The following is a 222382-nucleotide window of genomic DNA, read 5'->3' on the forward strand; positions in this document are numbered from 1 at the left end:
GCTCGGCGAACGCCCCGCCGCCCATGCCCGCGCCCAGGTAGGTGTCGCCGGCCCAGCCGGCGCCGGCGCGCGCGGAGAGCACCAGCCGGCCGTTGCCGCCGTGCGCGGCCGAGCACAGCGCGAGGGCGACGAGGCTCGGCGCGAGCACGCCTACAGGTCCAGGATGGCGTTCTTTCCGCCGAAGCCGTCGTCGGCGAGGGCGCGCGCGCCCGGGTCGGTGGTCCAGGAGCCGTCCACCACGAACATGTACTCGTAGCGGCGGCCGGGCCGGAGCGGGACCTCCACCGTCCACACGCCGTCGGGGCCGCGCCGGAGCGGCGTCACCTCGGGCTTCCAGCCGTTGAAGTCGCCCGCGACGCGCACCACCCGCGCGCCGGGCGCCGCCAGCGCGAGCCGCGCCAGCACCACCGGCGCCTCGGGCGCGCGCGCGGCGTGCGGGCCGGACGGCGCGGGCGGCGCCGGGAAGCGGGCCACCGCCACGGCCAGGAACGCCGCGGCCGCGGCGCCGCCCAGCGCGCCGAGCGGCGAGAGGCGCGGCGCCGTCAGCCAGGCGAGGAGCGGCCGCCGCCGCGGCGGGCGGCTGGCGCGCACGCGCGCCATGGTGCGCCGGACGAAGTCGTCGGAGGGCGCGGGGCGCGCGCCGGCGCCGGCCAGGCGCGAGAGCGCCACCAGGCGGAGCGCGGCCTGGCGCTCCTCCGGCGGCAGGGACGACAGCAGCCGCTCCGCCGCGAGCGGGCCGGGGCGGCCGTCCAGCAGGTCCTGGAGCTCGCGCTCGGTCACGGCAGCACCTCCTCCGGATCGAGCAGGTCGCCGAGGCGCTCGCGCAGCATGAGGCGGGCGCGGTGCACGCGCACCTTCAGCGCGTTGACGCGGACGCCGGTGGCCGCCTCGATCTCCTCGTAGGGGAGGTTCTCGACGTGGAACAGCGTGAACGCCTCGCGGTACTTGGCCGGGAGCGCGGCGAGCGCGCTCTGGAGCGCGAGCACCGCCTGCCGGGCGGCGGCGTCGCGCTCCGGGTCCACCGCGCTCACCAGCTCGTCGCCGGAGAGATCGCTGGCGCGCTCCGCCCGCGCGCCGGCCTTCAGCCAGTCGCGGCAGCCGTTCACGGCGATGCGGTAGAGCCAGTGGCGGAAGCGGCAGTCGCCGCGGAACGAGGCGAGGCGCGTGTAGGCGCGCGCGAGCGCCTCCTGCGCGAGCTCCTCGCCGAGGCGCGCGTCACCCACCATGCGGCTGCAGGTCCCGACCAGCCCGCCGGCGTAGCGGCGGACCACGCTCGCGAACGCGTCGGTGTCGCCGGCGAGGGTGCGCTCGACCGCGTCGTGATCCGCGGCGTCGGCGAGGTCGAGGACGTCGGCCTCGACCTCGGCCTGCGGGGCCACGGGTGCGGCGAGCGCGAGTCTCTGGGCCAGGCGAGCGATGGGATCCCCCTTCGACCATCGAACGGAGCAACGAGCGAACACTAGCGCGGCCGCCATGGGGCGGAAAGGGCCGTGAACGCGCGACGCGACGCTATCGGGTGCGAGCCGGTCAGGGATGGTGGGTGCTCCGCCGTTCGCGACTCCCCACGTCGAGGGCGACGCCGCGGGACATGTCCCCGGACCGGGAGACGGCCCGCATGTGCGCGCGCACGCTGCCCCGGACGATCAGTACCAGGCGAAGCCGCCGTAGGCGGCCCAGAAGCGCGAGGTGCCGGGCCCGGTCGCGCCGCGGTACCACTGGCGCGAGCCGTCGAGCTTCATGCTCAGGCTGAAGCGGCGGCCGATCCGGAACGCGTACCCGATCCCGCCGAGCACGTTCGTGCCGAGGTGGGCCTCGCCCTCGCTGCCCGAGGCGGACTTCACGGAGAGAGAGAGGCGCGACGCGCCGGCGCCGGCGCGGAAGAAGAGCCCGTCGCCGAGCGGGAAGAACGTGAGCACCGCGTCGAGGTTCGCGACGCGGAGGGTGCGCGTGGTGCGGCCGAGCAGCGGATCGTCGGGGTGCGCGGCGGCGCCCGCGACCAGCAGCTCGCCGCCGAGCAGGGTGCGGGCGCCGAGCGTGGCGCCGGCCTCGAGCTGCGCCGCGAACGAGGTGGAGGTGCCGCCGACCAGGTCGCGGAAGGTGCGGCGATCGCCGCTCGAGCCCACCGTCCCCGTCCCGTAGCCCAGGCCGAAGCCCACGTACCAGGGGGCACGGTGGAGGGGCCGGGCCGCGCCGCGGCCCGGCGCGGAGTGGGCCTCGTCGGGCGCGTCCGCATCCGCGGCTGCGATCGCGGGCGAGGCGGCGAGCGCGGCGGCGCCGAGCGCGGCGAGCACGGCGGCGGGGAATCGGCGGGCGCGGGACATCGCGAGAGGGTAGCGCGGCGGCCGCCGGCCGGCAGGGTACCGGGCTGGGTGTAGCGCCCACACGGTGGGGTCAGCGCTGCGCGAGCGCGTACACCACGTGCCAGGTCGCGGGCACGCCGGCCGGCCCGCCGTGGCGGGCCTCGTACAGCCGGAGCAGCTCGAGCGTGGCGCCGCGCCCGCCCAGCCCGCGCGCGCCGGGCACCGCGGGGCTCGCGCCGATCTCCTTCAGCGCGCGCAGCACCGCGCGCGCGTCCGGGTGGCGCTCGCGGCGCTCCTCCTCGACCACGGCGCGGACCCGCAGGCCGGCGGCGGCGAGCGCCGCGGCGACCTCGTCGCGGTCGAAGAAGCGGTGGGTCCGCTCGCCCGGCCCCGGGCCGGCCGCGTCGCGCCACGCGCCGCGCAGCTCGTGCAGCGTGCGGGCGCCGAACAGCGCCACCGCGAGCACGCCGCCCGGCGCGAGCACCCGGCGCGCCTCGGCGAAGGCCGGCTCGAGGCGCGGCAGCCACTGGAACGCCGAGGTGGAGAGGAACAGGTCGAAGCGCGCGTCGCCGAACGGCAGCGCCTCCGCGTCGCCGGCCGCCACCGCGGCGCCGGGCAGGCGCGCGCGCGCCGCCGCCGCCATCCCCGGCGCGAGGTCCACCGCCGCGGGCCGCAGCCCGGGGCGCGCCGCGGCCAGCCGGGCCAGCAGCGCGCCGGTGCCGGCGCCGACGTCGAGCACGCGCCGCGCGCCCGGGGCGGTCTCCGCGACCAGGGCGAGCACGCGGTCCTGCACCTCGCGCTGCACCGCGGCGCGCGCGTCGTAGGCCGCGGCGGAGCGGGAGAACGCCGCCCCCACCCGCCGCTTGTCCACGCGGTTCACGCGGCCACCACCCCGGCCGCGGCGGGGAACGAGCGGAGCAGCGCGGCGACCTCGTCCGGGCGCGCCAGGTGCGGCGCGTGGCCGGCGCCGGGGAGGAGCGCGAGGCGCGCGCCCGGGATGCCCGCCGCGAGCGCCCGTCCCGCGCCCGGCGGGCAGATCGGGTCGGCCGTGCCGTGGATCACGAGCGCGGGCAGATCGACCGCGGCGAGCGCGGGCCGGAGGTCGGCCGCGGCGAGCACGTCGAGGCCGGCCAGCGCCGCGGCCGCGGCGGGCGGCGGGATGGCGGCGCGGAGCGCCGCCGCGCGCGCGCCGGCCGGCCCGTCGAGCTCGCCGGGCGCGAACATGCCGTCGAAGAAGCGGGCCGCCGCGCGCGCCGGATCGCGGCGGACCCGGTGCGCCAGCACCTCCAGCGCCTGCGCGGGCAGGCCGTGCGGCCAGCCGTCACGGAGCGTGAAGCACGGGGTCCCGGAGATCAGCACCAGCCCGGCCAGCCGGCGGCGCACCGCGGGGAGCGCGGCGAGCGCGGCCTGGGCGCCGAGCGACCAGCCCGCCAGCACCGCGCCCTCGAGGCCGAGGCGATCCAGCAGCAGCGCGAGGTCGCGGCCGAGGTCCTCCAGGCCGAAGGCGGCGGGGCCGGAGTCGCCGTGGCCGCGCAGGTCGGGCATGACCAGCCGGTGCCCGGGGAGCCGCGCGGCGAGCCCGCCGAACGCGGCGGAGGAGAGCGACCAGCCGTGGACCAGCACGAGCGGCGCGCCGGCGCCGCGGTCCGCGTACGCGAGGCGCACGCCGCTGTCGGTGACGAGGAAGGGCATCGCTGGGCCGGAGCGCCCAGGATACCAGCGAGGACCGCCTCGTCAACCGTGCCTGGAGGTCACGGTTGACGAGGCGGCGGGGACCGGCGGAAGGGGGGCCGCCGGACCTTCGGGGCGGGGACGGCCCCTAGGACGGGACGGCGCGAACGGGCTCGTCGTAGTGGCCGCCGGTGCCGGGGCGGACCTTGCCGCGGAACACGCGGTAGACGAGCACGGTGTAGCCGATCACGAGCGGCATCCCGACCAGCGCGATCACCAGCATCACCGCCAGCGTCCGGGGCGAGGAGGACGCGTTGTAGATGGTGAGGCTGTTCGCCGGGTCGATCGAGGAGGGCACGAGCCGCGGGAACATCGAGACGGCCGCCACGAGGATCATCGAGACGATGGCCACCGACGAGGCGAGGAACGCCTTGCCGGCCGCGCCGCGGCGGCTCAGCGCCGGGATCGCGGCGATCGACGCCACCACCAGCAACGTCAGCGCGAGGAAGAGCGGGTTCGCGAGCACGCCGGCGAACAGGTGCGGCGCCTCCACCAGCGAGGCGGCGGTGGCGATGGCGTAGGTGGCGACGAACGCGCCCCACAGCCGCGGGATCCAGCGGGCCATCCGGGCCTCGAGCGCGCCCTCGGACTTCATGCGCAGCCAGAGCGCGCCGTGCATCGTGAACATCGAGAGCGACACCAGCCCCACCAGCACCGGGTACGGGTGGAGCAGGCCGAGGAAGCTGCCCGCCCACTCCTGCGCGGCGGTGACCGGACGCCGCGCAGCACGTTGCCGACCGCCACGCCGAGCAGCACCGCGGGGAGGAGGCTCCCGACGCCGAACGCGAGGTCGAAGCCGCGCCGCCAGGCCGCCCCGTCGAGCTGCGAGCGGAACTCGAGCGCCACCGCCCGGGCGATGAGCGCGAGCAGCAGCAGCATGAGCGCGAGGTAGAAGCCGCTGAACACCGTGGCGTAGACCACCGGGAACGCGGCGAACAGCGCGCCGCCGCCGGTGAGCAGCCACACCTCGTTGCCGTCCCACACCGGGCCGATCGACTTCAGGTGGACCTGGCGCTCCTGCTCGTCGCGGGCGAGCAGCGACAGCACGCCCACGCCGAGGTCGAACCCGTCGAGCACCGCGTACCCGGCGATGAGGACGCCCACCAGCACGAACCAGACGACGTTGAGATCCATGGTCGGTCTCCTCTCAGGCGGCGGCCCGCGCCTGCTCGGCGGCGGGGAGGCGCGGCGCGACGCGCGCCTTCTTCACCATCAGCGTCAGCCACAGCGCGCCGAGCGCGAGGTACACCAGGCCGAACAGGCCCAGCGAGAGCGCGATCTCGGCGGCGGTGACGGTGGGCGAGTGGGCCTGGCCGGTGCGCAGCAGGCCGTAGACGATCCAGGGCTGGCGGCCCACCTCGGCGGCCACCCACCCGAGCTGGCAGGCCACCACCGGCAGCGGCAGCGAGACGAGCAGGGCGCGCAGGGTGCGCCGGTCGGTCCAGAGCAGGCCGCGGTACCACTGCCACGCGGCCCAGGCCATGATCGCGATGAACCACACGCCCAGCGCCACCATGTTGTGGAACGACACGAAGGTGAGCCAGAGCGGCGGCCGGTTCTCGGGCGGGAACCGGTCGAGCCCCTGCACGTGGGCGCCGGTGTCGCCGAACGCCATCCAGGAGAGCAGGCCCGGGATCTCGAGCGTGCCCTTCAGCCGCGGCGGCTCGGAGAACGGCACCGCGAACAGCACCAGCGGCGCGCCGGTTTGGCTGGTGTAGAGCCCCTCGATGGCCGCGAACTTCTCCGGCTGCGTGCGCGCGACCTGCTGCGCGTGGAGGTGGCCGAACGGCATCACCTCGAGGCAGGAGACGAGCAGGCCCCAGGCCACCGCGAGCTTCATGGACTTGCGCGCGAACGCCGACGCGGGGTCGCGGAGCAGGTGCCAGGCGGCCACCCCCGCCATCACGAACGCGCCCACCACCAGCGCGCCCACCACCGTGTGGAAGTAGCGCGGCAGCGTGGACGGGTTCCAGACCGCCGCCCAGAAGTCCACCAGCTCGGCGCGGCCGTTCCGCACCACGTAGCCGGTGGGCGTCTGCTGCCACGAGTTCGCGACGATGATCCAGAACGCCGACAGCGTGGCGCCGACCGCGACCATGAGCGCCGAGAACCAGTGCAGGCCCTTCGAGACCCGCCCGCGGCCCCACAGGTACAGGCCGAGGAAGGTGGACTCGAGGAAGAACGCGAACACGCCCTCGGCGGCGAGCGGCGCGCCGAAGATGTCGCCCACGAACTTCGAGTAGGCCGACCAGTTCGTGCCGAACTGGAACTCCATCACGATGCCGGTGGCGACGCCGACCGCGAAGGTGATCGCGAACAGCCTGCCGAAGAACTTCGCCACCTCGACGTAGACCGCGTCCTGCTTCCGCCAGCCGAACCACTCGGCCAGCACGAGCAGCCAGCCCAGGCCGATGGTGATCGGCGGGAACAGGAAGTGGAACCCGGCGGTCACCGCGAACTGGAGCCGCGCGAGGGTGAGAGCGTCCATGGGGCCTCCTTCGCCGGCGCGCGGCCCGGGGCGTCCACCGTGGACGGCCGGGGCCCGCCGCGCGGGCGCCGGGGGCCGCTTCAGCAACCGGGGTGCCAGCGCGCCGCGCGGGCGCGCCCGGCCGGATTCGCGAGGCGGCGCGCGCGCCTGTGCCGCTGCGCGCGGGCGCGCAGGGGCGGGGGAGGAGGGGTGGGGCGGGTTTGCGCGGGGGGCGGTGGGATCGACTTGTACGTTGGCCCTCAGCCGGGCGCGTCCTCGTCGTCGCCGGCGGCGCCGCCCGGGCCCGGGCGGAGCGGACCGATGAGCCCGTAGCGCTGGATCTTCGTGAACAGCGTGCGGCGGTCGATGCCGAGCAGCCGCGCCGCGAGGGAGCGGTTCCAGCCGACCATCGCGAGCACCTTCTCGACGTGCGCGCGCTCCACCTCGGCGAGCGTGAGCCCGCCCTCGCCCGCCGGCGCCGCCGCCTCGGCCCCCGCCGGCGCCCGCACCGCCGCGGGCAGGTCGCCGACGTCGATGCGCCGCCCGCGCGCGGCGAGCAGCGCGCGCTCCACCGCGTTGCGCAGCTCGCGCACGTTCCCCGGCCAGCGGTGGCGCTCCAGGGCGGCGAGCGCCTCGGGGGTGAAGCCCAGCGCGGGCAGGCCGTGGCCGCGCGCGATCGCGAGCAGGAGGTGCTCCGCCAGCGCCGGCACGTCCTCGGCGCGCTCGGCGAGCGTGGGCAGCTCGATGCGCAGCACGTTCAGCCGGTAGAACAGGTCCTCGCGGAACGTCCCCTTCGCCACCATCTGCTCGAGGTCGCGGTTCGCGGCGGCGACCACCCGCAGGTCCACCTTCACCGGCCGGGCGGCGCCCACCGGCGTCACCTCGCCCTCCTGCAGCATGCGGAGCAGCTTCGCCTGCTGCGAGGGCGGGATCTCGGCGACCTCGTCCAGGAACAGCGTGCCGCCGGACGACTGCTCCGCGAAGCCGGCCTGGGACTCGACCGCGCCGGTGAACGCGCCGCGGCGGTGGCCGAACATCGCGCTCTCGAACAGCGGCTCGGGGATGGCCGCGCAGTTCACCGGCACGAACGGGCCGGCGGCGCGCGGGCCGCCGTAGTGGATGGCGCGGGCGGCCATCTCCTTGCCGGTGCCGCTCCGGCCGGTGAGGAGCACGGTGGCGCCCACCTCGGCCGCCTCGCGCAGCGCCCGGCGCACCTCGCGCATCCGGGCCGAGCCGCCGATGAGCCGGTCGGCGGAGAAGCGCTCCGCCACGGCGCGGCGCAGCCCGTCCACCTCGCGGTGCAGCTCCAGCTCGCGCGCCGCGTTGCGCAGGACGGCCGCGACCGTCTCCACCTTGAACGGCTTCACCACGTAGCTGTAGGCGCCGGCCTGCATCGCCTCGACCGCGTCGTCCACGCTGCCGAACGCGGTCATGAGGATCACCTTCGCGTCCGGGTGGCGCGCCCGCACCTCGGCGAGCAGCGTGCGGCCGTCCATCCCCGGCATGCGCACGTCGGAGAGCACCACGTCGGCGGGCGCCGCCTCGAGGAGCTGCAGCGCCGCCGCCGCGCCGCCGGCGCCGCGCACCGCATAGCCCATGCGGTCGAGGTGCCGGGTGAGGATGTCGAGCAGGCGCGGGTCGTCCTCGACCACCAGGACCCGCAGCGCGCCCGCCCGCGGCGCCGCCGCCTCCGCCTCCGCCGCGCTCATCGCACCTCCTCGGCCGGGAGCTGCACGGTGAACGACGCGCCGCCGAGCGGCCCGGTGCCGACCCGGAGGTCGCCGCCGTGGTCGGCCACGATGCGCGCCACCACCGCCAGGCCGAGCCCGGTGCCCTCGGCGCGGGTGGTGAAGAACGGGTCGAGGACGCGCTCCCGCAGCGCGGGCGGGACGCCCGGCCCGTCGTCGTGCACCTCGAGCTGGACCGAGCGCTCCCCGTCCTCCTCCACCGCGCGCGCCGCCACGACCACCCGCCCGCCCTCGGCCACCGCCTGCGAGGCGTTCACCACCAGGTTGAGGAGGATCTGGTGCAGGCCGTCCGGGTCGGCGTGCAGCTCGGGGAGGTCGTCCGGGAGCCGGGTCTCGACGCGCACGCGGCGGCGCTCCAGCGTGATGCGCAGCAGCGAGAGCACCCGCGCGACCGCGCCGGGCAGCGCCACGGCGGTCTTGCCGGGCGAGGTGGCGCGCGCGAACGTGAGCAGGTCGCGGACCAGCCGGCTGATGCGCTCGGTCTCGGCGACGATGCCGCGGAGCTGGGCGCGCGCCTCCTCGCCGGCGTCGGGGAGCAGGAACTCCGCGGTCGCGCTGATCACGTTGAGCGGGGTGCCGATCTCGTGCGCCAGGCCCGCCGCCAGGCTGCCCACCATGGCGAGCTTCTCGGAGCGCACGAGCTGCCGGTCGAGCCGCACCTGCGCCGAGAGGTCCCGCGCCACCAGCGCCACGCCGCTCGGCGCGCGCTCGCCGCCGAGCGCCGCCGCCGAGACGTCCACCGGCACCGCCGCGCCCCGCGCGTCGCGCCACTCCATCCGCACCCCGCGCTGCGCGCCCCGCTGCACCGCCCGCTCCAGCAGGCGGGCCACCGGCGCCGCGGGCGCGACGCGGGTGAGCGGCTGGCCGGTGATGTCGGCCGCGGACCAGCCCAGGAGCTGCTCCGCGCCGCGGTTCCAGCTGGTCACGCTGCCGGTGAGGTCGACCGCGACGATCGCGTCCGCGGCCTCGCGGGTGATGTGGGCGAGGAGCTGCTCCTGCGCGCGCACCTGGCCGCGGAGCTGGTGGAGCGCGGAGAGGTCCTCGATGACGCAGGTCCGGCCCACCAGCGCGCCCGCCTCGTCGCGCAGCGCGACCGCCGAGACCGCCACCGGCACGCGCCGCCCGTCGCGGGCGCGCCGGACCGTCTCCAGGCGCGGGGCGCGCCCCTCTGCGGCCACCCGCGCCGCGCGCGCCCGCTCCTCGTCCACCCGGTCCTCGGGGACGATGAGGTCGATCCGCCGCCCCAGCGCCTCCTCCAGCGGGAACCCGAACATCGCCGCCGCCGCCGGGCTCCAGGACACGATGCGCTCCTCGCGGTCGATCACCACCAGCGCGGCGGCGCCCGCCTCGGCCGCGGGCGCGCGCCCGGCCAGGTCCGGCGCGAGCGAGGCGAGCCGGATGAAGGACTCCGCCACCCAGGCCAGCCGCCCCTCGGCGTCGAGCACCGGCACGGCGCGCACCCGCCACGCCTCCGGCGCCGCGCCCGGGCGGCCGCGCTCGCGCAGGCCCTCCTGCGGCTCGCCGGTGCGGAAGACGAGCAGCGGGAGGCAGTCGGAGCAGCGCTGCGCCTTGCGCCACAGCGCGGAGAAGCAGTGGTCCGCGCCGCAGGACAGCTCGGAGGCCTGCTCGCGCACGAGGGCGTTCGCGAGCTGGACCCGCATCTCGCGGTCCACCAGCGTCAGGCCGATGCCGAGCGCCGCGAGCGCCTCGCCGATCGGCTCGAGGTCGGCGGGCGCGGCGACGCGGAGCGGGGCGCGCGCGGGGGCGGCGTGGGGGGCGGGTGCGGCGGCCATCCGGCGCGATGGTACCGCCGCAGGGGGCGCGGGAGCAGGTCAAAGCGCCGCCGCGCGCGGCGACCGGCCGCGGCCTACAGCCCGGTCCGCGCCCGCACCACCTGGTCGAGGGCGGCCGCGTCGAGGCCGGGCAGGCCCATGGCCAGCGACAGCTCCTCCGGCGTGCGCCGCGTGCCGTCCGCCCAGGTGCGCACCAGCCACGCGCCGGCCGCGGGCGAGGTCCACCAGGCCGCCGTCCCGGCGCGGCCGGCCAGGAACAGCTCGGCCTGCGCGGCGAGCAGCTCGGCGCGGAGCGCCTCGGCCGAGCGCAGCAGCGGATCCGGCTCGAGCCGCCAGGCCACGAGGTCGGGCTCCTCCACCGTGCACCCGTAGGCGCGCGCGGGGAGCGCGGCCCGGGCCTCCGCGCCGGCGGGGCCGGCCGGCGCGAGCGCCGCGAGCACGCGGGCGGCGGCCTCGCGGGTGCGCATGAGCCGGCGCGCGGCCGCGCTCCGCGCCTCGGCGCGCGCCTGGTCGGCGTCGAGGCCCTGGGCCTCGAGCCACTGCGGCGCGCCGGCCACCTCCTCGAGCAGGAGGGCCCACGCCCCGCTCACCGCGCCCGGGCCGAGCCGCCGGAACTCGAGCGGCGCCTGCGGCGCCACGTGCGCGTAGGCGAGCGCGGCGCCCAGCTCGTGCAGCACGCCGCGGAGCGCCTCCATGCCGGACACCGGCGCGGCCGACAGCCGCACGTCGCGCGGCGGATCCACCGGCAGCGCGATGGCGTGCGGCAGCTTGCCGGGCCGCGGCCCGGCGTCGAGGCGCAGGTTGCGCTGGGCCGCGAGGTCGAGGCCCAGGCAGGCCAGGATCGCGGCGCCGGCGTCGAGCGCCTTGCCGGCCGGGAACGCGGACGCGGGCGCGGCCGGCCGCACCAGCCGCGGCAGGTCGCGGGCGCGGACCGCCTCCGGGTCCATCCCCTCGCGCCGGGCCAGGTCGGCGACGAGCGCGCGCCAGGTCGCGTCGGTCCGGGCGAGCACCGCGTCGGCGAGCGCGCCCAGCACCGCGGGGGCCTCGCCGCGCAGGTCGGCCGCGAGCGCCTCCGGCGACGCGTAGCCCAGCGCCCGGGCGGCGGCCGCGAGCCGGGCGTCGCGCGCCTCGATGAGCGGCGCCACCGGGCGCGCGGCCTGGGCGGCGGCCTCGGCGAGCGCGCGGCGCCGGCCCGGCTCGGGCTCGGCCGCGAGCACCGCGGCCGACTCCCGCACCGGCACCTCGTGCCCGGCCCACCGGAAGTGCGCGGCGGTGCGCGCCTCGGCGACCCGCCGCACCGGCTCGGCCAGATCGCGCGCCAGCCGCTCGCCCACGAGCCAGGCGCGCAGGTACGCCGCGGCCCGGCGCGCGTCGCCGTGCTCGGCCTCCACCGCGGCCCGCGCCGCCGCGAGCGCCGGATCCCCCAGCAGGTCCTCGTGGCCCTTCCAGGCGCCCGCCGGGTCGGCGTCGCCACCCTTCGTGAACACGTCCCAGTAGGCCTCCGCCTGCGCGCGCAGCACCGCGTCGGCGCCGGCCCGCAGCGGCGCGAGCGCCGCGTCGGCGGCGCCGGCCGGCCGGTGCGGCCCCGGCGCGGCGGCGGACGCCGAGGGTGGCGGGGAGGCCGGTGCGTCCGGCGCGCGGTGCGCGCAGGCGGCCAGCAGGCACAGGGGAACGGCGAGGAGGGCGGCGGGCGAGCGTGGACGCTTCACGAGGCGGAGATCTTAGCGCGGCCTGCCGGTTCCCGCGCGGATCCGGGGGCGCGGCGGTAGAGTCCGCCGCATGCAGAGCGAACGCCGCAGGGAGAGCGCCCGGGCGCGGGCGCGCCTCTCCGCCGAGGTGCGCCGGATCCTGGGCGGCCTCGGGTACGAGGAGGTGGAGACGCCGTGCCTGGTGCCCGCGCCGGGCATGGAGCCGCACATCGACGCGTTCCAGGCCACGTTCGTGCCGGAGGGCGGCGGGACGTCGCGGCCCCTGTGGCTCCAGAACAGCCCCGAGTACGCGATGAAGCGGCTGCTCGCCGAGGGCTTCGAGCGGGTGTTCCAGCTCGCCCGGGTGTTCCGCAACGGCGAGGTCTCGCGCACCCACAACCCGGAGTTCACCATGCTCGAGTTCTACCGGGCCGGGACGGACTACCGGGGGATCATGGCCGACCTGGAGGCGCTGGTGGACGGCGCCGCCCGCGCGCTCCTCCCCGGGGGCGAGCCGCGCGTGACGCGGGACGGCCGGGCGCTCTCGCTGGCGGCGCCGTTCGAGACGCTCACCGTGGCCGAGGCGTTCCGGCGGCACGCGCGCGTGGACCTGGAGGCGTGCGCCGGCGACGCGGACCGGCTGGCCCGCGCGGCGCGCGCGGCCGGGCACGATCCCGGCCCGCCCGGCGAGGCGTTCGACGACGTCTTCTTCCGGGTGATGCTCGACGCGGTGGAGCCGCGCCTGGGCGTGGACCGGCCCACCTGGCTGGTGGACTGGCCGGCGTCGATGGCGGCGCTCTCGAAGGTGAAGGCCGGCGACCCGCGCTGGGCGGAGCGGTTCGAGCTGTACGCCGGCGGCCTCGAGCTCGCGAACGGGTTCACCGAGCTGACCGACGCGCGCGAGCAGCGCGCCCGGCTCCTCGAGGAGCAGGCGCTCCGGCGCAGGCTCGGCCGGCCCGGGTACCCGCTCGACGAGCGGTTCCTCGAGGCGGTCGGGCGCATGCCGGAGGCGGGCGGGGTGGCGGTGGGGTTCGACCGGCTGCTGATGCTGCTCGCCGGGGCGGCCTCCATCGAGGAGGTGCTGCTCTTCCCCGCGCACGGCTTCTGGGACTGACGCCGGCGCGCGCCCAGGGACCTCAGCGCACCTTCACGCCGAGCGACAGCCCCTCGCCGGTGGGCAGCAGCGTGGCGCGGAAGCGCCCGCCCTGCGCGAGGCGGGCGCTGAACGTCCGCAGCGCCTCCATCGACTCCGGGTCCTCGCCCTGGGGCCGGGCCCGGTGCACCTGCCCGAAGCCGAACGTGTTGTCGGCGAGCACCGCGCCCCCGACGCGCAGGTGCTCGGCGGCCCAGTCCAGGTACGCCGGGTAGCCCTTCTTGTCGGCGTCGATGAACACCACGTCGAACGGCCCCTCGGCCTCGACCTCCGCCAGCCGCTCCAGCGCCGGGCCCTCGTGCACCCGCACCCGGGCCGACACGCCGGCCTCCTCGAAGTGGCGGCGCGCCAGCGCGGCGCGGTCCGGGTGGAGCTCGAACGTGTGGAGGCGCCCGCGCTCGCCCATGCCGCGCAGCAGGCACACGCCGCTGTAGCCGCCGAGCGTGCCGATCTCGATCGCGCTGCGCCAGCCGCAGGCGCGCGCCAGCACCTCCAGGTGGAGCCCGTCCATGGCCCCGACCTGGATGGCGGGCAGCCCCGCGGCGACCGAGCGCTCGCGGATGGCGCGCAGCACCTCGTCCTCGGGCCGGTAGGTGGCCTCGGCCCAGGCCGCCAGCTCCGGGTCCGCGGCCCCGAACGCCTTCACGTCAGGTGATCCCATTGCGCGCCTCCCGGGGGCGGGATGTGGCGCGGCCGCCGACCGCGCGCCATCACCGCGCGGGGCGCACGCGGGCGCCGGGCGCGTCAGTGCTGCACGGGCGGCTCGGCCTCGCCGCCCGGCAGCGGCACGGCCGGCCGGAGCGGCAGCGTCACCTCGAAGGCCGCGCCCTCGCCGGGCGCGCTCTCCACCCGCACGGCGCCGCCGTGCGCCTCCACGATGCGCTTCACGATGTACAGGCCCAGCCCGAGCCCGCCGTAGTTGCGCGACGACACCGCCCGCTCGAAGCGCTCGAAGATCTGCCGCTGGTCGGCCGGGTCGATCCCGATGCCCTGGTCGCGCACCTGCAGGAACGCGCGCCCGTCGCGCGCGCCGTAGGAGACCTCGACCGGCTTGCCGGCGCCGTACTTCACCGCGTTGGAGAGGAGGTTCGTCGCCACCTGCGAGATGCGCAGCCGGTCCCAGCGCCCGCGCACCGGCTCGCCGTGCACCGTGACCTGCGAGCCCGCCTGGGCCGCCTCGTCCTCGAGCTGCGCGACCGCCTCGCCCACCGAGTGGCCGAGGTCCACGTCCTCGAGATCGAGCTCCAGCCGGCCCATGTGGATCCGCGACACGTCGAGCAGCGCGGCCACCAGCTTCTCCAGCCGCTGGCCCTGCCGCTCCGCGGTGGCGAGCACGCGCTCCACGTACGCGGCCGGGAGCGACTAGCGCCTCCCGGCTCGCCACCCGGCGCATGTTCTCGAGGGCCAGGCGCAGCGCGGTGAGCGGGGTGCGCAGCTCGTGCGAGGCGATGGAGAGGAACTCGTCGCGCGCGGCCACCGCCGCCTGCGCCTCGCCGTACAGCCGCGCGTTCTCCAGCGCCTGCGCGGCGCGGTGGGCGAGGTCCTCGAGCAGCGCCTCGTCCTCGGAGGTGTAGGGCGCGCCGCCCGCGTCGCGCATCAGCGTGATGTGCCCGACCACGGTCCGGCGCTGCTCCAGCGGCGCGATGAGCAGGCTGGAGACGCCCTCGAGGTAGGGCAGGTACTCCGGCTTCATCTCGTTGCGGATGATCTCGCGGGTGAGGTGCGGGATGCGCAGGGGCTTCCCGGAGGCGAGGACGCCGGCGGTGATGCCCTCGCCGGTGCGCTGCGGCGAGGCGAGCAGCACGCGGCGGCGCAGCGCGGCGCGCTCCGGGGACGGGTGGTACACCGCCACCGGCACCAGCCACTCGCCGTCCTCGGAGACCACGCGGATGAGCGCGCCGTCGCCGATGAGCTCGGAGAGCCGCCGCGCCACCGTGTCGAGCGTGGTCTTGTAGTCGAGCCCGGCCGCGAACACGCGGGAGGCCTCGGCGAGCGCCTCCAGCCGGCGCGCCTGCCGGCGCAGCGCCGTCTCGGCGCGGGTGCGGTCGGTCACGTCGATGCCGGTCGAGACGATGCGCTCCACCTCGCCGGCGGCGTCGAACAGCGCCGCGTTGGACCAGGCGATGAGGCGCGCCTCGCCGTCGCGGGTGCGCCAGTGGACCTCCTGCTGGTTGGGGAAGTCCTTCGCGAGCATCCGCGCGAACGCCCGGCGGATGCCGTCGCGCTCCTCCGGCAGCAGCAGCACGTCCCAGAACGGCCGGCCGAGGATCTCGCCCGCGCGCCAGCCGGTCACCCGCGTGCAGGTGCGGTTCCACCGCAGGACGCGCCCGTCGCGGTCGAGCACCACCACCAGCGCGCCGGCGCTGTCCGCGACCGCCTCGGCGACGGCCTGGTCCTCGGCGAGCGCGCGCAGCCCGTCGCGCAGCGCGGCGGCCTCGGGCAGCGCGCCCTTCCGCGCCGCGTCGTCCAGCAGCGCGCCCAGGCGGTCGAGGAGCCGTCGGCGATCGGGGGTCGGCGGCACGGGGAACCTCTCAGTACTCGAAGCCGCTCCCGCCGATGAACTCGCGGATGAGCGAGGTCGGCGGGACGTGGTCCGGGTAGATGGAGACGAAGCGGTCCACCAGGTAGCGGAGCCGGTGCGCGGTCGGGAAGGCCGGGTGGTCGGGCGGGACCTCCAGCAGGTAGCGCTCCGCGTAGACCTTCAGGACGGCGGGCTCGTAGATGAGCGAGGTGTCGAACACCGCGTCGGCCTCGTCCTGGTACGGGAAGATGTGCTCCCGCTCCCCGGCCTGCACCGAGGGCCAGCGCATGATGTTCTCCGCGGCGGAGTAGCCGCGGTGGTGGCGGTCGCGGATGATCCGGCGCAGCAGGCGGAGGTCGGTGGCCGACACGCGCGTGAGCCGGTCGAACGGGAGCGTGGTGGCGGGGTGGACGAACGCGCGGTACAGCTCGCCGGCGCGCGGGATGGCGCCGAGCAGCCGCGGGTTGAGGCCGTGGATCCCCTCCAGCATGAGCACGTCGCCCGGGCCCAGCCGGATCACCGGCCCGCCCTCGGGGTGGCTCCGGCCGGTGAGGAAGTGGTAGTGCGCGGTGCGCACCGCCTCGCCCGCGAGCAGCCGCCGCACGTGGTCCTGCAGGAGCGGCAGATCGAGCGCCTCGAGCGCCTCGAAGTCCCACTCGCCGCGGGCGTCGCGCGGGGTCTTCTCGCGGTCCACGTAGTAGTCGTCGAGCGAGATGCCCACCGGGTTCACGCCGTCGATCTGGAGCTGGACGGTGAGCCGCTTGATGAAGGTGGTCTTGCCCGACGACGAGGGCCCGGCGATGGAGATGATCCGGATCCGCTCGCGCCCCGCCGCGATGGCGTCGGCGATGTGGCCGATGCGCTTCTCGTGGAAGCCCTCCGCCACGCGGATGAGCTGGGTCACCTGGCCGGAGATGCACAGGTCGTTGAACGCGCCCACGCTGGTCACGTCCATGGCGTCGAGCCAGGCGCGGTGGTCGCGGACCATGTCGCCGGCCCGGCGCGGCCGCGGGCGCGGGGTGGCGCCGTGGCCGTTGCGCGGGTCGAGCCGGCCGAGGTCGAGCAGCAGGCCGTCGTCCCCGTCCGCCGGCTCGAGGCGCCAGCCGCGCAGCGCGCCGGTGGACGGCAGCAGCGGCCCCATCGAGAGCGCGTACACGTCGCCGCACGAGACCAGGCGCACCGTGGCCTGGCGGCGGACGCGCAGCAGCCGGGCGGCGTCGCTCCAGCCGCGCTCCAGGAACCACCCCTGCGCCTCGTCGGTGGACCAGTACTCGCTCCGGAACGGCGCGTCGGCGGCGACGATCCGCTCCATCCCGGCCCCGAGGCGCGCCGCCAGCCCGGCGCGGTCCTCGGCGTCCGCGCCCTCCACCACGACGAGCTGCCGCGCGCCCAGCGACGGGCCCATGCGCACCCGCAGCGCCGGCGCGACCTGGTGCGCGGCCTCCAGCAGCACCAGCCCGAGCGAGTGCGCGTAGACCTGCCGCCCCTCCCAGTGCGAGACGGTGAGCGGCGCCACGGTGGTGTCGGTGAACACGGGCGTCGCGAGCGACACCGGCTTCTGGCCGAGCAGCCCCGCCACCACCAGGTCGCCGTCGATGGCCTCGGGCAGCAGGTCGCGCACGCGCGTGCCGGTGCGGATCCGGCGCGCCTCGCCCATCACCTGGACCGTGACCTCCTGCGCGCGCGGCAGCGAGCGGCCGCGCAGCAGCAGGTCCATGTCGCCGCTCACGCGCTCCAGGTCCTCGGCGAGCGCCGCCGCCATGCCGATGGCGAGCTGGGTCGCGACCGCCGGCGCGTCGCGCTCCAGCTCGGCGAGCGCGGCGGGGGACAGGCGCGCCACGGTGAGCGGCCCGTCGGAGATCACCGTCTCCCCGCGGTGCCGCCCGCCCAGGGCGGCCAGCTCGCCGAAGTGGTCGCCCGGCCCGAGCCGGCGCAGCGCGAGCTGCTCGCGCCGGAGCGTCGCGGTGCCCTCGAGGATCAGGTACAGGTGCCGGCCCGCGTCGGCGTCGCCGTGCACGCGGGTGCGCGCCGCGAACGTCAGCCGCTCGGCGCCGGCCAGCAGCCGCTCGCGGCCGGCCGCGTCCAGGCGGGCGAGCAGGGGGCTGCGCTCCAGGGCGGGGGCGGGCGGGCGGGACAGGTCCTGTGGCCGGATGGCCATCCGGTGGGCGCCTCCTGGGCGGGGCCTACGATGCTAGCGCGTCCAGGGTGCGCGCGGAAGCGCACCCGGCCCCGGCGTGCGGGCCCGGAGGGCCCGGCGGGCGGCCGGCCGGCGCCGGCGGTCGGCTCAGAGCACCCGCAGGAACAGGGCCTTCAGATATCGGGTCTCGGGCACGCCGGCGAGCTCGGGGTGGTCGCGGCCGGCGCCGCGCCGCTCCAGCACCTGCACGCGCCGCCCGGCGTCGTTCGCGGCGTCGAGCACCAGCTCCTCCAGCATCTCCGGGGAGAGGTGGTAGCTGCACGAGGCGGTCACCAGGATTCCGCCCGGCACCAGCACCTGGAGCGCGCGGAGGTTCACCTCCTTGTACCCGCGCCGCGCCGCCGGCAGCGACTCCTTGTTCTTCGCGAACGCGGGCGGGTCGAGCACCACCAGGTCGAAGGCCGGCTCCTCCTCGGAGCGGTCGCGCAGGTAGTCGAAGGCGTTCGCCTCGACGACCTCCAGGTTCTCGGCCCGGTTCAGCGCCGCGTTCTCGCGCAGGAGCCCCGCCGCCACCGGCTGCATCTCCACCGCGGTGACGCGCGCGGCGCGCCGCGAGAGCTGGAGCGCGAAGCCGCCCGCGTAGCTGAAGCAGTCGAGGCACCGGCCGGTGGCGTACTCGCCGGCGCGCAGGTGGTTCTCGCGCTGGTCGAGGAACGCGCCGGTCTTCTGGCCGGCGAGCACGTCCAGCTTCATCCGGACCTCGCCCTCGCGGTACTCGAGCGGCCCGGGCGCGGGGCCGCGCAGCACGCCCTTCACCTGCTCCAGCCCCTCCAGCTCGCGCACGCGCACGTCGTTGCGCTCCACCACCGTGCGCAGGCCGAGCGCGCCCGCGAGCAGCTCGGCGATGAGCCCCTTCCGCCGGTCGGTGGCGGGCACGAGCGTCTGCACCACCGCCACGTCGCCGTAGCGGTCGGCCACCAGGCCCGGGAACAGGTCGGCCTCGCCGTGCACCAGCCGGACGAAGCGGTCCTCCTCGAAGACGCGCCGCCGCAGCGCGATCGCGTCCGCGAGGCGCCCGGCGAGGAAGCCCTCGTCCACCGGCACCTCGTCGCGGGTGAGGAGCCGCAGCGCGATCTTGGAGCGCGCCGACCAGAACGCCTTCCCCAGGAACCGCCCGCGCCCGTCCACCAGCGCCACCACGTCGCCCGCCTCGGCGCCGGCCGGGGCCTTCTCCACGTCGGTCCGGTAGATCCAGAGGTGGCCCCAGGCGATCCGCTCGGCGCCGCGGCGCGTGACCGTCACCTTCCGCTCGTCCATGGCGGCACTCCGTACCCGAGCTTGGGCCGGCACGCCAGCCCGGATCGGACCGCGGCGCGGCTAGAGCTCCACCGCCTCCCGGAACGCGGGCTGCCCGTCGGCCTCCTGGAGGCGGCAGGCGGCCATCTGCGCGTCGTGGCCGAACACCACCACGCCGTCGTCCTCCAGGGCCTCGGCCATCAGCACCCGCTTCTCCTCGAGCGTGAGGAGCGGCTGGACGTCCCAGGCCGAGATCCAGGCCGGGCGGAGGTGCAGGTGGGTGGGGATGAGGTCGCCCGCGAACACGAGGTGCGACGCCTCGTCCTCGAAGCGCGGCAGCTGCAGGCCGGCGGTGTGGCCCTCCGAGACCACCAGGTCGAGGCCGGGGAAGAGCTGCAGCTCGCCGTCCACGAGGTGCAGGTGCTCCGACCGCTCCAGCGGCGCGAAGTCCTCGGGCAGGAAGCCGTGCGCGTCCTTCTCGCTGGGCGAGTGGGCCCAGTGCCAGGCGCGGCGCTGGAGGTGGTGCACCGCGCGCGGGAACGCCAGCTGCGGCGCGCCGCCCTCGCCGGCCCGCACCAGGCCGCCCGCGTGGTCGAGGTGCAGGTGGGTGAGGAGGACGTCGGTCACGTCGTCGCGGCCGAGGCCCAGGCGCGCCAGCCCCGCGTCCAGGCCCACGCCGGCGCGGTCCACCGCGTGGCGCTCGAGGCGCCGCGCGTCCCAGCGGTCGCCGAGCCCGACGTCCACCAGCACCACCCTGCCCGCGTCGCGGTCCGCCGCCACCAGGCAGCGGGAGACCAGCGGCACGCGGTGCCGGGCGTCGGCCGCGAGCTGCCGCTCCCACAGCGGCCGCGGCACCACCCCGAACAGCGCTCCGCCGTCCACCGCGTAGCGGGCGTCCACCAGGCTCGCGACCTCGTACCTGCCGACGCGCATGAAACGAACGCTACACCACGCACGCCGCCGCCGGATCGCCCCGCGACGCGGCGCGCGATCGTGACCTCCGGTGCAGGCCCGAGAGGGGCGGGCGCTGCGCCGTCGCCGCCGCCAGATTCGCCCGCACTCGACGTGTGGTCCTGCCCACCCGGAGGGCGGGTGCCACCTTGCAGCCGGAGGTGACCGCCGTGCCCTATCGTGCCCACTGGATCGCGCTGTTCCTCGTCCTCGCCGGCTCGTTCGCCATCCTGGGCGGCTACGCGCCCCGCATCCGCTCGTCCGCGCCACCGCTGCCGGAACGCGTGATCGGTCCCGGCGGCACGACGGTGATCGAGGGGGCCGCGATCCTGCGCGGCCAGAACGTGTGGCAGTCCATCGGCGGGCAGGAGGTCGGCTCGGTGTGGGGGCACGGCGCGTACGTGGCGCCGGACTGGACCGCGGACTGGCTCCACCGCGAGGCGAACGCCATCCTCGATCTGTGGGCGCGGGCGGAGGGCGGGGGCCGGTACGCGGCCCTGTCGCCGGAGCGCCAGGCCGCGCTGCGCGAGCGCCTGCGCTCCACGCTGCACGAGAACACGTACAGCGAGGACGCGCGCACCATCCGCGTCGGCCCGGAGCGCGCCGCGGCGTTCGAGGAGCTGGCGCGCCACTACGCCTCGGTGTTCCGCGACGGCGTGGACGCGTACGCGATCCCGGCCGGCGCGCTCTCCGACCCGGCGCGGGCGCGCGACATGGCCGCGTTCTTCTGGTGGACCGCGTGGGCCGCGGTCACCGATCGCCCCGGCCAGCAGGTCACGTACACGCAGAACTGGCCGCACGATCCGCTGGTCGGGAACCGCCCCACCGGCCAGGCCGTGGTCTGGAGCGTCATCTCCTTCGTGCTGCTGCTCGCCGGCATCGGCGCGCTGGTCTGGTACCACGGCGGCCGCAAGGAGCCGGAGACGGTCGCGGAGGAGCTGCCCATGCGCGACCCGCTGTTCGGCCTGCGCCCCACGCCGAGCCAGCGCGCCACCGTGAAGTACTTCTGGGTGGCCGCCGCGCTGCTGGTGGTGCAGATCGCGCTCGGCGCGCTCACCGCGCACTACGGCGTGGAGGGCTCGAAGCTGTACGGCTTCCCGCTCGCCGAGATCCTGCCGTACTCGGTGACCCGCACCTGGCACACCCAGCTCGGCATCTTCTGGATCGCGACCACCTGGCTCGCCACCGGCCTGTACGTCGGGCCGGCGGTGTCGGGCCACGAGCCTCCGGCCCAGCGGCTCGGGGTGAACCTGCTGTTCCTCGCGCTCCTCGTCATCGTGGTCGGCTCGCTCGCGGGGCAGTGGCTGTCCGTGATGCAGCGGCTCGGGGGCGAGAGCTGGTACTGGTTCGGCCACCAGGGCTACGAGTACGTGGACCTGGGTCGCTTCTGGCAGATCTTCCTGTTCGTGGGGCTGTTCCTGTGGCTCGGGCTGATGCTGCGCGCGCTCTGGCCGGCGCTGCGCCGCCCCAGCGCCACCCGGCCGCTCCTGCTCCTGTTCGTGCTCGCCAGCCTCGCCATCGCGCTGTTCTACGGGGCCGGGCTCATGTACGGCCGCACCACCAACCTCGCGGTGGTCGAGTACTGGCGCTGGTGGGTGGTGCACCTGTGGGTCGAGGGCTTCTTCGAGGTGTTCGCCACGGTGGTGATCGCGTTCCTGTTCGTGCGGCTCGGGCTGCTCCACCCGGACAAGGCGACGCGCGCGACGTTCTTCTCCACCACCGTGTTCCTGGCGGGCGGCATCGTGGGCACGTTCCACCACAACTACTTCGCGGGCACGCCGTCCTCGGTGATGGCGCTCGGCGCGACGTTCAGCGCGCTCGAGGTGGTGCCGCTCACGCTGGTCGGGCTGGAGGTCTGGCAGAACATCCGGCTCACCCGGGCGCGGACCTGGGTGAGCGCGTACCGCTGGCCGATCTACTTCTTCGTCTCGGTCGCGTTCTGGAACCTGGTGGGCGCGGGGCTGTTCGGCTTCTTCATCAACCCGCCCATCGCGCTCTACTACATGCAGGGGCTCAACACGACGCCGGTGCACGGCCACGCCGCGCTGTTCGGCGTCTACGGCATGCTCGGGATCGGGCTGATGCTGTTCTGCCTGCGCGCGCTGCGGCCCGGCGCGGCGTGGAAGGAGCGCCCCATCGCGTGGTCGTTCTGGCTCATCAACGTGGGGCTGGCGATGATGGTGATGATCTCGGTGCTGCCGGTCGGCATCCTGCAGACCTGGGCCGCCGTCGAGACCGGCACCTGGTGGGCGCGCAGCGCCGAGTTCATGCAGACGCCGCTCATGAACACGCTCCGCTGGCTGCGCGTGCCCGGCGACACGGTGTTCGCGGCGGGCGCGCTGGTCCTGGGCTGGTTCGTGCTGGGGCTCGCCACCGGCTGGTCGCTGCGCCGCACCGGCCGCGTGGACGAGGGCGCCACCGACGTCACCGAGGACGAGGAGGCGCCGGCAGGTGGGCGCGCCTGAGCGCGCCCGCTCCCGGCGCTCGCGCCTGAGCGCTGCCCCCGGCGCTCGCGCCTGAGCGCTGCCCCCGGCGCTACTTCGCGCGGAGGTACTGCTTCGGCCACGGGCCCTCGTGGCCGAGCACCTTCGACGCGCGGAGCGGGAACCGCGGGTCGCGGAGCAGCTCGCGGGCGAGCAGCACGAGGTCCGCCTGGCCGGAGCGGATCACGTGGTCCGCCTGCTCGGGCGAGGTGATCATGCCCACCGAGCCGGTCGCGACGCCGGCCTCGCGCCGGATCCGCTCGGAGAAGGCGGTCTGGTAGCCGGGGCCGGCGGGGATCTTCACGCCGGGGACGAGCCCGCCGGTGGAGACGTCCACCAGGTCCACGCCGAGCCCCTTCAGCGCGCGGCACAGCTCCACCGACTGGTCGGCGTCCCAGCCGCCCTCGGCCCAGTCGGTCGCGGAGATGCGGACCAGCACCGGGAGCTCCTCCGGCCAGGCGGCGCGCACGGCTGCGGTGACCTCGCGCACCAGCCGCGTCCGGTTCTCGAAGCTGCCGCCGTACGCGTCGGCGCGGCGGTTGGTGAGGGGCGAGAGGAACTGGTGCAGCAGGTAGCCGTGCGCGGCGTGCACCTCCACCACGCGGAAGCCGGCGGCGCGGGCGCGGCGCGCCGCGGCGGCGAACGCGTCCACCACGCCCCGGACGCCGGCGAGGTCGAGCGCTCCGGGCGCCGGGTAGCCGTCCGCGAACGGCAGCGCGCTCGGCGCCACCGGCTGCCAGCCGCCGTCCGCCGGCGCCACCGGCCCGCCGCCGCTCCACGGGGCGGCGGTGGAGGCCTTGCGGCCGGCGTGGGCGAGCTGGATGCCCATGGCCGCGCCCTGCGCCTCGGCGAAGCGCACGATGCGCGCGAGCGGCTCGACCTGGCCGTCCTCCCACAGGCCGACGTCGAGCGGCGAGATGCGGCCGCGCGCCTCGACGGCGGTGGCCTCGACCAGCACCAGCCCGGCGCCGCCGGTGGCGAACGCGCCGAGGTGGACGAGGTGCCAGTCGTTGGCCCGGCCCTCGGTGGCCGAGTACTGGCACATGGGCGAGGCGGCGATGCGGTTGCGGAGGGTGACGGAGCGGAGCGCGAGCGGGCTGAAGAGGTGCATGGCTCAAATGGAACGCCGCCGCGCCCCGTGCGCAAGCGGCACTTTCACGCAGCCTCGCGGCTCGCGTGCCGCGGCCCTGCGCGGGCGGGCGCGGGCGCGGGCGCGATCGCCCCGCTCGCCTCGGGCACCCGGAACCACCCCACCGTCCGGGCCAGCTCCTCGGCGTTGTCGGAGAGCGCCGCGGCCGAGCCGGCCAGCTCCTCCGAGGCGGCCGCCTGGCGCTCCGACGCGCCCGCGAGCCCGTGGAGCACCTCGCCGATGGCGCGCGCCGCCTGGTGCTGCCGGCCGGCGGCCTCGGTGATGCGCTGCACGCGCTCGCTGGTGGCGCCGATGGAGGGCAGGGCGCGCGCGATCAGCTCGGCGGCGCGGTCGGCCGCGGCCACGCTGCCGCCGGCCAGCTCGCCGATCTCGTGCGCTGCGACGCGGCTCCGCTCGGCCAGGCGCCGCACCTCGGTCGCGACCACCGCGAACCCGCGGCCGTGCACGCCGGCGCGGGCCGCCTCGATGGCCGAGTTGAGGGCGAGCAGGTTCGTCTGGTAGGCGATCTCGCCCACCACGCCGATCTTCTCGGCGATGGCCCGCATGGCGAGCGCCGTCTCGCGCACCGCCCGGGCGCCCTCGCCGGCGTCGTCCGCGGCGCGCCGCGCCAGCGCGTCGGTGGCCCGCGCCTCCGAGGCGGCGCCGTCGATCTCCGTGACCAGCTCGCGGACCGCCTCGCTGGAGCGGGCCACGTCGGAGGCCTGCCCGCTCGACGCCTCCGCGAGCGCGCCCGCGACCGTGCGCGTCTCCTCGGCCGCCGAGGCGATCGCCTCCGAGGCGCCGCGGACCTCGCCCACCACCGCGGAGAGGCGGTCGGCCATGCCGGAGAGCGCGCCCAGCACGCGGCCGGGCTCGTCGCGGGCGGCGTCGGGGATCCGCACGGTGAGGTCGCCCGAGGCCACGGCGCCGGCGGCCCGCACCGCGCGCGCCAGCGAGCGCCGGACGCCGCGCGCCACCAGCGCCGCGCCGCCCAGGATCACCGCCACGATGAGCGCGGCCGTGCCGAGCACGCGCCGCGCTTCGCTCCGGACCGCCGCGTCGAGGTCGTCCACGTACAGGCCCGAGCCGACGATCCAGCCCCACGGCTGGTACTGCGCCACGAAAGAGATCTTCGGCACCGGCACCGTGCTGCCCGGCTTCGGCCACAGGTAGTCCACGAAGCCGCTGCCGCGCGCGCGCACCGTGCGGACGAACTCCTGGAACAGCAGCTTGCCGTTCGGGTCCCGGTAGCCGGACAGGTCCTGCCCGTCGAGCTGCGGGTTGGTCGGGTGCATGACCATCCGCGGCTCGAGGTCGTTCACCCAGAAGTACTCGGAGCCGTCGTAGCGGAGCGCGCGCAGGGCGTCGAGCGCCGCGTGCCGGGCCTCCTCGGCGGAGACCTCGCCGCGGACGGCGCGGGCGCCCTGGTGCTCGATGAGCGCCTGCGCCGCCTCCACCAGCGCCCGGACCTTGGCCTGGCGCTCGGCGAGCATGCGCGCCTCCAGCACGCGGACCGATTGCCACGAGAGCAGGAACAGGCCGGCGGCGCCGGCGAACAGCACCAGGCGAAGGCGGGTGGAGATCGACAGGTTGGCGAGTGCGTGCAGCATCCGTCCTCCAGGGGGCTCCCCGCCCGAGCCCAATGGAAGGTTCGTGCCGATGGGTGCGCCGTCCCGCACGGGTCTGTTCCACCCGGAGCGTAAGTGAGCACTTTCAGCGGCTTGCGCCCCGCGCGCCGCGCGCTCACCCGTACGTAGGGTTCGTCTCGGGGCGGGTGGGTCGGGCCTCCGGGTCGGGGTGCCGGGGGGGCGGGTCACCCGCCGTCGCCGGTCGGCTCGCGCGCACCCGGCTCCACCTCGTCCTCGCCGCCCGGCTCGCCCTCCCGCGGCTCGACCGCACCCAGCTCCGAGGCCCGGACCGACGCGCCGGGATCCGGGGCGTCGAACCCGGCGCGCGGCGCCACGTCCTCGCTCCCCGGCGTCCGGAGCGCCGGTCCGCCCGCGCGCGGCGTGCGGGCGCCGGGCTCCCGCCGCATGTGCGGCCCGCTCCGGTCGGCGCGATCGCGGTAGGTCGGCTCCGGCCGCCCGCGCGCCACCCCCGCCTCCAGCTCGGCGGGGCTCTTCACCTCCACCACCTCCGGCCCCCGCCGGCGTTGCGTCGCCCTCGGCTCGGCGCCGCCGCGCAGGTCGCGCAGCCGCGCCGCCGCGCCCCGGAGCGCGGCCGAGGCCGCGCCGAACCCGCGCCGCGCCGGCGCCGACCGCGCCAGGAGCCACGCGCCCAGGAAGCCGCCCGGGAGGCGGAGCAGCCCGCGCCCGACGAGCGCGCGCACGAGCAGGAAGCCCGCCGCGGCGCCGGCCGGGCGCCCGGGGCGCCGCGCGGCGGCGGCGCGGACCTGCTGGACCGCCCCGGCCGCGCGCTCGGCGCCCATCGACGCGCGCACCTCCAGCCGCTCCAGCTGCGCCCGCGCCTTCCCCGGCGCCTCGCGCAGCGCCCTCGCCGCGCGCGCCCTCCGCTCCGCGCCGCGCCCCGGCGCCAGGAACCACGCCAGCGACGCGACCGCCGAGGCGGCCGCCAGCCCGCCCGCCCCGATCGCGGTCGCCCGGCCCGTCCGCCCGCGCCGAATCCCGAGTGCCATGCCCGCCCCCCGTCCGCCCGTCACGCTAACCACGGCGCCGGCGGCCCGGGGGCGCCGCCCGCCGGCGCGCCTTACGGTGACGGGGGTGAGGATCGACGCTGCGCCGGGGACCCGGCCGCCGAGCGTCCCGCGGCGCCGGCTCGCCGCCGGGGCCGAGGTGGTGGACGGGGGCGTGCACTTCCGCGTCTGGGCGCCCGCGTGCGCGCGCGTGGAGGTGCGGGTCGAGGGCGCGCGCGAGGCGGCGCACGCGCTCGCGCCCGAGCCCGGCGGCTGGCACGCGGGGCTGGTGCCGGGCCTCGGCGACGGGGCGCGCTACCGCTACCGGTTGGACGGCGGGGCGGCCTACCCGGACCCCTTCTCGCGCTTCCAGCCGGAGGGGCCGCACGGACCGTCGCAGGTGGTCGATCCCTCGCGCTTCCGCTGGACGGACGCGGGCTGGCGCGGGCTCCGGCCGCGCGGGCAGGTGCTCTACGAGCTGCACGTCGGGACGTTCACGCCGGAGGGGACCTGGGCCGCGGCGGAGCGCGAGCTGCTCGCGCTCGCCGAGCTGGGCGTCACCGCGGTGGAGGTCCTGCCGGTGGCGGAGTTCCCGGGCAGGTTCGGCTGGGGCTACGACGGCGTGGACCTGTTCGCGCCGACCCGGCTCTACGGCGCGCCGGACGACCTCCGGCGCTTCGTGGACCGCGCGCACGCGGTCGGGCTCGGCGTGCTGCTCGACGTGGTCTACAACCACCTCGGCCCGGACGGCTGCTACCTCCGGGAGCTCGCGCCGGGCTTCTTCTCCACGCGCTACCGGGGCGAGTGGGGCGACCCGCTCAACTTCGACGGCGAGGACGCCGGGCCGGTGCGCGAGCTGGTGGCCGGCAGCGCGGCGGCCTGGATCTCCGAGTACCACCTCGACGGCCTGCGCCTCGACGCGACCCAGGGGATGTTCGACGCGTCGGAGGAGCACGTGGTCGCGCTGGTCGCCCGGCGCGCGCGGGCGGCGGCCGCCGCGGCGGGCCGCGCCATCCTCGTGATCGCGGAGAACGAGCCGCAGGACGCCTCGCTGCTCCGGCCGCGCGAGGAGGGTGGCATGGGGCTCGATCTCGCCTGGAACGACGACCTGCACCACTCGGCGGTGGTCGCGGCCACCGGCCGGCGCGGCGCGTACTACCACGACCACCGCGGCGCGCCGCAGGAGCTCGTCTCGGCCGCGAAGCGCGGGTACCTGTTCCAGGGGCAGCGCTACGCCTGGCAGGGCAAGCGCCGCGGCCGCACCACCCGCGGCCTGCCCCCGCGCGCGTTCGTCGCCTACCTCGAGAACCACGACCAGGTGGCGAACCACCCGCGCGGCGAGCGGCTGCGCGCGCTCACCAGCCCCGGGCGCCACCGCGCCCTCACCGCGCTGCTGCTCCTCGGGCCGTGGACGCCGCTCCTGTTCCAGGGGGCCGAGTTCGGCTCGACGCGGCCGTTCCTGTACTTCGCCGACCACGGGGGCGAGCTCGGGCACCGCGTGCGCGAGGGGCGCGGCGCGTTCCTGCGCCAGTTCCCCGGCGTCGCCGGGCCGGACATGCGCGACGCGCTCCCGGACCCGGCCGACCCGGAGACGTTCGCCCGCTGCCGGCTGGATCCCGCCGAGCGCGCCGCCGGGCGCGAGCTCCGCGCGCTCCACCGCGACCTGCTGGAGCTGCGCCGCGGCACCGCGGCGCTCGGCGACGGCGAGGCCGAGCTGGACGGCGCGGTCCTCGCCCCGGAGGCGCTCTGCCTCCGCTGGCTCGCGGACGGCGCGGGCGACCGGCTGCTCCTCGTGAACCTGGGCCCGGACCTCGAGGCCGACGGCCTGCCCGAGCCGCTCGTCGCGCCGCCGGAGGGGCGCGGCTGGCGCGTCGCCCTCTCGACCGAGGACCCGCGCTACGGCGGCGCGGGGACGCCGGCGCTGGACGACGCGGCCGGGTGGCTCGTGCCGGCGCACGCCGCGCTGCTGCTCGAGCCGGGTCCGGAGGGCGCGGCATGATCGCGCTGCCGGTGCGGCAGGGCTGGGCGCCGGCCGACGGCGCCGAGGCGCTGCTGGAGCGCGAGTGGCTGGTGGCGAACGGGCTGGGCGGGTACGCCAGCGGCACGCTCGCCGGCGCGTGCACGCGGCGCTACCACGGCCTGCTCGTCGCGGCGCTGCCGGGCGTGGGGCGCGCGGTGATGCTCTCGCACCTGTCCGACCGGGTCCGGCTCGCGGACGGCCGGGCCATCCGGCTGGCCGCGGACGAGCGCTCGGTGGGGCTCGCCCTGCACGGCGCCGAGCACCTGCGCGGCTTCCGGCTCGAGGGCGGGCTGCCGGTGTGGACCTACCGGCTCGACGGGGCGGTGCTGGAGCGGCGCGTGGCGCTCGTGCACGGCCAGAACACGGTCCACGTCTCCTACCGGCTCCTCGACGGCGACGGCCCGGTGCGGCTCACGCTCCGGCCCGGGGTCCACTTCCGCCCGCACGACGCGCCGGTCTCCGGCCCGGTGACGGCCTACCGGCTGGTGGCGGCGCAGGGGCGGTTCGAGGTCGCCGGCGACGACCCGCGGTTCCCGCCGCTGCGCCTGCTGCTGCACGGCGCGCGCGCCGCGTTCACCGTCGAGGAGGAGCGGCTCGCCGAGGTGGTCTACCGCGTGGAGGCGAGCCGCGGCTACGACACGCAGGGCGACCTGTTCAGCCCGGGCTTCTTCCGGGTGGACCTCGGGCGCGACGCGCCGGTGACGCTGGTCGCGTCCACCGAGCCGTGGGACCGGGTGGCGGCGCTGGCGCCGGAGGAGGCGCTCCGGGCCGAGCGCGCGCGGCGGGAGGCGTTGCTGGCGCGCGCGCCGGAGGCGGCGCGGCGGGGCCCCGCGGCCGAGCTGGTGCTCGCCGCCGACGCGTTCGTGGTGGAGCCGGCGGGTCGGGTGCAGCAGGAGGCGCAGGCGCGGGCGGAGGGCGACGCGCCGCGCACCGTGATCGCCGGCTACCACTGGTTCACCGACTGGGGCCGCGACACGATGATCTCGCTGGAGGGGCTCACGCTCTGCACCGGCCGCGCGCGCGACGCCGCGGCGATCCTGCGCGCGTTCGCCCGCCACGTGCGCGACGGGCTCATCCCCAACCTGTTCCCGGAGGGCGACGCGGAGGGGCTGTACCACACCGCCGACGCCACGCTCTGGCTGTTCCACGCGGTGGACCGCTACGTGCGGACCACCGGCGACCGGCAGCTCCTCCGCCGCCTCCTGCCGGTGCTCCGGGACGTGGTCGCGCACCACCAGCGCGGCACGCGCTTCGGCATCGGGGTGGACCCGGAGGACGGGCTGCTCCGCCAGGGCGAGCAGGGCTACCAGCTCACCTGGATGGACGCGAAGGTGGAGGGCTGGGTGGTGACCCCGCGCCGCGGCAAGGCCGTCGAGATCAACGCGCTGTGGTTCAACGCGCTCGCGAACCTGGCGCGCTGGCTCGAGGAGGAGGGGGAGGGCGAGGCGGCCCGGGCCGCGGCCCAGGCGGCGGCCCGCGCCCGCGCGTCCTTCAACCGGCGCTTCTGGAACGCGGCGGGGCGGCAGCTGTTCGACGTGGTGGACGGCGAGGACGGGCGGGACGATCCCGCCTGCCGCCCCAACCAGCTCCTCGCCGTCTCGCTGCCCAGCCCGGTGCTCGAGCGCGACCGCTGGGCCCCGGTGCTCGAGACCGTGCGCGACCGGCTGCTGACGCCGGTGGGCCTGCGATCGCTCTCCCGCGACCACCCGGACTACAAGGCGACGTACCACGGAGACCTGCGGACCCGCGACGCCGCCTACCACCAAGGCACGGTGTGGAGCTGGCTCGTCGGCCCGTGGGTGGACGCGTGGCTGCGGGTGCACCCGGGCGATCTCGACGGCGCGCGGCGGGCGCTCGACGGGCTCGTGGGCGAGCTCGGCCACGCGTGCCTGGGGCAGATCTCGGAGGTGTTCGACGCCGAGCCGCCGTTCACGCCGCGCGGCTGCGTGGCGCAGGCGTGGGGCGTCGCGGAGCTGCTCCGCGCGCTGCTGCGCGTCTCCGGGGCGGCCGCGGCTCAGGCGCCCGGGTCGCGGTCGGGATCCGGCCGCGAGATCGGGTAGTCGCTCTGCTCGCCGAGCAGCTCGGGCACCTCCTCGCGCTCGGGCGGCGGGACCACGCCCGCGCGCCGCGGCGGCTCGTCGGGCGCCTCCTGCGGCGGCTCCCGCCGCTCCGCCGGCACCCGCAGGTCCCCCGGCCCCTTCGCCCCGCCCGCCGGCACGCTCGCTCCGCCCGTCTCGCCCCGCTCGGCCGCCTCGCGCGCCCGGTCGGCCGCCCCGTCCGTCCACTCGTTCTCGGCCATGCCCGGCATGCTGCGCATCCGGCGGCCACCGCGCCGGGCGGGGGGCCTCCGCATCTTCCCGTGCGCGGCGCGTGCGCGCCCGGCATGTCCGGCCGGCACCCCCGCCACGGAGGAGAGCCATGCTTCGCACCACGCAGGACGTCGTCGAGCTGCGCCGCTGGGCCGAGGCCCGCGAGGCCCGGCCGTGCCGCGAGGAGGCGAGCGGGCGGCTCGCGCTGGCCATGCCCGGCGAGTCCTGCCCCACGGCCATGCGCGAGGTCGGCTGGGACGAGTTCGAGCCGGCCTTCGCCTGGATCCGCGCGGTGGCCGTCTACGACGACGCGCCCGGCGGCCGCCGCTGCTTCGTGGGCGGCTACGACGAGGCGCACGCGTTCGTGGCGTCGTGCCGGGGCCGGCCGCGCGCGCGGGGAGGGCGCCGGCGCGGCGGAGTGACGGCGCCCCCGGGCGCGGCGCGCGCCCGGGGCGGAGCCGTCGCGGGCTACCGGCTCCCGGTCGCGCCCTGCGCCGGCATCGCGTCGAGCGCGCGGGCCGCGGCGCGGACGAGCGGGGTGGCGGACACCGGCGAGCCGGTGGCCTTCTTCATCCACAGGTCCGGCGAGACCGCGCCGACGGTGGTCATCCGCTCGACCTCCGAGCCCAGCGTCGCGCCCTTCGGCAGGCTGGCGAGGTGGTCCTCGATCTGCGCCGAGATGAGCCGGCCCACCGGGTAGTCGGGGATGTAGAGGACGTTCGAGACGATGTGCGAGTAGATGGCGAGCAGCGGGACGTCGCGGGCGCCGAGCACCGGCGCGTACCAGCGGTTCCACACGTCGCGCGCGATCCCCAGCGTCGCCTCGCGGAGCTGCGGCGGGGTGGCCTGCGGGTGCGCGTACATCCACTTCCAGATCCCGAGGTCCACCAGCGCCACGCCGGCGATCTCGTAGGCGTCCCACAGGTCGCTCACCGCGCGGAGCCGCTGCTCCTCGGCGCCGGGCCCGGGCAGCCCCAGCACCTCGAGGTCGCGCGCCTGGAACACGAACGCGATGGCCTCGGTGAAGGCGGTGTTGGGCACGCCCTGCAGCAGCGTCGAGTCCACGCCGTACAGCGAGAACGTCTGCTCGACGTTGTGGCCCAGCTCGTGGACGGCGATGTTGAAGCCCTTGTAGTCCATGCCGTCCGGCCCGACCCGGGTGCGCAGGTGCGCCTGGTCGCCGCGGCGCGCCGCGCCCATGGCGTGGCCCGAGCCGCGGGCCGGGTCCACCGCGATCCGCTCCGCCAGCCAGGCGGCCTTCTCCGGCGCGAACCCGAGGCGCTGGAGCACGTTCGGGAGGTCCTTCGCGAACGCGGCCGGCGTCGGGTAGCGCTGGCGCGTCATCGCGTCCAGCTCCGCCTCCGACTGGCGCGAGCGCGGCTTGAAGCCCGGGTACCAGATGTCGAACGGCTCCAGCTTGCGCCCGAGCCGCGCCTCGATGAGCGCCGCGATGCGCTTGATCTCCGGCGCGCCCAGCACCTCCTCCAGCATCGCGACCACGCGCGCCTCGGGCAGCTCGCGCTCCAGCTCGAACTTGCGGGCGATGAGCGTGGGCGCCGAGGGCGAGTACGGGTCGGCGGCGCGCTGGGCCCGGAAGTTCGCGAGGATGCGCGCGTAGCGCTGGTCGGCCTCGCGCGCGCCGTCCACCTTCGCGCGCGGCTTCGCCCCGCCCTCGATCTCCGCGGCCGGCGCCGGGCGCACCGCGTTCGTCCACGGGTTCCAGTCCACGGTCGGGTCGTTCACCACCGCGGCCGGGATGGTCTGCGTCACGATCCGCTCCATCACCTTGGCGATGGCGCGCTGCCGCGCGAGGCCCTGCGGGTCGGCGTACTGCGCCTTCAGCTCGTCGCGCAGGTTCCAGTGCGAGAGGAGCCGCTTGCCCTTCGGGAACGGGCGCGCCCCCCGGTCGTCCACCAGGTGGTGCACGTAGACGTTGTAGTCGGCGATGTAGAGGTCGGCGTCCGCGCCGGCCTTCGCGATCTCGCGGTTCACCGCGGCGGGCACGCGGCGCGCGAAGCGGTTCGCGAGCCGCGCCTCGGCCCACTGGCGCCGCGACCAGCCCTCGCCCTGGCGGAGCCGCTCGTCGAGCGTGGTGAGCGGGAAGTTGAGCAGCGCCGAGAACGCGATCTTCCCGTCGAACAGGTCGTCCACCACGTGCGCCGAGGGGTCGTACGCGGCCAGCAGCCCGTCCACCGGCTGCATGGGCCCGACGTCGAGCTGCGCGAACGAGGAGAGCGTCCGGGCGATCTCGAGGCCGTTCCCGTCGAGCGCCTCGAAGCTCGCCTCGAAGCGCTTGAAGGTCTGGTCGAGGTCGCTGCCGCGCGGGCGGAACTGCTCCACGCAGAGCGCCTCGAACGCCTTCGCGTCGCCGTCGGAGGGACGCCAGAAGGCGGCGGCCTGGGCGGCGCCGCGGGCGGCGCGATCCCGCTCGGGCTCGCCGTGCTTCGCGACCAGGGCGGCGATGCAGCGCTCGGCGGCGCGGGCGAGGGCGGGCGGGGGCTTCGGGGCGGCGGTCATGGCGAGGGCGACCAGGGTCGCGGCGGCGAGGGACATGGCCGCGCACTCTACCGCGAACCCTTCCCGGCGTTCCCGGCCTCTCACGCCTGCAATGAGGGGCGCTGGACGCCCCGAAGGAGACACGTCATGACCGCCGAACGCGGTGTCCGCATCCTCGCCGGGACCTTCGTCCTCGCCTCGCTCCTGCTGGGCGTCGAGGCCAGCCCGCTCTTCGTGAACGTCCGGTGGCTCTGGCTCACCGTGTTCGTGGGCGCGAACCTGTTCCAGAGCGGCTTCACCGGCTTCTGCCCGGCCGAGATCATCATGCGCAAGGCCGGCCTGCGCGCCGCCCCCGTCCCCGCGTCCTCGCAGCGCTGAGCCCCCGCCGCACGCAGGCCGGGCCCGCCCGCCGCCCGGCGGGCCGGGTCCGGCCTGCGCTCCGCGTTGACGCGCCGGGTCGGTTCCACTACGACGGGGACTGCGTCCCCGCCCCGCCGGCAAGGCCGTCGGGGCCCCACCCCTGCTTCGCGGGGCCCGTGACCTCGCGACCCGCTGTGCGGGTGCTCGCGAGGTCCCCGCGGGGAGGGGCAATGCCCCTCCCCAGCCCGTGGCTGGGGCCCCTCCCGATCCACGACCATGCGCCGGACCCACCGCGGACTCACCGTCGTCGCCCTGCTCCTGGGGATGTTCCTCGCCGCGATGGAGATGACGGTCGTCTCGACCGCCATGCCGTCGGTGGTCGGGGAGCTGGGCGGGCTGGCGCTGTACGCCTGGGCCTTCGCCGCCTACATGCTCACCGCCACGGTGAGCGTGCCCATCTACGGCAAGCTCGCCGACCTGAAGGGCCGCAAGGTGGTGATGCTGTTCGGGCTCGCGCTGTTCGTGGCGAGCTCGATCGCCTGCGGGATGGCCCGGTCGATGGAGGCGCTGGTGGCCGCGCGGGCGCTGCAGGGCCTGGGCGCCGGCGCCATCCAGCCGGTCACGCTGACCATCGCCGGCGACCTGTTCGAGCCGGAGGAGCGCGCGCGCATCCAGGGCGTGTTCGGCGCGGTCTGGGGCATCGCCGGCCTGGTCGGCCCGCTGCTCGGCGGGGCGATCGTGCACCTCGCCTCCTGGCGCTGGGTCTTCTGGCTGAACGTGCCGTTCGGCCTCGGCTCGGCGCTGGTGCTGGCGCTCGTCTACCACGAGCGGCCCGAGCGCCACGCCCACAAGCTCGACGTGGCCGGGGCGGCGCTGCTCTCGATCGCGGTGGTCTCGGCGCTGCTCGCGGTGCGCTCGCCCGCCACCGGGCTGCTGGCGCTGCCGCTCGGCGCCGCCGCGCTGGCGGCGTTCCTGGCGGTGGAGCGGCGGGCGCCCGAGCCGCTCCTCCCGCTCGACCTGTTCCGCGACCGGATCATCGCGGTGTCGTCCGCGGCGAACGCGCTGCTCGGCGCGGCGATGCTGGGCATGGTCACCTTCGTCCCGCTCTGGGTCCAGAGCGTGCTCGGCGGGACGCCCACGCAGGCGGGCAGCGCCATCGCGCCCATGGCGGTCGGGTGGCCCATCTGCAGCGCGCTGTCCGGGCGGCTGCTCCCGCGCACCGGCTACCGCGCGCTGGTCCGGGCCGGCATGGGCCTCACCGCGCTCGCCGCGGTGGCGCTCGCGCTGCTGCTCCGCCCGGGCGTGCCGCTCGTCCTGCCCCAGGCGCTCGCGTTCGCGTACGGCGCCGGCATGGGCCTGGCCTCCACGCCGCTCGTCATCGCGGTGCAGGCCAGCGTGCCCTGGAACCGGCGCGGGGTCGCGACCGCCACCACCATGTTCTTCCGCACCATCGGCGGCACGCTCTCGGTGGGCGTGCTCGGCGGCGTGCTCGCGCACGCGCTCGCGGGCGGCGGCGCCGACGCGGCGCTGGTGTCGCGGCTGCTCGGGCCGGAGCGGGCGTCGATCGAGGCGAGCGTGCTCGCGCCGCTCGCGGGGGCGCTGCAGGGCGCCATGGGCACCATCTTCGCCTCGGTGGCGGTGATCGCCGGCGCGGCGTTCGCCGTGGCGCTGCGCTTCCCGCGCCTCGCGCTGGCGGCGCGGACCCCGGAGCGCGCCGGCGCGGGGGCCCCTCCGGCGCCGGACCGCCCGTGAGCCGGCCGCCCCGCGACGTCGCGACCCTGTTCGCCACCCGGGCCGTCCGGCTGTTCGCGTACGGCCTGCTCTCGGTCGTGCTGGTGCTGCACCTCGAGGCGGCCGGGCTCGACCAGCCGCGCATCGGCGCGCTCCTCACGCTCACCCTGCTCGGCGACACCGCGCTCTCGCTCTGGATCACCACCCGCGCCGACCGGATCGGCCGCCGCCGCATGCTCGTCGCCGGCGCGCTCCTCATGGTGCTCGCGGGCGCCGCGTTCTCCGCCACCACCGCGTTCCCGCTGCTGCTGCTCGCCGCGACCGTCGGCGTGATGAGCCCGTCCGGCAACGAGGTGGGGCCGTTCCTCGCCATCGAGCAGGCGGCGCTCACCGAGGCGGTGCCCGCGCAGCGCCGCACCGCCACGTTCGCCTGGTACCAGCTGGCCGGCGCGCTGGCGACGGCGCTGGGCGCGCTCGCCGGCGGCGCGCTCGCCGGCGCGCTGCAGCGCCGCGGCCTCGCCCCGCTCGCCTCCTACCGCGCCGTCACCGCGCTGTACGGGGCGCTCGGGCTCGTGCTCGCGGCGACGTTCCTGCGCCTCACCCCGCGCGTCGAGACCGCCGCCCGCCCGGCCGCCTCGCCGCGCGCCGCGTTCCTCGGGTTGCACCGCTCCCGGCGCACGGTGCTGGAGCTGTCCGCGCTGTTCTCGCTCGACGCGTTCGCGGGCGGGCTGGTGGTGCAGAGCTTCGTGGCCTGGTGGTTCCACCGCCGGTTCGGCGCCAGCCCCGCCACCATCGGCGCGATCTTCTTCGGGGCGAACGTGCTCGCCGGGATCTCGGCGCTGTCCGCCTCGGCCATCGCGCGCCGCATCGGGCTCGTGAACACCATGGTGGCGACGCACCTGCCCTCGAACCTGCTCCTGGCGCTGGTGCCGCTCATGCCCACGCTGCCGCTCGCCATCGGCGTGCTGCTGCTGCGCTTCTCCATCTCGCAGATGGACGTCCCGACGCGCCAGTCCTACACGGTGGCGGTGGTCGATCCCGACGAGCGCTCCGCCGCGGCGGGGGTGACCGGCATCGCGCGGACGGTGGGCTCGGCGCTCGCCCCGGTGCTGGCGGGCCCGCTCTACGCCGGCGCCGGCGCGCTGGCGAGCGTCCCCTTCCTGCTCTCGGGCGGCCTCAAGGTCCTCTACGACCTGCTGCTCTGGCGGCGCTTCCGCGCGCTGCGCCCGCCCGAGGAGCGCTGAGCGGCGCGGGGCGGCGCGCCGCGCGGGCCCGGGTCAGAACCCCTGCGCGATCCGCACCCCGGCCGCGAACGCGTCGAGGCGCTGGCGCTCGCCGAACAGGTGCGGGCGCAGCACGGTGAAGCGCCCCTCCACGCCGAGCGAGGTGTGGCGCCCCACCGGCACCATGGCCGCGAGCGCGGCCCAGCCGCCGAGCGACGCGTCCTCCTCCTTCTCGCTCGTGACCGCGGTGGTGGCGCCGCTGGCCACGTCGCGCTCCGCGCTCACGAAGTGCACCGCGACGCCGGCCGCGGCGGAGAGCTCCACCGGGCCGACGGGCAGGAACGCGCGCAGCCCGCCGCCCACCGGCACGTCCCACAGCCGCGGCTCCACGGTGCGCTCCACCCCGGACGCGTCGCGCACCGCCGCCGCGGTCGACGACGGGCGGGCCACGCCCGCGCCCATCTCGGCGCCGAGCCAGCGGAGCAGGCGGATGCCGAGGGTGAGCTCGCCCTCGGGGCCGGGGTCGAGGCCGGCCATGGACGGGCCGGCCGGGATCCACGCGCCGGCGCGCAGCGTCAGCACCTGCGCGTCGGGGCCGTCGTCGTCGGCCCGGGCGGCCGGGGCGGCGAGGACGGCGAGGACGGCGGCGAGGCAGGCGGCGGCGGGCGGTCTCATGCGGGCGAGCGTGGCACGGACCGGGGCCGCCGTCACGCGCGGCGCGCGGCGGCGAAGCCGCGCTCGAGGTCGGCGCGGAGGTCGTCCACGGCCTCGATCCCGGCCGAGACGCGGATGAACCCGTCCGCGATCCCGAGCGCCTCGCGCGTCTCCTTCGGCACCGAGGCGTGGGTCATGATGGCGGGGTGCTCGATGAGGCTCTCCACGCCGCCGAGCGACTCGGCGCACGCGAAGATCCGCACGTGCTCGAGGAACGCCCGCGCCGCCGGCAGCCCGCCGCGGATCACGAACGTGAGCATGCCGCCGAAGCCCTTCATCTGGCGGGCGGCGAGCGCGTGCTGCGGGTGCGAGGCCAGGCCGGGGTAGGTGACCCGCTCCACCTGCGGGTGGCCCTCGAGGAAGCGCGCCAGCGCCAGCGCGTTCTCGGCGTGCCGCTGCATGCGGACGTGCAGCGTCTTCAGGCCGCGCAGCACCAGGAAGCTGTCGAGCGGGCCGGGCACGCCGCCCACCGCGTTCTGCAGGAACGCGAGCCGCTCGTGCAGCGCGTCGTCGGAGGTCACCACCGCCCCGCCGATCACGTCGGAGTGGCCGTTCAGGTACTTGGTGGTGGAGTGGGCGACGACGTCGATGCCGAGCTCGAGCGGCCGCTGGAAGTACGGGGTGGCGAAGGTGTTGTCCACCACCGTGCGCGCCCCGTGCGCCTTCGCGATCCGCGCCACCTCGGCGAGGTCCACGATCTTCAGCATCGGGTTGGTGGGGCTCTCGATCCACACCAGGCGCGTGTTCGGGCGCAGCCCGCGCTCCACGTTGCGCGGGTCGCTCATGTCCACGTGGGAGAACTCCAGCCCGTGGCGGCGGAACACCTTGTCGAAGATGCGGAAGGTGCCGCCGTACACGTCGTCGGAGGCGAGCACGTGGTCGCCCGACTGGAGCAGGTGGAGGATGGCGTCGGTGGCGGCGAGGCCGGAGGCGAACGCGAGCGCGTGCCGGCCGCCCTCCAGCGCCGCCAGGCAGCCCTGGAGCGCGTCGCGCGTGGGGTTGCGGGTGCGCGAGTACTCGAACCCCTTGTGCACGCCGGGCGAGGCCTGCACGTAGGTGGAGGACAGGTAGACCGGCGTCATGATCGCGCCGGTGGTCGGATCCGGCGCCTGGCCGGCGTGGATGGCGAGGGTGTCGAACCCGGGCTTCGTCTCGGCGTCGGCCATGGTCGCTCCGTGGGAGGGGCGGCGCGGCTAGCGGAGCCGCTGCGCCAGGAACTCGATGAGGTCGATCTTGGTGACGATGCCGGTCACCCGGTCGCCCTCCTTCACGACCGCCACGTGGTCGTCGTTGAAGATGTCGCGCAGGCGCGCGAGCGCCGTGTCGGGCTCCACCACGCCCTGCAGCGGCTGCACCAGCGGCTCGACCACCTCGGTGAGGCGGTGCTTCCCCTCGATGAGGAAGTTGAGCAGGTCGTACTCGTGGATCATCCCGATGGCGCGGCCGGTGTCGTCCACCACCGGCATCTGCGAGATGTCGTGCTCCTTCATCTTCTTCACCACCGCCTCGACCTTGTCGGTCTTGCGGGCGGAGATGACCTCGCCGCGGCGGCGGCCGAGCACGTCCTTCACGGTGGCCGCGGACACCGGGCCGCCGGCGCCCACCGGGAAGCCGTTGTCGCGCATCCACTCGTCCGAGTAGAACTTCGAGATGTAGGCGCGCCCGCCGTCGGGCAGCGGCACCACGATCACCTTGCCCTTGCCCAGCTCCTTCGCGAGCTTCACCGCGACGTGCACCGCCGCGCCGGAGGAGCCGCCGGCGAAGACGCCCTCCTCGCGGGCGAGCCGGCGCGCCATCACGAAGGCGTCGGCGTCGTTCACCTGGCGGACGTCGTCGAGGACCGAGAGGTCCATCGCGCCGCACATCATGTCCTCGCCGATGCCCTCCACCTTGTAGACGTGGGGGTGCGAGAGCTTCCCGGTCTTGAACATCGAGTGGTAGACGGAGCCGATCGGATCCACGCCGACGTTGAGGATGGCGGGGTCCTTCTCCTTGAAGAAGCGGCCGCAGCCGCTCATGGTCCCGCCGGTGCCCAGGCCGGCCACGAACGCGTCGAGCTTGCCGCCGGTCTGCTCCCAGATCTCCGGGGCGGTGAGCTGGTAGTGGGCCTCGACGTTGTCGAGGCTGTGGTACTGGTTCACGTAGAAGCTGTTCGGCGTCTCCGCCGCGATGCGCTTCGCCACCGAGTAGTAGCTGTCGGGCGAGTCGGCCGGCACGTTGGTCGGCGTCACGATCACCTTCGCGCCGAACGCCTTCAGCGTGTCCTGCTTCTCCTTCGACATCTTGTCCGGCATGGTGAACACGCAGCGGTACCCCTTCACCGCCGCCGCCATGGCCAGGCCCACCCCGGTGTTGCCGCTCGTGTTCTCGACGATGGTGCCGCCGGGCCGGAGCAGGCCGGAGCGCTCCGCCTTCTCGAGGATGTGCACCGCCATGCGGTCCTTGATGGAGCCGCCGGGGTTCAGGTACTCGAGCTTGACGAGCACGGTGGCGTCGTCCGGACCGGTGAGCTTCTGCAGGCGGACGAGCGGCGTGTGCCCGATCGCGGAGAGGACGGTCTCGTGGTAGGCCATGGGGGCTCCGGATCCGGAAAGATCGACGGGAATCCCGGCGTTATAGGCAGGCGGCGTGACCCGCGTCAACGCGCCGGACCGGCCCGGCGCGAGCGCACAGGAGAGGCGAGGCCCACGGCATGAGCGAACCCATGGAGACCGAGGCCCGCGTGCGCGCGGCGGTGGCGCGCGCCACCGGCGAGGACGTCTCCCGCGCGCCGGTGCGGCGCCTGGCCGGCCACGCGTCGCTGCGCAGCTACTGGCGGGTCGGCGAGCTCCCGTGCTCGCACGTGGTCATGGTGATGCCGCCGGACGCGAAGCCGGAGGAGGTCACCAAGGGCGGCGCGCCCGCGGTGAACCCGTTCGTCGACGTGCAGCGCTACCTCGCCGGCCTGGGCGTGCGCGTGCCCGCCATCCTCTCCTTCGAGGAGGCCGAGGGGCTGATGGTGCTGGAGGACCTCGGGGACGACATGCTCGAGACGCGCCTGCTCGCCGGCGCGCCCCGCGCGCGCCTGTACGAGGACGCCATCGACCAGCTGGCCCGGCTGCGCGCCGCGGCCGAGGCCCGGCCGGGCGGGTGCGTCGCGTTCACCCGCGCGTTCGACGAGGAGCTGTACCGCTGGGAGCTGGACCACTTCGTGGAGTGGGGGCTCGAGGCCTGGAAGGGCGCGCGGCTCTCGGCGGCGGAGCGCGCGGTGGTCGATCGCGACTTCGACCGGATCGCCGCGGCGCTCGCGGCGGAGCCGCGCGGGTTCACCCACCGCGACTACCAGTCGCGCAACATCATGGTGCTGCCGTCCGGCGCGCAGGCGGTCATCGACTTCCAGGACGCGCTGCTCGGGCCCCGCCAGTACGACCTCGTGGCGCTGCTGCGCGACAGCTACGTGGAGCTCGAGCCCGAGCTGATCGACGCGCTCCTGCGCCGCTGGCTGGACCGGTTCGCCGCCGCGGGCGGCCCGCGCCTCGAGTACGGCCCGTTCCGCGCCACGTTCGACCTCCTCACCGTGCAGCGCAAGCTGAAGGACGCCGGCCGCTTCGTGTTCATCGATCGCGTGAAGGGGAACCCGGGCTTCCTGGTCTCCATCCCGGCCTCGCTGCGCTACGTGCGCGAGGCGTTCGCGCGCCGTCCCGAGCTGGCGGAGCTGCAGCGCGTCCTCGCGGCGCACGTGCCCGAGCTGGCGCCCTGACCCGCCCGCGGCGCCGGCCCACGGGCGGCGCGGCGCGCCATCACTGACAGAGCAAGAACGGGGCCGTCCCGGGGACCCTGGGTTGACCCATACCCGATCGCGGCTGGGCCGGTGAAACCTGCCCCGCGGGGTCCCAAGGCCGCGTGACCTGGGGCGTTCCGGCGCCCCACGTCCACCTGATGCGTGAGGCAAAGTGGCGCACCCGGATCGGGCCTCGGTTTGCACAGGGTGCCCGGCCGTTGGCGCGCCCGCGCCGGGAGGATGTGTGAGAGACCTGTCGATCCGAGTCCGGCTGCTCCTCGCCTTCGGCCTCATGGTGCTGACGACCGCCGCCGTGGCGGGGGCCGGCTACCGGGGCACCGAGCGCATCAGCGCCGCCACCGCCGAGATGCTCGGGGGCGACGCGCTCATGGCGCGGCACGCCGACGACGCGCGCGCCGCGGCGCTGGGCCTGCGCCGGTTCGAGAAGGACGTCCTCATCAACATCGAGGACGCCGCCGAGGTGGCCGACTACCAGCGGCAGTGGGACGGCGAGCTCGCGCAGCTCCGCGCCGCGCTCGCCGAGCTCGATCGGCTCGCCGGCGAGGACGACCGGGCGCGGCTCGCGGCGATCCACCGCGACCTCGACGCCTACACCACCGGCATGTCGCGCCTGCTCGGCGAGATCCGCGCCGGCAAGCACGGCTCGACCGACTCCGGCAACGCCGCGGCAGCCGCCTTCAAGGCGCCGGCGCGCGCGGTGGTGGAGGCCTCCGACGTGCTCGCAGAGGAGCACCACCGGCAGATGCAGTCGCGCGCGGACGTGGTGGGGGCGGTCGCGTCCTCGGTCCGGACCACGCTCGCCTTCACGCTCGTGATCGCGGTGCTGTTCGGCGGCGTGCTCAGCGTGGTGATCACGCGCTCGGTGGTGACGCCGGTGGGCGGCGTGGTCGCCGCGCTCGAGCGGATGGCGCAGGGCGACCTGCGCGAGCTCCCCACGGTGGATCGCGCCGACGAGGCCGGCCGGCTCCAGGCGGCCATGCGCGCCACCGCCGAGCGCATCACGACCGTGATCGCCGAGGTGCGCGGCGGCGCCGAGGCGCTCACCGGCGCGTCCGCGCAGGTGTCGGCCACGGCGCAGTCGCTCTCGCAGGGCACCGGCGAGCAGGCCGCCAGCGTGGAGGAGACCACCTCGTCGCTGGAGGAGATGAGCGCGTCGATCACGCAGAACGCCGAGGCCGCCCGGCAGTCGGAGGCGATGGCCAAGTCGGGCGTGAAGAGCGCCGACGCGGGCGGCGCCGCGGTGCGGGAGACGGTCGAGGCGATGCGCGCGATCGCCGAGCGGATCGGGATCGTCGAGGAGATCGCCTACCAGACGAACCTCCTCGCCCTGAACGCGGCCATCGAGGCGGCGAGGGCCGGCGAGCACGGCAAGGGCTTCGCGGTGGTCGCGACCGAGGTCCGCAAGCTGGCCGAGCGCGCCCAGAAGGCGGCGCAGGAGATCGGCGGGCTGGCGTCCTCCTCGGTGGCGGTGGCGGTGCGCTCCGGCGAGATGATCGCCGAGCTGCTCCCCGCCATCCGCAAGACGTCCGACCTGGTGCAGGAGGTGGCGGCCGCGTCGCAGGAGCAGTCGGCCGGGGTGTCGCAGGTGTCGAAGGCCATGTCCACGGTGGACCAGGTGACGCAGCGGAACGCCTCCGCCGCGGAGGAGCTGTCCTCCACCGCCGAGGAGATGGCCTCGCAGGCGGAGGCGCTGCAGCAGCTGATGGGCTTCTTCCAGCTCGCGGCCGACCACCGCGCCCACGGCCACGCCGTCCCGCGGCCGCAGCCAGCCGCCGTGCCGCACCTGCCCGCGCCGGCGCCGCTGCCGCGCCCCGTCGCGCGCCCGGCCCAGGCCGGGCCCGAGGCCCCCGCGCTCGCGGCGCGCAACGGGAAGGTCGCCGACGGCGAGTTCCGCAGGTTCTAGGCGGCCGGGGGCCGCGGGGCCCCGAGGTCGAAAAGAAACGGGCGGGCCCGGAGGGGCCCGCCCGCGCTGCTTCGGGGCGGCGTCGAGGAGGCGCCGCCGCCCGGGACGCTACTCGGCGCCGACGCCGAGGTAGGTGCGGAGCTTCTCGTCCTCGAACTTGTCCTGCGCGCCCTGGTCGGCGGTCACGAGGGACACCACGATGCCCGCGATGAACGCGGCCGACATCGAGAAGATGGCCGGGTTCTTCCAGGGCAGGATGCCGTAGGGCTTGCCGGCGGCGTCCAGGTGGTGGAACACCTCGCCCCAGACCGTGGGCGAGAGCAGGATCATGATGCAGGACGAGAACGCGCCCACCAGGATGGACCAGACCGCGCCCTGGGTGGTGAAGCGCTTCCAGACGATCGACATCAGCAGCGCCGGGAAGTTCGCGCTGGCGGCGATGGCGAACGCCAGGCCGACCATGAACGCCACGTTCTGGCCCTTGAAGAGGATGCCCAGGCCCACCGCGAAGATGCCGAACACCACCGTGGCGGTCTTGGCGGCCTTGACCTGCTCCTCCTCGGTCGCGTGCCCGCCCTTGATGACGTTCACGTAGATGTCGTGCGAGTAGGCCGACGCGCCGGCCAGCGTGAGGCCGGCCACCACCGCGAGGATCGTCGCGAACGCGACCGCGGCGATGAAGCCGAGGAAGCCGGAGCCGAGCAGCTGCTCCGCCAGGATCGGCGAGGCCATGTTGCCGCCCTTGTCGATCGAGGTGATGAACGCGCGCCCGCCGGGCGTGAGCACCGCCGCGCCGAAGCCGACGATCGGGATGATCAGGTAGAAGTAGCCGATGAGGCCGGTGGCGTAGAGCACCGACTTGCGCGCCGCCTTGGCGTCCGGGACCGTGTAGAAGCGCATCAGGATGTGCGGCAGGCCCAGCAGGCCGAACATGAGCGCGAGGCCCAGGGAGACCGCCTCCACCGGGTTCGCGACGAAGCCGCCCGGCTCGAGCGACTGCTGGCCGTACTGCGCCACCACCGCCTGGTACAGGTTGCCCGGGTTGAAGCCGAACTTCGCGAGCACGAGCCCGGTGAGGATGGTCACGCCGAACAGCAGCAGGCCGGCCTTGATGATCTGCACCCAGGTCGTGGCGAGCATGCCGCCGAACAGCACGTACGCGAGCATGACCACGCCGACGATGATCTCGGCGATCTCGTACTTCAGGCCGAACATGAGCTGGATGAGGGCGCCGGAGCCGACCATCTGGGCGATGGTGTAGAAGAGCACCGTCAGGATGCCGCCGATGGCCGCCGCGATGCGGACCGGCTTCTGGCGCAGGCGGAACGCGACCACGTCCGCGAAGGTGAACTTGCCCAGGTTGCGGAGCGGCTCGGCCACGAGGAACATGAGCGCCGGCCAGCCGACGAGCCAGCCGGTGGCGTAGATCATGCCGTCGTAGCCCTTCAGGGCGACCATGCCGGAGATGCCGAGGAACGACGCGGCGGACATGTAGTCGCCGGCGAGCGCGAAGCCGTTCTGGAGCGCCGACACGCTGCGGCCGGCGGCGTAGAACTCGGAGGAGGTCTTGGTCTTCTTGGCCGCGAAGTAGGTGATGACGAGCGTCACCGCCACGATCAGGAAGAAGAAGCCGATGGACGCGACGGTCGGCTTCCCGAGGGTGGTGGTCGCCTGGGGCGCCGCCTGCTGCGCCTGCTGGAGGATGAGCTGCTGGATCACGCCGAGGTGGGTCATGGTCACGGGTCTCCTGGTGCGATCCGGGTCAGCGCTTCAGCTGCGACTTCAGCCGCTCGACCTCGGGGTCGTACGACTTGTTGGCCCAGCCCACGTAGTAGGCGGTGAGCAGCCAGGCGAAGATGATCACCGCGACGCCGAGCGGGATCGCGAGCGTGGTGACCTCGCCGACCTTGGTCGTGACGAGCGCCTTGTTCGTCGCGAGCAGCAGGATGAAGCCGTAGTAGCCGACGAAGAGCAGGGCGAGCAGCACCATGCTGACGCTCCACCGCTTCTTCACGAGGGCCTTGAAGTCGGGGGAATCGAGGACCTGGAGCGCGCTCTTGTGGCCCTTTGGTTCCGTGCTGGGACCGCTCCGTGCCGGTTCTGCCATTTGACTCTCCTTGGATGCCTGCGCGAACGCGCCGGGCGTCTCTCGAAAGTGCAGTGCGACAAGTCAGCCGGGCTTCTCCCCGAGGACCTCGATTGCGTGGGGAGCTCGCACATCGTGGGTTCGGGTGTTTCGAGCGGCAAGCCTACAGCACGAAATGCGCGAACGATAGAGGCGCCCGCGCACAAAATTGCGCGAATTGCTGACCTCGGTCAATCGACGTCGCCGGTTCGGGTCGATGATTCGCGCGCGACGCACCGCTTGCGCGAACGCTTTGCGTTTCCCCCGGGTCAATACGCACGGAGCGTGAGATTGCGGCGGCGGATCGGGGGAGGCAGGCGGCCGCACGCCCGGTCGCTGGCGCAACGCTGGCGCCGCGCGGCCGCACGGCCTGCGCTTGCTATGCTGGCCCGCGGGGCCGGACCGGCGGTCCGCCGCGGCCACGCGGCTCGGGGGTGGGCATGAGGCTGGCGCTGTTCGCCGACGTGCACGCGAACCTGGAGGCGCTCACCGCCTGCCTCGCGCACGCGGAGGCGGCGGGCGTGGACGGCCACGCGTTCCTCGGCGACCTGGTGGGCTACGGCGCGGATCCGGTGGCGGTGCTCGAGCTGGTGCAGGCGCACGCGGAGCGCGGCGCGCTGGTGGTGCTCGGCAACCACGACGCCGCGGTGCTCGAGGCGCGCGAGGCGGCCACCATGAACCCCACCGCCGAGGAGGCGGTGCGGTGGACCCGCGAGCGGCTCGGGCCGGCCGCGCGCGCGTTCCTGGCCGGCCTGCCGCTGGTGATCCGGCGCGATCCGCTGGTGCTGGTGCACGCCAGCGCCGACGCGCCGGGGGAGTGGGCCTACGTGACCGACCCGCTGCACGCGCAGCGGAGCCTGGCCGCGGCGGGCGCGCCCTACGTGTTCTGCGGGCACGTCCACGAGCCGGTGCTCTACTACACCGGCGCCGCCGACCGGCCGGTGGCGTTCCGGCCCGTCCCCGGGGTGGCCATCCCGGCCCCGCCCCGCCGCCGCTGGCTCGCGGTGGTGGGCTCGGCGGGCCAGCCCCGCGACGGGAACACCGCGGCGTGCTACGCCATCGTGGACGTGGCGCGCGCGTCCATCACCTTCCACCGCGTCCCCTACGACTGGCCGGCCGCCGCCGCCAAGGTGCGCGCGGCCGGGCTGCCCGAGCGGCTCGCGCAGCGCCTCGCGCACGGGGAGTGAGCCCAGTGAGCGACCTGCCCGGGCCCGGCGACGTGGTGGACGGCTTCCGCATCGGCGAGCGCTTCCACGCGGGCGGCATGGGCGTCATCTACCGGGTCACCGGCCCCGACCCCGGCTTCCCCATGATCATGAAGATCCCCCGGCTCGGCCCGGGGGAGCCGGCCAGCAGCGTGATCTCCTTCGAGGTGGAGCAGACGGTGCTCGCCGCGCTGAAGGGGCCGCACGTGCCGCGCTTCGTGGCCGCCGGCGACCTGGAGCGGCAGCCGTACCTGGTGATGGAGGAGGTCCGCGGCCGCTCGCTCAAGGAGTGGGTCGCCGACGGGCCGGTCCCGCTCGACGAGGTGGTGCGCATCGGGATCGCGCTCGCCACCGCGCTCCACGACCTGCACCAGCAGGAGGCGATCCACCTCGACCTGAAGCCGGCGAACGTGGTGTTCCGGCCCACCGGCGAGGCGGTGCTGGTGGACTTCGGGCTCGCGCACCACGCCCACTACCCGGACCTGCTCGCCGAGGAGTTCCGGCGCCCCATCGGCTCGGCGCCGTACATCGCGCCGGAGCAGGTGGTCGGCGCGCGCAGCGACCCGCGCAGCGACCTGTTCGCGCTCGGGGCGGTGCTGTACGAGCTCGCCACCGGGCGGCTGCCGTTCGGCGCGCCCACCACGCCGGGCGGCCTGCGCCGGCGGCTGTACCGCGACCCGACCCCGCCGCGGGCCCTGGTGCCGGCGCTGCCGGAGTGGTTCCAGGAGCTCGTGCTGCGGTGCCTCGAGCCGGACGCGAGCCGCCGCCACGCCTCGGCGGCGCAGGTCGCGTTCGACCTGGCGCACCCGGACCAGGTGGCGATCACCGAGCGCGGGCGGCGCCGCGCGCGCCGCCGGGCCGCTCACGGTGCTGCGGCGCTGGATCAAGGCCGCCGGCTACGAGCCGGCGCCGCTGGCGCTCCCGTCCACCGAGCTGTCCGGGGCGGCCATCGTGCTGGCCTGCATCGCCACGCAGCACACCAACGAGGCGCAGTTCGAGGCCATCCGCCAGACGGTGCGGCGGCTCCTGTCGCTGCAGGACGCGCGGCGGCTGGCGGTGGCCACGGTGATCCGGCCCACCCCGGAGCTGGGCGGCTCGAGCGCCCACGAGACCGCCGCGCACCAGCGCATCAAGCACCTGGCGCTGCTGCGCCACTGGGCCGAGCCGCTGGCCCTCGAGGCCGGGCAGGTCTCGCTCCACGTGATCGAGTCCGGCGATCCGGCGCAGGCGCTGGTGGACTACGCGCGCGCCAACGGGGTCGAGCACCTCGTCATCGGCGCGCCTCCGCCCGACGTGCCGCTGCGCGGGATCCTCGGCACCGTCGCGACCAAGGTCGCGCTCGAGGCGCCCTGCACCGTGACGCTGGTGCGCCCGCCGGGCCGCCGCTGAGCGCGGGCCGCGCAGCGGCGCCTCCGGAAAGGGAAAGGGCCGGACGCGCGGGATGGCACGTCCGGCCCCGGCACATGTGCGGCGACTACCTGCTGGTGACCTTCGCCACTCCCCAGATGACGAGGCCCAGCACGGCCAGGCCACCGGCCATCATCCCGAACTGCGCGCCGCTCATGTGCATCTCGCCCATGGACGCGGTGCCGGAGTCGCCGCTGGCGCGGGCTGCGCTGGCGGCCGGGGCGGCCGCCAGCGCGACGAGGCTACGGGTCACGGTCCGCGCCGGCGCTACGAGTCGTGGTGGATGTCGCGATCCTTGGTCTCGGGCATGAAGAGGGTGCCGAGGACCGCGGTGATGAGCGCGATGACGATGGGGTACCAGAGGCCGTAGTAGATGTCGCCGCTGGCGGCGACCATCGCGAACGAGATGGTCGGCAGGAAGCCGCCGAACCAGCCGTTGCCGATGTGGTACGGCAGCGACATCGAGGTGTAGCGGATGCGAGCCGGGAAGAGCTCGACCAGCCACGCCGCGATCGGCGCGTACACCATGGTCACGTAGATGACCAGGATCGTCAGGAGCAGCACGACCATCGGGTAGTTCACCCGGCTCATGTCGGCCTTGGCGGGGTACCCGGCCGTCGTGATGGCGCCGCCGAGCGCCTTCTCGAACGCGGCGTTCTGCGTCTTGAAGTCGGCCGGCGAGAGCGTGTTGCCGGCGAAGCTCGCGACGGTCACCTCGCCGATCTTGACGGTGGCGACGGTGCCCGCGGGCGCCTCCTCGTTGCGGTACGGCACGCCCTTCTTCGCGAGCGACGCCTTGGCGACGTCACAGGACTTCGTGAACTTCGCCTTGCCGATCGGGTCGAACTGGAAGCTGCAGTCCTTGGGATCGGCGACCACCGTGACCGGGTTCGACTCCTGCGCGTGCTCCAGCGCCGGGTTGGCGTACTTGGTGATGCCCTTGAAGATCGGGAAGTAGGTCAGCGCGGCGAGCACGCAGCCCGCCATGATGATCCGCTTGCGGCCGATCTTGTCGGAGAGCGTGCCGAACACGATGAAGAACGGCGTGCCGATGAGCAGCGAGGCCGCGATCATGTAGTTCGACGCGGTCGGGTCCACCTTCAGCGTCTGCTGGAGGAAGAACAGCGCGTAGAACTGGCCCGTGTACCAGACCACCGCCTGGCCGGCGACGCCGCCGAACAGCACCATCAGCACGATCTTCAGGTTGTTCCAGCGGAGGAAGGACTCGGTGAGCGGCGCCTTGGAGGACTTGCCCTCCTCCTTCATCCGCTTGAACACCGGGGACTCGTTCAGCTGGAGGCGGATGTAGACGGAGATGCCGAGCAGGATGATCGAGAGGAGGAACGGGACGCGCCAGCCCCACTTCTCGAACGCCTCGTTCCCCAGGCCGATGCGGGTGCCGAGGATGATGAGGAGCGAGAGGAACAGGCCGAGGGTGGCGGTGGTCTGGATCCAGCTCGTGAAGTTGCCGCGGCGGCCCGGGGGCGCGTGCTCGGCCACGTAGGTGGCCGCGCCGCCGTACTCACCGCCGAGCGCGAGGCCCTGCAGCATGCGCATCGAGATGAGGATGATGGGCGCCAGCACGCCGATCGTGGCGTAGCTGGGGAGCATGCCGACGATGGCCGTCGAGCCGCCCATGATGAGGATGGTGAGGAGGAAGGTGTGCTTCCGGCCGATCATGTCGCCGAGCCGGCCGAACACCACCGCGCCGAACGGCCGCACGGCGAAGCCGGCGGCGAAGGCGAGGAGCGCGAAGATGAAGCCGGTGCGCTCGTCCACGCCTGCGAAGAACTGCTTGCTGATGATCGCCGCGAGCGAGCCGTACAGGTAGAAGTCGTACCACTCGAAGACGGTGCCGAGGGACGACGCGAAGATGACCATCTTCTCTTCGCGGGTGATGCCGGCGCGTGCGCCGGAATCGGGGGGGACGGGTCGGACAGGGGATGCCGACGACACGGACATTTTCTTCCTCCACGGTGAGGTTGGGACGCCAGCCGCGTGGCCTGAGGTACGAGGTAGCACACCGGATTCGGCGTTTACAACGGCCAACGCGCAAATACCGCGCATGGCGCAGTCCCTGCGCGCACGAACTGCGATGAAACCCCCATGTTGGTTGCGTGAATTATCGCGCAGGTACGCCGAGTTGGGTCGTTGACGCAGCGCGTATGCGCAAGAGGTGCACGGGCCGGACGAATGTTGCGCCCGGCCGGGGCGAGGCGGCCGGATCCGGCGTCCCGGGAGAGGCCAGAACGCCGCAGGCGGGGTAGTCTCGGGCCCGGACGTCCGGACGCCGCGCGGGAGGGCTCGCATGGAACGGGATCGCCGGGACGCGTACTGGAGGGCCAACCTGCGCACCGTCGCCGCGATCCTGGCGATCTGGTTCGCGGTGTCGTGCGGCGCCGCCATCCTGTTCGCCGACGCGCTCGACGCGTTCCACCTCGGCGGCTTCCCGCTCGGCTTCTGGTTCGGGCAGCAGGGCGCGGAGCTCGTGTTCGTGCTGCTGGTGGCGGCCTACGTCGCGATCGCGAACCGGCTCGACCGCGCCCACGGCGTGTTCGAGGACTGAGGCGTGGGCCCCGTCGCCTGGACCTGGGTGCTGGTCGCCGCGTCCTTCGCGCTCTACGCGCTCGCCGGCCTGTGGGGCCGCGCGCGGACCACCAGCGCGTACTACGTCGCGGAGAAGCAGGTCAGCCCGCTGCTGAACGGGATGGCCACCGGCGCGGACTGGATGTCCGCGGCGTCGTTCATCTCGATGGCCGGCGTGGTGGCGCTGCTCGGGCGCGACGGCTCGATCTTCCTGATGGGCTGGACCGGCGGCTACGTGCTGCTGGCGGTGCTGCTCGCCCCGTACCTGCGCAAGTACGGCAAGTACACGGTCCCGCAGTTCGTGGGCGAGCGCTACTACTCGCGCTCGGCGCGCGGCGTGGCCGTGGTGTGCGCGGTGTTCGTCTCGTTCACCTACGTGGCCGGGCAGATGCGCGGGGTGGGGGTGGTGTTCGCGCGCTTCCTGGACGTGCCGGTGGAGCGCGGCGTGCTGCTCGGCATGGCCATCGTGCTGTTCTACGCGGTGATGGGCGGGATGAAGGGCGTCACCTACGCGCAGGTGGCCCAGTACGTCGTCCTCATCGCCGCGTACCTGGTGCCGGCCATCTACGTGTCGATCATGCTCACCGGGAACCCGGTGCCGCAGCTCGGCCTCGGCGGGCGGGTCAGCGCGGAGGGCGCCCGGGTGCTCGGGGTCGAGCCGGGGGTGCACCTGCTCCAGGCGCTCGACCGGATCGGCGCGGACCTCGGCTTCGGCCGCTACACCGCCGGCACGCGGCCCCGCATCGACGTGCTGTTCAGCACGCTGGCGCTCATGATCGGCACGGCCGGCCTGCCGCACATCATCATCCGGTTCTTCACCGTGCCGAAGGTGCGCGACGCGCGCGCCTCCGCCGCCTGGGCGCTCCTGTTCATCGCGCTGCTCTACACCACCGCGCCCGCGGTGGCCGCCTTCGCCCGGGCCGGGGTGGTCCAGTCGCTGAACGGGAAGCGCCACGCCGACGCGCCGGCCTGGCTGGCGGACTGGGAGCGCACCGGCCTGGTGCGGTTCACCGACCGCGACGGCGACGGGGTGATGCGCGTCTCCGGCGACCCCGCCCGCAACGAGGTGCGGATCGACCCCGACGTGCTGGTGCTGGCGAACCCGGAGATCGCCGGGCTGCCGCCCTGGGTGGTGGGGCTGGTGGCGGCGGGCGCGCTGGCGGCGGCGCTCTCCACCGCGGCGGGGCTGCTCCTCGTCATCTCGGCGGCGGTGGCGCACGACCTCGTGAAGGGCATGTGGATCCCGCGCGTCTCGGAGCGCGGCGAGCTGGCCTGGGCGCGCGGCGCGGCCACCGTGGCGGTGCTGGTGGCGGGCTGGCTGGGCGTCCACCCGCCCGGCTTCGTGTCCGAGGTGGTGGCGCTCGCGTTCGGGCTGGCCGCCTCGTCGTTCTTCCCGGTGCTGGTGGCCGGCATCTTCTGGCGGCGCGCCACGCGCGAGGGCGCCATCGCCGGGATGCTGAGCGGGCTCGCGGTGACCACCGCGTACGTCCACTGGTTCAAGTTCTGGCACCCGGAGCTGGACGGCCCGGCGCACTGGTGGCTGGGGATCTCGCCGCAGGGGTTCGGGACGGTGGGGATGCTGGTGAACCTGGCGGTCCTGGTGGCCGTCTCCCTGCGCACGCCGGCCCCGCCGCAGGCGGTGCAGGACATGGTCACGAACCTCCGCTACCCGCGGGAGCCGGTGCGCCCGGCGCCGGCGCCCACCGCGCTCCGCGTGGGCGACCGCCGCTGACGGCCGCGGGCGGCGCCGTGACGCGGCCCGCGCGCCCCGCTATCCTCGCCGCATGGCCGCGCTCGACCCGGTCTCGTACCTGCGGGCGACGCCCCCGTTCCACGCGCTGCCGCAGCCGCTGTTCGACGCGGCGGCCGCGTCGCTGGAGGTGGGCTACTACCCGGCCGGCTCGCGGCTGGCGCGGGTGGGCGGCGAGCCGCTCGCGTACCTGTACGTCATCCGCAAGGGCGCGGTGCGGCTCGAGCGCGACGGCCAGCTCCTGCAGGTGCTCGAGGAGGGCGAGACCTTCGGCTACACCTCGCTCATCACGCGCAAGGCCACCATCGACGTGGTGGTCGAGGACGACCTGCTCGCGTACCGCCTGCCCGACGCCGAGTTCCAGCGCCTGCTCGGCGACGCGCAGTTCGCCTCGCACTTCGCGGTGGGCCTGGCCGAGCGGCTCAAGTCGAGCCTCGAGCACTCCGCCATCACCACCTTCCAGGCCGATCTCTCGCGCCAGGTGGGCGACCTGGTGCGCCGCGCGCCGGTCTGGATCGCGGCGGACGCCACCGTGGGCGACGCGGCGCGGCTGATGCGCGCGGAGGGCGTCTCCTCGGTGCTGCTCCGCGCCGACCCGCCCGCCATCGCCACCGACCACGACTTCCGCAACCGCGTGCTCGCCGAGGGGCTCGGGCCGGACACCCCGCTCGCGCGCATCGCCACCTCGCCGCTCCGGACCACCCCGGCCACCGCGCCCATCCACGAGGCCTGGGGCCTCGCGCTGGACGCCCGGGTGCACCACCTGCCGGTCACCCGCGGCGGCGACATCGTGGGCGTGCTCACCTCGGGCGAGCTGCTCCGCGCCTCGGCGCAGGGCCCCATGGCCGTGCTGCGCGGCGTGGAGCGCGTCTCGACGCGCGAGAGCCTGGCCGGCTACGGGCGGCGGGTGGCGGAGATGGCCGGGGCGCTGCTCGCCGGCGGGCTCGACGCCGCCGCGATCGCCGGGTTCGTGGCGCGCCTGAACGACGCGCTGGTGCACCGGATCCTGCGCTTCGCCGAGGCCGACCTGGGCGAGCCGCCCGCGCCCTACGCCTGGCTCGCGCTCGGCTCCGAGGGGCGCCGCGAGCAGACGCTGCTCACCGACGGACAACGCGCTCGTGTACGCGGACGAGGGCGAGGCGCGGCGCGCCTGGTACGAGGTGCTGGCCGAGCGCGTCAACGCGGACCTCGAGCTGGCCGGGTTCCCCGCCTGCCCCGGCGGCTACATGGCCCGCCGCTGGGTGGGGCCGGTGGCCGAGTGGCGCGGCCGGTTCGAGGCGTGGCTCGACGCGCCGGGGCCGCAGGCGCTGCTCGAGGCGGCCATCTTCTTCGACTACCGCCGGGTGGCCGGCCGGCTCGACCTCGCGCCGCTCGACGCGGTGCTGGCGACCGCGGTGGACCGCCCGGTGTTCCTGCGCTTCCTGGCCCGCGCCGCGCTCGGCTTCCGCCCGCCCGCGTCGCTGCTGCTGCGCCTGCGGGGCGGCTCCACCACCGTGGACCTGAAGCTGCAGGGCATCGCGGCGGTGGTGGCGGTGGCGCGCTGCTACGGCCTGGAGCTGCGGACCGAGGCGCGCGGGACGCTGGAGCGGCTGGAGGCCGCCCGCGACGCCGGCATCCTGGACGGCGACGCGGTCGCGGCGGCGGCGGAGGGGTTCCGGTTCCTGAACGGCCTGCGCCTGCGCCTCCAGCTCCGGGCCGTGGCCGAGGGCCGCCCGCCGTCCAACGAGGCGGCGCTGGCGGCGCTGAGCGCCATGGAGCGCTCGCGGCTCAAGGACGCGCTCCGGGCGGTGAAGACGCTCCAGGACCGCGCGGCCTTCCACTTCAAGACGGATTTCTGATCCGGCGGGGACTGCGTCCCCGCCCCGCCGCCCTGAGCCTGCCGAAGGGCGTCGGGGCCCCACCCGCGGCGGGCTGCTACCATCGCGCCGTGCTCTTCTCCTCGCCGCCCTGGGAGTCCGCCGTCTACTGGTCGCTCGACCTCGAGACCGGCGGCCTCGACGCGCGGCGCGACGCCATCCTCGCGGTCGGGATGCTCCCGGTGCGCGACGGGCACCTGCGGCTCGGCGAGGCGTACCGCACCCTGGTCCGCCCGGAGCAGGGGAAGGCGGTGAGCCCGCGGTCGGTGCAGGCGCACCAGCTCGTGGCCGGCGACACGCGCGGCGCGCCGGCGCTCGGCGAGGTCCTGCCGGAGCTCGAGCGCCGCCTCCGCGGCGCGGTGCTGCTCGTCCACCACGCGCCCATCGAGCTCGGCTTCCTGAAGCGCGCGTTCCGCGCGGCCGGGCTGCGCTGGCCGGGGCCGCCGGTGGTGGACACGGTGAAGCTGCTGCTCCGCCTCGACCAGCGCGAGCGGCGGCGCTTCCCGGAGCTGCCCGCAGACCCGCCGGTGCTGAACCTCTCGGCGGCGCGGCGCCGGCTCGGGCTCCCCGACTACCAGGCGCACGACGCGCTCACCGACGCGGTGGCCACCGCCGAGCTGTTCCTGGTGCTGCGCGAGGCGCTCGGCGCCCGGAGGCTGCGCGAGCTCACCTGACCGCCCGGTCACGGCGCCGCCGGGCCCGCCCCGCGGGCGCGCGCCGCCGCCAGCGCGCCGGCCGCGGCGAGGCCCACGCCCACCAGCGCCAGCTCCAGCAGCGCCGCCCCGGCGAACAGGGGGGCCACCGAGCCGAGCCGGTCGTAGGCGGCGCCGGAGAGCGCGAACCCGAGCCCGTTGCCGGCCCCGAACACCACCGCGCTGAACAGCGCCTGGCCGGTGGCGCGCAGCCTCGCCGGCACCACCTCCGCCATGCCCTTCATGGCCGCCGCCCAGAACAGCCCGAAGGTGAGGCCGTGCAGGAGCTGGAGGAGCACGATCGCGGCGGCGCCCTCGGCGCGCCAGAGCAGGGCCCAGCGCACGGCCGAGCCCAGGAACGAGGCCGCGAGCAGCCCGCGCAGCGAGAGGCGCCGCTCGAGCCGCGGGAACAGGAGGAGCACCCCGATCTCGGCGGCCACGCCCGCGGCGGTGCCGAGCCCGGTCACGTCGGCGGGCAGGCCGCGGTCGCGCACGTAGACGCCGAACAGCAGGTGGTAGGGCGCGCAGGCGGCCCAGTGCACCGCGCACGCGCCGAGCAGGAGCGGCAGCGCCGGCCGGCGGAGCAGGGCGAGCATGTCGCGCGGCCCCGGGCGATCGGCCTGCGGCGGCCCGGCGTGCGCGGGCAGGCGCCGCGCCGCCAGCGCGTAGCCCGCCACCAGCGCGGTCATGAGCGAGGGGACGAGCAGGTCGGCGGGGCGGTTGCCGCGCAGCGTGAGCGCGCGGCCGGCGGCGAGCGCCAGCACCACGAAGCCGATCGACCCGAACAGCCGCACCGACGCGTAGGACCGCTCCGGCCGCGCGCGGGTGTGCTCCAGGGTCACCGAGTCGAGCAGCGGCACGTAGGCGCGGTCCCCGAGCGCCGCGGCGAGCAGCACCGCGCCCACCGCCGCCGGCGTGCGCGCGAACGGCAGCGCCAGGACGCAGAGCGCGCTCCAGGCGGTGGCGAGGCGCAGCCCGCGCGCCGGGGTGGCGTGGCGGTCGGCGAACGTGGCCCAGGACATGGCCACCACCGGCGCGAGCAGCGACGGGATCATCTGCACCGCGCCGATCTGCTCGCCGCTGAACCCCAGGCCGCGCAGGTACGCGGCCAGGTACGGCTGCGCCACCCCCACGTTCCCGTAGTACAGGAAGTACATGAGCCGGAGTCGCGCCGCGGAGGCCATCGGTTAGACTCGCGTCTACCATGGGCGACCTCGCCGGGATGGTCCTCTGTGCCGGGCTCGGGACGCGGCTCCGGCCGCTCACCGCGCGCGTGCCGAAGCCGGCGGTGCCGGTGTGCGGGGTGCCGCTCGTCCGCTACGCGCTGGCGCTGCTGGCCGGGGCCGGCGTGCGCCGCGCGGTGGTGAACGTGCACCACCTGCCCGACGTCATGGCCGCGGAGGCCGAGGCGGCCGCGCGCGCGCTGGGGCTCTCGCTCACCGTGTCGCGCGAGCCGGTCATCGCCGGGACCGGCGGCGCGCTCCGCGAGGCGCGGGCGGCGCTCCGGGGCGCGGACGAGCTCCTGCTCGTGAACGGGGACGTGCTGTTCGACGTGGACCTCGGCGCCGCGCTGGCCGCGCACCGCGGCTCCGGTGCGCTCGCCACCATGGTGCTGCTCCCCATGCCCGCCGGCGCGCGCTACGCGGCGGTGGAGGTGGACGCGGGCGGCGCGGTGCGGCGCATCGCCGGGCGGTTCGGGCCGGGCGGGGAGGGGCTCGTGCCCTGGCACTTCTCCGGCGTGCACGTGCTCTCGGCGGCGCTGCTCGACGCGGTGCCGGCCGAGCCGTTCGAGGCGGACGTGAACCGCCACGTGTACCCGCCGCTCATGGCCTCCGGCGCCATCCGCGGCCACGTCGCCGCCGGCTACTGGAACGACCTCGGCACGCCGGAGCGCTACCTCGAGGCGAACCGCGACCTGCTCGCCGGCCGGGTGCCGCTGGCGCGCTTCCCGGGGGCGGAGCCGTTCGCCGGCGCCTCCGAGCGCCTGCCGGGGATCCGCATCGCGACCGGCGCGCGGGTGGACCCGGGCGCCCGGCTCGCGGGGCCGGCGCTGGTGTGCGCCGGCGCGGAGGTGGCGGCCGGCGCCGAGGTCGGGCCCGGCGCGGTGGTGGGCCCGGGCTGCCGCGTCCCCGCGGGCGCGGCGGTGCGCCGGGCGGTGCTGTGGGAGGGGACCGCGCTCGCGCCCGGCGAGGTCGTCGAGGACGCGGTGGCCGCGGGCGACGACCGGGTGCGCGACGGCGGGGCCGGCTGAGGCAGGGGCGAGGGCGCAGCCCTCGCTGGAGCAGCTACCCCTGGGCCTGCACCAGGACGCACGTCACGTTGTCGGCGCCGCCGGCGGAGTTCGCCGCGTCCACCAGCGCCTGCGCGGCGCGGCGGAGGTCGCCCGGCACCGCGCGCAGCACCTCGGCGATGCGCGCGTCCGGCACCATGCCGGAGAGGCCGTCGGAGCAGAGCAGCACCACGTCCCCGTCCTCGAGCGGCTCGCGGAGCAGGTCCACCTCGACCGACTCCTTCATGCCGAGCGCGCGGACGATCACGTTCTTGTGCGGGAACGCCTCGATCTCGGCCGGCGTGAGCTGGCGCGTGCGCCGGAAGTCGTTGAGCAGCGAGTGGTCCTCGGTGAGCTGCCGCAGCGCGCCGCGGCGGAACAGGTACGCCCGGCTGTCGCCCACGTGCCCGACCAGCACCTCGCGCCCGTCGCGGGGGAACTGCGCCGCCACCAGCGTGGTGCCCATGCCGTGGAGCCGCTCGTCGGCCCGGGCCCGCTCGTGGATGCGCAGGTTCGCGAGCTTCACGCCGGTGAGGAGCCGGTTCTCGTCGGCGTCCCGGGCCGGGTCCGGCCGGAAGGGCCAGGTGGCCTCGTCGTCCCGGCCGGTGATCCGGAAGAACTCGGCCATCTCCTCGACCGCGATGCGCGCCGCCACCTCGCCGGAGGCGTGGCCGCCCATCCCGTCCGCGACGCAGTAGAGCTGCTCCTCCGGGAGGAGCAGGAACGCATCCTCGTTGTGGGCGCGCTTCCGCCCGACGTCGCTCGCTCCCGCGTGGCTCAGGCGCATGGTGGGACCGGGAAGGTTAGTCGCGACCCCCTCACCGGTCAAAAGGATCTGCCCGGGAAAACGCGGTCAGGGCACCACCAGCTCGACGCCCGGACCGGTCGAGATCCGGACCGCCCGCACCGGGCCGTACAGGTCGCCGTCCACCGTGTACCGCAGGCCGTCGCCCTCCACCCTGAGCTCGCGGGCCACCTCGTCCTGGGCGTGCCGCCGCTTCCACGGGCGCCCCGCGCGGATCCGGGGCAGCGCGAGCGCGATCTGCAGCGGGCTGGCCGTGACCCCGACCGCGTGGAACGAGCCGGGCTGCTCGCCGCACCGGTGGAACGCCCGGAAGCCGAAGCCGATGTCCGGCGTGGAGCCGGCCACGAGCGCGAGGTAGCGCGCGTCGGTCCACTCCTCCCCGTCGCTCCACACCCGCAGCGGGTCGCGGCGGGTGAGCGAGGCGGCGAAGGGCCCGCGCACCAGCGCCGAGCCGACCGCGCGCGCGAGCAGGAGCCCCGCGGTGAGCGGCGAGGGCCGGCCGGTCGCGTAGTAGGCCTCGAGGAACGCCACCACCGCGCCGGTGCCGAAGATGAACCCGTGGCGGGTGGGGACGCCCTCGGCCTCGACGCGGAGCAGGTCGCGCTCGACGGTGGCGAGGGGAATCCCCTGCTGCCTCCGCGCGAGCACCGCCCGCAGGATGGCCTCGGGGCCGCCGCGGACCCCGTTGCCGTGCGCCACCGTGTTCATGGCCCCGGCGCGCAGGAGCAGGACCTGCGGCAGCGGCGCGTCGCCGTACGCGTCGGCAAAGGCGGAGAGCACCACGTGCGCGGTGCCGTCGCCGCCGCCGATCCCGAGCACGTCCACGCCGCGCGCCCGGAACCGCTCCACCGCGCGGGCCAGCTCGTCGGGCGTGGCGGCGTCCACCACCTCGCCCGCGTCGCCCAGCCGCGCCCGCAGCCGGTCGCCCAGGCGCGGCTCGCGCCGGTTCCGCCGCGAGCGCGGGTTGTTCACGATGCCGATGCCGCCCATGCCGACCCGTCCCCGGTCCCCGGTGCCGCCCCGGTCGCCGACTCTGCGGCGGGTGCGCGGCCGGGTCAAACCGAAAACGCCCGCGCGGCCGCAGCGGGAGCGTACGGCGCCGACCCGCGGTAAGATGTCGCGAATGAGCGTCCTCGAGGCCCCGGGCGACCTGGCCCGCACGCCGCTCGCGGCGATCCTGCTCGAGGCGCTGAACGTGCGCGCCACCGGCCTGCTCGAGGTGTCGCACGACGGCGGCACCTCGCGGCTGTGGCTGCGCGACGGGCGGCCGGTCGGGGCGCAGGTGGTGACCGGGTTCCGGCCGCTCGGGCTGCTGCTGCTGCAGGCGGGGCTCATCGACATCGACGCGCTCTCGCGCAGCCTGGGCCTGATGGCGTCCACCCGCCGCCCGCAGGGCGAGCTCCTGGTGGAGATGGGCGCGGTCTCGCGCGCCGACGTGGACCGGATGCTGGCCGAGCAGCAGGCCGGCTACTTCGCGGTGATCGCCGCGCTGGACGCGGGCGCCTTCCGCTTCGACGCCGCCGCGCCGGTCCCGGAGTGGACGCGCGGCAGCCGGCTGTCCCCGCTGCGCACCATCGTGGACGCGCTGGAGCGGCCGCAGGCGGGCGCGCTGGTCGTGTCGGCGCTGCAGCCCCTCGCGCACCAGGCGGTGCGGCTCGCGTCCGGGTACGCCGAGGTGGCCGGCGCCTTCCGCTGGACCGCGGCGGAGCAGGCGCTGCTGCGCCGGCTCTCGCCGTCCGCCACGCTGGAGGCGTTCTTCGGCGGCACCGAGGTGGAGCCGGAGCGCGCGCGTGCCGTGCTCGCCGCGCTGCTGCTGCTCGGGCTGGCGGTGCCGGCCACCGGGCGGCAGCCGAGCGGCGAGACCGCGGCGGGCCTGGTGCTCGAGCTCGAGTCGGAGCCCGAGGCGACCGCGCCGCCGCCCCCCGAGGCGCCCGCGCGCGCCGCCCCCGCCGCGCCGCCCCCGCCCGCCGCCCCGGCGCGCCGCAGCGATCCGGCCGAGGCGCGGGAGCGGCGCCAGCGCCTGCTGCAGCAGGCGATGCGCAACATGGGCATCGGCCCGTTCGCCGGCCGGCCTCCCGCCGCGGCGCCGCGGCCCGCCGCGCCCGCGATCGCCCCGGGCCCGGCCGCGCCCGCCGCCGCCCCGCACGCCCCGGCGCCCGCCGAGCCGCCCGGCTCGCCCGAGGCCGCGCTCCGGGCCGCGCTGCTCGCCGCCGCGCCGCGGGCGCGCGAGCGCGACCTGTTCGCCCGCCTCGGCCTCCAGCCGACCGCCGGCCGCGAGGAGGTGAAGCGCGCGTTCCTCCAGCTCGCGCGCCAGTTCCACCCCGACCGCTTCGCCGCGCCGGCCCTCGCCGATCTCGCCGACGCGGTGCGCGACTTCTTCACCGCGGTGAACGAGGCGTACGAGACGCTCTCCGACGACCGCAAGCGGGCCGAGTACCTCGCGGTGCGCGGCGCGCACGGCGTCACGCCGGCGCAGGCCGAGTCGGCGCGGGTGGACTTCCAGAAGGGCGAGGCCTGCCTGCGCACGCGCGACCTGGCGCGGGCGCGCGGCTTCTACGAGTCGGCGGTGCGCGCAGACCCGCGCCCGGAGTACCTGGCCGCCCTCGCGCACACCTTCCTGGCCGACCCGCAGCACCGCGACCTCGACCGGGCCCGCGGGCTGGTCGAGCAGGCGCTGCGCGAGCCCGGGGGCGCGGCGAGCGACCGCGTGTGCCAGGTGGCGGGCCTGCTGGCGCGCGACGAGGGCGACGTGGGCCAGGCCGAGCGCATGTTCCGCGCGGCGGTCGCGGCGAACCCGCGCAACGCCGACGCGGTGCGCGAGCTGCGCAACCTGGAGGCGCGGCGCGCCGAGCGGCGCGGGCGCTGATCGCGCTCCGGAGGCGCGCTGTCCCGGAGATCGGCGCCTTGACTCCGCCGGGCCGTTGCTGCGAGATCCGGGCGTCATCGCGGCGCGTGTAGACGTACGGAAACGTACGGAAAGGCGGCAGCTTGGCGAAGCAGCACCTGCTCCTCGTCGACGGCGACCCCAAGTCGCTGCGGGTGATGGAGGTCTCGCTCAAGAAGGCGGGCTTCACCGTCACGACCGCGGTGAACGGGCGCGACGCGCTGGAGCGGTGCGCGGTCTCGCCGCCCGACCTGATCCTCTCCGACACCAAGATGCCGGAGATGGACGGCTTCGAGCTGTGCCGGCGGCTGAAGGAGGACGAGCGCCACCGCGGGACGCCGTTCATCTTCCTGACCGGCCAGAAGTCGGTCGAGTACAAGGTGAAGGGCCTCGAACTGGGCGTCGAGGACTACCTGACGAAGCCCATCTACATCAAGGAGATCGTCACCCGCGTGAAGATCCTCCTCCAGAAGAAGGAGAAGGAGCGGCTCGAGAAGAAGGACCTGAAGGCGAGCTTCGCCGGCAACCTCTCCGACATGGGCGTGGTGGACCTCGTCCAGACGCTGGAGATGGGCAAGAAGTCCGGCGCGCTGCACGTGAAGAGCCGCCGGGGGCTCGAGGCCGTCTGCTACTTCAAGGACGGCCGGATCCTCGACTGCGAGCTGGGCGGCAAGGTCGCGGGCGAGAACGCGTTCTACCGGCTGCTGAACTGGCAGGAGGGCGAGTTCGCCATCGAGTTCAAGCCCATCGAGCGCGAGGAGCGGATCCCGGTCTCGACGCAGGGGCTGCTCATGGAGGGCATGCGCCGCATCGACGAGTGGGGGCGCATCGTCGAGCAGCTGCCCTCGCTGGACCGCGTGTTCGAGATCGACCCCGCCGCGCTGGCCGAGCGGCTGGCGGAGATCCCCGACGACGTGAACGCGCTCCTGCGCCTGTTCGACGGGCGGCGCCCGCTCGAGCAGGTGATCGAGGAGGCGGACTACGACGACCTGGCCGCCGCCGGGGTGATCTCGAAGCTCTTCTTCGAGGGGATCGTGAAGGAGGTGGCGGTCCCGCCCGCGCCCGAGCCGGCCCCCGCGCCGCCGCCGCCCGCGGTCGAGGCCGCGCCGGAGCCGGTCGAGCAGGCGCCGCGCCTGGGCCGCCCCGCGCGCGCCGCGCCGGCGGAGGCCACGCCGGAGCCGCAGGGCGTGGACTGGTTCGCCGGGCCGGTCGGGCGCGCCGCCCCGGAGGTGGCCGCGCCGGACGTGCCGGCCCCCGCCGCCCCCGAGCGCAGCGCCGAGCCGGCACGCCCCGCGCCCGCGCGCCACGAGCCCGCCGCGGCGGCGCCGCCGCCGTTCGTCCCTCAGGGCGGCTTCTCGATGCCGCTCCCGCCGCCCGGGTCGCTGCCCCCGCCGCCCTCGCTCGCGGCGCCCGCCCGCCGGCCAGCGCCCGCGTCGCCGGCGCCGGCCGCTCCGACCGCCGCGCCCGCGCCGGACGTCGCGCCGCGCGCCCGGCCCGAGCCCAGGCTCGACGCGCCCGTCCTTCCCATCCCGCCCCCGGCGTCCGCGGCGCCGTCGCGCCGGCCGCCGCGCTCGCGCGCGCCGCTCGCCATCGGCCTCGGCGTGCTCGTCGTCGCCGCCGTCGCCGCCGCCGTCGCGCTGCGCGGGCGGGGAGCGAGCGCCGGCCCGGCGCCCGCCGCCCCGGCCCCCGAGGCCGCCGCGCCGGCCGCCGTCTCGGCCGTGCAGCCGGTCGCGGCCGCCGCGCCGGTCGAGGCGCCCGCGGCCCCGCCCGCCGAGCCCGTCGCCGCCCCGGCGAGCGCCCCCGCGGAGGCGGAGGCGCCCGCGGCGTCGCCTTCGCCCGCACCGCCGCAGGCCGGCGCGCCCGCCGCCGCTGCGCCCGCACCGGCCCCGGCCGCGCGCCCCGATCCCGCGGACGCGCGCCGCCTGCTCACCGCCGCCGCCCGCAAGTACGAGGAGGGCCGGTTCGCCGAGGCCGCCTCCGACTACCGGCGCGCGGTCGCGCTGCGGCCGACCGCGCCCGGCTACGTCGGCCTCGCCCGCGCGCTGCACGACGCGCAGCGCTCCGGCGAGGCGGTCCGCGCGCTCGATCGCGCCATCGAGCTCGATCCCGCCTACGCGCCCGCCTGGCTGCTGCGCGGCGAGATCCACCAGGGCGCGGGGCGCGCGTCCCAGGCCCGCGCCGCGTACGCGCGGTTCCTGGAGCTGTCGCCGACCGGCCCCGAGGCGCGCGCCGTCCGCGACATCCTCGGCCGGCAGCTCCGGTAGTCCCCCGGACGCGCGAGCCCGGCGCCGCGGGTTGCGCTCGCGCGCGGGACCGGACCGCGTTACCTTCCGCCCCCGTCATGCCGACCCGGGTCCTCGCCATCGAGACGTCCTGCGACGAGGTGGTCTGGACCGGGGGGACGCAGACGGCGCGCCCCCCCCGGCCCCCCGCGCGCTCCGGGGCAGGCTCATCCGCCTGCCCCTCCGCGCGCAACGGTCTCGTCGCGATGGGGATCGAATGACCCGAGTGCTCGCCATCGAGACCTCCTGCGACGAGACCGCATGCGCGGTCGTCGAGGACGGCCGGCGCGCGCTCTCCGACGTGGTGTCCACGCAGATCGACATCCACCGGCGCTGGGGCGGCGTCGTGCCCGAGCTGGCGAGCCGCAACCACGTCGTGCAGGTGATGCCGGTGGTGGACGAGGCGCTGGCGCGCTCCGGCGTCGGGCCGGAGGGCCTCGACGCGGTCGCGGTGACGAGCGGGCCGGGGCTGGTGGGCGCGCTGCTGGTGGGCGTGCAGGCCGCCAAGGCGCTGGCGCTCGCCTGGGGCAAGCCGCTGGTCGGCGTGAACCACCTCGAGGGCCACCTGGTGGCGGCGTTCCTGGCCGAAGTCCCGCCCGCGTTCCCGTACCTCGGGCTGGTGGTGTCGGGCGGGCACACCTCGCTCTACGCCGCGCACGGCTTCGGCGACTACCGCCTGCTCGGCCAGACCCGCGACGACGCCGCCGGCGAGGCGTTCGACAAGGGCGCGAAGCTGCTCGGCCTGCCGTACCCGGGCGGCGTCGCCATCGACCGGCTCGCGAAGGAGGGCGACCCGGCCGCGATCCGCTTCCCCAAGGCGATCGTGAAGGGCGCCGACCTCGACTTCAGCTTCTCCGGGCTGAAGACCGCGCTCCTGCACCACGTGAAGAAGCACGGCGTGCCGGAGGGGCCCGCGCTCGCCGACCTGTGCGCGAGCTACCAGGAGGCGATCGTGCGCGCGCTGGTGGAGAAGGCGTTCCGCGCCGCGCGCCGCCTCCAGTTCGACCGGCTGGTGCTCGCGGGCGGCGTGGCGGCGAACAGCCGGCTGCGCGCCGCCGCCGCCGCGCGCGCGGCGGAGTACGAGGGCATGTCCGTGTTCATCCCGCCGGTCAGGCTCTGCACCGACAACGCGGCCATGATCGCCGTCGCCGGGACGCACGCGCTGCTCCGGGGCGAGCGGGCCGGGCCGGACCTGAACGCCGATCCCGCCTGGCGCCTCTGAGAGCGCCGCCCATTCGCGTAGAGCCCTGCTGCGGCGCACGCTGGCTGCCTGCGCCGGGCAGACTCGTCCCTGCGCTGCTCGACGTGCCTACGGGCACGCCTGCGCTGCTCGGTCCTCGTGTGCCCGGCTCGGCGACGCCATCGTGTGCCTCGCGACGGGCCCCACGCGAACGGGAGGCGCTATGATCGCCCGCGCCACCCTGCCGGGCGGACGGGCGCCCGCCCGGTCCCTGCGGCCGCGGCCCGCCGTTCCTATCTGATCGCCGGAGGGATCGGAGCGGCCATGTCCTTGCGGTGGCTCAACGTGCTGTTCGGCGGCTGGATGCTCGCGACCGGCCTGGTCGCGGGCCCGCGCGCGCCGGAGTTCGGCGATCACATCTTCCTCGGCCTCGCCATCTTCCTGGTGGCGTTCCTGGCGATGGCGCTGCCGCGCCTCCAGGCCGTCAACGTCGCCCTGGGCGCCTGGGCCGTGCTGTCGCCCTTCGTGCTCGGCTACCTCGACGCCGGACTGGCGGTGAACGACATCGTGGTCGGGATCCTGGTCTGCTGGGTGGCGCTCACGCCGCCGCGCCCGCACCGGCCGCGCGGACGAGCCGCCCCCGCCGCCTGAGCCACGGCGCGCGGGACGGCGCGGCCGCGCCGGGGCATACTGCGCCCCGCGATGACCGACCGCTATCCGAGCCCGCGCGCGCTGCTCGACAAGTACGACCTCCGCGCGAAGAAGAGCTGGGGCCAGAACTTCCTCGGCGACGAGGCCGTCCTCGACGACATCGCGGGGCTCGCGGCGCCGCGCGCCGGCGACGCGGTGCTGGAGCTCGGCGCCGGCCTCGGCCACCTCACGGCGCGCCTGCTGGCGCGGGGCGCGCGCGTGGCCGCGGTGGAGCGCGACCGCGACATGGCCCGGGTGCTGCGCGGCGAGCTGGGCGACCGGATCACGCTGCTGGAGGCGGACGCGGCGCGGCTCGACTACGCCGCGCTGGCGGCCCGCTTCGGCGCGCCCCGGGCCGCGGGGGAGGGGGCGCGGCTCGCGGTGGTGGGGAACCTGCCGTACCACCTCACCAGCCCGATCCTGTTCTCGATCCTCGACCAGGTGGCGCACGTGTCGCGCGCGGTGTTCCTGCTGCAGCGCGAGGTGGCCGAGCGGCTCGCCGCCCCGCCCGCCAGCCGGGACTGGGGCGTGCTCTCGGTGCTCCTCCAGCGCGAGGCCGACGTGTCGGTGGAGCGGATCGTGCCGCCCGGCGCGTTCTGGCCGCCGCCGAAGGTGGAGAGCGCGGTGCTCTGCGCGCTGTTCCGGCCGCCCGCGGACGCGGTGGGGGACCCGGCGCGCTTCCGCCGGCTGGTGAAGGCCGGCTTCGGCCTGCGGCGCAAGACGCTGCGCAACGCGCTCGGCTCGGCGAAGCTCGCGGCCCCCGCGCGCCTCGAGGCGGCGTTCGCGGCCGCCGGGGTGGACCCGGGCCGCCGGGGCGAGACGCTCACGCTGGCCGAGTGGGCCGCGCTCGACCGCGCGCTCGACTGAGCCTGGAAGAAGTCACGGGCGCCCGTCCAGAATCTCCCCGCCCGCCCCGACCAACCCCATCCGTCGAACGGGCGCCCGTGAGCCGTCCCCGGTGGCCTAGAGGCCTCCGGTGCGGGCGGTGGCGAGCATCAGGCTCATGTTCCGAGCGCCGTTCTCGCCGAGGTACCGCCGGAACGCGACCGGGTCGAGCTTCATCGACCGGATGGTCGCCGCCACGATGGCGTCGTAGCTGGGGGCGTTCGGCTTCTTGAGCTCGAGCGCGATCTTGAGGATGGCGCGGTGGTAGGCGGGGTCGATCCCGTCCTCCTGCGCCGTCCCCGCCTTCGCCACGGCCTTCTGCCCGACCGCCACCCTGCTCCGCATCTCCGCCTCCGTGCCCCGGCTCCGCCCTGCGAACCAGCATGACGATACGTGGCTGCACATGCGGGGTCAAGGGCAGCCCTGATCTCAGGATCATGGATCCCGCGATCCAGATGTCAGATCGTCGCGGGTGGCCGCGTCCGCCGGCCCGCGGACGGCCCGCCGCGGGCGCGCCTTGCGGGCGACCTCCGCGCGTGGCAATCTCGCGCGTTCCTGCGAGCTTCCGGATGGAACGCCCCCGATACATCGCGGTCGAAGGACCCATCGGCGTCGGCAAGACGACCCTCGCCCAGGTGCTGGCCGAGCGGCTGGGCGCCCGCCTGGTGCTGGAGGAGGCGGAGGCGAACCCGTTCCTCCCGGCGTTCTACGCCGACCGGAAGAAGCACGCCTTCCAGGCGCAGGTGTTCTTCCTGCTCTCGCGCTTCCAGCAGCAGCAGGTGCTGTTCCAGCAGGACCTGTTCTCCAGCTCGACCGTGGCCGACTACCTGTTCGCGAAGGACCGCATCTTCGCGACCTTGACGCTGGAGCCGGCCGAGCTGGCGCTCTACCGCCAGATCCACGAGCTGCTGGGCCCGCGGGTGGTCCGGCCGGACCTGGTCATCTACCTGCAGGCCCGCACCGACGTGCTCCTGTCGCGCATCAAGAAGCGCGGCCGGGACTTCGAGCGGGGCCTCGATCCCGCCTACGTCGAGGCGCTCGCGAAGGCCTACAACGACTTCTTCTTCCACTACGAGGACACGCCGCTGCTGGTGGTCAACACCAGCGACATCGACGTGGAGTCCGAGCCCGAGGACCTCGAGGCGCTGCTCGCCGTGATCCGGAAGCATCGCAAGGGCACGCAGCACTACGTACCGCTGGGCACCAGGACGTATTAGAGTCGTCTCCTCGCCTCACCAATGGGCAGGACCCCGGCCACGGGGCCTACACCGGAGGTCGTCGAAGATGTCGTCCCATCCCCCCGCGCCACGCAAGCACGTCACCATCCACGAGCTGCGCCGGATGAAGGAGTCCGGCGAGCGCATCGCCATGGTCACCGCCTACGACGCGACCGCCGCGCGGCTGGTCGCCGCCGCCGGGGTGGACGCGGTGCTGGTGGGCGACTCGCTGGGCATGGCGGTGCAGGGCCACGAGTCCACGCTGCCGGTCACGCTCGACCAGATGGTCTACCACTCGGCCATGGTGCGGCGCGGGCTGGCCCGCGGCGACGGCCGGGCCCACCTCGTCACCGACATGAGCTTCGGCAGCTACCAGGCCAGCGCCGACGAGGCGGTGAAGGCCGCCATGCGGCTGGTGGCCGAGGGCGGCGCCGAGGGCGTGAAGCTCGAGGGCGGCGCCGAGTTCGGCGAGGTGATCCGCCGGATCGTGCGCGCCGGCGTGCCGGTGATGGGCCACATCGGCCTGACGCCGCAGTCCGTCCACAGGATGGGCGGCTACGTGGTGCAGGGGAAGGACTCGGAGAAGGCGCAGCAGATCCTGCGCGACGCCCGGGCGCTCGAGGCGGCCGGCTGCTACGCGCTGGTGCTGGAGTGCATCCCCTCCGAGCTGGCCCGCATCGTCACCTCGCAGCTGCGCATCCCGACCGTCGGCATCGGCGCGGGCCCGCACTGCGACGGGCAGGTGCTGGTGCTGAACGACCTGCTCGGCCTCGACGCCTCCTTCACGCCCAAGTTCGTGAAGCGCTTCGGCGAGGTCGGCGCCGCCGTGGAGGGCGCGGTGGGCGCGTACGTGGGCGAGGTGAAGGCGCGCGCGTTCCCCGACGACGCGCACAGCTTCCACTCCAGCTCGGTCCGCCTCGTCCCGGTGGAGCGCCACCCCGAGGAGGCGGAGGAAGAGCCGCCGGACGCCATCGGCGCCCCCATCTAGCGCCGGGGATCGAGCACACCCAGAGTGAAGACACCCGAGCTGATCACCGATCCGGCCTCGTGGCAGGCCCGCTGCACCGCCGCGCGCGAGGGCGGCACGCGCATCGCCCTGGTCACGACCATGGGCTACCTGCACGAGGGCCACCTCTCGCTCATGCGGGAGGCGCGGCGCCGCGCCGACGCGGGCGGCCGCCGCGGCCTGGCCGTGGGCACCATCTTCGTGAACCCGACGCAGTTCGGCCCGACCGAGGACCTGGCCCGCTATCCGCGCGACCTGGAGGGCGACCTCGCGAAGTGCGCCGCCGCCGGCCTCGACGCGGTGCTCGCGCCGAGCGACCCGGCCCAGATGTTCGCGCCGGGGCACGAGACCTGGGTGACGGTGGAGCGCGCCTCGCAGGGGCTGGACGGCGCCTCGCGCCCGGGCCACTTCCGCGGCGTGGCCACGGTGGTGGCGAAGCTGTTCAACCTGACCCGCCCGCACGTGGCGCTGTTCGGGGAGAAGGACTGGCAGCAGCTCGCCGTGATCCGCGCCATGGTGCGCGACCTCGCCTTCGGCATCGAGATCGTGGGCATGCCCATCGTGCGCGAGCCGGACGGCCTGGCGCTCTCCTCGCGCAACGCCTACCTCTCGCCGGACGAGCGGCGGCGCGCGCTCGCGCTCTCCGGGGCGCTCGCCGAGGCCCGCGAGGCCGCCGCCCGCGGCGAGCGCGACGCGGCCGCGCTGCGGGCCGGGGCGCGGGCCCGCCTGGAGGCGGCCGGCGGCCGGGTGGACTACGTCGAGCTCGTCCACCCCGAGACGCTCGCGCCGGTGGCGCGCGCCGAGCCCGGCAGCGTGCTGCTGCTCGCCGCGTTCTTCGGCACCACCCGCCTCATCGACAACGGCAGGCTGCCGTGAAGGGCAAGGCCGGCAAGGCGGCGGACGCCGCGGAGAAGGTCGCGGCCTCCAACCGCCGCGCGCGCTTCGACTACGACATCGAGGACACCTGGGAGGCCGGGCTGGTGCTCACCGGCAGCGAGGTGAAGTCGCTGCGCGAGGGGAACGTCAACCTGTCCGACGCGTACGCGATGCCGCGCGGCGAGGAGCTGTGGCTCCTCAACTGCCGCATCGGCGAGTACAAGCAGGCGGCGCACTTCGGCCACGCGCCGCTGCGCGACCGGAAGCTCCTCATGAACCGCGCCGAGATCGACCGCGTCCGCGGCAAGGTCGAGCAGCGCGGGTACACGCTCGTGCCGCTGCGGATCTACTTCAAGCAGGGCTGGGCCAAGGTGGAGCTGGGTCTGGCGCGCGGCCGCTCGCACGAGGACCGGCGCGGGGCCATCGCCGAGCGCGAGTCGAAGCGCGAGATGGACCGGGCGCTCGCCCGGGGCCGGCGCCGCTAGCCACCCCGGCTCCGCTCCTTCCTCGGCGGGCCCCCGATCGCGCGGCCGCCGTTCTCGATGGGGCGGTGGCTCCCGCGACGCGGCGCGGCCCTGCTAGCCTCGTCGCGGTGTTCGACCGGCTCACGCTCGCCGAGGACCTGCTCGACTGCTGGGGCCGGGCGATCGCGCGCCGCGGCCTGGTGGTGTCGCCCGAGTCCATCGGGGAGGCGGCCCAGCGCGCGAGGCCGGCGCCGCGCCGCGCGCTCGCGGACACGCCGCTCGGCGGCGACGTCGCGGAGGTCCTGGACGACCCCACCTACCGGGCGCTGTTCGCGCGCGCGGGGGCGCGCGACGCGGTGGCGCGCGCCGTCGGCGCGGCCGGCCTGACCGCGGCGCTGGTCGAGGAGCTGCTGGCGCTCCGCGAGGAGCGGCCGGCGCTCCACCTCCACGCGTTCACCACCGCGGCGGTGGCGGTCCGCATGCTGCTCACCGCGGTGGGCGGCTCGCGGGCGCTGCCGGACCTCGCCGCGGCGGCGCTGCTGCACGACCTCGGCATGCGGCACGTGCCGGTGGCGGTGGTGGAGCGCGCCGACCGGCTGGAGATCCGCGAGGCGCACCGGATCGCCGCCCACCCGCTGCTCGGCGCCTACCAGCTCGCCTTCGAGCTGGGCCCGCACCCGGCGGTCGCCGCGGCCCGCTGCCACCACTGGCGCTGCGGGCAGGGCTACCCGGGCATGGGCGCCGCCCCCTCGCGCGCGGTGGAGGTCGTGTCGGTGGCGAGCGCGTTCGCGGCGCTGACGCGGCCGCGCGCCTACCGCTCGGCGGCCTACGACGCGCGCGGCGCGGCCGACGTGATCGTGGCGGAGGTGCTGGCCGGGCACGCCGACGCGAACACCGCCAAGCTGCTGGTGCACGCCCTGCGCGGCGGCCGCGGCGACCCGCGCGCCGTCCGCTTCGGCGGCGCGCGCGACGGGCACGCGCCCGAGGTGAACCGCCACGCGCCTGTTGCGGCCCCTGGGCGAAGCCCGCTGTAAGCGCTCACCCCGAGCGTAGGACCGCGGAGCGGTCCGGAGTCGAGGGGCTGGACGTAGTCCGCTGTAAGCGCTCACCCCGAGCGTAGGACCGCGGAGCGGTCCGGAGTCGAGGGGCTGGGCGAAGCCCGCTGTAAGCGCTCACCCCGAGCGTAGGACCGCGGAGCGGTCCGGAGTCGAGGGGCTGGACGCAGCCCGCTGTAGGCCGCTCACCCCGAGCGTAGGACCGCGCAGCGGTCCGGAGTCGAGGGGCAGGCCGCTACGTCAGCCCGCACGCCTGGCGCAGCGTGGGCCAGGCGTAGAGGCCGGTGTTGTGGCCGTCGGACCACTGGATCTGGATCGCGTACGCGCCCACCGGGTTGATCTCCAGCGGGTGGATGTCCGCCGGGATGGTGGAGGAGTCGAGGAGCTTCTTGCCGGTGCCCTCCTCCACGCAGGAGGCGCACGGGCAGAAGTCGCGCAGCGCCCACGAGGTGATGGTCGTCTCGCGCCCGCCCGGCCACACGATGCGGATGGCGTTGTCGGGCTGGACGTCGATCGACTCGGGCGGCTCGGCGGTCTGCTTCTGGAAGGTGATCCGGTCGAGGAGTCCCATGGCGGTTCCTTGGATGGCGCCCGGCGGGCGCGGTGTCAAGCGGTGCGCGCCAGCGCGGCGACGAGGTCGGCCCGGTCCTGGTGCGGCCCGAGGCAGGGGCGGGCGTCGGTCGCGTACAGCTCCGAGCGGTCCAGCTCCGGCGCGAGGCGCAGCAGCGCCGACGAGCGGGTGCCGTAGTCCGGGTCCATGTGGATGCAGGTGGCGAGCGCGGTGCCGGTCCCGGGCACGGCCGCGTGCCGGGTGAGCACCTCGCGCAGGCGGGGGACCGAGGGCTCGAGCGGCCAGTGCGCGCGCACCAGGTCGGCGCGCGGACCCCGCCCTTGCGCCGAGGTCTCGGTGACGACGTGCAGGCCGGGGCCGAGCGGCTCGAGCCGGAGGTCTCGCCGTCGTACCACCACAGGAACGCGGCGCGCGCGTCGGCCACCACGAGGTGGAACGGGTTCCACTGCGCCGCGTCGGCGCGCTCGACGGCCGCGCGCGCCGCCTCCGCGTCGGGCGCGGCGAGCGCGAGCGGCACGAGGTCGCCGCGCGAGCGGCGCTCCGGGTCGGGGTACCACTGCACCGGCGCGTGGTAGTTGGTCACGCCGGCGAAGACCCCCCGCGCCGAGAGGCCGATCCAGGTGCCGCCGGCGAGGAGGTCGCGCGGCGCCGCGTAGCGGATCCCGGTCGCGCCGTCGCGCAGGCCCCAGCCCTCCGACGGGCGCCCGTTCCGCTCGTCGCGGTTGGCGGCCACGATCACCGGCCAGCGGCGATCGGCCTGGAGGGCGACGGCGAGGGTGCACATGCCGGGAACGCTTAACACGGGGCCGGCGGCCCCGCTCGCCCGGCGCAAAGGGAAGGGGCCCGACCGTCGCCGGCCGGGCCCCCGGGGACGCCTCGCGCGGGCGCGCTACTTCACCTTGCGGGCGGCGCGGACGCGCTCGAGCAGCAGCTCGCGCTGGAGCGCCAGCGGGCCGGGCAGCGTCTTGCCGAGCTTCTCGAACCACTCGGCCTGCGACTCCAGCTCCTGCTCCCACTCGCCGAGGTCGATCTTGGTCGCGGCGGCGATGGCGTCCCTGGACACGTCGAGGCCGTGCAGGTCGAGGCCGGCGTCACCCGGCGTGTAGCCGAGCAGCGTCTCCTTGGCGGGCGCGCGGCCGGCGGCGCGGTCGAGCATCCACTTCAGCACGCGCATGTTGTCGCCGTAGCCCGGCCACAGGAACTTGCCCTCGGCGCTCTTCCGGAACCAGTTCACCAGGAAGATCTTGGGCGGGTTCGGGATGCGCGACTGCATGTCGAGCCAGTGCTGCAGGTAGCTCCCGCAGTCGTAGCCGATGAACGGCAGCATGGCCATCGGGTCGCGGCGGACCACGCCGACCTGGCCGGTGGCGGCGGCGGTGGTCTCCGACCCCATGGTCGAGCCCAGGTACACGCCGTGCGTCCAGTTGAACGCCTCGAGCACCAGCGGGACGGTGGTGGAGCGGCGGCCGCCGAAGATGATGGCGGAGATGGGCACGCCCTTCGGATCGTCCACCAGCGGCGAGATGGCCGGGTTGTTCTTCGCCGGCGCGGTGAAGCGGCTGTTCGGGTGGGCCGCCTTCTCGGTGGAGCCCTTCTTCCAGGGCTGGCCCTTCCAGTCGATCAGCTCGGCCGGCGCCTCGTGGTCCATCCCCTCCCACCAGATGTCGCCGTCCGGCGTGCGGGCGACGTTGGTGAAGATGGTGTCCTTGCGGACCGAGTCCATCGCGTTGGGGTTGGTCTTGCGGTTCGTGCCCGGGGCCACGCCGAAGTAGCCGTTCTCCGGGTTCACCGCCCAGAGCCGGCCGTCCTCGCCCACGCGCATCCAGGAGATGTCGTCGCCGACCGTCCGGATCTTCCAGCCCGGGAACGCGCGGGCGGGATCATCATGGCGAAGTTGGTCTTGCCGCAGGCCGACGGGAACGCGGCGGCGACGTACTGCTTCTCGCCGGTCGGGCTCTCCGCCTCGAGGATCAGCATGTGCTCGGCGAGCCAGCCCTCGTTCTTCGCGAGGTAGCTGGCGATGCGGAGCGCGAGGCACTTCTTGCCGAGCAGCGCGTTGCCGCCGTAGCCGGAGCCCACCGACCAGATGGTGTTGTCCTGCGGGAAGTGGCAGATGAAGCGGCGCTCGGGGTTGCAGTCGGCGACCGAGTGCAGGCCGCGGTTGAACTCGTCCGAGTCGCCGAGGCGGTCGAGCGCCACCTTCCCCATGCGCGCCATGATCCCCATGTTCAGGGCCACGTACACGGAGTCGGTGATCTCGATGCCGACCTTCGCGAACGGGGAGGTGCTCGGGCCCATCACGTAGGGCACCACGTACATGGTGCGGCCCTTCATCGACCCGTCGAAGATGGCGCCGAGCTTCCGGTACGCCTCCTTCGGCTCCATCCAGTTGTTGGTGGGGCCGGCCTCCTCCTTCGTCGGCGTGCAGATGAAGGTGAGGTGCTCGACGCGGGCGACGTCGCTCGGGTTCGAGTGGTGGTAGTGGCAGCCGGGCCACTTCTGCTGGTCGAGCGGGATGAGGACCTTGGCGGCGACGGCGTCGTCGGTGAGCCGCTTCTTCTCGGCCTCGGAGCCGTCGCACCAGTAGACGCGATCGGGCTTGCAGAGCTTCGCCATCTCGTCGACCCAGCCGAGCAGGTGCGGGTTCGAGGTGGGACGAGCGGCAGGAGAGGTGGACATCAGGAATTCCTTTTTACGGTTATTCGGAAAAAGGGCCTGGGGACGCGCGACTGCGGCGCGGAGAACGGGGACGCCAAGCTAGCGCACGAGAGGTCGGAGAGTCGAGCCCCGAATTCGCGGTCCGACCTGCAAGCTGGCGCCGGCGTGCACCGCGCGCAAACGTGCGCCGCCGCGCCCCGCGATCGGGCGACACGACCCCGCGGCGAGCCCGCGCCGCACGCGCGGAGGCGCTACGTTCCTCGCATGCCGCTCGCGACGCACGGCACCGAGATCACGACCGGAGGCGTCCGGTTCCGCACCTGGGCGCCGCGCGTGGAGCGCCTGGCGGTGCGGATCGACGGCGCGGACCACCCGCTCTCGCCCGCGCCGGGCGGATGGTGGACCGGCGAGGTCCGCGGCGCGGGCCACGGCACGCGCTACCAGCTCGTGCTGCCGGGCGGGCGAGCGCTCCCCGATCCCGCCTCGCGCGCGCAGCCCGAGGGCGTTCACGGTCCGTCCGAGGTGTTCGACCCGGCGCGGCACCGGTGGCGGCGCGCGTTCGCCGGGCTGCCGCTCGAGGCGCTGGTCTTCTACGAGCTCCACGTCGGCGCCTTCACCGAGGCCGGCACGCTGGACGCCGCGGCCGAGGCCCTGCCCGGCCTGGCGGAGCTGGGCGTCACCTGCGTCGAGCTCATGCCGGTGCAGCCGTTCGCCGGCGCGCGCAACTGGGGCTACGACGGCGTGCAGAGCTGGGCGGTGCACGCCGCGTACGGCGGGCCGGCGGCGCTGCAGCGCTTCGTGGACCGCGCGCACGCGCTCGGCCTCGCGGTGTGCCTCGACGTCGTCTACAACCACCTCGGCCCGGAGGGGAACTACCTCCCGCAGCTCGCGCCGTACCTCACCGACCGTCACCGCACGCCCTGGGGCGACGGCCTCGATCTCGACGGCCCGGCCGCCGGGCCGGTGCGCGCCTACTTCCTCGGCGCCGCGCTGCAGTGGGTGCGCGACTTCCGGGTGGACGCGCTCCGCCTCGACGCCACGCACGCCATCCGCGACGGCGGACCGCGTCACCTGGTGGCCGAGCTGTGCGACGAGGTCTCGGCGCTGGCGCGCCGCGAGGGGCGCCGGATCCACGTGATCGCGGAGAACGACGACAACGACCGGCGGGTCCTCGACCCGCCGCCCGCCGGCTGGGGCTGCTCCGCCGTCTGGGCGGACGACCTGCACCACGCCATCCACGCGCTCGTGACCGGCGAGCGGGAGCGCTACCTCGCCGACTTCGGCGCGCCGGAGCAGGTGGCCCGCGCGCTGTCGGAGGGCTTCGTCTTCCAGGGCGAGCCCTCCGCGTACCGGGGCCGGCCGCACGGCACGCGCGTGGCGGGGCTCGCGCCGTCGCGCTTCGTCGCGTGCGCGCAGAACCACGACCAGATCGGGAACCGCCCGCACGGCGAGCGGCTGGCCGCCCTGCTGCCCTGGCCGGCGCTCGAGCCCATCGCGGCGCTCGTGCTGCTCGGCTCGGCGCTCCCGCTCCTGTTCATGGGCGAGGAGTACGGCGAGACGCGGCCGTTCCAGTACTTCACCAGCCACGGCGACGCGGGCCTGGCGCGCGCGGTGTCGGAGGGGCGCCGCGCCGAGCACATCGCGCGCGGACACGGAGAGCCGCCGGACCCGCAGGACGAGCGCACGTTCCTGGGATCGAGGCTCTCGCACCGGCGCGACGGCCGGCACGCCGCGCTCCGCGAGCACCACCGGCGGCTGCTCGAGGTGCGCCGCCGCCACCGCGACGTCATCGCGGCCCGCTGGCCGGAGGTGGCGCGCGAGGGCGCGGCCTTCACGCTCCGGCGGCCCGGCCTCACCGTGCGCGCGAACCTCTCGGATCGCGACGAGGCCGGGCTCGGCCCGTGGGGCTGGAGCGTCGACGAGGGGTGACGCCCGACGCGCCTGGCGAGGGCGCCCCGAGCGCGCGCGCAGGCGGCCCGGGGCGCGCTCTGGCGGCGCGCGGGTCGAGCCGCGCGTCGGTGCGGGGCCCGCCCCCCCAGCGGTCGCGAGGGGCCGGCCCGCACCGGACGCGCGCGCCTCAGGCGAGCGCGCGCCGATCCTGACGGAAGTGGCGGATGACCAGCGCGAGCGCGACCACGATGGTCGCGAACGGGACGGTCACGGTGAGGGCCAGCAGCGCCACCCAGCCGACCGCGCTCATGACCGCGACCACCGCCGCGGTGACGAGCGCGCCGAGGAGCACGCGCCGGGCCTCCCCCATCACGCGGGTCATCACCCGTGCGGGGGACTGGGACTGAGACGAGTACGACAGTGCACCGTACTGTGTGGCCATCGCGTCGCTCCTTCGCCGCGTTGCCGGCGCGGTCGCGGGTCGCTCAGGGGTCCGGGCGACCACAGGCCATCAGATACGGGGTCTCGGCGGCTCCTGCGATGGGCCAAAAGGACGCTGACCTAATGGTTTCAATGGGTTACGATCCGGGTCGCTTGACGCAGATCAGGGCGCGCCGGAACGAGACCCGGAGTTACCGGAGGCGCTCCGGGAAAGTGGACCGCGTGACTCAATATTGACCGCAGGAGCAAGTCACACGCGATCGAGTGAGCCGGCGGCAGCGCGTCCCTGATGGGCTGACCCGCCGGCGCCCGCACGGACCGTGCGTCCGCGGCGGGCGCGGCCGCGGCCGATCACCGTGCGTGAACGCACGCGCGGTGATCGGCGACCGCGGCGGACGACGCGCTACTTCTTCTCGAGCTTCTGCCGGAGCAGGTCGCCGAGCGTGCCGAAGCCCTTGCCCTGCGCGCGCGGCGCCTTCGCCATGTACTCGCGCGCCTCGGCGCGCTCCGCGGCGTGCTCGGCCTCGGTCTTCGAGAGCCGGATGCGGCCCTGCTCGTCGATCGCCGAGACGAGCGCCTGCAGCGTGTCGCCGACCTTGAAGCTCCGGCGCAGGTCGGCGCCGCGCGGCGTGCCGGTCTCGCTGGCCGGCACCAGCCCGCGGCCGCCGGCGAAGCGCACGAACACGCCGAAGCTCTCCACCTTGTCCACGGTGGCCTGCACCACGTCGCCGACGCGCGGCGGCGGCGGCGGGGCGGGGCGGGCGGGCCGCTCGGCGCCCTCCGCGCCCGGCGCCGGCGCGGCCGGCTCGGGGCGCGGCGCGAGCGCCTTCACCGACAGCCCGATGCGCTCGCCCTTCTTCGGATCCTCGTCGATCCGGAGCACCTGCACCTGCACGGCGTCGCCGGCCGCGAGCAGGTCCTGCGGCTTCGACACCCGGTCCCACGCCAGCTCGGAGACGTGCACCAGGCCCTCGACGCCGCCGATGTCCACGAACGCGCCGTAGTCCTGCACGCTCGTCACGACGCCGTCGAACACCGCGCCCGGCGCGAGCCGCGCGCGCGTCTCGGCCGCCTTCCGGGCGCGCTCCTCCTCGAGCAGCGCGCGGCGCGACAGCACCGCGTCGCGCGCGTCGGCGCGGGTGACCCTGAACAGGAGCTTCTGCCCCACGAACGCGGACGCGTCGCCCACGAAGCGCACGTCGATCTGCGAGATCGGGCAGAACGCGCGGACGCCGTGGACCTCGACCTCCAGCCCGCCCTTGTTCACCGCCTTGACCACGCCCTCCACCGGCAGGCCGGTGTGGGCCGCCTCGATCACCGCCTCGCGCGCGTGATCGCGGGTGGCGCGGCCGTGGCCCTTCGAGACCACCGCGCCGCGGTCGGTGGCCTTCACCACCACCGCGTCGATGATGTCGCCGACGCGGGCCGCCACGTTGCCGGCCTCGTCCTTCAGCTCGACCGTCTCGATCATCGCCTCGGCGACGCCGGAGCCGAGCTCGAGGAACGCGACGTCCTCGCCGATCTGGATGATCTTGCCGGCGACCTTCTCGCCGACCTGGAAGCGGCGCCGCGGCCCGGCCTCCGAGCCCGCGAGCATGTCCGCGAAGGAGCCCTCGTCCGGCGCCTCCATCTCCGGCGCCGGCGGCGGCTCGCCGGCCGGGAGGCGCGACGGCTCGGCCGCGGCGGCCGGGGCCGCCTCGCCGCGCTCGCGCCGCTCCGCGCGCGGGCGCCGCTCGCCGCGCGGACCGCCGCCGCCCGGCCTCGGGCCGCGGGGGCCGCCGCGCTGCTGCGGGCCGGCGCCGCCGGGGGCGCCGGGGGCGCGCGGGCCGCGGTCCTCCGCGACGCGCTGCCAGAGCGGGCGGCGGTCCTGCGCCGCCGGCGCGGGCTGCGAGGTCGCGGGCGCGAGCCGCTCCTCCTCGGGCGCCTCGATCTTCGCGCCGGGGGGCGGGGGCTTCACGTGGCCCTTGCGGATCACCACCGGGCCCGGGGACTCGGGCTTCTTCTGGTCCGACATGGCGGCGTCTCATAGCACAGGCGCCGGGTCTCGCGTAAAAGGGGCGCATGGAGCGCCGCGCCGTGATCTTCCTGTCGCACGCCGACGCCGGCGCGCTCCGCCTGGCCGGCTCCGCCGCCCTGGCCGCCGCCGCGCTGGGCGACCGGGTGGACGTCTACCTGTTCGGTCCGGCGGTCCCGGCGGTGGTGGCCGCGCACGACGCCGACCCGGAGGAGCCGGGCGCGGCGCTGCAGCAGGCGCGGACCGTGGGCGAGTGCCGCCTCATCGCGTGCAGCGCCAGCGTGGTCGAGCAGAAGGTCTCGCTCGCCGACGCGGAGCGGACGCTCGACGCGGTGGTGGGCTGGCCGACGATCCTGGAGTGGAGCGCCGGGGTGGTGGATCGTTTCTTCTTTTGAACGGGGCTGCGCCCCGCCCCGCCGAGCACAGCTCGTCGGGGCCCCACCCTGCTGCGCGGGGCCCGTGACCTCGCGCGCCCGCCTGCGCGGGCTCGCGCGAGGTCGATGTTGTGACGGGGCTGCGCCCCGCCCCGCCGAGCACAGCTCGTCGGGGCCCCACCCTGCTGCGCGGGGCCCGTGACCTCGCGCGCCCGCCTGCGCGGGCTCGCGCGAGGTCCCCGCGGGCTCGCTGCGCTCGCAGGGCACCCCGGTCGAACTGCCGATCGCTCGCTCCGACGGGGGATGCGCGCGGCAGGCCCGCGAGGGAGCGCGCGGGGCGTCCCTTGGGCGGAAGATCGCGGGCCGGTCGCCCGTTTATCATCCGCCCTCCCGCACACCCGGAGCCCCTCACATGGTCAGCCTCTCCATCGATCCGCCTCCCCACAGGCCGGGGCACACGCCCCGGCCCGGAGCGCGCCGAGCCGGCCTCGGCCTCGCGCTCGGGGTCGCGCTCGTCGCCGGCATCGTGCTCGGCCGCCTGACGGCGCCCGGCGGCCGGTTCGCGATCGGCGGATCGTCTCCGGGCGACGCCGCGCCCGCCGCGCAGGCGCCCGCGCCGTCCGCGCCCGCCGGCGCCGCGCAGCAGGCCGCCGCCGCGCCGGCCGCGGCGGCTCCGGACGCCGGCGCCACCGCCGCCGCCCCTGCGCCCGCGCCTGCCGCGGCGCCGGCCCCCGCGCCCGCCGCGCCCGCCGGGCCGCGCCGGGTGGTGGCGACGCTCTCCGGCGCGCTCGAGGAGTCGATCCAGCGCGCGCTCCCGCCCGAGGACCGGGACCTGGGCGAGCAGCTCACGCAGGTGGTGAACCGGCTCCTCGTCTGGGACCTCCGCGTCGCGCGCGACGGTCGCAAGGGCGACCGGATCGAGATCCTGTACTCGCCGCCGGCGCCGGCCGCCCAGGGGCTGCCCGCGTCCGGCGAGCCGGTGGTCGAGGCGGTGCGGTTCGCCTCGCAGAAGCTCGGGCGCGTGTTCGCCGCCTACCGCTTCCAGCCCGAGGGCGCGCGCTGGGCGCGCTACTACCGCCCGGACGGCACCGAGCTCGAGGAGCTACTCGTGGACGCGCCCATCCACGAGTACGACCAGGTCACCTCGCTGCTGCGCGACGGCCGCCGCCACAAGGGCGTGGACTTCCGCACGCCCACCGGCACGCCGGTGTTCGCCACGTTCGACGGCGTGATCGAGCGGCGGAACTGGAACTTCGCCGGGAACGGCAACTGCCTCGACATCCGCGACCCCGCCTCCGGGCGGCACGCCATCTTCCTGCACCTCGAGGTGCTGCCCAAGGACATGGTCCCGGGCCGGCGGGTGAAGAAGGGCGAGCAGATCGCGCTGTCCGGGAACACCGGTCACTCGACCGCGCCGCACCTGCACTACCAGCTCGAGGCGCCGGACGGCCGCGTGCTGGATCCGTTCGAGATCCACAAGATCCGCCACGCCGCGCTGGACCCGGCCCGCAAGCCGGCGTTCGACGCGCGCCGCACCGCGCTCGACGCCGCCCTCGGCGGCGCCGTCGCCGCGACGCAGGCGCCGGCGGCCGTCCCCGCCACGCCCGCGGCGCTCCCCGCGGCGCGCTGATCCCGGCGCGCGCGCCGGCGCCCCCGCGAGGCGGGGCGCGCCGGCGGCCGCGCGGGCGGAGACCTCGAGGGCCCCGGGCCCAGGAAACGAGAAGGCCGCCCTCGCGGGCGGCCTTCGTGCGTTCAGGCTGCTGCGGAGCGCGGGCCTAGATCTTCCGGCCGCCCTCGTGCGCCCACTTCTCCAGCATCTCGGTGGTGACCGACTTCGGCCGCTCGATGGCGTAGCCGAGGCCGCGGTCCCACACGAGGTTGGCGAGCACGCCCAGCGCGCGGCCGACGCCGAAGAGGACGGTGTAGAAGTCCCACTCGCGGACGCCGTAGTACCACTGGATCACGCCCGAGTGCGCGTCCACGTTCGGCCACGGGTTCTTGGTCTTGCCGTGCTCGGTGAGGACGCCCGGCGCCACCTCGTAGATCATGTTCACGAGCTGGAAGAGCGGGTCGTTCGGCAGGTGCTTCTTCGCGAACTCGTTCTGCGCCGTGTAGCGCGGGTCGGTCTTGCGGAGCACCGCGTGGCCGTAGCCCGGGATCACCTGGCCCGAGTTCAGCGTGTCCCAGAGGAACTGCTTCAGCTGCTCCTTCGAGGGCACCTGGTTGTTCAGCTTCTTCATCGTCTGCTGGATCCAGCCGAGCACCTCCTGGTTCGCGAGGCCGTGCAGCGGGCCGGCGAGGCCGTTGATGCCGGCCGAGTAGGAGTAGTACGCGTCGGACAGCGCCGACGCGACCAGGTGCGCGGTGTGGGCCGAGACGTTCCCCGACTCGTGATCCGAGTGGAGGATGAAGTACATGCGGGCCACGTCGTCGTACGGCTTCACCTGCCCGATCATCTTGGCGAAGTTGCCGCCGAGGTCGAGGTTCGGATCCACGGGATGTGCGTGTCACCCTTGTACTTCATCCGGTAGATGTACGCGGCGAGCACCGGGAGGCGCGCGACCAGCGTCATCGCGTCCTCGTACATCGGGTCCCACATGTCCGTCTTCTTGAGGTTGCCCTCGCCGTAGCGCTTCGCGAACACCGACTCGCGCTGCATCGAGACGATGCCGGCCGAGAACATTGCCATCGGGTGCGAGTCGCGCGGCATGGCGCGGAGCACGTCGATGACGTACTGCGGGAGCGGCTCGCGCTTCTTGAACTCCGCGAAGACCTCCTGCGCCTGCTCCTTGGTCGGGATCTCGCCCGTGAGCAGGAAGTAGAAGAAGCTCTCGACGGTCGGCATCTCGCAGCCCGCGACCACGTGCGCCTTCAGCGCCTCGAAGGTCTCCGGGATCGTCTTGCCGCGGAAGCGGATGCCCTCCTGCGGGTCGAGGTACGAGATGTCGGTGACGAGGCAGCGGACGTCGCGGGCGCCGCCGATCGCCTGGCCGATGTTGACCTTGTCGATCACCACCTCGCCGAACTCCTTGTTCAGCTTCTGGGTCCGCGGGCGGAACGCCTCGATCTTCTGCTTCAGCACCTGCTTCAGCGTGGACTCAGCCATGGTCACTCCGGCCAACTGTCTGAAGGTTTGAGTTGCTTGGAAGTTCGTAACGCGAGGGCCCGAATCCTACTCGCGGGCCCGGGGATGGCGCAAACGGGAAAGGGCCCGTAAGTCGTGGAGCACAAAGGTCTATTTACGTTTTGAAAGGCGCCGGGCGAGCGCCCGGACCGGTCCACTTCAGCCCGCGCGATTGGTCAATGGCGCCGATGTGCGTGGGCAGCGCCCGGCAAATCCTCGGCTTTCGCTCGCAGGCGAACGCGCCGTCCGCCCCGGCTCCGGAGGGCGTGCCGGCGGGCGGGCGCTCGCCGGAGCGCGCAGCGCCGCGACCAAATGCCGCTCGGCGCCGCGCGCGACCGCGGCGTCCCTAGCCGCGGCCCGCCGCCAGGGCGGCGGCGACCTCGGCGGCCACCGCGCCCGAGGCGCGCTTGCGCTCCGGCTCGCCCGGCGCGGCCACCCCGTTCGCGGCCCGGGGGGCCTCCACCGCGGGGGACTCCACGGTTTCTGCAGCCCCCTTGCGCGGCTTCTCGGCGGTCCCGGACCGGCACGTCCGGCACCACGGCTGGTTGCGGATGGCGCCGTCCGCCATGCGCCGCAGGCCGAACTGCGAGAGCGGCCGCATCTTGTGGCACTTCAGGCACATGAGGGTGATGAACACCTCGTTCCCGTCGGCGTCGTAGACCGAGGAGCGGCGCCGCCTCGGCTTCGCGGCGTCGCCGGGCTCCTTCTGCCGGCCGGGAGCCCGCGGCTTGTCGAGCTCGCCCTTCACGATCGCGGGTGCCACCATGACCTTCACGGCCATTCTCGGAACCTCCACCTAGCGGACCCCGTCCCCGGTCGCGCCAGGCCGATCACGGCCACGGGCGCGGGGAAGGGACGGCGAGCGGACCCTAGCCGGCCCCTCTGACACGGGCGGACCGGGGCGGTCCCCGAGGGCCTCGGCGGCCGCCGGGCCGCCGGCGCCTGGCGGGGTGGAATGGTCTGCCCGATGCACCTCGCCCGCGGCGGACCGCGGTGGCGGGCCATTCCGGCCGGCCACCGCCGCCGATCCGGGCAGCCCGCCGCCGCCGCTGCCCGGACCGCCGGCACCCGGCGCCCTGGAGGCTCTCACCGTGATCGCGCACCTGCTCGTCGCCCTCGCCGTCCTGCTCACCGCCGCGAAGCTCGGCGGCGTCCTCGCGGCCCGCCTCGGCCAGCCGCCGGTCCTCGGCGAGCTCCTCGCGGGCGTCGCCCTGGGGGCGCTCCCGTCCGCCGGCGTCCACGGCCTGGAGGGGCTGGCGCACGACCCGGTCCTGGAGGCGCTCGCGGAGCTGGGCGTCGTCCTGCTGCTGTTCGAGGTCGGGCTCTCCACGCGGCTCGCGAGCCTGGTGAAGGTCGGCGCCTCCGCGTTCCTGGTGGCGTGCATCGGCGTGGTGGTGCCGATGGCGCTCGGCTACGGCGTGGGCGCGTGGCTCCTGCCGGAGGCGGGCCCGCTCGCGCACCTGTTCCTCGGGGCGGCGCTCTCCGCCACCAGCGTCGGCATCACCGCCCGCGTGCTGCGCGACATGGGCCGCATCGGCTCGCCGGCCGGGCAGATCATCCTCGGCGCCGCGGTGATCGACGACGTGCTCGGGCTCCTGGTGCTCGCCGTGATGGTGGGCCTGGCGGGCGGCGGGGGCGGCTCCGGGACGCTCGCCGCGCTGGCGGGGGTCGGCGCGAAGGCGGTGGGCTTCCTCGGCGCCGCGCTGGTGGCCGGGCGCTGGGCGGCGCCGCGCCTGTTCGCGGTGGCGGCGCGGCTCCGCGGACAGGGCGTGCTGTTCACGCTGGCGCTGGTGGTGTGCTTCGGGCTGTCCTGGGCGGCGTCGGCGGTGGAGCTCGCGCCGATCGTGGGCGCGTTCGCGGCGGGGCTGGTGCTGGAGGGCGTGCCGTTCGCCGAGCTGAGCGGCGGCGAGGAGCGGCTCGAGGAGCGCCTCACCCCGCTGGCCGCGGTGCTCGTGCCGCTGTTCTTCGTGCGCATGGGGCTGGCGGTCGATCTCGGCGCGCTGGGCACCGGCTCGCTCGCGCTCGCGGGCGCGCTGTCGGCGGCGGCGATCGCCGGCAAGCAGGCGTGCGCGCTCGCGGTGGTGACGCCGGGGGTGGACCGGCTCGCGGTGGGGCTGGGGATGATCCCGCGCGGCGAGGTGGGGCTCATCTTCGCGAACATCGGCATGTCGCTCGCCGCCGGCGGGCGGCCGCTGCTCGGGCCGGGCGCGTTCGCGGCCATCGTGGCCATGGTGCTCGTCACGACGCTCGTCACGCCGCCGCTGCTCCGCTGGCGGATGGGGACGGCGCCCGCGGCGGCCGCGCGGCCCGGACCCACGGTCCGCGCCGCGTGACGTTGGGTCCGTGCCCCGGCGTCCGGCCTCGCCCGTTGGCGGGCGACCGAACGTGCAGCTCGCACGAACAGGCGAGCCCGCATTGGACCGGCGCGCGAGAGTTTGGCAGCATCGTGGGGCCTGGGGGGCAGCGTGGAGCTGGGGTCGCAGCGCGAGGGGAGCGCGCAGCACTCGTCGGAGTACCGGACGGTCGCCGTCTACTGGACGCGCGCCGAGGCGGAGCTCGCCCGCGGCATGCTCGAGGCGGACGGCATCCCCGCCGCGTTCCGCGACGGCGCCGACGCGGCGCTGCTGCCGGGCACCCGCGCGCTGCGCCTCATGGTGCCCGCCATGGACCTCGACCGCTCGCGCGAGCTGCTGGCGACGCCGGAGCCGCCGCTGCACGCGGCCGAGCCGCCCGCGCCGGCGGTGCCGGCGCGCGACGGCTGGGGCGTGACCTGGCTGGTGGTGTGGATCGCGGCGTTCGGGCTCGCCGGCGTGTTCGCGCTCGCGCGCGTCCTGCGCTGAGCCGGCGGGCGGCCGCGCTCAGCGGTGGAGCGCCGCGTACGCGACCACCTGCACCGTGCCCACCAGCGCGACCACGGTCGCGGCGGAGATGGCCGGCTTGGCGGTGGCGCGGAACCAGGCGACGAGCCCGGGGAGCGCGAGCGCGAGCCCGAGCACCAGCCCGAGCGGCAGCTGCACGACGCGGAGCTGCAGCGCGCCCAGGGCCATCAGCACCTCGAGGCCGCTCGCCACGAGCGCGATGGTGGCGAGCACGCGGCCGCCGGTCGCGAAGAGCAGGGCGGAACCGGCGAGGGCGACGAACGCGAGCAGGGTGTGGAGCGGCATGGCCGGCGTTCTTACGCCCGCCGCGCGGCGCGGGCAAGGAAGCGGCCGGCCCCGGACGGCACGCCCACACCCGCGCACCGCCGGTGCGGCGGCGCGCGGGCGGCGCGGTCGGACGCCGTCAGGCGCGCTGCACGAGCTGCCGGAGCACGTACTGCATGATGCCGCCGTGCCGGTAGTACTCGACCTCGATGGGCGTGTCGATCCGCACCGTGACCGGGACCTCCTCGCGCGCACCGCCGGCGCGGTGGATGACGAGGCGGGCCGCCTGCCGCGGCGCGAGCCCCTCGGAGATGCCGAGCAGGTCGAAGGTCTCGCTGCCTTCGAGCTTCAGCGTCGCCGCCGACACGCCCTCCGGCAGCTGCACCGGGAGCACGCCCATGCCCACCAGGTTGGAGCGGTGGATGCGCTCGAAGCTCCGCGCCGCCACGAAGCGGATGCCGAGGAGCATCGGCCCCTTCGCCGCCCAGTCGCGCGAGCTGCCGGTGCCGTACTCCTGGCCGGCCACCACGCACAGCGAAACGCCCTCGCGCGCGTACTGCACGGCGGCGTCGTGGATGGGCTGCTGCGCCCCGTCGGGCTGGTGGCGCGTCACCCCGCCCTCCACGCCGGGCACCATCAGGTTCTTCACCCGCACGTTCGCGAACGTGCCGCGCACCATGACGTGGTCGTTGCCGCGGCGCGCGCCGTAGCTGTTGAAGTCGGCCACCGACACGCCCAGCGACTGGAGGTACTTGCCCGCCGGCGAGGACGGCTTGATCGAGCCGGCCGGGCTGATGTGGTCGGTGGTGACCGAGTCGCCGAAGATCGCGAGCGGCCGCGCGCCGGCGATCTCGCGGATGGTGCCCGCCGACAGGCCGAAGCCCTCGAAGTAGGGCGGCTGCTGGATGTAGGTGGACTCCGGGTTCCACTCGTACAGCTTGCCGCCGCGCACCGGCAGCGCGTTCCAGCGGTCGTTCTGCGAGAACCCGGCGTAGTTCTGCCGGTACTGCTCCGGATCCGCCGCCGCGCCGCGGAGCGCCTCCACCTCCTCGAGGGTGGGCCACACGTCGCGCAGGTACACCGGCTTCCCGTCCTTGCCGGTGCCGAGCGGCTCCTGCTCGAGGTCGATGTCCACCGTGCCGGCGATGGCGAACGCCACCACCAGCGGCGGGCTCATCAGGAAGTTGGCCTTGATGGACTGGTGCACCCGGGCCTCGAAGTTCCGGTTGCCCGACAGCACCGCCGCGCCCACCAGGTCGCGCTCGGTGAGCAGCTTCTCGATGCGCCCGTCGAGCGGCCCGGAGTTGCCGATGCAGGTGGTGCAGCCGTAGCCGACGACGTTGAAGCCGAGCGCGTCGAGGTCCTTCTGCAGCCCGGTGCGCTCGAGGTACCGCGAGACCACGCGCGACCCGGGGCCGAACGAGGTCTTCACGGTGGGCTTCACCGCGAGCCCCTTCGCCACCGCCTTGCGGGCGAGCAGGCCGGCCGCGAGCATGACGCTCGGGTTGGAGGTGTTGGTGCAGGAGGTGATGGCGGCGATGAGCACGTCGCCGTGCCCGACCTCCACGTCGCCGTCGGCGAGGCGCGGCACCAGCCCCACCGGATCCGGCGTGGGGCGGTTGTTCATCATCTCCGTCTCGCTGAGCGTGCTGGTGTTCTTCCGCCGGCCGTCCGGCGCGCTGTCCGGGTCCTGCAGGCCGCCGCCGGGGCGCGTCTGGCCGCTCGGCGCCGACGGCAGGCGGTGGCGCTGGCCCAGCTCGGCGGCCGGCTTGCCGTAGCCGGTGGCGTCCGCGCGCGAGAACAGCTCGCGGAAGGTCTGCTTCAGCGCGGGCAGCTCGATGCGGTCCTGCGGGCGCTTCGGCCCGGCCACCGCCGGGCGCACGCTGCCCAGGTCGAGCTCGATCACCTCCGAGTAGTCCACCTCGCCGGGGCGCGGGATGCGCAGCATGCCCTGCGCCGCGTAGTAGGCGCGGAACGTGTCCACGACCTCCTTCGGCCGGCCGGTCTGCTCGAGGTAGCGGAGCGACTGCTCGTCGGGCGGGAAGAAGCCCATGGTGGCGCCGTACTCCGGCGCCATGTTCGACAGCGTGGCGCGCTCCGGCACCGGCAGCGTCTCGGCGCCGGCGCCGAAGAACTCGACGAACTTGCCGACCACCCGGGCCTTGCGGAGCACCTCGGTGACGCGCAGCACGAGGTCGGTGGCGGTGACGCCCTCGCGGAGCGCGCCCGTCAGGTGCACGCCCACGACGTCGGGGGTGAGGAAGTACGTCGGCTGCCCGAGCATGGCCGCCTCGGCCTCGATGCCGCCCACGCCCCAGGCCACGATGCCGAGGCCGTTCACCATCGGCGTGTGCGAGTCGGTGCCGACCAGCGTGTCCGGGTAGTACACCCCGTCCTTCTCCAGCACGCCCTTCGCCAGGAACTCGAGGTTGACCTGGTGGCAGATGCCCATGCCGGGCGGGACGATGCGCAGCCGCTCGAACGCCTGCGTGCCCCACTTCAGGAACTCGTAGCGCGCCACGTTCCGGTCGAACTCGAGGTCCATGTTCCAGCGGAGCGCCTCGGGCGACGCGAACGCGTCCACCTGCACCGAGTGGTCCACCACCAGGTCCACCGGGACGATGGGCTCGACGATCATCGGGTCCTTGCCGAGCTTCGCGACCGCCGCGCGCATGGCGGCGAGATCCACGAGGAGCGGCACCCCGGTGAAGTCCTGCAGCAGCACCCGGCCGACGACGAACGGGACCTCGCGGGTGCGCTCCGCCCGCGGCTTCCACTGCGCGAGCGCGCGCACGTCCTCCTCGGTGACGCGCTGCCCGTCCGCGTTGCGGGCGAGCGACTCGAGCACGACGCGCAGCGAGACGGGGAGCCGCGAGATGGGGCCGAACCCCTTGCGCTCCAGCGCGGGCAGCGAGACGAGCTTGCCGGTCCGGCCGGGGCCGAGATCGAAGGGGGTGACGACGCCGAGGAAATCGTTCATGGGTGCGAGGCCTCCGGTGGCAGGCTACTTATTGCCGCGCCGCGCCGAAGCAAGCAAAGAGGTTCCGGCCTGCACCCGGGGTGGCGCGTCAGGAGACCGCATGCCCGTCCCGTCCCAGCTCTACCGCCCCTCGCTCGCGCTCCTCACCGACTACTACGAGCTGACCATGGCCTACGCGGCCTGGAAGAGCGGCGCGGCGGCGAAGCAGGCCTCGTTCACGCTCTCGTTCCGGTCGAACCCGTTCCACGGTGGGTTCACGGTGGCGGCTGGGCTCGAGCACGCCATGGACCTGGTGGCCCACCTGCGCTTCTCCGACGAGGACCTCGCCTGGCTGGCGACGCAGGCCGGCGCCGACGGCGCGCCGCTGTTCGAGGCCGGCTTCCTCGACGCGCTCCGCGCGCTCGAGGTGGACGTGGACGTGGACGCGGTGCCGGAGGGGACGGTGGTGTTCCCCACCGAGCCGCTGGTGCGCGTCACCGGGCCGGTGATCCCGTGCATGCTGCTCGAGACGCCGCTGCTCGCGGTGGTGAACTTCCAGACGCTCGTCGCCACCAAGGCCGCGCGGGTGTGCCTCGCGGCCGGCGGGGACCCGGTGCTCGAGTTCGGGCTGCGGCGCGCGCAGGGCATCGACGGCGGGCTGGCCGCGAGCCGCGCCGCGTACGTGGGCGGCTGCGCCGCCACCTCGAACACGCTGGCCGCGCGGCTCTACGGGATCCCGGGGAAGGGGACCCACGCGCACTCCTGGGTGATGCTGCACGCGGGCGAGCGCGAGGCGTTCCTGGAGTACGCGAAGGCGATGCCGGCGAACTGCGTGTTCCTGGTGGACACCTACGGCAGCCTCGACGGCATCCGGAACGCGGTCGAGGTGGGGCGCTGGCTGCGGGAGCGCGGGCACGAGCTGCTCGGCGTGCGCCTCGACTCCGGCGACCTCGCCTGGCTGTCGATCCAGGCGCGGCGCATGCTCGACGAGGCGGGCTTCCCGCGCGCGGCGGTGTACGCGTCCAACGAGCTCGACGAGATCATCATCCAGAGCCTGAAGGACCAGGGCGCGCGCATCGGGGTGTGGGGCGTCGGCACGCGGCTCGTCACCGGCCAGGACGACGGCGCGCTGGGCGGGGTGTACAAGCTCGGCGCGGTCCGCGCGTCGGCGGACGCGCGCTGGGAGCCCCGGGTGAAGGTCTCGGAGCAGGCGGCCAAGACCACCATCCCCGGCCTCCTGCAGGTGCGCCGGTTCTCCGGCCCGCAGGGCTTCCTCGCCGACGTGGTCTACGACGAGCTCACCGGCCTGCCGGCGTCGCCGGTGATGGTGGACCCGCTCGACCCGACGCGCCGCCGCCAGCTCGCGGAGGGCACGCCGGCCGAGGACCTGCTCGTCCCGGTGTTCCGCGGCGGGCGGCAGGTCTACGCGCCGCCGCCGCTCGACGCGGTGCGGGCGCGCACGCAGGCGCAGCTCGCCCGGTTCCACGCCGGCGTGAAGCGGTTCGTGAACCCGCACCAGTTCCCGGTGGGGCTGGAGCGCGGCCTCCACGACCTGCGCACCGAGCTGGTGCTGGCGGCGCGCGGCGCGCCGGCGTAGGAGGGAGGGCGCATGGCACCCCCGGCCCTCACCATCCGCCCCGCCGCGTTCCCCGCCGACCTCGAGGCCGTCCGCGCGCTGTTCCGCGAGTACGAGCAGGGGGTGGACGCGGCGGTGTGCTTCCAGGGCTTCGAGCAGGAGCTCGCCGCGCTCGCGGAGCGCTACGCGCCGGACGGGTGCGTGCTGCTCGCGCTCGACGGGGACGTGCCGGTCGGCTGCGCGGCGCTGCGCCGCCTCGACGCGACCACCGCCGAGGCGCGGCGGCTCTGGCTGCGCCCGTCCGCCCGCGGCCGCGGGGCGGGCGGCGCGCTGGTGCTGCGGCTCGGCGAGGCCGCCCGGGCCGCGGGGTACCGCGCCGTCCGGCTCGAGACGCTGCCCGACAGGATGGAGACCGCGCTCGCCCTCTACCGCCGGCTCGGGTTCCGCGAGATCGCCCCGTACCCCGCGCACCCGGTGGCGGGCGCGGTCTACATGGAGCTCGCGCTCCGCTAGCCGCCGTCCCCGCCGGCGCGCAGCGGCTTCGTCATCCGGATCGCGTCCCAGCGCTCGCCGGTGCTGCGGGGGAAGGCCCGGCGGAGCACGGCCGTCTGCGCGAAGCCGTGCTTCGCGTACAGCGCGCGGGCGGCGGTGTTGTGCGGGAAGACGTGCAGCACCAGCTCCCGCGCGCCGGCGGCGCGCGCCCAGCCCACCGCGGCCCGCACCAGCGCGTCCCCCACGCCCTGGCGGCGGCTGCCGGAGGCGACGAGCATGCCGAGCTGCGGCAGCGTCCGGCCCACCAGCATCGCCAACCCGGCCGGCGGCGCGCCCGCCCCGGCCTCGGCCAGGAGCAGCGTCCCCTCGCCGGTCCCGAGCAGCGCCTCCCAGCCGCGGCGCACCTCGCGGCGGTCCACCGGCGGCTCGGTCGCGAGCCAGCGGCGCTCGGCGCACACCGCCGCGAACAGGTCGAGGCAGGCGTCCAGGTCCGCGGGCTCGAGCCGCCGCACGCGCATGTCTCCAGGGTAGGCGACGGCCGCCGGTTGCGCGACACCCGGTCCGGCCCGCCCGCCGCCGTGCGCGCTCGCGGCCAGCCGTTTCGGGGTAGGGTAGCGCCGATGCGCGCTCCGAACCCGTGGACCGTGGTCCCCGCCGCCGACCACGCGCGATACCTGGGCCCGGAGGGCCTGGACCTCCGCTCGACGCTCGACGCCCTCTTCCAGGAGGCCTACCTCTCGGCCCAGCCGGACCGGCTGCTGGTGGTGGGCTGCGCCACCGGCGACGGCCTGGAGCACGTGGACCCGTCGGTCACCGCGCGCGTGGTGGGCCTCGACGTCAACCTCCAGTACCTCGCCATCGCGCGGCAGCGGTTCTTCCACCTCGGGCCGCGCCTCGAGCTGTACTGCGCCGACGCGGAGGCCTGGCGCGCGCCGCCCGGCACGTTCGACCTCGTCCACGCCGCGCTGGTGCTGGAGTACCTGCACCCGGAGCCGCTGGTGCGGCGCATCGCCGGCTGGCTCGCCGACGGCGGCACCTGCTCGATCGTCCTGCGCCTGCCGGGCGGCGAGGCGCCCGAGCCCCCCTCCCAGGCGCTGCGCCTCATCGAGCGCGCCGCCCGTCCGGTGGTGCCCGAGGAGCTGGTGCGCCTGTTCGAGCACTACGGGCTGCCGCTCCGGCGGCAGCGCGTGGTCCAGGCGCCCGGCGGCGCGAGCCTCTGGGCCGGCGCCTTCGGGCGCGCCGAGGCCCGCGCGAAATAACCGGCCGGGGCGTGCGTAAGGTCGCGGAGGAGGCCGAACGATGCTCTGCCCGTACTGCCGCACCGAGAACGCGCCCGGCGCGACCCGCTGCGCCGCCTGCACGAGCTGGATGGTGGGCCGCCCGCCGTTCCGCGAGTGGACCCGCGCCCGCGAGGGCAGGATGATCGCGGGCGTCGCGCGCGGGCTCGCCAACCGCTTCGGCGTGCCGTGCGCCGCGATCCGCCTCGCGTTCCTGCTCTCCGTCGTGCTGGGCGGCTGGGGGATCGTGGTCTACGTGGCGCTCTGGATCGCCATGCCCGAGGAGCCGCTCCTGCTCCCGCCGCACGCGCCGCGCGAGGACGCGCGGCCCGCGCCGAGCGGCTGGGGCGCCTGACGCGGGCGCCGGCTACTTCAGGCGCCCGAGCAGCCGCAGGATCCCGTCCAGGAACGTGATCGGGTGCGGCGGGCAGCCGGGGACGTAGAGGTCCACCGGGATCCCGTCGAGCGCGGCCGCGGCGCCGCCGCAGGTCACCGGGCTGCCCGCGAACGGCCCGCCGGAGATGGCGCAGGCCCCGACCGCGATCACGATGCGCGGCGCGGGCACCGCCTCCCAGGTCTGCCGCAGCGCGAGCCGCATGTTCTCGGTCACCGGCCCGGTGACCACGATCCCGTCCGCGTGGCGCGGCGAGGCCACGAACTGCACGCCGAAGCGGCCCACGTCGAACTGGATGTTGCCGGACGCGTTCAGCTCCGCCTCGCAGCCGCTGCAGCCGCCGGCCGAGACCTGCCGGAGCTTGAGGGAGCGGCCCAGCACCCGCCGGAGCTCCTGGTCGAGCGCCTCGGCGAGCACCGGCGCGTCGCGCGACACCACCAGCGCCTCGCGCGAGCGGGCCGCGAGGCGGTGGTCGCCGGTGAAGCGCAGCGCGCCCGGCGGGCACGCGGCCGCGCAGTCGCCGCAGAACGTGCAGCGGCCCAGGTCCACCCGCATCGCCGCGGTGCCGGGATCGAGGATGGCGTCGGTGGGGCACGCCTCGACGCAGGCGGCGCAGCCGGCCTCGCAGCGCGACGGGTCCACCACCGGCCGGCCCCGGAACCGCGCCGGGAAGCGCGGCGGGCCGTCGGGGAAGGCGACGGTCTGGTTCCCGTAGCCGAGCCGGAACTTCAGGATGTCGATCACAGGTCGTGCCCCGCGTAGGAGAGGTTGAAGCTCTTGTTGCAGAGCGGGAAGTCGGAGATCTGGCCGTCGCGGAGCGCCATGGCGAGCCCGAACCAGTTGTGGAAGGACGGGTCCTTCACCTTGTAGGCGCCGAGCCGCCCCTGCGCGTCGGTGACCGCGACGTGGGCGATCTCCCCGCGCCAGCCCTCCACCATCGAGACCACCAGCGCGCCGGGCGCCAGCGGCCCGGGCGCCGCGCGCGACGGGCCGCCGGGCAGCCGCTCCAGCTGGTCGAGCACGAACTCGACGCTCCGCTCGGACTCGAGCAGCCGCATGAGCGCGCGGGCCAGCACGTCGCCGTTCTCGGCGGTGGTGACCGCCACGTGGGAGAAGCGGTAGATGCCGAACGCGTGGTCGCGGCGGACGTCGCGGTCCACGCCGCTCGCGCGCGCGGCCGGCCCGACCATCCCGAGCTCCTGCGCCAGCGCGGTGGGGACGGTGCCGGTGCCCTCGAACCGGGCGCGCACCGAGGGCGACTCGAACATGAGCGACGCCGCGCGCCGGGTCTTCTCCCAGGCCGCGCGGACGCGGGCCGCCAGCGCGCGCGCCGCCTCCGCGTCGAGGTCGTGCTTCACGCCGCCCGGGCAGACCAGGCTGCGCCCGAAGCGGTTGCCGCAGATCTCCGCCACCGCGTTCAGGTACTCGGCGCGGAGCGCGCCGCAGTACGAGGCCGTGGGCAGGAAGCCCACGTCGCCGGCCAGCGCGCCCAGGTCGCCCACGTGGTTCGCGACCCGCTCCAGCTCGAGCCCGATCCCGCGCAGCGACATGGCGCGCGCGGTCGGCGCCATCCCGGAGAGCGACTCGATCGCCTTCGCGTAGGCGAGCCCGTGGCCCACCGCGGTGTCGCCGGCGATCGACTCGGCGAGCGCCATGGAGCGCCGGTCCGGCCCGCCGCGCAGGAGCCGCTCCACCCCGCGGTGCTGGTACCCGAGCACGATCTCGAGGTGGAACACGCGCTCGCCGTGGCACTGGAAGCGGAAGTGGCCCGGCTCGATGATGCCCGCGTGCACCGGCCCCACCGCGACCTCGTGCACCTCCTCGCCCTCGACGCGGAAGAACGGGTACTCGCCGGGGAGGGTGGCGCGCGGGTCCGCGCGGCCGAACGGATCCGGCGCCTCGCGCCGGGGCGGCTCGAAGCGGAGCGGCTTCAGCCAGGGGTGGCCCTCGGGGCGCAGCCCCCACTGCTCCGCCAGCTCGCGCTCGAACGCCTGCGCCGCCGGCAGCTCGGCCGCGATCGACGGGAACGCGTCCGCGGCGCGGGTGGCGAGCAGCGCCAGGCGGCCCTCCGGGTCGTCCGCCAGCACCGCGGTGACGAGCACGCCGCCGTCGCCGTCCTCGCGCCCGAACAGCGCGGCGAGGCGCCCGCCGCCGCGGTGCGCGGCGAGCACGATCTCCTTGAAGCGGGCCGGCTCGTGCACCGGCACCGCGCGCGCGTCCACCGGCTCGCCGTTCCAGGTCTCGAGGACGTCGCTGGCGCGGGGCGCGGGCCCCTGTCCCGCGCTCGCGGTCGTGGTCCGGGCCATCACCAGCCTCCCCCGACGAGCGCCGCCGCGGCGCCGAACAGGTCCTTCAGCCCCGCCGGCAGGAACACGCCCAGCGCCAGCACCACCAGCATGAGCGCGAGCGGCGGCCCGGCGGTCAGCCAGCTGTCGCCGGTGCCGGGCACGCGCGGCGCGTCGGACGGGTCGCCCTGCACCACGTCGAGCACCGTCGCGGCCATGCCCACGAAGATCACCGCCAGGAACGCGAGGAACAGCCCGCCCACCCAGTAGCGCCCGGCGCCGAACGCGCCGTTCACGATGGCGAACTCGCTGAAGAACGGCCCGAACGGCGGCGAGCCGGTGATGGCGAGGAAGCCGGCCAGGAACAGCGGCCCGGAGAGCGGCAGCCGCCGCCCGGCGCCGTGCACCTCGTCGGTGGACTTCGAGCCGAAGGCGCGGTGGATGTTGCCGGCCGACAGGAACAGCACGCCCTTGGTCAGGCCGTTGTTCATGGTGTGGAAGAACGCGCCGGCGGTGGCGGCGCCGCCCAGCGACACGCCGATGGCGAGGATGCCCATGTGCTCGACGCTGGAGTACGCGAGCATGCGCTTGAAGTCGCGCTGGCCCACCACGAACACCGCCGCGAGGCCGATGGAGAGCAGCCCGAGCGCCATGAGCGCGTCGCGCGCGAACGCGCCCTCGCCCGCGGCGAGGGTCACCTGGAACACGCGCACCACCGAGACGAACGCGAAGTTGGTGAGCCCGCCGGCGAGCAGCGCCCCGAGGATGCCCGGCGCCTCGCCGTACGCGTCGGGCTTCCAGGAGTGCAGCGGCGCGAGGCCCATCTTCGTGCCGTAGCCCACCAGCAGGAACACGAACGCCGCCCGCACCCAGGGGCGCGACAGCGCGCCGCCCGCCGCGAGCAGGTCCTCGACCAGCAGCGACTTCGGGCCGCCCGGGCCCGCCCCGGCGAGCGCCAGGAAGAACGTGCCGAGCAGGGCCAGCGCGATGCCGAGCGAGCCGATGAGCAGGTACTTCCAGGCGGCCTCGAGCGAGCGGGCGTTCTGGTTGAAGTAGATGAGCGGCGCGGTCGAGAGCGTGCTCGCCTCCATGGCCACCCAGGTCAGGCCGAGGTGGTGCGAGAGCGCCACCGTGGTCATGGCCGAGAGCAGCACCAGCAGGCCGCCCACGAACACGCGGTTGTCGCGGTCGGCGCGGCGGGCGAGGTAGCCCTGCGCGTACACCGCCGAGGCGAGGAACAGCGCGGTGGCGGTGAGCAGCGTGACGCGCGCGAGCGGGTCGAAGGCGAGCCAGGCGCCCTCGCGGGCGGGCGGCGGGGCGGCGAGCAGCGCCAGGACGCCGGCGGCGTGGGCCAGCGCGCCGGCGAGGAGCACCAGCGGCCGGCGCCGGGCGGAGGGCATCGCGAGCGCGACCAGCGCGAGCGCGAGCGGGGCGGCGATGAGGAGCACCATGCGCGGTCAGTCCTTCAGCGCCGAGAGCTTCTCGGTGTCGAGCGAGGCGAACTCGCGGTTGATGTGGAACATGACGATGCCCATGACGAACACGGCCGCGAAGAGGTCGAGCAGCACGCCCGCCTCCACCATCACCGGCATGATCCCGGTGAGCAGCAGGCCGAAGACGTAGACGCCGTTCTCCAGCACCAGGAAGCCCAGCACCTGGTTGACGGCCTTCCGGCGCGAGACCACCAGCAGCATCCCGGACCACACCGTGGAGAGGGCGGTGGGCACGAGGTACGGGTGCGCCTCGCCGCCCGGGAGCGGCAGGCGGCTCGAGAACGCGAACGCGAGCGCCACCCCGATGCCGCCCAGCACCATCGACGGGACGAAGCCGACGATGGGCTCCATCTCGCGGCGGATGGAGGCCTCGCGGATGGCGCGGAACATGAGCCAGGGGATGAGCGCGCCCTTGATGGCGAGCGCCCCGGCCGCGAGCAGCAGCACGTGCCCGACCTGGTGGCCGCCCTCCAGCAGCAGCAGCGGCAGGGCGGCGAGCAGCGCGCCCTGCGTGGCGACCGCGCGGATGGCGGCGCCGAGCCGGCTCGAGGCGAGCAGGAAGAAGTCGATGACGACGACGAGGATGAAGACGAGGTCGGTGAGGGAGGTCACGGGGTCACCGGAGCAGGAGGACCAGCGCGAAGGCGGACAGCACCGAGGCGCCCACCAGGAGCTGCGGCACGCGCACGATGCGGAGCCGGGCCATCACCGACTCGACCACGCCCACCGCCACCGCGAACGCGAGCACGCCCAGGAGGAACAGCGCCTCCGAGGCGAGCGCGCCGGCGCCGTGGCCGAGCACCAGGCGGGAGAGCAGGGCGCCGAACAGGAACAGCTTCATGGCCGCGCCGTAGAGGATGAGCGCCAGGTCGGGCCCGCCGTGGTCGAGCACCATCACCTCGTGGATCATGGTGAGCTCGAGGTGCGTGTTGGGGTCGTCCACCGGGATGCGCGAGCACTCGGCCAGCGCCACCACGAACAGGCCGATGGCGGCGAGCAGCAGGCCCGGCGCGGCCGACGACCAGGCGGCGTCGAGGTCCGGGCCGAGCATGCCGGAGAGCGAGAGCGAGCCGGTGGCGCGCGCCAGCACCAGCAGGCAGAGGAACAGCGCCGGCTCGGCCAGGCTCGCGAACGTCACCTCGCGCGCGGCGCCCATGCCCTCGAACGACGAGCCGGTGTCGAGCGCGGCCAGCGCGGTGAAGAACCGGCCCAGGCCGAGCAGGTAGGCGAACAGGACGAAGTCGCCGGCGAACGCGATGGGCGCCGGGGCGCCGCCCATGGAGAGGAGCAGGCCGGCGGAGGCGGTGGCCGCGAGGCCGATCACCGGGCCGGCGCGGAACACCCAGGTGGTGGTCCGGCTGTAGACCGCGCCCTTGCGCAGCAGCTTGGCGAGGTCGAGGTACGGCTGGAGCAGCGGCGGGCCGCGGCGGCCGCCGAAGATCGACTTCACGCGGTTGATCACGCCGAGCAGCAGCGGCGGGAGGACGAGCAGCGCGACCACGTGCAGGGCGGTGCGCAGGACCATGGGCGCGTTCACCACGCGAACCCCCAGGCGAGGACGGCGAGGAGCGTCAGGAGCACGAGCAGCATCTGGAAGTGGATCCGGCGGAGGTAGAGGAGGCGCGCGCGCTCGGCGAGCCAGCCGTACGCGCGCGCCGCCGGGAGGAGGGCGAGGTCGAGGACGGTGTCCGGGACCGCGGTGGCGAACGGCGCCGCCGCGGGGAAGGGCCCCTCCAGCCGCGGCTCGGTGCGCCGCGGGAAGATGGCCCAGGTGAAGCGCGCCAGCAGCAGCGCGGCGAGCGACGAGCCGGTGTACTGCATGCGCGCGGTCGGCGCGGCGAAGCCGCAGCCCCAGGTCGGCTGGGCGGGCGCGGTCCGGCCGGCGAGGCGGCGGCGCCGCCACGCGGCCACGGCCAGCGCGGCCACGAGCAGCACCGCGGCCACCGCGCTCACCCGCGCGGCGCCGGCGGCCGCGCGCGCGGCCGGGGCGGCGAGCAGGGCCGGGTCCACCCGGGCCCAGGCGGCGGCGGCGCGGGCGAGCGGCGCGGTGGTCGCGGCCGGGAACAGGCCGATGGCGGCGCAGGCGGCGGCGAGGAGCGCCATGGGCGCGAGCATGGCCGCGGGCGGCTCGTGCGCGCCGTGCGCGTGCTGGCTGCGCGGGCTGCCCAGGAACACCACCCCGACCACCTTCGCGAAGCAGGCCGCGGCGAGGCCGCCCACCAGCGCCAGCGCCGGCGCGCCCAGCGTCACGTAGGCGAGCAGGTCGCCCCCGGGCTGGCGCAGGCCGTCGAGGAACCCGAGGTAGACGAGCCACTCGGAGGCGAAGCCGTTCAGCGGCGGGAGCCCGCTGATGGCCGCGGCGCCCACCACGAACAGCAGCGCGGTCCGCGGCATGGCGCGGGCGAGGCCGCCCAGGTGGTCGAGCTCGCGGGTGCCGGTGGCGTGGTGCACCGCGCCGGCGCCCAGGAACAGGAGCGACTTGAACAGCGCGTGGTTGACGACGTGCAGGCCGGCGCCGCCCAGCCCGAGGACCACCAGCGCCGGGATCCCGCGGGCGCGCCCGAGCACCGCGAGGCCGAGCCCGAGCGCGATGATCCCCACGTTCTCCACGGTGTGGTAGGCGAGCAGCCGCTTCAGGTCGTGCTGCGCGAGCGCGAACGCGACGCCGAGCACCGCCGACACGCCACCCAGCGCGAGGAGCGCCACGCCCCAGGACTCGGGCGGCGCGTCCACCAGCCCGGTCACCCGCATCAGCCCGTAGATGCCGGTCTTCACCACCACCCCGGACATGAGCGCGGACACGTGGCTGGGCGCGGCCGCGTGCGCCGGCGGCAGCCAGAAGTGGAGCGGGACGAGCCCGGCCTTCATGCCGAAGCCGGCCACCGCGAGCGCGAGCACCCCCGCGGCGGCCGGGCCGGAGAGCCGGAGCCCCTCCATCGCCGCGAGCTCGAAGCTGCCCGCCTCGCGGCGCAGGAGCGCGAACAGCGCGAACAGCGCCAGGGTGCCGGCGTGCGTGGCGGCGAGGTACAGGAACGCGCCGCGGCGGACCGAGAGATCCTCGTCCTCGGTCTGCACCATGAAGAAGTTGGCGAGCGCCATCACCTCCCAGCCGACCAGGAAGCCGATGGCGTCGGCGGCGCACACGAGCAGCGCCATCCCGGCGACCGCGAGGCCGTAGAAGATCTGGAGCCGCACGGCGCGCGCCCCGCGCTCCGCCTGCGGGAAGTAGCGCAGCCCGTACACCGAGCCCGCCGCGCCGATCCCCAGGATCGGCACGAGGAACAGGCCCGAGAGCGCGTCCACCCGCAGCGCGCCGCCCGCCGCCGCCGCGCCCCCCGCCAGCGCCGCCGCCGCCGCCGCGAGGCCCAGCGCCGCGCCGGCGCAGAGCACGGCGGTCGCGAGCGCCTGGGCGCGCGCGGGGCGGAGCCCCGGCGTCGCGGCGGCGAGGCCGCTCGCGGCGGTGAGGGCGACGGCGCCGAGGGCGAGGGCGGAGGTCACGGACCGTACCGGAGGAGGAGCAGCGCCGAGAGCCCGAGCAGCGCCGCGACGGTGTAGAGGAGCTGGAGGTTGAGGCGGGCCTGCTGGAAGCCGCGCAGCCGGCTGAACCAGCCGCCCACCCGCCGGAACGCCGGCTCGAAGACGCGGGTGCGCGCCGGGTCGTCGCCCTCGAGCGCGAGCGAGGCGCCCGCCGGGAACGCGCCCTCGGGCGGCCGCAGGCGCGCGCGCGGCCGGAGCGGGCGCGGCACCGCCGCCGCCAGCGCGAGCTGCGCGTAGGAGGCGGCGGTGTACTGGACGCGCGGGCTCGCGGCGGAGAAGCCGCAGCCCCAGGTCGAGGACTCGGCCACCGGGCGCCCCGCCCGCAGCCGCCGCGCCGCCACCGCGAGGCCGACCCCGAGCGCCACCAGCACCAGGACGCCCGCGCGCAGCGGGCCGGCGAGCGCGCCGGTGGCGGGCGCGAGCGCGGCGAGCACCTCGCCCTCGCTGGTGCCGAGCACCTGCGCCGCGGCGGGCGCGAGCAGCGCGGCGGCCTGCGCCGGGAACAGCGCCAGCGCCACGTTCCCGGCCCCGAGCACCGCGAGCGGCGCGAGCATGAGCGGCCCGGCCTCGTGGGCGTGCGCCGCCTGGTCGCTGCGCGGCTCGCCGAGGAGCGCGGTGCCGAGCAGCCGGGTGAAGACCACCGCCGCGAGCGCGCCCACCAGCGCGAGCGCGGCGAGCGCGAGCCACGCCGCCAGCGCCAGCCCGCCCGGCGCGCCGCGCCCGCCCTGCAGCAGGCCCAGGTACACGAGCCACTCCGAGACGAATCCGTTCAGCGGCGGCAGGCCGCACAGCGCCACCGCGGCGAGCACCAGCAGGCCGCCGGTGACGGGCAGCCGCCGGAGCAGCCCGCCCATCCGCTCCAGGTCGCGCGTGCCCGCCCCGTGCACCAGCGCGCCGGCGCCCAGGAACGCGAGCCCCTTCATGAGCGCGTGGTTCCAGACGTGGAGCAGCGCGGCGGTGACGCCGAGCGCCGCCACCAGCGGCACGTGGTACGCGGCGCCGACGAGCCCCAGGCCCGCGGCGAGCGCGACGATCCCGACGTTCTCGACGGTGGAGTAGGCGAGCACGCGCTTCAGGTCGCGCTGGCCGAGCGCGAGCCCCAGCGCCGCGAGCGCGCCCACCAGGCCCACCCCGGCGAGCAGCAGCCCGGCCCAGGCCGGCGCGGGCGGCAGGAACGTGAGCACCCGCAGGATCCCGTACACGCCCATCTTCACGAGCACGCCGGACATGAGCGCGGAGACGTGGCTCGGCGCGGCCGGGTGCGCCTCGGGCAGCCACACGTGCAGCGGCACCAGGCCGGCCTTGGTGCCGAAGCCCACCAGCGCGAACAGGAACAGGAGCGCCGCCGGCGCGCCGCCGGCCCGGAGCGCGGCGAAGGCCTCGAAGCGGAGCGACCCGGCCTCGCGCCCGAGCACGAGGAAGAGCGCGAACAGGAACGCGGCGCCGAGGTGCGAGGCGACGAGGTAGGTGCGCGCCGCGCGGCGCACCGAGGCGTCCTCGTGCTCGTGGGCGACGAGCAGGAACGACGCGGCGGTCATGCCCTCCCACGCCACCAGGAACAGCACCGCCTGCCGGGCCGCGACCACGAGCGCCATGCTCGCCAGGGTGAGCGCGAAGAACAGCGCGAACGGGCCCATGGAGCGGCGATCGGCCTGGGGGCGCAGGTAGCCGGCGCCGAACACCGAGGCGGCGAGGCCCAGCGCGAACACCGCGGTCGCGAACGCGGCCGAGAGCGGGTCGAGGCCGAGCGCGAGCGCGCCGGAGGGCACCGGCCACGGCAGGTCGAGCGCGGCGGGCGGGGCGCGCAGGGCGGCGAGCGAGGCGGCGAGGCCGAGCGCGCAGCCCAGCGCGGCGCCGGCGCTCCCCACCGCGAGCGCGAGGCGCGGGCGCGCCGACGCGGCCAGCGCGGCGAGCCCGCCGGCGACCAGCACCGCGAGGGCGGCGACGTAGAGCGTCATGGCTTCCTCGCCGCCGCGCGCTTCTCGGCGATGGCGGCCTCGACGCGCTCGATCTCGGGGACGAGCGCGTCCACCCCGGCGCGCGCGTCGAGCGCCGAGAGCACGCCCGGGTCGCGGAGCGCCGTGGCGACCAGCGCGAGCAGGTGCAGGTGCGCGCGGGTGGAGGGGCTCACCAGCAGCACCAGCGTGTGCACCGGCTTCCCGTCCAGCGCCTCGAAGTCCACCGGGCGGTCGAGGTAGCTGATGGCCACCGCCGGCGTGGCCACGTGCAGGACGATGGGGTTCCGCGCGTGCGGGATGGCGATGCCGTTCCCCACGCCGGTGGAGCCGAGCGCCTCGCGGGCGAGGAGCATCCGGTGCACCAGGTCGCGGTCGGCCTCGCGCGGCAGCGCGAGCCGGTCCACCAGGTCGCGCAGCGTGGCCGCCTTGTCGGCGCCCGCCAGGCCCTGGTGCACGCCGCCGGCGCGGATCGCCTCCGCCAGGCTGGGCAGCGCCGGCTGCTCCAGCTCCGCGAGCAGGTCGGGCGAGATCTCCAGCCCGCGCGAGGAGGCGAACTCGAGCAGGTCGATCTTGTTGAGGCGGTACTGCTCGTTGACCCGGGAGGCGGCGAGCTCGCCGCTCCTCAGCCACCGCTGCAGGGTGGCCTCGGGGACGCCGAGGAGGCGGGCCGCGTCGCGTTCGGTGAGCTGCATTCCGTTCCGGTTCCTTTCAGCCCAGGCGCTTCATGCCGAGGACCACGTCGATCGACCGCGACAGCACGCCGGCGAGCAGCGGCAGGCGGAGCACCGCCACGCCGCGCTCGCCCCAGCCGGCCGGCTCGGGCGGCTGCCGCGGGCGCACCGCCAGCACCGGCGTGCCCGGGCGGGCGCGCTCCAGGTGCGACAGCACCGACTCCACCGCCGCGACCGGGACCTCGGGGCAGGTCACCACCAGCGCCACCGGCATCTCGTCGATGGTGCGGTTCGCGGCCGCCGCGGTGGCGACGCGCAGCAGGCACAGGTCCTCGCGGCGGGCGAGGTCGGCGAACAGGTCCTCGCTCGCCGGGGTGGGGTGGGCGAGGAGGAGGACGGACGGTGGCGGCGGGGCGGTCTGCATCGCGTCGTCCCACCCGAGAGCAGGAACCGCGCCACCGCGTCATTTCATCCGGAACGCCGGGAATCCGGGCGCTTGGCGCCCGGGCGGGCCTCGGCCGGCGCCGGCCGGATCATGCCGATCCGGCATCCTCGGGGTCCACGCCCCAGGCCGCGAGCCTGGTGTAGAGCGTGCGCAGCCCGATGCCGAGCGCGCGCGCCGTCCGGGCGCGCGTGCCGTGGCGGCGGAGCGCCGCGAGCACGATCCGGCGCTCCGCCTCGGCGAGCGTGCCGTCGAGCGACACCTCGACGACGGCGCCGCCGGTCGCTCCCGGCGCGAGCGCCATCGCGGCGCCGGGCGTCGCGGCGGCCGCCGGAGCGCCCGCGGCCCTCCGCGGCCCGGGGGCGCGGCGCCGGGGCGCGGCGACCTCGCCGGCGGGGCGGCCGGCCAGCTCCAGGTCCTCGAGCTTCACCACCTCGCCGGTGGCGAGCACGCAGGCGCCCTCGACCGCGTTGCGCAGCTCGCGCACGTTGCCCGGCCAGTCCTGCTCCACGAGGCGCTGGATGGCCGCCGGCGCGATCCCGGCGATCTGCCCGCCGCTCCGCCGGTTGAAGTCGGCGATGAACGCGTGGACGAGCGCCGGGATGTCCTCGCGCCGCTCGCGCAGCGGCGGGACCACGAGCGTCACCACCTTGAGCCGGTAGTACAGGTCGTGGCGGAAGCGCCCGGCGGCGATGGCCTGCTCGAGGTCGCGGTTGGTGGCGGCGACGATGGAGAGGTCCACCTTCACCTTGCCGGTGCCGCCCACGCGCCGGAACTCGTTCCGCTCCAGCACGCGCAGCAGCTTCGCCTGCGTGGAGAGGTCCATCTCGGCGATCTCGTCGAGGAAGAACGTCCCGCCGTCGGCGAGCTCGAACAGCCCGCGCTTGCGCTCGTTCGCGCCGGTGAACGCGCCGCGCTCGTGCCCGAACAGCTCGTTCTCGAGGATGTCGCGGCCGAGCGTGGCGCAGTTCACCGGGACGAACAGGTGCTGCCGGCGCGGCCCGCGGTCGTGCAGCGCGTGGGCGACGATCTCCTTGCCGGTGCCGCTCTCGCCGAGCAGCAGGACGTTGCTCTTGTAGCGCGAGATCTTCTCGATGGCGGCGTGGAGCCGGCGCACCGCCGGCGAGGAGCCGTCGAGGCCGAGCAGCCGGCCCGGCGCCGCCGCGCGCGCCGCCCCGGGGCGCTCCAGCGCGCGCGCCAGCCGCCGGAGCAGCTCGCCGGCGGGGAACGGCGGCGGCAGGTAGTCGTCGGCGCCGAGCTGCATGGCGTCCACCGCCTCCTGGACCGTGCCGCTGCGCCCGAGCACCGTCACCGGCGCGCCGCCCAGCCGCTGCCCGGCCGCGGCCGCCAGGGTGGAGACCGCGGCGCTCCCCAGCGCCTGCTCGACGTAGACCGCCGCGAACCCGCCGCCCTCCAGCGCGGCGAGCGCGTCGTGCTCGCCCTCGACCACCGCGGGGGCGAAGCCCGCCCGCGAGAGCGCCGCCGCGACGTCCGGGGCGCCGCCCGCCGAGACCACCAGACAGGATCTTCCCGCGCCGAACGGCTCGGCCGCGTCGCTCGCGCCCATGGGGCCTCCTGCCGCCCTTCTACTGCCGATTCGGCACGTGGTGCAAGAACGGCAGCCGGCTCCCCGCCTGCGGGGCCGGGCGGCGCTCAGCGCCCGTCGTCGCGGAAGACCAGGATCTCCTCGCGGCCGAGGCGCAGCACCATGCCCGGGCCCAGCCCCTCGGTGCCCGCCACGCCCGGCCCGCCCAGCGTCTCGCCCGGCCCGGCCAGCGCCAGCACCCGCTCGACGCGGTCGGCCGCCTCGCCGAGCGCGACGAGCTCGGTGCCGTCGTGCACCGGCAGCGTCCCGGTCAGCAGCGGGCCCCGGTCCACCGCGGCGCGCACGTCGAGCGCCACGCCGAACGCGCGCACCGCGGCGCGGGCGGTGCGGGCGGCGCGGAGCGCGTGCAGGGGATCCTTCGGGCCCGGCGCCGGCATGCCGAACACCGCCAGCACGCCCGAGGCGGCCAGTCGGGCCGTGACGGCGCCCTCGTTCGTGGCGGCGCGCGCGGCGGCGTCGAGCGCGGCGCGGACCGCGAGCGCGTCGGCGGGGCGCCCGCGGCCGGTGGCCTGGATGGACAGGCGCAGCACGGTGAGCGGGCGCGCGGTGAGCGCGTTCGGGTCGGCGCCGCCGCTGCGGAGCGCCGAGAGCGCCGGCTCCGCGTCGCCGCGAAGGGTGGCGCGCGGCTCGGCGCGCGGGCGCGGCTCGGTGGGCGACTCGACGCGGGGCCGCTCCGGGGGGACTCCTCGATCGGCTCCGCCGCCCGCTCGCCCTCGGCGACGCGCACCTCGGTGCGCCCGAAGCGCAGCACCATGCCCGGCTCGATGCGCGCCTCGGCGATCCGGTCGTCGCCCAGGAAGGTCCCGTTGCGGCTCTCCAGGTCGATCACCCAGACGCCGTCGGCCCGCCGCTCGAACATGGCGTGCATGCTCGAGATCCACGGATCCTCGATCTGCAGGTGCGCCTCGGGCGACCGGCCCAGCACCGTCGGGATCTCCGGCAGGGCGAACACGGCCCCGGCGCGGGAGCCATTCAGGATCACGAGATCGGCCAAGGTGCGTCCCCTCGGAGCAGCAGGCCTTCCATGATACCCTAGCCGTGACCCGCGCATGTCCGCCTCGCGCCCGCCAGAATCGATCCCGCGGGGGGGTGACCCTGCCGGCCCCGCGGCCGACGCGCTCGTGGGTCGTGTCTTCGGGCAGCGATATCGCGTGCTGAGCCAGCTCGGCGAGGGCGGCATGGGCGCCGTCTACCTGTGCGAGCACTCGGTGCTGGGCCGGCGCTTCGCGGTGAAGGTGCTGCGGGCCGAGCGGGCCGGCGACGCGGAGCTCCGCGAGCGCTTCCGCAACGAGGCGCTCGCCGCGAGCCGCATCGGCCAGGAGAACGTGGTGGACGTGCTCGACTTCGGCGAGGAGGCCGACGGCACGCTCTACTACGTGATGGAGGCGCTGGAGGGGCGGAGCCTCGGCGCCGTGCTGCGCGAGGAGGGCCCGCTCCCGGTGGGACGGGCGCTCGGCCTGCTCGACCACGTCTGCCGGGCGCTCGCCGCGGCGCACGCGCGCGGCGTGGTCCACCGCGACGTGAAGCCCGAGAACGTGTTCGTGGTGCGCGGGCCGGACGGCGTCGAGCGCGCCAAGGTGCTCGACTTCGGCATCTCGCACGTGGAGCAGCTCGGCCGCACCGACCGGATCACCCGCGCCGGCGCCATCGTCGGCACGCCGGAGTACATGGCGCCCGAGCAGGCGGTGGGCGGCCCGGTGGATCACCGCTCCGACGTCTACGCGCTCGGCGTGCTCGCCTACGAGATGCTCACCGGCGCGCTCCCGATCGTCGGCGAGACCGCCATCGCCACGCTGGTCGCGCACCAGACGCAGGCGCCGGAGCCGCCGTCGCGCCGCCGGGCCGGGATCCCGCCGGAGGTGGACGCGCTCGTGCTGCGCGCGCTCGCGAAGCAGCCGGAGGGGCGCTTCGCGAGCATGCTCGACTTCGCGGCCGAGGTGACGCGCATCCGGCTGTCCACGCTGGCCGGCGACTACGCCCGGCCGTCCTCCGCCGCGCCCACCGCGCGCTACGACCTGCCCGGCGTCCTGCCGGTGCCCGCGCACCCGTCCACCGCCGCGCGCGCGGGCGGCGCGCCCACCGTGCGGGCCGGGACGCCGGCGCCCGCGGTCGCTCGCCGTCACCGCGCCGCGCAGGCGGCCGCGGTGATCGGGCTCGCCGCCGCCGTGGGGGTGGCGGGGTGGTGGTGGGCGCGCGCGCGGGCGCCGCGACCCGCCGCACCGCTGGCGGTCACCCCCGGCTTGCGTGTAGATCCACCCTCCGTGCAGGACGCTCGACCCGTGCCCCCGCCGGACGCCGCGCCGCCGCCCTCGATCGCCGCCGTGCCGGCCGTCGCCCCCGCCGCCGCCGAGGCGCCCGCGGGGCCCGCTCGCCCGGTGCCCGCCGCCGCCCGCCGACCGGCCGCGCCGCGCCCGCGCCCCGCGCCCGCGGAGGACCCCTACTCCGACGACGGCGGGCTCAAGCCCGATCCCTTCCGATGATCCGACCCTGGCGCCTGCTCCCGCTCCTCGCCCTGCTCACCGCCTCGGCCGCCTCCATCCCCGCCGCCGCGCGGGCGGACGACGTGGCCGAGGCGAGCGCGCACTTCCGCAAGGGGTCGGCGCTGTACCAGCAGCGGCAGTGGCGCGCCGCCATCGCCGAGTTCGAGGCGGCGTACCGGCTGAAGCCCCACGGCGCCATCCACTTCAACGTGGCCCGCTGCCGCGAGCAGCTCGAGGAGTGGCCCGGCGCGCTGCGCAGCTACACCGACTACCTGCGCGAGGTGCCCGACGCGCGCGACCGGGCCGCGGTCCGCGCCACCATCGGGCGCATCGAGGCGCGCCTCGCCGCGGCCGGCGTGCAGGCGCTGCTCGTCTACACCGATCCGCCCGGCGCCGAGGTCCGGATCGACGGCCGGCCCCGCGGCACCACGCCGTTCCACCTGACGCTGCCGCCCGGCCCGTACGCGCTCGCGCTCGCGCTCGAGGGCTACGCGCCGGTGGAGCAGGCGGTGGAGGTCGGCGCGTCGGCGTCGCGGGTGGTGGAGGTGGTGCTCCGGCCCGGCGCCGCGCCCGCCTCGGCGCCGCCCGCCGCCGCGACCGGCCCGGCGTCGCAGGGCGCCGCCGCCGCGCTGCCGCCGCCCGAGCCCGCCCGCCCGGACCTGTCCGCCCCCGCGCCCGCCGCGCCGGTGCCGCTCACGCCCGCGCCGCAGGCCCGGCCGTCGCGGCACCGCGTCTACACCTGGGTGGCCGCCGGCGCCGCCGTGGCGGCGCTCGCCGCCGGCGTCCTCTACGGCCAGGCCGCGGAGCGCAAGCGCGACGCGCTCGTGGACGGCACGCCGCACGACGACGCCGCCTCCCTGGCGCGCGACGCGCGCTCGAAGGCGCGCACCGCGAACGTGCTCTACGGCATCGCCGGGGCCGCCGGCGCCGCGGGCGTGACGCTGTTCTTCGTGGAGGGGACCTTCTGATGCGCCGCCTCGCCGTCGCCGCCGCCGCGCTCGCGCTCGCGGCCTGCCAGGTGGACGTGGAGGGCGCCGCCTGCGAGGTCCCGGGCGCCACCGCGCAGTGCCCCTCCGGCCAGGCCTGCGGCAACGACCTGCGCTGCAGCCGGCGCGCCGCCGCGTGCGACGGCGGGCCGTGCACGCCCGGCCAGGTGACCTGCTCCGCCGGCGGCGACGTGGTGCGGTGCGACGGCACCGGCGACGCGGTGTGCGGCGGCACCTGGACGCGGGTGGCGGACTGCGCCCCGGGCGTGCGCTGCGGGCAGCGGACGCCGGACGCCGACCCGGAGTGCTACTGCCCCGACGCCGCCGGCGGCGAGCTCTGGGTGGACCCGGTGGCGGGCGCGCCGCAGGGCGAGCCGGCGCCGACCGGCGCGCGCGAGCCGGCGCAGTGCCGCTACCGCGCGCTCTCCGACGCGCTGGCCCGGGCCGCCGAGGGCGGCGGGACCGCGGTGGTCGCGGCGGGCGCGGTCCCGGCGGTCTACCCGGTCGCCGCCGACCTGGTGATCCCGCCCGGCGTGACGCTGCGGGGCGACGACGCGCCGGCCGCGCCGGCCGGCCGGATCCTGGCGCTCGGCGACGGCGTGGTGGCGGCGGGCGTGACGCTCGGCGCGGGCTCGACGCTCGCCGGCGTGACCGTGCGCGACGACGCGGCGCCGGACGCGGCGGTCGCGATCCGGACCGCCTGCGCCGCCGGCGACCTCGCCCGCGTGTCGGACGTGGCGGTGGCGGCGTCGCGCGAGGGCGGCGCGCTCGCGGCCGGGCTCCGCCTCGAGGGCGCCTGCCCGGTGGCGCTGGAGCGCGTGACGGTCTCGGGCGCGGCGGGCCCGGGCGTCGCGGTGGCGCGCGAGGTGGCGGTGGGCGCCCCCGTCACCGCCGAGGACTCGGTGCTCCAGGCCAACGCGCAGGAGGGGCTGCGCCTCGCGCGCGGCGACGTCACGCTGCTGCGGGTGACGCTGGCCGCGAACGGCGGGGCCGGGCTGGTCGCCGCCGGCGGTGCGGACGGGCGCCTCACGCTGGAGGCCTGCACGGTCCGCGACAACGGGGCGACCGGCGTGGTGCTCGAGGCGAACACCGCGCGCGTCTGGATCGGCGGGACGCGCATCTGCCGGAACGCGGCCAGCCCGCGCGGCGCGTTCACCACCAAGCGCGCCGTGGGCGGCCTGTACCTCGCCGGCAACCCGCCCGCCGGCGCGCAGGCGGTCGGGTTCTCCGGGAACGCCGTCCACGGCAACGCCGGCGACCAGGTGCTGGTCTCGGGCAGCGTGACGGCGTGGCACCTCGACGGCGGCGCCGACGCGTGCGGCGCCGGCCGCAACCTGTTCGGCGAGTACGCGCCGTCGCCGGCGCGCGGCCTGGTGGCCGACTCCGCCGTGGTGAGCGCGCAGTGGAACGGCTGGGCCGGCGTCGTGCCGGCGCCCGGGATCGACTACGAGGCCATCACCGGCGTGAGCGCCGCGTCGGTGACCGCCTCGACGTACTGCGACCCGCCGGCCGCGGCCGAGCTGATCTGCGAGTAGGGCCGCGGGCCTGCGCTAGACGGTCCGCCGCCGCGGCGTCGTCACCATCCCGGCGATCACGAGCAGCACGATCGCGCCCACCAGGCTGCCGATGAACCCGGCGGTCTGGAACGACGTGCCGGGCGAGCCCGCGAACGCCGACGCGACCAGCCCGCCGATGATCGAGCCGGCGATCCCGAGCAAGGTGGTCATGACGAACCCGAGGCCCTGCTTGCCGGGCACCACCGCGCGCGCGATGAGCCCGATGACGAACCCGAAGACGATCCAGGCGATGATCCCCATTGCCCTGCCTCCCGGCGGACAAGGTAGGCCCGGCGCCGACGCCGGTGCCTGCCCGCCCCGGCGCCGCGCGGGCGGGAGGGCGCGCGGATGTGCCACGACCGTCGGTACGGGCGCTTCCTTGACTCTCCGATCCCCCGGCGGTTAGCGTCGCCTCGCGTCATGACCCTCCGCCTCTCCCTTCCTCGCGCGCTCCTGCCGGCGCTCCTGGCGACCGCGTGCGCCGCGGGCGGCCAGCTCCGCGCCGACGTGCGCGCCGTCCGGGCCGAGCTGGTGGAGGCCCGCTCGGCCGGGGCGGAGCGCTGCGCCGCGGACGAGCTGTCCGACGCGGAGGCGAGCCTGGAGGAGGCCGAGCGGCGGCTGGGCCGGGGCGAGGAGGGCGCGGCCCGCGCCCGGGTGGAGTCCGCCGGGCGCAGCGCCCGCCGCGCGCGGGAGCTGGCCCGGACCTGTGCCGCCCCGCAGGTCACCATCCGCAAGGGCGAGCCCGCCGCCCAGGTGATCATCGAGAAGACCGACGGGGACCGCGACGGCGTCCCGGACCTGGACGACCGCTGCCCCGACGCGCCCGGCCCCGCGACGCTCCAGGGCTGCCCGGACGCGGACGGCGACGGGGTCGGCGACGCCGAGGACGCGTGCCCGGCGGAGGCGGGGCCGGCCGAGACGCTGGGGTGCCCGCCGGCGAAGGACTCCGACGGCGACGGCGTCCCCGACGAGATCGATCGCTGCCCGCTCGACCCCGAGGACGCGGACGGGTTCCAGGAGGAGGACGGCTGCCCCGACCCGGACGACGACGGCGACGGCATCGTGGACCGCGTGGACGCGTGCCCGCACGAGGTGGGGCCGCTCGAGAACCGCGGCTGCCCCGTGATGGACGCGGACGGGGACGGGGTGGCCGATCCGGACGACCGCTGCCCCGAGCAGGCCGGGGTCGCCGCCGACGGCTGCCCGCGGGCGTACCGGCTGCTCGAGGTGGGGCGCGACCGGATCGCGCTCCGCGAGCCGGTGCGGTTCGGCGCCCGCGACGACCTGCTGCCGTCGAGCGCGGTCCTGCTCGACGAGCTGGCGCAGGCGCTCCGCGACCGCCCGCGCATGCGCGTCGCGGTCGAGGTCCACACCGACGGCGCCGGCGACCCGGCCGCGAGCAAGCGGCTGAGCCAGGCGCGGGCCGAGGCGGTCCGGGCGGCGCTCGCCGGGCGCGGGATCGAGGCGGAGCGGGTGGAGGCGAGGGGGTTCGGGGCCGAGCACCCCGTCGCCTCCAACAAGACCGCGCGCGGCCGGGCGCAGAACCGGCGCACCGAGGTCCGGATCCTCCCGGGCGGATGAAGGAGCGCGAGGGACGCATGGCGCAGTTCGAGATCTTCGTGCCGGCCACCCCGCCCGCCCAGGCGGCGGACGTGGTGGTGCTGCTCGAGGCCGACAGCTGGCTCGGCGCGCTCCGCGCCGGCGTGGCGCGGATCGGCGGCCGCCACGCGGCGAACGTCCTCTGCGACGTCCGCCCGGGCGGCGTCATCCACGTGACGGATCCCGAGACCGGCCGCGCCTTCCGCATCCAGGAGCTGCCCGAGGCGGCCGTCCGCCCGGCGCGCACCCCGCCGCCGGGCTCGCCGCCCGCGCCGGCGCGGCCGCGCCGGCCGGCCCGCGACGAGGTCACCGAGAAGCTGCCGCTCCCGGGCGCGCCGCGGCGCGGGGGGACGCCGCAGGCCCAGCCGCTGCCGCCCCGGCGGCCGCCCGCGCCCATCGGCCGCGAGCCGGCGCCGCGCTCCGCCGCCGGCGCGGCCCAGCTCGCCGACCTGGCGCGGCGGGCGGCGGCGCTGCCGGGCAAGGGCGCCGAGGCGGGCGGCGGGCTGGGCGCGCTGCTCGACCTGGCGCTGGAGCAGACCGGCTGCGAGGCCGGGTCGGTGTTCCTGCTGCGGCCCGGCGAGCGCGAGCTCTCCTTCGCGGTGGCGCGCGGCCCGGCCGCCGAGGCGATCCTCCGGCGCGGCGTGCGCGTGCCTCTCGGCGCCGGGGTGGTGGGGTTCTGCGTGCAGGAGAACGTGGCGCTGGCGGTCTCGGACGTGCGCCAGGATCCGCGCTTCGACGACGCGGTGGCGCGCGCGGCCGGCTACGAGGCCCGCTCGCTGCTGTGCACGCCCATCGCCCGCGGCGGCCGCGTGCTGGGCGCGATCGAGGTGATGAACAAGCGGGGCGGCGAGCTGTTCGACCAGCAGGACGTGGCGGTGCTGGCGCTGCTCGCGGAGCACGCGGCGGCGCGGCTCGCCTGACTCAATCCTCCTCGGGCAGCTCCGCCTCGGCCTTCGTCAGCTCGCGCATCACCACGGTGGCGTACGCGCCGCGGGGCAGCTCGAACGCGGCGCGGTACCCGTCCTCCAGCGGCTCCAGCGCGACCTCCACCCGCAGCCGCGCCGCGCGGCGGGTGCCCTCGGCCTCGCCGCCGCCGCGCGCGAAGTCGGCGAGCGCGATCCCCTCGGCCTCGAGCAGCCGCGCCTCCCGCGCCCCGGCCTCGCCGCCGGCCAGGCGCAGCGCGTGCCCGAACATCGGGCCGGCCGGCGAGATCTCGAACCGCTCCACCCGCGGCCCGTCGGCGGCGGGGTCCTCGCAGGTGAACAGCCCGCCGGTGTCGAGCTTCTTCATCACGTCGCCGGCGAGCGCCGCCGCGAACAGCCCGTCCGCCATCCGCGCCGCGAGCCAGCGGTTGAACAGGAGCGACTGGTAGGCGGAGAGCGAGAGCCGGCGCAGGAAGCGATCCCGCGCGGCGCGGCCGGCCTCCGGGCTCCGCTCGCCGGTGACGAGCGCGCGCCCCACCGCCGCGTTCCGGCCGGCGGCGCCGAAGCGCTGCGGCCCGAAGAAGTTGGGGAGCCCGCGCGCCGCGAGCGCGCCGGCGCAGTCCCGCGCCCGGGCCAGGTCGCCGCCGCGCACCGCCAGCGTGAAGCGGTTCGCGCGGACGTGGCCGGTGCGGAGCTTGTTCTGGTGGCGCGAGACCTCCAGGACGCGCAGGCCCGGCGCGGCGAGCGCGGCCGGGTCGGGATCGCGCGCCACCGGGAACGAGAGCCACTGGGTGGTGACCGCGTCCTTGTCCTTCAGCCCGGCGCAGCCGGCGTCGCGCTCGGGCACGCCCAGCGCCCGCGCCAGCTCGCGCACGGCGTCGCGGGTGGTGCGCCCGCGCTTCTCCACGTGGAGGTACAGGTGCGGGCCCGCGCCGGACGGCAGGTAGGCGGGAACCTCGTCCACCCGGAAGTCCTCGGGCGCGCGGCGCAGCGCGCCGCCCGAGCCGGGCAGGTCGGCGGTGACGAAGGGGAGGTCGGTCATGCGGAGGGGAGCAGCGCCTCGACGCGCCCGAGGCCGCGCCGGAGCGACGCCCCGAGGGCGCGCTCCGCCGCGCGCTCCAGGCGGTCGCCGGCGGCGAAGAGGTGGAAGAAGAGCAGCTCGCGGAGCGCCTCGAACAGCACCCGCGCGCGGTCGCCGGAGGGGTGGAGCCGGGCGGCGGCGGCCGGGGCCAGCGCGCCCACGTTCGCGGCCAGCGCGGCCGGGTCGAGCGCGCCGTCGTCGCCGTGGCCCACGTGCGCCCAGACCGCCGCCCAGGGCCCCGCGCCGTCGGCGAGGAACCCGCGCACCGCGGCGCGCAGCGCCGGCCGGCCCGCCTCGGGCACGGCCGCCGTCACCTCGCGCAGGAGCGTGTTCATGGCCTCCGCGAGCTCCGCCAGGCGCGCCGCCTCCGGGGCCGGCTCGGCCGCGGCGTCCGCCTCCACCGCGACGTGGCCCGCCTCGGCGAGGTGGTAGAGCAGCTTCGTCGCCTCGAACTCGTCGAGGTGTGCGGCCATCGCCAGCTCGGCGACGGTGCGGCTCCCGTCCAGCAGCTCGAGCAGGGCGCGCTCCGGCGGCTGCAGCGCGGCGGCGCGGCGCGGGCGGCGCCGCCGCACGCGGGCCTGGGGACCGGGGATGCGCGCGCGGAACAGCGCCAGCTCGTCCATGCGCCGGGCGCCGTCCAGGAGCAGCGCCTGCGTGCTCACGGTGAGCGCGGCCGCGGCGCGCTCCGGCAGCTCCTCGTCCATGAGCACGAACGTGCCGCGGCGGGCGAGCAGGATCGCCTGGAACACCACCGTGGCCTGCTCGTGCAGGCAGTTCCACAGGTCGGCCGCGGAGAGCGCGCCCGCGTCGAGCAGCGCCTTGCCCACCGGCCGCCCCGAGCGCAGCGCCTCGCGCGCCTGCGCCTCGCCCACCAGCCCGAGCCGCACCGCGATCTCGCCCAGCCGCTCGCCCGCCGCGCTGGAGCGGGCGCCGCGCACCTCCCCGTCCTGGAACGCCACCGAGCGCTCCGCCCCGCCCGACGACACGGTGAGGATCCCGGTGAGCCGCGACTGGTGCAGGAACGCCAGCAGGTCGCCCACCGGGAAGCCGTCGAGGTCGCCGGCCAGCAGGCAGCGCGGGCGGGCGGCCGCGGCGCCGGTGGCCGGGGTGCGGCGGGCCACCAGCAGGTCGGGCGCGGAGGGCAGGAGCACGAAGCGCCCGGCGCGGTCGGCGAGCGCGCGCCGGACCTCGTCGGTCTGGGGGACCAGGCGCCCGTGGGCGTCGATGTCGACGAGCAGGCTCAGTCCTTCTCCCAGCCCTGGTGCTTCTGCCACTCCTCCTCGTCCTCCAGCGCGTGCAGCAGCATGGCCGGCGAGAAGTCGGGCAGGGCCAGGTAGCGGCCGTTCAGGAAGAGCGTGGGCGTGCCGCGCAGCCCGGCGGCGCGGGCCTCGGCCTGCGAGACGCGGACCTTGTCCAGGTACTTCCGGCTGGCGAGCGCGTCGCGCAGGTCGCCCGCGTCGCCGCCCGCGGCGCGCGCGGCCGCCGCGATCCCGTCCACGTCGAGCGGCGCCTCCGCCTCGAACAGCGCGTCGTGCACCGGCCAGAAGATGTCCTGGTCGCGCGCCCACTCGCCGGCCTGCGCCGCCTCCAGCGCGCCGGGGTGCGCCTCGATCGGGAACGGCTTGAACACGAGCTTCACGCGGCCGGCGTGCTCCTCGACGAAGCGCTCCAGCGCCGGGCGGAGGCCGCGGCAGAACGGGCAGGTGAAGTCGGAGAACTCGACCAGGGTGACCGGCGCCGCGGGGTCGCCGAGCGGCGGGCCGAAGCCGTCGGTCGCGAGCGCGACGCGGCGGTCGAAGGAGGCGTAGTAGTCGTCCACCAGGCCCGGCAGGGCCGACGGGCTCGCGCCGGCGGCCACCAGGCGGGCCGCGAACCGGACCATGCGCGCGGCGTGCTTGCAGGGCTGGTGGGTGCGCAGGCAGCTCGTGACCGTGTGCGGGCACCCGCAGTAGCAGAACGCCCGAGAGGCCCAGTCGTGCACGATGGCGCGCTGCTCCGGGGTGAGGTCGTCGAGGTCGGTGCCGGCGAGCGGATCGGCGGCGGCCGCCTCGGGCGCCGCGCCGGCGCCGGCGGCGGGCGCGCCCGCTGCGGGCGCGGCGGTCTTGCAGGCGGGCAGGCCGGCGAGGCCGAGGGCCGCGAGCGCGGCGAGGAGGAACGAGCGGGAGATGGTCATGTGGAGGGAGCCCCGGGGAGCGCGGTCGCGGGATTCTAGTACGACCCCGCCGGCCGTGGGCGCCGCTCACGCTTTGAACGTGGCACCGCCCCCATGGTCTGCTTAGACAGGACCGGCCTTGGAACGCGCGCAGCCGACGAGGGAGCGAGGGACCATCCGCAAGGAGCCCGGCGGACGCCTGGGCGTGGCCCTCGTGTACCCGAACGCCTACCGGCTGGGGATGGCGAACCTCGGGTTCCACGCGGTGTACCGCCTGTTCAACGCCGACGCGGGGGTCGCCTGCGAGCGGGCGTTCCTGCCGGAGGACGGGGGCGAGCCGCGCACCGTCGAGTCCGGCCGGCCGCTGCGCGACTTCGACGTGGTGGCGTTCTCGCTCTCCTTCGAGGACGACGACGCGCACGTCCTCGAGCTCCTGGACCGCGCCGGCCTGCCGCTCCGCAGCGCCGACCGCGACGAGCGCCACCCGCTGGTGCTGGGCGGCGGCATCGCCGTGCAGATCAACCCCGAGCCGCTGGCGCCGTTCTTCGACGCGTTCCTGGTGGGCGAGGGCGAGGAGCTGGTCGGGCCGTTCCTGGCGCTCGCCCGCGCCGCCCGCGAGGAGCGGCCCGCCCGCGCCGAGCTGCTCCGGCGCGTGGCCCGGCTGCCCGGCGGCTACGTGCCCGGGCTGTACGACGTCGAGTACTCCGACACGCGGGATCCTAGCGGCGCGTGGGTCACCCGCTTCGCGCCGCGCGAGGGCGCGCCGGAGCGCGTGCGGCGCTGCTACGTCCCCGACCTGCGGCAGGTGCCCACCTCGCGGGTGGTGGACAGCCCCGACGCGCAGTTCGGCGACCTGTTCCTCACCGAGGTGGCGCGCGGGTGCCTGTGGGGGTGCCGGTTCTGCGCCGCGGGGTTCGTGCAGCGCCCCTACCGCGAGGTGGACCTGGAGCGGCTCCGCGCCGAGGTGCGCGAGGGGATCGCGCGCGGCCAGCGCATCGGGCTCATCGGCCCGGACACGAGCGACTACACCGGCCTCGACGCGCTCACCTGCTTCATCGGCGAGGAGGGCGGCACGTTCAGCCCGTCTTCGCTGCGGGTGGACGCGATCACCTCGCCGCTGGCGCGGCGCATGGCGGAGGGCGGCGAGCGGTCGATCACCATCGCCCCCGAGGCCGGCACCGAGAAGATGCGCCGGGTGATCAACAAGGACTTCACCGACGACCAGATCGTCCAGGCGGCGGAGAACGCGCTCTCGCAGGGGATGCAGCACGTGAAGATGTACTTCATGTGCGGGCTGCCCGGCGAGACCGACGACGTGCTCGGCATGGCGCGGATCGCGGTGCGCATCCGCGAGGAGGTGATGCTGCCGTGGGCCCGCAAGCGCGGGCGCATGGGGCGCATCTCGCTGTCGGTGAACCCGTTCGTGCCGAAGCCGTGGACGCCGTTCCAGTGGCTGCCCATGCACGACCGCAAGTGCCTGGAGGCGAAGCGCAAGCTGCTGGAGAAGACGCTGCGGCCGCTCGGCATCGACGTGGACTTCTTCAGCCCGCGCGAGGCGTACCTCCAGACGCTGCTCTCGCGCGGCGACCGCCGGGTGGCGGACCTGCTCGAGCTGGCGCACCGCGAGACCGGCGGCGACCTGCGCAAGGCGCTGGCGCACTGGCCGCACGACCCGGACTTCTTCGTGCTGCGCGAGGCCGGCGTCGAGGAGGCCTTGCCCTGGGACTTCATCGACCAAGGCCTCGAGAAGCGGTTCCTGGCCCGCGAGCTCCGGCGCGGGGTCGCCTCGAAGCTCACGCCCAAGTGCGCGGTGGACACCTGCCGCGCCTGCGGCCTCGACTGCGCCGACCACCCCGAGCTCGAGCCGGCGGTGGTCCAGCTGGCCGCGCCGGCCCGCCCCGCCTGACCGGCGCCCGCCCCGGGCCCGCGGACGGGCCCGGAGCGGACGGCGGGATCAGGGCGCCGGGGCCGCGCTGGTCCCGGTGATGGGGACCTCCAGCGGCAGCGGGATGGGCGCGTCCACGATCCAGTCCACCTCGCTCGGCGCGTAGGGGTCCGCCTCCTTGCCGGCGGTGAGCGTCACCGACGCCCCCACGCCGCAGGTGAACCCGCCGAGCCGCGCCACCATCCGGCACGGCCCCACGCTGTCCACAGGGCAGCGCGTGCCGCACGCGCCCGCCGCGTTGCAGGGCTGGTAGGTGAACTCGAGGCCGCGGCCGTCCGGGTAGGCGTCGAGCCCGCGGTAGGCGGCGGCGATCTTCGACGGGTCGCGCACCGCGACGGCGTAGGAGGTGGCCGCCGGGAGCAGGTTCAGGTTCACGTCCGCCGCGTACACCGCGTAGGTCGCCCGGGTGGGCACCTCGCCGGCGACGAGCGCGAACGGGGCGGCCGGGGCGGTCGGGGTGCACGCGCCCTCGCCGGCGGCGGGGAGCGCGGCCCAGCGGGTCCCGAGCAGGCCCGCGCCGCCCGGCGCGGGCGCGGCCGGCAGCGGGACGCCGGTGAACAGCACCACCGTCTGCGTCCAGACCTTCGCGAGCGCGTCCCACCGGCCGTTCGCCGCGGTCCAGTCGCCCGAGCCGTCCACGTCCACGAACGCCTCGCCCGGATCGTGCTGCCCGTCGTCGTCGGCGTCCACGAACGGCTCCGGCAGGTCCACGAACGGCTCGCCGGCGTCGTAGCGGCCGTCGCCGTCGAGGTCGGTGAACGCCTCCTCGCCGTCGGCCACCGCGATCACCGAGACCACGCCGTCGCGCGGGTTGTGCGTGCGGGTGCCGCACGCGTCGGCGTACGTCACCGACGGCTCGCCGGCGCGCGGCGCCACGTCCTCCGGCAGGTAGCCGCCCAGCGTCGCGAACAGGCCGGACGCGAGGCCGAGGTCGCGCTGCGCCGACGGGTCCATGCCGGGCTGGAGGTCGGGCGTGGTGCGCGCGATGGCGGCGCGGCTCGCCTCGGAGTGGAACGTCACCGCGGTCGCGCGCCCGAGCACGTTCTGGTAGCGGTCCTGCAGCACCGCCACGCAGGTGAAGGCCGCGTCCACCAGCGACGCGCCGCAGTCGGTCTCGGCGAGCGCCTCCACGTTCTCCGGGCTGCACACCAGCGTGAACGCGCCGGCGCTGGGCCGGGCGCCGACGACGGGCACGCCGGGCTGGAGCGCGGCAGAGCGGGTCTGGCCGCCGGCGGTCGCGGTGGCGGTCATGGTGAGCGTGCCGGCCACGGTGCCGGACTGCAGCGTGGCGCGCGCCTGGCCGAGCGAGTCCGGGGCGGCGCCGCCGGAGGTGGTCGCGGTGCGCACCGCGCTGCACGCCGGGCCCGGCACGGCGCACGGGATCGCGCCGTGCAGGTCGGAGCCGCCCAGCCGCGGGTGCTCGAGGTAGACCTCCAGGCCGTCCGGGTAGGCGAGGCCGTCGTCGCCGACCAGCGTGAACGTCACCGCGTTCGACTCGTTCCAGCCGGAGTCGCGCACGCCCATCACCGGGAACGCCGGCGCGGGCTGCGCGGAGATCTGCGCCAGCGCCGGCATCCGCACCGAGGCGGTGGTCTCGACCGGCACGGCGGCGAGGCGGGCGGTGAGGCGCGCGGTGCCGACCTGCGCGGCGGAGACGAAGGTGGCCGCCGCCACGCCGGCGCCGTCGGTGGTGACGGTGACGCTCGCGGCCGGGCCGGCCTCGGACTGGAACGCGCCCAGCGTGGTGGTCAGCACCACCTGCTCGCCGGCCGCGGGCACGCCCTCGCGCGCGAGCGTCACGGTGACGGCGGTGGTGGCGCGGCCGTCGGCCGGGATGCGGCCGCGCGCCGGGGCGAGCGCCAGCGCCACGCCGGAGGCGAGGTCGGTGCAGCGGCGGTTGCGGCAGGCCCAGCGCGCGCCGGCCGCGGCGTCGCACGGCTGCCCGTCGCAGGCGGCCTCGGCGCAGTCCACCAGGCCGTCGCAGTCGTCGTCGAGCCGGTTCGCGCAGGACACCTCGGCCGGCTCGGTGGCGTCGCAGGCGACCGGCGCGCAGGTGCCGGCGGCGCACGCGCCGGCCCGCCCGTCGGCGGTCGCGCAGGTCGCGCCGCCGCAGTCGGCGTCCTCGCAGTCCACCCGGCCGTCGCAGTCGTCGTCCCGCCCGTCGCCGCACGCGGTCTCGCCGGCGGACGCCGGCGTGCAGACGCAGGCGCCCTCGGCGCAGGCGCCCACCGCCCCGCCCGCGGCCAGGCAGCGGCGCCCGGCGCAGCCGGCGTCGGCGCAGTCCACCCCGCCGTCGCAGTCGTTATCGCGGGCGTCGTCGCAGGCGGTCTCGCCGCCCGACTGCCCGGCGTCGGGCGTGCACGTGCACGCGCCGGCGGCGCAGGTCCCGACCGCCCCGGCGCCGGTGCGGCAGGTCGCGCCGGCGCACTCGGCCGCGGCGCAGTCCGCCGCCGGGTTGCCCGCGTCCGGCACGCCGTTGTCGCAGATCTCGGCGCCCACGAACGTGACCTGCGCCAGGCCGTACGCCAGCGAGGCGTCGGAGGCGGTCACCGACACCGGGCCCCAGCACCCGGGGTTCAGGCGCTGGTCGCAGGTGACGAGCGTGAGGTCGCCCTCGGCCGCGGGGAGCGTGGCGGTGCTGGTGCCGGTGCCGAGGAACGTGCCGCGGCTCGCCACCACCGCGACCGGCCCCTTGCCGGCGCGCACGTGGACGGTGACGGTCGCGGCGCCGTCCGCCTTCACCAGCGCCGGCGTGGCGGTGACGACCACCGGCAGGACCGTCGGGGCGTCGTCGCCGCCGCCGCCGGAGCAGGCGGCCGCCGCGAGGAGCAGGGCGAGCAAGGATCGGCGGGTGGGCTTCATGGAGGGCTCCGGTCGGCGAGGGGTGGGGACGGCCGGCCTTCGCCGGCGGTGACTGCGACCTGTGGTGAATGGGCTCCGCAGGGCGGAACGCCGGCGCGCGCGGACGTGACCAGGAGTGGAGGGCGGGCGCGCGCTTCCCGACGCGGCGTGCGGGTCGCGCCGGGGACCCCGGAGGATTCACCGAGGGTGCGCAGCGACCCGCGCCGCGCGGCGGCGCGCGTGCGCGGGCGCCCGCGGTCGGGGTATGAAGGGCCCGTGGACGAGCGCGAGGCGATGCAGGAGGCACTGGGCCTGGCGCGCGAGGCGGCGGCCCGCGGCGAGGTGCCGGTCGGCGCGGTGGCGCTGTTCGAGGGCCGCGTGGTCGGCCGCGGCGCGAACGCCCGCGAGGCGGCCCGCGATCCGACCGCCCACGCCGAGCTCCTCGCCATCCAGGAGGCGGCGCGCACCCTCGGGCGCTGGCGCCTCACCGGCGTGACGGTGGTGGTGACGCTCGAGCCCTGCGCCATGTGCGCCGGCGCCATGGTGCTCGCCCGCATCGACCGGCTGGTCTACGGGGCGAGCGACCCCAAGGCCGGCTGCGTCGGCTCGCTCCAGGACCTGTCGACGGATCCCCGCCTGAACCACCGGTTCCCGGTGGAGCGGGGCCTGCTGGCCGAGGAGTCCGGCGAGCTCCTCCGGGCCTTCTTCCGGGCCCGCCGGGGCGCCGGGACCGGAAACGGCAACGGCGGCGAGGGGTAGGCGAGCCTTCCCCCTTGGCACGCCCCGGGAGATCGGTTAAACCCGCCCGCGGAGAGCTGGCCGAGCTGGTCGAAGGCGCCTGACTCGAAATCAGGTGTACCGGCAACGGTACCGGGGGTTCGAATCCCTCGCTCTCCGCCAATTTGGACCACGACTGCGGGCTCGCTCGCCGAACGCGAGGACAGCAGAGGCCGGACGAGAGGTCGGGAAGCAAGGGAGCGCAGGTCCCCGAGCGAAGCGAAGGGGACCGAGCGCTCCGGATGAAGCTGAAACGCGGCCACGCCCGCGGATGGCGTTTGGAGCAGTAACCTCAGCGAGCGCAGGCCCACGCGGATGAGCGTGGGCCGGAGCGAGCAGGGGGTCTGGGGGAGCGCAGGCTCCCCTGGCGAAGCACGGAGCAGTTGGGCGCTCCGGAGGATTTGGAGGGAAGGACCTTCAGCGAGCGCAGGCCCACGCGGGAGCGTGGGCCGGAGCGAGCAGGGGGTCTGGGGGAGCGCAGGCTCCCCTGGCGAAGCACAGGGGAGCCGAGCACTCCCCCAGGTATAAGGAGAGGTGACCGAGCGGCTGAAGGTGCACGACTGGAAATCGTGTGTACCGGGAACGGTACCGTGGGTTCAAATCCCACCCTCTCCGCCAGCGATGCAGGCCCCACGCCGTTAAGCAAGGTGGGACCCGCGAGCCGGCGATGCGCCGGGCGAGCCGGCCCAGAATCCTCGGGCGACGTGGGGGCCATCGAACCCCGCCAGGCCCGGAAGGGAGCAACGGTAGGTGGTCTTCCGTGCGCCCGGGGATTGTGGGCCGGCTCTTTTTGCTGGAACGTGAGGCGCGCCGCGTCCCCGCGGTGACCGATCCCAATGGCTTACCTCGTCCTCGCCCGCAAGTACCGGCCGCAGCGCTTCGGCGAGATGTCCGGCCAGGAGCACGTGGTCCGGACGCTGTCGAACGCGCTCAAGACCGGCCAGCTCGCCCACGCGTTCCTGTTCACCGGCCCGCGCGGCGTCGGCAAGACCACCACCGCCCGCCTGGTGGCGAAGGCGCTCAACTGCGAGAAGGGCCCGACCGCCGAGCCGTGCGGCGTCTGCACCCCCTGCGTCGAGATCGCCGAGGGCCGCGCGGTGGACGTGGTGGAGATCGACGCCGCCTCCAACAACGGCGTGGACAACGTCCGCGACATCGTCGAGGCGGTGAAGTACCGGCCCGCCCGCGACCGCTTCAAGGTGTTCGTGGTGGACGAGGTCCACATGCTGTCGCAGGGCGCGTTCAACGCGCTCCTGAAGACGCTGGAGGAGCCGCCGCCGCACGTGAAGTTCGTGCTGGCCACCACCGACGTCCACAAGGTCCCAGAGACCATCCTCTCGCGCTGCCAGCGCTTCGACTTCCGGCGGCTCACGCTGCAGCAGATCGCCGACCAGCTCGCCAAGGTCGCGGCGGAGGAGGGGATGCGGCTGTCCCCGGCCGCGCTGGCGCTGGTGGCGCGCCAGGCCGAGGGCGGCATGCGCGACGCGCTGTCGCTGCTCGACCAGGTGCGGGCCGCCTGCGGCGACGCGCCCGGCGACGACGCGGTGGCGGAGGCGCTCGGCGCGGTGGACGCGGCGGCGGTGTCGCGCATCGCGGCGGCGCTCGTCGGCCGCGACGGCGCCGCGCTGCTGCGCGAGATCGAGGCGCTCCACGACCGCGGGCTCGAGGTGAAGCGGCTCGCCGAGGAGCTGGTCCGGCACCTGCGCAACGTGGTGGTGGCGAAGCTCGTGCCGCAGGCGCCCATCGACCTGCCGGACGCGGAGCTCGCCGAGGTGCGCGCGCAGGCCGCGGCCGCCGACGCGGCGCAGCTCACGCGCCTGTTCGACCTGGCGCAGCGCGCGGTGGTGGACGTGAAGCTCGCCGAGCAGCCGCGCTACGCGCTGGAGGTGGCGCTGCTGGAGGGCGTGTTCCTGGCCCCCGGCGCGCAGGTCTCCGAGCTGGTCGCGCGCGTCGAGGCGCTCGCCCGAGGCGCGCCGCTCCCGCCTCCCCGCGCCGCCGGCCCGGCCGCGCCGCCCGCGCCCGCCGCGCCGGCCTCCGGCTCCCCGCCGCCGGCCCCGCCCGCCGCCCCCGCGCGCGGCGCCGCCGCCGCGTCGGGCTGGCGCGACCTCCCCGCGTTCGGGACGCCCGGGTGCGCCGCCGGCTCGGCGCCCGCCCAGGCCGAGCCCGCGCCCGCGTCGCCGCCGCCCGCCGTGTCCGCGCCCGCGCCCGCTGCGGCCGACCCCGGCGCCGGCGCGAGCGCGGCCGATCGCTGGCGCGCGGCGGTGGAGCAGGTGGAGCAGGAGAGCCCGACCGCGGCCGCGTCGCTCAAGCAGGCGGCGCTGCTCGGCCTCGGCGAGGGCGAGGTGCGGGTGCAGCTCCCGCCCGGCTTCCACGCGCAGAGCGCGGAGCGGAAGCGCGGCGAGATCGAGGCGGTGTTCGCCCGCTTCTTCGGGCGCCCCACCCGGCTGGCGCTGACGATCGCGGCGCTGCCGGCGGCGCCCGCCGCGGCGGCCGAGGCGCCCCCCGGCGCGGCCGCGCCGTCGATCGCCGCGAGCGACGCCGCCGAGCGGATGGCCCGCTCGGCCCGGGTGCGCGACACCGCGCGCGCCCACGCCAACATCCAGGAGGCCGTCCGCGTGCTGGACGGCGCCATCGACCGGATCGAGGAGCTGTGATGGACATCCAGTACCTGATGCGCCAGGCCAAGAAGCTGGAGAAGGCCATGGCGGACGCGAAGGAGAAGCTCGCCGAGATCGCGGTCGAGGCCGAGAGCGGCGGCGGCCTCGTCAAGGTGGCCATGAACGGGAAGTGCGAGGTCACCCGGCTGACCGTGGACCCGAAGGCCATCGACCCGAACGACAAGGCGATGCTCGAGGACCTCGTGACCGCCGCGGTGAACGCGGCGGTGGAGAAGGCGCGCACGGCGGCCGACGAGTCGATGAGCAAGGCCACCGGCGGCATCAAGATCCCGGGCATCGCCGGCTGATCGATGGCCGTCGCGGATCCCATCGCGCGCCTGGTGAAGGAGCTGGCGAAGCTCCCCGGCATCGGGGAGAAGACCGCGCAGCGCCTGGCGTTCCACATCCTCAAGGCGGGCCCCGGCTACGCCGGCGACCTCGCCGCGGCCGTCACCGGCGTGGTGCGCGACGTGCGGCTGTGCTCCACGTGCCAGACGCTCACCGACCAGGATCCCTGCGCGATCTGCCGCGATCCGGATCGCGACGCCCGGACGATCTGCGTGGTGGAGGGCGTGCCGGACCTGCTGGCGGTGGAGCGCACCCACGAGTTCCGCGGCCGCTACCACGTGCTCCACGGCGCGCTGTCGCCGCTCGACGGCGTGGGCCCGTCCGACCTGAAGATCCGCGAGCTGCTGGTGCGCCTGGAGCGCGAGCCGGCCGACGAGATCGTGGTGGCGACGAACCCGGACGTCGAGGGCGAGGCCACCGCGCTCTACCTGACGAAGCTCCTGAAGCCGATGGGGCTCAAGGTCACCCGCATCGCCCAAGGTGTTCCCATGGGCGGGGATCTCGAATACGCTGATCAGGTGACGCTGGCCCGCGCGCTGGCCGGCCGCCGCGAGCTCTGAGCGCGGCGGCCGACGGTTCCGGTCCGCGCCGCATCGCCTCCCCGGTGCGATATCGCGCTACACGCTCCGGCCCCGATTGAACGCGGCACGGTTCCCTGGTATTCGCCCATCACTCGGATCTTCGCGGAGAGCGACGGCCCATGAATTCCGGCTTGGTGATGTACGAGGAGGAGTTCCGGCTCATCGCCGGGATCTGCGACCGGCTCACGCGCGACGCGAACGCCAAGGTCGTGTTCCTCGTCGACAAGAACGGCCAGCTCATCGCGTCGAGCGGGCAGGCCCAGAACCTGGACACCACCTCGCTCGCGTCCCTCACCGCGGGTAACGTCGCGGCCATGGGCGGCCTCGCCAAGCTCATCGGCGAGAAGGAGTTCCCGAACCAGTTCCACGAGGGCGAGAAGGAATCGCTCCACATGAGCATCGTGGGCGGCCGGGTGGTGCTGGTCGTCATCTTCGACGCGAAGAGCTCGCTCGGCCTCGTGCGCCTGCGGGTGAAGAAGGCCGGCGAGGAGCTCGCCCGGGTGTTCGACGCGCTGGCCAGGAAGCAGGCCGCGCCCGGCGCCGCGAGCCCGTTCGCCGAGATCACCGACGACGACATCGACAATCTGTTCAGCGAGTGATCATGAGCTTCATCAACTACAGCTCGCGCGAGATCAACTGCAAGATCGTCTACTACGGCCCCGGCCTGTGCGGGAAGACGACCAACCTCCAGTACGTCTACGCGAAGACCAACCCCGACGCGAAGGGGAAGATGATCTCGCTCGCCACCGAGACCGAGCGGACCCTCTTCTTCGACTTCCTCCCGCTGTCGCTGGGCGAGATCCGCGGCTTCAAGACCCGCTTCCACCTGTACACGGTGCCGGGCCAGGTGTTCTACGACGCCTCCCGCAAGCTGATCCTGAAGGGCGTGGACGGCGTGGTGTTCGTGGCCGACTCGCAGATCGAGCGCATGGAGGCGAACCTCGAGTCGGTCGAGAACCTCCGCGTGAACCTGGCCGAGCAGGGCTACGACCTCAACAAGATCCCGTACGTGGTGCAGTACAACAAGCGCGACCTCCCCAACACCGCCACCGTGGACGAGCTCCGCCGCCTGCTCAACCCGCGCGGCGTGCCGGAGTTCCAGGCGGTCGCACCGACCGGCGTGGGCGTGTTCGACACGCTGAAGTCGGTCGCGAAGCTGGTGCTCACCGAGCTGAAGAAGGGCGGCTAGCCGGACCCCGCGCGCCCGCGCGCAGTCGCCGGAGCGTGACGGTCCGCGCGGCGGCCGCGCGCGTCACCCGTGCGCCCGCGCGGGCCGCTCGGCCCCCAGCGGACTCGACTTTAGTTCTGGCGGTGCGCGCCGGGATGGCGTATTTCCTCGGGATTCCAACCGTTCGACCGGTCGATCCACCGGCCCGCCCGGTTGAGTGCGAGTCCGAAGTGCGCCGCCTGCGGATGCCACGGGGCGAGCGAGACACTGGAACGAGGTGCTCAACATGACATCGAAGATCCGGATGGCGGCCCTCCTGCTCCTCGCGACCGCCTGCGCCACCGGCGGCGGCGCGGGCAAGGGGCCCGCGGAACGCTTCAAGCAGTCCGACGAGAAGATGCCGACCGCGAGCGCGATCCAGGAGGACGCCGAGCGCGCCTTCTACTCGGACGTGCTCGACCACAAGCGGCGCGGCGACATCGCGGCCCAGGCCGGCAACATGGACCAGGCCCGCGCCGAGTGGGCCACCGCCGCCGAGGGCCTCGGCAACTTCAACGACCGCTTCGGCGCGAACGAGTACCAGATCCCCATCCGCTACAGCGCCGCCGAGCTGTTCATGCAGGCGCAGCAGTGGGACAAGGCGGCGCAGGCGGCCGAGCGGACCGCCGCCGATCCGCACGCCGGCCCGAAGACCAAGGCGATGGCGGCCCACCTCTCCGCGCAGGCCTGGCTCATGGCCGCCAACGCGGACGTGAAGGCCGGCAAGCTCGAGCCCATCAAGCTGGCCTACGTCGAGCAGCGCAAGGGCGAGGCGCTGAAGCCGCGCACGCCGCCGGGCGCCTGGAAGCGGTTCGTGGACACGACCGACGTGTACCTCGCGAACATCGACGCCGACCCGGAGCAGCAGAAGCCCGCCGCCGAGCGGCGCCTGGTCGCCCCGCAGCAGCTCGCGCTGATCGCGGCCGAGGTGCAGTACGCGTTCGACAACATGGAGGAGGCGCGCCGCCGCTTCGAGGTGGTGCTGCAGCGCTGGCCCGACGACGCCGACGTGGTCGAGGCGGCCGCGCCGCTGTACCTGCAGACCTTCGCGTTCGCGAAGGACGCCGCCGGGCACGAGGCCGCCACGAAGCGCGTGCGCGACCTGGTGACCGCGCAGATGCAGAAGCCCGGCCTCGATCCCAAGGCCAAGGCGTCCTACGACAAGGTCCTCCAGGACCTCGGCCGCACCGAGGCCGGCGCCCGCTTCGCCGAGGCGCAGAAGCTGCTCGAGGCCGGCAAGCCGGCCGAGGCCGCCAAGGCGTTCGAGGCGCTCGCCGCCGATCCGGCGAGCGGCGACGTGGCCGGCGCGCTCCACAACGCCGCCATCGCCTGGGACAAGGCCGGCGACGCGGCCAAGGCGAGCGCGCTCCGCCAGCGCATCCTGAAGGATTTCCCGGACTCGAAGGTGGCGCCGCAGAACGCGCTGCTGCTCGCGGCCCAGCACTCGAAGAAGGGCGACCACGCCGGCGCGGCCCGCATGTACTCCGAGTTCGTGGAGAAGTGGCCGGGCGATCCGAACCGCTGCGTGGCGCTCCAGAACGTCGCGGCCGAGCTCGACACCGCCAAGAAGACCGCCGACGCGGCCGAGCGGTACCTGGTGTTCGGCAAGGACCCCACCTGCGCGAAGGGCGACCCGAACTTCGCCGCCCGCGCGCTCTACCGCGCCGGGACGCTGTTCTCGTTCGCGAAGAGCAACGCCAAGGCCCAGGAGGCGTTCGCGGCCGCCGTCGCCGTGCAGGGCGTCACCGACACCGTGGCGAAGAGCCAGGTGGAGGACGCGAAGCGGCGCCTGAAGAAGTAGCGGCGCCGGGCGCGAGCCCGCGATGGACGCGGCCCGGACGGCGGACGAACCCGCCGGACCGGGCCGCACCTTTTCCGCCCTCCCGCATGGCCGACACGCTCTCCGCCGTCGCCGCCGAGGTCGTCCGCTGCCGCGCCTGCCCGCGCCTGGTCGCCTGGCGCGAGCAGGTGGCGCGCGAGAAGCGGCGCGCCTACCGCGACGAGGTCTACTGGGGCCGGCCCATCCCCGGCTTCGGCGACGCCCGCGCGCGCATCGCGCTGGTCGGGCTGGCGCCGGGCGCCCACGGCTCGAACCGCACCGGGCGCATGTTCACCGGCGACCGCTCCGGCGACTTCCTGTACGCGGCGCTCCACCGGGCCGGGCTCGCCAGCCAGCCCACCTCGCGGGCGCGCGACGACGGGCTCGCGCTCGAGGGCGCCTGGATCACCTCCGCCTGCCGGTGCGCGCCGCCCGACAACTGGCCCACGCCCGACGAGCTGGAGCGCTGCGCGCCGTTCCTCGACCGCGAGCTCGCGCTGCTCGCCCCGCGGGTGCTCGTCGCGCTCGGGGCCGTCGGGTGGGACGCGATCCTGGCTGCGCTGCGGCGCTCCGGCCGCGAGGTCCCGCGCCCGCGGCCGCGCTTCGGGCACGGCGCCGAGCTGCGCCTCCCCGGGCTGCCGGCGGTGCTCGGCTGCTACCACCCCTCGCAGCAGAACACGCAGACCGGCCGCCTCACCCCGGCCATGATCGACGCGGTCCTCGCCCGCGCCGTCGCGCTGGCGCGCTGAGCGTCGAGCGCGGCGCGAGCGCGGCGGCCGGCGGCCGCGCGCCGGCCGCGCCGGACGTTCCCCGGACCGGCCGCGCCGCGCCCCGGGGCCCGGGCCCGCGGATCCACGGCGCGCGCCGCTGGCACGCGGGCTGCTGAACGCGCGTGCATGCTCGTGCGCGTGCGATCCGGGGCGGTGCTCGGCGTGAACGCCGTCCCGGTGGACGTCGAGGTGGACGCGACGGTCGGGATGCCCGGCTTCTACATCGTCGGGCTCGCGGCCGGGCCGGTGCGCGAGGCCGAGGTCCGGGTGCTCGCCGCGATCCGGAACCTGGGCGTGAAGCTCCCGTCGAAGCGGGTGACGGTCAACCTCGCACCCGGCGACCTGCGCAAGGAGGGCACCGGCTTCGACCTGCCCATGGCCATGGGCGTGCTCGCCAGCGCGGAGGAGATCCCGGCGCAGGCGCTCGAGGGCGTGCACCTCGTCGGCGAGCTGGCGCTGTCCGGCGAGGTGAAGCCGGTGCGCGGGGTCCTTCCGCTCGCGATCGAGGCGCGGCGGGCCGGCGCCCGCGCGCTCCTCGTCCCGGAGGCGAACGTGCTCGAAGCGAGCGTGGTCGAGGGCGTCCAGGTCCTGCCCGCGCGCCACCTGGGCGAGGTGGTGGCCTGGGCGCGCGGGGGGCAGCCGCTCCTGCGCAGCCTGCCCCCGCCGCCGCCGCCCCCCGCGTCGCCGCTCGACCTCGCCGACGTGAGCGGGCAGGAGGGGGCCAAGCGCGCGCTCGAGATCGCCGCCGCCGGCGCGCACAACCTGCTGTTCTTCGGGCCGCCCGGCAGCGGCAAGACCATGCTGGCGCGCCGGCTCCCCGGCGTGCTCCCGCCGCTCGCGTTCGAGGAGGCGCTGGAGGCCACCGTCGTCCACAGCGTGGCCGGGTTGACTCGGCACCGCGGGCTGCTCACCGAGCGCCCGTTCCGCGCGCCCCACCACTCCATCTCCGACGCCGGCCTGGTGGGCGGCAGCACCGTGCCGCGGCCCGGCGAGATCTCGCTCGCCCATCACGGCGTCCTGTTCCTCGACGAGCTGCCCGAGTTCCGGCGGCACGTGCTCGAGGCGATGCGCCAGCCGCTGGAGGACGGGGAGGTGTGCATCGCGCGCGCGGGACGCTCGGTGACCTACCCGTCGCAGGTGATGCTGGTGGCGGCGATGAACCCGTGCCCGTGCGGCCACCACGGCAACCGCACCCGCGCCTGCCACTGCACCGCGCACGAGCTGGTGCAGTACCGGCGGCGCATCTCCGGCCCGCTGCTCGACCGGGTGGACCTGCACGTGGACGTGCCGGCGGTGCCGCCCGCGCTCCTGCGGCGGCGCCCCGGGGGTGCCGAGCGCCGAGGTGCGCGCGCGCGTGGCGCGGGCGAGGGAGCGCCAGGCGGCGCGGGCCGGCCCGCGCACCGCGCCGGTGAACGCGCGGCTGCGCGGCGAGGCGCTGCGCCGGATCTGCGGGCCGGACGCGGCCGGGCGCCGGCTGCTCGACGACGCGGTGGCGCGGCTCGGCCTGTCCGCCCGCGCCCACGACAAGGTGCTGCGGGTGGCGCGCACCATCGCCGACCTGGAGGGCGACGGCGCCGTGAAGGCGGCGCACGTGGCCGAGGCGATCCAGTACCGCGCCCTGGACCGCCCGCTCCTGTGACCACGCCGCCCGCGGGCGGCACCAACCCCGCCGCCGGCGGGAGAAGCGAGGCAGCGACGTGAGCAAGCTGACGGAGAGGACGAAGGCGCTGGGCGTGGCCGTGGCCAGCATCGAGAAGGCGTTCGGGAAGGGGAGCATCATGCGGCTGTCCGAGGCGGAGGCGCCGGCGGCGATGCCGGTGGTGCCGAGCGGCTCCATCGGGCTCGACCTGGCGCTCGGCGTGGGCGGGCTCCCGCGCGGGCGGGTGGTGGAGATCTTCGGGCCGGAGTCGTCGGGGAAGACGACGCTCGCCCTGCACGCGATCGCGGAGGCGCAGAAGGCGGGCGGGGTCGCCGCGTTCATCGACGCCGAGCACGCGCTCGACGTGGGCTACGCGCGGAAGCTGGGCGTGAACCTGGCCGAGCTGCTCGTCTCGCAGCCGGACACCGGGGAGCAGGCGCTCGAGATCGCGGAGCAGCTGGTCCGCTCCGGCGCCTGCGACGTCATCGTGGTGGACTCGGTGGCGGCGCTCGTCCCGAAGGCGGAGATCGAGGGCGAGATGGGCGACGCGCACATGGGCGTGCAGGCGCGCCTCATGAGCCAGGCGCTCCGGAAGCTCACCGGCGTCGTCTCGCGCAACCAGACCCTCGTCGTCTTCATCAACCAGATCCGGATGAAGATCGGCGTGGTGTTCGGGAACCCGGAGACCACCACCGGCGGGAACGCGCTCAAGTTCTACGCCTCGGTGCGCATGGACATCCGGCGCATCGGCCAGGTGAAGGAGGGCGACGCGGTGGTGGGGAGCCGCACGCGGGTGAAGGTGGTGAAGAACAAGGTCTCGCCACCGTTCCGCGAGGCCGAGTTCGACATCCGCTACGGCGTGGGCGTGGACCGCTTCGCCGAGGCGGTGGACCTCGGGGTCGAGCGCGGGGCGGTGGAGAAGTCCGGCGCCCATTTCTCGCTCGAGGGCGAGCGGATCGGGCAGGGCCGCGAGCGCGCCGCGGAGTGGCTCCGGGCGAACCCGGCCGCGTTCGAGCGGCTGGTGGAGCGGATCAAGGCGCCGGGCACCCAGGGCCCGCCGACCCCGCTTTCGGTCGTCGCCGCCGAGGCGGCCGGGTAGGGGAGCCGCGGCGGCGGGGAGCGGCGAGCCCGGGGCCCCCGGGCGCGGCCGCCCTCGCGCGCCGTCGCGCGGTCACATGAAGAAGTACCGGAGCGTCACGTTCGTCACCCACTTCGTCCCCTCCTGCATCGCCGGCGTCTTGATGCCGCCGATGTCGAAGGGGTGGCCGAAGTGCACGCGCAGGAGCAGCGGGCCGAACAGCACGTTCACGCCCAGCACGCCGGTGAGGGTGCGCGACTCCCAGGCGCCCGGCTCGAGGATGGTGCCGGCGGCGTCCACCCGGTCCTCGAACCGGTTGAACACGCTGCCGAAGTCGAGCGCGGCCACGCCCTCCAGGTAGTCGAAGATGAGCAGGCGGATGAGCGGGTCGAGCGGGAACTGCAGCTCGGCGTTCACGACGTAGTAGTGCTGCCCGATGAGGTAGGCGAGGTCGAACGGCGAGAAGCCGCGCAGGTTGTCGCCCGAGGTGAGCCAGAAGCTCCGCTGCCAGACCTCGCTCTTCCCGCTCGGCGCGAAGGTGGTGCCGCCCGCGAACCGGAAGGAGAAGTTGGAGCGGCCCACCAGCTGCCAGTACTTCTGCGCGTCGAGCCGCGCCGACCCGTGCACGGCGCTCCGCCCGGGCAGGTAGCCGCCGCCCAGCTCGAGCAGGAGCGAGGTGCCGGAGAGCGGCCCGGTGAACGCGTCGTAGCGGATGGTGTCGAAGCCGTAGCGCACCGCCGGGTTGACGGTGAAGTTCACGCCGCCGTTCTGGCGCTCCCAGTCGGCGGTGTCGCGGTAGACGCCGCCCTGGAGCTGGATGCCCTTGCAGACGAGGAAGCCCGCGCCGGAGAAGTCGGTCAGGCAGTAGCGCTGCACGCCTCCGACGGTGAGCTCCAGCTCGAGGCGCCGGAACCGGTCGAGCGGGTAGCGGAGCGCGCCCACCACGCCGAAGTCGCGCTGGTAGTAGGCGAGGTTGTAGTCGAGCCGGTCGATCTGCTGCTGGACGAAGTGGAACCCGCCGAGCGCCCAGTTCAGGCGCCGCGCCCGGTTCTCGTACAGCACCATCGCCTGCGTGTAGTCGAACGAGCCGTAGATCGAGAGGTCCACGAACAGCACGTGGTCGCGGAGCAGGTCGGAGAAGAGCACCGCGGCGCGGCCGGCGACGTTGCTGCCCGCGCCGCCGCCGTAGACGAACCCACCCTCCGGCCGCCAGTTGCGGATGGAGGTGGCGCGGTAGGCGGGCACGGACTCCGGGAAGTCGGTCGAGGGGATCTCGAGCACGTCGCCGGCGGGCGGCGCCACGGGCGTGGGCGGCTCCTCCAGCCACGCGACCCGGGGCACCTCCACCATGCGGAACAGGCCGCCGTTGAAGGTGCTGGCGAGGACGCCGCGCGCCTTGGGCGCGACCGCCGGGCTGGTGAGCCCGGTGGTGAAGTCGGTGAGGCGCTGGATGGCGCCGCCCTTCAGCAGGTAGAGGTCGGGCTTGCCGCGCGCGTCCGACGAGAACAGCACCGAGCCGTCCGCCTGCGGGTACGGGTGCCGGTCGGTGGAGGGCGCGGTGGTGAGCCGGGTGCGCGCGCCGGTGGCCGGGTCGATGCGGAACAGGTTGAGCCGGCCGTGGTCGGTCGCGTCGGAGGCGCAGTAGAGGCCGTCGGGGCCCCAGTGCAGGTCCTTCTCGGTGTAGCCGTCGTTGGTGAGCCGGCGGGCGACGCCCCCGGTCACCGGCACCACGTAGACGTCCTGCTGCCCGTCCTCGGCCACGCCCACGAACGCGAGGTGGCTCGCGTCGGCGGAGAAGGTCGGGTCGGCGACGGTGATGAAGCGGGTGCCGCTGGGCGGCCGGAGGTCGAGCTTGCGGCGCTTCCCGAGCTGGAAGCGGGCGGTGCGGCCCTCGGTGAACTTGTGCCGGAAGCGCTGGACGTACAGCGCGTCGCCGATCCCGTCCTGCGCCGAGAAGGCCAGGACGCCGTCCGCGACCGCGCCGACCGAGTAGTCGATGGGGTGGAGCGACTCGAGCCCGGGCTGGCTGTCGGTCGCCACCTCCACCGCGCTGCGCGGGCTGCGCACGTCCATCAGGTACAGGCTGGCCCGGCCGCGGCGCCGGTCGATGGCGCGGTAGAGCACGAGCGTGCCGTCGTGCGAGGTGGTGAAGTCCTCGGGCTCGCCGGGGAGCTGGCGCAGCTCGCGCACCGCCGAGAGGTCCTGCCGCGAGGCGAGGTAGGCCGGGTAGTAGCGCTTCTTGAGCCACGCCCTCCAGCGCGCGTCCACCTGCTCCACCGGCTCGTTCAGCACCCGCCGCACCAGCGCGGCGAAGCCCCGGCCCCCGCCGCCGCCGCCGCGGCCGCCGTCGTCCGCGAGCAGGTACGCGCTCTCCAGGAAGCCCTGGATCTTCTCGCGCCCGTACTCCTCGGCGATGAAGGCGACGCGCGCCTGGCCCAGCTTGTAGGTGGGGATGTAGCCGCGGTAGCGGTCGTCCTGGAACGCGAGGATCTCGTACCCGCGCCGCGGATCCGGGTTCCACACCAGGTCGCGCAGGTACAGGTCCGTCTCGACGTCGATTCCACCCTTCGTGTAGTACTCGGCGATGCCCTCGATGAACCAGAGCGGCAGGTACTGGATGGGCGAGCCGATGTCCTCGGCGCCGGCGGCCTCCATCAGCTTCTGGATGGTGAACTGGTGCACCATCTCGTGCGTGGAGACCTCGGTGAACCGGGAGTGATCGCCGAAGTACGGGACCGTCATCTTCAGGTCCTCGGGCGAGGTCACGCCCAGCACCGACTCGGTCACCGCGAACACGTTCTGCGTCTGGAACTCGCGCTGGGTGGCGTAGAGGATGTACGGGATGCGCCGGGTCGGGTTGTAGTGGAACGCGTCCACCAGGCGCGCGTAGGCGCTGCGGATGGCGGGCAGCGCGCGCTTCGCCTGGGCCAGCTCGGTCTCGTAGTAGTAGAGCCGGATGCCGCCCTTGCCGCCGCCCGGGGGCGGGACGTCGAGGTAGTGCCAGTCGAAGCCGTACCAGGCCACCTGGTTCTGGCCGGGCCGCTCGGGGAGGATGTAGGTCTGCTCGAGCCCGTCCTCGACGCGCCCCTCGACCTGCCGCGCCTCGATGCGGTCCATGGTCTGGAACGCGTCGGCCAGCGACGGCGCCCGGAGCTGGAACCCCTGGGGCGCGGCCGCGAGCGGGATGGCGAGCGCCCAGAGCGCGACGAGTCTTCTCATTTTTTGAAGGTAACGGTCGGGCCCGCCGCCGGGCGAGCAACCGGAAGGATACCGCGCCGGGCACCGTCCGTGCGACTACGACACCGTCACCGGCCAGCGCGTGCCGTTCACGAAAAGTGCGTAGTCGCCCGACCCGGGAGGGTCCTCGCGCAGCAGCAGGCCGAGCGACACGTGGCCCGCGCGGGTGAAGCGGGCGCGGTGGGCGCCGCCCTTCACCGCGCAGCGCAGCACGCCGTCCGCGCCGAGCGACAGCGTGGCCGGGTCGAGCGGCTCCGCGGTGCCGTCGGAGAGGTGCAGGAGCGGCGCGCCACCGCGAGGGTCCTCGGTCGCGCCGCGCACCGCGTACGGCGCCTCGTCCACCTGCACGTAGGCGCGCTCCCGGCCGATGGCGACCTCGTAGCGCCCGTCGGCCGTGCGCGCGAGCGACCGCCACAGCACCTCGAGCGTGCGGGCGTGGGTGATGGGCTCGCCGCGGTGCAGGAACCGGCCCTCGGCGTCGATGGAGAGGCCGCTGCGGGAGCGGAGCAGCTCGAGCGCGGCGGGGTCGGGAGAGCCCTCGGACACGCTCCGGAGGATAGCGCGGCGCGGCGCCGGCCGCGGGCCGCGCGCGGACGGCGTTGCGCGCCGGGCGCCGCGAGGGTACGAACGGGGCCCGTGAGCCCCCGCACCGAGCCCGTGGTCCGCATCCGCTGCCCGCCCGAGGAAGAGGCCCGCTGTCTCGCCGCGCTGCAGCGCGCGGGCTATGCCGCGGAGCGTTCGCTCACCTGGGTGGTGGTCCGCGACGCCGCGCCGGACGCGGTGAACGAGGCGCTGGCCGCCGGCGGCGCCGGCGTGCGGGTGGCGGTGCGCGAGCGGATCGGGCAGCTGGTGGGCTGGCTCATCGACCGGCAGGGCAAGCTCGAGGGGCGCGCGGTGAACGTGCAGGCGCTGGTGCGCCGGGTGCTCGAGGACGGCGGGCTCACCGCCCGGTACGCGCCGCGGCCGCTGCCGGAGCTCCTCGAGCCCGCCACGCGCACCTACGAGGCGCTCATGGCGAGCGGCGCCGCCCAGGTCACCTGGGATCGCTTCGTCGAGGCGTTCTGCGTCGAGCTCGCCGCGCCGCCCGCGCCCTGAGGCCGGGCGCGCCTCAGCGGAGCGCGAGCCGCAGCAGGTTGAGGGCCTCGTAGGCGGCCTGGCGCCGGACCCGGTCGCGGTCGCCGCGGTAGGCGCGCGCCACGGCCTCGGTGCCCGACGGGCCCGCCACCGCGAGGTGCACCGTGCCGACCGGCTTCTCCGGCGTGCCGCCGCTCGGCCCCGCGATGCCGGTGATGCCGACGCCCCAGGCCGCGCCCGCGGTCCGGCGCGCCCCCTCGGCGAGCGCCCGCGCCACCGCCTCCGACACCGCGCCGTGCGCCGCGAGCAGCTCGGCCGGCACCCCCAGCACCTGCTCCTTGGCGGCGTTCGCGTAGGCGACCACGCCGAGGTCGAGCACCGCCGAGGCGCCCGGCACCGAGGTGAGCAGCTCCGCCACCATCCCGCCGGTGCAGGACTCGCCCAGCGCCACGCGCTCGCCGCGGGCGGCGAGGCGCGCCACCACCAGGTCGGGCAGCTCGTCCTTGCCCTCGCCGAAGACCTGCTCGCCGAAGATCCCGAGCACGCGCTCGCGGATGCGCGCGGCGCGGGCCGCCGCGTCCGGCCCGGGCACGGTCCACTTCACGTGGACCTCCGGCCAGTGGGCGCGGTAGCCGAAGCGGACGCCGGCGTTGGCCGGGTCGTCCATCACCGGGCGCATGGCGTGGTCGGCGTGCGACTCGGGCACCGCGAACAGCTTCACGAGGCCCGCCGACGGCACCTCGCCCAGGCGGGCGCGCACGTGCGGCAGCACCCACTCGTCGCACAGGCCGCGGTACTCCACCGGCACGCCGGGCAGGCACACCACCCGCCCGCGCCCGACCTGCGCCGTGAACCCCGGCGCGCTGCCCCAGCGGTTCGGGATCACCTCCGCGCCGCGCGGGAACCAGGCCTGCTTCTCGTTGTTCGGCGTGAGCGTGCGCCCCAGCTTGCGGAAGCGCTCGCGCAGCAGCTCGATGGACGGCTCGTGGCGCTCCAGCGGCACACCCAGCACCGCCGCGACGCACTCGGAGGTGAGGTCGTCCTCGGTCGGGCCCATCCCGCCGCTCATCACCACCAGGTCGGCGCGCGCGGTCGTCTCGAGGAGGGCGGCGCGCAGGTCGTCGCGGTCGTCGGCCACCAGCGTCTTGCGCCGGACCATGAGGCCCAGGTCCCAGAGCCGGTCCATCAGCCAGGGCGAGTTCGTGTCCACCACCTGGCCGGTGAGCAGCTCGTCCCCGGTCGCGAGGATCTCCACCTGCATCACGACCCCACCTCCGCGCACCACCAGTGGAACACCGTCCCGCAGCCGGCGAGGAGCCGCAGCGCGAGCTGCACGAACTGCAGCGCGCACCAGGCGAACACCCCGGCCGCCACGTCGTCCATCACCACGCCGAAGCCGTTCTTCACGCGGTCGAACGCGGACGCGGGCCAGGGCTTCAGCACGTCGAAGATCCGGAACAGCACGAAGCCGGCGATCGCCGCGGGCCAGGAGAACGGGACGAGCGCCATGGTTACGAGGTACCCGGCCACCTCGTCCACCACGATGGGCGAGGCGTCGGCCACCCCCCAGTAACGGCCGGCGCGGTGCGCCGCCACCATGCCGAGCACGGTGAGCGCCGCGGTGGCGGCGAGGTACGCGGGCCAGGTGAGCCAGCTGAGCGCCCAGTAGAGCGGGATGGCGCCGAGCGTGCCGAACGTGCCGGGCGCGACCGGCGCGTAGCCGCAGGGACCCCACGCCGCGAACAGCACCGCCGGGCCGGGCGGGCCCTTCGGGCTCGGGCCGCGCTTCAGGCCGCGGGCGCGGAGGCGGGAGAGGAGGCCGGAGGTGGACGCGCCCGGCGCGGGCATGGCCGGGCCGGGCGCGGGCGGGGGCGGCGTGGTCACGCGCTAGATGTACTCGTCCTGCTCCGCCTTGTCCCCGTCCACGTCCTCGGGGCCGGGCTCGAGCGCCTCGTCGGCGTCGAGCTCGGCGCGCACGGCCGGCGGCAGCCGGCTGCGGTCGAGCGTCCGGGCCTTCTCGAAGAGCGACTCGGCCAGGCCCATGGCGATGTACGCGCCCATGTAGACGACCAGCGCGAAGGAGGCGCGGGTCGCGTACGCCACCGCCAGGCCCACCGCGCTCGCCAGCACGAACGCCGACAGGCTGCGCGCGGAGAGGTGCACGTCCTTGAAGGTGCGGTAGCGGACGGTCGAGACCATCAGGAACGAGAGGAGGGCGACCACCACCAGCACCGGCACGCGGGTGGCCGGGTTGGTGGCCGCGCCGAACTCCTTGTAGTGCGCGATGACGAGCGCCGTGATGGTGCCGGCGGCGAGCGGGATGGGCAGCCCGACGAAGAAGGCGGAGGAGCCCTTGTCGCCGCGCTGGGCGAGGACGTTGAAGCGGGCCAGGCGGAGCGCGCCGCAGGCGGCGAAGGCGAAGGAGAAGAACAGGCCGACGAAGCCGAGCGGGGCGAGCGCCCACTTGTAGACGAGCAGCGCCGGGGCCGCGCCGAAGGAGATGACGTCGGCGAGGCTGTCGAGCTGGACCCCGAAGTCGGACTGGGTCTTCGTCATGCGCGCGACGCGGCCGTCGAACGCGTCGAAGAACATGGCGAAGAAGATGGCGAGGGCCGCCTGGTAGAGCTGGGCGGGGGTGGCCTCGCCGGCGGACAGCGTGAGCGCGTAGAAGCCCAGGAAGATCGAGCTGACCGTGAACAGGTTCGGCAGCACGAACATCGCCTTGCGCAGGTTGATCTGCATGAAGCGCGATCCTCCGATGGCGCGCGACGAGGGCCTTTCCCTGGAGCGGCGTGCCGAGCGACGGCCCGCACCCCCGCGGGACCCTTTGCGAGCGCAGAGGCTGGCACGGGCGGGCCCGTTTGTCGAGTGAGGACGGGACACCGCGCCGCCGCCTGGCCCGGTGAGGGCTTTGACCGCATCGCGCCTGCAGGCCACGATATCCACCATCGCCTCGCCGCATCCGCCGCCTTCCGCGGGGGAGGGTGTGGGAAAGGCGCCCTGGCCGCCGCGCCGGGGCGCCTTCTTCCTTCCGGCGGCTCGCCCGCGCGCCCGCCGGTGCTAGCATCCGCGCCCGCATGCCGCCCCGCCCACGGTCCCGCGCGCCGAGCGCGCACGCCCGCGCCCGCGCCGCCGAGATCGTGGACCGCCTCGACGCGGCCATGCCCGACGCGCGCATCGCGCTCGCCTTCCAGGACGATCTCCAGCTCCTCGTGTCGGTGATCCTCTCCGCGCAGAGCACCGACGCCGGGGTGAACAAGGTGACCCCCGCGCTGTTCGCGCGCTTCCCCGACGCCGTCGCCTACGCGGCCGCGCAGCCGGAGGAGCTCTGGCCCTACATCCGCTCACTCGGCTTGTTCCGGAACAAGGCGAAGGCGATCGTGGCCGCGATGGACGCCATCGCGCGCGAGCACGGCGGGCGCGTGCCCCGCACGCGCGAGGGGCTCGAGGCGCTGCCCGGGGTCGGGCGGAAGACCGCCGGCGTGGTGCTCGTGCACCTCGGCGCCGCGGAGGCGTTCCCGGTGGACACGCACGTCGGCCGCGTCTCGCGCCGGCTCGGCCTCACGCGCGAGCAGGACCCCGACCGCGTGGAGCGGGACCTGATGGCGCTCCTGCCCGAGGCGCGCTGGGGCAGGGGGCACCAGCTGTTCGTGTGGCACGGTCGCCGGACCTGCGCGGCGCGCGCCCCCACCTGCTCGCGGTGCGTGGTGGCCGACCTCTGCCCGAAGCGCGGGGTCCCGGCCGCCATGCGCCGCTAGGTCGATTGCCGGGGCACGGGGGCCGTGTTACATCCGCCTCGCCGGAGCCGCCCGGGCGAACGCGTCGGTCCTGCAGGGAAGGGGGCCGCCGAGGAAAGTCCGGGCACCACAGGGCAGCGTGCCGGCCAACGGCCGGTCGGGGCGACCCGCAGGAAAGTGCCACAGAGAACAGACCGCCGAACGGCGCCGGGCGACCGGCGTGCGTGGCAAGGGTGAAACGGTGCGGTAAGAGCGCACCGCGCGCCGGGTGACCGGCGCGGCACGGCAAACCCCACGCGGTGCAAGAGCGAATAGGGAGGCGTCCCACCCGCGCGAGCGGGAGGGCAAGACCGGCCCGGTCCAGGCCTCCGGGTATGCTCGCTGGAGACGCGCGGCAACGCGCGTCCGAGATGAATGTTCGTCGCCGCGGGGTTTCCCGCGGAACAGAACCCGGCTTACAGGGCGGCTCCGGTCTTTCGTACGGCTTCAGGGAAGTCCGTCGTCCGTGAATGCCTGACGGCGTTCACCATCCGAACACGAACCACCACAGGTAAGTCGCAAGCCCGGTGGCCGCGAGCAGGGTCCCGCCGGTCGCGGCACCGACCCCCGACGTTCGTGCGTGGCGGTCGGTCACCACGGCGCGCAGTCCGAGCATCGCTCCGACGAACATCACGATCGCGGCGAGCCCGATGCCCGTCACGAAGCTCGAGACCACCAGGATCGCGGCTCCGAGGTCGTCTTCCTGCGGGAGCACCGCCCCCGCGATGCCGACCCCGGCGAGGACGAGCGCGAGCACGCCCCAGCCGATGACCATGACCCTCGTCGCCGTTCGCATGAGAAGCACCTGCCGGGAGTACGTGTTTCCGAGGACGCGCTTCGCGCGTCCTCGATATTAGGGGATTTGCTCCGGGTGCACGCGGCCGCGGAGGTCTCGCACGAACCCTGCGCCGCCGCCGGACGGCCTTGACCCGGACGATCCGTGATGCGACCGTCTCGACGCCGGAGTCCGCGCACGGTGAACGAGGCCCCGTTCACGCGCGCATCGCACGGGGGGATGCATGGAGCCGCTCGCGGAGCCCGTTCTCGAGACGCAGCCCGTCGCAGCACGCTTCGCCGGCCTCTGGCGCCGGCTCGCCGCATGGCTGGTGGACACGCTCGTCCTCGCCGCGATCGGCTTTCCCCTGGGCCTGCTGCTCGGCGAGCGGTTCGCGCCCATCGGGACGCCGGCGCGGCTCCTCGGGCTGCTCGTCGCCGTCCCGTACCTCGGCATCCTGGGGAGCGAGATCGGGAACGGGCAGACGCTCGGGAAGCGGCTGCTGCGGCTCCGGGTCGTGGACGCCGACGGCCGGTGCCTGCCAGCGTCGCGAGCGTTCGTCCGCGCTCTCCTGATCTCACTGCCCGGCATGATCAACGGCGTCACCTTCCGCCTGTCGGGACCGGTGGCCGTCGCGGCGCTGTGGGTCACGGGCGTCCTCGTCCTGGGCCTGGGGGGCGCGACCCTCGGAACCGTCCTCCTGAACCGTCCCACGCGACAGGGCCTGCACGACCTCCTCGTCGGGAGCTACGTCGTCGAGGCGGGCCGCGTCGGCCTGCCGGTCACCGCGTCGAGCTCCCGCCGGCCGATGATCGCGAGCGCGGTGTGGATCGCGCTGGTGGCGGCAGGGGCGACGGCGATGGTGGTCTGGGTTCCCGCACTGACGGCGAACGGGCTCCCTCCCGTCCTGCTCGAGCGGGTCGCGTCGATCCCGGGCGTGAACTCGATGGAGGTCAAGACCGTCACCACCTGGCGCGCGGGAGGCACGTCGAAGGTCGTCGCCGGCGTCGTCTGCTACGCCGGAGCACCCGAGGACGTCCCCGAGGCGGCGAGGCAGGTCGCCGCCGCGCTGCTGGAACACCACCCCGACGCCGCGAGCGCACCGACGGTCGGCGTCACCGTCGTGCGCGGCTGGGACGTGGGGGTCGCGCGACTCACGCACGACCAGAACTTCGTGCACACGCCGGAGCAGTGGCGCGCCGAGCTGGGGCGCTAGGAGCGCGTGCGACCGCTCACGCCGTCGCGGCGGGCCGGGCCTCCGCTCGACGGTGCGCAGCGCGGCCGCCGGCGATGAGGGGGTAGACGACGCCGGCCAGGGCCGCGCCCACGATCGGCGCGATCCAGAACATCCACAGCTGCCCGAGCGCCCAGCCGCCCACGAACAGCGCCGGCCCGGTGGACCGGGCGGGGTTCACCGACGTGTTGGTCACGGGGATGCTGACGAGGTGGATGAGCGTCAGGCAGAGTCCGATCGCGACCGGGGCGAGGCCCTTCGGCGCGCGCTCGTCGGTGGCGCCCAGGATCACGAACAGGAACGCGAACGTCATCACGAGCTCGGTCAAGAAGCACGCGCCCATCGCGTAGCCGCCGGGCGAGTGCTCGGCGTAGCCGTTCGACGCGAAGCCGGCGGAGACGTCGAAGCCCGCCTTGCCGGAGGCGATGAGGTACAGGACGCCCGCGCCGGCCACCGCGCCGAGCACCTGCGCGACCACGTACGGGCCGACGTCGGCGCCCGGGAACCGGCGCGCCACGGTGAGCCCCACGGTCACGGCAGGATTGAGGTGACAGCCGGACACGTGCCCGATGGCGAACGCCATCGTCAGCACCGTCAGGCCGAACGCCAGCGCGACGCCGTGGAAGCCGATCCCGAGCTCCGGGATCGCGGCCGCCAGCACCGCGCTGCCGCAGCCGCCGAGGACGAGCCAGAACGTACCGACGAACTCCGCTGCCACCCTATGGGTCAAGGGCATGGGCGACCTCCGCGCGTGCGTGCCAGCGACGTGAGCTTCCGGTCGCACCGATAGCACGAAGCGTGCGGGGCGGCGGCGGGCCGTCCGAGTGCGACCGACGGGTGCGGTCCGGTGCCGCCCCGCCTGACCCGTCCGGCCGTCCCCCGCCGGCTCAGTTGGTCGCGGTGACGCTCGCGGGCTGGTTCACCACCATCGTGCAGGACGCGGTTCCGGTGCAGGCGCCGGAGAACACGGTCCCGCCGGACGTGGACGACAGCGTCACGGTCGTGCCGCTCGGGAACGGCGCGCTGCAGGCTCCGCTCACGCCGTTCGGCCCGGCGCTGCACGAGATCCCGGCGGGCGCGCTCGTGATGGTGAAGGACTGGAGCTGGTTGCAGTACTGCGGGCAGTAGCTCGTGCAGGTGCCGGTGCACCGGCCGAACAGGTTCCAGTCACAGCAGTACGTGCCGCACGGATACTGACCACACACGAACTGGTACGTGGCGAGGGCCACCGGCGAGACCGAGACGGTCGGGAGCGTCGGCGTGTGGATGCACGCACCGGTGGCCGGGTCGCAGGTGTCGGTGGTCGAGGGGTCCGCGTCCGCGCACACCTTGGGCGCGTGCTCGCAGCCGACGCTCGGGTTGCATGCGTCGATCGTGCAGGCGTCGGCGTCCGCGCAGCTCCGCGGCTGGTACACGCACCCCGATGCGCTGCTGCAGGCGTCGAGCGTGCACGCGTTCCCGTCGTCGCAGACGAGCGCCCTGTGCAGGCAGGCGCCGGTCGCCGGGTCGCAGGAGTCCACGCTGCACGCATCCCCGTCCGAGCAGCTCTTCGGCGGGTGGACGCAGCCCGTCGCCGGGTCGCAGGCGTCCACGGTGCACGCGTTCCCGTCGTCGCACGAGATCGGCGCGTACGCGCAGCTGCCGCTGGCCGGGTCGCAGGAGCCCGCGACGCACGCGTCGGTGGGCGGGCAGGCCAGCGCCTCGCCGGCGCAGGCGCCGGCGCCGTCGCAGGCATCCGCGCTCGTGCAGGCGTTGCCGTCGTCGCACGCAGTGCCGGGCGCCGCCGGGACGTGGGTGCAGGTGCCCATCGTGCCGTCGCAGGCGTCGATCGTGCAGGCGTTCCCGTCGCCGCAGTCGAGGGCCGAGCCGACGCAGACGCCGCCGGCGCAGGCGTCGCCGGTGGTGCACGCGTTGCCGTCCTCGCACGCCGTCGCGTCCGCGAGCGCCTCCAGCGCGCAGCCGGTCGCCGGCGCGCAGGTCGCGCGCTGGCACGGGCCCGACGGGCAGCTCACGGCGGATCCGGGCGCGCACGCCCCGCTCGCCGAGCACGCGTCGCCGGCCGTGCACGCGTTCCCGTCGTCGCACGGCGTGCCCGCCGGACGGCGCGTGAACGAGCAGCCGGTGGCGGGATCGCAGGAGACGCCGCTCCAGCACGCGGGATCGCCGGGCGGCACGCAGGTCGTGGTGCCGGTCGCGACGCACGCGCCGGCCGCGTCGCAGGCGTCGCCGCTGGAGCAGGCGTTGCCGTCGTCGCAGGGCGTGCCGGCCGGCTTCGCGTGGTTCAGGCAGCCGGTGGCAGGGTCGCAGGTGGGCGCGTCCCAGCACTGCGCGTTCGGCGGCGCCGGGCACTCCACCGCCGCGCCGCCGCACGCGCCGCCGGCGCAGACGTCGCCGGTCGTGCACGCGTCACCGTCGTCGCAGGGCGCGGCGTTGGCGGCGTGCGTGCACTGGCCCGCGGCGCACGCGTCGTCGGTGCACGGGTTCGCGTCGTCGCAGGAGACGCCCGCGCACGGGTCCGCGGGCGGGTCGCCCCCGCCGCCCGAGCAGCCTCCGAGGGCGGCGCCGAGCACCGCCAGGACCGCGACGACGGGGAGGAGGCGACGAAGGGCGCGGGCCATGCTGGGCGGCTCCTGGGAGGGTTGACCCGATCCCACCATTCAACCCTGCGTCCGTCGAGTTCGGGCCCCGCGGCCGACGGTCGCGCACGCGAAGTGCGAAGCGAGCGCGTGCGCGGCCCCGCGGCGCTCCCTCACCGCGCCGGAGGCCTCGCGCTCGCCACCGCGACGGCGTCGATCTCGACGAGCATCCCGTCGAGCGCGAGCCGCGGCACGGGGATGAGCGTGTTCACCGGGAAGTCCTTCGCCGGCCACATCCGCTCGAACTCCTCGATGATCACCTGCAGCCTCGCGGCGTCGTGATCCACCACCAGCGTCGTCACCTTGACGACCGCGCCCATCTCGACGCCCTGCGACCGGAGCGCGGTCTGGACGTTACGCAGCGCCTGGCGGACCTGGGCGCGGAAGTCGGGGGTGAGCTTGCCCTGCCGGTCCTCCTCGCCTCCCTGGCCGGCCACGAACACGAGGCGGCCGCCGGCCGGGACCGAGGTGACGTGCGAGAAGCCGTAGGGGGCGGGATCGAAGAGCTGCGCGGGATTGTGGACGGTCTTGGCGTGAGCCTGGGGCGGGAGCATGGCGAGCAGGGTTCCGAGGGGGGCGGCGTTCATGGGGGCACCGGGTCGGGACTGGGCGGGACGTCGTGGCATCGTGCTTCGGAGGTCACGACGAACGAGCCGGCGCCGCCGTGACGTCCGGCGCTCCGGACCACCGGGATCGTCAGCCCAGCGCCGCGAGCTTGTCCGGGTTGCGCACGATGTAGACGGCGCGGGCGCGCCGCTCCTCGTCCCACCCGAAGCTCACGGTCGCCGCCAGCTGGTCGCCGAGCCACAGCATCGCCGCGACGGTCCCGTTCAGCTCCGTCATCTCCCAGCGGTACGCGCTCCAGTACTCCCGGAGCGCGCCGCCGACGAACCCGAGCACCGCGTCGCGGCCGAGGACGGGCGCCTCCGCGGCGGCCACCTTCCCTCCGCCGTCGGCGCGCAGCTCCACGTCCTCCGCGAGGAGCTGCTTCAGGCGATCGGTGACGCCCTCGGAGACGGCCTGCTGGAACGCGCGGAGCAGCTCCTCCTGCCGCTCCCTGGCGGGCGCCTGCGCGTACCGGCCGCTCGCGACCGACGCCCGCGCCCGCGAGACGAGCTTGCGGCAGGCGGGCTCCCGGATGCCGAGGGCGGCGGCGATCTCCCGGTAGTCCAGCTCGAAGACGTCGTGCAGCAGGTAGGCGGCGCGCTCCTTCGGCGCGAGGCGCCGCAGGAGCATCAGGAACGCCACGGACAGCGACGAGTCGAGCGCGGCCACGTCCTCCGGCGAGGTGGCCTCCGCGGCGTGCACCGGCTCCGGCAGCCACGCGCCGACGTAGTCGACCCGGGATCGATCCGCCGCGCGCATGAGGTCGATGCAGTGCCGCGTGCAGACGCTCGTCAGCCACGCCCGGGCGTTCTCCACGGCGCCGCGGTCCGCCGCGTGCCACCGGAGGAACGTGTCCTGGACGGCGTCCTCGGCCTCCGCCCGCGAGCCGAGCAGGCGATAGGCGATGCCGAACAGCAGCGGCCGGGCTTCCTCGAACGTCGTGTCGCGAGTCATGGTCCTCCGGGCTTCCGAGTGTCGGGCCGGGCGACGAGCGGCACATCGGCCGCGTGACGTCCCGGTTGGGGCAGGAGATCGTGCGCAGAGGAGAGCGCGCCCGACGTCCTTCGCGCTAGCGTGCCCGCATGAGCTCGCTCCCCGTCCTCGCGCTGCTCCTCGCCGCCGCCCCCTCGGCCTCGGCGGCGCCGGCTGCGGCGCCGGTCCACGTCGTGATGACCACCGAGCTCGGCGAGCTCGAGCTGGAGCTCGACGCGGCGCGCGCGCCGGCGACGGTGGCCAACTTCCTGCGCTACGTGCGCGAGGGGCGCTACGACGGCGGCCGGTTCCACCGCACCGTGCGGGCGGGCAACCAGCCCGGCAGCGCGGTGAAGATCGACGTGGTGCAGGCCGGCGTGGCGCCGGCGCAGGCCGACCGCGACCACGCGCCGATCCGGCTGGAGCGGACGCGCGACACCGGCCTGCGCCACGTGGACGGCGCGGTCTCGATGGCGCGCGCGGGGCCGGACACGGCCACGAGCGACTTCTTCGTCTGCGTGGGCCCGCAGCCGGAGCTGGACTTCGGCGGCCGGCGCAACCCGGACGGCCGGGGCTTCGCCGCGTTCGGCCGGGTGGTGCGGGGCATGGACGTGGTGCGGCGCATCCACCGGGCGCCGGCGAAGGAGCAGGCGCTCTCGCCGCCGATCCGGATCCTGGCCGCGAGGGTCGTCGGCGGGGGCGCTGCGACGCCGGCGCGGAGGTAGGCGGGCGTTCGGCGCCGCGGCGTGGCACGTGAGCCACCCTCTCGCCGTCGGCGCTCGAGCGGCGGGCGCCGGCAGCGGCCGCCCGCCGCACCGCGTGACCGATCGTGAACACCCTGCCGCTCGCCCGTGGGACGCCGCGGGCGCCGCGGGTCCCGCGATCCGACGGCAGGAGCCGCTCCCACACGACCATCGGCTGCGCCATGCCCGCGGCATTGGCGCTGCCCCGCCCGAAGCGGAGACTCGATCGCGTCGAGACTGCTCGGGGGGGCAGACATGGCGCGACGGAATGGCTGGCGGCTGGCGCTCGTGGCGTGTGCCGTGGTCATCGCGGCGGCGGCGCGCGACGCGCGCGCGGCGGACGCGGACTCCACCACGCTCGACCGCATGCGGCTCGTGGCGGATCGCTCGGGCGTCCTGAGCGTCGAGGGCGGCGGCGTCGTCCCGCACCTCTCGATGTCGGGCGCGGCCTGGCTCGGCTACGCGAACGACCCGCTGGTCCTGCACCGGATGGACGGGCTGCGGGTGGGCTCGGTGGTGGGCGACCGGGTGAGCGGCGCGCTCGCGGCCACCGTCGGCATCCTCGACCGCGCCCAGCTCACGCTCGAGGTCCCGGTGGTCCTCGACCAGGAGCACACGCCCGGCTCCGGCTCGGCCTCCGGCACGGGCTCGCTCGACGGGTTCGGCGTGGGCTCGCTGCGCCTCGTGCCGAAGGTGCAGCTGCTCAGGGCCGGGCGCCACGGGCTCGACCTCGCGGTCCTGGCGGGCCTCTCGGTCCCGCTCGGCTCGAGCGGCTTCATCGGCTCGGAGGTGACGTTCCAGCCCGAGCTCGCGGCGTCGCGTGCGCTCGGGGCCGCGCGGGTGGCGGCGAGCGCGGGCGCGGTGGTGCGCGAGTCGCGGCCGCTCCTCGACGCGAAGCTCGGCAGCGAGCTCACCGCGCAGGTCGGCGCGGCGTACGACCTGAGGCCGCGCACGCGGCTGCCGCTCGAGGCCGGGCTGGCGCTCGCGGCCGCGGTGTCGGCGGCGCGTCCGTTCGAGCGCTCGGACGAGACCTCCATCGAGCTGCGCGGCTACGGCGCGTTCGAGCCGGTCGGCGCGCTGCGCCTGCTCGCAGGCGGCGGGATGGGCCTGCAGAGCGGCTGGGGGACGCCCGACTGGCGCGTCTTCGCGGGGGTGCAGTTCGCGTTGCCGCGGGCGCCGGTGGACCAGACGAAGCCCACGCAGTCCCTGTGAGGAGCGCGCCATGATCCGCACGAACCGACTCGCCGGCCTCGTCCTCGCCGCGCTCGCCGTCGCGGCCTGCAGCCGCTCGTCGCCCGCGCGGCCCGCCGCCGCCCGCACCGACGCCATCGCCGCGCTCCCGCCGGACGCGAGCTTCCGCGCGTTCCTCTGCGCGGGGGAGGGCCAGGGGGACGTCGCCGGCGACGCCGAGACCGGCCTCGCCACCCGCGACATCGTGGGCGACGCCACGCACCCGGCGTTCTACCGGGCCGCCGACGCGGCCAACGTCTACTTCCGCATGCGCGTCAGCGGCGATCCGCGGAAGCCCGGGAGCACCACCCTGCTCCAGCCCTCGAGCTGGGACGTGCTGGTGGACACCGACGGCGATCTCGACACGTACGAGTTCATGCTGACCGCCGACGGCAACATCGACAGCACCACGCACGTGCAGTGGCTCGCGAACACGGTGAAGGACCCCACCAACCCGCGCGATCCCGCCGACGCGCTGATCCAGGACTTCACGCCGGCGGGCGACTACTGGGCGGTCCGCGAGACGGGCGACGGCAGCCGCTTCGGCGGCGATCCGGACTGGTTCATCACCCTCCGGATCCCGAAGGCGACGCTGGCGGCGGCGGGGCTCGACCTCACCCAGGACTTCGTGGTCTGGGGCGGCACGAACGCGCAGACGTACTCGCTCAACGCGGACTTCGGCTGCTACGTCGGCATCCCCGCGAACCTGGGCGACGCCACCAACGACCCGGGCGACCTCGATCCGCCGGACGCGCTCGACGACGCGGCCGCCACGCCCGAGGACGCGCCGGTCGGCATCCCGGTGCTCGCGAACGACACCGGCATCGAGGCGGACACCGCGGTCGCGATCGCCTCGCCGCCGGCGCACGGGACCGCCGCCGTCCAGGCGGACCGCACCGTGACCTACGCGCCGGCGGCGGACTGGTTCGGCACGGACACGTTCGTCTACCAGGTGGCCGACGCCGGGGGGGAGACCGACACCGCCGTCGTCATCGTGACCGTGACCGCGGTGGACGACGGCCCGCCCGTCGCGGTGGACGACGACCGGACCGTGATCGAGGGCACGCCGTCCCCGCTCGACGTCCTCGCGAACGACACGGTGACGGACCGCGTCGGGGCGCTGGCCGTCCTCGCGCCGCCCGCGCACGGCACCACCTCGCTCAATCCCGACCGGACGATCACGTACGCACCCGAGCCCGGCTACGAGGGCCCGGACCAGCTCGTGTACCAGGTGACGGACGGCGACGGGCAGACCGCCTCCGCCACGGTCCGCATCACGGTGCAGCCCGCCGACAGCGGCGCGCCGGTGGCCGTGGCCGACGCGGTCTCGACCGCCGAGGACGTGGCGCTCCCTGTCATCGCGGTGCTCGCGAACGACACCGTGGCGGACCTGCCTTCCGTGGTGACGCTCGCGACCGCGCCCGCGCAGGGCACGGCGACGGTGAACCCGGACGGCAGCCTCGCGTACGCGCCGGCGCCGGACTGGTCGGGCACGGAGGTCTTCACGTACCGGGTGGCGGATCGCGAGGGGCAGATCGCCACCGCGACGGTGACGATCACCGTGACCGCGGTGGACGACGGCCCGCCGGTCGCGGCGCCGGACACGGCGACCACGCCCGAGGGCACGGCGACGCCGCTGGCGGTGCTGGCGAACGACACGGTGACGGACGGCGTGGCGTCGGTGACGATCCTGGCCGCCCCGGCGCACGGCACCGCGGTCGTCAACCTCGACCACACCCTCACGTACACGCCCGCGGAGCGCTTCTTCGGCCCCGACACCCTGACCTACCAGGTCGTGGACCGGGACGGCCAGGCCGCCTCGGCGCAGGTGAGCCTGGAGGTCACGCCGGTGGACAGCGGCGCACCGGTCGCCGCCGCGGACGCCTTCAGCACCGCGGAGGACACCGTGCTGGCCGCGGCCGACGTGCTCGCGAACGACACCGTGCTCGACGGGCCCGCCGCCGTGGCGCTCGCCTCGCAGCCCGCGCACGGGACCGCGACCGCGAACGCGGACGGGACGATCACGTACGCCCCTGCCGCGAACTACGCCGGGCCGGACGCGTTCACCTACCGCGTCACCGATCGCGACGGGCAGGCGGCGCTCGCCACCGTCTCGGTCACGGTCACGCCGGTCGGCGATCCGCCGGTCGCGCGCCCCGACGCCGCCACCGCTCCGGCCGGCGGCCCGCCGGTGGTCATCGCCGTCCTCGCGAACGACGCCGATCCGGACGGCGACGCGCTCGCGGTGGCCTCCGTCACCCAGGGCGCCCATGGAGCGGTCACCGTGCTGGCCGACGGGACCGTCGAGTACCTCGCGGCCGCGGGCTTCGCCGGCGCCGACGCGTTCACCTACGCGGTGAGCGACGGGACCACGACCGCGTCGGCGACCGTGGCGATCACGGTCGTGCCGCCGCTCGACTCCGATGGCGACGGCATCCCGGACTGGGTGGAGGACACGGACCACGACGGCACGGTGGATCCGGGCGAGACCGATCCGCAGAACCCGGACACCGACGGCGACGGCATCCCGGACGGCGTCGAGGACACGGACCACGACGGCACGGTGGATCCGGGCGAGACCGATCCGCGCAACCCGGACACCGACGGGGACGGCATCCCGGACGGCGTCGAGGACACGGACCACGACGGCATCGTGGATCCGGGCGAGACCGATCCGCGCAACCCCGACACCGACGGCGACGGCATCCCGGACGGCGTCGAGGACACGGACCACGACGGCACGGTGGATCCGGGCGAGACCGATCCGCGCAACCCGGACACCGACGGGGACGGCATCCCGGACGGCGTCGAGGACACGGACCACGACGGCACGGTGGATCCGGGCGAGACCGATCCGCGCGATCCGGACACCGACGACGACGGGATCCCGGACGGCGGCGAGGACTCGGACCACGACGGCACCGTGGATCCCGGGGAGACCGACCCGCGCGATCCGGACACCGACGACGACGGCATCCCGGACGGCGGCGAGGACACGGACCACGACGGCACGGTGGATCCGGGCGAGACCGACCCGCTCTCGGCCACGCTCGGGGTCGCCGGCGGCGGCTGCAGCAGCGGGCAGGGGGGCGGCAGCTCGGTGCTGCTCGCCGGCGTGGCGCTCGCGCTGGCGCGGCGCCGCCGCCCGGCGGCGGCGAGGTGAGGGCTGGAAACGGCGCGCGCCGGCCCGCGGGTGCGGACCGGCGCGCGGGCCAGGCGACGGCGAGCGGCTAGAAGGTGACGGTGGCGACGACCGCGTCGGCGTAGCTGCCGGTCGGGACGTTCTGGGCGGCCGGGATGCGGCCGTACACCGGGTACGCGACCGGGGTGATGCCCGCGGCGGTGCCGCTCTGCATCACCGTGTTGTCCCAGACCGTGGTGCGCGCCGCGTCGAGGTAGAGCTCGTAGGGGAGCTCGGCGGCGAGCGTCGCGTGCTGCATGGCGCGGCTGCCGCTGGCGCTGTTCCCGGCGCCGAGGCCGACCGTGTACGCGGTGCCGGTCGTGCAGGTGACCGTCACCGTGCCCTGCGCGTTGAGGGCCGTGCTCGAGTTCGTGACGAGCGGGTCGTAGTTGCCGAACGCGACCGGGGCGGCGGCGATGGTGCAGGACGGGACCACCGTGGCGGTGACGTCGAGGGTCGCGGTGGCGGTCGCCGCGCGGGCGGTGCCGGTGGTGAGGGCGAGGGCGGCGGCGGCGAGCGCGAGGCGCAGGGCGAGCTTCTGCATGTGGACGGCTCCTTGGGTGAACGTTCGCGAGATCGCGAGGCTCGGACGCTAACCGGGGTCGAGGCCGCCCGGCATCCCCATCCCACGTGAAGAGCGCGTGACCCGTGGTCAACGCGGGGGCGCTGTCGCCGCGCAGGCGCCGCGGTGGGTCCGGCTCGGACGCGATATCTGCCCGTCGCGGTGGACGGCGTGCGCGATCAGAACTCGAACGTCACCACGATGGTGTCGGAGTACGGGCCGACCGGCGGCTCCTGCCGCGCGGGGATGCGCCCGAAGACATAGGCCACGGTGAGGCCGTTCGAGAGCGTGGTGACGGCGGGCGCCGCCGCGGTCCCGCCGGTGCCGTCCCCCCAGATCGTCCCGAAGCCCGCGTCCGCATACAGGTTGTACGCGAGCGTCCAGGGGCCCTGGCGCAGCGTGCGGGCGTGCGCGTCGCCGGAGCTGCCCGGGCTGAGCGTGATCCGGATGGGCTGCCCGCGCGAGCACCGGTACTGCAGCAGGCCGGTGGTGGTGAGCGGGACGGGGGAGAGCGGGTCGTACGCGCCGAACGCGATCGAGGTGCCCATGGTCAGGCTGCAGCTCGCCGCGCGCGCCGCCGCGGGCGCGAGGAGCGATAGCGCCGCCGCCAGGAGGAGCGCGGGCGCGCCGGACGTCGGGAGATGTGGCAGCCGCCGATTCATTGATCGGTCCGTCGTTTCGTATACCGTGACGGGCCTCCGTCCGGAAATCCTCCACCGGGACGGTGCCGCCCATGACCCTGCTCGCCCGCGCGATCCTCGCCCTGCTGCTCGCCGCCGCGGCGCCCGCGCGCGCGGGCCAGATCGACGTGAAGCCGATCCTGGTCGAGCTGGGGCCGCGGGGGCGCACCGCGCTGCTCGAGGTGCGCAACTCCGGCTCGACGCCGCTCCGCGTGCAGGTGCGGACGGCGGCGTGGGCGCAGGACGCGGCCGGCGTCATGGCCGTCCAGCCAACCGCCGAGCTCCTCGCGTTCCCGCCGCTGCTCGAGATCGCGCCCGGGACGAGCCGCAACGTGCGCGTGGGCACCGAGCTCGCGCCCGGGCAGGCGGAGCGGAGCTTCCGGGTGTTCCTGGAGGAGCTGCCGCCGCCCGCCGACGTGTCCGCCGCCGAGGTGCGGGTGCTCACCCGCATCAGCATCCCGGTGTTCGTGGCGCCGGCCGCACCGATGGTGCGCGCCGTGGTGGCGCCGCCCGCGGCCGCCGGCGGCCGGCTCACCGCGCTGCTGCGCAACGAGGGCAACGCGCGCTTCCGTCCCACCGCCGTCCGCCTGGTGGTGCGCGGCGCCGCGGGTGGCCCGCTGCTCGAGCAGGACCTGGAGAGCTGGTACGTGCTGGCGGGCGGCGAGCGCCGCTACGAGGTCGCCCTCGGCGAGGCCGTGTGCGCCGCCGCGCGCGCCGCGGCCGTGACCGCCACCGTGACGGCCGCCCTCGACACGGGCGAGGTGAAGGCGTCGGCCCCGATCCCGCCGGGCGCCTGCGGGCCGTGACCGCCGCGCGGACGCTGGCCCTGGCGCTCGCGGCGCTCGCCGCCGCCGCCGGGGCTCGCGCCCAGCCCTCACCCGCCGTCGAGCCCGCCCCGGGCCCGCGCCCCGCGTTCCTGCTGCCCATCGTGAACGACGCCGAGGGCGAGCCGGTGCTCGTCGTGCTCGACGGCGGCGACGCCTGGGTCGCGCCCGCCGACCTGGAGCGCCTGGGCGTGGCCGCCGGCGACGGCGCGCGGCGCACGACCGACGGGCGCGAGCTGGTGTCGCTGCGCTCGCTGGCGCCGCGGCTCGAGTTCGAGGTGGACGAGGCCGCGCTCACGCTCCGGCTCACCGCCGGCCCGGCGCTGCTGGGCCGCAAGGCGCTCGACCTCGACACCCTGCGCCGCCCGGCAGGCCTCGAGCTGCGCGAGTCGCCCGGCGCCTTCCTCAACTACTCGGCCCGCGGGACCACCGGGCGCGAGCTGACCGGCTTCGCCGAGGCCGGGGTGAGCTTCTCGCGCCACCTGGCGCTGGGGAGCGCCTCGGTGGACCCGGACGGCCGGGTGATCCGCGGGCTCACCGCGCTCACCCGCGAGGAGCCGGGGCCGATGATCCGGTTCACGCTGGGTGACGCGATCGTCCCGGCGCAGCCGCTCGGGGGCGCGCCCATCCTGGGCGGCGTGGGGATCTCGCGCGAGCCGGCGCTCGACCCCTACCGCCGCACCACGCCGCTGCCGCAGGTGTCGGCGTTCGCCTCCAGCCCCTCCACCGTCGAGGTCTGGGTGAACGGCGCGCTCGTGCGCACGATGCAGGTGGCGCCCGGCACCTACGATCTCTCCAACCTGCCGGTGACCACCGGGCAGAACGACGTGCGGGTGGTGGTGCGCGACGCGTTCGGGCGCACCGAGGAGGTGGACGCCTCGCGCTACCAGGCCCAGGGCCTGCTCGCGCAGGGCTTCCACGCGTTCTCCTGGTACGCCGGGCCGCAGCGGCGCGCGTTCGGCCTGGAGAGCTGGGACTACGGCCGTCCCATGGTGCTCGGGAGCCACCGGCTCGGCGTGACCGACTGGTTCACCGCGGGCGCGCGCCTCGAGGCCTCCCCGGACCTGGCGAGCGGCGGGCTCTCGGCGGTGGTGGGCCTGCCGGTGGGCGAGCTGCAGCTGGGCGGCGCCGCCAGCGGGCACGCCGGCGCGCTCGGGGGCGCGGCGCTCGCCGGCTGGCGCCTGGGCCTGCGCCGGGCCTGGCTCGGGCTCGACCACACCTGGACGTCGCGCGGCTACGTCACGACCACCTCCGACGCCCTGTTCCCGCGCATGCTCTGGCGGAGCGGCGCGAACGTCTCCTGGTCGCCGCTGGGCTGGCTCACCGGCCAGCTCGCCGCCTCCACCACGCGCTACGCCGACGGGAGCGCCCGCTCGGCGGCCGACCTCACCGCGTACGTGCGCATGGCGCGGGGCGTCCACCTCCAGCTCGGCACCGGTGTCTCCGGCGCGGGCGGCACGGCGCAGTGGACGGCCACCGCCGGGCTCGCGATCACCGGGCCTCGCGCCACGACGCTCGACGCCGGCACGCGGGTGCAGGACGGCGAGGCGCGGACCGGCGCCGGATCCAGCGGCCGCTCCCGCTGGGCGAGGGGTTCGGCTACCGCGTCCGCACCGACCGCTGGGCCGGCGAGACCGACGTCTCCGCACTGGGCCAGGCGCAGTCGTCCTTCGGCCGCTACGAGCTGACCTGGGACCGCACGCGCGCCGGCGAGGTGGGCACCGGCACCGCGTCCGGCGCGCTGGTGCTGATGGACGGGCGCGTCTTCGCCGCGCGGCCGGTGGAGGGCAGCTACGCGGTGGTGCGCGTCCCGGGCGTCCCGGGCGTGCACGCGTACCTCAACAACCAGCCGGTGGGGCGCACCGGGCGCGGCGGCGACCTGCTCGTGCCCGGCCTGCTGCCCTACGGCGGCAACCGCCTCTCCATCGCCGACGCGGACGTCCCCATCGACCACTCGGTGGGCGCCACGGAGCGCGTGGTGGGCCCGCCCCGGCGCGGCGGCGCGGTGGTGGTGTTCGACGTGGAGCGCCTGCGCGCGGTGCAGGGCCGGGTGCGGATGCCGGGCCACGACGCGGTGCCGGCGTACGGCACGGTGGTGGTGCTCGCGAGCCGGCGCGTGTTCTCGTCGCCGGTGGGCGCGCAGGGCGAGTTCTGGCTCGACGGCCTGCCCGCCGGGACGCACCGTGCGCACGTGCTCTGGCACGGCCAGACCTGCACGTTCGCGATCGAGGTGCCGGCCGGGGCGCCGCCGCTGCTCGACGTGGGGCAGGTGACGTGCGCGCTGCTCGCCTCGCGCTAGACTCCGTTCATGTGGACGGTGCTCGGTCCGGCGGGGACGGCGCGCGCGGGGGCGGTGGCGGCGTACGTCGCCGCGGTGGCCGGGTTCCTGTGGGTGCAGGAGGTGGGGCTCCGCCTCCTCCGCGAGGAGCGGCGGGCCTGGTGGGCGGGCAGCGGGCGCGACCTCCTCAACCTGGCCGGCCTCGTCGCCATCGCGGGCGCGCTGCGGCTGCTGGGGTTCTCCGGCCCGGCCGCGCTGCTGGTGGGCGGCACGCTCACGCTGCTCCTGTTCGGCGCGTCGGTGTTCCTCGCGACGCAGACGGACACCGCGCACCCGCTCGCCTGGGCGGTGCTCGCCGGCGCCGCCCTGGCGCTGCCGGTGCTGCTGTTCCCGGCGCAGGTGGCCGGCGCGTTCGGCGCCGCGGCGGAGGCGCTGTTCGCGCTCCCCGCCGGCCCCGGGCGCTGACGTCACCCTCAGTGATGCGTGCGCCGCTTCGCCCGCCCGCGGTGGGCGGGCTCCATCTCGACCGGGTGGTAGTCGGATGGGCGGAGCTCGGCCGCCGCCGCGCCGGCGGGCAGGTCGATGCCGACGTCGCCGGGACGCTCCACCTCCGCGGCGTGCGCCCGCGGCCCGTGGTGCGCGCGGACCGGACGCGGCTCGGCCGGCTCCATCTCGACGGGGTGATAGTCCGACGGCCGGAGCGCCTCCGCCGCCGCGCCGGCGGGCAGGTCGATGCCCACGTCCCCCGGACGCTCCACCTTGGCCCGCTGCATCGTTCGCCTGGTCATGGACGGATCGTGCTCCCGCGGGAGCCGGGGAGGGGCGGCGGAATTCGGGTTCCGCGGCGCGGGGCTCTCCGGACGGAGTTGCGCCGCGAGGCGCAGCGGCGCGGCGTCGCGATCCGCTGCGTCAGGGCGCCGCGGCGGGCGCGGGCGGAGGCCGCCCACAGGCCGCCTCGAGGCGAGCGCTCCGCTCGACGACCGCCGCCCGCGCGGCGGCGTTGGCGCGTTCCGGGAACACGTCCACCGCGCGGCGCTGCAGCGCGAGCGCCTCCGGGCACTGGCCAAGGTCCTCGAGCACACCGGAGAGCGTGACGAGCGCGTGGGTCTTCCAGGGCTCGAGCGCGACCGCCCGACGGGCGAGCGGCAGCGCCTCCCCGGAGCGCCCGGCGTCGAGCAGCCCCGCAGCGAGCAGGCTGAGCGCGGCGGCGTTCGTGCCGTCCGCCGCGACGCCCTTGCGCAGCGCCTCGAGCCGCCGCTCCTCCTGGCCCGCGGGGATCACGAAGGCGAGCGCCAGCCAGGCGCGTGCGTCCTCCGGGTGGGCGACGGTGGCGCGCTCCATCAGGCGGAGGGCCTCGTCCTCCTGGGCTGCGCCCGCGAGCAGCGCCAGCGCCTCCACGTGACCGGGGTCGTGCGTGAGCGCGTGCTCCAGTTCGGCGTTGATCTCGGCGTCGTCGATCCGCATCCGCGGCGCGAGCCACAGCAGCGAGAGGCGCGCGGAGTGCGCCTCGGCGGCGGTCATCGGCCGATCCGTCACCGGAGGCGCAGGAGGCAGCTGGACGGGGCGAGACGTGTACTTCCCGCCGTGGTTCAGGTAACGGTCCAGCGCCTCGTCGAGCCGCCGCGCGCGGTCCTCGGCGGCGGGGTCCCACTCCGGGAAGACCTCGCGCCAGGCGGTCGCGGGTTCCTGCCCGCGCGCGTAGCGCACCTGCAGCTCGCGGAATCGCTCGGGCTCCCGGTTCACGAGGTAGTGCACGAGGGCCCACGCCTCGGCGTACAGCTTGCCGGTGCTGTCGAGCAGGTTTCGCGACGTGAGGACGTCGGCCACCCGGACGGTTCGTCCGTGGGCGAGCCACGCCGCCTGGTACAGGTGGGGCGGCGCGCCGCCCAGGGTCGGTGCGCCCCGTACGCCCGCGGTGCCCATCGACTCCATGAAGCCGGCGAGCCCCTCCATGAACCAGGGCGGCTGGCGCGCGAAGATCTGGGCCGTCAGGTGGTGGGTGAGCTCGTGCGCGATCGCGGTCCGCTGCGCGTCGCCGAGCGTGCCGGGCATGACCACGATCGGCCCGCCGAGATCGGACCGGAGGTAGTACGCGCCGGCGTGCTTCGGCGCGAAGCGCCTGAACTCGCCTGGCGACGCGAAGGCCACGGCGCGCAGCAGGCCGGGCGCGGGCGGCGGGTTGCGGAACAGCCCGCGGCGCACGACGCCGAACATGCGCTCGAGCTCGCCCGCGAGCTCCTTCGCCTTGCGGGAGGAGAGATCCGTCTGGAGCACGACATGCTCGGTGCGGATCTCGCGCCAGGCTGGCCCGCCCTGCTCCGGGCAGCGGAACTTCTCCACCCCGGCGCAGCCGGACAGCGAGGCGAGCGCGACGGCGAGGACGGCGACCGGCGCGGCGATCCGGCGGGGCGGCTGGCGCATCCACCCACGGTACCAACCGCCCGCGCGGGCCGTCCACACGCGGAGCGAAGTCCCCGTCCTCACGAAAAGAAGAGGGGCCGCCGGCGAACCGGCGACCCCTCGTTCCGTCCGGGAGGACGGGACGGCCTACATCATGCCGCCCATCCCGCCCATGCCGCCCATGCCGCCGCCGGCGGGGGCCGCAGCCTCCTCCTTCGGCTTCTCGGCGACCATCGCCATGGTGGTGAGCATGAGCGAGGCGACCGACGCCGCGTTCTGCAGCGCGGAGCGCGAGACCTTGGTCGGGTCGATGACGCCGGCCTTCACCAGGTCCTCGTACTCGCCCGTGGCGGCGTTGAAGCCGAACGCGGCCTCCTTCGCCTCCTTCACCTTGTTCACCACGATCGAGCCCTCGTAGCCGCCGTTGCCGGAGATCTGGCGGAGCGGCTCCTCGATGGCGCGACGGACGATGTCGAGGCCGACCTTCTCGCCCTCGTTCACCTTCACGCCCTCGAGCGCCTTCACGCAGCGCAGGTACGCCACGCCGCCGCCGGGGACGATGCCCTCCTCGACGGCCGCGCGGGTCGCGTGGAGCGCGTCCTCGACGCGGGCCTTCTTCTCCTTCATCTCGGTCTCGGTGGCCGCGCCGACGTTGATGACCGCGACGCCGCCGACCAGCTTCGCGAGGCGCTCCTGGAGCTTCTCGCGGTCGTAGTCGGAGGTGGTCTCCTCGATCTGGGCGCGGATGGTCTTCACCCGGGCCTCGATGTCCTCCTTCTTGCCGGCGCCGTCCACGATGGTGGTGTTGTCCTTGTCCACCGTGACGCGCTTGGCGCGGCCGAGGTCCTTCAGCGTGACCTGCTCGAGCTTGAGGCCGAGCTCCTCGGCGATCATGCGGCCGCCGGTGAGGATCGCGATGTCCTCCAGCATGGCCTTGCGGCGGTCGCCGAAGCCGGGCGCCTTCACCGCGCACACGTGCAGCGTGCCGCGCAGCTTGTTGACGACCAGCGTCGCCAGCGCCTCACCCTCGACCTCCTCGGCGACGATGACGAGCGGCTTGCCCGAGCGCGCGATCTGCTCCAGCAGCGGGAGCAGGTCCTTCATGTTCGAGATCTTCTTCTCGTTGATGAGGATGTAGGCGTCCTCGAGGACCGCCTCCATGCGCTCCGCGTCGGTCACGAAGTACGGCGAGAGGTAGCCGCGGTCGAACTGCATGCCCTCGACCACGTCGAGCGTCGTCTCGAGGCCCTTGGCCTCCTCGACGGTGATGACGCCCTCCTTGCCCACCTTCTCCATCGCCTCGGCGATGATGTTGCCGATGGTGGTGTCGCCGTTGGCCGAGATGATGCCGACCTGGGCGATCTCCTTGTGGTCCTTGGTCGGCTTGGAGAGCTTCTTCAGCTCGCCCACGATGGCCTCGACGGCCTTGTCGATGCCGCGCTTCACGTCCATCGGGTTGTGGCCGGCCGCGACGAGCTTCGAGCCCTCGCGGTAGATGGCCTGGGCGAGCACGGTCGCGGTGGTGGTGCCGTCGCCGGCCACGTCGGAGGTCTTGGAGGCGACCTCCTTCACCATCTGCGCGCCCATGTTCTCGAACTTGTTCTCGAGCTCGATCTCCTTCGCGACCGTCACGCCGTCCTTGGTGATGGTCGGGGAGCCGAAGCTCTTCTCGATGACCACGTTCCGGCCCTTGGGCCCGAGGGTCACCTTCACCGCGTCGGCGAGCGTGTTCACGCCCTTGAGGATCGCGTCGCGGGCCTTCTGATCGAAGACGATTTCCTTGGCAGCCATGTCTTTGTGCTCCGTTTCCGTGGAAGGGTGCGGGGGGAGCTAGCCTTCGATCACGCCGAGGATGTCCTCCTCGCGCATGATCAGGTGCTCCTCGCCGTCGATCTTGACCTCGGTGCCGGCGTACTTCGAGAACAGCACGCGGTCACCGGCCTTGACGTCGAGCGGACGGACCTTGCCGTCCTCGAGGACCTTGCCGTTCCCGGCGGCGATCACCTTGCCCTCGATGGGCTTCTCCTTGGCCGAGTCCGGGATGATGATCCCGCCCTTGGTCTTCTCCTCCTCCTGCACCCGCTTCACGATGAGGCGGTCCTGCAGCGGACGGATCTTCGTCATGGTGTGTCCTCCTTGTGGCGCTGGCTCCCCCACATCCGTGCGGCGGGGGATTCGAAGGTCGTTGGAGCCGGCTGGCAGTCGAGTGCTCCGACTGCCAGCGGCGCGCGTATCCTAACCACGGCCTCCGAGGTGTCAAGCGAGCCTGGCCCGTGCGTATCCGCAGGGAATGACGAACTTTTTATTCGGGGCTTGGCAGTCGCCCCGATCGAGTGCCGAAGGTGCGGCTGGCAGTCGCATCCGGCGGCTGCCGAGGGTGCGGCCAGGTGGGTGAAAACCCTTTCACGGCGCGGGGTTGCGCGCCTCGCGCGGCGGAGGTTACCGTTCAGGGTAGGAGGGCGCCCCTGCGGCGAGCCGTCCGGCCGCCCGCGGGGCCGCCCACCGAGGAGGGCCGCGACGCAGTGAGCGACAAGATCCTCGTCGGCAAGAGCGCGCAGGAGTGGTTCCGGGAGGCGATCGCCGAGGCGCTCTCCCACCGCCGCCTCAAGATCCAGGAGGTCACCGAGTTCTACCTGGTGAACCTCCTCACCGGGTTCCTCGAGAAGGAGCGGCTGTTCGTGGAGGACGCGGACGGCACGGTCCGCGCCGAGCCGCTCGCGCTCATCCTGGTGAAGGCGCTGCAGGCCGACCGGGCCGCGCGGGCCCGGGAGCTCCGCCGCCTCGGCGACACCGCGCTTTTCGTCTCCGGCTTCTTCGGCGACTCGCTGGCGCGCTCGCTCGTGGACGTGGACTACTACATCGCCATGGGCGAGCGCGCGTACGGAACGCTCGCCGGCACCGAGCGGCGGCCGGGCCTGGACGGGCTCTACGAGGAGCTGGCCGGCCGCTTCGGCGAGTTCGTGGACCTGTTCGCGGAGATCGCGGAGCTGTCCGACCTCCGCTCGAACCGCGGCCTCCTGCGCCTGTACGAGCGCTTCCTCGCGACCCGGTCCGAGCGCGTCGCCGATCGCCTCCGCGCGCGCGGCGTGGCGCTGTTCGGCGGGCCGGGGGCGCCGCCGCGGGGGCTGAAGCACTGATGGGCCGCGCCGACGCGACGCTCGCGTTCCTGCAGGACGAGCTCGAGGCCATCTACGGCGTCGAGGCGCCGCGGGTGCACGCGTTCGTCATGGGCGAGGCGGCGGCGCGCGCGGCCGGGCGCGCCCCGCGGGCGCCCGAGGAGCTGCTGGTGCTCGAGGAGCAGGACGGCGTCGCGCTCGGCCTGTACCTCGCCGACGAGGTGATGCGGGCCGCCGCCGCCGCCGACCCGCACGACCCGCGCCCGCGCCTCACCGCGCGCGGCGCGCTCGGGCGGCTCGCCTGCGCCGCCGAGGGCGTCTCGCACTTCGTCTACCTCGCGACCCGCGCCGCCGCGGGCCGGCCGGTGTCGCTCCTCGAGCTCGAGGTGCAGGCGGAGGTGGACAAGTTCGCGCTGCTGGTGCTGCACCTGTGGCGGCGCGGGCTGCGGCGGATGAGCCCGGCGCTGCGGCGCCGGCTGTTCGAGCGCGTCGCCTATCGCGCCCACCTCGGCGCCGAGGAGCTGCACCGCTACCGCGAGGCGAACCGGCTGGGCGGCGGCTACGCGCGCTGGCTGGAGGGGCGCTACGTGGAGGAGGCCGACGTGGACGGCCTGCTGCGCGAGCTGCGCCGCTCCTACCGGCTCGGCGGCGGCGAGAAGCTCGGCTACCTGGGGACGCGCACGCTCCAGTGACCCCGCTCGCCCCTCGACGGGCTCGGGACGAGCGGCCGCTCCCGCAAATGCGAAGGGCGCGCCCGGAGGCGCGCCCGGGAGTCCTGCGGCGGCGGTCGCGCTAGCGCAGCGTCCGCGTCTGGCCGGCCGGGATGTTGACCTTCTCCTTGTCGAACTTGCCGGAGAGGGCGTCGCGCACCGAGCGGTCGAAGCGGACCTTGCCCGTGGCGATCTCGCGCAGCGCCAGCACCGGCGGCTTGTTCTTGCTCGCCGCCTGCAGCGGGCGGGCGCCGGCCATCAGCTGGCGGGTCCGCTTGGTCGCGAGCAGCACGAGCGCGAAGCGGTTGTCCACCATGGGGAGGCAGTCTTCGACGGTGACGCGGGCCATTCGCTTCTCCTTCGGTTCGACGCGAAGGGCGGAACATATGCGGACGGGGAGGGCTGGTCAACCTCGGAACGGACGGGGCTCCGCTGCAGGCGCCGGTGCGGCCGTGGGCGGGGGAGCCCCGGCGGGCGGGAGCAGCCGCCCGATCGCCGCCTCCACGCGCGTCGCCGCGTCGGCGGCCACCGCCACCACCTGTCCGTCCGGCGCCCGCACGAAGGCGGCGCCGTCCGCGCCCGTCCCCTCGCCCAGCTCCAGCCGCGCCGTCCCGCCGCCCTCGAGCGCCAGCTCCAGCCGGGCGCGCGGCGCGGCCAGGCCGTACGGGTCGAACACGCCGCCCTCCTCGCCGGAGGCGCCGAGGGTGGCGCGCCGCCGGAGCGCGCCGGCCGCCTCGAGCAGCTCGGCCACCGCCGCCACATCCACCGCCGACCCGTCGCCGGCGCGCGCCCACCCGCCGTCCCGCCGGACCACGCGCGCGGCGCGCCCGCCCGCCGCGACGTCGATCGCGATCACCTGGCCCGGCGCGACGTCCACCACCGCCCCGCCGCGCGTGCCGCCGGCCGCCCGCTCGCGGCCGTGCAGGCGCACGCCGGTGGTGGCGATGAGCGCGATGGCGCCGGCGAGCACGGCGAGCACGAGGGCGAGCAGGAGGAGGGCGCGGCGCGACACCCGGGCAACGTGCCACAGGGCCCGGGCGGTGGCGAGCGGCGGGAAGGGCCGTGCGGCGCGGCGCGCGCACTTGCCCGCGACCCCGGGTCGCGGCATCCTCCGCGCGCCGGAGGTGTGCGAATGCCCGTGGTGGTCCAGAAGTACGGCGGCTCGTCGGTGGGGACCGTCGAGAAGATGCGCAAGGTGGCGGAGAAGGTCGCCGCCGCGCGCCGCGCCGGGAAGGACGTGTGCGTGGTGGTCTCCGCCATGGGCGACACCACCGACGACCTGCTCTCGCTCGCGAAGCAGATCTCGCCCGCGCCGGCCCGGCGCGAGCTGGACATGCTGCTCAGCGCCGGCGAGCGCATCTCCATGGCGCTGCTCTCCATGGCGCTCAACGACCTGGGCGTGCCCGCCATCAGCTTCACCGGCAGCCAGTCGGGGATCATCACCACCGACAGCCACTCCGCCGCCCGCATCCTCGAGGTCCGCGCGTTCCGCGTGCAGGAGGAGCTGGCGAAGGGGAAGGTGGTGATCGTGGCCGGCTACCAGGGCGTGTCCACCAGGAAGGAGGTCACCACGCTCGGCCGCGGCGGCTCGGACACCACCGCGGTGGCGCTCGCGGCGGCGCTCGGCGCCGACTGCGAGATCTACTCCGACGTGGCCGGCGTGTTCACCGCCGACCCGCGGGTGGTCCCCTCGGCCGCGCGCCTCGACGCGCTCTCCTACGAGGAGATGCAGGAGCTGGCCGCGGCGGGCGCGAAGGTGCTGAACGCGCAGGCGGTGGAGTTCGCGAAGGAGCGGGGCATCGCCATCCACGCCCGCTCCACCTTCGGCGGCCCGGAGGAGACGGTGGTGAAGGGCGGCGCGCACCCGGAGCGGATCGCCGGGGTCGCGATGCAGAAGGGGCTGGCGCTGCTCGAGTTCCCGGCGGCGCGGCTCGGCGACGTGCTCGGGATCCTGGAGCGGCACGGCGCGGTGGCGCTGGAGATCGCGGTGCCGGGCGAGCGCGCCGGCGTGGCGCTCGACCTCGAGAACGTGCACGACTGGCCGGTGCTGCGCGCGCAGCTCGCCGCCGAGGTGGCGGGGCTCGCCGCCGAGGACGAGGCCATCGGCGCGGTGTCGGTGGTGGGGACCGGGATCTCGGCCGGCCACCGGGTGCTGCGCGCGGTGACCGCGACGCTGGCCGAGCTGGGCGCGCGGCCGCGGGCGCTGTTCACCTCGCCGCTGCGGGTGACCGCCTACTGCGACGCCGCGGTCCTGAAGGACGCCGCGCGCCGGCTGCACGAGCAGCTCGTCGGGTAGCGTCCCTCGACTCCGCGCGGCCCTGCAGGCCGCGCTACGCTCGGGACGAGCGCGATGTCCCGCTCGGGCGAATCGAAGGCTCAGCCCCAGAAGCCGCCGGAGCCGGCGCGGTCCTTGCGCAGGTCGTGGCCGGGGTCGAGCTTCACGAACGTGCACATCTCGTTCAGGCGCGAGTAGATGCGGTCGCCCACGCGCTGGGCGAGCGTCATCGCCTCGGCGTCGCGCCGCCACTCGGGCGACGCGGTCCGGACGTGCTTGCCGGGCTCCTCGCGCACCGGGTTCTCGTCCGGGCGCAGGAAGTAGTTGGTGGCGAAGAGCGTGGCGAGCCCGGAGTTGAAGCGTCGGCTGATGAGCTCGTCGAGCATGGAGCGCTCCCACTCGGTGCCGCGCTCCTTGCCCAGCTCGTCGATGGCGAGCACCGGCACCGAGAGCAGCGGCCGCAGGATGTCCATGTGGCTGCGGTTCGCGTCGAAGCCGGCCTTGATCTCCGACAGCAGCAGCATGAACTCCACGTACCGCCCGGACACGCCCTTCTCGAGCGCGAGCCAGCGCAGCGTGGCGACGAGCAGGTGGGTCTTGCCGGCGCCGGGCCGGCCGTAGAGCAGGTAGCCCTTGGTGGGCGCGTCGCGCCGGAACTTGCGCGCGAAGTCCTCCGCCACCGCGCGGGCGCGGGCGTGGTCGGGCGACCAGCTCTTGAAGCTCTCGAACGACGCCCTCGCCACCGCGGCCGGGATGCCGATCTGGTTGAACACCGCGATGCGCTCGTCGAGGTGCCGGCAGCTGCACACCTGGGCCACCGTCGAGCCGCCCTGCGGCACGAGCACGTAGCCGGTCTCCTCGCAGCGCGGGCAGCTCGCCTGGCAGGCGCAGCGGCGCGCGCGGGCGGTCGCGCCGAGGATCTGCTCGACGACGTAGCCGGCGCCGCCGCAGTCGGCGCAGGCGCTGGCGCTGGCGTTGTGCACGGGATCCGGCATGGGCGCGGGAGTCTACACCGAACCCCGGAGGCAGGTGAGCCCCGCCCTCCGGGCCAGATCGGAGAGGTGTGCCCGCAGCGCGTCGCGGTGCGCGCGCCGGCTCGCGCCGCGGGACCGGGGCCCGGCCAGCAGCCGGATGCGCGGCCCGAGCGCGGCCCGCTCCGCGCGGGGGAGGGTGGCGAGCCAGGCGTGGAGGATGCGCGCGTCGGCCGCGGCGAGCGCCGCCTCCACCCGCTCGAGCGGCGAGCCCTCGTGCGCCTCGGCCGCCGCGAGCGCGCGCCAGGCGGCGCGGTACCCCTCGCGCTGCGCCTCGTCGGCCTCGCGCCCGGCGCCGGCCACCAGGTCGCGCGCCGCGCGGAGGCGCGCCTCGGCGGCGTCCGCCTCGCCCGGCGGCGCCGGGGCGTCGCCCACGCGCCCGCCCTGGTAGGCGCGCCACTCGTCCTCCACCGCGAACCGGAGCGCGCGGATGGAGCGCGGCGGCGAGGCGCCCGGCGCGCGGCGCTCGGTCGCGTCCTCGAGCCCGCGGCGCAGCCCGCGGCACACCACCGCCACCGGGACGCCGCGCCGCTCCCACTGCGCGATCAGCTCCTCGTCGAGCGGCGACACCAGCAGCCCGTTCCCGCGCAGGCCGAGGAAGTACTCGGTGACCACCGCGTGGTAGCCGAGCGCGCCCTGGGGAAGGTCCGACATCGCCTCGGAGGGTACCGCGCGCGTCCGTCAGCGCGCTCAGCGGGCGGCGAGCGCCCGCCGCACCTCGGCCGCCGACTGCGGCCGCCGCGCCGGGTCCTTCTCCAGCAGGTGCAGCGCGAGCCGCGCCAGCGCCGGGTCCGCGCCCGGGTTCACCTCGGCGAACGGCGGGGGCGGCAGGTCGAGGATCTCGTGCCACAGCGCCACCGGGTCGCGCGCCGAGAACGGCGGCACGCCGGCGAGCAGCTCGTAGAGGATCACGCCCAGGCTGTAGAGGTCGCTGCGCGCGTCCACCGGGTGCCCCTGCGCCTGCTCGGGCGACATGTAGCGGTAGGTCCCGACGATGCGCCCGGCCTGGGTGAGCGCGTCGTCCACGTCCCGCTCCGCCTCCAGCTTCACCAGCCCGAAGTCCATGAGCCGCGCGCGCCGCGTGTCGTCCACCATCACGTTGGACGGCTTCAGGTCGCGGTGCACCAGGCCGCGGCCGTGCACGTACTCGAGCGCGTCCACCACCTGCTCCAGCACCCCGCGCATCCGCGCCACGCGCACCGGGCGGTTCAGCGCGGCGCGCTGCTCCTCCGAGAGCGGCGCGATGCGCGCGCAGGCGGCCAGGTCCTCGTCGTCGCCGCTGGCCGGGCGCGGCGCGAGCACGCCCACCTCCTCGGTCTCGGGCTCGTCCATCATGGCGGCGAGCGCGCGGATCGCGTCCGGCCCGGGCTCGCCGGTGGAGCCGGTGATGGCGTCCAGCGCGAACGGCTCCGGGTCGGTGGCCAGGCAGGCGTCGGCGTCGAGGGCGGGCGACAGGTACGCGCGCAGGTCGAGCCCCTCCACCAGCTCCATGGCCAGGTACGAGTAGCCCTCGGTGACCCCCGCGTCGAAGACGCGCACCACGTTGGGATGATCCAGGGTGCGCAGCACCTCGTACTCGCGCGCCAGCCGCCGGGCGGCGGTCGCATCCACCGCCGGTGCGGGCCCGAGCACCTTCACCGCGGCCAGCTCGCCGGTCTCCAGGTGGCGCGCCCGGTAGACGGTGCCGATCCCGCCGCGTCCGACGACGGAGACGATCTCGTACGAGCCGACGCGGTGCGGGGGCACCGATCGAGCATAAGGGGCCGGCGTCGCAGGGGTCAAACCGCGCCCCGCCCCCCCCGCCCGTCCGGGCTCGCCCCTGTGCCGCGCCGTGCTATAAGCGCGCGCGATGGCGGACCCCACGGTCGAACAGCTCGAGGCACGCGTGCGCGCACGCCCCCTGCCGCGCCACGTCGCCATCATCATGGACGGAAACGGACGCTGGGCCGAGAACCGGGGCCTCCCGCGGGTGGCCGGTCACCGGGAGGGCTCGGAGGCCGTCCGGGCGGTGACCCGGGCCGCGCGCCGGGTCGGGCTCGAGGCGCTCACGCTGTACGCCTTCAGCTCCGAGAACTGGGCGCGCCCGGACGAGGAGGTGGGCGCGCTCATGCAGCTGCTCGCCGACTACCTCGAGAGCGAGCGCGCCGAGATGATGCAGAACGGCATCCGGCTGAACGCCATCGGCGAGCTGGACCGCCTGCCGGACTTCGTGCGCGAGCGGCTGGACGCGGCGCGCGCCGAGACGGCCGGGAACGACCGGATGGTGCTGACGCTCGCGCTCTCCTACGGCGGCCGGCAGGAGCTCGTCCACGCCGCCCGCGCCGCCGCCGCCGCGCGCGGCCCGGCGCTCGACGCCGACGACCTCGAGGCCGCGCTGTGGACGCGCGGGCTGCCCGAGCTGGACCTGCTGGTGCGCACCAGCGGCGAGCGCCGCATCTCCAACTTCCTGCTGTGGCAGTGCGCCTACGCCGAGCTGTACTTCTCCGAGGTGCTCTGGCCCGACTTCCGCGACGCGGCGCTGTTCGAGGCCATCGCGGACTTCCAGGGCCGGCAGCGCCGGTTCGGCCTCACCGGCGCCCAGGTCGCGCGCCCCGAGCGCGGGTGACCGGCCGCGATGGGCGCCCTCGACCCGAAGAACCGCCAGAACCTGCGCCTGCGCGTCGCGTCGGCGGTGGTGCTGTTCCCCCTGGCGGTGTGGATCACCATCCTCGGCGGCCTGCCGTTCGCGCTGCTCGCCGCCGGCGCCGGCGCGGTGGCGTCGAGCGAGCTCATCCTCATGTTCGCCGGGCTGGGCCTGGCCGAGGCGTTCGGGATCGCGGTCGGCGGGGCCATCCCGCTCGCCGCCGCGTTCGGGCAGGGCGGCGAGCTGATGCCGGGCTGGACCTGGCTCGCGCTGGCCGGCGCCACCGTCGCGCTGTTCACGCTCTACCTGTTCCGCCGCGGGCCGCTCGAGGAGATCCCCCGCTCGCTCGCCGCGGTGTCGCTCTCCTGGCTCTACTGCGGCGTCCTGCTCGCCTCGGTGGTCGCGCTGCGGCTGCGCTTCGGGGTGGAGTGGGTGATCCTGGCGTTCGTGGTGACGTGGGGGAACGACACGTTCGCCTACTTCGCCGGCCACGCGTTCGGGAAGCACAAGATGTACGAGCGCATCTCGCCCAAGAAGACCTGGGAGGGGTTCGCGGGCGGCGCGGTGGGCTCGATCGCCGGGGCGCTCGTCACCCGGGCGCTCCTGCCCGCGCTCGGCGCGGAGCTGTCGGTCGGCCACGCCGTGCTCATCGGCGTGGGCGGCGCGGTGCTCGGGCCGCTCGGCGACCTGGCCGAGTCGATGGTGAAGCGCGCCGCGGGGGTGAAGGACTCGGGCAAGATCATCCCGGGCCACGGCGGCCTGCTCGACCGCATCGACGCGCTCCTGTTCGTGTCTCCCTGGGTGTACGCGGTGGCGCACGTCCTCCAGGCCCGGTAGGTGCCCGGGACGCGGCGGCGCGGCGCCGGCCGGCGTGGTAGAGAGGAGCCCGTGAAGCGCGTCGCCATCCTCGGGTCCACCGGCTCCATCGGCGTCCAGGCGCTGGACGTGGTGGGGCGCTTCCCCGACCGCTTCGAGGTGGTGGGCCTCGCCGCCGGGCGCAACGCGCCGCGGCTGCTCGAGCAGATCCGGCGCTTCCGCCCGCGGGTGGTCTCGGTCTGCGACGAGGCCGCCGCCCGCGCCGTCCGCGCCGAGGCGCCCCCCGGCACCGAGGTGCTCTCCGGCGAGGCGGGCGCGGTGGCGGTCGCGAGCCACCCCGACGCGGCGTTCGTGCTGGCGGCCATCTCCGGCGGCGCCGGGCTCCGCTCCACCGCGGCGGCCATCGAGGCGGGCAAGCCGGTGGGGCTCGCGAACAAGGAGTCGATGGTGCTCGCGGGCGAGCTGCTCATGGCCCGCGCCGCGGCGAAGGGCGTCGCCATCCTGCCGGTGGACTCCGAGCACAGCGCCATCCACCAGTCGCTCGTCGGCCACAACCGCGGCGAGGTGCGGCGGCTCATCCTCACCGCGTCCGGCGGGCCGCTGCGCTGCACGCCCGCGGCGGAGCTGGCGGCGGTCACGCCCGAGCGCGCCCTCAAGCACCCGAACTGGTCGATGGGCGACAAGATCACCATCGACTCCGCCACCCTGATGAACAAGGGGCTCGAGGTCATCGAGGCCCGCTGGCTGTTCGGGGTGGAGCAGCAGCGCATCGACATCGTGGTGCACCCGGAGTCGGTGGTGCACTCGATGGTCGAGTACGTGGACGGCTCCATCGTGGCGCAGCTCGGGATCTCCGACATGCGCGGGCCGATCAGCTACGCGATGGGCCACCCGGAGCGCATGCCGCTCGACCTGCCGCCGCTCGACCTGGGACGGCTCGGCAAGCTCACCTTCGAGCCGCCCGACCCGGCGCGCTTCCCCGCCTACACGCTGGCGTACCGCGCGCTCGAGCTGGGCGGCACCGCGCCGGCGGTGCTCTCCGGCGCCGACGAGGCCGCCGTGGCCGCGTTCCTGGCGCGCCGCTGCAGCTTCACGCAGATCGCCGACGTCTGCGCCGACGTGCTCGAGGCGCACGTGGTGGAGCCGGTGCGCTCGGTGGAGCAGGCGCTCGCCGCGAGCGAGCACGGCCGCCGGGAGGCCGAGAAGCGCGTCGGCGCGCTGGCGCACGCTCCGGCCGGGCGATAGGGCGCGCGGGGCGATCCGCCCCGCCCACTCCCCCGCCGACGGGGCAGGCGAGCGTCTTCGCCTCCCCGGTGCTAAGTAAAAAAGAATGCCGGACCTCCTCCTGAAGATCGGATCCATCGTCCTCCTCCTCGGGGGGCTCATCTTCGTCCACGAGCTGGGCCACTTCGTGGTCGCGAAGCTCATGGGCGTGAAGGTCGTCCGCTTCTCGATCGGCTTCGGGCCCAGGCTGTTCGGGGTGCAGCGCGGCGAGACCGAGTACCGGATCGCGCTCCTGCCGCTGGGCGGCTACGTGAAGATGGCCGGCGACGATCCCTCCGAGTCGCTGGCCCCGGAGGACGCGGGCCGCGGCTTCCTGGAGCAGCGGCCGTGGAAGCGCCTGCTCATCGCGGTGGCCGGCCCGGCCGCGAACCTGATCTTCCCCGGCGTCATCTACATCGCGCTCGCGCTCGCCCAGAACGGCCAGCCCGCGCCCGGCCCGGTGGTCGGCACCGTCGCGCCGGGGACCCCCGCCGCGGAGGCGGGCCTGCAGCCCGGCGATCGCATCCTGAGCGTCGCCGCGCCCGGCCAGCCGGCCGATCCCGTCCGCTACTTCTCCGACCTGCGCGACCTCGTGTCGCCGCACCCCGGCGAGCCGCTCACCTTCCGGGTGGAGCGCGACGGCGAGGAGCGGGCGCTCACCATCACCCCGGCGAGCGAGCAGGAGTCGAACCCCATCGAGTCCACCCGGCGCGGCGTGATCGGCGTGACGCCGACCTACCCGAGCGCGGTGGTGGCGCCGGTGCGGCCAGGCCTCGCCGGCCCGCTCGAGCCCTTCGACCTCGTGATCTCCGCCGGCGGGAAGCCGGTGCGCCACGCGGGCGACCTGGAGCGCGCCGTGGCCGCGGTGCGCTGCGGCCCCATCGACCTCGAGGTGGTGCGGGAGTCGCCGCGGACGCTCCCGGGCGTCGCGCTCGCCGACCACCGCGCGGTCTCGCTCCCGCAGGTGCCCACCTGCGCCGCCGGCGAGCGGACCTTCGCGCCGGCGGATCCGGCGGTGTCCACCTTCATCGCCACGGTGGTCCCGGGCAGCCCGGCCGAGAAGGCGGGCCTGCGCCGCGGCGACGCCATCGCCTCGGTGAACGGCAAGCCGGTCCGCTCGTTCCTGCGGGACGTGAACGCGTTCGGGCGCGACTTCCTGAAGGCCGGGACGCCGGTGCAGCTCGGGCTCCTCGACGGCCGCACCGTGGCGCTCGTGCCGGCGAACGAGACCTACCGCGACGAGATCACCGGCGAGCCGGCGCAGCGCCTCGTGCTGGGCTTCCAGCCGGATCAGCGCGACGCGGTGGATCCGCTCGCGCTGCTGGCCGAGCAGGTGCCGCTCGCGCGCGGCGCGGTGGAGGCGTTCCAGCTCGCCTGGCGGCAGCTCCACGAGGTGGTGCGGCTGACGGTGCTCGGCATCGTCCGCATCGTCACCGGCGACATCAGCTTCAAGACGGTGGGCGGGCCCATCATGCTGTTCTCCATCGCCTCCGAGGCGGCGGAGGAGGGCTGGGGCTCGTTCCTGTTCAAGATGGCGCTCATCAGCGTGAACCTCGGCCTGATGAACCTGCTGCCCATCCCGGTGCTCGACGGCGGCCACATCGCCCAGGCGGCGCTGGAGGGCGTCACGCGCCGGCCGCTCTCGGTGCGGACCCGCGAGCTCGCGAACATCGTCGGCATCGTGCTGCTGTTCACGCTCATGCTGTTCGTGTTCAAGAACGACATCGTGCGCCTCATGCGGCCGATGGAGTAGAACCGGCCCGTGCTCGTCGCCGCCCTCGACACCGCCACCCTCACGCTGTCCTGCGCCCTCGTCGACCTCGACCCGGCCGGCGGGCCGCCGCGCGTCCGCTGCGAGCGCACCGAGCACGCGGTGAGCAAGCCCGCGCCGGGCCGGACCGGCGGCCACGGCGCGCGCCTCCCCTCGGCGCTCACCGACCTGCTGGTCGCCGAGGGGCTGACGCTCCCCGACGTCGAGGGGTACGCCATCGGCATCGGCCCCGGCTCGTTCACCGGCCTGCGCATCGGCCTCGCCACGTGGAAGGGGCTCGCCTACGCGAACCGGCGGCCCATCGCCGGCGCGTCCAGCCTGGCGGCGCTCGCGCTCGGCGCGGTCCCCGCCGCGCCGGAGGGCGCGCTGCTCGTGCCGCTCCTCGACGCGAAGAAGGGCGAGGTGTACGCAGGCTTCTACCGCGTCTCGCGCGGCGCGGTGGAGCCGGTGGCCCCGGACGCCGCGCTCGCCCCGGGCGCGCTCCTCGACCGCGTCGCGGCGCTGCCCGGCGGCGCGGGCGCGCTCGCGTTCGGCGAGGGCCTGGCCGCGTTCGCGCCGGCGCTCGAGGGCCGGCTGGCCCGCCTCGCCGGCGCCCCGGTCGCCCCGCCGGCCGCCGCGATCGCGGCGCTCGCCGCCCCCGCGCTCCTCACCCGCCCGTACGACGCGCAGGCGCTGTTCGCGCTCGAGCCGCACTACGTCCGCGCCAGCGAGGCGGAGCTCAAGTTTCCCCACGGCCTCGGGCCGGGCGCGCAGCGGCCCTGAACCGCGCGCGCCCCCCGCCGGCCCCCGGTGATCGCCATGGAACCCGCCGTCTTCCGTCCCGCCGCACGCGCCGTGCTCCCGTCCCTCCTGCTGGGCGCGGTGGGCGGCGCGATGGTCGGCCTGCTGGCCGGCATCCCGCCGGTGCTCGCGGCCCTGTTCGGCGGCGCCGCCGCGGCGGTCGCTCTCGGCGTCCGCCAGGTCACCGGCCTGCGCGCGGTGGCGAGCGAGGAGGGGCTGCGCGTGCTCGGCCGCGAGGACGGCCTCGACGCCCGCTGGTCCGACCTGCGGGTCGGGTTCGGGCAGAGCCCGCGCCCGGTCGGCCCGCCGCAGCGCTACGCCATCGTGGCCGACGCGCGCGGCCGCTCGTTCGCGTTCGCCGACCTCGCCGGCGCGCCGCCCTGCGCCCCGGTGCGCGGCCTCGACGGCGACGACGTCGAGGTGACCGACCTCCGCGACGCGCCCCTGCTGCTCGCGCTCGTGGTCCAGCGGGCGCCGGCCTGGTTCGCGCTGCCCGCGAGCCTGCTCGCGCCGCCGCCCGAGCCGGTGCCCGAGCCCGGCGCGGCCCCGGCGTCCGCGCGCTCCGGCGAGCCGCGCCGCGCGAGCGTCGGGTTCCTGGGCGTCCTCGCGAAGCTGGGCGGCACGGCGCTGAAGGCGCTCAAGACCGCCAACGTCGGCTGGGCGGCCGCCTCGGCCGCCGCGTACGGCGTCATCTTCTCCTGGAAGTTCGCGCTCGCGCTCCTGCTGCAGCTGTTCGTGCACGAGTACGGCCACGTCCACGCCATGCGCCGCACCGGCATGCAGGTGCGCGGCATGTACTTCGTGCCGTTCCTCGGCGCGGTCGCGGTCACCGAGGACGCGTTCACCTCGCGCTGGCAGCAGGCCTACGTGGCGCTCTCCGGGCCGATCTGGGGCTCGGTCTTCGCGCTGGTGCCGGCGGGCCTGTGGCTGTGGACGCGCGAGCCGATGTTCGCCGCGGTGGCGTCGTGGTGGGCCGTCATCAACCTGTTCAACCTCATCCCGGTGTCGCCGCTCGACGGCGGCCGCCTCATGCAGGCGCTCGCGTACTCGTTCTCGTCGTCGCTCGGCCTGGCGCTCACCGTGCTCGGCCTCGGCGGCGCGGTGGCGGTGGGGAGCGCGCTCGGGTACGGGCTGGTCTGGCTGGTGGCGCTGCTCGGCGCGATGGAGCTGATGGGCGAGGCGCAGTCGCGCGCCGGCGGCCGGGCGCTGCGGCTCCTGCCCGAGCGCGCGCGCTTCGGCCCCGAGCACTTCCGCTACCTGCGCGCGGTGGTCGGGCCGCCGCTCGGCTCGCCCTCCGAGGCCATGTGGCTGCGCGGCCTGGACCGCCTCGAGAAGGCGGCGCGCGCCGCGCCCATGTCGCCGCGGCAGATCGCCGCGTGGGGGATCGCCTACGCCGCCCTCGCCGGCGGGCTCCTCGCGCTCGTGCACTTCATGGCGCACGTCCCCGGCGCGAACGTGGCGGCGCAGCTGCTGGGGTGAGTTGCCGCGCAGGGCCGCGCCCCGGCGGCCGGTTCACGAATCCGGTCCGGTCGTCTACGCTTCCCCGCATGCACGTCTTCCTCACCGGCGCCACCGGGCTCATCGGGCGGCCGGCCGCGGCGGCGCTCCTCGCCCGCGGCCACGCCGTCACCGCGCTCACCCGCTCCGCCGCGCGGGCCGCCCTGCCGCCGGGCGTGCGGGTGCTGGAGGGCGACCCGGCGTCGCCGGGGGCCTGGGAGGAGGCGCTGGCCGGCTGCGACGCCTGCGTGCACCTCGCCGGCGAGCCGGTGGAGGGGCGCTGGACCGCCGCGAAGAAGCGGCGCATCCGCGACAGCCGGGTCCTCTCCACCGAGCGCATCGCCGCGGTGATCCGGGCGGGCGGCCCGCGGGTGCTCGTGTCGGGGAGCGCGGTCGGCTTCTACGGCGCGCGCGGCGACGAGGTGCTCGACGAGGGCGCGGGGCCGGGGGAGGGGTTCCTGGCCGAGGTGAGCCAGGCGTGGGAGGCGGCGGCGCGACCGGCGGAGGCGCGCGCCCGCGTGACCTGGCTGCGCACCGGCATCGTGCTCGCGCGCGAGGGCGGGGCGCTGCCGCGGCTGGTGCAGCCGTTCCGGCTGCTCGCGGGCGGGCCGCTCGGGCGCGGCGACTTCTGGCAGCCGTGGATCCACCTCGACGACGAGGTGGGCCTCGTGCTCCTCGCGCTCGAGGACGCGCGCGCCGCCGGCCCGCTCAACGCCGCCGCGCCCGCGCCGGCGCGGAACCGCGACCTGGCGCAGGCGGTCGGGCGCGTGCTGCACCGCCCCGCGCTCGTGCGCACCCCCGAGCTCGCCGTCCGGCTCGCGGTGGGCGAGATGGCCGACGTGGTCCTGGCGAGCCAGCGGGTGGTGCCGCGCCGCGCGCTCGAGCTGGGCTACCGGTTCCGCTTCCCGGACCTGGACGCCGCGCTCGCGGACCTGCTCGCGCCGTAGCGCGCTTGCCGCCGCCGCGGCGGGCCGCTAGGTTCCGCCCCCCTGCTCCCCGGAGGAACGCCGCCATGCCCAAGCCCATCTCCGTCGCCCTCGTCGGCGCCACCGGCCTGGTCGGCCGCGCGGTGCTCGACGCGCTGGGCGAGTCGAGCCTGCCGCTCTCGCGCCTCGCGCTGCTCGCGTCGGCGCGCTCCGCCGGCACGCGCCTCGAGCACGCCGGGGCCGAGCTGCCGGTGTCGGCGCCGGCCGAGGGGACGTTCCGCGGGGTGGACGCGGCGGTGTTCTGCGTGCCGCCCGAGGTCGCGCGGGAGTGGGCGCCGCGCGCCTGGGCGGAGGGGTGCGCGGTGGTGGACGCCTCGCCCGCGTTCCGGCTGGAGGCGGACGTGCCGCTGGTGGTGCCGGAGGTGAACGGCGCCGCGGTGGAGGGCTTCCGCGCGCGCGGGGTGGTGGCGAGCCCGGCCGGCGCGGCGGCGGCGCTGTCGGTCGCGCTCGCGCCGCTGCACGCGGCCGCGGGGCTGGAGCGGGTGGTGGCGACCACGCTCGAGCCGGCGGCCTCGGCGGGCCACCGCGCGGTCCAGCAGCTCGAGCGCGAGGCGATGGACCTCATGAACGGGCGCGAGCCCGAGCCCGGCGGCGCGGTGCCCCACCGGCTGGCGTTCAACCTGGTCCCGCAGGTGGGCGCGTTCCTGGAGGACGGCCGCACCGACGCGGAGGAAGGGCTCGGCGCCGAGCTGCGCAAGGTGCTCGGCGCGCCCGGGCTGCGCGTCGCCGCCACCGCGGTGCGCGTGCCGGTGTTCTACGGCCAGGCGGCGGTGGTGAACGCCGCCACCGCGCGGGCGCTCCCCGCCGAGGCGGCCCGCGATCTCCTGCGCCGCTCGCCCGGCGTGAAGGTGCTCGACGCGACCGCGGAGGGCGTCTACCCGATGCCCATGCTGGCGGTGAACGACGACGCGGTGCTGGTCGGGCGCCTCCGCGACGACCGCTCGCAGGCGCACGGGCTCGAGCTGGTGGTGGTGTCGGACGAGCTGCGCAAGGGCGCCGCCACGAACCTGGTGCAGATCCTGGAGCGGCTGGCCGCGCTGCTGTAGGCCGCTGCCATTTTGTCAGGCTGGCCGGCAGGGTCGCGGGGCCTTTGCCAATTTGGCGGCCCGGGGCGTCCTGCCGCGGGCCGAGGCGGCGCAACCGCGCGCCGCCCTTCGCGATCGCCCGCTTGCCCGCGTGGCGCTCCACTTGCACAATCCGCGCGTCATGAGACGCGCGATCCTCGCCGCCGCCCTCCTCGCCGCGCCCTTGCTGGCGACCGCCCAGATCAACCCGACCGCGGGCCAGGTGAAGGCCAGCCAGGAGCCCGAAGACAGGTACATCAACGCCGCGCAGTGCACCGGCGCGGATCCGAGGCAGCTCGAGCTCATCTGGCAGATCCAGGTGAAGAGCGGCACGTTCTCGACCGGCGGCCGGTACCACGTCTTCGCGTCCAGCGCGGGTGCGTACACCACCAGCGGCACGAACCAGGGTTACTGCGCCGAGAGCGACGACACGACGAACGGCATCCAGTCCGCCGAGATCCGCAGCCTCATCGCCGACGACGCGTCCGTGCTCACGCCGGAGGCGTTCGACCCGGTCGCGATCGTGAACGCGGTGGGGCAGCAGGCCTGCACGGTCGAGGCGAAGACGATCTACATCTGCGTGCACTGGTACGACTCGGGCGGCACGCGGCGCGGCTTCGCGCAGGGCCAGGTGACGCTCAGCACCGCCACGCCCGCCACCCCGGTGAACGTCCGGGTGACGCCCGGCGAGAACGCGCTCAACGTGAGCTGGAACGACGGGCCCGACGGCGCCGAGAGGACGTACGAGTACCAGGTCCTGGCCACGCCGACCGGGACCACCGCCACCGTCTATTCGCGCCGGCTCACCGGGACGAGCCTGCGCCTCGACGGTCTCACCAACGGCGTCACCTACGACGTCCAGGTGGTCGCATACACCGAGGCGGGCAACCCCAGCACCCCGTCCGGCGCGGTGAGCGGCACGCCCGTGCCGGTCTCGGACTTCTGGGAGCAGTACAAGGCGCGGGGCGGCACCGACTCCGGCGGCTGCGGCGCGGGCGGCACCGGCGCGCTCGCCATGATCGGCGCCGCCGCGCTGGCCGCGCTGCGCAGGAGGAAGCCGTGATGCGGTCCGCCACCCTGACGCTCGCGGCGCTGGCCGCGGCGGCGCTCCTCGCCGCCCCGGGGGCCGCGCGCGCGCAGCCCTCGCCGAAGCGCGGCTCGATCGAGCTCGGCGCCGGCAACTACACGCCCGACGTGGACTCCGGCTTCGCGAAGCCCGGGCCGTACGAGCAGGTGTTCGGCGGCGGGAAGGGCTGGATGTTCCGCGCCGGCTTCGGCTACGCGCTCTACTCCGGCGTGGGCGTGGTGGAGGGCGGCTTCCGGAGCGGCTACTTCCGGCGCTCCGGCAAGGGCATCGTGGACGTCTCCGGCACCCCGGTGCGGTCCGGCGACAAGACCACCTTCAACATCATCCCCACCAGCCTCACGCTCACCTACCGCTTCGACTGGATGGCCGAGCAGTGGCGCATCCCGCTCGCGCCGTACGCGCGCCTGGCGGCCGAACGCTACAACTGGTGGGTGACCGACGGTCGCGGCAAGTCGGTCGAGTCCGGCGCCACCAACGGCTGGTCCTGGACCGCCGGCGTGGCGCTGCTGCTCGACGTCATCGACCCGGGCAGCGCCCGCGACCTCGACCGCGAGACCGGCATCAACCACACCTACCTGTTCTTCGACGTCACGCAGGCGAAGGTGGACGACTTCGGCTCGAAGAAGAGCTGGGACCTGTCGAACAAGGACCTGGCCATGGCCGGGGGCCTGATGTTCGTGTTTTAGGTCCGCGCGGCCCCTCGACTCCGCCCGCCTGCGAGTCCGCTCGCAGTGAGCCTGTCGAACTGCGAGCCGTGCCGGGCTACCGCTCGGGGCGAGCGGGGTCCTGAAGGCGGTCTCTCCAGGCGTCCGCTACAGCTTCCGGTGCTTCAGCGCCGGGAGCTCCTGGCGCACCTGCTCCAGCCGCTCGCGGCGGAACGGGGCCACGCACACGCCCTCGCCGTCCGGGCAGCGGGCGAGGACCACGCCCCACGGGTCCACGATCATCGCGTTCCCGAACGTCTGCCGGCTGGCGGAGTGGCGGCCCACCTGCGCCGGCGCCATCACGTAGGCCAGGTTCTCGATGGCGCGCGCGCGGAGCAGGACCTCCCAGTGGTCCTTGCCGGTGAACAGCGTGAACGCGGCCGGGATGGTGATCACCTCGGCGCCGAGCGCGGCCAGCTTCCGGTACAGCTCGGGGAAGCGCAGGTCGTAGCAGACGGTGAGCCCGATCCGCCCGAGCGGCGTGGGCGCGATCACGACCTTGTCGCCCGGCACCACCACCTCGGACTCGGCGTAGCGGGCGCCGTCCGGGATGGAGACGTCGAACAGGTGGATCTTGCGGTACGCGGCCGCCACCCGGCCGTCGTCGGCGACGAGCACGCTCGTGTTGGCGGTCTTGCCCGGGTCGTCCACCTTCTCCGCGATCGACCCGGCCAGCACGTACACGCCGCGCCGCCGCGCCACCTCGCTGAGGGCCTTCACCGTGGGGCCCTCCAGCGTCTCGGCGCCGGCCCGGCGGCCCTCCTCGGGCCCCATGTACGCGAAGTTCTCGGGCAGGCCGATCAGCCTCGCGCCGAGGTCCGCCGCCTCGTTCACCAGCCGGACCGCGGTCTCCAGGTTACGGGCGCGGTCCGCCGTGGACGTCATCTGCACCGCGCCGAGCAGGTAGGTGGGAGCAGGCATGGGCTCTCCTTAGCATTCCCTGCCGGGACGTTGCAGGCCCGCGTCGCGGGACGGCGCGCGATCGCGCTGTTCCCGAACGGACCGGCGCTGTCTAGACTTGCCGGCGATGCCCGGCTTCTACACGACGTTCGAGGCGGCCCGCCTCCTCGGCGTCTCGCTGCCCACGGTGGTGAACTGGATCGAGGCCCGGCGCCTCAAGGCGCACCGGACGCCCGGCGGCCACCGGCGCATCGCGCGCGAGGAGCTGGCCGCGTTCATGCTCCGGCACGGGATGCCGGTGCCCGACGAGCTGTCCGGCGCGGCGCCGGCGCGGCGCAAGGTGCTGGTGGTCGCCGAGCCCGGCCCGGCGCGGGAGGGGACGGCGCGGCAGCTCGCGGTGGCCGGCTACGCGGTGGAGCAGGCCGCCCCGGGGTTCGCGGCCGGGGCCGCGGCGGCGCGGTTCGCGCCCGACGCGGTCGTGCTGCACGCGAGCGGGCCGGACGGGGGAGAGTCGCTGCGGGCGTTCCGGGCGGATCGGGAGCTGGCGGCGGTGCCGGTGGTGGCGGTGGCGCACGCCGACTGGGGCGAGCCGCTCCGGGAGGCCGGCTGCGCGGCGGCGGTGACGCGGCCGCTCGTGGACGGCGCGCTCGCGGCCGCGGTGGACGCGGCGCTCCGGGCGAACGGGCCGGCCCCGCTGAAGGTCCGCGGCGGCCGCCGGCCCCGCGCCAGGCGCGCCGGCGACGCGGATTGAACCGGGGGCCCGCCCGCCGCTATCCTCCGGCTCCGCCCGCCTCGCGGGCAGCCATGCGCTCGCCCGCCCTCCCGCTCGCCGCCCTGCTCGTCGCCGCCTCCGCCGCGTGCGCCGGCGCGGGCGCGCGGCCCGAGGCTGCCAGCCCGGGGGCCCCGCCGCCCGCCGCCGCCCGGACAATCTCCCCCCGCGCCATCGCCCACTACCTCGAGGCGCGCCGCGCGCGCGGGGCCGGCGACGACGGCGCCGCGGTGGAGGCGCTCCGGCGCGCGGTGGCGTACGACGAGGCCAGCCCCGAGCTGCACGCCTCGCTCGCCGAGGCGCTCGCGCGGGCCGGGCAGGAGGAGCTGGCCGAAGGGGAGGCGCGGCGCGCCGTGGCGCTCGCCGCGGGCGGCCCGGCGGCGTCGCAGGCGCACCTGCTGCTCGCCGACCTCGCCGAGGCGCGCGGGGAGCGCGAGCGCGAGCTCGAGGAGCTGCGCGCGGCCATCCGGATCGAGGAGGCGCTGGGGCGCGCCGGCGAGCGGCCGGATCCCGAGCCGTGGCGGCGGCTGGTGGACGCGTACCTCGAGGCGGGCGACGAGGCCGCGGCGGAGCGCGTCCGGGCGTGGGCACGCACCGCGGGCGCGCCTTGACCCCGCCGCCCCCGGCCGCTAGCGTCCCGCCGATGCCGCTCCCCTCCTTCCCGTCCGACGCCGAGGCGAGGCACGAGGAAGGGTTCATCAACTCGGCCGATCACCTGCGCCTGTACTGGCAGCGCTTCACGCCCCCGGCGCCGCGCGCCACCGTGGTGGTGCTGCACGGCGGCGGCGATCACTGCGGCCGCTACGCCGGGATCACCGCCGCGCTGGTGCGCGCCGGGTTCCAGGTGGCGCTGCTCGACTTCCGCGGCCACGGCCAGTCCGACGGCCGGCGCTGGCACGTGGACGCGTTCGCCGACTACCTCGCCGACCTCGACGCGCTGGTCGCGAAGCTCGCCGCCGACGGCGTCGCCGGCGAGCGGCTCTTCGTGCTGGCGCACAGCCAGGGCGCGCTGATCGCGACGCTGTGGGGGCTGAGCGGCCGCGGGCGGCTCGTGAGCGGGTTCGTGCTCACCTCGCCGTTCTACGCGCTCGCCAGCCGCGCGCCGGTCGCGAAGCTCCTCGCCGCCCGCACCCTGGGCCGGCTCGTGCCCTGGCTGCCCATCTCCTCCGGCCTCGACCCGGCCGACCTGACCTCGGACCCGGACCTGCAGCGCTGGACCGCCCGCGACCCGCTCTACGGGCGGGTGACGACGCCGCGCTGGTTCGAGGAGGCGCGGCGCGCGCAGGCCGAGGTGGCGCGGCGCGCAGGGGAGTGGACCGCCCCGCTGCTCGTGCTCGCGGCCGGCGCCGACCGCGTGGTGGGGCTCGACGCGACCCGCGCCTTCGTCTCGGCGGCGGGGGCCACCGACAAGCGGCTCGAGGTGTACGGGGGGTTCCGACACGAGGTGCTGAACGAGGCCGAGCGGGCCCGGCCCATCGCCGAGGCGGTCGCCTGGCTCTCGGCGCGCGCGCCGCGTTGAACGCTGCGTGTGTGCGCGGAACACCCTGTTGACTGGCCCTCGAACGGACCTCTATCCTGCGCGGGTCTTACGAACCGATGTTCGTCGGGGGAACACCAGAGCCTCGTGGAGGGCTGCGGAACATGGCTGGCATCGAGAAGGTCCCGGCGTCGCGCGCCGGCGCGCACACGGTCATCGGAAGCTCGATCGTCATCGACGGCGAGATCTCGGGCGACGAGGACCTGGTGATCCAGGGCACCGTCAAGGGCCGCATCAGCCTGCGAGAGAGCCTGTTCGTCGAGTCGTCGGGCGTCATCGAGGCGGACATCGAGACGGCGAACGTCGAGGTGTCGGGCCAGGTGACCGGGAACATCAACGCGAGCGACAAGGTCGAGCTGAAGGCCGACTGCAAGGTGGTCGGCGACATCCGCGCGCCGCGCATCCTGATCGCCGACGGCGCCCTGTTCAAGGGCAACGTGGACATGGAAGTCCGCGAAACCAAGGGGAAGTGAGCCGTGGCGACCACTGACGGCAGCACCATCATCGGCGAGTCGATCCTCATCAGCGGTTCCCTCAACGGCGACGAGGACCTCACGGTCCGCGGCCGCGTCGAGGGCACGCTGACCCTCACCAAGACCCTGGTGGTCGAGCCCACCGGCACGGTCAAGGCCGAGGTCCAGGTCCGCAACTGCGTGATCGCGGGCGCGGTCGTGGGCAACGTGACCGCCACCGAGTCGGTCGAGATCACCCGGGAAGGCCGGATGATCGGCGACATCCAGGCTCCGCGCGTCATCATCGTGGACGGCGCCAGCTTCCGCGGCCGCATCGACATGGGCGAGGTGGAGATCGAGGCCGAGCCCGAGGCCCGCGCCGCCCGCGCGGTCGCGGCGCCGCCGGCCCGCCCCGCGCTGCGCCCCGCGCCGCGTCCGGCCCCCGCGCCGGCCCCGCGCCCCGAGGTCCGCAAGGCGGAGGAGCCGTCCGCCCCCAGGCCGCCCGCCCCGCCGGCGCCGGTCGCCATGGGCGCGGTGAAGCGCAAGGTGATCGTCAAGCGGAAGTAGTCCCGATCCCGCGCGGAATGGGAGGGGACCGGGCCGCGACCCGGCCCCCGCCCGGCCCGCGGGCCCCGCGCGGATCGAGCGGAGGTGGACGTGGAGCTCGAACCGCGCACCGCGGCGCCCGCCCATGCGACGGGCGCCGTCGAGTTCGTACCCCTCTCGGCGCTCGCGCTGGACGCGACGTTCCGCCTCCGCGAGGAGGGCGACGTCTCGGCCCTGGCCGCGTCCATCGGCCGCCTCGGGCAGCTCGTGCCCGTCGAGCTGCGGCCGCTGCCCGGCGCCGGCACCGACGGCCCCCGCTTCCAGGTGGTGGCCGGGTTCCGGCGCATCGCCGCGCTGCGCATGCTGATGCGCGGCCGGGTGCTGGCGCGGCTCCACGCGACGCTCGACGACGACGACGCCTGGGGCCTCGCGCTCGGGCAGGCGCTCCTCACCGAGCCGCTCGACCGCGACGGCCTGCGCCTGCTGCGCGAGCGGCTGGAGCAGACCGGCGTCGCGCCCTGGGCCGAGGAGCTGCTCGACGACGCGCTGGTGCGCGCGCCGGTCGAGCCCGAGCTGCGCGAGCGCTTCTTCGAGTTCCTCACCGCCGGGCCAGCCGCCGACGCGGCCGGGCCGGCGCCCGACGACGACGGCGGCCTCGAGCCGGAGCCGGCGCCGCACCTCCACGAGGCCGTCGCAGCGCCCGCGGCCGCGCCCGAGGGCGGCGAGGCAGCGGCGGGCGCCGGGGCCGAGGCGGGGGCGGAGGAGGTCACCCCCGAGGAGCTCGTTGCGGACGTGGCCTCGCGGCTGTACCAGGTGAACGCGGACCTGGCGGTGGCGTTCGAGTCCTGGCGCGACCTGCCGGCGGATGGCCGCCGCGCGGTGCTCGAGCAGGTCCGCTGGATGACCGAGCTGCTCCCCCACCTCGAGCGCAGGGAGGACGAACCATGAGCCTGGAACGGGATCGCGCGCGGCTGCTCGAGCTCCTGCGCAGCCTGTCGTTCGAGCGCCGCAAGGTGATCCTCGCCTCCGGCAAGGAGAGCGACTTCTACATCGACTGCAAGCGCACCGCGCTCACCGCCGAGGGGCACGTGCTCATCGGCCGGCTGCTGCTCGAGCGCGTGCGCGGCCTCACGCCGCCGGTGCGCGGCGTGGGCGGGCTCACGCTCGGCGCGGACCCGATCGCGAGCGCGGTGGCGCTCACCAGCTTCCTGGACGGCGGCGCCGGCGCGGCGGTGGACGCGTTCATCGTGCGCAAGGAGCCGAAGGGCCACGGCACCGGCCAGTGGATCGAGGGGCGCAAGACCCTCCCCGACGGCAGCCGCGTGGCCGTGATCGAGGACGTGGTGACCACCGGCGGCTCGGCGCTGAAGGCCATCGAGCGCTGCCGCGCCGAGCACCTGGTCCCGGTCGCCTGCCTGGCGCTGGTGGACCGGCAGGAGGGCGGGCGCGAGGCCATCGAGGCCCAGGGCGTGCCGCTGCAGGCGCTCTTCACGCGCGCGGACTTCATGTCATGAGGCTGCGCCCGCTCGCCGCCGCCGCGCTGGCGCTGGCGCTCGCCGGCTGCCCGTTCCACCCGCGCCAGCCGATGCCCGGGCCGCGCGAGGGCGAGTGGTCCGACCTGCGCGCCGCCGCCACCCGCCGCGCGACGCTGTACGACGGCCTCGAGCACCGCGCCACCGCCACCGCCACGCACCTCGGCCTCCCCGAGCGCGAGGCGCGCGCCCGCCGGCTGGCCGCGTGGCTCGGCTGGACCGCCGCCGAGCTCGACGCCCGGCTCGCCACCGAGCGCGCCGAGGCGGCCGCGGGCGAGGAGTTCCTGCTCGCGCTCTACACCGCGAACGGCAAGCAGAACGACCTCGACGCGCCGAAGAGCATCTGGCGCGTGGCGGTGCGGACCGACGAGGGCGAGCTGCTCGCGTCGAAGATCGAGGTGCTCGACGTGGACGCCACCGTGACCGGGCTGTTCCCGTACGTGGGCACGTTCGACGTGGTGTACCGGGTGCGCTTCCCGAGCGCGTCGCCGGCGCTCGAGGGCCGGCCCTACGTGCTCGGCATCACGAGCGCGCTCGGCCGGATGGACCTCGACTTCGGCCCGATGCCCGAGCCGTCCCGGCTCGAGTCGGATCCCGACCTGTAGGCCGCGCGCGGCGCGGCCGCCGCGCTCACTCGAGGTCGCCGCGCGTGATCACGGTGTCGCGCAGCCAGCGGTCGTCGGGCTTGGGGTGGTCGAGCAGGTAGTGCAGGCCGCGCGACTCCTTGCGCTGGCGCGCGCACTCCACGATCAGCATCGCGACGTCGGCGAGGTTCCGCAGCTCCACCAGGTCCGGGGTGAGCCGGTACTCCCAGTAGTACTCGCGGATCTCGGCGCGCAGCAGCGCGAGCCGGGTGCGCGCGCGCTCCAGGCGCTTCTGCGTCCGGACGATGCCGACGTAGTTCCACATCAGCCGGCGGACCTCGTCCCAGTTGTGCGTGACCACCACGCCCTCCTCGGGCGCGAGCGCGGCCCCGGGGTTCCAGTCCGGGATCGTCGGCACCGTGCCGCCCACCTGCGCGAGCTCGTCCACGGCGCTCAGCGCGGCGCGGCGGCCGAACACCAGCCCCTCGAGCAGCGAGTTGGAGGCGAGGCGGTTCGCGCCGTGCAGGCCGGTGCAGGAGGTCTCGCCGATCGCGAACAGCCGCGGCAGCGAGGTGCGGCCCATGAGGTCGGTCACCACGCCGCCGCACATGTAGTGCGCCGCCGGCACCACCGGGATCGGCTGCACCGCCATGTCGATCCCGAACTCCTTGCAGGTGGCGTAGATGTTCGGGAAGTGCTCGATGAGGAAGCTCTTCGGCAGGTGCGTCATGTCGAGGAACGCGCTCTCGTCGCCGCGCCGCTTCATCTCGGCGTCGATGGAGCGGGCCACGATGTCGCGCGGCGCCAGCTCCTTGCGCGGGTCGTAGCGCGACATGAACGCCTCGCCGGCGCCGTTGCGCAGGATGCCGCCCTCGCCGCGGCACGCCTCGGAGATGAGGAAGCTCTTCGCCTGCGGGTGGAACAGGCAGGTGGGGTGGAACTGGAAGAACTCCATGTTCGCGATGGTCGCGCCGGCGCGGTACGCCATCGCCACCCCGTCGCCGGTCGCGACGTCCGGGTTCGAGGTGTAGAGGTAGACCTTCCCGCCGCCGCCGGTGGCGAGCACGGTCACGCCCGCGGTGACCGTGGTGATCTCGCCGGAGGCGCGGTCGAGCACGTAGGCGCCGAGCGCCCGGTTCGGCCCGCCCAGCCCGAGCTTGCCGCTCGTGATGACGTCGATCGCGACCTGGTCGGAGACGATCCGGATGCCCTTCGCGTCGCAGGCGGCGAGCAGCGCCCGCTCCACCTCGCGGCCGGTGGTGTCCTTCGCGTGGGCGATGCGGCGGCGCGAGTGGCCGCCCTCGCGCGTGAGGTGGAGCTTGTCGGGCGCCTCGCGGTCGAACTCCACGCCGATGCCGATGAGCCAGCGCAGCCGGTCCGGACCCTCGCGGACCGTGACCTCGACCGCCTCGCGCTTGCACAGCCCGGCGCCGGCGACCAGCGTGTCCTGCACGTGCAGCTCCGGCGCGTCGTCCGCGCCGAGGACGCCCGCGATGCCCCCCTGCGCGTACTGCGTCGACCCCTCCGAGCGCTGCCGCTTCGTCAGCACCAGCACCGATCCGTGATCGGCCGCCTCGAGCGCGAAGGTCAGCCCTGCGACGCCACCACCAAGGACCAGGAAGTCCACGTTCTCTCGTGCAGGCAGTGTGGTCATGGCGTTTGATGTAGCACGCGCTCCGGGAATAAAGTTGTCCGGCCGAGCGTGCTGCTGGTAACTTTTTCGACGATGTCCGTCCGCCCCTACCTCGCCAGGTTCGCCCTGCTGGGCGCCGTCCTGGCGGCTCCGGCCGCGCGGGCGGGCGATCTCTACTCGTACGTCGACTCGGACGGCGTGGCGCACTTCTCCAACGCGCCGAGCGACCCGCGCTTCCGCCGCATCGCCCGCCTGAAGGACGGCGGAGGGGTGTACCGCGGTGGCAAGGCGCAGGCGCGCGCCCGCCCGCTCCCTCGCTCGGAGGCGCAGGCGCGGTACCGCGAGCACATCCGCGCCGCCGCGACGAAGTACAACCTCCCCGAGGCGCTGCTCCTCGCCGTGATGGCGGTCGAGTCCAACTTCGACCACCGCGCCGTCTCGGAGAAGGGCGCCATGGGGCTCATGCAGCTCATGCCCGGCACCGCCCGCGACATGTACGTGGGCGACGCGTACGAGCCCGCCGAGAACATCGAGGGCGGCGCGCGCTACCTGCGCATCCTCGCGAACCAGTACGCCGGCGACATGGTGAAGACGCTCGCCGCGTACAACGCCGGGCCCGAGGCGGTCCGGCGCGCGGGCGACGGCGTGCCGAACATCCCGGAGACCCGGGAGTACGTGCGCAAGGTCGTGGCGCTGTACGAGGCCTATAAGGCAGGGCGGTGAGCCGTGGCGCGGCGCGCGGACGGCGGCGACGGCCTCGACGACGAGCTCGCCTTCCACCTGGCGCGCGGCACCGAGCTGCTGGCGCAGGGCGACGCCGACCGGGCCCGCGCCGCGCTGGAGCGCGCCCTCGAGCTCGGCCCCAAGGACGCGAAGGTGCTGTCGCTGCTCGGGCAGGCCTGCTACCGGCAGGGCCAGTTCGACGACGCCGCCATCGCGTGGCAGCGGCTGGTGGACGAGAACCCGGTGGAGCCCGCCGCGCGCGTCAACCTCGGCCTCGCCTTCCTGAAGGCGAAGCACCACGAGGAGGCGCGGCGGCAGCTCGAGATCGCGCTCGACCTCAACCCCGACCACCGCAAGGCCATGGGCTACCTGGGCCTCGCGCTGCTCGAGTCCGGCGATCCCGCGGCCGCGCGCGAGTGGTTCCGCAAGGCCGGCAGCGACCACATGGTGGCCCGCTGCGACGAGCTGGTCGCGAGCGGCTGGAAGGTCTCGCCCGCGCCGGCGGCGCCCGAGGAGCCGCGCCCCGCCGCCGAGCCGCCCGCGCCCGAGCCGTACGTCACGCCCGTCCCCGGCAGCGTGCCGGTGCTGCGCGTCGTGCCGCCGCCCGCGCCCGAGCCGGAGCCGTCCGCGCCCGGCGTGCCCACCCTGGCCGCCTGGGCCGACGCCCGGCTCGTGCCCGCCGCGCCGCCCCCGGGCGCGCCATTCACGGTACGTGACGGTGTCCTCACCGTGACGGTGCGCGGGACGGTGCGGGTCCGGCTCGACGGCCTGTTCGCGGTCCGCGGGGAGGTGGCGCTCGGCGGTGAGCTGATGCGCTTCCGCGGCCGCGCCACCGAGCGGCCCTTCGGCGAGGGCGCCACCCGGATGCACCGCGCCTCCGGCGAGGGGGCGCTGCTCCACGCGACCTCCGGCCGCCGCTTCACCGCGCTCGAGCTGGACGGCGAGGCCGCCTACCTGCGCGAGGAGGCCGTGTTCGCGTTCGAGGACGGGCTCGCGTTCGAGAACGGCCGGGTCCCGTCCACCAGCGGGGCCGAGCTGAGCCTCGTCCACCTGCGCGGCCGCGGGTGCATGCTGCTCGTCACCGCCGGCGCGCCGCTCGCGCTGGAGGTGTCCCCGTCCGCGCCGGTGCGGCTGCCCATCGCGGCGCTGGTCGGGTGGACCGGGGCGCTCACGCCGCGGCTCGTCGCGCTCGGCGAGGACGGCGCCGGCGCCGCGGTGGTGGAGCTCTCGGGCGAGGGGCGGGTGCTCGCCGATCCCGACGCCGCCGCCGGGGAAGGCCGGCCGTGAGCGCGCGCTCGCTGCGGCAGGAGGCGCTCAACCTCCCGAACGCGATCACCGCCACGCGGATCGCGCTCATCCCCGTGTTCCTGTGGTTCACCTTCTACGAGTCGCGGGTGGACAGCTTCATCGCCGCGGTGCTGTACGCGGTGACCGGCGCCACCGACTTCCTCGACGGCTGGGTGGCGCGCCGCAAGAACCTCGTCACCGTCATCGGGAAGTTCCTCGACCCGCTCGCCGACAAGCTCATCGTCATGGCGGCGCTGGTGATGCTCGTGCACCTCGGCCGCGTGGCCGCGTGGGTGTGCATCGTGGTGCTGGCGCGCGAGTTCATCGTGACCGGCCTGCGCACCATCGCCATGAGCGAGGGCATCGTCATCGCGGCCGGGCAGGAGGGGAAGCACAAGACCGCGTTCCAGGTGGCCGGCATCACCTTCCTGCTGCTGCACTACACCTACCCGATAGACGCGCTCTTCTTCTCGTTCGACCTCGACGCGAACCGGGTCGGCACCTGGCTCGTGTACATCTCGCTGTTCTTCTCGGTGTGGTCCGCGGTGAGCTACTTCGCGAACTTCATCCGCGCCGTGTACCGCCGCGAGGGCGAGGCCCAGGCCGCCGCCGACGTCCGCCCCAACCGCCGCACGTCGCGCGGGTAGGCCGGCCCTTCGACTCCGGCGAGCCTCCGGCTCGCCTACGCTCAGGGCGAGCGGGGCGTCTCGTTCGCCCCCGCTCATCCCGAGCGCAGTCCCGCTCATCCCGAGCGTACCTACCCCGCAAATCCCGAGCGAATTACCCCGCTCATCCCGAGGGAACCACACCGCTCATCCCGAGCGTATTACCACGCTCATCCCGAGCGTAGGTCGCGCCGTCAGGCGCGACCGGAGTCGAGGGAGACCGGAGTCGAGGGACCGGAGTCGAGGGACCTCAGGCGCAGGCGGGGTTCGCGGCCAGCACCCGGTCGCACGCCGCCAGCACGGCCGGCGCCTCCGCGTCGCCCCGCACCTCGGCCGCCGCGAACGCCGGGATCCCGTGCCCCCAGCGCACCGAGTCGCCGCGGAAGAACACGCCCACCGTCGGCGCGCCCACCGCGACCGCGAGGTGCATCGGGCCGCTGTTGTTCGAGACCACCAGCCGCGCCCGCCGCATCAGTCCCGCGAGCCTGTCGAGGTCGGTCGGCGGCGCCAGCCGCGCGCCCGAGCCCTCGACGATGGCGGCCGCCAGCCCCTCCTCGCCCGGTCCCCAGACGACGAGCACCATGAGCCCGCGCTCCGAGAGCCCGCGCGCCACCGCCGCGTACGACTCCGCCGGCCAGCGCCGGTCCGCGAGCCGCGCGCCCGGGTTGAGCAGCGCGAACGGGCGGCCCGCCAGGCCCGCCGCCGCCAGCGCCGCGTCCGCGGCGGCCAGGTCGCGTCCCAGCCCCGTCTCCAGCTCCAGGCCGCGCGCCCGCAGCCCCAGCGGCGCGAGCAGCTCCAGCTTCGCCGGGACCTCCGCGACGCTCGCCGGATCGTGCGGCACCGGGTGGGAGAGGAAGCGCGCCGCGTCCCCGCGGTCGTGGCCGACGATGGCGCGCCGGCCGCCCAGCAGGCGGGCGAGCACGGAGGAGGTGAGGGACCAGGCGGACCAGTGCCCCGCCTCGATCACGACGTCGAAGCGCTCGCGCCGGAGCGCACGCAGCTGCCCGAGCTGGCGCAGCGGGGCCCGGAACGCGTCGCGCTTCTGCCAGAGGTGGAACCGGTCCACGTGCGGCGAGGCGACGAGGAGGCCCTGCTTCGGCGCGAGCAGGTGCAGCTCGGCGTCCGGCAGGCCCAGCTTCAGCGCGCGGAGGAGCGGGGTGGTGAGGAGCTGGTTGCCCACCCGCTCGTCCACGCGGATGACGAGCAGGCGGCGGATGGTCTCGGGCGCCGGCACCTGCGCCCGGGGACGCGGGAGGACCAGGTTCGCGAGCGTCAGCGCCAGGGCCCGGCCCGCCGAACGGAAGAGGTCCGCCACCGGTCCGCGCTGCCGCCCGCCGCCCACCTGCGCCTGCCGCCGCGCGTCCTCGCGGCGCTTGCGGAGGCGCGCGAAGAACCCGCGCGGCGGAGCCGGCGGGGGAGGCGGGACGGGGGAGGGCGGAGGGGCGATGACCGGGTCCGGCACGGGGCGCGGATGATACACCGCGGGCCTCGGAGGGCCGCCGAGACCGTGTGTTCGCGGCCTGCTGAAACCCGCTTGACACCCCTCGGGCGGTCCCTCTATAAACCTCCACCTTCGCGAGCTTCTTGCGGGAATAGCTCAGTGGTAGAGCATCGCCTTGCCAAGGCGAGGGTCGAGGGTTCAAATCCCTTTTCCCGCTCCATCTTGCCCCCGGTTCCTCTCTGGAACCGGGGGCTTCTTCTTTCCGGCTCTGCTCCGCCGCCAGGCCTCCACCGCCGTTCGTTCCCCATCGATCTCGAGGCGCCGACAGGAGTCGGCGTCGGCTGACGTCCGTACGGTGTCGCGGGCGTGCCCCCGCGAACGCTCGCCGAGGTGACGACGTTCTTCAGGCAGACGTCCATGTAGCCCTTCCACTGCATGTCGACGAACATCGGAGCGGAAGCTTCGCGAACCGGCTCTTCGCGCTGAACGTGTAGATCCACTTCACGTGCGTTCCGCCGACCGTGGAGGTGAGCGGCAGCGCGGGCGGTCGGCTATCCGTCGAACCAGCGGCGGTTTCCCACCACTCGCTGGCGAACGAAGGAAGCGAACGCTCGCGTCGCCGGACTTCGTTCTCGTCCCGCCGGCATGACCAGGCTGACGTCCACGCCCGGAACGTGCCACTCCGGCAAGACCTGGACGAGGGTTCCCCGGCTGATCTCCGAACGAGCCCGGTAGTTGGCGATCGCCGCGATGCCCGCCCCGTTCATCACCATGCGGCAGATGGCGAGCGTGTCATTCGAGGTCAGCCTCGGCGCGTTGTCGATGACGCACTGGTTGCCCCTTGCATCGCGCAAGGTCCAGCGGCGCGGCAAGCCATCGGGCCGTGGCATGGCGACGAGGTCGTGGCCGTCGAGCTCCGACGTCGTCCTGGGGGTGCCGCGGCGCTCGAGGTACGCCGGCGCGGCACAGAGCGTGGTCCCGATGACGCCGAGCCGCGTGGCGATCAGGTCGGAGTCCACGAGCGGCCCCATCCGGAAGGCCGCGTCGAACTCCTCCCCCACGAGATCGACCGGGCGGCTCGTCAAATCCAGCATGATCGCGATGTCCGGATAGGCGAGCGAGAACTCCGGAAGGAGCTCGGTCAGCACCTCGTTTCCGAAGCCGATCCCCGCGGTCAGCTTCAGGCGACCACGCGGATGGGCGCTGAGGCTGGCCGCAAGGTCAACGATCTCATCCAGCCGGCGGAGAAGATCGCCGAGCTGGCCGAGCATCGCCCGACCAGCCTCGGTCAGCGCGACCTCACGGGTGGTCCGCTCGAACAGCCGGACGTGGAGCGCGGTCTCGAGCCGCTGGATGGATCGGCTGACCGCAGACTTCCGCACCCCGAGCACCCGGCCCGCGGCAGAGAAGCTCAGCAGCGTGCCGACCTTGTGAAAAGCCCGGACGTCGTCCATGTCGATCATGGCCACACCTTCATCGTCTCCGGTTCGAGACGCCGTTGACCTGCCACTGCCCTCGGGCATCCAGACCTGTCATCGGCTCGGTCGTCTCGCAAGCGAGACAGACCGTATCGGTTTCCGGCACTGCTGCCCGCGTCCTGGAACGCTAGCTTGGTCCCATCCAGCGCAGATGGAGACCGCACATGTCCCTGGTCACTCACGAGATCACCCCGTCGGACACGCAAGGCATGCAGACGATCCGCAGCTACCTGGCCGCCGCGCCGAAGCTCGCCTTCGAGCCAGGGGCTCGCGAGGCCTACGACCGGATCATCGGCCAGGCCCCGGTGCCCGCGGCGGTCGCCTTCGAGCATGGAGTGGTGGGTGGCGTGCCCGGCTGGTGGGCTCGCCCCGAGCGCGCGAAGGAAGGCGCCGCCATCCTGTACCTGCACGGCGGCGGCTACGTGATCGGCTCGGCTTCGGCCTACCGCAACTTCGTCGGCCAGATCGCCAGGAAGGCGCGCGCGGCGACGTTCATCGCCGACTACGCGCTCGCCCCCGAGCGGCCGTTCCCCGCCGCCGACGACGACACCCGCGCCTTGCACGCTGGCCTGCTGTCGCTCGGCTACGAGCGCATCGCCTTCTGCGGTGACTCCGCCGGGGGCGGCCTGGTGCTCTCGTACCTCGCGCGCCATCACGGTCGGTCAGACCGGATCGTCGCCGTCGCCGCGATGTCCCCCTGGATCGATCTGACCGTCTCCGGCGAGTCCATGGCATCGCGCGCGGACCAGGACCCCATTCTCTCGAAGGAAACGCTCGGCAACGCCGCCACCCTGTACCTCGAGGGGCGAAGCCCCGGAGATCCCCGCGTCGACGTGCTCGGGGCCGATCTGTCCGGGCTGCCACCGGTGCGCGTCCACGTCGGCGACGCCGAGGTGTTGCTGGACGATTCCGTCCGGTTCGCCAGGAAGGCGGAACGGGACGGGCTCGATGCGGAGGTCCACGTCTGGCAGGGGATGATCCACGTCTTCCCCTCGAACTTCGCCATGCTGCAGGCCTCGGCCGCGGCGCTCGACGACATCGGAGCCTTCCTGGCCCGACACCTGGACTCCGAGCGAGCGGGGACCATGAACGTCCCGGTGGAGCGTGTCCAATGACAATCCTCGCCATCGGCGCCACCGGCCGCGTCGGCCGCCACGTCGTCGACCAGCTCGTCACACGCGGCGCCGCCGTGCGCGTGCTCACCCGGGATCCCGCCAAGGCCAGCCTCCCGGCAAACGTGGAGGTCGTGCAAGGTGACCTGCTCGACCTCGATGCGCTGCGAAGCGCCTTCAAGGGAATCGACGCGCTGTTCCTGCTCAATGCGGTGGCGGGCGACGAGTTCGCCCAGGCGCTGATCACCCTCAACATCGCCAGGGAGTCCGGCGTCGATCGCGTCGTCTACCTGTCGGTGATGCACGCCGACCGCTCCGTGAACGTGCCGCACTTCGCGGTGAAGTACGGCGCCGAGCGGATGCTCGAGGACATGGGCTTCGGCGCCACCATCCTGCGTCCCGCGTACTTCATCGACAACGACTCCATGATCGAGGACGTGGTCCTGAACCATGGCGTGTACCCGATACCGATCGGCGGGAAGGGCGTGGCCATGGTCGACGCCCGCGACATCGCCGAGGTCGCCGCGATCGAGCTGCTCCGTCGCGTCCAGGTCCGGGGCAGGTTGCCGAACGAGACCATCAACCTGGTCGGCCCCGACACGCTGACCGGTGCGCGCCTGGCCGAGATCTGGTCGGAGGTCCTGGGGCGCCCGATCGCCTACGGCGGCGACGATCCCAGCGGGTTCGAGCAGAACCTGCAAAAGTTCATGCCGAGGTGGATGGCCTACGAGATGCGCCTGATGGCCGAGCGGTACGTCAGCGACGGGATGATCCCGGAGCCCGGCGACCTCGAGCGTCTGACCCGGATCCTGGGCCGCCCGCTGCACACCTATCGCGCCTTCGCCACCCGGATCGCGGCGGCCGCCGGTGAACCGGCGAGCGCCCGAGCGCGCTGAGGAGGACGACGGCCATGATCTACTCGACGGCGACGGTTCCGGTGAATCCGGAGGGCGAGACCAGGCTGACCCGGGCGCAAGCCTGGGCCGGCCTGGAGCTCAAGGCCCGCGACGCCCGCCTGTTCCTGCCGCCGGGCCTCTGCACTCGGTGCGAGGTCGTGGAGGAGAGCGCGACGCACCTCGTGCGCGAAGCCACCATCGCGGGGGCCGATCTCCGCGAGATCATCACCCTGGAGCCGCAGCGCAAGGTCACCTTCTTCCAGGCGACGGGTCCGCGCGAAGGCGCCATCGTCAACGAGCTGTTCGAGGACGAGGCGGGTGCCCTACAGCTCCGCTTCTACTGTTACCTAGGCCTGCGCGGCAAGGAGCCGGGCGGACCCGAGGAGCACGCCGAACAGGTCCAGTTCGACAGCGACAAGGGCTACAAGGCGGCCCTGCACTCGACGCTGAAGCGCACCCGCGAGCTGCTTGCCGAGGGCAAGCTCCGACCCTGAACGATCCGGGCGGTCGGCATCCCCTCGGTGGTCAGCAAGAGGTCGCTCGCGACCGGCGTCGTCGATCGAGGGTGCGTCGTGCTGGACGATCACGCTCCGGCACCGCTCACGCGCGCCCGTACACCGGGAGCACCGCGCCACTCACGTCCCGCGCCGCATCCGACAGCAGAAACTCGATGACGGCCGAGAGCGACCCGGGCTCGACCCAGCGCGACGGGTCGGCGTCGGGCATGGCGCTGCGGTTCGCGGGCGTGTCGATCGTGCTCGGCAGGACGGCGTTCACGCGCACGCCGGCTTCCCGGACCTCGGCGGCGACGACGCGCGCGAGCGCGACCACCGCGCTCTTCGCGACCGTGTAGCCCGCCGCGCCGGTCCCCGACCACGGGCGCTCCACGTTTCGCGAGCCGACCACCACCACGCTGCCGGCGCGCCGCGCCACGAGGCGCGGCATCAGCGCGCGCAGGGCGCGCTGGGCCGACTCGAGATTCTCGTCCAGCATGCTGCGCCAGGTGCCCTCGTCGGGATCCTCGTGGAAGGGCCGGCCGCCGCGCCAGCCTCCCGCGACCAGCGCCGCGCCGGAGATGGCGCCGAGGCGTGGCTCGACGGCGCCCAGGTCGCGTCCCACGCCGGCGTCGAGTCGGCCTCGAGGGAGAACCCGGCGAACGACGCGCCGAGCTCCTTCTCGAGCGCGCGCAGGCGCTCCTCGTGGCGGCGGAGCCCGACGCCGGCCACGCGGTAGCCGCGTGCGACGAGGTGCGTGGAGAGGGCACTTCCGAGCGCTCCGACCGCTCCGGAGACCACGATGACGGGGGCCATGCGTCCCCTGTAACGGCCGGACGCTCGCACGGCAGCGCCGCCGTTTTCGAAGTGGGGCAGCCGAGACACGGGACGGCGCGGTGGACCGCGAGCCCCGCCCTGACGGGCCAGACGCGGTGGGGCCCGGGTGCCGCGGCTCCGCCCGGGAAGCCAGACCGCGCTACGATGTCGCGCATGGCCCTCACCGCCGGAGCGCACGCGCGGTCCACTCCCGCCCACGCCGACAAGGTCCTCGACCTCATCGACGTGGCCCGCGCGCTCGCGATCGCCCCGGACGTCGAGGGCGTCGGCCGCATCGTCAAGGTCGCTGCCCGGAGGCTGCTCGGCGCGGACGGGGTGACCTTCGTGCTGCGCGAGGGTGACCTGGTTCGCTACGCGGACGAGGACGCCATCTCTCCCCTGTGGAAGGGGACCGCGTTCCCGGCCAGCTCCTGCGTCTCGGGCTGGGCGATGGACCACCGGGAGACCGTGGTGATCGAGGACGTGTACGCCGATCCCCGCGTCCCGTACGACGCGTACCGGCCCACCTTCGTGAAGAGCATGCTGATGGAGCCGGTCCTGGCGGCGCAGCCCGTCGCGGCCATCGGCGCCTACTGGGCGGTGCGCCACGCCGCGACCCCCCGGGAGTCCGCCCTGCTCGAGGCGATCGCCGGGTTCGCCGCGGCGGCCCTCGAGCGCGCGAAGCTCGAGCGTGAGCTCCGCTCCGCAGTCGCCCTGCGTGACGAGCTGCTCGGCCTCGCCGCGCACGAGCTCCGGACGCCGCTCACCGTCCTCAACCTGGCCGTGAGCGGCGTGACGCGCGCGCTGGAGACGGCCGACGTCGAGGGCGCGCGCCGCTCGACCGAGCGCCTCCAGCGGGGAGCCGAGCGGCTCGCCCGCCTGGTCGAGATGCTGCTCGACTCGACGCGCCTCGCGCAGCTGGAGATCCCGCTGGTCCGCGAGCGGGTCGAGCTGGGTGCCCTCGTCGCGCGGGTGGTCGCCCGGCTCGCGAGCGCCGAGCGCGTCCGGATCGAGGCGGAGCCCGGGCTCGTCGGTGGATGGGATCGCGCCCGCCTCGAGCAGATCGTGGCGAACCTGGTGGGGAACGCGCTCAAGTTCGGCGAGGACAAGCCGGTGCACGTCTCGGTGTCGTCCCACGGCGGCCTCGCGCGCCTGGTCGTCGCGGACCAGGGCGCCGGGATCGCGGAGGAGGATCGGACGCGGATCTTCCAGCGCTTCGAGCGCGGCGCGGCGGCCCGAGGCGTCGGCGGGCTCGGGCTCGGGCTCTGGATCGTCCGTCAGAACGTGGAGGCGCACGGCGGGGAGATCCACGTCGAGAGCCGCCGGGGAGACGGCACGCGCTTCACGGTCGAGCTGCCGCTCTCGGCGTGAAGCGCGCCTCGTCGTAGAATCCCGCCGTGCCCGACCTCGCGCAGCCGAGCATCGCCCGCCGCATCGCGTTCGTGGCGGCATGGCTCGGGCTCGTCGCGGGCGCGGCCGTCCCCTGGCCAGCTCAGTCGTGGTCGTGGGCCGACGGCCGCCCGCCGGGCTCGCGGCGGAAGACCTCCGGGCCGACGCCGAAGTAGCGCAGCAGGCGCACCTGGTGCATCCCGAGCCCGGTCAGCCTGAGCTCGACGCCGGCGGCGACGACGAGGGCCCGGGCCAGGACCGCGATCCCGAAGTCGTTGAACCGGCGCGCGCGCGAGAAGTCGACCAGCACCCGGTCGCCCGAGCGCATGGTGCGCAGCGAGTGCTCGAGGAGCCTCGCCGCGGGCAGGTCGAACGTGCCCTCGAGCCGGACGATCGTGACTGGACGTTCGCGCTCCGATGGCATGGCTGCCTCCCCGCTGGGCGGCCTCAGGATAGCGCGGAATGCGACATGTCCCTACGTCTGTATCTCTCCTGTCGTCCTCGTCTCGAACGGCCCGGCACACGGGTTCTCGCCGCGCGGCGCTCACGGCGCGGCCGCCTTCGCCGCGCCGCACGGCGAGCGGAGCCCGAGCGCGGCGACGTCGATCGCGTACACGTCGCGGAGCCCGTTGCCGGGGCGCGAGAGGCGCCCGGTGAGAGCCCCGAGGTCGAGCGCGGTGGCCGGCACCGTCCACGTGCTCCGGTTGCTCGTGAAGTACAGCGTGCGCCCGTCGGGCGACAGCCGCGGCCCGAACTCCCAGCCCTTCGAGTTCACGCCGGCGCCGAGCGGCTCGGGCTCGGTCCAGCCGCCGTCGCAGGCGTAGCTCGCGTAGAGGTCGTACTCGCCGGCGCCGCCCGGGCGCCCCTTCGCGGCGAAGACGAGCGTGCGGCCGTCGGGGAAGGCGTACGCCTCGATCTCCTGGTCGGGCCCGTTGACGGGCGCGCCGAGGTTCTCGGGCGGTCCGAACCGATCGCCGAGCCACCGGGCGCGCCACAGGTCCGACTTCCCGTGGCCCCCGGGCCGATCCGAGCCGAAGTAGATCGTGCCGTCGTCGGTCAGCACCGGGAACCACTCGTCGCCGGGGCTGGAGAGCTCGGCCACGTGACGCGGCGGGCCCCAGCCCGCGCCGGCGCGCTCCATCACCCAGATCTCCGTGTCCGGTCGCGCCTCGGTCCCGGACGCAGGCAGGGGCCGGTTCGAGACGAAGAACAGCCGGCGGCCGTCGCGCGTGACGAACACGTCAGCGTCGCCGAAGCGGCCGCTGAACGGGGCCACCCGTGGAGCCGACCAGCGCCGGCCCTCGCGCCGGCTCACGAGGACGGTCCAGTGCGCGAAGTCGGGCGTGCTGCGCACGAAGTACATCGTGCGCCCGTCGGGCGTGAACGCGACGTGGGCGTCGTCGAAGCCGGTCGAGACGACGCCCTCGGCGAACAGCGCAGGGCCGGCGGGCGAGGCGAGGCAGGGGAGCAGCACGGCCGCGAGGGCCGGGACGAGGCGAGGCGTCATTCCTCCGACGCTAGGAGGGCCTCGCTCACCGCGCTTCCAGGAACGTGCGGTCCTGCTCGAGCCGCGCCCGGACGAGGCGACGCAGCGCGCTGGGCGGCGCCCCGAGCACGTCGCGGAAGGAGTCGGTGAGGTGGCTGTGGTGCGCGAAGCCGACGCGGACCGCGAGCGCGCCGAGGTCGTCCTCGCCGGCGGCGATCCGCGCCAGCGCCTCCAGCACCCGGGCGCGGCGTCGCCACGCCCGCACGCTGAGGCCGGTCGCGGCGCGGAACGTCCGCATCAGCCGGAACGGCGAGGCGCCGAGCGCCGCGGCGACGTCGGTCAGGGCGAGGTTCCGGCCGAGGTCGGCGTGGAGCCGCGCCTTGGCGCCGTCCACGAGCCGCCGGTCGCGGCGCGAGAGCCGCGGGAAGGCGGCGTGGCGGGCCAGCTCGGCGAGAAGCCCGAGCACCGCTTCCTCCGCCGCGAGCGCGCCGAGGGCGCCACGCGTGAGGGCGCCGATCAGCCGGTGGTGCCGGAGCTGCGCCGCGGGCGCGACCGCCCAGGCCACCGCAGGCGCCCGGCCGAACAGCTCGGGCAAGGTCTCGCCCGGCAGCTCGACCACCGTGACCTCGTCGCCGTCCGGGCCGGGGTGGCTGACCCGGTAGCTCGCCGGCTCGAGGTGAAGGAGCGCGGTGGTCGCGTCGCCGAGGAACGCGCGCGCGCCGAGGTGGTACGTGAAGGCGCCGCGCCGGAGCAGCGCGAGGTGCGCCGGCTCCGCGCCGCGCTCGGCGGACGGGCCGGAGCGCGGGGATCCGCAGCGCAGGTCCGTCACGCGGACGGCGGGCGAGTCGAGCAGCAGCCGGGCGGTGGCCACCGGCGAGATCTAAGGCGCGCCGCCGGGGACGTCACCCCGGTCGCGGTCGGGGGCCGCGCCCACCATCTCCGCCGCGAAGTCGTGCGGGTGCCGGGACCACGCCCGGCACAGCTCGCGCGCGGCCGCGGCGGGGGAGGGCGTGTCGCCCGGGATCCGCTCGCAGCGCGGGGTCAGGAGCAGCACCCGATCTCCGCGCACCTCCGCGAAGCCACCCGCCAGCGCGAGGTACGTCGTCTCGCCACCCTTGCGGTAGCGCACGGGCGCGATGGGCATGCGGATCAGCACGGGGGCGTGCAGCGGCAGGATCGCGAGCTCGCTCCCGAGCTCGAACCGGCGCTCGCGGCGGCGGAGGACGACCGCGTCCACGTCGCGCTCGGCGAGGGCGATGCCGTCGGGCGTGACGACCTCCAGCACGAGCGTGCGAGCGCTCATCGGACCTCCACGCCGCCGCCCTGCGGTGGCGCCTCGGCGGAGGGCCCCTTCAGCCTCCCGGCGGCCTCCAGCGCCTCGCCGATCGTCCCCACCATGAAGAACGCCTGCTCGGGCACCTCGTCGTGCCACCCCTCCACGATCTCCCTGAACCCGCGGAGGGTCTCCGCGAGCGGCACGTAGCGACCGGGGATCGCGGTGTAGGCCTCGGCCACGTGGAAGGGCTGCGACAGGAACCGCCGCAGGCGCCGGGCGCGCCGGACCACGATCTTGTCCTCGTCGGAGAGCTCCTCGACGCCCAGGATGGCGATGAGGTCCTGCAGCGCGCCGTACCGCTGCAGGTAGGAGCGGACCTTCCCGGCGACCTCGGCGTGCTCGGGGCCCACGACGGCGGGCAGCAGGACGTTCGAGGACGACTGGAGCGGATCGACCGCAGGGTAGAGCCCCTGCGCGGCGATGCGGCGGGAGAGGACGACGGTCGCGTCGAGGTGCGCGAAGACGGAGGCAGGGCCCGGGTCCGCGAGGTCGTCCGCGGGGACGTACACCGCCTGGATCGAGGTGATGGCGCCGTCGCGGGTCGAGGCGATGCGCTCCTGGAGCCGGCCCATCTCGGTGAACAGCGTGGGCTGGTAGCCGACCTCGGACGGGACCCGCGCGCGCAGGATCGACACCTCCAGGCCGGCCTGCACGTACCGGTAGACGTTGTCGAAGAACAGCAGGACGTCCTGCTTGCGCTCGTCGCGGAAGTGCTCGGCCATGGTGAGCGCCGAGAGCGCGACACGGAACCGCGTGCCGGGCGGCTCGCTCATGCGCCCGAAGACCAGCACCGACCGCTCCAGGACCCCCGACCGCCGCATCTCCAGCCAGAGGTCGTTCGCCTCGCGCGTGCGCTCGCCCACGCCGGCGAACACCGAGACGCCGCGGTGCTCGACGCCGATGTTCCGGATGAGCTCCATCACCACGACCGTCTTGCCGACGCCGGCCCCGCCGAACAGGGCGATCTTCCCGCCGCGCGGGAACGGCGTGAGGAGGTCGATCGCCTTCACGCCGGTCTCGAGCACCTGCGGGGCGGCCACCAGCCGGGCGTACGGCGTGGGTGGCCGGTGGATGCTCTCGGTCCGCACGGCCCCGGGGAACGGCCGCTCGTCGATGGGCTGGCCGAGCGCGTCGAAGACCCGGCCCAGCGTCTCCGGGCCGACCGGGACGCGGATCGGCCCGCCGGTGTCGAAGACCTCGACACCGCGGGCGAGCCCGTCGGTGGACCCGAGCGCGATGGTCCGGACGACCCCGCCGCCCAGGAGCTGCACCGCCTCGAGCGGCAGGCCGCGCACGGCGTCTCCCGCCCGGAGCAGCCCGTCGATGGCCGGCGGCCTCCCGGCGAACGCCACGTCCACCACCGCGCCCAGCACCCGCAGGACCGTGCCGGGGGCGCGCGCCTCCACGAGCCCGCGGCGCAGCCGCGCCAGCGCCTCCTCCACGATCGCCGGCCGGTCGCTCATCGGCTCCCCTCGGCGCCCCCGCCCTGCGCGGCCCCCGGCGCGCCGACGCCGCGCGCCGCGAACACCGCGCCGAGCAGGTCGATCGTGATCGCCTCGCGCCGCAGCCGGTTGTGCTGCACGCGGTGCTCGTGCAGCGCCGTGTCGGCGCGGGCGGTCGCCTCCTCCATCGTGACCATCCGCGCCCCCTGCTCGCTCGCGTACGACTCCAGCAGCGCGTCGCAGAGCTGGACCCTCAGGTGGATGGCGAAAAGCTCGTCGAGGAGCTCGCGCGCGGAGGGCTCGTAGTCCCAGCGCGCCGGCGCCGGCGCTTCCGCCACGGCGAGGCGCTCGGCGCGCGGGAGCTCGAGCGGCAGCAGGCGCCGGAGCCGCGGGGCCCGGTGGATCGGGGAGTGGAACTCGGTGTACGCGATCCACACCTCGTCCGCCGCGCGCGACCGGAACAGCTCCAGCAGGAGCACGGCGAGCCGCTCCACGTCGCCTGCGCTGGCGCCGCCGCGCTGCCACCCCTCCTCGTGCACGATCTCGGCGCCGCGCCGCGCCAGGTGGCGCTTCCCCTTCGCGCCCTTCACCACGAACCGCACGCGCTGGCCCGCGCGCTCCCGCGTGCGCCGGAAGTCGTCGGCGAGCCGGCAGATCTCGAGGTTGTAGCCGCCGCACATGCCGCGGTCCGCGGTGAGCAGGAGGAGCGCCGCGCCCTGCACCGGCGTGCGCTCGAGCAGCGCGTCCGCGAACGCGCCCTCCCCGCTACGCGCGGCGGCCGCCAGCGTCGCCTCCTGGGCCCACAGGACCTCCCGCAGCCGAGCCGCGTACGCGCGCAGGCCGGCCGCGCGCCGGCGCGTGAGCGCGAGCTTCGCCGCCGCCACGGTGGCCAGGGTCCGGGTGACGGCCTGGATGTTCTCCACCGCGCGGATGCGGCTGCGCAGCTCGAGCAGCTTGCCCATCACCGCCCCCCTTCGGCCGCGCCGCCGGCCGGCGGCGTGAACGCGGCGTTGAAGGCACCGAGCGCGTCGCGCAGCCGCTCCTCGACGGCGAGGGCGAGGTCGCCGGTCTCGCGGATGCGCGCCAGCACCTCTGGGTGCCGAGCCTCCATGAACCGGTGCAGGGCCTCCTCGTAGGCGGGGATGCGCTCCAGGGGGACGTCGTCGGCGAAGCCGTTCACGGCGGCGTACAGGGTCACGACCTCCTTCTCGAGCGGCAGCGGCGCGTGGGCGGGCTGCTTCAGCAGCTCGAGCTCGCGCTCCCCGCGCCGCAGCTGCTGCAGCGTGGCCGCGTCCACCTCGGCCCCGAATTTCACGAACCGCGCCATCTCGCCGTACTGGGCCAGATCCACGCGCAGCCGGCCGGAGACCTTCCGCATCGCGGGGCTCTGGGCCATGCCGCCGACCCGGGAGACCGAGAGGCCGGCGTCCACGGCGGGGCGGAAGCCCTCGTTGAACCGCGTGGCGTCGAGGAAGACCTGGCCGTCGCAGATCGAGACGACGTTCGTCGGGATGAACGCCGAGACGTCGCCGGCCAGGGTCTCGACGATGGGGACCGCGGTGAGGGAGCCGCCGCCGGCGTCGTCGCGCAGCCGCGCCGCGCGCTCCAGCAGGCGCGAGTGGACGTGGAACACGTCGCCGGGATACGCCTCGCGGCCGATGGGGCGCTGCAGGAGCGCGGAGATCTCGCGGTAGGTGACGGCGTGCTTGGACAGGTCGTCGAAGACCACCAGCGCGTGCCGGCCCTGCGCCATGTGCTCCTCGGCGATGGCGCACGCGGCGTACGGGGCCACGTAGCGGAAGGCGGGCGGCTCGCCGGCGCACGCGGCCAGCACCGTGGTGTACGCCATGGCGCCCCGCTCCTGCAGGAGCGCCACGGTCCGCGCCACCGCGGAGGCCCGCTGCCCGATGGCGGCGTAGACGCAGGCGACGTCCGCGCCCCGCTGGCTCAGGATGACGTCGAGCGCGGTGGTCGTCTTGCCGATGCCGCGATCGCCCAGCACGAGCTCGCGCTGGCCTCGCCCGAGCGGCACGAGCGCGTCGAGGATCTTGATGCCGGTGTGGAGCGACTCGCACACCGGGCGGCGCTCGACCACGCCAGGGGAGGGCCGCTCGATGGGGCGCTCCCGGCCGCTGCGGATCGGGCCCTCGCCGTCGATGGGCCGGCCGAGCGCGTCCACCACCCGCCCGACCAGCGCGTCGCCCACCGGGACGTGCAGCTGCCGCCCGGTGCGGACCACCGCGCTCCCCTCGGCGATGGGGCGCTCCGCGCCGAGCAGCAGGCACCCGACCGCGTCGTCGAGCAGGCTGAACGCGATCCCGTCCACGCCGCTCTCGAACCGGACCACCTCCTGCGCGCCCACCCGCTCCAGGCCGCGCACCGTTGCGACGCCGTCGCCGACCTGCACCACCGTGCCGCGGTCGGCCGCGTCCTCCAGCCGGAGCCCGGCGACGGCCCCCTCGACGGCGTCCCCGACCCGGCGTCGGGCGTCCGCCAGCGTCGCCTCCGCCTCCGCGGGGCGCGCCGCGAGCGCGCGGTCCACGTCGTCGAGCAGCGCGCGGCCCACGTCGAGGTCGAGGCGCGTGCCGCGGCCGAGCAGGAGCGACGCGCCCGCCGCGAGCCGCGGGTCCACGCGGAGCTCGACGGCGACGGGCACGCCGGCGGCCGCCGAGAGCGTCTCGCGCACCCGCTCCAGCAGGGCGGGGGAGACGGGGAACCGGCACTCCAGGACCACGCGTGGATAGGGCATCCCGTGGAGCGCCTGGCGCAGCCGGCTCGCCAGCGCGGCGGCCCCCTGGCGCCGTTCGCCGCTCACGTTCCCGCCCCCGGCTCCCGGAGCCCGCGCTCGAGCTCCTCCAGCCCCGCCACGATGGCCTTCTGCGTGAGCGCGCGCCGCTCGGCGTCGGTGAGGACCTCGTCGAGGTACCGGCGCGCCGTCGCGGTGGTGAGCCGGACCAGGCGCTCCGACGCCTCGGCCCGCGCGGCCTGCTGCTCGCGCTCGAGCGTCTCGCTCGCCTGGCGGATCAGCAGGGCCGCCTCCGCCTCGACCGCGGCGTCCGTCGCCTGGCGCGCCTTCCCGGCCTCCTCCCGCGCGCTCGCCACGAGCCGCGCCGCCTCCTGCTCCGCCCGGACCACCACGTCGCGCGCCTCCGCGTGCAGCGCGCCCACCTCCTGCTCCGCGCGGTCCGCCTCCGCCAGCGCCGACGCGATGCCCTCGCGGCGGGCCTCGAGCCGCCTGGACGCGAAGCGCCGCACCGCCCACGCGAGCGCCGCGATGAGGACGAGCGCCTGCCCGGCCTCGACCGCGAACGTGGCCGGATGCGCCGTCACCTCGTCGAGGGCTGCCTGGAGGAGCGCGCCCATCCGTCACCTGACCTCCTGCGCCGCGAGCGCGCCGTCCACGAGGAACCGCACCGCCCGCTCGTCCACCGGCCCGGCGACCCGCGCCAGCACCTGCCCGACGCAGGCGCGCAGGTCCTCCGCGAGCCGCGCCTGCTCCTCGCGGCGAAGCGCCGCCACCTCCTCCCGGCCCCGCGCGAGCGACGCGTCCGCGTCCGCGCCGGCGCGCGCGAGCCGCTCCTGCCGGGCGCGGGCGCGCTCCTCGCGGGCGGCGCCGGCGATCCGGTCCGCCTCCGCGCGGGCCTGGGCGAGGAGCTCCTCCGCCCGCCGGCGGGCCGCGGCGAGCGCCGCCTCCGCCTCCGCGCGCTTCGCGCGGGCCGCCTCGATGCGGGCGGCGCGGCGCTCCATGACGTCGATGAGCGGCAGCATGCAGGTCCGGCGCAGCACGGCGAGCGTCGCCGCGAAGATCAGGACGACCGCGGCGACGGTCCTGAGGTCGAGCTGGGCGAACGGATCGAGCACCATCGGGAGCCCCGGCGCCCGCGCGGTGCGCGGGCTAGATCTTGGCCGCCACCATGAGCGCGATCACGAGGCAGTAGATGACGAGCGCCTCGACGAGCGCCATGCTCACGAGCATCGTGGTGAACAGCTGCTGGGCGATCTCCGGCTGGCGGGTCATGCCCTCGAGGGCGGTGCTCGAGATCTTGCGCATCGCGAGCGAGGCGGCGACCGCGGGCGGGACGAGCGTCAGCGTGGGGACGAAGACGAGCAGGATCTCTTTCATGGGCGTGCTCGCGTCGGCCTCGGGTGAAGGGGTGCGGCATCACGCGCTCCGTTCCGTTCCGGCCCCCGCCGCGCGGTGGCCCTGCAGCGCGATCGCCAGCGCGTTGGCGGTGAGGAGCGTGAAGACGAGCGGCTGGATGGCGACCGGGAAGAGGCCGAGCGCGTGGACCAGGAGCGGGGCGCCCCAGGGGACCGCCTGCGTGACCAGCGCGCCGACGATGAGCTCGCCGCCGATGTTCCCGTAGAGCCGCAGCGAGAGCGAGAGCGCGTGGCTCACCTCGGTGACGAGCTGCAGCGGGTTCGGCCAGACGAGGTGCAGCAGCCCCGCCTTCGGACCCCGCAGCCGCACGTCGATCACGAGGACGCCGACCACCGAGACGAGCGCGAGCGCGAGGGTCGCGCCGTAGTAGGAGGTCGGCGGGATGCGGAGGAGCGGGACCGGCAGGAGCGCGAGCAGGTTGCTGAGGAGGATCAGGAGGAACAGCGTCGCGAGGAACGGCGCGATGAGCCGGACGCCGTCCGGGTGGAGCCGGCGGGCCTGGCCGACGAACCAGTCGAGGACGGCCTCGGCTGCGTTCTGGACGCCGCCCGGGAGCTCCCGCGGCGCGCGGGCGGTCGCGAGCTTGCCGAGCGCGAGCAGCACGGCCGCCACGATCAGGAAGTTCCCGACGACGATGGCCGGCAGGTGAGGCCCGAGCGCGGGGGTCATCCGGAGCCCCCCGGCGGCTTGCCGCCGAACATCTCGTCCCGGAGCTTCAGCATGTCGCGGATCGCGAGGGCGAAGCCGACGATGATCCCGGCGGCGAGCATGAGCGGGAAGGTGTGCCACCAGCGGTCCAGCCCGTAGCCGATGAGCGCGCCGGCGAGCGAGTAGCTCGGGATGAGCGACCAGATGGCGACGAGCTTGAGCGGCCGGAGCGGGCTCACGGCGCCTCCTGCGCTGCCGGTGCGCCCGCGGTGGCCTCCGCGCGTGGAAGGCGCGGCCGCCCCGCGCCAGGCCGTCGCGGCGAGGGTCCCCCCCTGGCACCGCCGCGGCCGCGTCACGGCTCGCTCCTCATCTTGGGCGCGCGGATCGGGGGTCGGGCGCTTCCTTCAGGGGCGCAGCCGATTGTCGCGCCGCGGGGCGCGGCGGCGGCGCGCACGCCGGCGCCCTTGCGCCGCGCGCGCTCGCGGCGGTCGCACGGCCCCGAAGGCCACGCCGGGCCGCCGGCGACGGTGGTGTGCTGGGGGCGGTCTCTCCCCGGAGGTCGCCATGCTCCCAGGCCTCGCGCGCCGGCTCCTCGTGCTCGCGTTGCTCGCGCCCGGTCCCGGCGCGGCCGCGGCTCCCGCGGTCCCCCTGCCGCCGCCGCACAGGGAGGGGCGCCTCGGCGTGGAGGCGGCCCTGGCGTCGCGGCGCTCGGTGCGCGCATTCACCGCCGAGCCGCTCACGCTCGCCGAGGTCGGCCAGCTCCTGTGGGCGGCGCAGGGCGTGACCGGGCCCGAGGGGCAGCGCGCGGCGCCGTCGGCCCGGCGGCAGTATCCGCTGGAGATCGCGGTGGTGGCGCAGCACGTCGACGGGCTCCCGCCCGGCGCGTATCGCTACCTGCCCGCGCGCCACGCGCTCGAGCCGCTCGCGAGCGCGAAGCAGGGCGAGCGGCTCCTGGCCCGCGCCACCGACCAGGAGCAGGTCCACGCCGCGCCGGCGGTGTTCGTGGTCGCGGCGGTGTACGAGCGGATGGACGCGGGCCCGCGGGCGCGCACCTGGAGCGACTGGGAGGCTGGCGCGGCGACCGAGAACCTCCTCCTTCAGGCCGTCGCGCTCAGGCTCGGCGCCGTGGTGGTCGGCGGCATGGAGCCGGCCGCGGTCCGGAAGGCGCTCCACCTGGGCGAGCGCGAGCAGGTCATCGTGCTCGTCCCCGCCGGTCACCCGGTGCCCTGAGCGCCTGGACCCGGCGCGCCCGTGTCCGGCCGCGGGGTACGTTCGATCGCGGGGGAGGGACGATGAAGCGGGACGCTCCTGGCGAGAGGGTACGGTCGGCGCCGCATCCGATCCAGGTGCGCCGGGCGTTCGGCGAGGACCCGGCGAACCGACCGGAGTTCTGCGAGGTCGTCTCCTTCGGCGAAGGCGGGCTCCTCGTCCGCCTGCTGGCGGACCGTACGACGCGCACCGTCACCGTCCCGGAGCCCGACGGGCTGCGGGAGGTGCTCGGGCGCGGCGACGTCTGCCGGTGGCGGGGCGGCGGTGCGCTCGCGGCGCTGAGCCTTCCGTACGGGCTGCTCGCCATCGCCGTCGGCCCGAGCGCGGCCCCGGACCGGGTCGAGCTGAACTACGGCGTCGTGCGCGTCGAGGACGCCGTCGCGGTGGAGATGCCGGGCGACGCGCCCGGACAACCGAGCTGGTACCTCTTCGCGGTGGCGGACGCCGAGACCGCGGGGTGACGCCCAGGTCCCGCCGCTGCATCGCGAAGCGGCCCGCTCACTGCTTCTTCGAGCTGCGGAGGTACCGGTAGAACTCGGTGTCGGTGCCGAGGAACAGCGAGGTGGAGCCGTCCACGGTGCGCGGGTAGGCCTCGAGCGTCCGGAGGAACTGGAAGAACTCGGGGTCGCGGCCGAACGCGGCCGCGTAGATCCGGGTCGCCTCCGCGTCGGCCTTCCCGGAGACCTCCTGCGCCTTCCGGTACGCCTCGGAGCGGATCGCCTTCAGGTCGCGCTCGCGCTGGCCCCGGATCTCGGCCGCCCGGCCCATGCCCTCCGAGCGCGAGCGCTCGGCGATGCGGCGCCGCTCGGAGATCATCCGGTCGAACACCTTCACCTGCACCTCGTTGACGTAGTTGATGCGCCGGATCTGCACGTCCACCAGCTCGACGCCGAACTCCTTCACCACCTCGGCGGCGCGGTCGCGGATCTGCCGGGTGAGCCGGTCGCGGCCGACCTGCACGGGCTCGAGCGCCTCTGCCTCGCCGATCTCGGCGGAGTACTCGTCGTCCTCGAAGGTGCGGTCGGTGGTGCGCACGGCCTCGATGAGCGCGAAGGAGGCGATGGCGTTGCGCGTCTCGCCGTCGATGATGTCGTCGAGCCGCGACTGCGCGTTGCGCTCGTCCCGGAGCCGCTGGAAGAAGCGCAGCGGGTCCACGATGCGCCACCGGCCGAACGTGTCCACCCAGATGTACTTCTTGTCCTTGGTCGGGATCTGGTTCGGGTCTCCCCGCCAGTCCAGCCAGCGCCTGTCGAACCGGTTCACCGTGTCCGCGAACGGGAGCTTGAAGTGCAGGCCGGGCTCGCTGATGGGCTCGCCGCGCGGCTCGCCGAAGCGCGTGATGACCGCCTGCTCGTTCTCGGTGAGCGTGTACGCGCTCGCGGCCGCGACGAGGACCCCGAGGATCACCGGCACGGCCACGACGACGGGGGAGCGGTTCATGGCTGCTCCTTCGCCTTCGCCGCGGCGCCTGCCGCGGGCGGGGCGCCGGCGCCGTCCATCCACAGCATGGGCGTCACGCCCTTGTGCGACTCGTCCACCACCACCTTCTGCCGCGAGCGCTGGAGGACCTCGGCGAGCGTCTCCAGGTACATCCGCCGGCGCGTGACGTCGGGCGCCTTCCGGTACTCCTCGTGGATGCGGACGAACCGGTCGGCCTCGCCCCGCGCGCGGTTCACGCGCTCGATGGCGTAGCCCTCGGCGGCGCGCAGCGTCTCCTCCGCCTCGCCCCGCGCGCGCGGGATCTCGCGGTTCAGCTCGGCGTAGGCCTCGTTGATGGCGCGCTCCTTCTCCTGGAACGCCTGGTTCACCTCGTTGAACGAGGGCTTCACCGGGTCCGGCGGGTTCACGTCCTGGAGCACCACCTGCTGGATGTCCACGCCGGTCTCGTAGCGATCGGCCAGCCCCTGCAGCAGGGCCTTCGCCTCGCTCGCGACCCGCTGGCGCCCGGTGGTGAGCACCTCGTTCACCGAGTGGTCGCCGACGACGGCCCGCATCGACGCCTCGGAGATGTCCCGCAGCATCGCCTCGACGTTCTTCACCTTGAACAGATACTGGTAGGGATCCTTGATCTTGTACTGGACGATCCACTCCACCACGGCGACGTTGAGGTCACCGGTCAGCATGAGCGACTCGCGCGCCAGGTCGGGCTTGTCCGGCTGGTAGGTGGTCCGTCCGTCGAGGTGCTCGGTGCGGAAGCCGAACTCGGCCTTGAGCTGCCGCTGCACCGGGACCTTGGTGATGCGGTCGATCCCGAAGGGGATGCGGAAGTGCGGCCCGGGCTCGACGGTCCCGATGAAGCGGCCGAGGCGCAGGATGACCCCGACCTCGTCCGGCTCCACCTGGACGTAGGACGTGGTCACGCCCACGAGCACGACCAGCGCTGCGACCACCAGCGGCAGCCGCCCGCCGAGCGCGCCCCACAGCCGGCGCGCGGCGTCACCCGGCTTCGGCTTCGGGTTCGGCGGCTCACCCACGACCTGAGGGCTCGATTCCATCCATCTGGCTTGGCCCGATTCTCGTGAAAATGCAAGGCGCGGCCGCGCACGCTCCGTGAGGCGGGCAGCGCCGCCGGTTCACGGTGCGGCGAGCCTCCCCGGCCGCCGCGGCGGCCCGGCTACGCCGCGCGCCCCGCGTCCTCGCGCGCCTGGGCGTCGGCCGCGGCCGCGGTCGCCGGCGAGCCCCAGGCGATGGGGCGGTTGAACAGCCAGCTCAGCATCCCGGAGATGCGCCAGAAGGCGGTGAGCTGGCGGAGGCCGAGGTTCTCGACGAGCACCGCGCCGATGAGCGCCGCGAGCTGCTTCGGCCGCTGGTACACGTGGAACGACTTCTCCTCGAGGAGCAGCGCGTTCGCGGAGAGCAGCGTCGCCACGCCGAGCGCGGCGGTGAAGAACGCGGCGAACGAGCTCCAGGAGATGACGCCGAGCGCCCAGGCGGCGCCGATCACCAGGTACCCGGCCACCTCGACCACGGGGCCGAACGCCTCGAAGAAGAGCAGGTTCGGCACGGTGAGCCACGCGGCGGCGCCGCCCCGGCGGTGGAACAGGAGCTGGCGGTTGGCGGCGATGGCCTCGAGGAGGCCGCGGTGCCAGCGGACGCGCTGCCTGCGGAGCGCGGCGAGCGTGTCGGGGACCTCGGTCCAGCAGATGGGATCGGGGACGAAGGAGATGCGGTACGGGCGGCCGGAGAGCCGGTAGAGCCGGTGCAGCCGGAGCACGAGCTCCATGTCCTCGCCGACCGTGTCGGTGCGGTAGCCGCCCGCCTCGATGACGGCGGTGCGGCGGAACATCCCGAACGCGCCGGAGACGTTGGGGAGCGCGTTCACCGGCGCCCAGCCGAGCCGGCCGAACAGGAACGCCCGCAGGTACTCGAGCACCTGCACGCGCGCGATCCAGCCGCGCGGCATCCCGATCTCCTCGACGAACCCGTCCACCACCCGGCAGCCGTTCAGGACGCGGATGGTGCCGCCGCAGGCGATGGTGGTCGGGTCCTCGAGGAAGGGCCGGACCACCCGCGCGACGCTGTCGCGCTGCAGCACCGAGTCGCCGTCCACCGCGCAGAACAGGGGGTAGCGCGCGGCGTTGATGCCGGCGTTCATCGCGTCGGCCTTGCCGCCGTTCGACTTGTCGAGCACGCGCACGTTGCGGTGGCGCAGCGAGCGGTACACGCGCCGGACCGGCGTGGACGGCACCGAGATGCGGTACGCCTCCGGGAACGGCACCAGCTCGAACTCGCGGGTGAGGACCTCCAGCGTCCGGTCGGTCGAGCCGTCGTTCACCACCACGATCTCGAGCTCGGGGTACTCGAGCTGGAGCAGGCACCGGATGGTGCCGGCGATGGTCTCCTCCTCGTTGAACGCCGGGACGATGATGCTCACCGGCGGCTCGAGCCGGGAGAAGAACCGCGGCAGCAGGAGCGAGGCGCGCGCGTCCGCGTCGCGCGCGATGACCCGCAGCGAGACGAGGTTGAGCGCGAGGTACGAGACCGTGAGCGCGATGAAGTAGGCGAGGAACGCCCACTGCACGACCTCGATGAGCCGGAGCAGCGTCACGGCCGCACCTCCGCGAGCGCCTGCCGCACGATGTCGCGCGCGAACCGGTCGCCGGACGCCTCGGCGAGCGCGAGCACGTCCTGTGACGAGCCGTAGGGGCGGGCGGCGAGGGCCTGCGCGGCGCGGTAGCGGACCCACCACTCCGGGTCGCGCAGCAGGCCGGCCAGCAGCTCGCGATCGGCCGGCTCGCCCACGCGCCCCAGCGCGGCGGCCGCCTGCACGCGGACCGACCACGAGGCGTGGCGCGCCGCGCGCCGGACGGCGTCGAGGAGGGCCGGGCTCCGCACCTGGCGCAGCGCCGCGGCGAGCACCTCCGGCTCGTCCGCGCGGTCGAGCAGCGCGGCCACCACGGGCTCGACCCTGCCCGCGTCCACGATGGACGCGAGCGGGAGCAGGCGCACCAGCGCGGTCGCGGGGAGCTCGCGGCAGAGCGCGGCGAAGCCCTCCGACACGCGGGGCGCGCTCGCCTCCGCGAGCACGGTCGCGAACAGCGGCACCGGCCAGTCGCCGCGCCGGGCCAGGCGCGGCAGCAGCTCGGCCGGCGCGCCCTCGGGGTCGATCCGCACCAGCGCGCGCGCGGCCGCGAGCGACAGGTAGGAGCGCGGGTCGTCGAGCCAGCGCAGCACCTCGCCGCGGTCCTCGGCGCGGCCGAGGTAGCCGAGCGTGCGGAGCGCCAGCACGCGCCCGAGCGCGTCCTCGCGGCGGAGCCGGGCGGCGGCGAGCGCGCGCGCGCCGAGCGCCTCGCCGACGCGGGCCAGCCGCTCGAGCGGCTCGCCCCGGATCCCGTCGAGGAGCTGGACCCAGAGCAGCAGGAACGCGTCCTCGTCCTCGGGCGGGAGGTCGGGCAGGCGCGGGCTGCCGCCGGCGACCGCCTCGAACAGGATGGGCCGCCAGCGCGCGACGACGTCCTGCCGCCGCGCCTCCGCGCGCGCCAGCCGGCGCCGCATGCCGAGCACGCGCAGGACCAGCGCCGCGCTCACCAGGACGGTGAGCAGGCCGGTCGCCCACGCGGCCCGGACCACCGGCTCAAAAGCTCCGGCGAACGCCAAGGCGCCCTCCCACCCGCGAGTAGAGCTCCCCCTGCCGCTGCGCGGTCAGGTCCCAGGTGAGCGCCCACCGGGCCGAGAACGGGTGGACGCCGGTGAGCGCGGCGCCGAGCACGTCCGTCCGCAGCACCTCGCCCGCGCCCAGGGACTCCAGCTCGCGCCCGGCGGCGACGGCCACGCCCACCCGCCCGCGCTCGCCGTAGTAGAGGTCGAGCGCGAGCCGCCCGCTGCCGCTCCACGCACCGTGCAGCCCCGCCGCGGTCCCGGAGGCGGCCGCGCGCCAGCGGCCGAAGTACCGCTCCAGGCCGAGCGTGGTCAGCGCGACGGTGCTCGCCCCCAGCTCGCCGTCGTAGCGGAGCAGGCGCCCGCCCAGCGAGGCGATCCAGCCGGCGCCGAGGCCGCGCTCCGCGCGCGCCCCCGCCGACCAGCGCGGGAGGAACTCCCAGGTCGGGCTGGCGGAGCCCTCGACCCCGATCACGAACCCGGCCACCGGCGCCTGCGCCCAGACCGCCCCCTCCACGTCGTCCTCGCGGAAGCGCGAGGCCTCGCGCAGGCTGCCGCCGGCGGCGAGCGCGCGGTCGCGGTCGCCGGTCCAGGCGAGGTCGAGCGCGGTGGTGCGCCACGCCGGACGATCGCCCGAGAGCGCCTCGGCGCCCTGGCTCAGCTCGACCGTCGAGGCGGCGGGGACGGCGAGCGGGAGGAGCAGGGCGAGCGCCGCGACCACGCGCCTCACGGCCGGTCCTTCGCGAGGCGCTTCAGCTCGGTGATCAGCGCGCCCGGGTCGAACGGCTTCTCGAGCCAGGCGTCCACCCGCGCCGCGCCGCCACCCGCGGAGCGCGTCGCGCCGAGCAGCAGGATCGGCACCTCGCCCCAGCGCGGATCGGCGCGGAGCGCGGTGGCGACCGCGAGGCCGTTGCGGCAGGGGAGGAGCTGGTCGAGCACCATGGCGCTCGGCGGCTCGTTGCGCGCCGCGTGCTCCAGGGCGGCGCGGCCGTCGCCCACGATCTCGGGCGCGAACCCCTCGCGCTCGAGCAGGAACGCCAGCAGCCCGGCGATGTTCTCGTCGTCCTCGACCACCGTGATCCGGCGGGGAGGGCGGTGTCCCGCGCGCGTCTCCACGGCGAGGACTCTGCTCGCAGAGCGCCCCGCCCGGTATCGGGTGGTCGTGGGGTGCGGTGTGCGCGCGGAACCCACATCCGTCGCTGCGGCGTCCCGGGCGCGCGGGTCGAGGCACGTACGCGCAGTGCGCGTGGCGCGCGCTCACCCCTTCCCGATCGGCCGGCCGCTCCGGCACCACTCGCTGAAGGAGCCGACGTAGAGCGCGGCGCCGCCGAGCCCGGCGGCGTCGAGCGCGAGCAGCGTGTGACACGCGGTGACACCCGACCCGCAGTGAACGACGAGGTGCTCGGGCGGCGTGCCGCCGAGCAGCGCGAGGTAGTTCCGGCGCAGCGCCTCGGGCGCGAGGAAGCGGCCGTCGGGCCCGAGGTTCTCGGCGCAGGGGAGGTTCAGGGTGCCGGGGATGCGGCCGGCGACGGGGTCGAGCGTCTCCACCTCGCCGCGCCAGCGCTCTCGCGAGCGGACGTCGAGCACCTTCCACGCCGGATCCCCGAGCCGCCCCGCCACCTCGTCGATCGAGAGCGTCGGGAGCGACCAGGCCTGGGCGGGATACGGCGGCACGGCGGCGACCGCGCCGGGCGCGGTGGTCACCGGGACGCCGGCGGCGCGCGCCGCCTGGAACCCGCCGTCCAGCACCGCGACCTGCGCGTGCCCGAACGCCCGCAGCATCCACCAGAGGCGCGCGGCGGCGTTCTGGCCGCCGGCCGCGTCGTAGACCACGATCCGGGTGTCCGGGCCGATGCCCCAGGCGCCGAGCTGGGCGGCCCAGGTGGCGGGCGCCGGCAGCGGGTGGCGCCCGCCGCGCGCCGGGTCGAAGCCGGGCGCCGACGCCGAGCTGAGGTGGACGTTCAGGTCGGCGTGGAGCGCGCCCCGGAGGTGCCCGGCGGCGTAGGCGTCGGGGCCGGGGCGCGCGTCGAGCAGCCGCACGTCCTCGAGGGCGGTGAGCAGGGCCGGGGCGGCGACGAGCGGGCCGAAGCGCATCCCATCCCTCTAGCACGGCGTGCGTGCCTCACGACGGCCTCGCCGCCGCCCACCCCGCGCGGCAGCGCGCCGCTCAGCGCAGCGTCGCGTGGTACTCCTGCAGGCTCCTCACGCCCTCCGCGCCGGCGCGCCGCGCCGCGATGCCCTTCGCGGTCATCACCGCGGCCGCCGCGGTGGTGACGTACGGGACCCCGGCGCGGATGGCCGCCTTGCGGATGTACGAGTCGTCGTGGGTGCTCTGCTTGCCGGCGGGGGTGTTGACGAGCAGGCTCACCTCGCCGTTCAGGAGGGCGTCGGCGAGGTTCGGCCGCCCCTCGTGCAGCTTCAGCACCAGCTCGGCCTCGATGCCCTGGCCCGCCAGGTAGTCGCGGGTGCCGCGCGTCGCCTTCACGCGGAAGCCCATGCCGGCCAGCTCGCGGATCGCCCCCGCCACCCGCGGCTTGTCGGCCTCGGCCACGGTGACGAGGACCGTCCCGGCGAGCGGGAGCGGCGAGCGCGTCGCCTGCTGCGCCTTGTAGAACGCGAGCCCCGGGCTCCGCGCCAGCCCGAGCACCTCGCCGGTGGAGCGCATCTCGGGCCCGAGCACCGGGTCCACCTCCGGGAACATGTAGAAGGGGAACACCGCCTCCTTCACGCCGAAGTAGCCGGGCTTGCGACGCTCGAGCTTCAGGTCCTTCAGCCGCATCCCCAGCATCACCTGCGCGGCGATGCGGGCCATGGGGAGGTCGCAGACCTTGCTGACGAGCGGCACGGTCCGGCTGGCGCGCGGGTTCGCCTCGAGCACGTACACGGTGCCGCCCGCGATGGCGTACTGCACGTTGATGAGCCCGACCACGCCCAGCTCCAGCGCCAGGCGGCGCGTGTAGTCCTCGATGGTGGCGAGGTGCTCGGGCGCGACGTTCACCGGCGGGATCACGCAGGCGGAGTCGCCGGAGTGCACGCCGGCGAGCTCGATGTGCTCCATCACCGCGGGCACGAACGCCTCGGTCCCGTCGCAGATGGCGTCCGCCTCGGTCTCGACCGCGTCCACCAGGAAGCGGTCCACGTAGAGCGGCCGCTCCGGCGAGACGTCCACCGCCTTGCGCACGTACTCGCGCAGCATCTCCTCGTCGTGCACGACCTCCATGCCGCGGCCGCCGAGCACGTAGGAGGGCCGGACGATGAGCGGGTAGCCCATGCGCCGCGCCAGCGCGAGCGCCTCGTCCAGGTCGCGCGCCAGGCCGGACTCCGGCTGCGGGATCCCGAGCTTCCGCACCACGGCGCTGAAGCGCTCCCGGTCCTCGGCGAGGTCGATGGTCTCGGGCGAGGTGCCGAGGATGCGGACCCCGGCCTGCTCGAGCTGGCGGGCGATGTTGAGCGGCGTCTGCCCGCCGAACTGCACCATCACGCCGTCCGGGCGCTCCTTGCGGTAGATGGAGAGCACGTCCTCCACCGTCACCGGCTCGAAGTACAGCCGGTCGGCGGTGTCGTAGTCGGTCGAGACCGTCTCCGGGTTGCAGTTCACCATGATCGACTGGTAGCCGGCGTCGCGCAGCGCGAACGCGGTGTGCACGCAGCAGTAGTCGAACTCGATGCCCTGGCCGATGCGGTTCGGCCCGCCGCCGAGCACCATGATCTTCTTCGCGCCGGCCCGGGCCGGCACCGCGTCCGGCGCCCGGTAGGTCGAGAAGTAGTAGGCGGCGTCCTGCACCCCCGAGACCGGGACCGCCTCCCAGCCCTCCACCACGCCGAGCGCGGTGCGCCGCTCGCGGACCTCCGCCTCCGAGACCCGGAGCAGCCGCGCCAGGTACCGGTCGGCGAACCCGTCCTTCTTGGCGCGCACCAGCAGGTCGTCCGGCGGCAGCCGCCCGGCGTGCCGGAGCAGCTCCTCCTCCAGCGCGACCAGCTCCTTCATCTGCTCGAGGAACCAGCGCTTGATGTGCGTGCGCTGCACGAGCAGGTCGAGGTCGGCGCCCTTGCGGATCGCCTCGTAGAGCAGGAACTGCCGCTCGCTGGTGGGCTCGCGCAGCCGCTCCAGCAGCTCCGGGAGCGGCAGCTCGTGGAAGTCCTTCGCGAAGCCGAGCCCCGGCCGCCCGTTCTCGAGCGACCGGATGGCCTTCTGGAACGCCTCCTTGTAGCTCTTGCCGATCGACATCACCTCGCCGACCGCGCGCATCTGCGTGCCGAGCCGGTCCTGCACGCCCTTGAACTTCTCGAAGGCCCAGCGCGAGAACTTCACCACCACGTAGTCGCCGGACGGCGTGTACCGGTCGAGCGTCCCGTCGCGCCAGTACGGGATCTCGTCCAGCGTCAGGCCGGCGGCGAGCATCGACGAGACGAGCGCGATGGGGAACCCGGTCGCCTTCGACGCGAGCGCGGACGAGCGCGAGGTGCGCGGGTTGATCTCGATGACGATCACGCGGCCGGTGCGCGGGTCGTGGGCGAACTGGACGTTCGTCCCGCCGATCACCTCGATGGCGTCCACGATCCGGTAGGCCTGGTCCTGCAGCCTCGCCTGCAGCTCCGGCGAGATGGTGAGCATGGGCGCGGTGCAGTACGAGTCGCCGGTGTGGACGCCCATCGCGTCCACGTTCTCGATGAAGCAGACGGTGATCTTCCTGCCCTTCGCGTCGCGGACCACCTCGAGCTCGAGCTCCTCCCAGCCGAGCACCGACTCCTCCACCAGCACCTGCGAGACCGGGCTCGCGAGCAGGCCGCGCGCGGCGATCTCCTCGAGCTCCTCGACGTTGTAGGCGAAGCCGCCGCCGGTCCCGCCCATCGTGTACGCGGGCCGCACCACCAGCGGGAACCCGAGGCGCTGGCCGGCCGCCATGGCCTGCTCGAGCGTGGTCGCGATCTCGCTCCGCGCCGTCTCGATCCCGAGGCGCGTCATCGTCTCCTTGAACGTCTCGCGATCCTCGCCGCGCCGGATGGCGTCCAGGTTCACGCCGATGACGCGCACGCCGTACTGGTCGAGGACGCCCTTCCGCGCGAGCTCGGAGGAGAGGTTCAGGCCGGTCTGGCCGCCCAGGTTCGGGAGCAGCGCGTCCGGCCGCTCCTTCTCGATGATCCGGGTGAGCGTCTCGACGTCGAGCGGCTCGACGTAGGTCGCGTCCGCCATGCCCGGGTCGGTCATGATCGTGGCCGGGTTCGAGTTGACGAGGACGATCCGGTAGCCGAGCTTGCGCAGCGCCTTGCAGGCCTGCGTGCCGGAGTAGTCGAACTCGCAGGCCTGGCCGATGACGATCGGACCGGAGCCGATGATCAGGACCTTCTTCACGTCGTCGCGGCGGGGCATGCAAGCTCCGGTCGGTGGGAGGGGGGCCGAATGATGCCACGGCGGGCGCCGGATCCGGCGGCCCTCGCACGGCGAGCGGGCGCGGGAGCGCTCACCGCTTCGTACGGGGACGCAGCGGACCCGGGGGTCCCCGGCGGACCGGTGCGGCCGCCGGTCGCGCCTGGGCGGGCGCCGCACCAGCCGCCCGGTCTCGCTCCGGATTCCCGGCGCGCGGACGTTCACGGTGCGTGACTGAAGGCGGACCGCGGGTTGCATGATCCCGCGGCGGCCGCCCCGACGCCGGGGCGGCCCCTGCCCATGGAGAAGGCCAACGTGACGAAGAACGTCGGGATCGGCGAGCGCCTCGGGGGCGTGTTCGCCGTGCTGATCGCCATCCTGGGGGTCGTCGCGTGGCTGGGCGTGCAGCGGCTCTCGAGCCAGAAGGACGCCATCGGCGCGGTGGCGGGCCCGCGCTGGGAGGAGACGGAGCAGGGGGTGAGGGGCCTGGAGCAGATCGGCCGCGAGACGGCGCTGGTCTCGGCGGTGTTCCTGGCGCCCGACGTCGAGGCCGCCCGGACCGCGGTGACCGCGGCGGACGCGGCCGACCGCGACGCGGACGCGCTGGTGGACGCGCTCTCGGAGCGGGTGCGCACGTTCCGGTGCGAGCCGGGCGTCGCGGCCATGGAGCAGGTCGCCGCGGCGCGGCGGGCCTTCGCGGCGGCGTTCGAGCGCGCGCACGCGCTGCTCGAGCAGGGGCACCTCGAGGAGGCGCGCGCGCTGGCCCGGGCCGAGGTCCTCCCGCGGCTCGACGACGTCCACCGCGCGTGGGCGGCGTTCTTCGCGCACGAGGGCGTCCACGTGCGGACCGCCGCGGCGGCCGTGGAGGCGGACCACGCCGCGGCGCGGACGACCACGCTCGCGATGGGCGCGGCCGCGGTGCTGCTCGCGGCGGCGCTGGGCGTGTGGATCACCCGGAGCATCACCGTGCCGCTCCGCGGCGTCATCGGCGCGGCGAGGCGGATCGCGGCCGGGGACCTGCGCGACCCGGTGCAGGTCACCTCGCGCGACGAGCTCGGCCTGCTCCAGCGCGCCATGCGCGACATGGGCGAGAAGCTGGCCGAGGTGATCGGCGAGGTCCGCGGCGGCGCGGAGGCGCTCACCGCCGCCTCGGCGCAGGTGGCCTCCACCTCGCAGTCGCTGTCGCAGGGCACCGGCGAGCAGGCGGCGAGCGCCGAGGAGGCCACCGCGTCCCTCGAGGAGATGGGCGCGTCGATCGCGCAGAACGCGGACAACGCGCGGCAGACCGGGCAGATGGCGACCCTGGGGGCGCGCAACGTCGACGTGGGCGGCAAGGCGGTGGCCGAGTCGGTGGCGGCCATGCGCACGATCGCGCAGCAGATCTCGATCGTCGAGGAGATCGCCTACCAGACCAACCTGCTCGCGCTCAACGCGGCCATCGAGGCGGCGCGCGCCGGCGAGCACGGGCGGGGCTTCGCGGTGGTGGCCGCCGAGGTGCGCAAGCTCGCGGAGCGCGCGCAGCGCGCCGCGAAGGAGATCGGCGAGGTGGCCGGCTCGAGCGTGCAGGTGGCGGAGCGCAGCGGCGCGCTGATCGCCGAGCTGGTGCCCGCCGTGCAGCGGACCGCCGACCTGGTGCAGGAGGTGGCGGCGGCGTCGCAGCAGCAGGCGGTCGGGGTGGCCCAGGTCTCGAAGGCCATGGCCACCGTGGACCAGGTCACGCAGCGGAACGCCTCGGCGGCGGAGGAGCTCTCCGGGACCGCCGAGGAGATGGCCTCGCAGGCCGAGGCGCTCCTGCAGCAGGTCGGCTTCTTCCAGGTGCGCGACGCCGGCCGGCGCGCGCGCTGAGCCCGGTCAGTCCCAGCAGACCTTCCGGAAGGGCAGCCCGCGCCCCTCCGGCTCGCCGCCCGCGCCGCCGACCTCCGTGCGGCAGGGGCCCTCGCTCGGCGCCCACAGCGGCCGCTCCTCGCTGCCGTCCGGGTGGAGGGCGTGGCGCGGCGCCAGCTGCTCGGGGGCGGCCGCGTGGCCCTCCGCGGGGTTCCAGCGGCGGCCGGTCACGGCGTCGCCTCCGTGAACGACCGCAGGCGGTCGAGGAGCTGCCGGTGCGCGTCGCCCTGCACGGCGCGGTCGGACATCGGGTAGAGCATGTGCTCCTCCTTCATGTTGTGGACCGAGAGGACCTGCGTGAGCCCGCCCACCGCCGCGGCCAGGCCGCCGGCGTCCTCGCGGTGCAGCGACTCGGTGGCCTCGCGCATCCGCTCGCGGATCTGCACGTGCTCCATGCGCATCACCTGCGTCGGGCCGGAGGTCATGCCGGTGGCGCCCTCGAATGTCGGGAACAGGACCTGCTCCTCGGCGTCGATGTGGCGGTCGAGCCCGGACGCGAACTCGGCGAAGCGCCGCGCCGCGTCCCGGTACTCGCCCACCGCCGCGAGCCGCTCCACCTCGGGCAGGATCGCGTCGAGCCGGCGGTGGTCCGCCTCGAGGTAGCCGGTCACCGTGTCGGGCGCGCCGTCCGCGGGCGCGGCCGCCTGCCGCCCCGGCGCCTTGCGCGCGATCCGGACCTGCCAGGCGGTCGGGCCCTGCTCGACGTACTCGTGCTGCGCCTCGCCGGGCCGGACGAACCGGAACTGCTGCAGGAGCGGCATGGGGTCGTGGTCGTTCACGATCACCATCGACTCGCCGGTGGCGAGCGCGTCGAAGCACTGGAAGACGAGGCCGTGCCGCACCTGCGGTGGGAGGGTTCGGAGGTCGATCACGCGGGGCTGCTGGGGCATCGGGTTCGCTCCTGTCGAACTGCGGGGACACAGGCCGGGGTTGCACGGGTCGTGCCCCTCGCGGGCGGGCGGTCTGCATCGCGGATTCCCTGGACGCCAGGCGTTTCGTGAGCGAGAGGGCGACCGGCGCCGCCCCTCGCGGGAGCGAAGCGTGTTCCAGGGTGTCTCGAACTGGAACGCGCACCGCTCCCTGCCCGGCGCGCCGGCCGGCCCCACATTGCGCGCATGGACGGCTCCGTGCTGGAGAGGGCGTTCACGAGGGCGGAGGAGGCGCTGCTCTCGCGCACGCTGGTCGGGCGCAGGCTCGCCGCGGACGTGCGCGACGGGGCCGGCCTGGTGGTGTTCGCCGCCGGCGCCGAGATCGACCGGCCGCTCCTCGACCGGGCGCGCGAGCGCGGGCTGCTCGAGGAGGTGGCGCGCGCCGCCGAGCCGGGCACGAGCGACACCGAGTTGGAGGAGCTGTTCCTGTGGCTCGCCGAGCGCCGGCGCCCCCGGGGCTGAGCGCCGGCGGCGACGCGGTGCTGCTCGTGAACGGCGCCGCGCGGAGGGGCGAGTCCGCGCTGGCCGCCGCGCGCGCCGCGCTGGAGCAGGCGGGGGTGATCCTCGCCGAGGCGCGCGCCATCGAGCCGGCGGAGTTGACGGAGCGTGTCGAGGCGGCGCTCGCGGCCGGGGCGCGGCGCGTGATCGTGGGGGGCGGGGACGGGTCGCTCGCCGCGGCGGCGTCCGCGCTCGCCGGCACCGGCGCGGCGCTCGGCGTCCTGCCGCTCGGCACCGCGAACGACTTCGCGCGCACGCTGCGCATCCCGGACGACCTCGCGGGCGGGCGCGGGCGATCGCGCGCGGGCGCGTGCGCCGGGTGGACGTCGGCTGGGCCGGCCGGCGCGCGTTCCTGAACGCCGCGAGCGTGGGCGCCTCGTCCGAGCTGACGCGGCGGCTCGACGACGGCCTGAAGCGGCGCGCCGGGACGCTCGCGTACCCGGTGGCGGGCGCCGCCGCCGCGGGCCAGCCGCCGTTCCGGGCGCGGCTCGAGGTGGACGGTCGAAGCGAGGACCTGGACGCGCTGCAGGTGGTGGTGGGGAACGGCCGGTACCACGGCGGCGGCCGGCTCGTCGCGCCGCGCGCCCGCGCCGACGACCACCTCCTGGACGTGTACGTGCTCGCCGCGGCGTCGTCGCCGGGCGCGCCGCGCCTGCGGGATCGCCTGCGCGACGTCGCCGGGCTGGCGCGCTACGCGCTGCTGCTCCTGCGCGGCCGACACCTCGAGCACCCGGGCGTGCTCCACGTGCGCGCGACGCGCGCCTCGCTCTGGACCGATCCGCCGCTCGAGATCGACGCGGACGGCGAGCTGGCCGGGTCCACGCCGGCCGAGTTCCGGGTCGCGCCGGGGCAGCTGGCGGTGCTGGCGCCGTAGCGGGGCCGGCCGCCCCGGGATGCGTCGCCCGGCACACGGAGCGTGTGGGCGGCCGGACACGCGCCGGCGGGATGCGCCCTGATCCCGCGGAGATGCACGCGGGGGGGCGGCGGCCCGGGGCTTGCGAGGAGCCGGCGCCATGACCCCGCTCGCCCTCCGCGCCGCCGTGGCCTCGCTCCTCCTCGTCCCGCCGCTCGCGTTCCTGCTCGCGTGCGCGCGCCGGGCGCTGCCGCCCCCGGCCTGCCCGCCCGCGGACGCGGTGGTCCTCGTCGACACCGCCGGGCATCGCCTGGCGCTCTGCGAGGCCGGCGCCGCGGCCGCGGTCTTCCCGGTGGCGCTCGGCAGCGCCGGGACGGAGAAGCGCGCCGAGGGCGATCGGCGCACGCCGCTCGGCGCGTACGCGCTGGGCGCGCCGCGGCCGTCCGCCGGCTTCGGCACGTTCATCCCCATCGGCTACCCGACGCCGGAGCAGCGGCGCGCCGGGCTCACCGGCAGCAACGTGGGCATCCACGGACCGGCGAGGAGGATGCGCTGGGCGGGGCGGCTCAACACGTGGGCCGACTGGACCGCGGGCTGCGTGGCGCTCGGGTCCGACCCGGAGGTCGCCGCGGTGGCCGCCTTTGTCGAGCGGCGCCGGCCCCGCGTGGTGCTGCGCTGACGGCTCAGCCGGCGAAGGTCGCGGCGGTGGTGAAGCGGCGCAGCTCCTCGTACGGCAGCGCGCCGGAGACCCGGTCCACCTCCTTGCCGTCGCGGAACACGACGAGCGTGGGGATGGCCTGGATCCCGAAGCGCGCGCCGGCGGCCGGGCTCGCCTCGGTGTCCACCTTCAGGACCACCAGGCGCCCGGCCTGCTCGCGCGCGAGCCGCTCGAGCACCGGCGCGAAGGCGCGGCACGGGGCGCACCACGGCGCCCAGAAGTCCACCAGCACCGGCGCCGGGCTGCTCGCGACCGCGCGCTCCAGCTCCGCGAGGTCGGCGTGGCCGGGGGCGCCGGAGGTGTCGAGGTCCGCCTTGCACTTCCCGCAGACCGGCTGGCGCCCCGGCGTGAGCAGGGCGAGGCGGTTCATCGCGCCGCAGCGGGCGCACCGGTAGATGAGGGGGGAGGACATGGCTCGAACATGCGTACGCCGCGGCCGCTGTCAAACGCGCGGCGCCCGCCGGGCCCGCGCCCCGGGGCCGCGCCCGCCGCGCAGGGCGGCCGCGACGAAGTCCACGAACGCGCGCACCCGCGCCGGCACGGAGCCGGCGGGGCCCAGGAACAGCGCGTGGATCTCGAGGACGTCGCCGGGCTCGAACGCCTCGAGGACGCGCACCAGGCGCCCGGCCTCGAGGTCGGCGGCGACCTGGAACAGCGCCAGGCGCGCGAGGCCGGCGCCCGCGAGCGCCAGCTGCCGCGCGGTCTCGCCGTCGCCCGCGCGCACGGCGCCGCGCACCGGCACGCGCAGCGCCTCGCCGCCCCGGCGGAACGGCCAGTCGTCGAGGGCGCGCGCGAACGTGAAGCCGATCCGCTCGTGCGCGTCGAGGTCGGCGGGCGTGCGCGGCGTCCCGCGCCGCGCGAGGTACGCGGGCGACGCGACCACGGCCACCGGGCTCTCGCCCAGCTTGCGCGCGAGCAGCCGGGACGCGCGCAGCGGGCCCACCCGGATCGCCACGTCGGCGCGGCGCTCCACCAGATCCACCACCTCGTCGGTGAGCACCACGTCGAGCGTGACCCCGGGGTTCGCCTGGAGGAACGCCGGCACCCGCGGGAGCAGGCAGTGCACGCCGAACGGGAGGTTCGCGTTCACGCGGACGCGGCCGCGCGGCGCGCCGCCTGCGGCCGCCGCCTCGGCGTCCTCGACCTCCGCCAGGATCGCGATCGCCCGCCGGTGGAACGCCTCGCCCTCCGCGGTGAGCCGGACGGCGCGCGTGGTGCGCGTGAGCAACCTCGCGCCGAGCCGCGCCTCGAGGCGCGTGACCAGCTTGTTCACCGCCGAGGGCGTCCTCCCGAGCGCGCGGCCCGCGGCGGAGAAGCCGCCCAGCTCCGCCACGGTCGCGAACGCCTCCATCTCGTACAGCCGGTTGCCCTCGCCGTGCGGCATCGGTGAATCCCGTTCACAGGTGTTGTGCCGGCGGAGTGGTAGCGCGGGCGGGGGGTGCCGCGCATCCTTTCCGCGCGCGTTGCCCGCAGGCCGACGCCGCCGTCGCGCGGGGCGCGCCAACCCGGGGGAGGAGGAGCACCATGGAGCATCGGAGACTGGGGACATCGGGGCTGGAGGTGCCGGCGCTGAGCTTCGGCGCCGGGACGTTCGGAGGGACGGGGCCGCTGTTCGGCGCCTGGGGGACCGTCGACGTCGCGGGGGCCCGGCGCATGGTGGACATGTGCCTGGACGCGGGCGTCACCCTGTTCGACACCGCGGACGTCTACTCGTCGGGCGCCTCGGAGGAGGTGCTCGGGGCGGCGCTGGAGGGCCGGCGCGAGCGGGTGCTCGTCTCCACCAAGACCGGGCTCCCCACCGGCGACGGCCCCAACGACGCGGGCACCTCCCGCCTGCGCCTCGTCCGCGCCTGCGAGGCGGCGCTGCGGCGGCTCCGCACCGATCGCATCGACCTGCTGCAGCTCCACGCGTTCGACGCGCGCACCCCGGTGGACGAGGTGCTCGCCACCCTCGACGAGCTGGTCCGCGCCGGGAAGGTCCGCTACGTGGGCGCCTCCAACTTCTCGGGCTGGCAGCTGATGAAGTCCCTCGCGGCGGCGGATCGCCACGGGTGGCCGCGCCACGTGGCGCACCAGGTGTACTACTCGCTCGTCGGACGCGACTACGAGTGGGAGCTCATGCCGCTCGCGCAGGATCAGGGCGTGGGCGCGGTGGTCTGGAGCCCGCTCGGCTGGGGTCGGCTCACCGGCAGGGTTCGCCGCGGCCAGCCGCTCCCGGCCGTGAGCCGGCTCCACCAGACCGCCGAGTACGGGCCGCCCGTGGACGAGGCGCTGCTGTACCGCGTGGTGGACGCGCTCGAGGCGGTGGCAAAGGAGACGGGCCGCACCGTCCCGCAGGTCGCGCTCAACTGGCTGCTCCGCCGTCCGACCGTGTCCACGGTCGTGATCGGCGCCCGGACCGAGGAGCAGCTGCGCGACAACCTGGGCGCGGTGGGCTGGGCGCTCACGCCGGAGCAGGTCGCGGCGCTCGACGCCGCGAGCGCGGCGCCCGCTCCCTATCCGTACTGGCCCTACCGGCGGCAGGCCGGCTTCGCGCGACTCTCCCCGCCGGCCGTCTGACGCGCCGGGCCCCCCCGTGCGCGCATGGGCGCGGCTCCTTCGGGGCTGCTGCCTCGCGCCGCCTTCGATGAAACACTGGCGGGGCAGCGCGGGCGGGGGGTCCCATGAAGGCGCGGTCGCTGGTCCAGGTGATGTGGCTGAACCTGCGCGCGCTCCCGGGCGCCGCGCTCGCCATGCTGCCGATCCTCTTGCGGCGGCCCGCCGGCGCGCGCCGGCGGAAGCCGCGCGAGGAGGGCGCCGGCGCCCCGCTGCCGGACGCCGAGCCGGGCCGGGGCAGCGCCACGTCGTGAGCGCGGGCCGGGGGGAGCGGGCGTGAAGATCGGGATCGTCACCGAGTACTACTACCCGAGCATCGGCGGGGTCCAGGAGCACGTCCACCACTTCGCCCGGGAGGCGCGGCGGCTCGGGCACGCCGTGAAGATCCTCACCAGCGAGATGCCGGACCTGCCGCCACCCTCGCCGGAGGCGAGCGGCCCGGACGTGCTGAGGCTGGCGCGCAGCCGCCCCTTCTACCTGAACGGCGGCTTCGGCCGCGTCTCGGTCGGCCTCGGCCTGTCCCGCGCCATGCGCGACGCGCTCGACCGTGAGCGCTTCGACCTCGTGCACGTCCACTGCCCCATCACGCCGGTGCTGCCCTGGCTCGCGCTCCAGCACGCCCGCGTGCCGGTCGCCGGCACCCTCCACACGCACTACACCCCCGGCCTCGGCTCGCGCCTGGCGGCCGGCCTGGAGCGGCGCTACCTCGGCCGGCTCGACCTGGTGCTGGCCGTCTCGCACGCGGCCGCGTCGCTCGCCACCGGCATC

General features: G+C 75.6%; 207 protein-coding genes, 3 tRNA genes, 2 other RNA genes and 7 pseudogenes (2 of these 219 cut by a window edge). 106 read left to right on the forward strand and 113 right to left on the reverse strand.

The genetic code is table 11. From position 1 onward, the window contains the following. The 12 genes from ACOQFB_RS01735 to ACOQFB_RS01790 form a co-directional block, all read right to left on the reverse strand. Window positions 1–148, reverse strand: the 5' portion of a protein-coding gene (locus ACOQFB_RS01735) for a hypothetical protein (protein ID WP_421610708.1). The gene continues 746 nt to the left of window position 1, outside the view; 148 of the gene's 894 nt are visible here — the first part of the coding sequence; its start codon is at window positions 146–148; its stop codon lies beyond the left edge, outside the window. Between the two features lie 2 nt (window positions 149–150). Continuing rightward, window positions 151–780, reverse strand: coding sequence for an isoamylase early set domain-containing protein (locus ACOQFB_RS01740; RefSeq protein WP_421610709.1), 630 nt, complete (start codon window positions 778–780; stop codon window positions 151–153). Beyond that, window positions 777–1379, reverse strand: a complete 603-nt coding sequence (locus tag ACOQFB_RS01745) for an RNA polymerase sigma factor (RefSeq protein WP_421610710.1) — start codon at window positions 1377–1379, stop codon at window positions 777–779. Before ACOQFB_RS01745 ends, ACOQFB_RS01740 begins: the two co-directional genes overlap by 4 nt. A 264-nt stretch (window positions 1380–1643) precedes the next feature. Continuing rightward, window positions 1644–2321: a hypothetical protein gene (locus ACOQFB_RS01750; protein WP_421610711.1), complete on the reverse strand. Its 678-nt coding sequence runs from the start codon at window positions 2319–2321 to the stop codon at window positions 1644–1646. Between the two features lie 70 nt (window positions 2322–2391). Then, window positions 2392–3180: a methyltransferase domain-containing protein gene (locus ACOQFB_RS01755; RefSeq protein ID WP_421610712.1), complete on the reverse strand. Its 789-nt coding sequence runs from the start codon at window positions 3178–3180 to the stop codon at window positions 2392–2394. Then, window positions 3177–3992 carry an alpha/beta fold hydrolase gene (locus ACOQFB_RS01760; protein WP_421610713.1) on the reverse strand — a complete coding sequence of 272 codons (816 nt, stop codon included), beginning with the start codon at window positions 3990–3992 and terminating at the stop codon, window positions 3177–3179. Before ACOQFB_RS01760 ends, ACOQFB_RS01755 begins: the two co-directional genes overlap by 4 nt. Window positions 3993–4119: 127 nt before the next feature. Continuing rightward, window positions 4120–4686, reverse strand: coding sequence for a cytochrome d ubiquinol oxidase subunit II (locus ACOQFB_RS01765; protein ID WP_494492429.1), 567 nt, complete (start codon window positions 4684–4686; stop codon window positions 4120–4122). Then, the gene (cydB, locus tag ACOQFB_RS01770; RefSeq protein WP_494492430.1) at window positions 4623–5165 is read right to left on the reverse strand and encodes a cytochrome d ubiquinol oxidase subunit II; all 543 of its coding nucleotides are present in this window, start codon (window positions 5163–5165) and stop codon (window positions 4623–4625) included. The genes ACOQFB_RS01765 and cydB overlap by 64 nt, the downstream gene beginning before the upstream one ends. Window positions 5166–5178: 13 nt before the next feature. After that, window positions 5179–6519, reverse strand: coding sequence for a cytochrome ubiquinol oxidase subunit I (locus ACOQFB_RS01775; RefSeq protein ID WP_059439361.1), 1341 nt, complete (start codon window positions 6517–6519; stop codon window positions 5179–5181). 239 nt (window positions 6520–6758) lie between these two features. Next, entirely contained in the window at window positions 6759–8207 is a 1449-nt protein-coding gene (locus ACOQFB_RS01780; RefSeq protein WP_421610714.1) for a sigma-54-dependent transcriptional regulator, read from the reverse strand. Beyond that, complete coding sequence (locus ACOQFB_RS01785) at window positions 8204–10039, reverse strand: PAS domain S-box protein (RefSeq protein WP_421610715.1); 1836 nt, start codon at window positions 10037–10039, stop codon at window positions 8204–8206. Before ACOQFB_RS01785 ends, ACOQFB_RS01780 begins: the two co-directional genes overlap by 4 nt. A gap of 74 nt (window positions 10040–10113) precedes the next feature. Beyond that, window positions 10114–11748 (reverse strand): hypothetical protein, encoded by a 1635-nt coding sequence (locus ACOQFB_RS01790; RefSeq protein WP_421610716.1) that lies wholly within the window; start codon window positions 11746–11748, stop codon window positions 10114–10116. A 70-nt stretch (window positions 11749–11818) separates the two neighbouring features. Here ACOQFB_RS01790 and epmA point away from each other — a divergent pair, with 70 nt between their 5' ends. After that, window positions 11819–12841 carry an EF-P lysine aminoacylase EpmA gene (epmA, locus tag ACOQFB_RS01795; RefSeq protein ID WP_059438313.1) on the forward strand — a complete coding sequence of 341 codons (1023 nt, stop codon included), beginning with the start codon at window positions 11819–11821 and terminating at the stop codon, window positions 12839–12841. Between the two features lie 22 nt (window positions 12842–12863). Here the strand turns inward: epmA and ACOQFB_RS01800 are convergent, their stop codons facing one another. The 6 genes and pseudogenes from ACOQFB_RS01800 to ACOQFB_RS01825 all read right to left on the reverse strand — a co-directional run bounded on the left by ACOQFB_RS01800 (window position 12864) and on the right by ACOQFB_RS01825 (window position 19767). Continuing rightward, on the reverse strand, window positions 12864–13541 hold the full coding sequence (locus tag ACOQFB_RS01800) for an O-methyltransferase (RefSeq protein WP_059438312.1): 678 nt from the start codon (window positions 13539–13541) through the stop codon (window positions 12864–12866). An 83-nt stretch (window positions 13542–13624) separates the two neighbouring features. Beyond that, window positions 13625–14215 (reverse strand): ATP-binding protein, encoded by a 591-nt coding sequence (locus ACOQFB_RS01805; RefSeq protein WP_494492603.1) that lies wholly within the window; start codon window positions 14213–14215, stop codon window positions 13625–13627. Window positions 14216–14303: 88 nt separating this feature from the next. Beyond that, window positions 14304–15401, reverse strand: a pseudogene (locus ACOQFB_RS01810) (PAS domain S-box protein); the annotation flags it as partial. A gap of 10 nt (window positions 15402–15411) precedes the next feature. Continuing rightward, window positions 15412–17559, reverse strand: coding sequence for a cyclic nucleotide-binding domain-containing protein (locus ACOQFB_RS01815; protein ID WP_421610718.1), 2148 nt, complete (start codon window positions 17557–17559; stop codon window positions 15412–15414). A gap of 126 nt (window positions 17560–17685) precedes the next feature. Beyond that, the gene (locus ACOQFB_RS01820) at window positions 17686–18855 is read right to left on the reverse strand and encodes a class I SAM-dependent rRNA methyltransferase (protein ID WP_421610719.1); all 1170 of its coding nucleotides are present in this window, start codon (window positions 18853–18855) and stop codon (window positions 17686–17688) included. A gap of 60 nt (window positions 18856–18915) precedes the next feature. Next, window positions 18916–19767: an MBL fold metallo-hydrolase gene (locus ACOQFB_RS01825; protein ID WP_421610720.1), complete on the reverse strand. Its 852-nt coding sequence runs from the start codon at window positions 19765–19767 to the stop codon at window positions 18916–18918. A 188-nt stretch (window positions 19768–19955) separates the two neighbouring features. Here ACOQFB_RS01825 and ACOQFB_RS01830 point away from each other — a divergent pair, with 188 nt between their 5' ends. Then, entirely contained in the window at window positions 19956–22250 is a 2295-nt protein-coding gene (locus ACOQFB_RS01830; protein ID WP_059438314.1) for a nitric-oxide reductase large subunit, read from the forward strand. 70 nt (window positions 22251–22320) lie between these two features. Here ACOQFB_RS01830 and ACOQFB_RS01835 read toward each other — a convergent pair whose 3' ends face one another. The 3 genes from ACOQFB_RS01835 to ACOQFB_RS01845 form a co-directional block, all read right to left on the reverse strand. Then, complete coding sequence (locus ACOQFB_RS01835) at window positions 22321–23379, reverse strand: NADH:flavin oxidoreductase/NADH oxidase (protein ID WP_421610721.1); 1059 nt, start codon at window positions 23377–23379, stop codon at window positions 22321–22323. Between the two features lie 44 nt (window positions 23380–23423). Further along, window positions 23424–25007, reverse strand: a complete 1584-nt coding sequence (locus ACOQFB_RS01840) for a cache domain-containing protein (protein WP_421610722.1) — start codon at window positions 25005–25007, stop codon at window positions 23424–23426. A gap of 203 nt (window positions 25008–25210) precedes the next feature. After that, on the reverse strand, window positions 25211–26032 hold the full coding sequence (locus tag ACOQFB_RS01845) for a hypothetical protein (RefSeq protein ID WP_421610723.1): 822 nt from the start codon (window positions 26030–26032) through the stop codon (window positions 25211–25213). 85 nt (window positions 26033–26117) lie between these two features. Here ACOQFB_RS01845 and treZ (ACOQFB_RS01850) point away from each other — a divergent pair, with 85 nt between their 5' ends. Together treZ (ACOQFB_RS01850) and ACOQFB_RS01855 are read left to right on the forward strand one after the other, a co-directional pair. Further along, window positions 26118–28028 carry a malto-oligosyltrehalose trehalohydrolase gene (treZ, locus tag ACOQFB_RS01850; RefSeq protein ID WP_421610724.1) on the forward strand — a complete coding sequence of 637 codons (1911 nt, stop codon included), beginning with the start codon at window positions 26118–26120 and terminating at the stop codon, window positions 28026–28028. Further along, window positions 28025–30109, forward strand: a complete 2085-nt coding sequence (locus tag ACOQFB_RS01855; RefSeq protein ID WP_421610725.1) for an amylo-alpha-1,6-glucosidase — start codon at window positions 28025–28027, stop codon at window positions 30107–30109. The genes treZ (ACOQFB_RS01850) and ACOQFB_RS01855 overlap by 4 nt, the downstream gene beginning before the upstream one ends. Here ACOQFB_RS01855 and ACOQFB_RS01860 read toward each other — a convergent pair. Both ACOQFB_RS01860 and ACOQFB_RS01865 read right to left on the reverse strand, forming a co-directional pair. Next, on the reverse strand, window positions 30064–30348 hold the full coding sequence (locus ACOQFB_RS01860; RefSeq protein WP_421610726.1) for a hypothetical protein: 285 nt from the start codon (window positions 30346–30348) through the stop codon (window positions 30064–30066). The two genes, ACOQFB_RS01855 and ACOQFB_RS01860, sit on opposite strands and share 46 nt — an antisense overlap. Window positions 30349–30826: 478 nt before the next feature. Beyond that, window positions 30827–32911: a hypothetical protein gene (locus ACOQFB_RS01865; protein ID WP_421610727.1), complete on the reverse strand. Its 2085-nt coding sequence runs from the start codon at window positions 32909–32911 to the stop codon at window positions 30827–30829. 90 nt (window positions 32912–33001) lie between these two features. On the opposite strand from ACOQFB_RS01865, the gene ACOQFB_RS01870 reads away from it, so the two are divergent. The 3 genes from ACOQFB_RS01870 (at window position 33002) to ACOQFB_RS01880 (ending at window position 36189) form a co-directional block, all read left to right on the forward strand. Further along, window positions 33002–33232, forward strand: a complete 231-nt coding sequence (locus tag ACOQFB_RS01870) for a YgaP family membrane protein (protein WP_421610728.1) — start codon at window positions 33002–33004, stop codon at window positions 33230–33232. Between the two features lie 258 nt (window positions 33233–33490). Then, window positions 33491–34966, forward strand: coding sequence for an MDR family MFS transporter (locus tag ACOQFB_RS01875; protein ID WP_421610729.1), 1476 nt, complete (start codon window positions 33491–33493; stop codon window positions 34964–34966). Then, window positions 34963–36189: an MFS transporter gene (locus tag ACOQFB_RS01880; protein ID WP_421610730.1), complete on the forward strand. Its 1227-nt coding sequence runs from the start codon at window positions 34963–34965 to the stop codon at window positions 36187–36189. Before ACOQFB_RS01875 ends, ACOQFB_RS01880 begins: the two co-directional genes overlap by 4 nt. 33 nt (window positions 36190–36222) lie before the next feature. Here ACOQFB_RS01880 and ACOQFB_RS01885 read toward each other — a convergent pair whose 3' ends face one another. From ACOQFB_RS01885 to ACOQFB_RS01895, 3 genes are read right to left on the reverse strand one after another with little or no spacing between them, the layout of a single operon-like run. Then, window positions 36223–36843 carry a hypothetical protein gene (locus ACOQFB_RS01885; RefSeq protein ID WP_237757871.1) on the reverse strand — a complete coding sequence of 207 codons (621 nt, stop codon included), beginning with the start codon at window positions 36841–36843 and terminating at the stop codon, window positions 36223–36225. A gap of 32 nt (window positions 36844–36875) precedes the next feature. Then, window positions 36876–38048, reverse strand: a complete 1173-nt coding sequence (locus ACOQFB_RS01890) for a cystathionine gamma-synthase (protein ID WP_059437112.1) — start codon at window positions 38046–38048, stop codon at window positions 36876–36878. Between the two features lie 27 nt (window positions 38049–38075). Continuing rightward, window positions 38076–39455 carry a pyridoxal-phosphate dependent enzyme gene (locus ACOQFB_RS01895; protein ID WP_059437111.1) on the reverse strand — a complete coding sequence of 460 codons (1380 nt, stop codon included), beginning with the start codon at window positions 39453–39455 and terminating at the stop codon, window positions 38076–38078. Window positions 39456–39574: 119 nt separating this feature from the next. Here ACOQFB_RS01895 and ACOQFB_RS01900 point away from each other — a divergent pair, with 119 nt between their 5' ends. Together ACOQFB_RS01900 and ACOQFB_RS01905 are read left to right on the forward strand one after the other, a co-directional pair. Continuing rightward, window positions 39575–40621: an aminoglycoside phosphotransferase family protein gene (locus ACOQFB_RS01900; RefSeq protein ID WP_421610731.1), complete on the forward strand. Its 1047-nt coding sequence runs from the start codon at window positions 39575–39577 to the stop codon at window positions 40619–40621. Window positions 40622–40886: 265 nt separating this feature from the next. Further along, window positions 40887–42566: a methyl-accepting chemotaxis protein gene (locus ACOQFB_RS01905; protein ID WP_059437109.1), complete on the forward strand. Its 1680-nt coding sequence runs from the start codon at window positions 40887–40889 to the stop codon at window positions 42564–42566. Window positions 42567–42674: 108 nt separating this feature from the next. Here the strand turns inward: ACOQFB_RS01905 and ACOQFB_RS01910 are convergent, their stop codons facing one another. Further along, a complete protein-coding gene (locus tag ACOQFB_RS01910) occupies window positions 42675–44300 on the reverse strand; it encodes a solute symporter family protein (protein ID WP_059437108.1) in 1626 nt (541 codons plus the stop codon). Between the two features lie 28 nt (window positions 44301–44328). After that, the gene (locus ACOQFB_RS01915) at window positions 44329–44673 is read right to left on the reverse strand and encodes a DUF485 domain-containing protein (protein ID WP_059437107.1); all 345 of its coding nucleotides are present in this window, start codon (window positions 44671–44673) and stop codon (window positions 44329–44331) included. 458 nt (window positions 44674–45131) lie between these two features. Between ACOQFB_RS01915 and ACOQFB_RS01920 the strand changes: the two genes are divergently transcribed. The 3 genes and pseudogenes from ACOQFB_RS01920 (at window position 45132) to ACOQFB_RS01930 (ending at window position 47285) form a co-directional block, all read left to right on the forward strand. Continuing rightward, window positions 45132–45878, forward strand: coding sequence for a metallophosphoesterase family protein (locus ACOQFB_RS01920; protein WP_059437121.1), 747 nt, complete (start codon window positions 45132–45134; stop codon window positions 45876–45878). A gap of 128 nt (window positions 45879–46006) precedes the next feature. After that, window positions 46007–46609, forward strand: a pseudogene (locus ACOQFB_RS01925) (serine/threonine-protein kinase); the annotation flags it as partial. Between the two features lie 154 nt (window positions 46610–46763). After that, window positions 46764–47285: a universal stress protein gene (locus tag ACOQFB_RS01930; protein WP_494492431.1), complete on the forward strand. Its 522-nt coding sequence runs from the start codon at window positions 46764–46766 to the stop codon at window positions 47283–47285. Between the two features lie 85 nt (window positions 47286–47370). Here the strand turns inward: ACOQFB_RS01930 and ACOQFB_RS01935 are convergent, their stop codons facing one another. Together ACOQFB_RS01935 and ACOQFB_RS01940 are read right to left on the reverse strand one after the other, a co-directional pair. Beyond that, window positions 47371–47556: a hypothetical protein gene (locus tag ACOQFB_RS01935; protein WP_059437105.1), complete on the reverse strand. Its 186-nt coding sequence runs from the start codon at window positions 47554–47556 to the stop codon at window positions 47371–47373. A 14-nt stretch (window positions 47557–47570) separates the two neighbouring features. Continuing rightward, window positions 47571–49184 (reverse strand): MFS transporter, encoded by a 1614-nt coding sequence (locus ACOQFB_RS01940; RefSeq protein ID WP_304511061.1) that lies wholly within the window; start codon window positions 49182–49184, stop codon window positions 47571–47573. A 427-nt stretch (window positions 49185–49611) separates the two neighbouring features. Here ACOQFB_RS01940 and ACOQFB_RS01945 point away from each other — a divergent pair, with 427 nt between their 5' ends. The 4 genes and pseudogenes from ACOQFB_RS01945 (at window position 49612) to ACOQFB_RS01960 (ending at window position 54169) form a co-directional block, all read left to right on the forward strand. Then, entirely contained in the window at window positions 49612–49869 is a 258-nt protein-coding gene (locus ACOQFB_RS01945) for a DUF4212 domain-containing protein (protein ID WP_059437103.1), read from the forward strand. Window positions 49870–49872: 3 nt separating this feature from the next. Continuing rightward, entirely contained in the window at window positions 49873–51621 is a 1749-nt protein-coding gene (locus ACOQFB_RS01950) for a sodium:solute symporter family protein (RefSeq protein ID WP_059437102.1), read from the forward strand. 52 nt (window positions 51622–51673) lie between these two features. Continuing rightward, window positions 51674–53477 (forward strand): annotated as a pseudogene (locus ACOQFB_RS01955) (DUF294 nucleotidyltransferase-like domain-containing protein). Window positions 53478–53566: 89 nt separating this feature from the next. Then, entirely contained in the window at window positions 53567–54169 is a 603-nt protein-coding gene (locus ACOQFB_RS01960) for a 3'-5' exonuclease (RefSeq protein WP_059437100.1), read from the forward strand. Window positions 54170–54177: 8 nt separating this feature from the next. On the opposite strand, the gene ACOQFB_RS01965 is transcribed toward ACOQFB_RS01960, so the two are convergent. Next, complete coding sequence (locus ACOQFB_RS01965) at window positions 54178–55371, reverse strand: MFS transporter (protein WP_059437099.1); 1194 nt, start codon at window positions 55369–55371, stop codon at window positions 54178–54180. Window positions 55372–55391: 20 nt separating this feature from the next. On the opposite strand from ACOQFB_RS01965, the gene ACOQFB_RS01970 reads away from it, so the two are divergent. Continuing rightward, the gene (locus tag ACOQFB_RS01970) at window positions 55392–56438 is read left to right on the forward strand and encodes a nucleotidyltransferase family protein (protein ID WP_421610732.1); all 1047 of its coding nucleotides are present in this window, start codon (window positions 55392–55394) and stop codon (window positions 56436–56438) included. Between the two features lie 34 nt (window positions 56439–56472). Here the strand turns inward: ACOQFB_RS01970 and ACOQFB_RS01975 are convergent, their stop codons facing one another. Both ACOQFB_RS01975 and ACOQFB_RS01980 read right to left on the reverse strand, forming a co-directional pair. Beyond that, window positions 56473–57243, reverse strand: coding sequence for a Stp1/IreP family PP2C-type Ser/Thr phosphatase (locus tag ACOQFB_RS01975; protein WP_011422739.1), 771 nt, complete (start codon window positions 57241–57243; stop codon window positions 56473–56475). Window positions 57244–57309: 66 nt separating this feature from the next. Beyond that, complete coding sequence (locus ACOQFB_RS01980; protein WP_421610733.1) at window positions 57310–58251, reverse strand: diacylglycerol/lipid kinase family protein; 942 nt, start codon at window positions 58249–58251, stop codon at window positions 57310–57312. 133 nt (window positions 58252–58384) lie between these two features. Here ACOQFB_RS01980 and ACOQFB_RS01985 point away from each other — a divergent pair, with 133 nt between their 5' ends. From ACOQFB_RS01985 to rsmA, 5 genes are all read left to right on the forward strand, one after another. After that, complete coding sequence (locus ACOQFB_RS01985; protein WP_494492432.1) at window positions 58385–60127, forward strand: DUF4388 domain-containing protein; 1743 nt, start codon at window positions 58385–58387, stop codon at window positions 60125–60127. A gap of 122 nt (window positions 60128–60249) precedes the next feature. After that, window positions 60250–62409 (forward strand): response regulator, encoded by a 2160-nt coding sequence (locus ACOQFB_RS01990; protein WP_494492433.1) that lies wholly within the window; start codon window positions 60250–60252, stop codon window positions 62407–62409. Between the two features lie 235 nt (window positions 62410–62644). Then, complete coding sequence (tsaD, locus tag ACOQFB_RS01995; RefSeq protein WP_059438325.1) at window positions 62645–63649, forward strand: tRNA (adenosine(37)-N6)-threonylcarbamoyltransferase complex transferase subunit TsaD; 1005 nt, start codon at window positions 62645–62647, stop codon at window positions 63647–63649. A 282-nt stretch (window positions 63650–63931) separates the two neighbouring features. Continuing rightward, window positions 63932–64258: an SPW repeat domain-containing protein gene (locus ACOQFB_RS02000; RefSeq protein WP_059438326.1), complete on the forward strand. Its 327-nt coding sequence runs from the start codon at window positions 63932–63934 to the stop codon at window positions 64256–64258. 51 nt (window positions 64259–64309) lie between these two features. Continuing rightward, window positions 64310–65164 (forward strand): 16S rRNA (adenine(1518)-N(6)/adenine(1519)-N(6))-dimethyltransferase RsmA, encoded by an 855-nt coding sequence (rsmA, locus tag ACOQFB_RS02005; RefSeq protein ID WP_059438327.1) that lies wholly within the window; start codon window positions 64310–64312, stop codon window positions 65162–65164. Between the two features lie 96 nt (window positions 65165–65260). Here the strand turns inward: rsmA and ACOQFB_RS02010 are convergent, their stop codons facing one another. Then, window positions 65261–65527 carry a hypothetical protein gene (locus ACOQFB_RS02010; protein WP_059438328.1) on the reverse strand — a complete coding sequence of 89 codons (267 nt, stop codon included), beginning with the start codon at window positions 65525–65527 and terminating at the stop codon, window positions 65261–65263. A 224-nt stretch (window positions 65528–65751) separates the two neighbouring features. Here ACOQFB_RS02010 and ACOQFB_RS02015 point away from each other — a divergent pair, with 224 nt between their 5' ends. The 5 genes from ACOQFB_RS02015 to ACOQFB_RS02035 all read left to right on the forward strand — a co-directional run bounded on the left by ACOQFB_RS02015 (window position 65752) and on the right by ACOQFB_RS02035 (window position 69779). Further along, window positions 65752–66399, forward strand: a complete 648-nt coding sequence (locus ACOQFB_RS02015) for a deoxynucleoside kinase (RefSeq protein WP_059438329.1) — start codon at window positions 65752–65754, stop codon at window positions 66397–66399. A gap of 67 nt (window positions 66400–66466) precedes the next feature. Further along, the gene (gene panB / locus ACOQFB_RS02020; protein ID WP_059438330.1) at window positions 66467–67387 is read left to right on the forward strand and encodes a 3-methyl-2-oxobutanoate hydroxymethyltransferase; all 921 of its coding nucleotides are present in this window, start codon (window positions 66467–66469) and stop codon (window positions 67385–67387) included. 24 nt (window positions 67388–67411) lie between these two features. Then, entirely contained in the window at window positions 67412–68281 is an 870-nt protein-coding gene (panC, locus tag ACOQFB_RS02025) for a pantoate--beta-alanine ligase (RefSeq protein ID WP_059438331.1), read from the forward strand. Beyond that, window positions 68278–68766 carry an SsrA-binding protein SmpB gene (gene smpB, locus ACOQFB_RS02030; protein ID WP_059438332.1) on the forward strand — a complete coding sequence of 163 codons (489 nt, stop codon included), beginning with the start codon at window positions 68278–68280 and terminating at the stop codon, window positions 68764–68766. The genes panC and smpB overlap by 4 nt, the downstream gene beginning before the upstream one ends. A gap of 107 nt (window positions 68767–68873) precedes the next feature. Then, a complete protein-coding gene (locus tag ACOQFB_RS02035) occupies window positions 68874–69779 on the forward strand; it encodes an HD domain-containing phosphohydrolase (RefSeq protein WP_421610735.1) in 906 nt (301 codons plus the stop codon). Between the two features lie 256 nt (window positions 69780–70035). Here ACOQFB_RS02035 and ACOQFB_RS02040 read toward each other — a convergent pair whose 3' ends face one another. The 4 genes and pseudogenes from ACOQFB_RS02040 to ACOQFB_RS02055 form a co-directional block, all read right to left on the reverse strand. Next, a complete protein-coding gene (locus ACOQFB_RS02040; protein WP_059438334.1) occupies window positions 70036–70371 on the reverse strand; it encodes a DUF971 domain-containing protein in 336 nt (111 codons plus the stop codon). Between the two features lie 35 nt (window positions 70372–70406). Further along, window positions 70407–70766 carry an NRDE family protein gene (locus ACOQFB_RS02045; RefSeq protein WP_494492434.1) on the reverse strand — a complete coding sequence of 120 codons (360 nt, stop codon included), beginning with the start codon at window positions 70764–70766 and terminating at the stop codon, window positions 70407–70409. 50 nt (window positions 70767–70816) lie between these two features. Continuing rightward, a pseudogene (locus ACOQFB_RS02050) lies at window positions 70817–71155 on the reverse strand (NRDE family protein); the annotation flags it as partial. Between the two features lie 105 nt (window positions 71156–71260). Then, window positions 71261–73050, reverse strand: a pseudogene (locus ACOQFB_RS02055) (phosphoenolpyruvate carboxykinase (GTP)). Between the two features lie 243 nt (window positions 73051–73293). On the opposite strand from ACOQFB_RS02055, the gene treZ (ACOQFB_RS02060) reads away from it, so the two are divergent. Next, window positions 73294–74958, forward strand: a complete 1665-nt coding sequence (gene treZ, locus ACOQFB_RS02060; RefSeq protein ID WP_421610737.1) for a malto-oligosyltrehalose trehalohydrolase — start codon at window positions 73294–73296, stop codon at window positions 74956–74958. A 148-nt stretch (window positions 74959–75106) separates the two neighbouring features. Here treZ (ACOQFB_RS02060) and ACOQFB_RS02065 read toward each other — a convergent pair whose 3' ends face one another. Both ACOQFB_RS02065 and ACOQFB_RS02070 read right to left on the reverse strand, forming a co-directional pair. After that, on the reverse strand, window positions 75107–75361 hold the full coding sequence (locus ACOQFB_RS02065) for a hypothetical protein (protein WP_059438338.1): 255 nt from the start codon (window positions 75359–75361) through the stop codon (window positions 75107–75109). Between the two features lie 402 nt (window positions 75362–75763). Next, entirely contained in the window at window positions 75764–77374 is a 1611-nt protein-coding gene (locus ACOQFB_RS02070; protein ID WP_421610738.1) for a 30S ribosomal protein S1, read from the reverse strand. 47 nt (window positions 77375–77421) lie between these two features. Between ACOQFB_RS02070 and ACOQFB_RS02075 the strand changes: the two genes are divergently transcribed. Together ACOQFB_RS02075 and ACOQFB_RS02080 are read left to right on the forward strand one after the other, a co-directional pair. Further along, on the forward strand, window positions 77422–77769 hold the full coding sequence (locus ACOQFB_RS02075) for a hypothetical protein (RefSeq protein WP_421610739.1): 348 nt from the start codon (window positions 77422–77424) through the stop codon (window positions 77767–77769). Window positions 77770–78160: 391 nt separating this feature from the next. Then, window positions 78161–79378, forward strand: a complete 1218-nt coding sequence (locus tag ACOQFB_RS02080) for a M23 family metallopeptidase (protein WP_421610740.1) — start codon at window positions 78161–78163, stop codon at window positions 79376–79378. Between the two features lie 145 nt (window positions 79379–79523). Here ACOQFB_RS02080 and ACOQFB_RS02085 read toward each other — a convergent pair whose 3' ends face one another. From ACOQFB_RS02085 to ACOQFB_RS02095, 3 genes are all read right to left on the reverse strand, one after another. Continuing rightward, entirely contained in the window at window positions 79524–80243 is a 720-nt protein-coding gene (locus ACOQFB_RS02085; RefSeq protein WP_494492435.1) for a citrate (Si)-synthase, read from the reverse strand. Next, window positions 80201–80854, reverse strand: coding sequence for a citrate/2-methylcitrate synthase (locus tag ACOQFB_RS02090; RefSeq protein ID WP_494492436.1), 654 nt, complete (start codon window positions 80852–80854; stop codon window positions 80201–80203). The genes ACOQFB_RS02085 and ACOQFB_RS02090 overlap by 43 nt, the downstream gene beginning before the upstream one ends. A 364-nt stretch (window positions 80855–81218) precedes the next feature. After that, window positions 81219–81653, reverse strand: a complete 435-nt coding sequence (locus tag ACOQFB_RS02095) for a hypothetical protein (protein WP_421610741.1) — start codon at window positions 81651–81653, stop codon at window positions 81219–81221. A gap of 310 nt (window positions 81654–81963) precedes the next feature. Here ACOQFB_RS02095 and ACOQFB_RS02100 point away from each other — a divergent pair, with 310 nt between their 5' ends. Both ACOQFB_RS02100 and ACOQFB_RS02105 read left to right on the forward strand, forming a co-directional pair. After that, window positions 81964–83205: a cation:proton antiporter gene (locus tag ACOQFB_RS02100; protein ID WP_421610742.1), complete on the forward strand. Its 1242-nt coding sequence runs from the start codon at window positions 81964–81966 to the stop codon at window positions 83203–83205. A 132-nt stretch (window positions 83206–83337) separates the two neighbouring features. Next, the gene (locus tag ACOQFB_RS02105) at window positions 83338–83712 is read left to right on the forward strand and encodes a putative signal transducing protein (protein ID WP_059438091.1); all 375 of its coding nucleotides are present in this window, start codon (window positions 83338–83340) and stop codon (window positions 83710–83712) included. An 18-nt stretch (window positions 83713–83730) separates the two neighbouring features. Here ACOQFB_RS02105 and ACOQFB_RS02110 read toward each other — a convergent pair whose 3' ends face one another. Further along, window positions 83731–84036, reverse strand: a complete 306-nt coding sequence (locus ACOQFB_RS02110) for a hypothetical protein (protein ID WP_011422714.1) — start codon at window positions 84034–84036, stop codon at window positions 83731–83733. 118 nt (window positions 84037–84154) lie between these two features. Next, on the reverse strand, window positions 84155–86995 hold the full coding sequence (locus ACOQFB_RS02115) for an aconitate hydratase (RefSeq protein ID WP_421610743.1): 2841 nt from the start codon (window positions 86993–86995) through the stop codon (window positions 84155–84157). A 100-nt stretch (window positions 86996–87095) separates the two neighbouring features. On the opposite strand from ACOQFB_RS02115, the gene ACOQFB_RS02120 reads away from it, so the two are divergent. Then, window positions 87096–88571, forward strand: a complete 1476-nt coding sequence (locus ACOQFB_RS02120; RefSeq protein WP_421610744.1) for a nicotinate phosphoribosyltransferase — start codon at window positions 87096–87098, stop codon at window positions 88569–88571. 12 nt (window positions 88572–88583) lie between these two features. Beyond that, complete coding sequence (locus ACOQFB_RS02125; RefSeq protein ID WP_494492437.1) at window positions 88584–89063, forward strand: GNAT family N-acetyltransferase; 480 nt, start codon at window positions 88584–88586, stop codon at window positions 89061–89063. On the opposite strand, the gene ACOQFB_RS02130 is transcribed toward ACOQFB_RS02125, so the two are convergent. Further along, window positions 89060–89560, reverse strand: a complete 501-nt coding sequence (locus ACOQFB_RS02130) for a GNAT family N-acetyltransferase (protein WP_059438087.1) — start codon at window positions 89558–89560, stop codon at window positions 89060–89062. The two genes, ACOQFB_RS02125 and ACOQFB_RS02130, sit on opposite strands and share 4 nt — an antisense overlap. A 102-nt stretch (window positions 89561–89662) precedes the next feature. On the opposite strand from ACOQFB_RS02130, the gene ACOQFB_RS02135 reads away from it, so the two are divergent. Further along, window positions 89663–90301, forward strand: a complete 639-nt coding sequence (locus ACOQFB_RS02135; protein WP_059438086.1) for a class I SAM-dependent methyltransferase — start codon at window positions 89663–89665, stop codon at window positions 90299–90301. A 40-nt stretch (window positions 90302–90341) separates the two neighbouring features. Next, window positions 90342–90674 (forward strand): PspC domain-containing protein, encoded by a 333-nt coding sequence (locus ACOQFB_RS02140; protein WP_059438085.1) that lies wholly within the window; start codon window positions 90342–90344, stop codon window positions 90672–90674. 12 nt (window positions 90675–90686) lie between these two features. Here the strand turns inward: ACOQFB_RS02140 and ACOQFB_RS02145 are convergent, their stop codons facing one another. The 12 genes and pseudogenes from ACOQFB_RS02145 to ACOQFB_RS02200 form a co-directional block, all read right to left on the reverse strand. After that, window positions 90687–91457, reverse strand: a complete 771-nt coding sequence (locus tag ACOQFB_RS02145; protein ID WP_059438084.1) for an NADH-quinone oxidoreductase subunit B family protein — start codon at window positions 91455–91457, stop codon at window positions 90687–90689. Next, entirely contained in the window at window positions 91454–93019 is a 1566-nt protein-coding gene (locus ACOQFB_RS02150) for a hydrogenase large subunit (protein ID WP_421610746.1), read from the reverse strand. The genes ACOQFB_RS02145 and ACOQFB_RS02150 overlap by 4 nt, the downstream gene beginning before the upstream one ends. Then, window positions 93019–94449, reverse strand: coding sequence for a proton-conducting transporter transmembrane domain-containing protein (locus tag ACOQFB_RS02155; RefSeq protein ID WP_421610747.1), 1431 nt, complete (start codon window positions 94447–94449; stop codon window positions 93019–93021). Before ACOQFB_RS02155 ends, ACOQFB_RS02150 begins: the two co-directional genes overlap by 1 nt. Before the next feature lie 6 nt (window positions 94450–94455). Continuing rightward, window positions 94456–95103, reverse strand: a complete 648-nt coding sequence (locus ACOQFB_RS02160) for a hydrogenase (protein WP_059438081.1) — start codon at window positions 95101–95103, stop codon at window positions 94456–94458. A 4-nt stretch (window positions 95104–95107) separates the two neighbouring features. Next, entirely contained in the window at window positions 95108–96016 is a 909-nt protein-coding gene (locus ACOQFB_RS02165; protein ID WP_059438094.1) for a respiratory chain complex I subunit 1 family protein, read from the reverse strand. 8 nt (window positions 96017–96024) lie between these two features. Next, complete coding sequence (locus ACOQFB_RS02170; protein ID WP_421610748.1) at window positions 96025–97989, reverse strand: proton-conducting transporter transmembrane domain-containing protein; 1965 nt, start codon at window positions 97987–97989, stop codon at window positions 96025–96027. Next, complete coding sequence (locus ACOQFB_RS02175; RefSeq protein ID WP_421610749.1) at window positions 97986–99986, reverse strand: proton-conducting transporter transmembrane domain-containing protein; 2001 nt, start codon at window positions 99984–99986, stop codon at window positions 97986–97988. Before ACOQFB_RS02175 ends, ACOQFB_RS02170 begins: the two co-directional genes overlap by 4 nt. Beyond that, window positions 99983–100678 carry a PTS sugar transporter subunit IIA gene (locus ACOQFB_RS02180; RefSeq protein WP_059439448.1) on the reverse strand — a complete coding sequence of 232 codons (696 nt, stop codon included), beginning with the start codon at window positions 100676–100678 and terminating at the stop codon, window positions 99983–99985. Before ACOQFB_RS02180 ends, ACOQFB_RS02175 begins: the two co-directional genes overlap by 4 nt. Before the next feature lie 16 nt (window positions 100679–100694). Continuing rightward, a complete protein-coding gene (locus ACOQFB_RS02185; RefSeq protein WP_011422700.1) occupies window positions 100695–101081 on the reverse strand; it encodes a hypothetical protein in 387 nt (128 codons plus the stop codon). Window positions 101082–101190: 109 nt separating this feature from the next. Continuing rightward, entirely contained in the window at window positions 101191–102666 is a 1476-nt protein-coding gene (locus tag ACOQFB_RS02190) for a sigma-54-dependent transcriptional regulator (protein WP_059439447.1), read from the reverse strand. An 86-nt stretch (window positions 102667–102752) separates the two neighbouring features. Then, complete coding sequence (locus ACOQFB_RS02195) at window positions 102753–103235, reverse strand: hypothetical protein (RefSeq protein ID WP_494492605.1); 483 nt, start codon at window positions 103233–103235, stop codon at window positions 102753–102755. Window positions 103236–103480: 245 nt separating this feature from the next. Then, window positions 103481–103885, reverse strand: a pseudogene (locus ACOQFB_RS02200) (FHA domain-containing protein); the annotation flags it as partial. Between ACOQFB_RS02200 and ACOQFB_RS02205 the strand changes: the two are divergent. Genes ACOQFB_RS02205 through ACOQFB_RS02215 form a run of 3 tightly spaced genes read left to right on the forward strand, consistent with a single transcriptional unit; the run spans window position 103857 to window position 107706 of the window. Beyond that, on the forward strand, window positions 103857–105185 hold the full coding sequence (locus ACOQFB_RS02205; RefSeq protein WP_421610750.1) for a serine/threonine-protein kinase: 1329 nt from the start codon (window positions 103857–103859) through the stop codon (window positions 105183–105185). The pseudogene ACOQFB_RS02200 and the gene ACOQFB_RS02205 overlap by 29 nt on opposite strands. Beyond that, window positions 105182–106153, forward strand: coding sequence for a PEGA domain-containing protein (locus tag ACOQFB_RS02210; protein WP_421610751.1), 972 nt, complete (start codon window positions 105182–105184; stop codon window positions 106151–106153). The genes ACOQFB_RS02205 and ACOQFB_RS02210 overlap by 4 nt, the downstream gene beginning before the upstream one ends. Then, entirely contained in the window at window positions 106153–107706 is a 1554-nt protein-coding gene (locus tag ACOQFB_RS02215) for a hypothetical protein (protein WP_421610752.1), read from the forward strand. The genes ACOQFB_RS02210 and ACOQFB_RS02215 overlap by 1 nt, the downstream gene beginning before the upstream one ends. Before the next feature lie 15 nt (window positions 107707–107721). On the opposite strand, the gene ACOQFB_RS02220 is transcribed toward ACOQFB_RS02215, so the two are convergent. Then, on the reverse strand, window positions 107722–107988 hold the full coding sequence (locus tag ACOQFB_RS02220) for a GlsB/YeaQ/YmgE family stress response membrane protein (protein WP_059439557.1): 267 nt from the start codon (window positions 107986–107988) through the stop codon (window positions 107722–107724). Between the two features lie 159 nt (window positions 107989–108147). On the opposite strand from ACOQFB_RS02220, the gene ACOQFB_RS02225 reads away from it, so the two are divergent. Further along, entirely contained in the window at window positions 108148–109308 is a 1161-nt protein-coding gene (locus tag ACOQFB_RS02225; protein ID WP_421610753.1) for an OmpA family protein, read from the forward strand. Next, entirely contained in the window at window positions 109305–110246 is a 942-nt protein-coding gene (locus ACOQFB_RS02230; RefSeq protein WP_421610754.1) for a GAF domain-containing protein, read from the forward strand. Before ACOQFB_RS02225 ends, ACOQFB_RS02230 begins: the two co-directional genes overlap by 4 nt. Before the next feature lies 1 nt (window position 110247). Here the strand turns inward: ACOQFB_RS02230 and truD are convergent, their stop codons facing one another. The 3 genes from truD to ACOQFB_RS02245 are packed head-to-tail and all read right to left on the reverse strand — an operon-like array spanning window position 110248 to window position 113503. Continuing rightward, window positions 110248–111291, reverse strand: a complete 1044-nt coding sequence (truD, locus tag ACOQFB_RS02235) for a tRNA pseudouridine(13) synthase TruD (RefSeq protein WP_421610755.1) — start codon at window positions 111289–111291, stop codon at window positions 110248–110250. Next, entirely contained in the window at window positions 111288–112604 is a 1317-nt protein-coding gene (locus ACOQFB_RS02240) for a DUF4388 domain-containing protein (RefSeq protein ID WP_421610756.1), read from the reverse strand. The genes truD and ACOQFB_RS02240 overlap by 4 nt, the downstream gene beginning before the upstream one ends. Then, the gene (locus tag ACOQFB_RS02245) at window positions 112571–113503 is read right to left on the reverse strand and encodes a DsbA family protein (protein ID WP_421610757.1); all 933 of its coding nucleotides are present in this window, start codon (window positions 113501–113503) and stop codon (window positions 112571–112573) included. The genes ACOQFB_RS02240 and ACOQFB_RS02245 overlap by 34 nt, the downstream gene beginning before the upstream one ends. A gap of 118 nt (window positions 113504–113621) precedes the next feature. On the opposite strand from ACOQFB_RS02245, the gene ACOQFB_RS02250 reads away from it, so the two are divergent. Continuing rightward, window positions 113622–115388, forward strand: coding sequence for a radical SAM protein (locus tag ACOQFB_RS02250; RefSeq protein ID WP_421610758.1), 1767 nt, complete (start codon window positions 113622–113624; stop codon window positions 115386–115388). A 48-nt stretch (window positions 115389–115436) separates the two neighbouring features. Here ACOQFB_RS02250 and ACOQFB_RS02255 read toward each other — a convergent pair whose 3' ends face one another. After that, window positions 115437–118289: an invasin domain 3-containing protein gene (locus ACOQFB_RS02255; RefSeq protein WP_421610759.1), complete on the reverse strand. Its 2853-nt coding sequence runs from the start codon at window positions 118287–118289 to the stop codon at window positions 115437–115439. 273 nt (window positions 118290–118562) lie between these two features. Here ACOQFB_RS02255 and tadA point away from each other — a divergent pair, with 273 nt between their 5' ends. The 14 genes and pseudogenes from tadA (at window position 118563) to recA (ending at window position 129165) form a co-directional block, all read left to right on the forward strand. Next, the gene (gene tadA, locus ACOQFB_RS02260) at window positions 118563–119027 is read left to right on the forward strand and encodes a tRNA adenosine(34) deaminase TadA (RefSeq protein WP_059439146.1); all 465 of its coding nucleotides are present in this window, start codon (window positions 118563–118565) and stop codon (window positions 119025–119027) included. A gap of 50 nt (window positions 119028–119077) precedes the next feature. Further along, window positions 119078–119168: transfer RNA gene (locus tag ACOQFB_RS02265), tRNA-Ser, on the forward strand. Between the two features lie 405 nt (window positions 119169–119573). Then, window positions 119574–119663: transfer RNA gene (locus tag ACOQFB_RS02270), tRNA-Ser, on the forward strand. 69 nt (window positions 119664–119732) lie between these two features. Beyond that, window positions 119733–119826, forward strand: an RNA gene (gene ffs / locus ACOQFB_RS02275) — signal recognition particle sRNA small type. 55 nt (window positions 119827–119881) lie between these two features. Beyond that, window positions 119882–121699, forward strand: coding sequence for a DNA polymerase III subunit gamma/tau (gene dnaX, locus ACOQFB_RS02280; RefSeq protein ID WP_494492438.1), 1818 nt, complete (start codon window positions 119882–119884; stop codon window positions 121697–121699). Then, complete coding sequence (locus tag ACOQFB_RS02285) at window positions 121699–122010, forward strand: YbaB/EbfC family nucleoid-associated protein (RefSeq protein ID WP_059437417.1); 312 nt, start codon at window positions 121699–121701, stop codon at window positions 122008–122010. Before dnaX ends, ACOQFB_RS02285 begins: the two co-directional genes overlap by 1 nt. Window positions 122011–122013: 3 nt before the next feature. Continuing rightward, entirely contained in the window at window positions 122014–122610 is a 597-nt protein-coding gene (gene recR / locus ACOQFB_RS02290) for a recombination mediator RecR (RefSeq protein ID WP_059437418.1), read from the forward strand. Window positions 122611–122750: 140 nt separating this feature from the next. Further along, the gene (locus tag ACOQFB_RS02295) at window positions 122751–123230 is read left to right on the forward strand and encodes a roadblock/LC7 domain-containing protein (protein WP_011422682.1); all 480 of its coding nucleotides are present in this window, start codon (window positions 122751–122753) and stop codon (window positions 123228–123230) included. Between the two features lie 2 nt (window positions 123231–123232). Continuing rightward, window positions 123233–123820, forward strand: coding sequence for a GTP-binding protein (locus tag ACOQFB_RS02300; RefSeq protein ID WP_011422681.1), 588 nt, complete (start codon window positions 123233–123235; stop codon window positions 123818–123820). Window positions 123821–124085: 265 nt separating this feature from the next. Beyond that, window positions 124086–125639 carry a tetratricopeptide repeat protein gene (locus tag ACOQFB_RS02305; protein ID WP_421610467.1) on the forward strand — a complete coding sequence of 518 codons (1554 nt, stop codon included), beginning with the start codon at window positions 124086–124088 and terminating at the stop codon, window positions 125637–125639. A gap of 86 nt (window positions 125640–125725) precedes the next feature. Next, entirely contained in the window at window positions 125726–126406 is a 681-nt protein-coding gene (locus ACOQFB_RS02310) for a uracil-DNA glycosylase (protein ID WP_421610466.1), read from the forward strand. A gap of 147 nt (window positions 126407–126553) precedes the next feature. Continuing rightward, window positions 126554–127690, forward strand: a pseudogene (locus ACOQFB_RS02315) (YifB family Mg chelatase-like AAA ATPase); the annotation flags it as partial. Between the two features lie 91 nt (window positions 127691–127781). After that, complete coding sequence (locus tag ACOQFB_RS02320) at window positions 127782–128066, forward strand: magnesium chelatase subunit ChlI family protein (RefSeq protein ID WP_494492570.1); 285 nt, start codon at window positions 127782–127784, stop codon at window positions 128064–128066. Window positions 128067–128124: 58 nt separating this feature from the next. Beyond that, a complete protein-coding gene (gene recA / locus ACOQFB_RS02325) occupies window positions 128125–129165 on the forward strand; it encodes a recombinase RecA (protein WP_059437421.1) in 1041 nt (346 codons plus the stop codon). Window positions 129166–129237: 72 nt separating this feature from the next. On the opposite strand, the gene ACOQFB_RS02330 is transcribed toward recA, so the two are convergent. Both ACOQFB_RS02330 and ACOQFB_RS02335 read right to left on the reverse strand, forming a co-directional pair. Then, window positions 129238–132363, reverse strand: a complete 3126-nt coding sequence (locus ACOQFB_RS02330) for a BamA/TamA family outer membrane protein (protein ID WP_421610464.1) — start codon at window positions 132361–132363, stop codon at window positions 129238–129240. 75 nt (window positions 132364–132438) lie between these two features. Continuing rightward, a complete protein-coding gene (locus ACOQFB_RS02335) occupies window positions 132439–132927 on the reverse strand; it encodes a hypothetical protein (protein ID WP_421610463.1) in 489 nt (162 codons plus the stop codon). 90 nt (window positions 132928–133017) lie between these two features. On the opposite strand from ACOQFB_RS02335, the gene ACOQFB_RS02340 reads away from it, so the two are divergent. Beyond that, window positions 133018–133476, forward strand: coding sequence for a hypothetical protein (locus ACOQFB_RS02340; protein ID WP_421610462.1), 459 nt, complete (start codon window positions 133018–133020; stop codon window positions 133474–133476). 13 nt (window positions 133477–133489) lie between these two features. Here ACOQFB_RS02340 and ACOQFB_RS02345 read toward each other — a convergent pair whose 3' ends face one another. From ACOQFB_RS02345 to pssA, 3 genes are read right to left on the reverse strand one after another with little or no spacing between them, the layout of a single operon-like run. After that, window positions 133490–134716 (reverse strand): CinA family nicotinamide mononucleotide deamidase-related protein, encoded by a 1227-nt coding sequence (locus tag ACOQFB_RS02345; protein WP_421610461.1) that lies wholly within the window; start codon window positions 134714–134716, stop codon window positions 133490–133492. After that, on the reverse strand, window positions 134716–135339 hold the full coding sequence (locus tag ACOQFB_RS02350; RefSeq protein WP_421610460.1) for a phosphatidylglycerophosphatase A family protein: 624 nt from the start codon (window positions 135337–135339) through the stop codon (window positions 134716–134718). Before ACOQFB_RS02350 ends, ACOQFB_RS02345 begins: the two co-directional genes overlap by 1 nt. A gap of 3 nt (window positions 135340–135342) precedes the next feature. Beyond that, the gene (pssA, locus tag ACOQFB_RS02355; RefSeq protein ID WP_059437426.1) at window positions 135343–136197 is read right to left on the reverse strand and encodes a CDP-diacylglycerol--serine O-phosphatidyltransferase; all 855 of its coding nucleotides are present in this window, start codon (window positions 136195–136197) and stop codon (window positions 135343–135345) included. Window positions 136198–136532: 335 nt separating this feature from the next. Between pssA and nth the strand changes: the two genes are divergently transcribed. Then, the gene (gene nth / locus ACOQFB_RS02360) at window positions 136533–137213 is read left to right on the forward strand and encodes an endonuclease III (protein WP_421610459.1); all 681 of its coding nucleotides are present in this window, start codon (window positions 136533–136535) and stop codon (window positions 137211–137213) included. 43 nt (window positions 137214–137256) lie between these two features. After that, an RNA gene (gene rnpB / locus ACOQFB_RS02365) (RNase P RNA component class A) lies at window positions 137257–137666 on the forward strand. 49 nt (window positions 137667–137715) lie between these two features. Here rnpB and ACOQFB_RS02370 read toward each other — a convergent pair. Continuing rightward, window positions 137716–138006 carry a hypothetical protein gene (locus ACOQFB_RS02370; RefSeq protein ID WP_421610458.1) on the reverse strand — a complete coding sequence of 97 codons (291 nt, stop codon included), beginning with the start codon at window positions 138004–138006 and terminating at the stop codon, window positions 137716–137718. 244 nt (window positions 138007–138250) lie between these two features. Here ACOQFB_RS02370 and ACOQFB_RS02375 point away from each other — a divergent pair, with 244 nt between their 5' ends. Continuing rightward, a complete protein-coding gene (locus tag ACOQFB_RS02375; protein WP_421610457.1) occupies window positions 138251–139222 on the forward strand; it encodes an RDD family protein in 972 nt (323 codons plus the stop codon). Between the two features lie 16 nt (window positions 139223–139238). On the opposite strand, the gene aqpZ is transcribed toward ACOQFB_RS02375, so the two are convergent. The 4 genes from aqpZ to sigJ form a co-directional block, all read right to left on the reverse strand. Then, window positions 139239–139976 carry an aquaporin Z gene (aqpZ, locus tag ACOQFB_RS02380; RefSeq protein ID WP_059437430.1) on the reverse strand — a complete coding sequence of 246 codons (738 nt, stop codon included), beginning with the start codon at window positions 139974–139976 and terminating at the stop codon, window positions 139239–139241. Between the two features lie 151 nt (window positions 139977–140127). Next, a complete protein-coding gene (locus ACOQFB_RS02385; RefSeq protein WP_421610456.1) occupies window positions 140128–141858 on the reverse strand; it encodes a hypothetical protein in 1731 nt (576 codons plus the stop codon). 131 nt (window positions 141859–141989) lie between these two features. Beyond that, on the reverse strand, window positions 141990–142463 hold the full coding sequence (locus tag ACOQFB_RS02390) for a RidA family protein (protein WP_421610455.1): 474 nt from the start codon (window positions 142461–142463) through the stop codon (window positions 141990–141992). A 109-nt stretch (window positions 142464–142572) separates the two neighbouring features. After that, window positions 142573–143436: an RNA polymerase sigma factor SigJ gene (gene sigJ, locus ACOQFB_RS02395; protein ID WP_421610454.1), complete on the reverse strand. Its 864-nt coding sequence runs from the start codon at window positions 143434–143436 to the stop codon at window positions 142573–142575. Window positions 143437–143564: 128 nt separating this feature from the next. On the opposite strand from sigJ, the gene ACOQFB_RS02400 reads away from it, so the two are divergent. The 3 genes from ACOQFB_RS02400 to ACOQFB_RS02410 all read left to right on the forward strand — a co-directional run bounded on the left by ACOQFB_RS02400 (window position 143565) and on the right by ACOQFB_RS02410 (window position 148590). Continuing rightward, window positions 143565–144179, forward strand: a complete 615-nt coding sequence (locus ACOQFB_RS02400) for a peptidylprolyl isomerase (RefSeq protein WP_421610453.1) — start codon at window positions 143565–143567, stop codon at window positions 144177–144179. A gap of 273 nt (window positions 144180–144452) precedes the next feature. Next, on the forward strand, window positions 144453–145409 hold the full coding sequence (locus tag ACOQFB_RS02405) for a transporter (RefSeq protein ID WP_421610452.1): 957 nt from the start codon (window positions 144453–144455) through the stop codon (window positions 145407–145409). Window positions 145410–145419: 10 nt separating this feature from the next. Beyond that, window positions 145420–148590, forward strand: coding sequence for an Ig-like domain-containing protein (locus tag ACOQFB_RS02410; protein ID WP_494492439.1), 3171 nt, complete (start codon window positions 145420–145422; stop codon window positions 148588–148590). Window positions 148591–148657: 67 nt separating this feature from the next. Here the strand turns inward: ACOQFB_RS02410 and ACOQFB_RS02415 are convergent, their stop codons facing one another. Next, window positions 148658–149152, reverse strand: a complete 495-nt coding sequence (locus ACOQFB_RS02415) for a Csu type fimbrial protein (RefSeq protein ID WP_059437176.1) — start codon at window positions 149150–149152, stop codon at window positions 148658–148660. A gap of 197 nt (window positions 149153–149349) precedes the next feature. After that, window positions 149350–149832 carry a Csu type fimbrial protein gene (locus ACOQFB_RS02420; RefSeq protein WP_059437177.1) on the reverse strand — a complete coding sequence of 161 codons (483 nt, stop codon included), beginning with the start codon at window positions 149830–149832 and terminating at the stop codon, window positions 149350–149352. 71 nt (window positions 149833–149903) lie between these two features. Between ACOQFB_RS02420 and ACOQFB_RS02425 the strand changes: the two genes are divergently transcribed. The 4 genes from ACOQFB_RS02425 to ACOQFB_RS02440 are packed head-to-tail and all read left to right on the forward strand — an operon-like array spanning window position 149904 to window position 153417. Then, the gene (locus tag ACOQFB_RS02425; RefSeq protein ID WP_421610450.1) at window positions 149904–150656 is read left to right on the forward strand and encodes a fimbrial biogenesis chaperone; all 753 of its coding nucleotides are present in this window, start codon (window positions 149904–149906) and stop codon (window positions 150654–150656) included. Next, a complete protein-coding gene (locus tag ACOQFB_RS02430; RefSeq protein ID WP_494492440.1) occupies window positions 150653–152362 on the forward strand; it encodes a fimbria/pilus outer membrane usher protein in 1710 nt (569 codons plus the stop codon). Before ACOQFB_RS02425 ends, ACOQFB_RS02430 begins: the two co-directional genes overlap by 4 nt. Window positions 152363–152388: 26 nt before the next feature. Further along, window positions 152389–152973, forward strand: a complete 585-nt coding sequence (locus ACOQFB_RS02435; protein ID WP_494492441.1) for a hypothetical protein — start codon at window positions 152389–152391, stop codon at window positions 152971–152973. 9 nt (window positions 152974–152982) lie between these two features. Further along, window positions 152983–153417, forward strand: coding sequence for a hypothetical protein (locus tag ACOQFB_RS02440; RefSeq protein WP_059437180.1), 435 nt, complete (start codon window positions 152983–152985; stop codon window positions 153415–153417). Between the two features lie 8 nt (window positions 153418–153425). Here the strand turns inward: ACOQFB_RS02440 and ACOQFB_RS02445 are convergent, their stop codons facing one another. The 4 genes from ACOQFB_RS02445 to groES all read right to left on the reverse strand — a co-directional run bounded on the left by ACOQFB_RS02445 (window position 153426) and on the right by groES (window position 157476). Next, window positions 153426–153740, reverse strand: coding sequence for a hypothetical protein (locus tag ACOQFB_RS02445; RefSeq protein WP_421610448.1), 315 nt, complete (start codon window positions 153738–153740; stop codon window positions 153426–153428). Window positions 153741–153861: 121 nt separating this feature from the next. Further along, window positions 153862–155373, reverse strand: coding sequence for a DUF1570 domain-containing protein (locus ACOQFB_RS02450; RefSeq protein ID WP_421610447.1), 1512 nt, complete (start codon window positions 155371–155373; stop codon window positions 153862–153864). A gap of 126 nt (window positions 155374–155499) precedes the next feature. After that, a complete protein-coding gene (gene groL, locus ACOQFB_RS02455; protein WP_059437183.1) occupies window positions 155500–157143 on the reverse strand; it encodes a chaperonin GroEL in 1644 nt (547 codons plus the stop codon). A gap of 39 nt (window positions 157144–157182) precedes the next feature. Then, window positions 157183–157476, reverse strand: coding sequence for a co-chaperone GroES (gene groES, locus ACOQFB_RS02460; protein WP_011422641.1), 294 nt, complete (start codon window positions 157474–157476; stop codon window positions 157183–157185). A gap of 398 nt (window positions 157477–157874) precedes the next feature. Between groES and ACOQFB_RS02465 the strand changes: the two genes are divergently transcribed. Together ACOQFB_RS02465 and ACOQFB_RS02470 are read left to right on the forward strand one after the other, a co-directional pair. Then, complete coding sequence (locus ACOQFB_RS02465; protein ID WP_059437184.1) at window positions 157875–158489, forward strand: hypothetical protein; 615 nt, start codon at window positions 157875–157877, stop codon at window positions 158487–158489. Next, a complete protein-coding gene (locus tag ACOQFB_RS02470) occupies window positions 158489–159160 on the forward strand; it encodes a hypothetical protein (RefSeq protein ID WP_059437185.1) in 672 nt (223 codons plus the stop codon). The genes ACOQFB_RS02465 and ACOQFB_RS02470 overlap by 1 nt, the downstream gene beginning before the upstream one ends. A 100-nt stretch (window positions 159161–159260) precedes the next feature. Here ACOQFB_RS02470 and rpoZ read toward each other — a convergent pair whose 3' ends face one another. Then, window positions 159261–159527: a DNA-directed RNA polymerase subunit omega gene (gene rpoZ / locus ACOQFB_RS02475; protein ID WP_011422638.1), complete on the reverse strand. Its 267-nt coding sequence runs from the start codon at window positions 159525–159527 to the stop codon at window positions 159261–159263. A 57-nt stretch (window positions 159528–159584) separates the two neighbouring features. After that, on the reverse strand, window positions 159585–160190 hold the full coding sequence (locus ACOQFB_RS02480; RefSeq protein ID WP_421610446.1) for a hypothetical protein: 606 nt from the start codon (window positions 160188–160190) through the stop codon (window positions 159585–159587). A gap of 120 nt (window positions 160191–160310) precedes the next feature. Between ACOQFB_RS02480 and ACOQFB_RS02485 the strand changes: the two genes are divergently transcribed. Beyond that, window positions 160311–161474, forward strand: coding sequence for an aspartate kinase (locus ACOQFB_RS02485; protein ID WP_421610445.1), 1164 nt, complete (start codon window positions 160311–160313; stop codon window positions 161472–161474). Window positions 161475–161554: 80 nt separating this feature from the next. Here ACOQFB_RS02485 and ACOQFB_RS02490 read toward each other — a convergent pair whose 3' ends face one another. Genes ACOQFB_RS02490 through ACOQFB_RS02500 form a run of 3 tightly spaced genes read right to left on the reverse strand, consistent with a single transcriptional unit; the run spans window position 161555 to window position 164230 of the window. Further along, complete coding sequence (locus ACOQFB_RS02490; protein ID WP_421610444.1) at window positions 161555–162448, reverse strand: ATP-binding protein; 894 nt, start codon at window positions 162446–162448, stop codon at window positions 161555–161557. Between the two features lie 12 nt (window positions 162449–162460). Next, window positions 162461–163138, reverse strand: a complete 678-nt coding sequence (locus ACOQFB_RS02495; RefSeq protein WP_421610443.1) for a hypothetical protein — start codon at window positions 163136–163138, stop codon at window positions 162461–162463. Between the two features lie 36 nt (window positions 163139–163174). After that, window positions 163175–164230, reverse strand: a complete 1056-nt coding sequence (locus tag ACOQFB_RS02500) for a serine/threonine-protein kinase (protein ID WP_082100177.1) — start codon at window positions 164228–164230, stop codon at window positions 163175–163177. Window positions 164231–164333: 103 nt separating this feature from the next. On the opposite strand from ACOQFB_RS02500, the gene uppS reads away from it, so the two are divergent. From uppS to ACOQFB_RS02550, 10 genes are all read left to right on the forward strand, one after another. After that, complete coding sequence (gene uppS, locus ACOQFB_RS02505; RefSeq protein WP_059437191.1) at window positions 164334–165089, forward strand: polyprenyl diphosphate synthase; 756 nt, start codon at window positions 164334–164336, stop codon at window positions 165087–165089. A 9-nt stretch (window positions 165090–165098) separates the two neighbouring features. Next, window positions 165099–165944, forward strand: coding sequence for a phosphatidate cytidylyltransferase (locus tag ACOQFB_RS02510; protein ID WP_059437192.1), 846 nt, complete (start codon window positions 165099–165101; stop codon window positions 165942–165944). A 51-nt stretch (window positions 165945–165995) separates the two neighbouring features. Next, the gene (gene dxr / locus ACOQFB_RS02515; RefSeq protein WP_059437193.1) at window positions 165996–167168 is read left to right on the forward strand and encodes a 1-deoxy-D-xylulose-5-phosphate reductoisomerase; all 1173 of its coding nucleotides are present in this window, start codon (window positions 165996–165998) and stop codon (window positions 167166–167168) included. Between the two features lie 85 nt (window positions 167169–167253). Further along, window positions 167254–168939, forward strand: a complete 1686-nt coding sequence (gene rseP / locus ACOQFB_RS02520) for an RIP metalloprotease RseP (protein ID WP_421610442.1) — start codon at window positions 167254–167256, stop codon at window positions 168937–168939. Between the two features lie 9 nt (window positions 168940–168948). Continuing rightward, window positions 168949–169719: a tRNA (adenosine(37)-N6)-threonylcarbamoyltransferase complex dimerization subunit type 1 TsaB gene (tsaB, locus tag ACOQFB_RS02525; protein ID WP_421610441.1), complete on the forward strand. Its 771-nt coding sequence runs from the start codon at window positions 168949–168951 to the stop codon at window positions 169717–169719. A 36-nt stretch (window positions 169720–169755) separates the two neighbouring features. Beyond that, window positions 169756–171216: a metalloprotease gene (locus ACOQFB_RS02530; RefSeq protein WP_421610440.1), complete on the forward strand. Its 1461-nt coding sequence runs from the start codon at window positions 169756–169758 to the stop codon at window positions 171214–171216. A gap of 68 nt (window positions 171217–171284) precedes the next feature. Then, window positions 171285–172181 (forward strand): TIGR01777 family oxidoreductase, encoded by an 897-nt coding sequence (locus tag ACOQFB_RS02535; RefSeq protein ID WP_421610439.1) that lies wholly within the window; start codon window positions 171285–171287, stop codon window positions 172179–172181. Window positions 172182–172246: 65 nt separating this feature from the next. Next, window positions 172247–173266, forward strand: coding sequence for an aspartate-semialdehyde dehydrogenase (locus ACOQFB_RS02540; RefSeq protein WP_421610438.1), 1020 nt, complete (start codon window positions 172247–172249; stop codon window positions 173264–173266). Between the two features lie 160 nt (window positions 173267–173426). After that, complete coding sequence (locus tag ACOQFB_RS02545) at window positions 173427–174347, forward strand: fibronectin type III domain-containing protein (RefSeq protein WP_059437199.1); 921 nt, start codon at window positions 173427–173429, stop codon at window positions 174345–174347. Beyond that, window positions 174347–175057 carry an MXAN_2562 family outer membrane beta-barrel protein gene (locus tag ACOQFB_RS02550; RefSeq protein WP_421610437.1) on the forward strand — a complete coding sequence of 237 codons (711 nt, stop codon included), beginning with the start codon at window positions 174347–174349 and terminating at the stop codon, window positions 175055–175057. The genes ACOQFB_RS02545 and ACOQFB_RS02550 overlap by 1 nt, the downstream gene beginning before the upstream one ends. 126 nt (window positions 175058–175183) lie before the next feature. Here ACOQFB_RS02550 and ACOQFB_RS02555 read toward each other — a convergent pair whose 3' ends face one another. Further along, window positions 175184–175996, reverse strand: a complete 813-nt coding sequence (locus ACOQFB_RS02555) for a carbon-nitrogen hydrolase family protein (protein ID WP_421610436.1) — start codon at window positions 175994–175996, stop codon at window positions 175184–175186. A gap of 106 nt (window positions 175997–176102) precedes the next feature. On the opposite strand from ACOQFB_RS02555, the gene ACOQFB_RS02560 reads away from it, so the two are divergent. The 8 genes from ACOQFB_RS02560 to ACOQFB_RS02595 all read left to right on the forward strand — a co-directional run bounded on the left by ACOQFB_RS02560 (window position 176103) and on the right by ACOQFB_RS02595 (window position 181416). Next, window positions 176103–176726 (forward strand): MerR family transcriptional regulator, encoded by a 624-nt coding sequence (locus ACOQFB_RS02560; protein ID WP_421610435.1) that lies wholly within the window; start codon window positions 176103–176105, stop codon window positions 176724–176726. 53 nt (window positions 176727–176779) lie between these two features. Then, window positions 176780–177355 (forward strand): ribonuclease E, encoded by a 576-nt coding sequence (locus ACOQFB_RS02565; RefSeq protein WP_421610434.1) that lies wholly within the window; start codon window positions 176780–176782, stop codon window positions 177353–177355. Window positions 177356–177387: 32 nt separating this feature from the next. Beyond that, window positions 177388–178263 (forward strand): alpha/beta hydrolase, encoded by an 876-nt coding sequence (locus ACOQFB_RS02570; RefSeq protein WP_421610433.1) that lies wholly within the window; start codon window positions 177388–177390, stop codon window positions 178261–178263. A 122-nt stretch (window positions 178264–178385) separates the two neighbouring features. After that, the gene (locus ACOQFB_RS02575; protein WP_012527618.1) at window positions 178386–178754 is read left to right on the forward strand and encodes a bactofilin family protein; all 369 of its coding nucleotides are present in this window, start codon (window positions 178386–178388) and stop codon (window positions 178752–178754) included. 3 nt (window positions 178755–178757) lie between these two features. Then, complete coding sequence (locus ACOQFB_RS02580; RefSeq protein ID WP_421610432.1) at window positions 178758–179300, forward strand: bactofilin family protein; 543 nt, start codon at window positions 178758–178760, stop codon at window positions 179298–179300. Between the two features lie 90 nt (window positions 179301–179390). Next, window positions 179391–180227, forward strand: a complete 837-nt coding sequence (locus ACOQFB_RS02585) for a ParB N-terminal domain-containing protein (RefSeq protein WP_059435765.1) — start codon at window positions 179391–179393, stop codon at window positions 180225–180227. Next, complete coding sequence (gene pyrE, locus ACOQFB_RS02590; RefSeq protein WP_059435760.1) at window positions 180224–180793, forward strand: orotate phosphoribosyltransferase; 570 nt, start codon at window positions 180224–180226, stop codon at window positions 180791–180793. The genes ACOQFB_RS02585 and pyrE overlap by 4 nt, the downstream gene beginning before the upstream one ends. Further along, the gene (locus ACOQFB_RS02595; protein ID WP_059435759.1) at window positions 180790–181416 is read left to right on the forward strand and encodes a hypothetical protein; all 627 of its coding nucleotides are present in this window, start codon (window positions 180790–180792) and stop codon (window positions 181414–181416) included. Before pyrE ends, ACOQFB_RS02595 begins: the two co-directional genes overlap by 4 nt. A 25-nt stretch (window positions 181417–181441) precedes the next feature. Here the strand turns inward: ACOQFB_RS02595 and nadB are convergent, their stop codons facing one another. Next, complete coding sequence (gene nadB / locus ACOQFB_RS02600) at window positions 181442–183049, reverse strand: L-aspartate oxidase (protein ID WP_059435758.1); 1608 nt, start codon at window positions 183047–183049, stop codon at window positions 181442–181444. A gap of 72 nt (window positions 183050–183121) precedes the next feature. On the opposite strand from nadB, the gene ACOQFB_RS02605 reads away from it, so the two are divergent. From ACOQFB_RS02605 to pgsA, 3 genes are read left to right on the forward strand one after another with little or no spacing between them, the layout of a single operon-like run. Continuing rightward, window positions 183122–183751, forward strand: a complete 630-nt coding sequence (locus tag ACOQFB_RS02605) for a lytic transglycosylase domain-containing protein (protein WP_059435757.1) — start codon at window positions 183122–183124, stop codon at window positions 183749–183751. Window positions 183752–183754: 3 nt separating this feature from the next. Next, a complete protein-coding gene (locus ACOQFB_RS02610) occupies window positions 183755–185038 on the forward strand; it encodes a tetratricopeptide repeat protein (RefSeq protein ID WP_059435756.1) in 1284 nt (427 codons plus the stop codon). Continuing rightward, a complete protein-coding gene (gene pgsA, locus ACOQFB_RS02615; RefSeq protein WP_059435755.1) occupies window positions 185035–185685 on the forward strand; it encodes a CDP-diacylglycerol--glycerol-3-phosphate 3-phosphatidyltransferase in 651 nt (216 codons plus the stop codon). Before ACOQFB_RS02610 ends, pgsA begins: the two co-directional genes overlap by 4 nt. 268 nt (window positions 185686–185953) lie before the next feature. Here pgsA and ACOQFB_RS02620 read toward each other — a convergent pair whose 3' ends face one another. Then, window positions 185954–187165: a glycosyltransferase family 9 protein gene (locus ACOQFB_RS02620; RefSeq protein ID WP_237757768.1), complete on the reverse strand. Its 1212-nt coding sequence runs from the start codon at window positions 187163–187165 to the stop codon at window positions 185954–185956. A 124-nt stretch (window positions 187166–187289) separates the two neighbouring features. Here ACOQFB_RS02620 and ACOQFB_RS02625 point away from each other — a divergent pair. Next, window positions 187290–187364, forward strand: a tRNA-Gly gene (locus ACOQFB_RS02625). A gap of 331 nt (window positions 187365–187695) precedes the next feature. Here the strand turns inward: ACOQFB_RS02625 and ACOQFB_RS02630 are convergent. Beyond that, window positions 187696–188607 (reverse strand): LysR family transcriptional regulator, encoded by a 912-nt coding sequence (locus tag ACOQFB_RS02630; protein ID WP_421610431.1) that lies wholly within the window; start codon window positions 188605–188607, stop codon window positions 187696–187698. 179 nt (window positions 188608–188786) lie between these two features. Between ACOQFB_RS02630 and ACOQFB_RS02635 the strand changes: the two genes are divergently transcribed. From ACOQFB_RS02635 to ACOQFB_RS02645, 3 genes are read left to right on the forward strand one after another with little or no spacing between them, the layout of a single operon-like run. Beyond that, window positions 188787–189737, forward strand: a complete 951-nt coding sequence (locus tag ACOQFB_RS02635) for an alpha/beta hydrolase (protein ID WP_421610430.1) — start codon at window positions 188787–188789, stop codon at window positions 189735–189737. Continuing rightward, a complete protein-coding gene (locus ACOQFB_RS02640; protein ID WP_421610429.1) occupies window positions 189734–190630 on the forward strand; it encodes an SDR family oxidoreductase in 897 nt (298 codons plus the stop codon). The genes ACOQFB_RS02635 and ACOQFB_RS02640 overlap by 4 nt, the downstream gene beginning before the upstream one ends. Before the next feature lie 14 nt (window positions 190631–190644). Continuing rightward, the gene (locus tag ACOQFB_RS02645; RefSeq protein ID WP_421610428.1) at window positions 190645–191124 is read left to right on the forward strand and encodes an SRPBCC family protein; all 480 of its coding nucleotides are present in this window, start codon (window positions 190645–190647) and stop codon (window positions 191122–191124) included. Between the two features lie 106 nt (window positions 191125–191230). Here the strand turns inward: ACOQFB_RS02645 and ACOQFB_RS02650 are convergent, their stop codons facing one another. Beyond that, window positions 191231–191749 carry an SDR family oxidoreductase gene (locus ACOQFB_RS02650; RefSeq protein WP_494492442.1) on the reverse strand — a complete coding sequence of 173 codons (519 nt, stop codon included), beginning with the start codon at window positions 191747–191749 and terminating at the stop codon, window positions 191231–191233. A 365-nt stretch (window positions 191750–192114) separates the two neighbouring features. Between ACOQFB_RS02650 and ACOQFB_RS02655 the strand changes: the two genes are divergently transcribed. After that, on the forward strand, window positions 192115–193311 hold the full coding sequence (locus ACOQFB_RS02655; protein ID WP_421610426.1) for a GAF domain-containing sensor histidine kinase: 1197 nt from the start codon (window positions 192115–192117) through the stop codon (window positions 193309–193311). A gap of 121 nt (window positions 193312–193432) precedes the next feature. Here the strand turns inward: ACOQFB_RS02655 and ACOQFB_RS02660 are convergent, their stop codons facing one another. The 12 genes from ACOQFB_RS02660 to ACOQFB_RS02715 all read right to left on the reverse strand — a co-directional run bounded on the left by ACOQFB_RS02660 (window position 193433) and on the right by ACOQFB_RS02715 (window position 202642). Next, window positions 193433–193753, reverse strand: coding sequence for an STAS domain-containing protein (locus ACOQFB_RS02660; RefSeq protein ID WP_059436563.1), 321 nt, complete (start codon window positions 193751–193753; stop codon window positions 193433–193435). 120 nt (window positions 193754–193873) lie between these two features. Further along, window positions 193874–194836 carry a TolB family protein gene (locus ACOQFB_RS02665; RefSeq protein WP_421610425.1) on the reverse strand — a complete coding sequence of 321 codons (963 nt, stop codon included), beginning with the start codon at window positions 194834–194836 and terminating at the stop codon, window positions 193874–193876. Between the two features lie 25 nt (window positions 194837–194861). Further along, window positions 194862–195686, reverse strand: a complete 825-nt coding sequence (locus ACOQFB_RS02670) for a helix-turn-helix domain-containing protein (protein ID WP_494492443.1) — start codon at window positions 195684–195686, stop codon at window positions 194862–194864. Window positions 195687–195695: 9 nt separating this feature from the next. Further along, window positions 195696–196118: a F0F1 ATP synthase subunit epsilon gene (locus ACOQFB_RS02675; RefSeq protein WP_421610423.1), complete on the reverse strand. Its 423-nt coding sequence runs from the start codon at window positions 196116–196118 to the stop codon at window positions 195696–195698. Next, window positions 196115–197557, reverse strand: coding sequence for a F0F1 ATP synthase subunit beta (gene atpD / locus ACOQFB_RS02680; RefSeq protein ID WP_421610468.1), 1443 nt, complete (start codon window positions 197555–197557; stop codon window positions 196115–196117). The genes ACOQFB_RS02675 and atpD overlap by 4 nt, the downstream gene beginning before the upstream one ends. Window positions 197558–197610: 53 nt before the next feature. Beyond that, entirely contained in the window at window positions 197611–198555 is a 945-nt protein-coding gene (locus ACOQFB_RS02685) for a F0F1 ATP synthase subunit gamma (protein WP_421610422.1), read from the reverse strand. After that, complete coding sequence (gene atpA, locus ACOQFB_RS02690; protein ID WP_421610421.1) at window positions 198555–200408, reverse strand: F0F1 ATP synthase subunit alpha; 1854 nt, start codon at window positions 200406–200408, stop codon at window positions 198555–198557. The genes ACOQFB_RS02685 and atpA overlap by 1 nt, the downstream gene beginning before the upstream one ends. Further along, on the reverse strand, window positions 200405–200956 hold the full coding sequence (locus ACOQFB_RS02695) for a F0F1 ATP synthase subunit B (protein WP_421610420.1): 552 nt from the start codon (window positions 200954–200956) through the stop codon (window positions 200405–200407). The genes atpA and ACOQFB_RS02695 overlap by 4 nt, the downstream gene beginning before the upstream one ends. A 3-nt stretch (window positions 200957–200959) precedes the next feature. Beyond that, window positions 200960–201457 (reverse strand): F0F1 ATP synthase subunit B family protein, encoded by a 498-nt coding sequence (locus tag ACOQFB_RS02700; protein ID WP_059436569.1) that lies wholly within the window; start codon window positions 201455–201457, stop codon window positions 200960–200962. Between the two features lie 31 nt (window positions 201458–201488). Beyond that, entirely contained in the window at window positions 201489–201716 is a 228-nt protein-coding gene (gene atpE, locus ACOQFB_RS02705) for an ATP synthase F0 subunit C (protein WP_059436570.1), read from the reverse strand. Window positions 201717–201755: 39 nt separating this feature from the next. Continuing rightward, on the reverse strand, window positions 201756–202424 hold the full coding sequence (locus ACOQFB_RS02710) for a F0F1 ATP synthase subunit A (RefSeq protein WP_059436571.1): 669 nt from the start codon (window positions 202422–202424) through the stop codon (window positions 201756–201758). After that, the gene (locus tag ACOQFB_RS02715; RefSeq protein WP_059436572.1) at window positions 202421–202642 is read right to left on the reverse strand and encodes an AtpZ/AtpI family protein; all 222 of its coding nucleotides are present in this window, start codon (window positions 202640–202642) and stop codon (window positions 202421–202423) included. Before ACOQFB_RS02715 ends, ACOQFB_RS02710 begins: the two co-directional genes overlap by 4 nt. Window positions 202643–202967: 325 nt before the next feature. Between ACOQFB_RS02715 and ACOQFB_RS02720 the strand changes: the two genes are divergently transcribed. Both ACOQFB_RS02720 and ACOQFB_RS02725 read left to right on the forward strand, forming a co-directional pair. Continuing rightward, the gene (locus ACOQFB_RS02720; protein WP_421610419.1) at window positions 202968–203633 is read left to right on the forward strand and encodes a SagB/ThcOx family dehydrogenase; all 666 of its coding nucleotides are present in this window, start codon (window positions 202968–202970) and stop codon (window positions 203631–203633) included. A gap of 116 nt (window positions 203634–203749) precedes the next feature. Beyond that, window positions 203750–204133, forward strand: a complete 384-nt coding sequence (locus ACOQFB_RS02725; RefSeq protein ID WP_421610418.1) for a hypothetical protein — start codon at window positions 203750–203752, stop codon at window positions 204131–204133. A gap of 37 nt (window positions 204134–204170) precedes the next feature. Here the strand turns inward: ACOQFB_RS02725 and hflC are convergent, their stop codons facing one another. From hflC to carB, 8 genes are all read right to left on the reverse strand, one after another. Beyond that, a complete protein-coding gene (gene hflC, locus ACOQFB_RS02730; RefSeq protein WP_421610417.1) occupies window positions 204171–205112 on the reverse strand; it encodes a protease modulator HflC in 942 nt (313 codons plus the stop codon). Continuing rightward, a complete protein-coding gene (hflK, locus tag ACOQFB_RS02735) occupies window positions 205109–206167 on the reverse strand; it encodes an FtsH protease activity modulator HflK (protein ID WP_059436576.1) in 1059 nt (352 codons plus the stop codon). The genes hflC and hflK overlap by 4 nt, the downstream gene beginning before the upstream one ends. Window positions 206168–206286: 119 nt before the next feature. Next, a complete protein-coding gene (locus ACOQFB_RS02740) occupies window positions 206287–207720 on the reverse strand; it encodes a glycosyltransferase family 2 protein (protein ID WP_421610416.1) in 1434 nt (477 codons plus the stop codon). After that, entirely contained in the window at window positions 207717–208769 is a 1053-nt protein-coding gene (locus ACOQFB_RS02745; RefSeq protein WP_421610415.1) for a HEAT repeat domain-containing protein, read from the reverse strand. Before ACOQFB_RS02745 ends, ACOQFB_RS02740 begins: the two co-directional genes overlap by 4 nt. Continuing rightward, window positions 208747–209499 carry a YaiO family outer membrane beta-barrel protein gene (locus ACOQFB_RS02750; protein ID WP_421610414.1) on the reverse strand — a complete coding sequence of 251 codons (753 nt, stop codon included), beginning with the start codon at window positions 209497–209499 and terminating at the stop codon, window positions 208747–208749. Before ACOQFB_RS02750 ends, ACOQFB_RS02745 begins: the two co-directional genes overlap by 23 nt. Continuing rightward, entirely contained in the window at window positions 209496–209885 is a 390-nt protein-coding gene (locus tag ACOQFB_RS02755; protein ID WP_237757825.1) for a response regulator, read from the reverse strand. Before ACOQFB_RS02755 ends, ACOQFB_RS02750 begins: the two co-directional genes overlap by 4 nt. A gap of 141 nt (window positions 209886–210026) precedes the next feature. Beyond that, entirely contained in the window at window positions 210027–210863 is an 837-nt protein-coding gene (locus ACOQFB_RS02760; RefSeq protein WP_421610413.1) for a sulfurtransferase, read from the reverse strand. A gap of 73 nt (window positions 210864–210936) precedes the next feature. Then, on the reverse strand, window positions 210937–214140 hold the full coding sequence (gene carB, locus ACOQFB_RS02765) for a carbamoyl-phosphate synthase large subunit (RefSeq protein ID WP_059436580.1): 3204 nt from the start codon (window positions 214138–214140) through the stop codon (window positions 210937–210939). Window positions 214141–214452: 312 nt separating this feature from the next. On the opposite strand from carB, the gene ACOQFB_RS02770 reads away from it, so the two are divergent. Beyond that, window positions 214453–215982, forward strand: a complete 1530-nt coding sequence (locus ACOQFB_RS02770) for a methyl-accepting chemotaxis protein (protein WP_059436605.1) — start codon at window positions 214453–214455, stop codon at window positions 215980–215982. A 6-nt stretch (window positions 215983–215988) separates the two neighbouring features. Here the strand turns inward: ACOQFB_RS02770 and ACOQFB_RS02775 are convergent, their stop codons facing one another. Further along, on the reverse strand, window positions 215989–216192 hold the full coding sequence (locus ACOQFB_RS02775) for a hypothetical protein (protein ID WP_421610412.1): 204 nt from the start codon (window positions 216190–216192) through the stop codon (window positions 215989–215991). Continuing rightward, window positions 216189–216911 carry a DUF2249 domain-containing protein gene (locus tag ACOQFB_RS02780; RefSeq protein ID WP_421610411.1) on the reverse strand — a complete coding sequence of 241 codons (723 nt, stop codon included), beginning with the start codon at window positions 216909–216911 and terminating at the stop codon, window positions 216189–216191. The genes ACOQFB_RS02775 and ACOQFB_RS02780 overlap by 4 nt, the downstream gene beginning before the upstream one ends. Window positions 216912–217136: 225 nt before the next feature. Between ACOQFB_RS02780 and ACOQFB_RS02785 the strand changes: the two genes are divergently transcribed. From ACOQFB_RS02785 to ACOQFB_RS02800, 4 genes are all read left to right on the forward strand, one after another. Continuing rightward, on the forward strand, window positions 217137–217412 hold the full coding sequence (locus ACOQFB_RS02785) for a hypothetical protein (protein ID WP_421610410.1): 276 nt from the start codon (window positions 217137–217139) through the stop codon (window positions 217410–217412). Then, window positions 217379–217804 carry a diacylglycerol kinase family protein gene (locus tag ACOQFB_RS02790; protein WP_494492444.1) on the forward strand — a complete coding sequence of 142 codons (426 nt, stop codon included), beginning with the start codon at window positions 217379–217381 and terminating at the stop codon, window positions 217802–217804. The genes ACOQFB_RS02785 and ACOQFB_RS02790 overlap by 34 nt, the downstream gene beginning before the upstream one ends. Next, window positions 217759–218322 carry a hypothetical protein gene (locus ACOQFB_RS02795; protein WP_494492445.1) on the forward strand — a complete coding sequence of 188 codons (564 nt, stop codon included), beginning with the start codon at window positions 217759–217761 and terminating at the stop codon, window positions 218320–218322. The genes ACOQFB_RS02790 and ACOQFB_RS02795 overlap by 46 nt, the downstream gene beginning before the upstream one ends. Window positions 218323–218461: 139 nt before the next feature. After that, a complete protein-coding gene (locus tag ACOQFB_RS02800; RefSeq protein WP_421610408.1) occupies window positions 218462–218980 on the forward strand; it encodes a L,D-transpeptidase family protein in 519 nt (172 codons plus the stop codon). A gap of 4 nt (window positions 218981–218984) precedes the next feature. Here the strand turns inward: ACOQFB_RS02800 and trxC are convergent, their stop codons facing one another. Together trxC and ACOQFB_RS02810 are read right to left on the reverse strand one after the other, a co-directional pair. Then, complete coding sequence (trxC, locus tag ACOQFB_RS02805) at window positions 218985–219431, reverse strand: thioredoxin TrxC (RefSeq protein WP_059436585.1); 447 nt, start codon at window positions 219429–219431, stop codon at window positions 218985–218987. A 30-nt stretch (window positions 219432–219461) separates the two neighbouring features. Beyond that, on the reverse strand, window positions 219462–220403 hold the full coding sequence (locus ACOQFB_RS02810) for a LysR family transcriptional regulator (RefSeq protein ID WP_421610407.1): 942 nt from the start codon (window positions 220401–220403) through the stop codon (window positions 219462–219464). Window positions 220404–220543: 140 nt separating this feature from the next. Between ACOQFB_RS02810 and ACOQFB_RS02815 the strand changes: the two genes are divergently transcribed. The 3 genes from ACOQFB_RS02815 to ACOQFB_RS02825 all read left to right on the forward strand — a co-directional run. Continuing rightward, window positions 220544–221578, forward strand: coding sequence for an aldo/keto reductase (locus ACOQFB_RS02815; RefSeq protein WP_421610406.1), 1035 nt, complete (start codon window positions 220544–220546; stop codon window positions 221576–221578). Window positions 221579–221682: 104 nt separating this feature from the next. Then, the gene (locus tag ACOQFB_RS02820) at window positions 221683–221868 is read left to right on the forward strand and encodes a hypothetical protein (RefSeq protein ID WP_421610405.1); all 186 of its coding nucleotides are present in this window, start codon (window positions 221683–221685) and stop codon (window positions 221866–221868) included. Window positions 221869–221890: 22 nt separating this feature from the next. Beyond that, a protein-coding gene (locus ACOQFB_RS02825) for a glycosyltransferase family 4 protein (protein ID WP_421610404.1) crosses the window boundary here: on the forward strand, window positions 221891–222382 show its beginning. It continues 612 nt past the right edge of the window; the window shows 492 of its 1104 coding nt (coding positions 1–492); the start codon lies at window positions 221891–221893; its stop codon lies beyond the right edge, outside the window.

Source organism: Anaeromyxobacter sp. Red801 (assembly GCF_049201065.2).
Lineage (GTDB): Bacteria > Myxococcota > Myxococcia > Myxococcales > Anaeromyxobacteraceae > Anaeromyxobacter.

Coding starts and splice junctions, on each gene's coding strand:
- epmA (WP_059438313.1), top strand. CDS start 11,819: ATGCAGAGCGAACGCCGCAGGGAGAGCGCCCGGGCGCGGGCGCGCCTC.
- uppS (WP_059437191.1), top strand. CDS start 164,334: ATGGCGGACCCCACGGTCGAACAGCTCGAGGCACGCGTGCGCGCACGC.
- ACOQFB_RS01985 (WP_494492432.1), top strand. CDS start 58,385: ATGAGCGTCCTCGAGGCCCCGGGCGACCTGGCCCGCACGCCGCTCGCG.
- ACOQFB_RS01825 (WP_421610720.1), bottom strand. CDS start 19,767: ATGCGCGTCGGCAGGTACGAGGTCGCGAGCCTGGTGGACGCCCGCTAC.
- ACOQFB_RS02400 (WP_421610453.1), top strand. CDS start 143,565: ATGAGCTCGCTCCCCGTCCTCGCGCTGCTCCTCGCCGCCGCCCCCTCG.
- ACOQFB_RS01910 (WP_059437108.1), bottom strand. CDS start 44,300: ATGACCCACCTCGGCGTGATCCAGCAGCTCATCCTCCAGCAGGCGCAG.
- ACOQFB_RS02540 (WP_421610438.1), top strand. CDS start 172,247: ATGCCCAAGCCCATCTCCGTCGCCCTCGTCGGCGCCACCGGCCTGGTC.
- hflK (WP_059436576.1), bottom strand. CDS start 206,167: ATGGAATCGAGCCCTCAGGTCGTGGGTGAGCCGCCGAACCCGAAGCCG.
- ACOQFB_RS02570 (WP_421610433.1), top strand. CDS start 177,388: ATGCCGCTCCCCTCCTTCCCGTCCGACGCCGAGGCGAGGCACGAGGAA.
- ACOQFB_RS01885 (WP_237757871.1), bottom strand. CDS start 36,843: ATGAGACCGCCCGCCGCCGCCTGCCTCGCCGCCGTCCTCGCCGTCCTC.
- ACOQFB_RS01895 (WP_059437111.1), bottom strand. CDS start 39,455: ATGGCCTACCACGAGACCGTCCTCTCCGCGATCGGGCACACGCCGCTC.
- ACOQFB_RS02140 (WP_059438085.1), top strand. CDS start 90,342: ATGCTCTGCCCGTACTGCCGCACCGAGAACGCGCCCGGCGCGACCCGC.
- ACOQFB_RS02555 (WP_421610436.1), bottom strand. CDS start 175,996: ATGCCTGCTCCCACCTACCTGCTCGGCGCGGTGCAGATGACGTCCACG.
- nadB (WP_059435758.1), bottom strand. CDS start 183,049: ATGACCACACTGCCTGCACGAGAGAACGTGGACTTCCTGGTCCTTGGT.
- ACOQFB_RS01865 (WP_421610727.1), bottom strand. CDS start 32,911: ATGTCCCTCGCCGCCGCGACCCTGGTCGCCCTCGCCATGACCGCCGCC.
- ACOQFB_RS02415 (WP_059437176.1), bottom strand. CDS start 149,152: ATGCAGAAGCTCGCCCTGCGCCTCGCGCTCGCCGCCGCCGCCCTCGCC.
- ACOQFB_RS02815 (WP_421610406.1), top strand. CDS start 220,544: ATGGAGCATCGGAGACTGGGGACATCGGGGCTGGAGGTGCCGGCGCTG.
- panB (WP_059438330.1), top strand. CDS start 66,467: ATGTCGTCCCATCCCCCCGCGCCACGCAAGCACGTCACCATCCACGAG.
- ACOQFB_RS01875 (WP_421610729.1), top strand. CDS start 33,491: ATGCGCCGGACCCACCGCGGACTCACCGTCGTCGCCCTGCTCCTGGGG.
- ACOQFB_RS01840 (WP_421610722.1), bottom strand. CDS start 25,007: ATGCTGCACGCACTCGCCAACCTGTCGATCTCCACCCGCCTTCGCCTG.
- ACOQFB_RS02285 (WP_059437417.1), top strand. CDS start 121,699: ATGGACATCCAGTACCTGATGCGCCAGGCCAAGAAGCTGGAGAAGGCC.
- ACOQFB_RS02665 (WP_421610425.1), bottom strand. CDS start 194,836: ATGACGCCTCGCCTCGTCCCGGCCCTCGCGGCCGTGCTGCTCCCCTGC.
- ACOQFB_RS02695 (WP_421610420.1), bottom strand. CDS start 200,956: ATGGGCGCGCTCCTCCAGGCAGCCCTCGACGAGGTGACGGCGCATCCG.
- ACOQFB_RS02345 (WP_421610461.1), bottom strand. CDS start 134,716: ATGCAGGTGGAGATCCTCGCGACCGGGGACGAGCTGCTCACCGGCCAG.
- ACOQFB_RS02185 (WP_011422700.1), bottom strand. CDS start 101,081: ATGCAGACCGCCCCGCCGCCACCGTCCGTCCTCCTCCTCGCCCACCCC.
- ACOQFB_RS02090 (WP_494492436.1), bottom strand. CDS start 80,854: ATGGCTGAGTCCACGCTGAAGCAGGTGCTGAAGCAGAAGATCGAGGCG.
- tadA (WP_059439146.1), top strand. CDS start 118,563: ATGCAGGAGGCACTGGGCCTGGCGCGCGAGGCGGCGGCCCGCGGCGAG.
- ACOQFB_RS02150 (WP_421610746.1), bottom strand. CDS start 93,019: ATGGCCCGGACCACGACCGCGAGCGCGGGACAGGGGCCCGCGCCCCGC.
- ACOQFB_RS02685 (WP_421610422.1), bottom strand. CDS start 198,555: ATGGGCAAGCTGCTCGAGCTGCGCAGCCGCATCCGCGCGGTGGAGAAC.
- ACOQFB_RS02405 (WP_421610452.1), top strand. CDS start 144,453: ATGGCGCGACGGAATGGCTGGCGGCTGGCGCTCGTGGCGTGTGCCGTG.
- groL (WP_059437183.1), bottom strand. CDS start 157,143: ATGGCTGCCAAGGAAATCGTCTTCGATCAGAAGGCCCGCGACGCGATC.
- ACOQFB_RS02295 (WP_011422682.1), top strand. CDS start 122,751: ATGAATTCCGGCTTGGTGATGTACGAGGAGGAGTTCCGGCTCATCGCC.
- ACOQFB_RS02120 (WP_421610744.1), top strand. CDS start 87,096: ATGCCCGTCCCGTCCCAGCTCTACCGCCCCTCGCTCGCGCTCCTCACC.
- ACOQFB_RS02645 (WP_421610428.1), top strand. CDS start 190,645: ATGATCTACTCGACGGCGACGGTTCCGGTGAATCCGGAGGGCGAGACC.
- dnaX (WP_494492438.1), top strand. CDS start 119,882: ATGGCTTACCTCGTCCTCGCCCGCAAGTACCGGCCGCAGCGCTTCGGC.
- ACOQFB_RS02385 (WP_421610456.1), bottom strand. CDS start 141,858: ATGGCCCGCGCCCTTCGTCGCCTCCTCCCCGTCGTCGCGGTCCTGGCG.
- ACOQFB_RS02075 (WP_421610739.1), top strand. CDS start 77,422: ATGGAGCGCCGCGCCGTGATCTTCCTGTCGCACGCCGACGCCGGCGCG.
- trxC (WP_059436585.1), bottom strand. CDS start 219,431: ATGTCCTCCCCCCTCATCTACCGGTGCGCCCGCTGCGGCGCGATGAAC.
- ACOQFB_RS01750 (WP_421610711.1), bottom strand. CDS start 2,321: ATGTCCCGCGCCCGCCGATTCCCCGCCGCCGTGCTCGCCGCGCTCGGC.
- ACOQFB_RS02225 (WP_421610753.1), top strand. CDS start 108,148: ATGACCCTCCGCCTCTCCCTTCCTCGCGCGCTCCTGCCGGCGCTCCTG.
- ACOQFB_RS02710 (WP_059436571.1), bottom strand. CDS start 202,424: ATGACCCCCGCGCTCGGGCCTCACCTGCCGGCCATCGTCGTCGGGAAC.
- ACOQFB_RS02375 (WP_421610457.1), top strand. CDS start 138,251: ATGGAGCCGCTCGCGGAGCCCGTTCTCGAGACGCAGCCCGTCGCAGCA.
- ACOQFB_RS02630 (WP_421610431.1), bottom strand. CDS start 188,607: ATGATCGACATGGACGACGTCCGGGCTTTTCACAAGGTCGGCACGCTG.
- atpE (WP_059436570.1), bottom strand. CDS start 201,716: ATGAAAGAGATCCTGCTCGTCTTCGTCCCCACGCTGACGCTCGTCCCG.
- ACOQFB_RS02720 (WP_421610419.1), top strand. CDS start 202,968: ATGCTCCCAGGCCTCGCGCGCCGGCTCCTCGTGCTCGCGTTGCTCGCG.
- ACOQFB_RS01780 (WP_421610714.1), bottom strand. CDS start 8,207: ATGAGCGCGGCGGAGGCGGAGGCGGCGGCGCCGCGGGCGGGCGCGCTG.
- ACOQFB_RS02550 (WP_421610437.1), top strand. CDS start 174,347: ATGCGGTCCGCCACCCTGACGCTCGCGGCGCTGGCCGCGGCGGCGCTC.
- ACOQFB_RS02155 (WP_421610747.1), bottom strand. CDS start 94,449: ATGGTGCTCCTCATCGCCGCCCCGCTCGCGCTCGCGCTGGTCGCGCTC.
- ACOQFB_RS01800 (WP_059438312.1), bottom strand. CDS start 13,541: ATGGGATCACCTGACGTGAAGGCGTTCGGGGCCGCGGACCCGGAGCTG.
- ACOQFB_RS02495 (WP_421610443.1), bottom strand. CDS start 163,138: ATGTCGGACCTTCCCCAGGGCGCGCTCGGCTACCACGCGGTGGTCACC.
- ACOQFB_RS01900 (WP_421610731.1), top strand. CDS start 39,575: ATGAGCGAACCCATGGAGACCGAGGCCCGCGTGCGCGCGGCGGTGGCG.
- nth (WP_421610459.1), top strand. CDS start 136,533: ATGCCGCCCCGCCCACGGTCCCGCGCGCCGAGCGCGCACGCCCGCGCC.
- ACOQFB_RS02165 (WP_059438094.1), bottom strand. CDS start 96,016: ATGGTCCTGCGCACCGCCCTGCACGTGGTCGCGCTGCTCGTCCTCCCG.
- ACOQFB_RS02040 (WP_059438334.1), bottom strand. CDS start 70,371: ATGGGACTCCTCGACCGGATCACCTTCCAGAAGCAGACCGCCGAGCCG.
- ACOQFB_RS02215 (WP_421610752.1), top strand. CDS start 106,153: ATGCGCCGCCTCGCCGTCGCCGCCGCCGCGCTCGCGCTCGCGGCCTGC.
- ACOQFB_RS02440 (WP_059437180.1), top strand. CDS start 152,983: ATGTGGACGGTGCTCGGTCCGGCGGGGACGGCGCGCGCGGGGGCGGTG.
- ACOQFB_RS02190 (WP_059439447.1), bottom strand. CDS start 102,666: ATGGGCGCGAGCGACGCGGCCGAGCCGTTCGGCGCGGGAAGATCCTGT.
- ACOQFB_RS02420 (WP_059437177.1), bottom strand. CDS start 149,832: ATGAATCGGCGGCTGCCACATCTCCCGACGTCCGGCGCGCCCGCGCTC.
- tsaD (WP_059438325.1), top strand. CDS start 62,645: ATGACCCGAGTGCTCGCCATCGAGACCTCCTGCGACGAGACCGCATGC.
- ACOQFB_RS02490 (WP_421610444.1), bottom strand. CDS start 162,448: ATGCCGGATCCCGTGCACAACGCCAGCGCCAGCGCCTGCGCCGACTGC.
- ACOQFB_RS01820 (WP_421610719.1), bottom strand. CDS start 18,855: ATGGACGAGCGGAAGGTGACGGTCACGCGCCGCGGCGCCGAGCGGATC.
- ACOQFB_RS02560 (WP_421610435.1), top strand. CDS start 176,103: ATGCCCGGCTTCTACACGACGTTCGAGGCGGCCCGCCTCCTCGGCGTC.
- ACOQFB_RS02660 (WP_059436563.1), bottom strand. CDS start 193,753: ATGCCATCGGAGCGCGAACGTCCAGTCACGATCGTCCGGCTCGAGGGC.
- ACOQFB_RS01870 (WP_421610728.1), top strand. CDS start 33,002: ATGACCGCCGAACGCGGTGTCCGCATCCTCGCCGGGACCTTCGTCCTC.
- ACOQFB_RS02125 (WP_494492437.1), top strand. CDS start 88,584: ATGGCACCCCCGGCCCTCACCATCCGCCCCGCCGCGTTCCCCGCCGAC.
- ACOQFB_RS02065 (WP_059438338.1), bottom strand. CDS start 75,361: ATGGCCACACAGTACGGTGCACTGTCGTACTCGTCTCAGTCCCAGTCC.
- ACOQFB_RS02010 (WP_059438328.1), bottom strand. CDS start 65,527: ATGCGGAGCAGGGTGGCGGTCGGGCAGAAGGCCGTGGCGAAGGCGGGG.
- ACOQFB_RS01785 (WP_421610715.1), bottom strand. CDS start 10,039: ATGGCCGCCGCACCCGCCCCCCACGCCGCCCCCGCGCGCGCCCCGCTC.
- ACOQFB_RS02635 (WP_421610430.1), top strand. CDS start 188,787: ATGTCCCTGGTCACTCACGAGATCACCCCGTCGGACACGCAAGGCATG.
- ACOQFB_RS02310 (WP_421610466.1), top strand. CDS start 125,726: ATGGCCGACACGCTCTCCGCCGTCGCCGCCGAGGTCGTCCGCTGCCGC.
- ACOQFB_RS02370 (WP_421610458.1), bottom strand. CDS start 138,006: ATGGTCATCGGCTGGGGCGTGCTCGCGCTCGTCCTCGCCGGGGTCGGC.
- carB (WP_059436580.1), bottom strand. CDS start 214,140: ATGCCCCGCCGCGACGACGTGAAGAAGGTCCTGATCATCGGCTCCGGT.
- ACOQFB_RS02530 (WP_421610440.1), top strand. CDS start 169,756: ATGGAACCCGCCGTCTTCCGTCCCGCCGCACGCGCCGTGCTCCCGTCC.
- ACOQFB_RS02070 (WP_421610738.1), bottom strand. CDS start 77,374: ATGTCGGACCAGAAGAAGCCCGAGTCCCCGGGCCCGGTGGTGATCCGC.
- ACOQFB_RS02700 (WP_059436569.1), bottom strand. CDS start 201,457: ATGGTGCTCGATCCGTTCGCCCAGCTCGACCTCAGGACCGTCGCCGCG.
- ACOQFB_RS02640 (WP_421610429.1), top strand. CDS start 189,734: ATGACAATCCTCGCCATCGGCGCCACCGGCCGCGTCGGCCGCCACGTC.
- ACOQFB_RS02565 (WP_421610434.1), top strand. CDS start 176,780: ATGCGCTCGCCCGCCCTCCCGCTCGCCGCCCTGCTCGTCGCCGCCTCC.
- ACOQFB_RS02800 (WP_421610408.1), top strand. CDS start 218,462: ATGACCCCGCTCGCCCTCCGCGCCGCCGTGGCCTCGCTCCTCCTCGTC.
- ACOQFB_RS02810 (WP_421610407.1), bottom strand. CDS start 220,403: ATGCCGCACGGCGAGGGCAACCGGCTGTACGAGATGGAGGCGTTCGCG.
- ACOQFB_RS02000 (WP_059438326.1), top strand. CDS start 63,932: ATGTCCTTGCGGTGGCTCAACGTGCTGTTCGGCGGCTGGATGCTCGCG.
- ACOQFB_RS02675 (WP_421610423.1), bottom strand. CDS start 196,118: ATGAGCGCTCGCACGCTCGTGCTGGAGGTCGTCACGCCCGACGGCATC.
- pssA (WP_059437426.1), bottom strand. CDS start 136,197: ATGCAGATCAACCTGCGCAAGGCGATGTTCGTGCTGCCGAACCTGTTC.
- ACOQFB_RS02300 (WP_011422681.1), top strand. CDS start 123,233: ATGAGCTTCATCAACTACAGCTCGCGCGAGATCAACTGCAAGATCGTC.
- ACOQFB_RS02445 (WP_421610448.1), bottom strand. CDS start 153,740: ATGACCAGGCGAACGATGCAGCGGGCCAAGGTGGAGCGTCCGGGGGAC.
- ACOQFB_RS02470 (WP_059437185.1), top strand. CDS start 158,489: ATGGGCCGCGCCGACGCGACGCTCGCGTTCCTGCAGGACGAGCTCGAG.
- ACOQFB_RS01845 (WP_421610723.1), bottom strand. CDS start 26,032: ATGGCACTCGGGATTCGGCGCGGGCGGACGGGCCGGGCGACCGCGATC.
- rsmA (WP_059438327.1), top strand. CDS start 64,310: ATGACCGACCGCTATCCGAGCCCGCGCGCGCTGCTCGACAAGTACGAC.
- ACOQFB_RS02410 (WP_494492439.1), top strand. CDS start 145,420: ATGATCCGCACGAACCGACTCGCCGGCCTCGTCCTCGCCGCGCTCGCC.
- recR (WP_059437418.1), top strand. CDS start 122,014: ATGGCCGTCGCGGATCCCATCGCGCGCCTGGTGAAGGAGCTGGCGAAG.
- ACOQFB_RS01890 (WP_059437112.1), bottom strand. CDS start 38,048: ATGGCCGACGCCGAGACGAAGCCCGGGTTCGACACCCTCGCCATCCAC.
- ACOQFB_RS02785 (WP_421610410.1), top strand. CDS start 217,137: ATGGACGGCTCCGTGCTGGAGAGGGCGTTCACGAGGGCGGAGGAGGCG.
- ACOQFB_RS01855 (WP_421610725.1), top strand. CDS start 28,025: ATGATCGCGCTGCCGGTGCGGCAGGGCTGGGCGCCGGCCGACGGCGCC.
- ACOQFB_RS02095 (WP_421610741.1), bottom strand. CDS start 81,653: ATGGCCGTGAAGGTCATGGTGGCACCCGCGATCGTGAAGGGCGAGCTC.
- aqpZ (WP_059437430.1), bottom strand. CDS start 139,976: ATGCCCTTGACCCATAGGGTGGCAGCGGAGTTCGTCGGTACGTTCTGG.
- treZ (WP_421610737.1), top strand. CDS start 73,294: ATGCCGCTCGCGACGCACGGCACCGAGATCACGACCGGAGGCGTCCGG.
- ACOQFB_RS02015 (WP_059438329.1), top strand. CDS start 65,752: ATGGAACGCCCCCGATACATCGCGGTCGAAGGACCCATCGGCGTCGGC.
- truD (WP_421610755.1), bottom strand. CDS start 111,291: ATGACCGACCTCCCCTTCGTCACCGCCGACCTGCCCGGCTCGGGCGGC.
- ACOQFB_RS02305 (WP_421610467.1), top strand. CDS start 124,086: ATGACATCGAAGATCCGGATGGCGGCCCTCCTGCTCCTCGCGACCGCC.
- ACOQFB_RS01760 (WP_421610713.1), bottom strand. CDS start 3,992: ATGCCCTTCCTCGTCACCGACAGCGGCGTGCGCCTCGCGTACGCGGAC.
- ACOQFB_RS02110 (WP_011422714.1), bottom strand. CDS start 84,036: ATGCCGCTCCACACCCTGCTCGCGTTCGTCGCCCTCGCCGGTTCCGCC.
- ACOQFB_RS02575 (WP_012527618.1), top strand. CDS start 178,386: ATGGCTGGCATCGAGAAGGTCCCGGCGTCGCGCGCCGGCGCGCACACG.
- ACOQFB_RS02135 (WP_059438086.1), top strand. CDS start 89,663: ATGCGCGCTCCGAACCCGTGGACCGTGGTCCCCGCCGCCGACCACGCG.
- ACOQFB_RS01860 (WP_421610726.1), bottom strand. CDS start 30,348: ATGGCCGAGAACGAGTGGACGGACGGGGCGGCCGACCGGGCGCGCGAG.
- ACOQFB_RS01980 (WP_421610733.1), bottom strand. CDS start 58,251: ATGGGCGGCATCGGCATCGTGAACAACCCGCGCTCGCGGCGGAACCGG.
- ACOQFB_RS02780 (WP_421610411.1), bottom strand. CDS start 216,911: ATGCCCCAGCAGCCCCGCGTGATCGACCTCCGAACCCTCCCACCGCAG.
- ACOQFB_RS02820 (WP_421610405.1), top strand. CDS start 221,683: ATGAAGGCGCGGTCGCTGGTCCAGGTGATGTGGCTGAACCTGCGCGCG.
- ACOQFB_RS02390 (WP_421610455.1), bottom strand. CDS start 142,463: ATGAACGCCGCCCCCCTCGGAACCCTGCTCGCCATGCTCCCGCCCCAG.
- sigJ (WP_421610454.1), bottom strand. CDS start 143,436: ATGACTCGCGACACGACGTTCGAGGAAGCCCGGCCGCTGCTGTTCGGC.
- ACOQFB_RS01920 (WP_059437121.1), top strand. CDS start 45,132: ATGAGGCTGGCGCTGTTCGCCGACGTGCACGCGAACCTGGAGGCGCTC.
- ACOQFB_RS02330 (WP_421610464.1), bottom strand. CDS start 132,363: ATGAGAAGACTCGTCGCGCTCTGGGCGCTCGCCATCCCGCTCGCGGCC.
- ACOQFB_RS02760 (WP_421610413.1), bottom strand. CDS start 210,863: ATGCGCTTCGGCCCGCTCGTCGCCGCCCCGGCCCTGCTCACCGCCCTC.
- groES (WP_011422641.1), bottom strand. CDS start 157,476: ATGACGAAGATCCGTCCGCTGCAGGACCGCCTCATCGTGAAGCGGGTG.
- ACOQFB_RS02595 (WP_059435759.1), top strand. CDS start 180,790: ATGAGGCTGCGCCCGCTCGCCGCCGCCGCGCTGGCGCTGGCGCTCGCC.
- ACOQFB_RS01975 (WP_011422739.1), bottom strand. CDS start 57,243: ATGCGCCTGAGCCACGCGGGAGCGAGCGACGTCGGGCGGAAGCGCGCC.
- ACOQFB_RS01965 (WP_059437099.1), bottom strand. CDS start 55,371: ATGGCCTCCGCGGCGCGACTCCGGCTCATGTACTTCCTGTACTACGGG.
- rseP (WP_421610442.1), top strand. CDS start 167,254: ATGCCGGACCTCCTCCTGAAGATCGGATCCATCGTCCTCCTCCTCGGG.
- ACOQFB_RS02115 (WP_421610743.1), bottom strand. CDS start 86,995: ATGAACGATTTCCTCGGCGTCGTCACCCCCTTCGATCTCGGCCCCGGC.
- ACOQFB_RS02180 (WP_059439448.1), bottom strand. CDS start 100,678: ATGCAGCTCACCGAACGCGACGCGGCCCGCCTCCTCGGCGTCCCCGAG.
- ACOQFB_RS02175 (WP_421610749.1), bottom strand. CDS start 99,986: ATGACGCTCTACGTCGCCGCCCTCGCGGTGCTGGTCGCCGGCGGGCTC.
- ACOQFB_RS01915 (WP_059437107.1), bottom strand. CDS start 44,673: ATGGCAGAACCGGCACGGAGCGGTCCCAGCACGGAACCAAAGGGCCAC.
- ACOQFB_RS02425 (WP_421610450.1), top strand. CDS start 149,904: ATGACCCTGCTCGCCCGCGCGATCCTCGCCCTGCTGCTCGCCGCCGCG.
- cydB (WP_494492430.1), bottom strand. CDS start 5,165: ATGGATCTCAACGTCGTCTGGTTCGTGCTGGTGGGCGTCCTCATCGCC.
- ACOQFB_RS02210 (WP_421610751.1), top strand. CDS start 105,182: ATGATCCGACCCTGGCGCCTGCTCCCGCTCCTCGCCCTGCTCACCGCC.
- ACOQFB_RS01940 (WP_304511061.1), bottom strand. CDS start 49,184: ATGGTCATCTTCGCGTCGTCCCTCGGCACCGTCTTCGAGTGGTACGAC.
- ACOQFB_RS02655 (WP_421610426.1), top strand. CDS start 192,115: ATGGCCCTCACCGCCGGAGCGCACGCGCGGTCCACTCCCGCCCACGCC.
- ACOQFB_RS02255 (WP_421610759.1), bottom strand. CDS start 118,289: ATGAAGCCCACCCGCCGATCCTTGCTCGCCCTGCTCCTCGCGGCGGCC.
- ACOQFB_RS02245 (WP_421610757.1), bottom strand. CDS start 113,503: ATGACCATCTCCCGCTCGTTCCTCCTCGCCGCGCTCGCGGCCCTCGGC.
- ACOQFB_RS02485 (WP_421610445.1), top strand. CDS start 160,311: ATGCCCGTGGTGGTCCAGAAGTACGGCGGCTCGTCGGTGGGGACCGTC.
- ACOQFB_RS01835 (WP_421610721.1), bottom strand. CDS start 23,379: ATGCACCTCTTCAGCCCGCTCGCGCTCCGCTCCGTCACCCTCCGCAAC.
- pyrE (WP_059435760.1), top strand. CDS start 180,224: ATGAGCCTGGAACGGGATCGCGCGCGGCTGCTCGAGCTCCTGCGCAGC.
- ACOQFB_RS02450 (WP_421610447.1), bottom strand. CDS start 155,373: ATGCGCCAGCCGCCCCGCCGGATCGCCGCGCCGGTCGCCGTCCTCGCC.
- ACOQFB_RS02230 (WP_421610754.1), top strand. CDS start 109,305: ATGAAGGAGCGCGAGGGACGCATGGCGCAGTTCGAGATCTTCGTGCCG.
- ACOQFB_RS02510 (WP_059437192.1), top strand. CDS start 165,099: ATGGGCGCCCTCGACCCGAAGAACCGCCAGAACCTGCGCCTGCGCGTC.
- ACOQFB_RS02220 (WP_059439557.1), bottom strand. CDS start 107,988: ATGGGGATCATCGCCTGGATCGTCTTCGGGTTCGTCATCGGGCTCATC.
- ACOQFB_RS01775 (WP_059439361.1), bottom strand. CDS start 6,519: ATGGACGCTCTCACCCTCGCGCGGCTCCAGTTCGCGGTGACCGCCGGG.
- ACOQFB_RS01945 (WP_059437103.1), top strand. CDS start 49,612: ATGGAACGGGATCGCCGGGACGCGTACTGGAGGGCCAACCTGCGCACC.
- ACOQFB_RS01970 (WP_421610732.1), top strand. CDS start 55,392: ATGGGCGACCTCGCCGGGATGGTCCTCTGTGCCGGGCTCGGGACGCGG.
- ACOQFB_RS02535 (WP_421610439.1), top strand. CDS start 171,285: ATGCACGTCTTCCTCACCGGCGCCACCGGGCTCATCGGGCGGCCGGCC.
- ACOQFB_RS01815 (WP_421610718.1), bottom strand. CDS start 17,559: ATGGCCATCCGGCCACAGGACCTGTCCCGCCCGCCCGCCCCCGCCCTG.
- ACOQFB_RS02605 (WP_059435757.1), top strand. CDS start 183,122: ATGTCCGTCCGCCCCTACCTCGCCAGGTTCGCCCTGCTGGGCGCCGTC.
- ACOQFB_RS02130 (WP_059438087.1), bottom strand. CDS start 89,560: ATGCGCGTGCGGCGGCTCGAGCCCGCGGACCTGGACGCCTGCCTCGAC.
- hflC (WP_421610417.1), bottom strand. CDS start 205,112: ATGAACCGCTCCCCCGTCGTCGTGGCCGTGCCGGTGATCCTCGGGGTC.
- ACOQFB_RS02545 (WP_059437199.1), top strand. CDS start 173,427: ATGAGACGCGCGATCCTCGCCGCCGCCCTCCTCGCCGCGCCCTTGCTG.
- rpoZ (WP_011422638.1), bottom strand. CDS start 159,527: ATGGCCCGCGTCACCGTCGAAGACTGCCTCCCCATGGTGGACAACCGC.
- ACOQFB_RS02080 (WP_421610740.1), top strand. CDS start 78,161: ATGGTCAGCCTCTCCATCGATCCGCCTCCCCACAGGCCGGGGCACACG.